The 221,999-nt window shown below is 70.9% G+C and carries 236 protein-coding genes and 3 pseudogenes (1 of these 239 running past the window's edge); 144 read left to right on the forward strand and 95 right to left on the reverse strand.

Going from position 1 to position 221,999, the window contains the following annotated elements; all coding sequences use genetic code 11:
- Window positions 1-713: 713 nt before the first annotated feature.
- Together DEJ25_RS08720 and DEJ25_RS17000 are read left to right on the forward strand one after the other, a co-directional pair.
- A complete protein-coding gene (locus tag DEJ25_RS08720) occupies window positions 714-1,832 on the forward strand; it encodes an alkene reductase (RefSeq protein WP_111044439.1) in 1,119 nt (372 codons plus the stop codon).
- A 32-nt stretch (window positions 1,833-1,864) separates the two neighbouring features.
- A complete protein-coding gene (locus DEJ25_RS17000; RefSeq protein WP_258366341.1) occupies window positions 1,865-1,990 on the forward strand; it encodes a hypothetical protein in 126 nt (41 codons plus the stop codon).
- A gap of 93 nt (window positions 1,991-2,083) precedes the next feature.
- Here the strand turns inward: DEJ25_RS17000 and DEJ25_RS08725 are convergent, their stop codons facing one another.
- Window positions 2,084-2,953 (reverse strand): alpha/beta fold hydrolase, encoded by an 870-nt coding sequence (locus tag DEJ25_RS08725; protein ID WP_181427384.1) that lies wholly within the window; start codon window positions 2,951-2,953, stop codon window positions 2,084-2,086.
- 195 nt (window positions 2,954-3,148) lie between these two features.
- Between DEJ25_RS08725 and DEJ25_RS08730 the strand changes: the two genes are divergently transcribed.
- A complete protein-coding gene (locus tag DEJ25_RS08730; protein ID WP_111044441.1) occupies window positions 3,149-4,090 on the forward strand; it encodes a 1,4-dihydroxy-2-naphthoate polyprenyltransferase in 942 nt (313 codons plus the stop codon).
- A gap of 90 nt (window positions 4,091-4,180) precedes the next feature.
- On the opposite strand, the gene DEJ25_RS16665 is transcribed toward DEJ25_RS08730, so the two are convergent.
- On the reverse strand, window positions 4,181-4,360 hold the full coding sequence (locus tag DEJ25_RS16665; RefSeq protein ID WP_181427385.1) for a hypothetical protein: 180 nt from the start codon (window positions 4,358-4,360) through the stop codon (window positions 4,181-4,183).
- Window positions 4,361-4,528: 168 nt separating this feature from the next.
- Here DEJ25_RS16665 and DEJ25_RS08740 point away from each other — a divergent pair, with 168 nt between their 5' ends.
- Together DEJ25_RS08740 and DEJ25_RS08745 are read left to right on the forward strand one after the other, a co-directional pair.
- A complete protein-coding gene (locus tag DEJ25_RS08740; RefSeq protein ID WP_111044443.1) occupies window positions 4,529-5,479 on the forward strand; it encodes an alpha/beta fold hydrolase in 951 nt (316 codons plus the stop codon).
- Between the two features lie 86 nt (window positions 5,480-5,565).
- The gene (locus DEJ25_RS08745; protein ID WP_110903922.1) at window positions 5,566-6,348 is read left to right on the forward strand and encodes a GNAT family N-acetyltransferase; all 783 of its coding nucleotides are present in this window, start codon (window positions 5,566-5,568) and stop codon (window positions 6,346-6,348) included.
- Between the two features lie 82 nt (window positions 6,349-6,430).
- Here DEJ25_RS08745 and DEJ25_RS08750 read toward each other — a convergent pair whose 3' ends face one another.
- Both DEJ25_RS08750 and DEJ25_RS08755 read right to left on the reverse strand, forming a co-directional pair.
- Window positions 6,431-7,126 carry an alpha/beta hydrolase gene (locus DEJ25_RS08750; RefSeq protein WP_181421583.1) on the reverse strand — a complete coding sequence of 232 codons (696 nt, stop codon included), beginning with the start codon at window positions 7,124-7,126 and terminating at the stop codon, window positions 6,431-6,433.
- Between the two features lie 13 nt (window positions 7,127-7,139).
- Entirely contained in the window at window positions 7,140-7,766 is a 627-nt protein-coding gene (locus tag DEJ25_RS08755) for a TetR/AcrR family transcriptional regulator (RefSeq protein WP_111122325.1), read from the reverse strand.
- Window positions 7,767-7,896: 130 nt separating this feature from the next.
- On the opposite strand from DEJ25_RS08755, the gene DEJ25_RS08760 reads away from it, so the two are divergent.
- The 3 genes from DEJ25_RS08760 to DEJ25_RS08770 all read left to right on the forward strand — a co-directional run bounded on the left by DEJ25_RS08760 (window position 7,897) and on the right by DEJ25_RS08770 (window position 9,989).
- Window positions 7,897-8,856 carry an SDR family NAD(P)-dependent oxidoreductase gene (locus tag DEJ25_RS08760; protein WP_111044445.1) on the forward strand — a complete coding sequence of 320 codons (960 nt, stop codon included), beginning with the start codon at window positions 7,897-7,899 and terminating at the stop codon, window positions 8,854-8,856.
- A 102-nt stretch (window positions 8,857-8,958) separates the two neighbouring features.
- Complete coding sequence (locus DEJ25_RS08765; RefSeq protein WP_111044446.1) at window positions 8,959-9,567, forward strand: hypothetical protein; 609 nt, start codon at window positions 8,959-8,961, stop codon at window positions 9,565-9,567.
- A complete protein-coding gene (locus tag DEJ25_RS08770; protein ID WP_181427386.1) occupies window positions 9,495-9,989 on the forward strand; it encodes a zinc-binding dehydrogenase in 495 nt (164 codons plus the stop codon). Before DEJ25_RS08765 ends, DEJ25_RS08770 begins: the two co-directional genes overlap by 73 nt.
- Before the next feature lie 82 nt (window positions 9,990-10,071).
- Here the strand turns inward: DEJ25_RS08770 and DEJ25_RS08775 are convergent, their stop codons facing one another.
- A complete protein-coding gene (locus DEJ25_RS08775) occupies window positions 10,072-10,461 on the reverse strand; it encodes a VOC family protein (RefSeq protein ID WP_220033194.1) in 390 nt (129 codons plus the stop codon).
- A gap of 231 nt (window positions 10,462-10,692) precedes the next feature.
- Here DEJ25_RS08775 and DEJ25_RS08780 point away from each other — a divergent pair, with 231 nt between their 5' ends.
- The gene (locus tag DEJ25_RS08780; protein ID WP_111044448.1) at window positions 10,693-13,437 is read left to right on the forward strand and encodes a LuxR family transcriptional regulator; all 2,745 of its coding nucleotides are present in this window, start codon (window positions 10,693-10,695) and stop codon (window positions 13,435-13,437) included.
- Window positions 13,438-13,470: 33 nt separating this feature from the next.
- Here the strand turns inward: DEJ25_RS08780 and DEJ25_RS17005 are convergent, their stop codons facing one another.
- Entirely contained in the window at window positions 13,471-13,593 is a 123-nt protein-coding gene (locus tag DEJ25_RS17005) for a hypothetical protein (RefSeq protein WP_258366340.1), read from the reverse strand.
- Window positions 13,594-13,871: 278 nt separating this feature from the next.
- Here DEJ25_RS17005 and DEJ25_RS08785 point away from each other — a divergent pair, with 278 nt between their 5' ends.
- Genes DEJ25_RS08785 through DEJ25_RS08800 form a run of 4 tightly spaced genes read left to right on the forward strand, consistent with a single transcriptional unit; the run spans window position 13,872 to window position 17,212 of the window.
- The gene (locus DEJ25_RS08785) at window positions 13,872-15,218 is read left to right on the forward strand and encodes a nucleotide disphospho-sugar-binding domain-containing protein (RefSeq protein WP_258366457.1); all 1,347 of its coding nucleotides are present in this window, start codon (window positions 13,872-13,874) and stop codon (window positions 15,216-15,218) included.
- 59 nt (window positions 15,219-15,277) lie between these two features.
- The gene (locus DEJ25_RS16860) at window positions 15,278-15,979 is read left to right on the forward strand and encodes a TetR/AcrR family transcriptional regulator (RefSeq protein ID WP_220033195.1); all 702 of its coding nucleotides are present in this window, start codon (window positions 15,278-15,280) and stop codon (window positions 15,977-15,979) included.
- Between the two features lie 10 nt (window positions 15,980-15,989).
- A complete protein-coding gene (locus DEJ25_RS16865) occupies window positions 15,990-16,616 on the forward strand; it encodes a TetR/AcrR family transcriptional regulator (RefSeq protein WP_220033196.1) in 627 nt (208 codons plus the stop codon).
- 2 nt (window positions 16,617-16,618) lie between these two features.
- Entirely contained in the window at window positions 16,619-17,212 is a 594-nt protein-coding gene (locus tag DEJ25_RS08800) for a TetR/AcrR family transcriptional regulator (RefSeq protein ID WP_181421582.1), read from the forward strand.
- A gap of 85 nt (window positions 17,213-17,297) precedes the next feature.
- On the opposite strand, the gene DEJ25_RS08805 is transcribed toward DEJ25_RS08800, so the two are convergent.
- The 5 genes from DEJ25_RS08805 to DEJ25_RS08825 all read right to left on the reverse strand — a co-directional run bounded on the left by DEJ25_RS08805 (window position 17,298) and on the right by DEJ25_RS08825 (window position 21,724).
- A complete protein-coding gene (locus DEJ25_RS08805) occupies window positions 17,298-17,792 on the reverse strand; it encodes a nuclear transport factor 2 family protein (protein ID WP_110903912.1) in 495 nt (164 codons plus the stop codon).
- Between the two features lie 24 nt (window positions 17,793-17,816).
- Window positions 17,817-19,148, reverse strand: a complete 1,332-nt coding sequence (locus DEJ25_RS08810; RefSeq protein ID WP_181427387.1) for an FAD-binding oxidoreductase — start codon at window positions 19,146-19,148, stop codon at window positions 17,817-17,819.
- 22 nt (window positions 19,149-19,170) lie between these two features.
- Window positions 19,171-19,977, reverse strand: a complete 807-nt coding sequence (locus DEJ25_RS08815) for a TetR/AcrR family transcriptional regulator (protein ID WP_110903910.1) — start codon at window positions 19,975-19,977, stop codon at window positions 19,171-19,173.
- A 327-nt stretch (window positions 19,978-20,304) separates the two neighbouring features.
- A complete protein-coding gene (locus tag DEJ25_RS08820) occupies window positions 20,305-21,174 on the reverse strand; it encodes a hypothetical protein (protein WP_146236739.1) in 870 nt (289 codons plus the stop codon).
- Window positions 21,167-21,724: an RNA polymerase sigma factor gene (locus DEJ25_RS08825; RefSeq protein WP_220033197.1), complete on the reverse strand. Its 558-nt coding sequence runs from the start codon at window positions 21,722-21,724 to the stop codon at window positions 21,167-21,169. Before DEJ25_RS08825 ends, DEJ25_RS08820 begins: the two co-directional genes overlap by 8 nt.
- Before the next feature lie 192 nt (window positions 21,725-21,916).
- Between DEJ25_RS08825 and DEJ25_RS08830 the strand changes: the two genes are divergently transcribed.
- Complete coding sequence (locus tag DEJ25_RS08830) at window positions 21,917-23,089, forward strand: nucleotide disphospho-sugar-binding domain-containing protein (RefSeq protein WP_220033198.1); 1,173 nt, start codon at window positions 21,917-21,919, stop codon at window positions 23,087-23,089.
- 75 nt (window positions 23,090-23,164) lie between these two features.
- Here the strand turns inward: DEJ25_RS08830 and DEJ25_RS08835 are convergent, their stop codons facing one another.
- Window positions 23,165-24,409 (reverse strand): MFS transporter, encoded by a 1,245-nt coding sequence (locus DEJ25_RS08835; protein ID WP_111044453.1) that lies wholly within the window; start codon window positions 24,407-24,409, stop codon window positions 23,165-23,167.
- 497 nt (window positions 24,410-24,906) lie between these two features.
- On the opposite strand from DEJ25_RS08835, the gene DEJ25_RS08840 reads away from it, so the two are divergent.
- The 3 genes from DEJ25_RS08840 to DEJ25_RS08850 all read left to right on the forward strand — a co-directional run bounded on the left by DEJ25_RS08840 (window position 24,907) and on the right by DEJ25_RS08850 (window position 26,387).
- A complete protein-coding gene (locus DEJ25_RS08840; protein WP_146240641.1) occupies window positions 24,907-25,500 on the forward strand; it encodes a hypothetical protein in 594 nt (197 codons plus the stop codon).
- Window positions 25,500-25,820 carry a PadR family transcriptional regulator gene (locus DEJ25_RS08845; protein ID WP_110903904.1) on the forward strand — a complete coding sequence of 107 codons (321 nt, stop codon included), beginning with the start codon at window positions 25,500-25,502 and terminating at the stop codon, window positions 25,818-25,820. Before DEJ25_RS08840 ends, DEJ25_RS08845 begins: the two co-directional genes overlap by 1 nt.
- Window positions 25,821-26,048: 228 nt before the next feature.
- The gene (locus DEJ25_RS08850; protein WP_110903903.1) at window positions 26,049-26,387 is read left to right on the forward strand and encodes a DUF6616 family protein; all 339 of its coding nucleotides are present in this window, start codon (window positions 26,049-26,051) and stop codon (window positions 26,385-26,387) included.
- A gap of 266 nt (window positions 26,388-26,653) precedes the next feature.
- On the opposite strand, the gene DEJ25_RS17010 is transcribed toward DEJ25_RS08850, so the two are convergent.
- Window positions 26,654-26,878 (reverse strand): hypothetical protein, encoded by a 225-nt coding sequence (locus DEJ25_RS17010; protein ID WP_110903902.1) that lies wholly within the window; start codon window positions 26,876-26,878, stop codon window positions 26,654-26,656.
- A 290-nt stretch (window positions 26,879-27,168) separates the two neighbouring features.
- Between DEJ25_RS17010 and DEJ25_RS17225 the strand changes: the two are divergent.
- Together DEJ25_RS17225 and DEJ25_RS08865 are read left to right on the forward strand one after the other, a co-directional pair.
- Window positions 27,169-27,390, forward strand: a pseudogene (locus DEJ25_RS17225) (carboxymuconolactone decarboxylase family protein); the annotation flags it as partial.
- A gap of 121 nt (window positions 27,391-27,511) precedes the next feature.
- Window positions 27,512-27,913, forward strand: a complete 402-nt coding sequence (locus tag DEJ25_RS08865) for a cupin domain-containing protein (protein WP_111044455.1) — start codon at window positions 27,512-27,514, stop codon at window positions 27,911-27,913.
- A 110-nt stretch (window positions 27,914-28,023) separates the two neighbouring features.
- On the opposite strand, the gene DEJ25_RS08870 is transcribed toward DEJ25_RS08865, so the two are convergent.
- Both DEJ25_RS08870 and DEJ25_RS08875 read right to left on the reverse strand, forming a co-directional pair.
- The gene (locus DEJ25_RS08870; RefSeq protein ID WP_111044456.1) at window positions 28,024-28,653 is read right to left on the reverse strand and encodes a TetR/AcrR family transcriptional regulator; all 630 of its coding nucleotides are present in this window, start codon (window positions 28,651-28,653) and stop codon (window positions 28,024-28,026) included.
- A 110-nt stretch (window positions 28,654-28,763) separates the two neighbouring features.
- Complete coding sequence (locus tag DEJ25_RS08875) at window positions 28,764-29,510, reverse strand: SDR family NAD(P)-dependent oxidoreductase (protein WP_111044457.1); 747 nt, start codon at window positions 29,508-29,510, stop codon at window positions 28,764-28,766.
- A 270-nt stretch (window positions 29,511-29,780) separates the two neighbouring features.
- Between DEJ25_RS08875 and DEJ25_RS08880 the strand changes: the two genes are divergently transcribed.
- Window positions 29,781-30,101 (forward strand): PadR family transcriptional regulator, encoded by a 321-nt coding sequence (locus DEJ25_RS08880; RefSeq protein WP_111044458.1) that lies wholly within the window; start codon window positions 29,781-29,783, stop codon window positions 30,099-30,101.
- A gap of 169 nt (window positions 30,102-30,270) precedes the next feature.
- Here DEJ25_RS08880 and DEJ25_RS08885 read toward each other — a convergent pair whose 3' ends face one another.
- On the reverse strand, window positions 30,271-30,513 hold the full coding sequence (locus DEJ25_RS08885) for a hypothetical protein (protein ID WP_146240642.1): 243 nt from the start codon (window positions 30,511-30,513) through the stop codon (window positions 30,271-30,273).
- Between the two features lie 183 nt (window positions 30,514-30,696).
- Between DEJ25_RS08885 and DEJ25_RS08890 the strand changes: the two genes are divergently transcribed.
- On the forward strand, window positions 30,697-30,903 hold the full coding sequence (locus DEJ25_RS08890; protein ID WP_111044460.1) for a hypothetical protein: 207 nt from the start codon (window positions 30,697-30,699) through the stop codon (window positions 30,901-30,903).
- A gap of 153 nt (window positions 30,904-31,056) precedes the next feature.
- On the opposite strand, the gene mtnN is transcribed toward DEJ25_RS08890, so the two are convergent.
- Window positions 31,057-31,794, reverse strand: coding sequence for a 5'-methylthioadenosine/S-adenosylhomocysteine nucleosidase (mtnN, locus tag DEJ25_RS08895; RefSeq protein WP_146236737.1), 738 nt, complete (start codon window positions 31,792-31,794; stop codon window positions 31,057-31,059).
- A gap of 122 nt (window positions 31,795-31,916) precedes the next feature.
- On the opposite strand from mtnN, the gene DEJ25_RS08900 reads away from it, so the two are divergent.
- From DEJ25_RS08900 to DEJ25_RS08915, 4 genes are all read left to right on the forward strand, one after another.
- The gene (locus tag DEJ25_RS08900) at window positions 31,917-32,621 is read left to right on the forward strand and encodes an AmiS/UreI family transporter (protein ID WP_110903896.1); all 705 of its coding nucleotides are present in this window, start codon (window positions 31,917-31,919) and stop codon (window positions 32,619-32,621) included.
- Between the two features lie 28 nt (window positions 32,622-32,649).
- Window positions 32,650-33,888, forward strand: a complete 1,239-nt coding sequence (locus DEJ25_RS08905; RefSeq protein WP_111044461.1) for an acyl-CoA dehydrogenase family protein — start codon at window positions 32,650-32,652, stop codon at window positions 33,886-33,888.
- 221 nt (window positions 33,889-34,109) lie between these two features.
- Window positions 34,110-34,949, forward strand: a complete 840-nt coding sequence (locus DEJ25_RS08910) for a hypothetical protein (RefSeq protein WP_111044462.1) — start codon at window positions 34,110-34,112, stop codon at window positions 34,947-34,949.
- A gap of 20 nt (window positions 34,950-34,969) precedes the next feature.
- Window positions 34,970-35,434, forward strand: coding sequence for a hypothetical protein (locus DEJ25_RS08915; RefSeq protein ID WP_220033199.1), 465 nt, complete (start codon window positions 34,970-34,972; stop codon window positions 35,432-35,434).
- 173 nt (window positions 35,435-35,607) lie between these two features.
- Here the strand turns inward: DEJ25_RS08915 and msrA are convergent, their stop codons facing one another.
- On the reverse strand, window positions 35,608-36,129 hold the full coding sequence (gene msrA / locus DEJ25_RS08920; RefSeq protein WP_110903894.1) for a peptide-methionine (S)-S-oxide reductase MsrA: 522 nt from the start codon (window positions 36,127-36,129) through the stop codon (window positions 35,608-35,610).
- Window positions 36,130-36,257: 128 nt separating this feature from the next.
- On the opposite strand from msrA, the gene DEJ25_RS08925 reads away from it, so the two are divergent.
- On the forward strand, window positions 36,258-36,656 hold the full coding sequence (locus DEJ25_RS08925; RefSeq protein ID WP_146236736.1) for a hypothetical protein: 399 nt from the start codon (window positions 36,258-36,260) through the stop codon (window positions 36,654-36,656).
- A 33-nt stretch (window positions 36,657-36,689) separates the two neighbouring features.
- On the opposite strand, the gene DEJ25_RS08930 is transcribed toward DEJ25_RS08925, so the two are convergent.
- A complete protein-coding gene (locus DEJ25_RS08930) occupies window positions 36,690-37,682 on the reverse strand; it encodes a helix-turn-helix transcriptional regulator (protein WP_110903892.1) in 993 nt (330 codons plus the stop codon).
- A gap of 156 nt (window positions 37,683-37,838) precedes the next feature.
- Between DEJ25_RS08930 and DEJ25_RS08935 the strand changes: the two genes are divergently transcribed.
- From DEJ25_RS08935 to DEJ25_RS08940, 3 genes are read left to right on the forward strand one after another with little or no spacing between them, the layout of a single operon-like run.
- Window positions 37,839-39,566 carry an AMP-binding protein gene (locus tag DEJ25_RS08935; protein ID WP_111044464.1) on the forward strand — a complete coding sequence of 576 codons (1,728 nt, stop codon included), beginning with the start codon at window positions 37,839-37,841 and terminating at the stop codon, window positions 39,564-39,566.
- A gap of 59 nt (window positions 39,567-39,625) precedes the next feature.
- Window positions 39,626-39,793 carry a hypothetical protein gene (locus tag DEJ25_RS16670; protein ID WP_181427388.1) on the forward strand — a complete coding sequence of 56 codons (168 nt, stop codon included), beginning with the start codon at window positions 39,626-39,628 and terminating at the stop codon, window positions 39,791-39,793.
- 3 nt (window positions 39,794-39,796) lie between these two features.
- Window positions 39,797-40,528, forward strand: a complete 732-nt coding sequence (locus DEJ25_RS08940; protein WP_111044465.1) for an OBAP family protein — start codon at window positions 39,797-39,799, stop codon at window positions 40,526-40,528.
- A gap of 56 nt (window positions 40,529-40,584) precedes the next feature.
- On the opposite strand, the gene DEJ25_RS08945 is transcribed toward DEJ25_RS08940, so the two are convergent.
- On the reverse strand, window positions 40,585-40,884 hold the full coding sequence (locus DEJ25_RS08945; RefSeq protein ID WP_110903889.1) for a Dabb family protein: 300 nt from the start codon (window positions 40,882-40,884) through the stop codon (window positions 40,585-40,587).
- A gap of 152 nt (window positions 40,885-41,036) precedes the next feature.
- Here DEJ25_RS08945 and DEJ25_RS08950 point away from each other — a divergent pair, with 152 nt between their 5' ends.
- On the forward strand, window positions 41,037-41,393 hold the full coding sequence (locus DEJ25_RS08950) for a VOC family protein (protein WP_110903888.1): 357 nt from the start codon (window positions 41,037-41,039) through the stop codon (window positions 41,391-41,393).
- 114 nt (window positions 41,394-41,507) lie between these two features.
- On the opposite strand, the gene DEJ25_RS08955 is transcribed toward DEJ25_RS08950, so the two are convergent.
- Window positions 41,508-41,972 (reverse strand): DUF4383 domain-containing protein, encoded by a 465-nt coding sequence (locus DEJ25_RS08955; protein ID WP_110903887.1) that lies wholly within the window; start codon window positions 41,970-41,972, stop codon window positions 41,508-41,510.
- A gap of 116 nt (window positions 41,973-42,088) precedes the next feature.
- A complete protein-coding gene (locus DEJ25_RS08960) occupies window positions 42,089-42,400 on the reverse strand; it encodes a metal-sensitive transcriptional regulator (RefSeq protein ID WP_110903947.1) in 312 nt (103 codons plus the stop codon).
- A gap of 95 nt (window positions 42,401-42,495) precedes the next feature.
- On the opposite strand from DEJ25_RS08960, the gene DEJ25_RS08965 reads away from it, so the two are divergent.
- The 3 genes from DEJ25_RS08965 to DEJ25_RS08975 are packed head-to-tail and all read left to right on the forward strand — an operon-like array spanning window position 42,496 to window position 45,412.
- Window positions 42,496-42,723, forward strand: coding sequence for a heavy-metal-associated domain-containing protein (locus DEJ25_RS08965; protein ID WP_110903886.1), 228 nt, complete (start codon window positions 42,496-42,498; stop codon window positions 42,721-42,723).
- 5 nt (window positions 42,724-42,728) lie between these two features.
- On the forward strand, window positions 42,729-44,942 hold the full coding sequence (locus DEJ25_RS08970; protein ID WP_258366459.1) for a cation-translocating P-type ATPase: 2,214 nt from the start codon (window positions 42,729-42,731) through the stop codon (window positions 44,940-44,942).
- Window positions 44,939-45,412 carry a DUF4396 domain-containing protein gene (locus DEJ25_RS08975; RefSeq protein WP_181427389.1) on the forward strand — a complete coding sequence of 158 codons (474 nt, stop codon included), beginning with the start codon at window positions 44,939-44,941 and terminating at the stop codon, window positions 45,410-45,412. Before DEJ25_RS08970 ends, DEJ25_RS08975 begins: the two co-directional genes overlap by 4 nt.
- An 88-nt stretch (window positions 45,413-45,500) precedes the next feature.
- Here DEJ25_RS08975 and DEJ25_RS08980 read toward each other — a convergent pair whose 3' ends face one another.
- The 3 genes from DEJ25_RS08980 to glgX are packed head-to-tail and all read right to left on the reverse strand — an operon-like array spanning window position 45,501 to window position 48,653.
- The gene (locus tag DEJ25_RS08980) at window positions 45,501-45,686 is read right to left on the reverse strand and encodes a hypothetical protein (RefSeq protein WP_110903884.1); all 186 of its coding nucleotides are present in this window, start codon (window positions 45,684-45,686) and stop codon (window positions 45,501-45,503) included.
- A 40-nt stretch (window positions 45,687-45,726) separates the two neighbouring features.
- Complete coding sequence (locus DEJ25_RS08985) at window positions 45,727-46,614, reverse strand: SDR family oxidoreductase (protein ID WP_110903883.1); 888 nt, start codon at window positions 46,612-46,614, stop codon at window positions 45,727-45,729.
- Window positions 46,615-46,634: 20 nt separating this feature from the next.
- Window positions 46,635-48,653, reverse strand: coding sequence for a glycogen debranching protein GlgX (glgX, locus tag DEJ25_RS08990; RefSeq protein ID WP_111044466.1), 2,019 nt, complete (start codon window positions 48,651-48,653; stop codon window positions 46,635-46,637).
- Window positions 48,654-48,767: 114 nt separating this feature from the next.
- Between glgX and DEJ25_RS08995 the strand changes: the two genes are divergently transcribed.
- The gene (locus tag DEJ25_RS08995) at window positions 48,768-49,727 is read left to right on the forward strand and encodes an AraC family transcriptional regulator (RefSeq protein ID WP_146240643.1); all 960 of its coding nucleotides are present in this window, start codon (window positions 48,768-48,770) and stop codon (window positions 49,725-49,727) included.
- Window positions 49,728-49,804: 77 nt separating this feature from the next.
- On the opposite strand, the gene DEJ25_RS09000 is transcribed toward DEJ25_RS08995, so the two are convergent.
- The 3 genes from DEJ25_RS09000 to DEJ25_RS09010 are packed head-to-tail and all read right to left on the reverse strand — an operon-like array spanning window position 49,805 to window position 53,272.
- Window positions 49,805-50,557 carry a copper homeostasis protein CutC gene (locus DEJ25_RS09000; protein ID WP_111044468.1) on the reverse strand — a complete coding sequence of 251 codons (753 nt, stop codon included), beginning with the start codon at window positions 50,555-50,557 and terminating at the stop codon, window positions 49,805-49,807.
- Window positions 50,554-52,095, reverse strand: a complete 1,542-nt coding sequence (locus tag DEJ25_RS09005; RefSeq protein ID WP_111044469.1) for a M81 family metallopeptidase — start codon at window positions 52,093-52,095, stop codon at window positions 50,554-50,556. Before DEJ25_RS09005 ends, DEJ25_RS09000 begins: the two co-directional genes overlap by 4 nt.
- A complete protein-coding gene (locus DEJ25_RS09010) occupies window positions 52,088-53,272 on the reverse strand; it encodes an ROK family protein (protein ID WP_111044470.1) in 1,185 nt (394 codons plus the stop codon). The genes DEJ25_RS09005 and DEJ25_RS09010 overlap by 8 nt, the downstream gene beginning before the upstream one ends.
- Window positions 53,273-53,511: 239 nt before the next feature.
- On the opposite strand from DEJ25_RS09010, the gene DEJ25_RS09015 reads away from it, so the two are divergent.
- The 7 genes from DEJ25_RS09015 to DEJ25_RS09045 all read left to right on the forward strand — a co-directional run bounded on the left by DEJ25_RS09015 (window position 53,512) and on the right by DEJ25_RS09045 (window position 61,379).
- Complete coding sequence (locus DEJ25_RS09015) at window positions 53,512-55,308, forward strand: peptide ABC transporter substrate-binding protein (protein WP_111044471.1); 1,797 nt, start codon at window positions 53,512-53,514, stop codon at window positions 55,306-55,308.
- 157 nt (window positions 55,309-55,465) lie between these two features.
- Entirely contained in the window at window positions 55,466-56,425 is a 960-nt protein-coding gene (locus DEJ25_RS09020; RefSeq protein ID WP_110903876.1) for an ABC transporter permease, read from the forward strand.
- A gap of 120 nt (window positions 56,426-56,545) precedes the next feature.
- Window positions 56,546-57,442: an ABC transporter permease gene (locus DEJ25_RS09025; RefSeq protein ID WP_111044472.1), complete on the forward strand. Its 897-nt coding sequence runs from the start codon at window positions 56,546-56,548 to the stop codon at window positions 57,440-57,442.
- Window positions 57,439-59,154: an ABC transporter ATP-binding protein gene (locus tag DEJ25_RS09030; RefSeq protein WP_111044473.1), complete on the forward strand. Its 1,716-nt coding sequence runs from the start codon at window positions 57,439-57,441 to the stop codon at window positions 59,152-59,154. Before DEJ25_RS09025 ends, DEJ25_RS09030 begins: the two co-directional genes overlap by 4 nt.
- Window positions 59,151-60,095 (forward strand): ROK family protein, encoded by a 945-nt coding sequence (locus tag DEJ25_RS09035; RefSeq protein WP_111044474.1) that lies wholly within the window; start codon window positions 59,151-59,153, stop codon window positions 60,093-60,095. The genes DEJ25_RS09030 and DEJ25_RS09035 overlap by 4 nt, the downstream gene beginning before the upstream one ends.
- Window positions 60,096-60,151: 56 nt before the next feature.
- On the forward strand, window positions 60,152-60,868 hold the full coding sequence (locus DEJ25_RS09040; RefSeq protein WP_111044475.1) for a phosphatase PAP2 family protein: 717 nt from the start codon (window positions 60,152-60,154) through the stop codon (window positions 60,866-60,868).
- 52 nt (window positions 60,869-60,920) lie between these two features.
- Entirely contained in the window at window positions 60,921-61,379 is a 459-nt protein-coding gene (locus DEJ25_RS09045; RefSeq protein ID WP_111044476.1) for a MarR family winged helix-turn-helix transcriptional regulator, read from the forward strand.
- On the opposite strand, the gene DEJ25_RS09050 is transcribed toward DEJ25_RS09045, so the two are convergent.
- Window positions 61,357-61,815, reverse strand: coding sequence for an iron chaperone (locus tag DEJ25_RS09050; RefSeq protein ID WP_110903870.1), 459 nt, complete (start codon window positions 61,813-61,815; stop codon window positions 61,357-61,359). The two genes, DEJ25_RS09045 and DEJ25_RS09050, sit on opposite strands and share 23 nt — an antisense overlap.
- Window positions 61,816-61,868: 53 nt before the next feature.
- On the opposite strand from DEJ25_RS09050, the gene mgrA reads away from it, so the two are divergent.
- The 3 genes from mgrA (at window position 61,869) to DEJ25_RS09065 (ending at window position 65,611) form a co-directional block, all read left to right on the forward strand.
- Window positions 61,869-62,912 carry an L-glyceraldehyde 3-phosphate reductase gene (mgrA, locus tag DEJ25_RS09055; protein ID WP_111044477.1) on the forward strand — a complete coding sequence of 348 codons (1,044 nt, stop codon included), beginning with the start codon at window positions 61,869-61,871 and terminating at the stop codon, window positions 62,910-62,912.
- Window positions 62,913-63,011: 99 nt separating this feature from the next.
- Window positions 63,012-64,190: a Fic family protein gene (locus DEJ25_RS09060; protein WP_220033200.1), complete on the forward strand. Its 1,179-nt coding sequence runs from the start codon at window positions 63,012-63,014 to the stop codon at window positions 64,188-64,190.
- Between the two features lie 197 nt (window positions 64,191-64,387).
- Window positions 64,388-65,611 (forward strand): MFS transporter, encoded by a 1,224-nt coding sequence (locus DEJ25_RS09065; RefSeq protein ID WP_110903868.1) that lies wholly within the window; start codon window positions 64,388-64,390, stop codon window positions 65,609-65,611.
- 92 nt (window positions 65,612-65,703) lie between these two features.
- On the opposite strand, the gene DEJ25_RS09070 is transcribed toward DEJ25_RS09065, so the two are convergent.
- From DEJ25_RS09070 to DEJ25_RS09125, 12 genes are all read right to left on the reverse strand, one after another.
- Window positions 65,704-66,219 carry a GNAT family N-acetyltransferase gene (locus DEJ25_RS09070; protein ID WP_110903867.1) on the reverse strand — a complete coding sequence of 172 codons (516 nt, stop codon included), beginning with the start codon at window positions 66,217-66,219 and terminating at the stop codon, window positions 65,704-65,706.
- Between the two features lie 49 nt (window positions 66,220-66,268).
- Window positions 66,269-66,949: a response regulator transcription factor gene (locus tag DEJ25_RS09075; RefSeq protein WP_258366460.1), complete on the reverse strand. Its 681-nt coding sequence runs from the start codon at window positions 66,947-66,949 to the stop codon at window positions 66,269-66,271.
- Window positions 66,946-68,298, reverse strand: a complete 1,353-nt coding sequence (locus tag DEJ25_RS09080) for a sensor histidine kinase (protein ID WP_111044478.1) — start codon at window positions 68,296-68,298, stop codon at window positions 66,946-66,948. Before DEJ25_RS09080 ends, DEJ25_RS09075 begins: the two co-directional genes overlap by 4 nt.
- 4 nt (window positions 68,299-68,302) lie before the next feature.
- The gene (locus DEJ25_RS09085; RefSeq protein ID WP_111044479.1) at window positions 68,303-70,240 is read right to left on the reverse strand and encodes an FtsX-like permease family protein; all 1,938 of its coding nucleotides are present in this window, start codon (window positions 70,238-70,240) and stop codon (window positions 68,303-68,305) included.
- The gene (locus tag DEJ25_RS09090; RefSeq protein WP_220033201.1) at window positions 70,237-71,004 is read right to left on the reverse strand and encodes an ABC transporter ATP-binding protein; all 768 of its coding nucleotides are present in this window, start codon (window positions 71,002-71,004) and stop codon (window positions 70,237-70,239) included. Before DEJ25_RS09090 ends, DEJ25_RS09085 begins: the two co-directional genes overlap by 4 nt.
- A 126-nt stretch (window positions 71,005-71,130) precedes the next feature.
- Window positions 71,131-71,496: a monovalent cation/H(+) antiporter subunit G gene (gene mnhG / locus DEJ25_RS09095; RefSeq protein ID WP_111044480.1), complete on the reverse strand. Its 366-nt coding sequence runs from the start codon at window positions 71,494-71,496 to the stop codon at window positions 71,131-71,133.
- Window positions 71,493-71,888, reverse strand: a complete 396-nt coding sequence (locus DEJ25_RS09100) for a sodium:proton antiporter (RefSeq protein ID WP_181421579.1) — start codon at window positions 71,886-71,888, stop codon at window positions 71,493-71,495. Before DEJ25_RS09100 ends, mnhG begins: the two co-directional genes overlap by 4 nt.
- Window positions 71,885-72,466: a Na+/H+ antiporter subunit E gene (locus DEJ25_RS09105; RefSeq protein WP_111044481.1), complete on the reverse strand. Its 582-nt coding sequence runs from the start codon at window positions 72,464-72,466 to the stop codon at window positions 71,885-71,887. Before DEJ25_RS09105 ends, DEJ25_RS09100 begins: the two co-directional genes overlap by 4 nt.
- On the reverse strand, window positions 72,463-74,196 hold the full coding sequence (locus tag DEJ25_RS09110) for a Na+/H+ antiporter subunit D (RefSeq protein WP_111044482.1): 1,734 nt from the start codon (window positions 74,194-74,196) through the stop codon (window positions 72,463-72,465). The genes DEJ25_RS09105 and DEJ25_RS09110 overlap by 4 nt, the downstream gene beginning before the upstream one ends.
- Window positions 74,193-74,675, reverse strand: coding sequence for a Na(+)/H(+) antiporter subunit C (locus tag DEJ25_RS09115; protein ID WP_110903859.1), 483 nt, complete (start codon window positions 74,673-74,675; stop codon window positions 74,193-74,195). The genes DEJ25_RS09110 and DEJ25_RS09115 overlap by 4 nt, the downstream gene beginning before the upstream one ends.
- Window positions 74,672-77,542 (reverse strand): Na+/H+ antiporter subunit A, encoded by a 2,871-nt coding sequence (locus DEJ25_RS09120; protein ID WP_111044483.1) that lies wholly within the window; start codon window positions 77,540-77,542, stop codon window positions 74,672-74,674. Before DEJ25_RS09120 ends, DEJ25_RS09115 begins: the two co-directional genes overlap by 4 nt.
- A 162-nt stretch (window positions 77,543-77,704) precedes the next feature.
- On the reverse strand, window positions 77,705-78,508 hold the full coding sequence (locus DEJ25_RS09125) for an SDR family NAD(P)-dependent oxidoreductase (protein WP_111044484.1): 804 nt from the start codon (window positions 78,506-78,508) through the stop codon (window positions 77,705-77,707).
- A gap of 52 nt (window positions 78,509-78,560) precedes the next feature.
- On the opposite strand from DEJ25_RS09125, the gene DEJ25_RS09130 reads away from it, so the two are divergent.
- From DEJ25_RS09130 to DEJ25_RS09150, 5 genes are all read left to right on the forward strand, one after another.
- On the forward strand, window positions 78,561-79,337 hold the full coding sequence (locus tag DEJ25_RS09130) for an SDR family oxidoreductase (RefSeq protein WP_111044596.1): 777 nt from the start codon (window positions 78,561-78,563) through the stop codon (window positions 79,335-79,337).
- A 73-nt stretch (window positions 79,338-79,410) separates the two neighbouring features.
- Window positions 79,411-80,058 (forward strand): DedA family protein, encoded by a 648-nt coding sequence (locus DEJ25_RS09135; protein ID WP_111044485.1) that lies wholly within the window; start codon window positions 79,411-79,413, stop codon window positions 80,056-80,058.
- 69 nt (window positions 80,059-80,127) lie between these two features.
- Window positions 80,128-81,030: an SMP-30/gluconolactonase/LRE family protein gene (locus tag DEJ25_RS09140; protein ID WP_258366461.1), complete on the forward strand. Its 903-nt coding sequence runs from the start codon at window positions 80,128-80,130 to the stop codon at window positions 81,028-81,030.
- A 17-nt stretch (window positions 81,031-81,047) separates the two neighbouring features.
- Entirely contained in the window at window positions 81,048-82,199 is a 1,152-nt protein-coding gene (gene rlmC, locus DEJ25_RS09145) for a 23S rRNA (uracil(747)-C(5))-methyltransferase RlmC (RefSeq protein WP_111044487.1), read from the forward strand.
- Window positions 82,200-82,534: 335 nt separating this feature from the next.
- Window positions 82,535-83,221 carry a transglycosylase family protein gene (locus DEJ25_RS09150; protein ID WP_111044597.1) on the forward strand — a complete coding sequence of 229 codons (687 nt, stop codon included), beginning with the start codon at window positions 82,535-82,537 and terminating at the stop codon, window positions 83,219-83,221.
- Between the two features lie 128 nt (window positions 83,222-83,349).
- Here the strand turns inward: DEJ25_RS09150 and DEJ25_RS09155 are convergent, their stop codons facing one another.
- Window positions 83,350-84,378: an LCP family protein gene (locus tag DEJ25_RS09155; protein ID WP_111044488.1), complete on the reverse strand. Its 1,029-nt coding sequence runs from the start codon at window positions 84,376-84,378 to the stop codon at window positions 83,350-83,352.
- Between the two features lie 76 nt (window positions 84,379-84,454).
- Window positions 84,455-84,874 (reverse strand): MarR family winged helix-turn-helix transcriptional regulator, encoded by a 420-nt coding sequence (locus DEJ25_RS09160; protein ID WP_111044489.1) that lies wholly within the window; start codon window positions 84,872-84,874, stop codon window positions 84,455-84,457.
- Between the two features lie 86 nt (window positions 84,875-84,960).
- Here DEJ25_RS09160 and DEJ25_RS09165 point away from each other — a divergent pair, with 86 nt between their 5' ends.
- Both DEJ25_RS09165 and DEJ25_RS09170 read left to right on the forward strand, forming a co-directional pair.
- Window positions 84,961-87,096 carry an efflux RND transporter permease subunit gene (locus DEJ25_RS09165; protein WP_111044490.1) on the forward strand — a complete coding sequence of 712 codons (2,136 nt, stop codon included), beginning with the start codon at window positions 84,961-84,963 and terminating at the stop codon, window positions 87,094-87,096.
- Between the two features lie 12 nt (window positions 87,097-87,108).
- The gene (locus DEJ25_RS09170; protein WP_111044491.1) at window positions 87,109-87,759 is read left to right on the forward strand and encodes a GntR family transcriptional regulator; all 651 of its coding nucleotides are present in this window, start codon (window positions 87,109-87,111) and stop codon (window positions 87,757-87,759) included.
- A 46-nt stretch (window positions 87,760-87,805) separates the two neighbouring features.
- Here DEJ25_RS09170 and DEJ25_RS09175 read toward each other — a convergent pair whose 3' ends face one another.
- The gene (locus tag DEJ25_RS09175) at window positions 87,806-88,642 is read right to left on the reverse strand and encodes a YdcF family protein (RefSeq protein ID WP_181427390.1); all 837 of its coding nucleotides are present in this window, start codon (window positions 88,640-88,642) and stop codon (window positions 87,806-87,808) included.
- Between the two features lie 136 nt (window positions 88,643-88,778).
- Here DEJ25_RS09175 and DEJ25_RS09180 point away from each other — a divergent pair, with 136 nt between their 5' ends.
- Genes DEJ25_RS09180 through DEJ25_RS09190 form a run of 3 tightly spaced genes read left to right on the forward strand, consistent with a single transcriptional unit; the run spans window position 88,779 to window position 91,738 of the window.
- Window positions 88,779-90,284, forward strand: a complete 1,506-nt coding sequence (locus tag DEJ25_RS09180; protein ID WP_258366326.1) for an LCP family protein — start codon at window positions 88,779-88,781, stop codon at window positions 90,282-90,284.
- 60 nt (window positions 90,285-90,344) lie between these two features.
- Complete coding sequence (locus DEJ25_RS09185) at window positions 90,345-90,959, forward strand: sigma-70 family RNA polymerase sigma factor (RefSeq protein WP_181421576.1); 615 nt, start codon at window positions 90,345-90,347, stop codon at window positions 90,957-90,959.
- Window positions 90,956-91,738 carry an endonuclease/exonuclease/phosphatase family protein gene (locus DEJ25_RS09190; RefSeq protein ID WP_111044492.1) on the forward strand — a complete coding sequence of 261 codons (783 nt, stop codon included), beginning with the start codon at window positions 90,956-90,958 and terminating at the stop codon, window positions 91,736-91,738. The genes DEJ25_RS09185 and DEJ25_RS09190 overlap by 4 nt, the downstream gene beginning before the upstream one ends.
- Before the next feature lie 3 nt (window positions 91,739-91,741).
- Here DEJ25_RS09190 and DEJ25_RS09195 read toward each other — a convergent pair whose 3' ends face one another.
- Window positions 91,742-92,485, reverse strand: coding sequence for a hypothetical protein (locus DEJ25_RS09195; RefSeq protein WP_146240644.1), 744 nt, complete (start codon window positions 92,483-92,485; stop codon window positions 91,742-91,744).
- 136 nt (window positions 92,486-92,621) lie between these two features.
- Between DEJ25_RS09195 and DEJ25_RS09200 the strand changes: the two genes are divergently transcribed.
- Window positions 92,622-92,828: a hypothetical protein gene (locus DEJ25_RS09200; RefSeq protein ID WP_111044494.1), complete on the forward strand. Its 207-nt coding sequence runs from the start codon at window positions 92,622-92,624 to the stop codon at window positions 92,826-92,828.
- 99 nt (window positions 92,829-92,927) lie between these two features.
- Complete coding sequence (locus tag DEJ25_RS09205) at window positions 92,928-93,839, forward strand: glucose 1-dehydrogenase (protein WP_110903843.1); 912 nt, start codon at window positions 92,928-92,930, stop codon at window positions 93,837-93,839.
- 108 nt (window positions 93,840-93,947) lie between these two features.
- On the opposite strand, the gene DEJ25_RS09210 is transcribed toward DEJ25_RS09205, so the two are convergent.
- Complete coding sequence (locus tag DEJ25_RS09210) at window positions 93,948-94,268, reverse strand: hypothetical protein (RefSeq protein ID WP_110903842.1); 321 nt, start codon at window positions 94,266-94,268, stop codon at window positions 93,948-93,950.
- Window positions 94,269-94,471: 203 nt separating this feature from the next.
- Here DEJ25_RS09210 and DEJ25_RS09215 point away from each other — a divergent pair, with 203 nt between their 5' ends.
- Together DEJ25_RS09215 and DEJ25_RS09220 are read left to right on the forward strand one after the other, a co-directional pair.
- A complete protein-coding gene (locus DEJ25_RS09215; protein WP_111044495.1) occupies window positions 94,472-95,164 on the forward strand; it encodes a TetR/AcrR family transcriptional regulator in 693 nt (230 codons plus the stop codon).
- Window positions 95,165-95,274: 110 nt separating this feature from the next.
- Window positions 95,275-95,469, forward strand: a complete 195-nt coding sequence (locus DEJ25_RS09220) for a DUF2795 domain-containing protein (RefSeq protein WP_110903840.1) — start codon at window positions 95,275-95,277, stop codon at window positions 95,467-95,469.
- A 181-nt stretch (window positions 95,470-95,650) separates the two neighbouring features.
- Here the strand turns inward: DEJ25_RS09220 and DEJ25_RS09225 are convergent, their stop codons facing one another.
- Window positions 95,651-96,091, reverse strand: a complete 441-nt coding sequence (locus DEJ25_RS09225; RefSeq protein ID WP_110903839.1) for an OsmC family peroxiredoxin — start codon at window positions 96,089-96,091, stop codon at window positions 95,651-95,653.
- A gap of 296 nt (window positions 96,092-96,387) precedes the next feature.
- Between DEJ25_RS09225 and DEJ25_RS09235 the strand changes: the two genes are divergently transcribed.
- Window positions 96,388-97,347 carry a hypothetical protein gene (locus tag DEJ25_RS09235; protein WP_111044496.1) on the forward strand — a complete coding sequence of 320 codons (960 nt, stop codon included), beginning with the start codon at window positions 96,388-96,390 and terminating at the stop codon, window positions 97,345-97,347.
- A gap of 45 nt (window positions 97,348-97,392) precedes the next feature.
- Complete coding sequence (locus DEJ25_RS09240; RefSeq protein WP_111044497.1) at window positions 97,393-97,689, forward strand: VOC family protein; 297 nt, start codon at window positions 97,393-97,395, stop codon at window positions 97,687-97,689.
- 21 nt (window positions 97,690-97,710) lie between these two features.
- Here DEJ25_RS09240 and DEJ25_RS09245 read toward each other — a convergent pair whose 3' ends face one another.
- Window positions 97,711-99,606 (reverse strand): gamma-glutamyltransferase family protein, encoded by a 1,896-nt coding sequence (locus DEJ25_RS09245; RefSeq protein WP_111044498.1) that lies wholly within the window; start codon window positions 99,604-99,606, stop codon window positions 97,711-97,713.
- A 201-nt stretch (window positions 99,607-99,807) separates the two neighbouring features.
- Here DEJ25_RS09245 and DEJ25_RS09250 point away from each other — a divergent pair, with 201 nt between their 5' ends.
- The 6 genes from DEJ25_RS09250 (at window position 99,808) to DEJ25_RS09275 (ending at window position 105,135) form a co-directional block, all read left to right on the forward strand.
- A complete protein-coding gene (locus DEJ25_RS09250) occupies window positions 99,808-100,968 on the forward strand; it encodes a peptidoglycan DD-metalloendopeptidase family protein (RefSeq protein ID WP_111044499.1) in 1,161 nt (386 codons plus the stop codon).
- A gap of 42 nt (window positions 100,969-101,010) precedes the next feature.
- The gene (locus DEJ25_RS09255) at window positions 101,011-101,652 is read left to right on the forward strand and encodes a DNA alkylation repair protein (protein WP_111044500.1); all 642 of its coding nucleotides are present in this window, start codon (window positions 101,011-101,013) and stop codon (window positions 101,650-101,652) included.
- 79 nt (window positions 101,653-101,731) lie between these two features.
- Complete coding sequence (locus DEJ25_RS09260) at window positions 101,732-102,562, forward strand: cytochrome c oxidase assembly protein (protein ID WP_110903836.1); 831 nt, start codon at window positions 101,732-101,734, stop codon at window positions 102,560-102,562.
- A 101-nt stretch (window positions 102,563-102,663) separates the two neighbouring features.
- On the forward strand, window positions 102,664-103,869 hold the full coding sequence (locus DEJ25_RS09265) for a zinc-dependent alcohol dehydrogenase (protein ID WP_111044599.1): 1,206 nt from the start codon (window positions 102,664-102,666) through the stop codon (window positions 103,867-103,869).
- Window positions 103,866-104,891, forward strand: coding sequence for an NAD-dependent epimerase/dehydratase family protein (locus DEJ25_RS09270; protein ID WP_111044501.1), 1,026 nt, complete (start codon window positions 103,866-103,868; stop codon window positions 104,889-104,891). Before DEJ25_RS09265 ends, DEJ25_RS09270 begins: the two co-directional genes overlap by 4 nt.
- Window positions 104,892-104,898: 7 nt before the next feature.
- Window positions 104,899-105,135 carry a hypothetical protein gene (locus DEJ25_RS09275; RefSeq protein ID WP_181427392.1) on the forward strand — a complete coding sequence of 79 codons (237 nt, stop codon included), beginning with the start codon at window positions 104,899-104,901 and terminating at the stop codon, window positions 105,133-105,135.
- A 50-nt stretch (window positions 105,136-105,185) separates the two neighbouring features.
- Here DEJ25_RS09275 and DEJ25_RS09280 read toward each other — a convergent pair whose 3' ends face one another.
- Window positions 105,186-105,653 (reverse strand): MarR family winged helix-turn-helix transcriptional regulator, encoded by a 468-nt coding sequence (locus DEJ25_RS09280; protein WP_309146919.1) that lies wholly within the window; start codon window positions 105,651-105,653, stop codon window positions 105,186-105,188.
- Between the two features lie 197 nt (window positions 105,654-105,850).
- On the opposite strand from DEJ25_RS09280, the gene DEJ25_RS09285 reads away from it, so the two are divergent.
- From DEJ25_RS09285 to DEJ25_RS09295, 3 genes are all read left to right on the forward strand, one after another.
- Window positions 105,851-106,498, forward strand: coding sequence for a hypothetical protein (locus tag DEJ25_RS09285; protein ID WP_110903833.1), 648 nt, complete (start codon window positions 105,851-105,853; stop codon window positions 106,496-106,498).
- Between the two features lie 95 nt (window positions 106,499-106,593).
- Entirely contained in the window at window positions 106,594-107,478 is an 885-nt protein-coding gene (locus DEJ25_RS09290) for a S26 family signal peptidase (RefSeq protein ID WP_111044503.1), read from the forward strand.
- Window positions 107,475-108,326 (forward strand): LamG domain-containing protein, encoded by an 852-nt coding sequence (locus DEJ25_RS09295; protein WP_110903831.1) that lies wholly within the window; start codon window positions 107,475-107,477, stop codon window positions 108,324-108,326. Before DEJ25_RS09290 ends, DEJ25_RS09295 begins: the two co-directional genes overlap by 4 nt.
- Before the next feature lie 239 nt (window positions 108,327-108,565).
- On the opposite strand, the gene DEJ25_RS17020 is transcribed toward DEJ25_RS09295, so the two are convergent.
- The 3 genes and pseudogenes from DEJ25_RS17020 to DEJ25_RS09305 form a co-directional block, all read right to left on the reverse strand.
- On the reverse strand, window positions 108,566-108,844 hold the full coding sequence (locus DEJ25_RS17020; protein ID WP_258366462.1) for a hypothetical protein: 279 nt from the start codon (window positions 108,842-108,844) through the stop codon (window positions 108,566-108,568).
- A 307-nt stretch (window positions 108,845-109,151) separates the two neighbouring features.
- A pseudogene (locus tag DEJ25_RS17230) lies at window positions 109,152-109,553 on the reverse strand (signal peptidase I); the annotation flags it as partial.
- Between the two features lie 42 nt (window positions 109,554-109,595).
- The gene (locus tag DEJ25_RS09305) at window positions 109,596-110,198 is read right to left on the reverse strand and encodes a hypothetical protein (protein WP_110904799.1); all 603 of its coding nucleotides are present in this window, start codon (window positions 110,196-110,198) and stop codon (window positions 109,596-109,598) included.
- A 115-nt stretch (window positions 110,199-110,313) separates the two neighbouring features.
- On the opposite strand from DEJ25_RS09305, the gene DEJ25_RS09310 reads away from it, so the two are divergent.
- Genes DEJ25_RS09310 through DEJ25_RS09320 form a run of 3 tightly spaced genes read left to right on the forward strand, consistent with a single transcriptional unit; the run spans window position 110,314 to window position 111,934 of the window.
- Complete coding sequence (locus DEJ25_RS09310; RefSeq protein WP_258366325.1) at window positions 110,314-110,796, forward strand: MarR family winged helix-turn-helix transcriptional regulator; 483 nt, start codon at window positions 110,314-110,316, stop codon at window positions 110,794-110,796.
- Between the two features lie 44 nt (window positions 110,797-110,840).
- Window positions 110,841-111,506 (forward strand): pentapeptide repeat-containing protein, encoded by a 666-nt coding sequence (locus DEJ25_RS09315; RefSeq protein ID WP_111044505.1) that lies wholly within the window; start codon window positions 110,841-110,843, stop codon window positions 111,504-111,506.
- A complete protein-coding gene (locus tag DEJ25_RS09320; protein ID WP_111044506.1) occupies window positions 111,503-111,934 on the forward strand; it encodes a DUF6314 family protein in 432 nt (143 codons plus the stop codon). Before DEJ25_RS09315 ends, DEJ25_RS09320 begins: the two co-directional genes overlap by 4 nt.
- Before the next feature lie 3 nt (window positions 111,935-111,937).
- Here DEJ25_RS09320 and DEJ25_RS09325 read toward each other — a convergent pair whose 3' ends face one another.
- A complete protein-coding gene (locus DEJ25_RS09325; protein WP_111044507.1) occupies window positions 111,938-112,921 on the reverse strand; it encodes an NAD(P)/FAD-dependent oxidoreductase in 984 nt (327 codons plus the stop codon).
- A 67-nt stretch (window positions 112,922-112,988) separates the two neighbouring features.
- Here DEJ25_RS09325 and DEJ25_RS09330 point away from each other — a divergent pair, with 67 nt between their 5' ends.
- The gene (locus DEJ25_RS09330; RefSeq protein ID WP_111044508.1) at window positions 112,989-113,606 is read left to right on the forward strand and encodes a helix-turn-helix domain-containing protein; all 618 of its coding nucleotides are present in this window, start codon (window positions 112,989-112,991) and stop codon (window positions 113,604-113,606) included.
- Between the two features lie 99 nt (window positions 113,607-113,705).
- Here the strand turns inward: DEJ25_RS09330 and xylB are convergent, their stop codons facing one another.
- The 3 genes from xylB to DEJ25_RS09345 form a co-directional block, all read right to left on the reverse strand.
- The gene (gene xylB, locus DEJ25_RS09335; protein ID WP_111044509.1) at window positions 113,706-115,214 is read right to left on the reverse strand and encodes a xylulokinase; all 1,509 of its coding nucleotides are present in this window, start codon (window positions 115,212-115,214) and stop codon (window positions 113,706-113,708) included.
- On the reverse strand, window positions 115,207-116,400 hold the full coding sequence (gene xylA / locus DEJ25_RS09340) for a xylose isomerase (protein WP_111044510.1): 1,194 nt from the start codon (window positions 116,398-116,400) through the stop codon (window positions 115,207-115,209). The genes xylB and xylA overlap by 8 nt, the downstream gene beginning before the upstream one ends.
- 128 nt (window positions 116,401-116,528) lie before the next feature.
- Complete coding sequence (locus DEJ25_RS09345; RefSeq protein WP_110904806.1) at window positions 116,529-117,248, reverse strand: TetR/AcrR family transcriptional regulator; 720 nt, start codon at window positions 117,246-117,248, stop codon at window positions 116,529-116,531.
- 290 nt (window positions 117,249-117,538) lie between these two features.
- Between DEJ25_RS09345 and DEJ25_RS17140 the strand changes: the two genes are divergently transcribed.
- The 3 genes from DEJ25_RS17140 (at window position 117,539) to DEJ25_RS09360 (ending at window position 121,740) form a co-directional block, all read left to right on the forward strand.
- Complete coding sequence (locus DEJ25_RS17140; RefSeq protein ID WP_181427394.1) at window positions 117,539-119,245, forward strand: GrpB family protein; 1,707 nt, start codon at window positions 117,539-117,541, stop codon at window positions 119,243-119,245.
- A gap of 124 nt (window positions 119,246-119,369) precedes the next feature.
- Window positions 119,370-120,620, forward strand: a complete 1,251-nt coding sequence (locus DEJ25_RS09355; protein WP_110904807.1) for a Gfo/Idh/MocA family protein — start codon at window positions 119,370-119,372, stop codon at window positions 120,618-120,620.
- Between the two features lie 64 nt (window positions 120,621-120,684).
- Window positions 120,685-121,740 carry a LacI family DNA-binding transcriptional regulator gene (locus DEJ25_RS09360; protein ID WP_111044511.1) on the forward strand — a complete coding sequence of 352 codons (1,056 nt, stop codon included), beginning with the start codon at window positions 120,685-120,687 and terminating at the stop codon, window positions 121,738-121,740.
- 21 nt (window positions 121,741-121,761) lie between these two features.
- On the opposite strand, the gene DEJ25_RS16680 is transcribed toward DEJ25_RS09360, so the two are convergent.
- The gene (locus DEJ25_RS16680) at window positions 121,762-121,935 is read right to left on the reverse strand and encodes a hypothetical protein (protein ID WP_181421681.1); all 174 of its coding nucleotides are present in this window, start codon (window positions 121,933-121,935) and stop codon (window positions 121,762-121,764) included.
- A 189-nt stretch (window positions 121,936-122,124) separates the two neighbouring features.
- On the opposite strand from DEJ25_RS16680, the gene DEJ25_RS09365 reads away from it, so the two are divergent.
- From DEJ25_RS09365 to DEJ25_RS09390, 6 genes and pseudogenes are all read left to right on the forward strand, one after another.
- A complete protein-coding gene (locus DEJ25_RS09365) occupies window positions 122,125-122,682 on the forward strand; it encodes an RNA polymerase sigma factor (RefSeq protein ID WP_110904854.1) in 558 nt (185 codons plus the stop codon).
- Window positions 122,679-123,272 carry a hypothetical protein gene (locus tag DEJ25_RS09370; RefSeq protein ID WP_146240645.1) on the forward strand — a complete coding sequence of 198 codons (594 nt, stop codon included), beginning with the start codon at window positions 122,679-122,681 and terminating at the stop codon, window positions 123,270-123,272. Before DEJ25_RS09365 ends, DEJ25_RS09370 begins: the two co-directional genes overlap by 4 nt.
- An 8-nt stretch (window positions 123,273-123,280) precedes the next feature.
- Window positions 123,281-123,652 (forward strand): hypothetical protein, encoded by a 372-nt coding sequence (locus DEJ25_RS09375; protein ID WP_110904811.1) that lies wholly within the window; start codon window positions 123,281-123,283, stop codon window positions 123,650-123,652.
- A gap of 160 nt (window positions 123,653-123,812) precedes the next feature.
- Complete coding sequence (locus DEJ25_RS09380; RefSeq protein ID WP_111044513.1) at window positions 123,813-125,006, forward strand: Gfo/Idh/MocA family protein; 1,194 nt, start codon at window positions 123,813-123,815, stop codon at window positions 125,004-125,006.
- Between the two features lie 35 nt (window positions 125,007-125,041).
- Window positions 125,042-125,734 carry a ThuA domain-containing protein gene (locus tag DEJ25_RS09385; protein ID WP_110904813.1) on the forward strand — a complete coding sequence of 231 codons (693 nt, stop codon included), beginning with the start codon at window positions 125,042-125,044 and terminating at the stop codon, window positions 125,732-125,734.
- A pseudogene (locus DEJ25_RS09390) lies at window positions 125,731-126,812 on the forward strand (Gfo/Idh/MocA family protein). The gene DEJ25_RS09385 and the pseudogene DEJ25_RS09390 overlap by 4 nt, the downstream one beginning before the upstream one ends.
- A 74-nt stretch (window positions 126,813-126,886) precedes the next feature.
- On the opposite strand, the gene DEJ25_RS09395 reads toward DEJ25_RS09390, so the two are convergent.
- Window positions 126,887-127,372, reverse strand: a complete 486-nt coding sequence (locus DEJ25_RS09395) for a hypothetical protein (protein ID WP_111044514.1) — start codon at window positions 127,370-127,372, stop codon at window positions 126,887-126,889.
- Between the two features lie 276 nt (window positions 127,373-127,648).
- Between DEJ25_RS09395 and DEJ25_RS09400 the strand changes: the two genes are divergently transcribed.
- The 6 genes from DEJ25_RS09400 to DEJ25_RS09425 all read left to right on the forward strand — a co-directional run bounded on the left by DEJ25_RS09400 (window position 127,649) and on the right by DEJ25_RS09425 (window position 135,667).
- Complete coding sequence (locus tag DEJ25_RS09400; RefSeq protein WP_181427395.1) at window positions 127,649-128,656, forward strand: LacI family DNA-binding transcriptional regulator; 1,008 nt, start codon at window positions 127,649-127,651, stop codon at window positions 128,654-128,656.
- Window positions 128,657-128,745: 89 nt separating this feature from the next.
- Entirely contained in the window at window positions 128,746-130,050 is a 1,305-nt protein-coding gene (locus DEJ25_RS09405; protein WP_110904816.1) for an ABC transporter substrate-binding protein, read from the forward strand.
- Between the two features lie 219 nt (window positions 130,051-130,269).
- A complete protein-coding gene (locus DEJ25_RS09410) occupies window positions 130,270-131,172 on the forward strand; it encodes a carbohydrate ABC transporter permease (RefSeq protein ID WP_110891462.1) in 903 nt (300 codons plus the stop codon).
- Window positions 131,169-132,092, forward strand: coding sequence for a carbohydrate ABC transporter permease (locus DEJ25_RS09415; protein ID WP_110904818.1), 924 nt, complete (start codon window positions 131,169-131,171; stop codon window positions 132,090-132,092). The genes DEJ25_RS09410 and DEJ25_RS09415 overlap by 4 nt, the downstream gene beginning before the upstream one ends.
- Window positions 132,092-134,356 carry an alpha-xylosidase gene (gene yicI / locus DEJ25_RS09420; protein ID WP_111044516.1) on the forward strand — a complete coding sequence of 755 codons (2,265 nt, stop codon included), beginning with the start codon at window positions 132,092-132,094 and terminating at the stop codon, window positions 134,354-134,356. The genes DEJ25_RS09415 and yicI overlap by 1 nt, the downstream gene beginning before the upstream one ends.
- Window positions 134,357-134,479: 123 nt before the next feature.
- A complete protein-coding gene (locus tag DEJ25_RS09425; protein WP_111044517.1) occupies window positions 134,480-135,667 on the forward strand; it encodes an ROK family transcriptional regulator in 1,188 nt (395 codons plus the stop codon).
- A gap of 300 nt (window positions 135,668-135,967) precedes the next feature.
- On the opposite strand, the gene DEJ25_RS09430 is transcribed toward DEJ25_RS09425, so the two are convergent.
- On the reverse strand, window positions 135,968-136,468 hold the full coding sequence (locus DEJ25_RS09430; RefSeq protein WP_111044518.1) for a MarR family winged helix-turn-helix transcriptional regulator: 501 nt from the start codon (window positions 136,466-136,468) through the stop codon (window positions 135,968-135,970).
- A gap of 91 nt (window positions 136,469-136,559) precedes the next feature.
- On the opposite strand from DEJ25_RS09430, the gene DEJ25_RS09435 reads away from it, so the two are divergent.
- Window positions 136,560-137,489, forward strand: coding sequence for an NADP-dependent oxidoreductase (locus DEJ25_RS09435; RefSeq protein ID WP_111044519.1), 930 nt, complete (start codon window positions 136,560-136,562; stop codon window positions 137,487-137,489).
- 51 nt (window positions 137,490-137,540) lie between these two features.
- Here DEJ25_RS09435 and DEJ25_RS09440 read toward each other — a convergent pair whose 3' ends face one another.
- The gene (locus DEJ25_RS09440; protein ID WP_111044520.1) at window positions 137,541-138,308 is read right to left on the reverse strand and encodes a glycosyltransferase family 2 protein; all 768 of its coding nucleotides are present in this window, start codon (window positions 138,306-138,308) and stop codon (window positions 137,541-137,543) included.
- 190 nt (window positions 138,309-138,498) lie between these two features.
- Here DEJ25_RS09440 and DEJ25_RS09445 point away from each other — a divergent pair, with 190 nt between their 5' ends.
- From DEJ25_RS09445 to DEJ25_RS17030, 6 genes are all read left to right on the forward strand, one after another.
- Window positions 138,499-139,350 (forward strand): hypothetical protein, encoded by an 852-nt coding sequence (locus DEJ25_RS09445; RefSeq protein WP_111044521.1) that lies wholly within the window; start codon window positions 138,499-138,501, stop codon window positions 139,348-139,350.
- Entirely contained in the window at window positions 139,347-139,796 is a 450-nt protein-coding gene (locus DEJ25_RS09450) for a phage holin family protein (protein ID WP_110904827.1), read from the forward strand. Before DEJ25_RS09445 ends, DEJ25_RS09450 begins: the two co-directional genes overlap by 4 nt.
- A complete protein-coding gene (locus tag DEJ25_RS09455; RefSeq protein ID WP_309146535.1) occupies window positions 139,796-140,401 on the forward strand; it encodes a DUF3618 domain-containing protein in 606 nt (201 codons plus the stop codon). The genes DEJ25_RS09450 and DEJ25_RS09455 overlap by 1 nt, the downstream gene beginning before the upstream one ends.
- A gap of 132 nt (window positions 140,402-140,533) precedes the next feature.
- On the forward strand, window positions 140,534-141,208 hold the full coding sequence (locus tag DEJ25_RS09460; protein ID WP_111044522.1) for an HAD family hydrolase: 675 nt from the start codon (window positions 140,534-140,536) through the stop codon (window positions 141,206-141,208).
- Window positions 141,209-141,257: 49 nt separating this feature from the next.
- Window positions 141,258-141,740 (forward strand): GNAT family N-acetyltransferase, encoded by a 483-nt coding sequence (locus DEJ25_RS09465; protein WP_258366324.1) that lies wholly within the window; start codon window positions 141,258-141,260, stop codon window positions 141,738-141,740.
- A 14-nt stretch (window positions 141,741-141,754) separates the two neighbouring features.
- Window positions 141,755-142,072 (forward strand): hypothetical protein, encoded by a 318-nt coding sequence (locus tag DEJ25_RS17030; protein WP_375334553.1) that lies wholly within the window; start codon window positions 141,755-141,757, stop codon window positions 142,070-142,072.
- A gap of 72 nt (window positions 142,073-142,144) precedes the next feature.
- On the opposite strand, the gene DEJ25_RS09475 is transcribed toward DEJ25_RS17030, so the two are convergent.
- Window positions 142,145-143,155, reverse strand: a complete 1,011-nt coding sequence (locus DEJ25_RS09475; RefSeq protein ID WP_258366464.1) for a LacI family DNA-binding transcriptional regulator — start codon at window positions 143,153-143,155, stop codon at window positions 142,145-142,147.
- 245 nt (window positions 143,156-143,400) lie between these two features.
- On the opposite strand from DEJ25_RS09475, the gene DEJ25_RS09480 reads away from it, so the two are divergent.
- The 4 genes from DEJ25_RS09480 to DEJ25_RS09495 are packed head-to-tail and all read left to right on the forward strand — an operon-like array spanning window position 143,401 to window position 147,651.
- Entirely contained in the window at window positions 143,401-144,372 is a 972-nt protein-coding gene (locus DEJ25_RS09480) for a nucleoside hydrolase (RefSeq protein ID WP_375334554.1), read from the forward strand.
- Window positions 144,373-144,377: 5 nt separating this feature from the next.
- Entirely contained in the window at window positions 144,378-145,823 is a 1,446-nt protein-coding gene (locus tag DEJ25_RS09485; RefSeq protein ID WP_111044524.1) for an MFS transporter, read from the forward strand.
- The gene (locus DEJ25_RS09490; RefSeq protein WP_110904831.1) at window positions 145,820-146,680 is read left to right on the forward strand and encodes a ribokinase; all 861 of its coding nucleotides are present in this window, start codon (window positions 145,820-145,822) and stop codon (window positions 146,678-146,680) included. The genes DEJ25_RS09485 and DEJ25_RS09490 overlap by 4 nt, the downstream gene beginning before the upstream one ends.
- A gap of 35 nt (window positions 146,681-146,715) precedes the next feature.
- Window positions 146,716-147,651, forward strand: a complete 936-nt coding sequence (locus tag DEJ25_RS09495) for a Ppx/GppA family phosphatase (protein ID WP_110904832.1) — start codon at window positions 146,716-146,718, stop codon at window positions 147,649-147,651.
- Window positions 147,652-147,767: 116 nt separating this feature from the next.
- On the opposite strand, the gene DEJ25_RS09500 is transcribed toward DEJ25_RS09495, so the two are convergent.
- Window positions 147,768-147,929 carry an aureocin A53 family class IId bacteriocin gene (locus DEJ25_RS09500; RefSeq protein ID WP_111044525.1) on the reverse strand — a complete coding sequence of 54 codons (162 nt, stop codon included), beginning with the start codon at window positions 147,927-147,929 and terminating at the stop codon, window positions 147,768-147,770.
- Window positions 147,930-148,233: 304 nt separating this feature from the next.
- Between DEJ25_RS09500 and DEJ25_RS16685 the strand changes: the two genes are divergently transcribed.
- Genes DEJ25_RS16685 through DEJ25_RS09520 form a run of 5 tightly spaced genes read left to right on the forward strand, consistent with a single transcriptional unit; the run spans window position 148,234 to window position 152,013 of the window.
- Window positions 148,234-148,914, forward strand: a complete 681-nt coding sequence (locus tag DEJ25_RS16685) for a hypothetical protein (protein WP_181421683.1) — start codon at window positions 148,234-148,236, stop codon at window positions 148,912-148,914.
- 50 nt (window positions 148,915-148,964) lie between these two features.
- Window positions 148,965-149,789, forward strand: coding sequence for an ATP-binding cassette domain-containing protein (locus DEJ25_RS09505; protein WP_220033202.1), 825 nt, complete (start codon window positions 148,965-148,967; stop codon window positions 149,787-149,789).
- A complete protein-coding gene (locus DEJ25_RS16405) occupies window positions 149,761-150,258 on the forward strand; it encodes a hypothetical protein (RefSeq protein ID WP_146240646.1) in 498 nt (165 codons plus the stop codon). The genes DEJ25_RS09505 and DEJ25_RS16405 overlap by 29 nt, the downstream gene beginning before the upstream one ends.
- 58 nt (window positions 150,259-150,316) lie before the next feature.
- Window positions 150,317-151,738: a PH domain-containing protein gene (locus tag DEJ25_RS09515; RefSeq protein ID WP_181427396.1), complete on the forward strand. Its 1,422-nt coding sequence runs from the start codon at window positions 150,317-150,319 to the stop codon at window positions 151,736-151,738.
- On the forward strand, window positions 151,735-152,013 hold the full coding sequence (locus DEJ25_RS09520; protein ID WP_110904837.1) for a hypothetical protein: 279 nt from the start codon (window positions 151,735-151,737) through the stop codon (window positions 152,011-152,013). The genes DEJ25_RS09515 and DEJ25_RS09520 overlap by 4 nt, the downstream gene beginning before the upstream one ends.
- Window positions 152,014-152,547: 534 nt before the next feature.
- On the opposite strand, the gene DEJ25_RS09530 is transcribed toward DEJ25_RS09520, so the two are convergent.
- A complete protein-coding gene (locus DEJ25_RS09530; RefSeq protein WP_111044528.1) occupies window positions 152,548-153,090 on the reverse strand; it encodes an antibiotic biosynthesis monooxygenase in 543 nt (180 codons plus the stop codon).
- Between the two features lie 207 nt (window positions 153,091-153,297).
- Here DEJ25_RS09530 and DEJ25_RS09535 point away from each other — a divergent pair, with 207 nt between their 5' ends.
- Window positions 153,298-153,810 carry a DUF6328 family protein gene (locus DEJ25_RS09535; protein ID WP_111044529.1) on the forward strand — a complete coding sequence of 171 codons (513 nt, stop codon included), beginning with the start codon at window positions 153,298-153,300 and terminating at the stop codon, window positions 153,808-153,810.
- 31 nt (window positions 153,811-153,841) lie between these two features.
- Here DEJ25_RS09535 and DEJ25_RS09540 read toward each other — a convergent pair whose 3' ends face one another.
- Entirely contained in the window at window positions 153,842-154,894 is a 1,053-nt protein-coding gene (locus DEJ25_RS09540) for a Ku protein (protein ID WP_110904840.1), read from the reverse strand.
- A gap of 94 nt (window positions 154,895-154,988) precedes the next feature.
- Between DEJ25_RS09540 and DEJ25_RS09545 the strand changes: the two genes are divergently transcribed.
- The 4 genes from DEJ25_RS09545 to DEJ25_RS09560 all read left to right on the forward strand — a co-directional run bounded on the left by DEJ25_RS09545 (window position 154,989) and on the right by DEJ25_RS09560 (window position 159,450).
- Window positions 154,989-155,516 carry a hypothetical protein gene (locus DEJ25_RS09545; RefSeq protein ID WP_146240647.1) on the forward strand — a complete coding sequence of 176 codons (528 nt, stop codon included), beginning with the start codon at window positions 154,989-154,991 and terminating at the stop codon, window positions 155,514-155,516.
- 113 nt (window positions 155,517-155,629) lie between these two features.
- On the forward strand, window positions 155,630-156,520 hold the full coding sequence (locus tag DEJ25_RS09550) for an SDR family oxidoreductase (protein WP_110904842.1): 891 nt from the start codon (window positions 155,630-155,632) through the stop codon (window positions 156,518-156,520).
- Window positions 156,517-159,081, forward strand: a complete 2,565-nt coding sequence (locus DEJ25_RS09555; RefSeq protein WP_111044531.1) for an ATP-dependent DNA ligase — start codon at window positions 156,517-156,519, stop codon at window positions 159,079-159,081. The genes DEJ25_RS09550 and DEJ25_RS09555 overlap by 4 nt, the downstream gene beginning before the upstream one ends.
- 171 nt (window positions 159,082-159,252) lie before the next feature.
- Window positions 159,253-159,450: a hypothetical protein gene (locus DEJ25_RS09560; protein ID WP_110904844.1), complete on the forward strand. Its 198-nt coding sequence runs from the start codon at window positions 159,253-159,255 to the stop codon at window positions 159,448-159,450.
- 33 nt (window positions 159,451-159,483) lie between these two features.
- Here the strand turns inward: DEJ25_RS09560 and DEJ25_RS09565 are convergent, their stop codons facing one another.
- From DEJ25_RS09565 to DEJ25_RS09605, 9 genes are all read right to left on the reverse strand, one after another.
- Window positions 159,484-159,663, reverse strand: coding sequence for a hypothetical protein (locus DEJ25_RS09565; protein WP_146236822.1), 180 nt, complete (start codon window positions 159,661-159,663; stop codon window positions 159,484-159,486).
- 10 nt (window positions 159,664-159,673) lie between these two features.
- On the reverse strand, window positions 159,674-160,639 hold the full coding sequence (locus DEJ25_RS09570; protein WP_181427397.1) for a sugar phosphate isomerase/epimerase: 966 nt from the start codon (window positions 160,637-160,639) through the stop codon (window positions 159,674-159,676).
- Between the two features lie 171 nt (window positions 160,640-160,810).
- Entirely contained in the window at window positions 160,811-161,572 is a 762-nt protein-coding gene (locus DEJ25_RS09575; RefSeq protein WP_181421687.1) for an ABC transporter permease, read from the reverse strand.
- A 20-nt stretch (window positions 161,573-161,592) separates the two neighbouring features.
- A complete protein-coding gene (locus DEJ25_RS09580) occupies window positions 161,593-162,336 on the reverse strand; it encodes an ABC transporter permease (protein WP_181421688.1) in 744 nt (247 codons plus the stop codon).
- A complete protein-coding gene (locus tag DEJ25_RS09585; protein ID WP_258366465.1) occupies window positions 162,333-163,256 on the reverse strand; it encodes an ABC transporter ATP-binding protein in 924 nt (307 codons plus the stop codon). The genes DEJ25_RS09580 and DEJ25_RS09585 overlap by 4 nt, the downstream gene beginning before the upstream one ends.
- A gap of 25 nt (window positions 163,257-163,281) precedes the next feature.
- Window positions 163,282-164,361, reverse strand: a complete 1,080-nt coding sequence (locus tag DEJ25_RS09590) for a hypothetical protein (RefSeq protein ID WP_111044533.1) — start codon at window positions 164,359-164,361, stop codon at window positions 163,282-163,284.
- Window positions 164,362-164,722: 361 nt separating this feature from the next.
- The gene (locus DEJ25_RS09595) at window positions 164,723-165,406 is read right to left on the reverse strand and encodes a fumarylacetoacetate hydrolase family protein (RefSeq protein WP_111044534.1); all 684 of its coding nucleotides are present in this window, start codon (window positions 165,404-165,406) and stop codon (window positions 164,723-164,725) included.
- Window positions 165,403-165,870 carry a GtrA family protein gene (locus DEJ25_RS09600; protein ID WP_111044535.1) on the reverse strand — a complete coding sequence of 156 codons (468 nt, stop codon included), beginning with the start codon at window positions 165,868-165,870 and terminating at the stop codon, window positions 165,403-165,405. Before DEJ25_RS09600 ends, DEJ25_RS09595 begins: the two co-directional genes overlap by 4 nt.
- 79 nt (window positions 165,871-165,949) lie before the next feature.
- Complete coding sequence (locus DEJ25_RS09605) at window positions 165,950-168,424, reverse strand: phosphoketolase (protein WP_111044536.1); 2,475 nt, start codon at window positions 168,422-168,424, stop codon at window positions 165,950-165,952.
- 205 nt (window positions 168,425-168,629) lie between these two features.
- Here DEJ25_RS09605 and DEJ25_RS09610 point away from each other — a divergent pair, with 205 nt between their 5' ends.
- Entirely contained in the window at window positions 168,630-169,313 is a 684-nt protein-coding gene (locus tag DEJ25_RS09610) for a hypothetical protein (RefSeq protein WP_111044537.1), read from the forward strand.
- A 99-nt stretch (window positions 169,314-169,412) separates the two neighbouring features.
- On the opposite strand, the gene DEJ25_RS09615 is transcribed toward DEJ25_RS09610, so the two are convergent.
- Window positions 169,413-170,018, reverse strand: coding sequence for a DUF1992 domain-containing protein (locus tag DEJ25_RS09615; protein ID WP_111044538.1), 606 nt, complete (start codon window positions 170,016-170,018; stop codon window positions 169,413-169,415).
- Between the two features lie 92 nt (window positions 170,019-170,110).
- Here DEJ25_RS09615 and DEJ25_RS09620 point away from each other — a divergent pair, with 92 nt between their 5' ends.
- Window positions 170,111-171,175 carry a sodium:calcium antiporter gene (locus DEJ25_RS09620; protein ID WP_110905023.1) on the forward strand — a complete coding sequence of 355 codons (1,065 nt, stop codon included), beginning with the start codon at window positions 170,111-170,113 and terminating at the stop codon, window positions 171,173-171,175.
- Here DEJ25_RS09620 and DEJ25_RS09625 read toward each other — a convergent pair.
- Window positions 171,162-172,976, reverse strand: coding sequence for a glycoside hydrolase family 15 protein (locus tag DEJ25_RS09625; RefSeq protein WP_111044539.1), 1,815 nt, complete (start codon window positions 172,974-172,976; stop codon window positions 171,162-171,164). The two genes, DEJ25_RS09620 and DEJ25_RS09625, sit on opposite strands and share 14 nt — an antisense overlap.
- 151 nt (window positions 172,977-173,127) lie before the next feature.
- Between DEJ25_RS09625 and DEJ25_RS09630 the strand changes: the two genes are divergently transcribed.
- The 6 genes from DEJ25_RS09630 to DEJ25_RS09660 all read left to right on the forward strand — a co-directional run bounded on the left by DEJ25_RS09630 (window position 173,128) and on the right by DEJ25_RS09660 (window position 181,507).
- Window positions 173,128-174,294, forward strand: a complete 1,167-nt coding sequence (locus tag DEJ25_RS09630; protein WP_111044540.1) for an RtcB family protein — start codon at window positions 173,128-173,130, stop codon at window positions 174,292-174,294.
- A 122-nt stretch (window positions 174,295-174,416) separates the two neighbouring features.
- A complete protein-coding gene (locus tag DEJ25_RS09635) occupies window positions 174,417-175,274 on the forward strand; it encodes a DUF1206 domain-containing protein (RefSeq protein WP_146240648.1) in 858 nt (285 codons plus the stop codon).
- 116 nt (window positions 175,275-175,390) lie between these two features.
- Window positions 175,391-176,935, forward strand: coding sequence for a GAF domain-containing serine/threonine-protein kinase (locus tag DEJ25_RS09640; RefSeq protein WP_111044542.1), 1,545 nt, complete (start codon window positions 175,391-175,393; stop codon window positions 176,933-176,935).
- Window positions 176,936-176,993: 58 nt separating this feature from the next.
- Window positions 176,994-179,333, forward strand: coding sequence for a maltose alpha-D-glucosyltransferase (gene treS, locus DEJ25_RS09645; RefSeq protein ID WP_258366279.1), 2,340 nt, complete (start codon window positions 176,994-176,996; stop codon window positions 179,331-179,333).
- 94 nt (window positions 179,334-179,427) lie between these two features.
- A complete protein-coding gene (locus tag DEJ25_RS09650) occupies window positions 179,428-180,303 on the forward strand; it encodes an SMP-30/gluconolactonase/LRE family protein (RefSeq protein ID WP_110905018.1) in 876 nt (291 codons plus the stop codon).
- A gap of 97 nt (window positions 180,304-180,400) precedes the next feature.
- Window positions 180,401-181,507, forward strand: a complete 1,107-nt coding sequence (locus tag DEJ25_RS09660; protein WP_146240649.1) for an alpha/beta fold hydrolase — start codon at window positions 180,401-180,403, stop codon at window positions 181,505-181,507.
- A 121-nt stretch (window positions 181,508-181,628) separates the two neighbouring features.
- On the opposite strand, the gene DEJ25_RS09665 is transcribed toward DEJ25_RS09660, so the two are convergent.
- The 4 genes from DEJ25_RS09665 to DEJ25_RS09680 form a co-directional block, all read right to left on the reverse strand.
- A complete protein-coding gene (locus DEJ25_RS09665) occupies window positions 181,629-182,429 on the reverse strand; it encodes an SDR family NAD(P)-dependent oxidoreductase (RefSeq protein ID WP_110905016.1) in 801 nt (266 codons plus the stop codon).
- 13 nt (window positions 182,430-182,442) lie between these two features.
- Window positions 182,443-182,949: a Dps family protein gene (locus DEJ25_RS09670; RefSeq protein WP_110905015.1), complete on the reverse strand. Its 507-nt coding sequence runs from the start codon at window positions 182,947-182,949 to the stop codon at window positions 182,443-182,445.
- Between the two features lie 108 nt (window positions 182,950-183,057).
- On the reverse strand, window positions 183,058-183,573 hold the full coding sequence (locus DEJ25_RS09675) for a MarR family winged helix-turn-helix transcriptional regulator (RefSeq protein WP_110905014.1): 516 nt from the start codon (window positions 183,571-183,573) through the stop codon (window positions 183,058-183,060).
- A 172-nt stretch (window positions 183,574-183,745) separates the two neighbouring features.
- A complete protein-coding gene (locus DEJ25_RS09680) occupies window positions 183,746-184,303 on the reverse strand; it encodes an NADPH-dependent FMN reductase (RefSeq protein ID WP_111044544.1) in 558 nt (185 codons plus the stop codon).
- A gap of 126 nt (window positions 184,304-184,429) precedes the next feature.
- Between DEJ25_RS09680 and DEJ25_RS09685 the strand changes: the two genes are divergently transcribed.
- On the forward strand, window positions 184,430-186,070 hold the full coding sequence (locus tag DEJ25_RS09685) for a glycoside hydrolase family 13 protein (protein ID WP_111044545.1): 1,641 nt from the start codon (window positions 184,430-184,432) through the stop codon (window positions 186,068-186,070).
- A gap of 122 nt (window positions 186,071-186,192) precedes the next feature.
- Complete coding sequence (locus DEJ25_RS09690; protein WP_111044546.1) at window positions 186,193-186,588, forward strand: hypothetical protein; 396 nt, start codon at window positions 186,193-186,195, stop codon at window positions 186,586-186,588.
- A 10-nt stretch (window positions 186,589-186,598) separates the two neighbouring features.
- On the opposite strand, the gene DEJ25_RS09695 is transcribed toward DEJ25_RS09690, so the two are convergent.
- Together DEJ25_RS09695 and DEJ25_RS09700 are read right to left on the reverse strand one after the other, a co-directional pair.
- Window positions 186,599-187,687, reverse strand: coding sequence for a site-specific integrase (locus DEJ25_RS09695; RefSeq protein WP_111044547.1), 1,089 nt, complete (start codon window positions 187,685-187,687; stop codon window positions 186,599-186,601).
- Window positions 187,684-188,196, reverse strand: a complete 513-nt coding sequence (locus DEJ25_RS09700; protein ID WP_146240650.1) for a helix-turn-helix transcriptional regulator — start codon at window positions 188,194-188,196, stop codon at window positions 187,684-187,686. Before DEJ25_RS09700 ends, DEJ25_RS09695 begins: the two co-directional genes overlap by 4 nt.
- Window positions 188,197-188,291: 95 nt before the next feature.
- Between DEJ25_RS09700 and DEJ25_RS09705 the strand changes: the two genes are divergently transcribed.
- The 10 genes from DEJ25_RS09705 (at window position 188,292) to DEJ25_RS09740 (ending at window position 195,747) form a co-directional block, all read left to right on the forward strand.
- Complete coding sequence (locus DEJ25_RS09705) at window positions 188,292-188,477, forward strand: helix-turn-helix domain-containing protein (protein WP_111044549.1); 186 nt, start codon at window positions 188,292-188,294, stop codon at window positions 188,475-188,477.
- Window positions 188,478-188,575: 98 nt separating this feature from the next.
- The gene (locus tag DEJ25_RS09710) at window positions 188,576-188,947 is read left to right on the forward strand and encodes a hypothetical protein (RefSeq protein ID WP_146240651.1); all 372 of its coding nucleotides are present in this window, start codon (window positions 188,576-188,578) and stop codon (window positions 188,945-188,947) included.
- Window positions 188,947-189,129, forward strand: coding sequence for a hypothetical protein (locus DEJ25_RS09715; protein WP_111044551.1), 183 nt, complete (start codon window positions 188,947-188,949; stop codon window positions 189,127-189,129). Before DEJ25_RS09710 ends, DEJ25_RS09715 begins: the two co-directional genes overlap by 1 nt.
- Before the next feature lie 64 nt (window positions 189,130-189,193).
- Window positions 189,194-189,883, forward strand: a complete 690-nt coding sequence (locus DEJ25_RS09720) for a hypothetical protein (protein WP_146240652.1) — start codon at window positions 189,194-189,196, stop codon at window positions 189,881-189,883.
- Window positions 189,884-189,937: 54 nt separating this feature from the next.
- Entirely contained in the window at window positions 189,938-190,519 is a 582-nt protein-coding gene (locus DEJ25_RS09725; protein WP_111044553.1) for a hypothetical protein, read from the forward strand.
- 502 nt (window positions 190,520-191,021) lie between these two features.
- Entirely contained in the window at window positions 191,022-192,296 is a 1,275-nt protein-coding gene (locus tag DEJ25_RS09730) for a hypothetical protein (protein WP_111044554.1), read from the forward strand.
- Window positions 192,297-192,809: 513 nt separating this feature from the next.
- On the forward strand, window positions 192,810-193,907 hold the full coding sequence (locus DEJ25_RS09735) for an acyltransferase (RefSeq protein ID WP_181427398.1): 1,098 nt from the start codon (window positions 192,810-192,812) through the stop codon (window positions 193,905-193,907).
- Window positions 193,908-194,242: 335 nt separating this feature from the next.
- Window positions 194,243-194,764 (forward strand): hypothetical protein, encoded by a 522-nt coding sequence (locus DEJ25_RS16410; RefSeq protein WP_146240653.1) that lies wholly within the window; start codon window positions 194,243-194,245, stop codon window positions 194,762-194,764.
- The gene (locus DEJ25_RS16415; protein ID WP_146240654.1) at window positions 194,748-195,308 is read left to right on the forward strand and encodes a hypothetical protein; all 561 of its coding nucleotides are present in this window, start codon (window positions 194,748-194,750) and stop codon (window positions 195,306-195,308) included. Before DEJ25_RS16410 ends, DEJ25_RS16415 begins: the two co-directional genes overlap by 17 nt.
- On the forward strand, window positions 195,298-195,747 hold the full coding sequence (locus DEJ25_RS09740; RefSeq protein ID WP_146240655.1) for a hypothetical protein: 450 nt from the start codon (window positions 195,298-195,300) through the stop codon (window positions 195,745-195,747). Before DEJ25_RS16415 ends, DEJ25_RS09740 begins: the two co-directional genes overlap by 11 nt.
- A gap of 192 nt (window positions 195,748-195,939) precedes the next feature.
- Here DEJ25_RS09740 and DEJ25_RS16420 read toward each other — a convergent pair whose 3' ends face one another.
- The gene (locus tag DEJ25_RS16420; protein WP_146240656.1) at window positions 195,940-196,515 is read right to left on the reverse strand and encodes a hypothetical protein; all 576 of its coding nucleotides are present in this window, start codon (window positions 196,513-196,515) and stop codon (window positions 195,940-195,942) included.
- Between the two features lie 31 nt (window positions 196,516-196,546).
- A complete protein-coding gene (locus DEJ25_RS09750; protein WP_111044558.1) occupies window positions 196,547-197,164 on the reverse strand; it encodes a hypothetical protein in 618 nt (205 codons plus the stop codon).
- A 535-nt stretch (window positions 197,165-197,699) separates the two neighbouring features.
- On the opposite strand from DEJ25_RS09750, the gene DEJ25_RS09755 reads away from it, so the two are divergent.
- Window positions 197,700-197,966 carry a TM2 domain-containing protein gene (locus DEJ25_RS09755; protein ID WP_111044559.1) on the forward strand — a complete coding sequence of 89 codons (267 nt, stop codon included), beginning with the start codon at window positions 197,700-197,702 and terminating at the stop codon, window positions 197,964-197,966.
- A gap of 4 nt (window positions 197,967-197,970) precedes the next feature.
- On the opposite strand, the gene DEJ25_RS09760 is transcribed toward DEJ25_RS09755, so the two are convergent.
- Complete coding sequence (locus DEJ25_RS09760; protein WP_111044560.1) at window positions 197,971-198,261, reverse strand: hypothetical protein; 291 nt, start codon at window positions 198,259-198,261, stop codon at window positions 197,971-197,973.
- Window positions 198,262-198,340: 79 nt separating this feature from the next.
- Entirely contained in the window at window positions 198,341-199,057 is a 717-nt protein-coding gene (locus tag DEJ25_RS09765) for an Ltp family lipoprotein (RefSeq protein ID WP_258366466.1), read from the reverse strand.
- A gap of 82 nt (window positions 199,058-199,139) precedes the next feature.
- Here DEJ25_RS09765 and DEJ25_RS09770 point away from each other — a divergent pair, with 82 nt between their 5' ends.
- Window positions 199,140-200,009, forward strand: a complete 870-nt coding sequence (locus DEJ25_RS09770; protein ID WP_111044561.1) for a hypothetical protein — start codon at window positions 199,140-199,142, stop codon at window positions 200,007-200,009.
- A 13-nt stretch (window positions 200,010-200,022) separates the two neighbouring features.
- On the opposite strand, the gene DEJ25_RS09775 is transcribed toward DEJ25_RS09770, so the two are convergent.
- On the reverse strand, window positions 200,023-200,289 hold the full coding sequence (locus DEJ25_RS09775) for an excisionase family DNA-binding protein (protein ID WP_146240657.1): 267 nt from the start codon (window positions 200,287-200,289) through the stop codon (window positions 200,023-200,025).
- Window positions 200,290-200,834: 545 nt separating this feature from the next.
- Here DEJ25_RS09775 and DEJ25_RS09780 point away from each other — a divergent pair.
- From DEJ25_RS09780 to DEJ25_RS09795, 4 genes are all read left to right on the forward strand, one after another.
- Window positions 200,835-202,727: a DUF11 domain-containing protein gene (locus tag DEJ25_RS09780; protein ID WP_111044563.1), complete on the forward strand. Its 1,893-nt coding sequence runs from the start codon at window positions 200,835-200,837 to the stop codon at window positions 202,725-202,727.
- Between the two features lie 111 nt (window positions 202,728-202,838).
- Window positions 202,839-203,480, forward strand: coding sequence for a DUF308 domain-containing protein (locus DEJ25_RS09785; protein ID WP_258366276.1), 642 nt, complete (start codon window positions 202,839-202,841; stop codon window positions 203,478-203,480).
- The gene (locus DEJ25_RS09790; protein ID WP_110905010.1) at window positions 203,477-203,740 is read left to right on the forward strand and encodes a hypothetical protein; all 264 of its coding nucleotides are present in this window, start codon (window positions 203,477-203,479) and stop codon (window positions 203,738-203,740) included. The genes DEJ25_RS09785 and DEJ25_RS09790 overlap by 4 nt, the downstream gene beginning before the upstream one ends.
- An 88-nt stretch (window positions 203,741-203,828) precedes the next feature.
- A complete protein-coding gene (locus tag DEJ25_RS09795) occupies window positions 203,829-205,211 on the forward strand; it encodes a DHA2 family efflux MFS transporter permease subunit (protein WP_258366278.1) in 1,383 nt (460 codons plus the stop codon).
- A gap of 92 nt (window positions 205,212-205,303) precedes the next feature.
- On the opposite strand, the gene DEJ25_RS09800 is transcribed toward DEJ25_RS09795, so the two are convergent.
- The gene (locus DEJ25_RS09800) at window positions 205,304-206,212 is read right to left on the reverse strand and encodes a LysR family transcriptional regulator (RefSeq protein WP_181427399.1); all 909 of its coding nucleotides are present in this window, start codon (window positions 206,210-206,212) and stop codon (window positions 205,304-205,306) included.
- Between the two features lie 48 nt (window positions 206,213-206,260).
- On the opposite strand from DEJ25_RS09800, the gene DEJ25_RS09805 reads away from it, so the two are divergent.
- Together DEJ25_RS09805 and DEJ25_RS09810 are read left to right on the forward strand one after the other, a co-directional pair.
- Window positions 206,261-207,520: an MFS transporter gene (locus DEJ25_RS09805; protein ID WP_110905007.1), complete on the forward strand. Its 1,260-nt coding sequence runs from the start codon at window positions 206,261-206,263 to the stop codon at window positions 207,518-207,520.
- A 139-nt stretch (window positions 207,521-207,659) separates the two neighbouring features.
- Window positions 207,660-208,310: a hypothetical protein gene (locus DEJ25_RS09810; protein ID WP_146240658.1), complete on the forward strand. Its 651-nt coding sequence runs from the start codon at window positions 207,660-207,662 to the stop codon at window positions 208,308-208,310.
- A gap of 90 nt (window positions 208,311-208,400) precedes the next feature.
- Here DEJ25_RS09810 and DEJ25_RS09815 read toward each other — a convergent pair whose 3' ends face one another.
- Complete coding sequence (locus DEJ25_RS09815; RefSeq protein ID WP_111044566.1) at window positions 208,401-209,315, reverse strand: cation diffusion facilitator family transporter; 915 nt, start codon at window positions 209,313-209,315, stop codon at window positions 208,401-208,403.
- Window positions 209,316-209,362: 47 nt separating this feature from the next.
- Between DEJ25_RS09815 and DEJ25_RS09820 the strand changes: the two genes are divergently transcribed.
- Window positions 209,363-210,034: a DUF4166 domain-containing protein gene (locus DEJ25_RS09820; RefSeq protein ID WP_111044567.1), complete on the forward strand. Its 672-nt coding sequence runs from the start codon at window positions 209,363-209,365 to the stop codon at window positions 210,032-210,034.
- A 19-nt stretch (window positions 210,035-210,053) separates the two neighbouring features.
- Window positions 210,054-211,037, forward strand: coding sequence for an epimerase (locus DEJ25_RS09825; protein ID WP_111044568.1), 984 nt, complete (start codon window positions 210,054-210,056; stop codon window positions 211,035-211,037).
- Here the strand turns inward: DEJ25_RS09825 and DEJ25_RS09830 are convergent.
- Window positions 211,009-212,070: an EamA family transporter gene (locus DEJ25_RS09830; protein ID WP_258366275.1), complete on the reverse strand. Its 1,062-nt coding sequence runs from the start codon at window positions 212,068-212,070 to the stop codon at window positions 211,009-211,011. The two genes, DEJ25_RS09825 and DEJ25_RS09830, sit on opposite strands and share 29 nt — an antisense overlap.
- A 71-nt stretch (window positions 212,071-212,141) precedes the next feature.
- On the opposite strand from DEJ25_RS09830, the gene DEJ25_RS09835 reads away from it, so the two are divergent.
- Entirely contained in the window at window positions 212,142-213,056 is a 915-nt protein-coding gene (locus tag DEJ25_RS09835) for a LysR family transcriptional regulator (RefSeq protein ID WP_111044569.1), read from the forward strand.
- A gap of 266 nt (window positions 213,057-213,322) precedes the next feature.
- Here DEJ25_RS09835 and DEJ25_RS09840 read toward each other — a convergent pair whose 3' ends face one another.
- The 3 genes from DEJ25_RS09840 to DEJ25_RS09850 are packed head-to-tail and all read right to left on the reverse strand — an operon-like array spanning window position 213,323 to window position 215,438.
- On the reverse strand, window positions 213,323-213,769 hold the full coding sequence (locus tag DEJ25_RS09840; RefSeq protein ID WP_111044570.1) for a hypothetical protein: 447 nt from the start codon (window positions 213,767-213,769) through the stop codon (window positions 213,323-213,325).
- On the reverse strand, window positions 213,766-214,899 hold the full coding sequence (locus DEJ25_RS09845; protein WP_111044571.1) for a hypothetical protein: 1,134 nt from the start codon (window positions 214,897-214,899) through the stop codon (window positions 213,766-213,768). Before DEJ25_RS09845 ends, DEJ25_RS09840 begins: the two co-directional genes overlap by 4 nt.
- Window positions 214,896-215,438, reverse strand: a complete 543-nt coding sequence (locus DEJ25_RS09850; RefSeq protein ID WP_111044572.1) for a hypothetical protein — start codon at window positions 215,436-215,438, stop codon at window positions 214,896-214,898. Before DEJ25_RS09850 ends, DEJ25_RS09845 begins: the two co-directional genes overlap by 4 nt.
- A gap of 133 nt (window positions 215,439-215,571) precedes the next feature.
- On the opposite strand from DEJ25_RS09850, the gene DEJ25_RS09855 reads away from it, so the two are divergent.
- Window positions 215,572-216,714 carry a geranylgeranyl reductase family protein gene (locus tag DEJ25_RS09855; RefSeq protein WP_111044573.1) on the forward strand — a complete coding sequence of 381 codons (1,143 nt, stop codon included), beginning with the start codon at window positions 215,572-215,574 and terminating at the stop codon, window positions 216,712-216,714.
- A 48-nt stretch (window positions 216,715-216,762) separates the two neighbouring features.
- On the opposite strand, the gene purB is transcribed toward DEJ25_RS09855, so the two are convergent.
- From purB to DEJ25_RS09870, 3 genes are all read right to left on the reverse strand, one after another.
- Window positions 216,763-218,148, reverse strand: coding sequence for an adenylosuccinate lyase (purB, locus tag DEJ25_RS09860; protein WP_111044574.1), 1,386 nt, complete (start codon window positions 218,146-218,148; stop codon window positions 216,763-216,765).
- Complete coding sequence (locus DEJ25_RS09865; protein WP_110905026.1) at window positions 218,145-218,657, reverse strand: low molecular weight protein-tyrosine-phosphatase; 513 nt, start codon at window positions 218,655-218,657, stop codon at window positions 218,145-218,147. Before DEJ25_RS09865 ends, purB begins: the two co-directional genes overlap by 4 nt.
- A gap of 74 nt (window positions 218,658-218,731) precedes the next feature.
- A complete protein-coding gene (locus tag DEJ25_RS09870; protein ID WP_110904996.1) occupies window positions 218,732-219,133 on the reverse strand; it encodes a phage holin family protein in 402 nt (133 codons plus the stop codon).
- Window positions 219,134-219,185: 52 nt separating this feature from the next.
- Between DEJ25_RS09870 and DEJ25_RS09875 the strand changes: the two genes are divergently transcribed.
- From DEJ25_RS09875 to DEJ25_RS09885, 3 genes are all read left to right on the forward strand, one after another.
- Entirely contained in the window at window positions 219,186-220,292 is a 1,107-nt protein-coding gene (locus tag DEJ25_RS09875; protein ID WP_111044575.1) for a histidinol-phosphate transaminase, read from the forward strand.
- A gap of 5 nt (window positions 220,293-220,297) precedes the next feature.
- A complete protein-coding gene (locus DEJ25_RS09880) occupies window positions 220,298-221,434 on the forward strand; it encodes a thiamine pyrophosphate-dependent dehydrogenase E1 component subunit alpha (RefSeq protein WP_111044576.1) in 1,137 nt (378 codons plus the stop codon).
- Window positions 221,435-221,520: 86 nt separating this feature from the next.
- Window positions 221,521-221,999 carry the start of an alpha-ketoacid dehydrogenase subunit beta gene (locus tag DEJ25_RS09885; RefSeq protein WP_111044604.1) on the forward strand. The gene runs 481 nt beyond the window's last position, so the window shows 479 of its 960 coding nt (coding positions 1-479); the start codon lies at window positions 221,521-221,523; its stop codon lies off the right edge, out of view.

The raw sequence follows: 221,999 nt of genomic DNA on the forward strand, positions 1-221,999 counted from the left end.
CAGCGCGGTCTCGGGAAGTTGACCCCGATCGAGTACGAGACGATCATCAACCCACAGGTCGCACTCGCGGCCTAAACGAACGAGTCAACCAAACCTGCAGCAGTCCCAACCCCCGTTCGCACGGGGGTTTTCTTCTTGGGTGGCGCTGGTGCATAGGTGGTGTGTTCCTCCGAGAGGACCGCTTCACCTCGCCGCATCGCCGAGCGCGATGGCGCGGCCGAGGTCAAGGCTCGTCGCGTCGATCGGGTGTCCGTGCTGCCGCGGGTGCCGCGCAGACCGAGGGCGAGTCCGCGCGCCGACTGCACTGGATGAGCATCAACGCGGGGCCCTCAGTTCGAGGCCGTCGGCCTGCCGTCCCCCTCCGGCGGACCCACCTCCGCCCGCCGTTGTCACCGGTTCCGACCCTCGTCCTCCACTCCGCTGCAGACCGGGACGCACCATACGGAGCATCTGCCAGCGCGCCGCAGCGCATCCCGTGGACGTCACCATGGCGTCGATCCCGCCGGTCCCGCACGGGCTGGAACGCAGCGCCGACCCGGCAGCGTTCGACGCGCACGTCGCCCACTTCCTCGGCAGGGTGACGGCGCATCGTCAGATGACGTCGCCCTCGGTGGTTCCGCTGATGCCAAGGCGAACGGCGGCAGCAAGCATCGCGACACGGCAGGAAGCCATCAGGCACGAGCCCAGACACCAGCAACGAGATCGGACCAGCCATGACCCTGAATCAGGACACGCCTGATCGCCCAGCGGACGCCCTCACCGGCGCCATCGACCCCTTCACTCCCTACCCGTTCGCCGGGCGGACACTGCGCAACCGCATCGTGATGTCGCCGATGACGCGCAGCCGTTCGCCCGAACCGGCACGGACCGCGACACCGTCGATGGCGCTCTACTACGCTCAGCGTGCCTCTGCTGGCCTCATCGTCACCGAGGGCACGTCGCCCTCCGAGGAGGGTCACGGCTACACGAACACCCCTGGAATCCACTCCGGCGAGCAGGTCGAATCGTGGAAGCAGGTGACCGCTGCAGTCCACGACGAGGGCGGGGTCGTCTTCGCGCAGCTCATGCACGCCGGCCGGATCGGGCATCCGGACATCCGCCCGGACGGCTTACCCCCGATCGGGCCCTCCGCGGTGACGCCGGTGGGCCAGACCTTCACGCATGACGGCATGCAGGACTACGTCGAGCCCCGCGCGTACTCCGAAGCAGGGATCGAGCGGACGATCGCGGATTTCGCCAGCGCAGCGCGGAACGCCGTGGAGGCGGGATTCGACGGAGTCGAGCTGCACGGCGCCAGCGGGTACCTCATCCACCAGTTCCTGTCGCCGCACACCAACCGGCGCTCCGACCGGTGGGGAGGTTCCGTCGAGAACCGCATCCGCTTCGCCGTGGAGGTGGCCACAGCGGTCAGCGCCGAGATCGGCGCCGAACGGGTCGGTTTCCGGATATCGCCGGGGATCGCACTGAACGACATCAACGAGGGAACTGACCTGGCGGCCACGTACCTCCCACTCGTGTCCCGGCTCGCAGAGCTCGACCTGGCTCACCTGCACGAGATGGAGTCGGCTGGCCGCATGCTCACCAACGAGATCCGAGCCGCCTGGCCCAACACCTTCATCCTCAACCCGGACACACACCCCCGACCCACCGGTCCGGACGAACTGATCCTGATCGAGGACGGCACCACGGACCTGATGTCGTTCGGGGTGAACTTCATCGCGAATCCGGACCTCCCGGAGCGGCTGCAGAACGGAACGCCGCTCGCCGATCCCGATGGTGCGACGATGTACGGCGGTGGCGACGTGGGTTACATCGACTACCCGCGAGCGTGATCCAGGGCGACGGTGGTGGGCACACGGACAGCATGAGGATCACGCGCCGGTCGCTCTTCCTCTCCCTGGCCGTCGCGGGTCTGGCCTGGATCGTCGGCGTGGTCGTCTTCGGCGCTGCCGACCTGGCCAGCCAGGTGATCGCGGGCGACGACGGGTAGGCCGTGGCCGAACGCTCCGGCGGGATCGCTTGACACGGCCGGGCGACGGCCCTCCTGATTGGGTGACGGCTCAGGAGGGCCTCTCCGCGTCCGTCAGAGGTACTGCGAGATTGCGTCAGCCACCGCCTGCGGGTTCTCCCGCTGGAGGAAGTGGCCAGTCTCGTCGACCTCGATCAGACGCCGTCCGCCGGCGAAGTACGGCGCGTTCGCGCGCGCGAGTGTCGGCGTCTCGCAGCCGTCGTCCATGCCGTGCAGGAAGGTCGTCGGCGTGGGGATCCGCGGCCAGCCGTCCAGGAACTCCTGGGTCTCGGCGTACACCGCCGCCCCCGGTGCCTCGCCCGTGCCGTGGCGGTAGTAGTGGATGACGTGGTCGGCGAAGTCGTCGGTGCCGACCGCGCGCAGGACCTGGGCGAGCTCTTCGTCGGACAGGGTGATCGCCGGCGACCAGTGCTCCCAGGCCCACCGGACCAGGGCCTCCGGGTCGTGTCGGAACGCGTCGGCACCCGCCTGCGTGCAGAGCCAGTAGCGGTACCACGCGACGGACACCTCGTCGAGCGACTCCTGGCCGTGGAGCAGGGACGACGGACCGTAGGCGGTGGCGACGGTCACCAGGCCACTGACCGCCTCCGGCGCGAGTGCGGCGACGGCGTGGGCGGCTCGTGCGCTCCAGTCGTGGCCCACCAGGACGACAGGTCCGAGCGCGAGTTCGCGCAGGAGGTCGAGGACGTCAGTCGCCAGCGCGGCGACCTGTGCCGACCGGGCCTCGGGCGCGACGACCCGGCTGCGGCCGACCCCGCGGAGGAACGGGCGGATGATCCGGAGTCCGTTCGGCAGCAGGGAGACGACGCCGTCCCAGGTCCCCGGGTGGTCCGGGAACCCGTGGACCATCACCACGGGTGTGCCGGTCCGAGGGCCCTCGTCGAGGTACTCGACGTCGGTGAAGCGGGTGTGGGCGATCGGCAAGGTCGGTCCTCCGGTTCTTCGGTGCTTCGGTCTGCGGGTGGTGCCGTCCATGGTTCCGAGGGGCCAGGCGACCCGTCGGTCCGACACCCGTTCCCCGTCCAGGACCGGTGGTCCCACCGACGCGGGCGCACGCCGGAGCGGACAGCCTCTGACGATGAACGTCATCGTGCTCCTCTCCGTCTCCGGTCGCCCGCTGTGCTGACGGACCCCGCGAAGGCCGGCGTCCCCCGCCCCGGCGTCCGCGACTGGATCGCCGGCGCCCGTCCGCGCACATTGCCCCTCAGCATCGTCGCGGTGGTCCTCGGCACCGGCGTCGCCGCAGCCGGGGACGTCACCGGGAGCGGGTACTTCGGCCGTGACCACCACCTGCTCATCGCGGTCCTCTGCCTCGTCGTCGCCCTCGGCCTGCAGATCGGCGTGAACTTCACGAACGACTACTCGGACGGCGTGCGCGGGACCGACACGTTCCGTGTCGGCCCGCCACGACTCACCGGGGCCGGGCGTGCGACGCCGGACGCGGTGCTCGACGTCGGGCTGGCCTTCTTCGCGATCGCGGCCGTCGCGGGCCTGGTCATCGTCCTCATCACCCAGCTGTCGTGGATGCTCCTCGTCGGTGCGGTGACGATCGCGGCCGCCTGGTACTACACGGGCGGTCGGCGCCCCTACGGGTACCGAGCACTCGGTGAGGTGTCCGTCTTCGTGTTCTTCGGTCTCGTCGCCGTGCTCGGCACGCAGTTCGTCCAGACCCGGCACGCCACGCTCGAGGGCTTGGTGGGCGCCGTGTCCCTCGGATTGTTCGCGTCCGGTGTGCTCATGGTGAACAACATCCGGGACATCGGGCCCGACCAGCAGGCCGGCAAACGGACGCTCGCCGTCGTCATCGGCGGCCGTGCCGCGAGGACCGCCTACGCGGTGTTCATGCTGCTGCCGTACCTCCTGTTGCTCGTCATCGTCCCGGAGCACCCGCTCGTGCTCATCGCGGCCGTGTCCCTCGTGCTGGCCGTGCCGGCGGTGCTCGCCGGGACCCGCGCGCGGAACGCCCCCGGGCTGATCACGTCGCTCCAGCTGTCCTCGTTCACGTCGCTGGTCCACGGGATCGTCCTCGCCATGGTGCTCGTCGTCAGCACCGCCCGTTGACCCCGTCGCCCCAGAACGGGGCGACGGAGCTGCAACCCGCGTTTCCATTGAGGTGTACCCAGTCCTGCGACGGTTGGGGTCCGATCGTGCTCACCAGACACCGTCGTCGTGCTCGGTCGCACTCGCGCGCACGACGGACCCGTCGGCGGTGACGGCCTCGAGTGCGAGCACCAGACCGTGCACGGCGGTGCGCGGGACCACGTCCCGCCACCGCGCGCCGGCTCCGACGAGGGCCCGCCGTCCTGCCGGGTCGACGATGACGTCGTCCATCCGGCGGTGAGCACGACGGCGTCGCGGTGACGCCGGCTCGCCACGGCTCCCGCGCTCGGATCGACAGCGTGCAACGACCGGTGATCCGTGACGACGTCGGGCATCGCTTCGTCCGCTTCGGTGATTCCACGGGCGCTCGCGCGTCGTCTTCCGTCCTACCGTCACCGCATGACCACTCCTGCAGAATCGCTCACGTTCCCGACGGCCGTGCCGTCGCAGCCTGATGCCCTGGGAGCACGGCTCACGCCGGGCAGCCACACGGCCGACGTCAACGGCAACCGTCTCCACTACGTGGTCCGCGGGTCCGGACCCGTCATGCTCTTCCCGTCGCCCGGCTGGGGCCCCTCGATCAGTTACCTGCTCCCGCAGCCGGCCCTGGAGCAGCACTGCACGGTGGTGTACTTCGACACCCGGCACAGCGGTGACTCGACGGGGCCGGAGCAGCCCGACCAGTACACCCTGTCCCACTTCGTCGCCGACATCGACGGTCTCCGCCAGCACCTCGGCGCCCCTCGTGTATTCCTGGCCGGTCACTCCGCCGGCGGCCAGCAGGTGCTCGCGTACGGCATCGAGCACAGTGAGCACCTGCTCGGGATCATCGCCATCGACGCGATCGCGGCGCCGGACGAGCTGCGCACCCGTGAGCTCCTGGCAGCCATGGAACGACGCCGGACCCACCCCTTCTACGAGACCCGCCCTGGCTTCGTCGATGCCGCGATCGCGATGATGACCGGTGCCGACACGACGCCGCGCAGCATCACCGAGACCCTGGACGCCATCGGTCCCTTCTACTTCCACGACCCGGAACTCGCCGCGACCGTGATGCCCACGCTCCAGATCGACGAGACCGCGAACGGGTACGCCAACGCGTCCGGGTTCCAGGGTGACGACGTGCTCGCCGACCTCCACCGGATCGACGTGCCGACGCTGGTGGTCGTCGGTGACGACGACTTCATCTGCGATCCCGTCTCGCAGGCTGCCCGCATCGTCGAGCGCATCGCGGGGTCGACCCTCGCCGTCATCGAGGACAGCGGCCATGTGCCGTGGGCAGAGCAGCCGGAACGCTTCGCCGCGGCCTGCGACGAGTGGCTCGCCACGGTGACGGCCGAGCACGCCTGACCGAGACACGTCCGGGATGCCCTCCCGATCCACTCATCCGCGCGGTACCGGTCTGGTCCGGACTGCGCCCCAGGAAAGGAACCCAGATGACCACCCACCCCACCTCCCGCATCCCGAGCCGTGCCGACTCCTTCGACGTGGAACGCATCAGGACCATCCGTCTCATCGCCGAGCACGCAGAGAACGGCTGGTTCGTCGGTGACGATGAACTCGCCGTCGCCTGGACCGGCGCCGGGACGATCACCGCGAACGGACTCGTCACCGCGCGACCGGACGAGCCCGCCGCCGAGTTCGACCGGCTCCTCAGCCGACTCGGCGACGACCAGCGGGTCCGCGTCGCACAGGTCGGCGCCACCCCCACGGCCGAGCAGGCCCGGTGGGCCGCCGACCGCGGGTACGAGGGGTCCGCGGTGCTGCCGACCATGTCGACGGGACTGCTGGACGAGATCGCGGCGCCTCCGGTCACGCGGGCTGTGCGCCCTGCCGAGCGGTCGCACATCGCGGGCATCCAGCAGTGCATGGCGACCGCCTTCGGGCTGACCGACGTCGCCGGCACAGCACCGTTCGCGAACGACGCCGTGCTCGCCCGTCCGGAGGTGTCGGCGTTCGTGGTCACCGACGACGACGGCCAGGTGGTGTCGACGGGGATGTCCGTCCAGACGTCCCCGACGATCGTCGGCCTGTACGCGATCGGCACGCTGCCGGACCACCAGCGCAACGGCCATGGTGCGGCGATCACCTGGGCCCTGATGCACGCGGCTCGCGAGCAGGGTGCCGAGGTGGCGTACCTCCAGGCGAGCGACGAGGGTGCGCGCGTGTACGAGCGTCTCGGGTTCGAGACCGTCGCCACGCGGACCTACTGCTTCTGAGGCACGACGGGAACGGGGAGTCGGCCCGGCGGGAGAGCCGGACCGGCCCCCGACGAGACCGGGGAGCCGGGCCGGCCGTCGCTCAGACCGCGGCAGCCGAGACGGTCGAGAGGACCAGGTCGGCGAGTGCACCCGGCTCGGACAGGAACGGCGAGTGGCTGCTGGCGAGGTGCCGCACCGTGGCACCGGCGTGCGCTGCCATCGCGGCCTGCATCGAGGGCGGGATCGCCTGGTCCTGATCGCAGACGACGTACGTCGTCGGCACGGACCTCCAGCCGGCCCCGCGGACCCGCTCGACGAAGGCGCGTTGCGTCTGCTCGACCATCCGGGCGACGGCGACGGCAGCGCGTTCGTCGGTCAGGTCACCGTAGAACGTGGTCCGCGGATCCGGGACGGTCGGGACGAGGCCGCTGACGTCCTCGGGGTCCGGGACGCCGTGGAGGGTGTACATCGACCCGTCGACGTCCGGTACGTACGCCGCGACGTAGATCAACTGTGTGACACCGGTCGCAGTCGCGGTCGCCTCAGTGGCAGGGATCCCGCCGTAGGAGTGCGCCACGACGACGACGGGACCGGCGATGGCGGCGATGGCGGCCGTGACGGCGTCCGCGTCGTCGTGCATCGACCCGGTCGGTGCCGTTCCGGCGCTGGGGAGGTCGGTGACGACGGTGCGCACTCCGCGGAGGAAGAGCTCACCGCGCAGCGGCAGCCAGGCGTCCGGGTGGTGCCAGGCGCCCTGCACCAGGAGCACCGTGGGGTGGTCGGTTCGTGTGGTCATGCGATTTCCTTCGTCATGTGGCAGACGGCCGGCGGAACGAGCCGAACCACTGCTGTGCGGACAGTTCCTCAGCGACGGCCGAGTCGTGTGCGGGTGCGCCGGAGAGCACCTGCTGGGTGATGGCCTGCATGCCGCCGTGGACGAACATCCTGCTGGCGACCTCGACGTCCACGCTCCGGGGTGTGCGGCCGGCATGCTGCTCTCGGTGCAGCAGCAGCTCTGCATGCCGGACGAAGACCTCGAGTTGGTCGTCCCAGAACCGTCGGGTGTCCGCGTCGTAGGCCGCGACCTCCACCACGGCCCGGAGGAGCGGGGCTCTGTCCCGGTAGTGGGCCAGGATCTGGCGCATGATCGCGCTCAGGTCCTGCAGCGCGGACACGGCGGAAGGGTCCCAGTCTGCGAGGAGTCCGAAGGACGAGTCGCCGAGGTCCGCCGCGCAGCGGCGCAGGAGCTGCGTCTTGTCGGGGAAGTGGGCGTAGAAGCTCGACCTGGCGACGCCAGCAGCCTCGACGATCGCACCGACGCTCAGCTCGGTGAACAGCGCCCCGCCCGCCAGGAGGTCCTGCGTGGCGGAGAGAAGGCGCGACTCGACCGAGGAGGGCGAGGGGGCCTTGGAAGCGGAACGCGTCACGGAGGGCATGGCAGCAGCGTAGCGCACATCGGACAGCTTGTCCGGACAGGCTGTCCGATGCTCGTGCTACGGTTCACTCGATCGGACAATCTGTCCGGACACACTGTCCGAACAATGCCGAAGACCCGAGGAGCTCCCGATGGACACAGATCACCACGACAACACCGGCGACCACCACGACACGTCACCGGAGCGCCGGACGACCGCCGCGGACGTCCTGGCCGGCGTCGACCTGACCGGGCGGAGGTACCTGGTCACCGGGGGTGGGTCCGGTCTCGGCCTCGCCTCCGTGGAGGCACTCGTCGGCGCCGGAGCTGCCGTCACCATCGCGACGCGGGACCCGTCGAACGTCGACGCCCTCGCCCGGTCGGGAGACGTCGACGTCCGGCAACTGGACCTGGCCGACCTCGATTCCGTCCGGTCGTTCGTCCGTGCGTGGGACCGCCCGCTCGACGGCCTGATCGCGAACGCGGGGGTGATGGCACTCCCAGACCGCCGGTTGTCGGCGAGCGGCTGGGAGATGCAGCTCGCCACGAACCACCTCGGGCACTTCGCGCTCGCACTCGGACTGCACGAGCACCTCGTCGCCGCGGGGGACGCGCGCATCGTCGTGGTGAGCTCCGGGGCGCAGCTCCTCGCGCCGCTCGACCTCGACGACCCGCACTTCGCCCGTCGCCCGTACGACCCCTGGGTCGCGTACGCCCAGTCGAAGACCGCCGACGTGCTCATGGCGGTCGGGATGGCCAGGCGGTGGGCCGGCGACGGCATCACCGCCAACGCGGTCGCGCCGGGATGGATCCGGACCCGTCTGCAGCGGCACGTGGACCCGGTCAGCCTGCGGTCGATGGGTGTCTACGAGGAGGACGGGAAGGTGCACACGCCGGCGTTCTTCAAGACGACGGCACAGGGCGCAGCGGACCAGGTGTCGCTCGTGGCCGCGCCGGCCACGGCGCACGTGACCGGTCGGTACTTCGAGGACGGACGACCCGCCGCGGTCGTCGAGGGCGGCACGGGCCTGCAGAGCGGCGTCGCGTCCTGGTCCATCGACCCGGACACCGCAGACGGCCTCTGGGAACTCGGGCTCGCAGCGATCGAGTGAGCGAGGACCCGATCCCGCGCGACGGACGAACCGGCACGACGACACCGGCACGACGACACCGTCACGACGACACCGTCGGCCGACACCAGGAGGACCCACACCATGCTCGACCCCTCGACGGAGCGCCAGCCCGTCACCAACTCCCGCATCGCCATGCGCGCCCGCCCGACGGGGCCCCTGCAGCTGCAGCACTTCGAGCGGCACGACGAGCCGCTCCGGGACGTGCTGCCGGACGAGGTCCTCGTCGAGAACGAGATGCTGTCCGTCGCTGCAGCGGCACGCGCGTCGATGGAGATGGACACCTACCGACCGCAGCTCGTCGTCGGCGAGACCATCCCGAGCACGGTGATCGGCCGGGTCCTCCGGGGACCGGAGGACGGGCCGGCCGTGGGGTCGCTCGTCGCCGGGTTCGCGGGGTGGGAGCGGTACTCGATCATGCGAGCGGACCAGCTCCGGGTGCTGGAGACGCCGGCTCCGATCGAGCAGTACCTCAGCGTCCTCGGGCAGAACGGCCTGACCGCCTACTTCGGGCTCACCACGGTCGGGAGGGTCGCCGCCGGCGAGACGGTCGTGGTGTCCGGCGCTGCCGGGGGTGTCGGGCACTGGCGGGACAGATCGCTCGCGCGCTGGGTGCGCGTGTGGTCGGGATCACCAGTTCCGACGACAAGAACACCGCCCTCATCGGACGCCTGGGGTTCGACGCGGCGGTGAACCGTCGGTCGAGCACGTTCCTCGACGACCTGACCCGAGCCGTGCCGTCGGGCATCGACGTCTACTTCGACAACGTGGCGGGCCCGGTGACCGCAGGGGTCCTGCCCCGGATGAACCGGCACGGGCGCATCGTCTGCTCCGGAGCGACGTCCGCGTACCAGGGCGGTGCTCGCGGTGTCACCGGGTTCGAGGACCTGGCGCTCACGGCGATCACGAGGAGCCTCCGCCTCGAGGGGTTCCTCGTCGGCGACTTCCGCGCGGAGTGGCCCGAGGCGACCTCTGTCCTCAGCGCGTGGCGGCGTAGCGGCAGGATCACGTCGATCGAGACGATCACGACCGGCCTCGACAGTGCTCCAGCAGCGCTCCTGGAACTGCTCGACGGGCAGAACCTGGGGCAGTTCGGCGTCGCGCTCCGGGCATGACGAGCGCCCGACCGTCCCCGGGTGTTCCGTGCTCCCACGATGACCGGGGCAGTGGTGCTGGGCCTCTGTCGACAGCCGTCGATCAGGGGAGCGTGGACCGCTCGCTGAGCGTGAACTCGTTGCCCTCCGGGTCGAGGAACTCCCACGTGGTGGTCCCGCTCGGCCCGCCTGCGGTGCGGATGAACGGCACATGCATCTCGAACAACCGACCGAGGTGCGCGTCGGTGTCGTCCGAGACGAACCGGAACGAGATGCGGTTGCGCCAGATCTTCGGCTCCTCGGTCCGCGTGAACACGAGCGACGGGATCCGGTTGCTCGTCACGAGCGAAGCGCTGTCCGTCGTCGAGCCCGGGTTGACCGGGACGCCGAGGACCGCGGACCAGAACCACGCGAGCGCGAGCGGGTCGGCGGCGTCGATCTGGATGGTGTTCAACGACAGCGGGGCGGTCGAGATCGATCCGGCGACGTCCATGAGTGCTTCCTCCCGGTGGCCAGGACGTCCCTCGCGACGGTCGAGGGCTGCGGGCCACCGGCTGATCCTCACCGGTCCGCCGGTCGTTCCGCATCAGTGGGACCACGGTGGGGGGCGCACGGTTGTTCACCGGACCGTCATCTCCCCGATCTTTGACACAAATTCGAGTGCCACTCGGTTGATGTAACGTCATCCATCGAATTGCATGGTCTACAACAAAGGAACAACGTGATGCAGCAGCACGGACAGGACGACCCGATGGGCCTTGCCCCGGAACGCCGAGGGCTGCTGGCGCGGGCGGTCACCGCAGCGACCACTTCCGGGGGACGGCTCATGCTGGTCGGCGAGCCCGGGATCGGGAAGTCCCACTTGATCGACACCGTGGTCCGACGGATCAACACCCGCCGGACGGTGCTCTTCGTGCGCCCGACCGAGGGCGACCGGCAACCGTTCGCCGGCCTCCGAGACCTCCTCGCACCGGTTCCGGACGCGGTCTTCCGGCAGCTGCCGACGGGACAGCGGGAGTCCCTCCTCGCGGTGCTCGGCCGCGGAACGGGCTCGGGGATCAACTCGGTCATGGTCCAGGCCGGGGTCACGCAGGTATTCACGACCCTCGCCAGGGACGGCGCGACGCTCGTCATCGACGAGTGGCAGTGGCTCGACCCGGAGACCCGCCGGACGGTGGAGCGGGCGTTCCTGCGGCAGGCCGTGGGGTCCACGCTCGCCGTGGTCGCCGCACGGCGTGCCGACGGAGGGCCGGAGGACCTCGCCGTCCGCCCGCTCTTCGCGCCGACCGACGTCGCGGCGGTCGTCCCCCTCGGGGCGACGTCCGTCCGCCGGGTCGTCGCTGATGCCGGACTCGGAGGACTCACGCCGTCCACGCTCGCGGAGGTCGCCGAGGCGAGCGGCGGCAACCCGCTCTGGGCCATCGAGCTCGCCGCCGCCCGGGCGGAGGGAGACCTCCGTCGGTGGGCGACCGGGTCCGTCGTCGAGGCGGTCGCGCACCGCGTCGCCGCACTCCCCGAGTCGGTCCGCGCGGTGCTCCAGCTCGTCGCGGTGCTCGGATCGGCGGAGGTCGACGACCTCGCCCTCATCTGCCCGAGCGCAGCTACCGCCCTGGCGGACGGCGCCGGTCGGCGGGTGTTCCGGTACGAGGCCGGTCGGGCCGCCGCCGCGCACCCGTTGCTCGCGGCCGCCGCGCTCCAGGCGCTCTCCGCCGAGGAGGAACGGGCCCTCCACGCGACCGTCGCGGAGCTCCCGCTGCCCGCGACACGACGCCTCGAGCACCGGGACGCCGGGACACCGCCCGGCGCCGATGAGCAGCTCGCAGCGGAACTCGCGGACGCGGCCGGTCGTGCGCGCCGAGCGGGTGCGACCGAGACCGCGCTCCGGCTCGCCTGGCGGGCACTCGCACGGACCGAGCACGCGTCGGCCGGTCGTGCGCTCCGCGTCGCGGACTCGGCGGAGCTGGCGTTCGCGGTGGGTGACCCCGCACTCGCACTCGAGGTCATGGCGGAGCTCGACGTCGAGACGCTCGACGTGCCCACCTACGACCGCGTGATCGCGGTCCTCGTCCAAGCAGTCGAGCGGACCGGTGGGCATGGTGCCGTGGACCGTCGCCTGAACGCTCTGCAACGGGTCGCACACGTCGGCAGCGTCCGGTGGAACATCCTCGAGACCTGGCGCTTGGCGTCGATGCCGGGCCACGACGACGCCTCTGGTGCGCGGCTCATCGGCATGAAGGACCTCCTCTCGCGCGACGACGCTCCGCGTGCGCGCCGCGCCGCGCTGTCCTGGGCGGCCTACTTCCGCCTCGACCGAGGTGACGGCGTCGACGACGCGTTCCTCGCGGAGCTCCGCGCCAGCGAGCGTTCTTCCGGCATCCCCGCGCTCGAGGACACCGCGGACGCGCTGGAAGCGCTGTGGCCGTACCAGGCTGACGACCTCGTCCGGTCGCGCGCGAACCTGGGCTCATTCGTCCGGGCCGCGAAGACCGCCGGCGAGGTGTACGCGATCGTCCAGGGCCTGTCACACTCGTCGATCGTCGAGACGCTCGCCGGGCAGCTGTCGGTGGCCGACGACCTGCTGGAGCAGGGCGAGCACGAAGCCCGATCACTGACGCTGCTCCCGCCCAGCCTGTACCGAGCCAGAGGGCTCATGGCGCTCGCACAGAACGACCGTGAGGCGCTCGACGAGCTCCTCCTCACCCCTCTCAGCCCGGCGGCAGAGGGCCGCGGGGCGCTGCTCCGGATCGGCATCTCGGGGCTCGACAACGCCTGGTCGGAGCGCTGGGGCGAAGCACTCGAGGACCTCGAGGCGGCGTACTCGGCCGCTCGGCGACACGGCATCGACGAACCGGGCAAGCGGCTCTGGATCGACGTCGAACTCGTCCGCGCCCTCGTGCACGCCGGTGACGTCCACCGCGCCACCGCGGTCATCACCGACCTGGCCGAACTGGGCCGTCGGCCCGGTCGGACACACGCCCGCGGGCAGGCGCTCCGCTTGCAGGCTCTCGTCGCGGCGCACCTCGGCGACGAGGAGCGCGCCCTCCGGCTCTCGAGCCAAGGGCTCGCCGATCTCCGCCGCGGTGGGTTCCGCCCGGAGGTCCTCCGCGCCGAGCTCGAACAGATCGCGATCCTGTTGCGCGCCGACCAGGCCGCGCGCGGCCTGCACGTCCTGGAGACCGCCACGGAACTGGCAGGCCGGATCGGTGACCCGCGCTTGCTCGCGCGGACGGAGGCGGCACAGGCCCGCCTGGAGGAGGCTGACGGCAGGGCCCGCCTGACCCCCGCGGAACAGCGCGTGGCGTGGGCGGCGGCTGCCGGGCAGTCGAACCGGGAGGTCGCCGCGTCGTTGTTCCTCAGCGTGCGGACGGTCGAGACCCATCTCGCCGCGGTCTACCGGAAGCTCGGGGTGCGGTCGCGCACGCAGCTGGCGCTGAACCTCCACGAGGTCGCGTCGGTACAGTCGGCGTGAGCCACCGCGTGCACCGACTCCTGCCTGCCGCTGTCAGTGGCAGGAGGAACCGGTGTCAGCGATGTCGTTGACGGCGTGCAGCATCCCGCACAGGAGGTGCTCGTACACGGCGACGACCGGCGTGGAGGCCTCGTTCGCGATCTGCAGCGGCTGCACGCCGAACGCGATCGACGAGCCGATCAGGACGACGAGCGCAGGCGCAACGATCCAGGCGCCGCACGCAGGCCTTCTCGGAGCCGGAGCGGCTCCACCTGCCGTTGGTTCGATGTCTGGTTCCACGGTGTCAACAGGACCATCCGCGCGTGTGTCACCGCATCAGTACTCGTACGCATGGTGATTGCGAGGATCTACTGAGGCGGTGGCGCCGGATACCCGCGAACATCGCGACCATGCCTTCGTTCCTCTTGTGCGCACCGCCCATGCACGGTCACGTCATGCCCGTGATCGAACTCGGACGGGGGCTCCTGAGCCGAGGAGCCGACGTCACCGTGCTGACCGGGCGCCGGTACGAGGACGCCGTGCTCCGCTCTGGCCTCACCTTCGCGCCCCTCCCTGCCGAGGTCGACTACGACGACAGCGACCTGGAGGCGTGGCTCCCGGGTCGCGGGGCGATCAAGGGCCTCGCCGCGATGCGCCGCGAGATGATCGGCATGTTCGCTCGCGTGCTCCCCGGCCAGTGGCGTGCTGTCCAGGCGCTGCTCGCTGCGCACCGGTTCGACGGGATCATCGGCGATGCCACCTTCACGGGGCTCGCTCCGTACTCGTCGCGTCCGGCTGCCGAGCGGTTGCCGGTCATCGGGGTGTCCCCCATCCCGGTCGTGATGACCAGTGTCGACACCGGACCGTTCGGTCTGGTGCTCGCGCCCGCGAAGACCGCCGTCGGCCGTCTCCGGAACCGAGCACTGACCAGCTTCCTGCTCCGCGGCCCGCTGAGACCGATCGGGATCGCTGTGGACGAGGCGTTGGCCGAGGTCGGCGAGCCGCCCACCACGGTCTCGTTCTACGACCACCCCTACGTCTCCTACGACCGGCTGTTCCAGCTCAGCATCGCGGAGCTCGAGTACCCGCGCCGGGACCTGCCGGACACGGTCCGCTTCGTCGGTCCGATGCGCCATCGGCACCGCGTGAGCACCGGGGTGCCGGGCTGGTGGGCGGACCTCGACTCCGGCCGCCCGGTCGTGCACGTGTCGCAGGGCACCATGGACAACCGTGACCTCGGGCGGGTCATCGTCCCGACGCTCCGTGCTCTCGCAGACGAGGACGTCCTCGTCGTCGCCGCGACCGGTGGCCGCCCGGTCGACGACGTCGTCCGTGCCATGGGGGGCCGTCTCCCAGCCAACGCCCGGGTCGAGGAGTACGTACCGTACGACGAACTCCTGCCGAGGTGCGCCGTGTTCGTGACGAACGGGGGATTCGGCGGCGTCCAACGGGCCATCGCGGCCGGTCTCCCGCTGGTGGTGGCTGGTGCCACCGAGGACAAGCCGGAGATCGCGGCACGCGTCCAATGGGCCGGGTGCGGGATCGACCTCCGCACCGGGACACCCACACCGGAACAGGTCCGCGGAGCTGTTCGACGGGTGCTGGCCGACGACCGCACACGTCGTGGCAGCGAGTTCCTGCGCGACCGGATGAACGCCCTCCCGGACCCGGTCGACGTCATCTGGGACACCCTGGCAGAACTCACCACCGCCGGGTCCTCCCGCGGGACCGGTCAGCAGGAACCGACAGCCATGCGCCGCCCGATCGGGCCGGGTGAGGGCTGGGACTCGGGCCTTGCCTGACCCACCATCGCCTCGACGTCGACCCCGGGCCCCGGAGCCGGTGCAGTAAACTCCGACCGGTGGAGACACGTCCGTACCGCTCCCGCCGTCGCGCGTCATCGGCTGCCGAGACGCGTCGCATCATCCTCGACGCAGCGCTCGCCGCGTACCGCGAACACGGCTACGCCCGCGCCACGATCGCGGGCATCGCGGCCCGCGCCGACGTGGCGGTGAACACCGTCTACACGAGCGTCGGTGGCAAGCCGCAACTGCTCGTCGCGCTCGTCCGGTCAGCCGCTGCCGAGGCGTTCGCGCGCGTCGACGAGGACGTGCCGACCGCCGTCGGATCAACGGCGGAGGAGGTGCTCGGCCGGATCAGCCGGGTGGTCGGTTCGCTGTACAGCGAGCACACCTGGCTCCTCGACCAGCTCTGGGGACATGCGCCGGCGGATCCCGCGATCGCCGGTGCCCTCCAGGAGGTCGAGGCCATCCACTCCGGCCACATGGCGGAGGTCGCGCGGCAGCTCGACGTGCTCGGTCGGTTGCGTCCCGGGCTGGGGGTCGACGAGGCCACCGACGTCCTCTGGTTCTCCTTCGGCTTCCGCCAGTGGAAGACCCTCTGCGAGCGAGGGTGGGACGCCGACCGTGCCCGCTCGTGGCTCGACGAGCAGATCGCCGCGACTGTCCTCGCGCCCGTTCCCGCGTCAGAGGGCTCGCCGGCGAGCGACTCCTCAGCACACCGCCGCTCCCACCGAACCTCCTCTGCCGGACCGGTGCAGTAAGGTTCGGCGGGTGGAGACACGTCCGTACCGGTCCCAGCGTCGGGCATCGTCCGCAGCCGAGACGCGTCGCATCGTCCTCGACGCGGCGCTCGCCGCCTACCAGGAACACGGCTACGTCCGCGCGACGATCGCAGGCATCGCTGCGCGTGCCGACGTCGCGGTCAACACGGTCTACACGAGCGTCGGCGGCAAGCCGCAACTGCTCATCGCCCTCGTCGAGTCGGCCGCCGCCGATGCCTTCCGCAGTGCGGCCGAGGGGGACGGCACCGAGGCGGCGACGGCGGAGGAGGTCGTCGCGGGGCTCGAGCGTCTGGTCGAGTCGCTCTTCATCGAGCACGCCTGGCTGCTGGGCGAGGTGTACAGCAACGTCGCGGCCGATCCGGTGATCCTGGAGTCGATCCGTCGGCTCGAGCAGCTGTACGAGGCGCGCGTGCGCGAGGCGGGCCGACGACTCGAAGCCCTGGGGTGCCTGCGTGCCGACGTCAGCGCCGAGGACGCCGCCGACGTCCTCTGGTTCTACCTCGGGTTCGGCCGCTGGAAGGTCCTGCGCGACCGCGGCTGGTCGGCGGACCGCGTGCGGTCCTGGCTCGGAGCGCAGCTGACCACCGCCCTCATCGCACCGAAGGCGACCTTGTAACTGTGGGGGTCCGTGAGCGCAACGCGGAGCACACGCGGTCGTGGATCGCGGACGCCGCGCTCGAGCTGTTCGAGGCGCATGGGTACGAGGCGACGACGCTCGACGAGTTGGCTCGGCGGGCGGGCGTGAGCGTATCGACACTGCACCGGTACTTCCCGACCAAGGACAGCCTCCTGGTCGACCATCCGATGATGGAGATCGGGACGCTCGCTCGGACGTTCCGGTCGAGGCCAACATCCGAATCCGTGGCAGAGTCGCTCGGCGCATCCGTTCGGGCGTTGCTGATCGGCGCTGACGAATCGCGCGACGTCGTGAGCCGGATCCGCGCGATCATCGATCAGGTCCCGGTCGCACGTGCCAGGATGTGGGACTCGGCCCACCGGGAGTCCGCGCTCCTCGCGGAGGCGGTACGTGAGCGACTCGCACCCGATCATCCCGACGAGGAGAGCCACCTCGCCGCGGAGTTCGCGTTCACCATCGTCGTCGCGGCATTGCAGCCCAGTGGTGGAGGCGAGGGCGGCGCAGTCGCCGCGGGCGATCGCATCCTGGCGTTGCTCGCCGACCCGGTCGTGCTCGGTCGGGTCATCCCGCGGTGAGGACGCGGCCCCCCACCCGATCGAGGTGAGGGGCCGGCGTTCGACGGACTCCCAGCGGACGTCTCAGTGCTCGGCGGCAGCAGCCTCAGCTCACCGCGGCGAGCAGGACCATGGGATCGCCCTCCATCCAGAGGCAGTCCATGACGAAGCGCGCGACGCGGGGGCCGTCCGGAGTGTTGCGGACGGTGAACGTCCACGTGTTGCCCATGAGCGCGCGCCGGGTCGCGGAAGCTTCCGGTCCGGCGCCCGGGAGGAAGTGCTGCGCGAGTGCGTAGGCCTCGATGCGGTAGCCGTCGCCCTGGGCACGGTAGGTGACGTTCGAGACCATGTGCATGGTGTCGAGCGGGCCGACGGCGCCGATCATGTTCGCGATGACGGTGTCCCGACCGGTGAGGACGGGGAACTCGAGGCCGATCTTCGTGGTCGCGGGGGTGAGGTCGACGACGACGTCCTCGGTCAGCAGACCCTGGAGCACCTCGGCAGCGGCCGTGTCGAGTGCGCGGGCCCAGGCGAGCGGGATCGGAGCGAGGGTGCGTTCGGTCTCGGCAGAGACCGCGGTCGTGATCGATTCGATGGTCATGGTGGTGTTCCTTGCTGTCAGGGGTCAGGACCGCGGACGCGGTCGTTCAGTGCGGAAGACGTCGCGCGGGTCGACGGCCGTCTTGACGCGTCGGAGACGCGCCCAGTCGTCCGTCGAGAACGCGGCTTCGGGTCGGCCGTCCTCCGGAGCGAAGTTGAGGTAGCGCGTGCCGGTGCTCCACCCGGCCATCGCTTCGACGACGTGGTGGGTTTCGGCGATCCCCGTCGCGTCGTCGTGGGGCATGCCGATCGACACCGCCCAGAGCACGTACGCAGCATCAGCGGTGGAGATCGTGCGCCCCGTCTGCGGTGTTCGGGCGAGGGCGCCACCGATGTGGCGGAGCTCGACGATGTGCAGGCCGGTACCCGATTCCGGTCCGACCTGCTCGAGGAGCGCCTGTTGCACGTCCGAGGTCAATCCGGTGAGCATCGACGTGTCCTCCGAGAACGGAGCGGGGTCGACCGGATCGTTGTGGACGCGCTCGAACCCCTCGGACGGCGTCTCCTGCACGGTGTCCAGCAGGAGCGGTGCCGCGTTGCGGAGCGGCGCCAGCAGCAGGTCGATGTCCTCCGCCGACTTGATGAGTGCGACACGCACGTGCAGGACGAAACGTCCGGCGAGCATCTCCGGGATGCCAGGAACGGGCGGGAGACGCAGGAACGCGACGGACAGCGTCAACTCGTCGGGCGCGTCAGCGGTCACCCGCGCGAACGCGGCGAGCACCGCTTCAGCATGGGCGCCGTCGAAGAAGAGGCCGCCACCGACGAACCGACTGACGGGGAACAGTTCGATCTCCATCCCCGTGACGATCCCGATCGAGCTCCGGCCGCCGCGGATGGCCCAGAACAGCTCGCTGTTCTCGGAGGCGTCCGCGTGGAGGAGCGTGCCGTCGGCCGTGACCACGTCGAGCGCGATGACGTGATGTGCACCCCACCCGTACTTCCGGCCGAGGATCGGGCTGAGGCCGCCACCGAGCGTGAAGCCGACGACGCCGACGTGACCGGAGGACCCGTGGATCGGCGTCAGATGGTGCTGCGCAGTCTTCGGGACGACGTCGTTCCACCGGGCGCCGGCGCCGACGATCGCCCGTCGACCGGGTCCGTCGACCTCGACGTCGTTCATCCGACTCGTGTTGACGAGCAGGCCGTGCTCGAGCGGTGCTACTCCGTGGTGGCCGGTCGCGACGACGGCGATCGGGAGACCGTGGTCGTTCGCGAACGTGACAGCGAGCACGACGTCAGCCGCGCTCTCGGTGAGGACGACGAGATCGGGTCGTCGGTGGCTCGCCAGGTTGTACCCGGTGCACGCGGCGAGGTACTCCTCGTCGTCCGGGGTGAGGGCCGTTCCGTCGAGCATCGCGGTGAGCCGCAGGATGTCTTCAGATGAGAAGGGCGTCTCCGGGAGAACCGGGGGTGGTGATGTCGGGGTCATTGCGTGCCTCCTGGAAAGCGGGTCCCGCCGCGGTGACGACGGACGCCGACGGGCGGACTGGCCCGCGGTGTCGGCAGTCTCTGCCGTGCGGCGCAGGCCGCGCGTCGGTGGTTCCGCTGAGGACGGCGTGGTGTTCCCCGAGCGGAGCAGCGTGGAACGTGTCGATGAGTTCGAGCCCGATGTCCCTGGCCGCCCGGTGCGGCTGCGTCCTCGCGACATCCAGAGCGGTGGTCACGATCATCATCGCGCTGCCGGCTGCGATCGCCGCCGAGTACGGGAGCGGCGCGTTCCCGGTTTCCCGGCTGATCGCGCGGTCGCGGACGGCACGTGCGAGCATCTCGTTCTCACGCGAGAAGAAGTCGTGCACGCGTGCCTGCGCGGACGGCACCTGATCGATGAGGGTACGGATCCGCCGGAGGAACAGCCGGTCGGAATCGGCCCGCCTGAGGAAGGCGAGCACGGCGTCCTCGAGAGCGGTGTCGAGGGAAGTGCCTGGCGCACTCGCACCGAACAGTGCTGACAGGCCACCGATGTAGAGCCGCGGGTGTCCGACGAGGATCCTGTCCTTCGCGGAGTAGTACCGGTGGAGTGTCGACACGCTGACCCCGGAGTGGCGTGCGATGTCCTCGAGCGTGGTCCTGTCGTAGCCGTGTCGCTCGAACAGCTCCAGGCCGGACTCCGCGATGTCCATGCGGAGTCGGAGCGCGTTCCGGGCGCGGATTCCACGGACGGAGACGACCGGATCGTGCAACATGCTCGTGCTCCTCGTTCAGTCTGCTCGTGTCCTCATCCGTGAGGTGCATCGCTCAACGGTCACCGAGCGGCGGTCTCCGTGCCTCCGTGGGAACACCGGTCATCAGCAGATCGACCGTGTCCGACCCGCGGATTCCGGTGATCGTGCGGATGTTCGTGGTCGGGTTGCCTCCTCCCGTCGAAGTCGTGCTGGTGGACGTCGTCGGGATCGTCCCCGCCCCGGGTCGTGCGCTGTGAGAGCCGCGCGGCCCGGGTCGGGATCGCCGGCCGCGTAGCCGGCCGGCGGTCCCTCTTCCGTCGTCGAGACCCTTGCGGGCGGAGTGGCGCGTCAGCGGACCCGGTCCCAGGTGAGGTCCTGGGCGGTCCCGGTGTGTTGCGTCCCGTCCTTCGTCGTCCAGGTCAACGTGATCGCGCCGAGGTCCGGCAGGGTCCGGAGGCCAGGCGAAGGCCACCACATGGACCACAGGCCGTCGTCCACGGACGTGGTCACCGCCGGGTGGCCCGGCATCTCGATGGTGAGCGAGGTGACGTCGGATCCTGCCTGTCCGTACCCGCTCATCGTCGCGTTGTCATCGTCCCCCTGACCACCGAACGTCTGCAGGTTCAGCGATTGCGGACGGAGCGTCTTGAGGGGCGAGGCAGCGTCGTCGATGCGTTCCGACGTCGCGATGCCGTTCGGGCCAGCAAGGCACCACACGCGCGGTGCACCGGCACCGCCAGAGGAGATCAGACTCGTCACTTCGCCCCGCTGTTCGACGTTCGTCACGGTGACGACGGCAGCTTCACGGGGTGTCAACTCATGCTCGGCGTACCCGCGCAAGCACTGGACGGCGAGGTCATGGACATCCGTGGTCGCCGGGGGTGTCGACGCGATCGGGGTCCATGAACTGACCTGTGCAGTGGTCAACGTCGCCGAGTTCGCAGAACCGCCGATGACGTGCACCAGGTGCGCGAGCGGCCCGGTCCCGATGAGACTCACACCGCCGACTGCGGCAGCCACGGTCAGCGCCCCGGCGAGCATCCACGGACGGGCACGATGCGTCCGACGCTTCGAGGGCGCCGGACGAGTGGTGGCCCAGTCCGGCGGTGTGGCACTGATCGCGCGAAGCAACGCATCGGCGCGGTCGGCCTCCTGAGGAGTCAGCGGGCGGGCGGGTTCTGCGTCGTGGCGCTGGAGGAGTTCGTGGACGTCAAACATGGGAGCTTCCGTTCGTCGTGCTGGGGATGCCGGGAGGAGCCACCGGGCTGTGGTCATCCGATGCGTCCGCATCGAAGGCGGAGAGGAACGTGCCAAGCCGCCGTCGGGCCCGTGAGGAGCGCATGGAGCAAGCGGCACGGGAGATGCCGAGGACCGCCGCCGATTCGGCGGCAGTCATCCCCTCCCACGCTTGGAGCGCGAGCACCTCACGGTCGAGGGCGTCGAGCTGGTGCCACGCATCGGCCAGGCGCCGACGTTCGCCGACGAGGGCTGCAGGGTCGCGGGAGGCGTCGGAGGCGGAGTCGCCGGCGATGCGGACGTGCAGCGCGCTTCGCCGCCCCTGGGCCCGGACGGCGTTGAGCATGGTGTTCCTGGCAGTCCGGTACAACCACGGCAGGGGAGCGACCGCCATCTCCTCCTGCTTGTGCCAGGCGGTGGTGAAGGTCTCGGCGACGATGTCGTCGACATCAGCCGTCGGCGCCCTGCGCGCGACGAAGCGGAGGACGGACGGGTAGTGCTCTCGGTAGATCGAGGTGAAGTCGTGGGCCACTGGTGGTCCTTTCGGTCGTTCACCTGTTTGTGTCCGGCGGACACCCGGATGCAACACCCGGAGCTGATCGGATTCCGGTTCCGCAGCAGAGATCAGCACTCCGTGGTCGCACTGATGCGTGCACCTCTCAGGACCGTCAGCCTCTGACGGTCCGTCCAAGTCCCTGCACCTCGACTCCCATCGGAGCTCACCATGCGCATCGCCTTCGCCGCGAACCCGCTTCCCGGTCACATCATCCCGATGATCCCGCTCATGCGCGCTGCCCTCGCCGCGGGTCATCACGTCGCCGTCATCACGGCCGCCGCAGCCAGCTCGTTCATCGCCGCGGAAGCGAGCCCGGACATCGATGTGCTCTCTGCGGGACTCCCGACGCTCGAGGCGATGCAGGTCATGCGTCGACAGACCGGGGTGAGCCCTGCGACCGAACCACGGCCGGACGTGATCGCGGAGTACTTCGCAGTCCGCCGGGTGGGCAACGACGCGGACGATGCGGTCCGCGTTGCGCGTGCGTGGCAGCCGGACGTGGTGGTCAGTGAGAGCTCCGACCACGTCGGCCCGTACGTCGCGGAGGCGTTGAGTGTGCCGTTCTTCCGGCACACGTACGGACCTGAACGGTCGGAGGCGGTGCGCATCGCGATGGCTGCGGCAGTGGATCGGGCATCACGTGACCGTGGTGTGGTGCTCCCTGCGGTGACCGCCTGGATCGACGCCTACCCGTCTTTCCTGGAGGACGCGGCGACGCAACGGCCTGGGCAGCGGATCTCGATGCGTCCGGAACCCCACCGTCGTCACCCGTCAGCCGCTGACGAGGTCGTCGACCTGCCGGAGGCCGCCGACGGGCGGCGGCGGGTCCTGGTGACCATGGGCACCGTGTTCACCGACCAGCACCTCCTCGACCGGGTGATCGCTTCCATCCGGGCGACCGACCTCGCCGCCGACCTGGTCGTCACTGCGGTGAACGGCGTCGGTGCGGTGATCGAACCGGGGTCGGCGGTGACCGTCCTCAACGTCCCGTTCCGAGCACTCACAGAGCTGCTCGACGCTGTCGACGTTGTCGTCACCGTCGGCGGTGCCGGGACGGTACTGGGGGCCTTGACGCTCGGTGTCCCGATGGTCGTGATGCCGCAGGGCGCGGACCACGAGGTGAACGCCGCGCGCGCAGTCGCGGCCGGATCGGCGCTCGTCGAGCGCGACCCTGTGGCCATCGGCCCGGTGCTGCGCCGACTTCTCCAGGACGACCGGATGGCGCTGTCGGCCCGGTGGACCGCCGCACGCATCGGGGACCTGCCCCCCGTGACCGATGCGCTTGCACGCCTCGAGGCACTGTCGACGGACCTCGCTGGGGGAGCGGTACGAGCCGGCTGATGGATGGGTGGCTCCAGCAGCGAGAGGGGGAACGACCAGCAGGCCGCGCCCCCTCTCGCTGTTGCCCGCAGTCCGTCAGGCAGCGCGGCGCCCCGTCGCCACGACGAGCGGCACGGCGGTCAAGAGTGCGGCAGCGATGACCACCACCGCGAAGCCCGTGAGCGCGGTGGTGAGGCTGACCATCAGGGTCGCGACGCCGATGCCGACCACTGGAACGGTGAGGCCGATGTACCCGACGAGGAAGATCCCGGCGAGGACCTCGCCGCGGTGCTCGGGCGCGGCGAGTCCGCCGGCGGTAGCGAGTGCGGCCGTGAACAGCAGGCCGGCGCCAGCGCCGCTGACGATCCCGCCGACGAAGAACGACGCGAGGCCGCCGGACGTGACGACGACCACCGTGACCAGGGCGATCCCTACGGCCAGCAGTCCTGCACCGATGCCGATCTTCCGGCGGGGCGGGATCGCGCGCAACAGGATCTGCGCGACCGCTCCCGCTGTGAACGTGACGAACACGACCGATCCCGAAGCCGCGGGGGAGGTGATGTGCAGCTGTCCGGCGACGACGACCGGGACGAGGGAAGTGAAGAGTCCGAGGACCGCGAACGCGGCGAACGTGATCCCGCCCGCGAGGAGGAAGACTCCGCGCGCATCCGCCGGGACCCGGATCCGCTGCGGCCGGTACGGAGCGCGCACCTCCTGCGACGACGCAGTCTCGGGCACCAGAGTGATCCCCACGAGTGCGAGCACCATCAACACCAGGAACACCGCGAACGGAGTGACCGTCGGAGCCGGCGCCCACTGCGCCAGCACACCGGAGACCAAGGCACCGGCACCGAACCCGCCCAGATTCGCGGCACCCGAGACGATCTGTCCCCTGGCCGGGGTGGAGCCCGGACGGTGTCGTCGGTGGAGCTCCATGATGTGTGCGGTGATCGTCGCGGTGAGCATGCCGACCCCGAGGCCGGAGAGGACCCGCGCCACGATCAGCCCGGAGAGTGCTGGCCACACCAGGAACACCACTGCTGACACCAGCTCGACCACGACTCCAGCCACCACCAGCGGACGCCGACCGACGGTGTCGCCGAGGTGCCCGACGAGGAAGAGACTGATGACGACACCGACGGCGTACGCGGCGAACGCGATCGTGATCGCGAAGGTCGAGAAGCCGTCACGCTGCTGGAGCAGCCCCCAGAGCGGTGTCGGGGCGGTGCTGTAGGCCATCACGACGAAGAACGTCGCCGCCGCGATCCAGAAGCCGGCGCCGTGACCGAACCCGCGTCCTCGGGGTGCGGCGGGCTGGGGAGCCCCATTCCTGATGTCCATCGTGTTCCTTCTCCACTGGTGGGCTGCTCTGAGCAGACGCGTTCAAGTGGACCGCGTCCGATCGATCGGGTGCAGCCGATCCCGGTCGCCCGCATCCTCCATCTGCGGACCAGGGGGCGCGCCCGTGAAGCCACTGAGATCAACGCCCTCGGTCCTCGGGCTCACCGTGCCGGTCGAGGACACGATCCGGTCACGACGCAGCGTCATGACCGGCTTACGCGATATAGATAGAGACAACGTCGGGCGCGAGCACCGCGCCCCGTGAGAGAGGACCGCCCTTGCACCACGAACCACGACGAACCGCCCGGACAGCCCACTGGTGGGTGGACCGTGCGGCCGACTTGTCGCCCGCCGAGGTCCGCGAGGACCGCCGCGAGCAGTGGCACGCCGATGTCTTCGGTGCGACCGAGGTCGGCGTCCCGCCTCGTGGCCTCGTGCTGGGGATGGTCCTGACCGCTGCCTTCCACCGCTCCGCACGCCCCCATCCAGGAGGATCCATGACCGCGCTCCACACGCCGCACGGCCGCGCTGCGCGACTGCTCATCACCGCTGCGGTGTTGTCCGTCGTCACCTCGTCCGTGCTGCAGCGGACCGTGTTCTTCGTCTGGACCAGCACGCAGCAGCAGCGGGTCGGCGGGGTCCTGCAGCTCGCACTCGGGGTCATCGTCCCGGTCACCCTGGTGCTCGTCGCCCTGTCGCGGGTGGCGGGGGGGCGTCGTCGCTGGGCCGCCGCCGTGCTCGCCGTCGCCGGTTCCGGCTCGCTGCTGGTCGGCGCGGCATTGGGCGGCAGCGTGTGGGTCGTCTGCGCGGGTGTCGGGTTCGCCGGGCTGCTCGCGGCATGGTTCGTGGCGAACCAGGCCAGAACGCGCATCTGGTGGCTCGTTGCGGCCCCCGCCGTGGTGCTGATCGCGCTCGACGTGGCAGTGCGCGGAGCGCAAGCCGCGCTCGATGTGCCGACGCTGGCCCGGTCGGCCGTCTGGGAGACGGAGCGGATGCTCGCCTTCACCGTCCCGTTGGTGGTGACCGTCGTCGTCGCCCTGGCGCTGCCGTTCCTCGAGGGTCGCTCCGACGCACGGCGGGTGACCGCGTGATGGAGCCACTCACCCGCGTCACCGCGTCGACGATCGACGTGCTCTCCGCACTCCTCGACCACGACGGTCCGGTCTGGGGGCTGCTCGTGATCAAGTCGACCGAGCGGCCGGCCGGTACCGTCTACCCGATCCTGGAACGCCTGGAGAGTCGTGGATGGATCACGTCCACCTGGGAGGACGACACCGAACGGTCCGGACCTCGCCGGCGGCTCTACGAATTCACGCCTGATGGGCGCGCTGCCGCAAGCGAGGCTCGGGCCGTGTTCCGTCGACGGCAGGTGCCTGAGCGCCGCCCGAGCGGGCAGCCCGTGATCTCGTGACCATGGCGGAGGTCATCGTCGAGGTCGCCGCGGACCTCTCGCCCGCCTCCACCGCGCGCTCCCGCTCGCCGAGCACGTGCCGGTCGCGGCCCTGCCCGCCCATCGGGGAAGGAGCTCGTCGTGGGGCAGGTACGTGGGACCACCGATGACGGTTTCATGATCCGTCGTCAAGATCACAACCGTTCAGTCCGTACCGTCGCGGCTCGAACTCAATGATCGGAGAACGGCATGTACACAGTCATCGAGCAGTGGACGCCGAAGCAGGCGTTCCTTGATGCATCGATCGAGGAGCGCGGGGCGCTCTTCACGACCGTCGGCGCGACGTTGACGGAACTCGAAGAGATCGGAGTGCGCTGTCTTGGCGCGAGTGCCACACGGGCAGCGCCGTCAGCGACAGCGCACAACTGGTTCGCCGTCTGGGAGATGTCGGATGAGGCCTCGGTCAGCGCGTTCTTCGACGTCGTGAACGCCTCGGGCTGGTACGACTACTTCGACCAGGTGAACACCGTCGGCGAGTGCGTCCCCATCGCCGACGTTCTCGCGCAGCACATGGTCTTGCGCCCGTAGTCCGGCCGCGGTCGCAACGCTGCTGCACGACGCTCACCCAGTCGTCCCGCGCACCTGCAGCATCGTCGAAGGCCCTCAGGTCCAGCCTGAGGGCCTTCGTTCTCTCCCGATCCGAGCGTCGAACGTTCGGGTGAACGCGACGACCAGCTCGATGTCGTGCTCTCCCGCAGGGGTCGGTCATGCTGCGTGGACGTGCTCGATGGGCTCCGCCTCGAGCCAGATCCTGTTGAACCCGACGGGCGGTGGAACCACGCCCAGAGTCGTCATCACCGGCGCCCTGCTGGACCGCCACCCGCGGAGTTGTCGGTGGCCTCGGCCGTTGCCGAACGGCTGCCGGTCGAGGTGTCCCCGGGGGCGGAGCCGGACCTGCCCGCTTGGGAGGCTGAGGTGCATCCAGCGAGCAGTACCGCGACGGCGAGCACGACCGGGATGCCCGCGACGCGTCGCAGGGAGCGCGGACGGAGCAGGGTCTGGTTGCGGTTGCTGGTCATGGTGGACGACCGTACGAGCTTCGTGGTCGCGGAGGGGTGCTCTGGTGGAGCATCTCTCCGCGCAGCGCCTCGGCCTACCGTGGGACACGGTCGCGCAGGTGGCGGCCGGCGAGGAAGGGAACAGCACCATGCCCATCCGTGACGCGGCACGGCAGGAGGTGGTGACGGTCCTTTCCGGCAGCCCGTCCGACCTCGCCACGACGGGCCCCGAGTTCATCGAGCTCTCCCAGGACTTCGCCTTCGACGAGGTACTCCGCCACACCTCGCTGTCCCGCGCGGACCGGTTGACGATGCAGCTCGCCGTCGGACGGGCGACGCAGAGCGAGATCGCTCCCGCCGATGCCGTCCACGTCCAGGAGTTCCTGTCCGGCAACTGCTTCGGTGACTACTACACCCGCACCGGACTGGACGTGCAGCGCCGCGAGCTCCTGACGTTCGCGGTCCTCGTCGGCCTCGGCGGTGCCGATGCCCAGGTCGCCGGACACGTCGCGATGAACCGCAACGTCGGCAACACCCGGCAGGACCTGCTCGACGTGCTCACCGTCCTCGTGCCGTACGTCGGCTACCCCGCACCCGCAACGGCCTCGCCGCCGTCAACGACGGCGCTCCCGCCGACAACGGAAAGGAACAGGCATGAACATCGAACCCCACACCCCGACCCAGAAGAACCCGCCGGAGCAGTTCGCGGGCGACGTCTGGGTGGACATGATCGTCGCCCCGCACGAGGCGGGCCAGCACGCCACCGCGGCGCTCGTCCGGTTCGCGCCCGGCGCCCGCACCGCGTGGCACTCCCACGAGAAGGGTCAGTACCTGCACGTCACCGCCGGCATCGCTCGGTTCGGGACGCGCGACGGCGAGATCATCGAGGTCCACGCCGGGCAGACCCTGTACACGGCCCCGGGCGAGGAGCACTTCCACTCGGCCCCCGAGGACGGCTTCATGGAGCACATCGCGTTCCTCGAACTCGGTGAGGACCCGAGCGTCGCGACGACGTGGAAGGAACACGTCACCGACGACGAGCTCGCCGGTCGCTGATCGCGACGCGGGAAGGTCGTCTGACAGACGGGAGGCGCGGTGCCAGGTGGCACCGCGCCTCCCGTCTGCTCACGGGGAACGCGTTGTCGTCGCCGTGACGCCTTCGTCCGTCAGGACCAGTCGCCGTCCGACGTGCCGAGGTGCTCGCGTCCCAGGTCGGTGATCGGGACCGCGGCGAGGCTGGTCAGCCCGATGTCGAGCAGCGTCGCGCGGGAGACGCCGGATCCGCCGAGGGTGGAGATCCCCTCGATGACCGCGCAGAAGTACGCTCCCAACGAGCCGGAGTCGGCTGTGCCCTCGATCTCCCCGGCGTCCTGCGCCTCGGCGATGCAGGCGCCGTAGTGGTCCCGCATGGCGTCGAACGAGGCAGCGACGGTGGCGGCGACCTCGGCGTCCTGCGTCGCCAGCTCGACGGCGGCCTTCGTGAAGAGGGACGGCGGAGCCTGCGATTCCCCGTGTTCGACGGCGACCTTCACGAGTTGCGCCCGGATCCGCCCGATCGGGCTGTCCGAGCCGTGGCGGATCGACTCGACGGCATCGACCGCCTCGGCGGCGTCGCTGAGGAACGCCCGCATGAACAGTTCCTTCTTGCCGCCGAAGGCGTTGTAGAGGCTCTGTCGCGCGAGACCGGTGGCCTCGAGGAGGGTGTCGAGGGACGTCCCGGCGTAGCCCGTCTCGGCGAACGCCTTCCGGGCGCGTGCGACGACGTCGGCTTCGTCGAACGTCCGAGGTCTCGGCACGGTCGTCCTCCTGGTCTGCTGCGGGGCTGTCATGACCATCATGACGCAGCGGGCATGGCCCCAGCTCGGGTGGTGCACCACCCGAGCCCGGTCCGGCGCCGGCCTCGCCGTCAGACGATCGAGGCGCCGCCGTCGACCAGGACCTCGCTGCCGGTCATGCCCGAGCTCTGGTCCGAGACCAGGAACAGGACGGTGGCGGCGATCTCCTCGGGCCGGAGCAGTCGACCGAGCGCGACCGAGGAGGCGATCTGCGCCAGGAGGGCGTCCGGGTCGCTCGGCGCGAGGCCCTTGAGGCCGGGCGTCTCGGTGGGGCCGGGGACGATGGTGTTGATGCGGATCCCTCGAGGAGCCAGGTCGGCCGCCCACGTGCGCGTCATCGCCGCGACTGCCGCCTTGGAACCGCCGTAGAGCCCGAAGTCACGCTCCGTGCCGGACGCCGCGGTCGAGCCGGTCACGACGATCGCGGCACCCTCGTTCAGCAGGGGCAGGGCGCCTTGGATCGTCAGCGTGGTGCCGCGCACGTTCGTCGCGAAGGCGATGTCGATGTCCTCGGCCGTCACCTCGGCGAGTGGCTTGAACTCGCCCAGTCCGGCATTGGCGTGCACCGCGTCGAGTCCGGTGCCGCGCGCTGCGATCACCTCGAAGAGCGTGAGCACGTCGGCCGGGTCGGAGGCGTCCGCCCGGACCGCGGTGACGGCGTCGCCGAACTCGGCCTCGACGGCGTCGAGTTGCGCCTGCCGACGGCCGGTGACGAAGACGTGGGCGCCCTCGTCGACGAAGCGACGGACGACCGCCTCGCCGATCCCCGAGGTGCCGCCGGTCACCAGTGCGGTCTTGCCGGTGAGCGCTGCGTTCATGATGGAGCTCCGTTCGCGTAGTGGACTGATCGGTCCCGAACGTACGCCTGCTGGACCGATCAGTCAAGAACTGCGCCAGCGACTTCCCTGAGCGTCTTCGACTGTTCCCGCTGCGTCCGGATCGTTAATCTACCTAGCTAGAAGAGGGGTTGCTTGCCCCTCGATCCGAGAGGAGACGACCATGCGGCACACACGACGCCGGATCACCCACGCGGCCGACGGGGGCGTCGAGCACGGCCCCGACCGCGCTGCGCACCATGAGGTGTCCTAGTGGAACCGCTCACCCGCGTGACCGCCTCGACGATCGACGTGCTCGCGGCGCTCCTGGACCACGACGGCTCCGTGTGGGGGCTGCTCGTCATCAAGGCGACCGAACGCCCGGCAGGCACCGTCTACCCGATCCTCGAACGGCTCGAGGACCGCGGCTGGATCACCTCCACCTGGGAGGCCGACTCCGAGCGGTCCGGGCCGCGACGACGGCTCTACGAGTTCACGACGGACGGCCGTGCCGCCGCCGTCGACGCCTGTGCCGCCTTCCGCCGCAGGCAGACACCGGAGCGACGCCCGAGCGGTCGGACCGTGACCTCATGACGTTCGCCGAGATCCTCGTCGAGGTCGCCGTCGACCTCTCGCCCGCCGGTCACCGGTCGGTCCGCCGAGAACAGTGGCTCGCCGACGTCCGGGACGCCACAGAACTCGACCTCTCGCCGCTCCGGCTCGCGCTCGGGGCACTCACCACCGCGGTCTTCCACCGCGCCCGTCACCACCGCTCCACCTGGGGGAACACCATGACCACCACCGCGACCTCCCGCCCGATGATCGGCGCGGTCCCCGTCCTGACCATCGCCGTCGTCCTGTCGATCCTGCTCAGCGCTGCGTTCACCCTCGCCTTCGGCGGGGACCACGGGGGCGGGTCCTGGCAGTGGTACCGCTTCATCACGATCCAGGCGCTCTTCGGGACCGTCCTGCCGGCGGTCGGCGTCGTCACGATGCTCCGGGTCACCCGTGTCCCACGGACGCGCCTCGTGGTGTCCGCCGTGCTGCTGCTCCTCGGCGCGGTGGCGTTCGGCGGGTGGGAGATCTGGGCGCTGCTCGGCATCATCCCGGTGGACTACACCTACTCGATGGCGCCCACGTTCTGGGGACTGCCGTCCTCGGTCTGGCGCTCTGGTCGTGGTCGGCCGACGTGCGGGGCTGGCGTTGGCTCCTCGTCGCCGCACCCGTCGTCCTGTGGGCACTGCTGCTGCCGCTCGCACCGTCTCTGCCGGTGGCGTCCCGGCCCGGCCTCGAACGGCTGCCGCTCCTGCTCGCCGTCCTCGTGGCGGCCCTCGTCGCACCGCGTGCGGAACGGGCCGGCGCGCGCCAGTCCGTGGCGGTTCCGCCGGGCTCCTGAGGCCGGAAGCAGGGACGGGGGCGGCCTGACGGGCGCCCCCGTCCCTCCCGGTCGTCGCGGTGTCGGACGAGTCGCGTCCCCACCACTCAGCACCGGTGCACGGAGTCGGGCCGCCGGCACTGCCGAGGCAGTCGTCCTGCCGACCCGTGCCGCTCACGCAGCAGGCAGCGGACCCGTCCCCGACGCCAACCCGACGACGAGCCGGTGCACGATCCGGGCGGCCCGGGCGGCCGCGTCGTCGAGGTGCTGCCGGAACTCGTCGCCGTCCGGAGCGCACAGGTCGCTGATGCCGCGGACCGACACGAACGGCATCGCGTGCACGTGGGCGAACTGGGCGATCGCCGCCGACTCCATGTCGACCGCGGCGACCGTCGGGAAGGCCTGACGGAGGTCGCGGGCACGACCCTCGGTGACGAAGACCTCGCTCGACCCGATCGATGCCAGACGGACCACGTCGGAGGTCTGGACCTCCTGCGCACGGCGGACGAGGTCCGGGTCCCCGGTGAACCCGGTCGGCATGCCCGGCACCTGGCCGAGCGCGTACCCGAAGGCCGTGGCGTCGGCGTTGAGGTTCACGTACCAGTCGCCGATGACGACGTCGCCGAGCTGGACGTCCCGCGCGAGACCGCCCGCGGTCCCGACGCTGATGACCGGGACGCCCGAGCCGAAGTCGTGGAAGGCGTGGGCGACTGCCGCGGTGGCGTTCGTGAAACCGATCCCACTCCGGCGCACGGCGACCGTGGAACCGTCGACGTCGAGCAGGTGGTGCTCGTCGTGGCCGCCGGTCGGCCCGTGCAGGACCGGCTCGCCGCCGATCAGGTCCGTGAAGGCCGAGACCTCTTCGCTCATGGCGGCGATCACCACGGCCACGGGTCGTCGAGGGGCATCCACCGGACGATCCTCCCACAGGGGCGTGCACGATCCGGCGCTGCGGGCGGCGTCACGAACCGCAGCATTCCGTAAGCGATGGTCATCTTCCCCCGCTCGTCCGCACCGCGTGGCACCTTCTCGGCATGGCCTCCATCTGCTTGATCCTGTCCGCGGCCGCGCTGCTCCTCAACGGCCTCACCCTGCTCGGACGTGTCCCCGGACGCGACAGCGGGGTCTCCAACGTCCTCATCGGCGGGCTGCAGCTGCTGCTCTGCACCGCCGTCGCAGTCACGGCCGACGGGTCGCTCCCGGCCCTGCTCGCGATCACCGGGACGTTCCTGTTCGGCCTGACGTACCTGTACGTCGGGGTGGACGCGCTCGCGGGCCTCGGATCGGCGGGGCTCGGCTGGTTCTGCGGGCTCGTCGCCGTGGCCGCGGTGGTGTTCGCCGCGATCCACGTCGTCGACGACCCGGTGCTCGCCGTGCTGTGGGCCGGATGGGCGGTGCTGTGGGCGCTGTTCTTCGTGCTCCTGGCGCTCGGCCGGGCGTCCATCACGGCGTACACCGGGTGGGCGCTGGTGCTGGCGAGCCCGCTGACCGCACTCGTGCCGGCGCTGCTCGCACTCACCGACCACTGGCCGACGGGACCGGCCGCCGCCGGCGTCGCGGTGCTCGGCGAGATGGTCGTGTTCGGCGGCGCAGCCGCCCTGGCCCGCCGCAGCGCACGGAGCACGACCGACCCGACCACCCGGACCGCCGCGACCGACCCGGCCACCCGGGCCGTCGCGACCGACCCGGCCACCACACCAGCCGGTGCGTCCCTGCCCAGCGCGACCGCAGCCTCCTGACCGCCCGCCACACGAGATCGGACGAACCATGACCACGACGACCACCACCCCGCACGCCGTGCCCGACACCGTGCCCGACTACGAGACCCTCGCCGCGCGCTTCCGCCCGCTCTTCGACCGGATCGCCGCCGGCGCCTCCGAACGCGAGCGCACCCACACCCTCCCGACCGCCGAGATCCGCGAACTCGCCGCCGCCGGCTTCGGCGCCCTGCGGGTCCCCGTCGAGCACGGCGGCGCCGGTGCCACGCTGCCGCAGCTGTTCCGGCTGCTGACGGAGCTCGCCGCCGCCGACAGCAACATCCCGCAGGCCCTCCGCGGCCACTTCGCCCTGGTCGAGGACCGTCTGGTCGGCCGCTCGGGGGAGCGGGCGCGCTGGCTCGACCGCTTCGGCCGCGGCGAGATCGCCGGCAACTCGTGGACCGAGGTCGGCGCCGTGCAGATCGGCGACGTCATCACGAAGGTCACCCCGCAGCCCGACGGCACGTTCCGGATCAGCGGGCAGAAGTACTACTCCACGGGGAGCGTCTTCGCGGACTGGATCGACACCTACGCCGAGCGCACCGACACCGGCGAGCGGGTGATCGCGATCGTCGACGCCCACCAGGACGGTGTCACCCACGGCGACGACTGGGACGGCTTCGGTCAGCAGACCACCGGCTCCGGCACGAGCACCTTCGTCGACGCGCGCGTGGAGCCGGACGCGGTCACCCTGTTCGATGACCGGTTCAAGTACCAGACCGCCTTCTACCAGGGGGTGCTGCTGGCGGTCCTGGCCGGGTCGGTCCTGGCCGCCGAACGGGAGGTCGCCCTCGCCGTCCGCACCCGCAACCGCGTCTTCTCACACGGCAACGCCGACACCTTCGCCGCCGACCCGCAGATCCTGCAGGTCGTCGGCGAGGTCTCGTCCGCCGGCTTCGCCGCCGCCGCGATCGTCGACCGGGCAGCGGAGGCGCTGCAGGCCGCGTACGAGGGAGCAGCCCTGGACGAGGCCGAGGACGAGCGCCGGAACGACCGTGCCGAACTCGCGACCGCGCAGGCGCAGGTCGCACTCACGTCGCTCGCGACCCAGGCGACCTCGCACCTGTTCGACGCGCTCGCCGCGTCCGGCGTCAGCACGACGAAGAACCTGGACCGGCACTGGCGGAACGCCCGGACCGCGGGCAGCCACAACCCGTGGGTCTTCAAGGCGCGGATCGTCGGCGACCACGCCGTGAACGGCGCGGAGCCGCCGCGGGTGTGGGCGATCGGCGCGACGCGCGCGCGGTAGACGCGACCGACGACGGAACGGGAGGCCCGGTACCAGCTGGTACCGGGCCTCCCGTCCGTCGAATACGCGAGCTCTTTGTCCGGAGAACGGGTGTGCAGCGTTGCGGGAGCACGCAATGTTCCCCCAGAACAGGTGCCCGCCCCGTTGAGAGGGACCGAGCAGGAGCTACCGTGAGCGAGCCCGAAGCATTGACACAGTCTCAATAAAGGATCGTCATCGTCATGTTCAGCAAGAAGGTGCTCGTCTCGATCTCGTTGGGGTGGGCCGTGGTCCTGGTCGTGAGCGGCTGCAGTACCGCTGCATCCAACGTCCCGGCGGGCTCCGTCGCCGACCAGTCGGCGTCGTCGGGCTCATCCAGCGACCAGTCGTCGAGTGCGCCAGTGCCGACGAAGTCGGCTGCGAGCACGGTCGCTGCGCTCCCCTTCAACGCCAGCGGGTACCTCGCGGGGAACGTCACGCCGACGTTGGACGCTGGTGAGGCTGGTGCCGTCTCGGTCGTGTCCACTGCGGCACTGAAGCGCGACAACGCGGTGCTCGGCGGAGGCACGTTGCCCTTCGCGTTCCGCAACAACACTGCTGCGACGATCTCGCACATCGACTTCACCGGGACCGCCACCGTGGACGGCAAGGTGGTCGCGACCGGAGCCAGCCAAGGCACGGTGCCCGCGCACGTCAAGCCCGGGGAAATGGGGTTCAGCTACCTCTACTTGGAGGACGTCAAGTCGCTCCCGGAGTCCGGTGCGCAGTACGACTTCCGGGCCTCCACGATGCCTGCCGACAACTCGTCGTTCAACACTGCGCCCCTCAAGGTCACCCAGGCTGACAACAACGGCTCCGCCATAATCGGTTCAGCGGTGAATTCCACAGGCAAGCCGCTGTCCGGGCCGTACGCGGTGGACGTCTACTGCTTCACCGACGGCGCACTCTCGTCCGCTGGCACGATGGACTTCGCAACAGAAACCGGCGATGTTGCACCCGACGGGACGGTCTCGTTCAGCCACGATCTCTACGACTCGCCCTGCGACAGCTTCGTCGTGGGCGTCTCCGGGTACTTCGCATGAAGCGCATGTTCGGACCGGTCATGATCGCTGCAGTTCTCGTCCTGAGCGGGTGCAGCGCCGCTGGTTCAACGAATTCCGGTGCCGACTCGAAGCAGTCCTCGACCGCGGCGGCGGACACTTCGACGTCGACTCCCACTCCCACTCCCACTCCCACCGCGCCTGATCTCGTCGGTACCTGGAAGCAGAACAACTCAGCGAGTGCGGACGGGTACACCAGCGCAACCATCACGGCAGACACCATCACGGTGGAGTTCGTGACGGACAACGGTGACACCAGGTCCCTCTTCTGGGTCGGGACGTATACGCCGCCGACCGACGGATCCGAAAAGTACACGTGGACGTCGAAGCGCGATGAGGCGGCGACGGCTTCGGCCCTCCTGGCCTCCACTGATCCCACGAAGGACTTCGTCTACGACGACCAGGAGATCAGCTTCCCCGTGACGATCGCGGGTACCACAGCCACCGTGCGGATGTCGAAGGACTGAATCGCTTCAGGTCCTCGGCTGCGGGGAGGCGCGATGTCAGACCGGACGACGTGAGCGGCACCGCGGCGGTGACCGAAGGCTCTTCTTGTAGGCGGATCTCGCCGTGCGACGGACGGGAGGCCCGGTACCAGCTGGTACCGGGCCTCCCGTTCCGTTTCTACTCGCGCTTGGCGTCAGGCCGTGGCGGCCGTCTCGCTGCGCTTCGGGAGCACCCAGTTCGGGCGCACGAAGTGGCACGTGTACCCGTAGGGGTCCTTCTCGAGGTAGTCCTGGTGCTCCTCCTCGGCCTCCCAGAACGGGCCGGCCGGCGCGACCTCGGTGACGACCTTGCCCGGCCAGATGCCCGAGGCGTCGACGTCCGCGATGGTGTCGAGCGCGACGTCACGCTGCTCGTCCGAGGCGAAGAAGATCGCCGAACGGTAGCTGACACCCACGTCGTTGCCCTGCCGGTCCTTGGTGGACGGGTCGTGGATCTGGAAGAAGAACTCGAGGAGTTCCCGGTACGAGATCACCGAGGGGTCGAAGACGATCTCGACGGCCTCGGCGTGCGTGCCGTGGTTGCGGTAGGTGGCGTTGGGGACGTCGCCGCCGGAGTAGCCGACGCGTGTGCTGATGACGCCCGGGCGTCGGCGGAGCAGCTGCTGTGCTCCCCAGAAACATCCGCCGGCGAGGATCGCGGTCTCGGTGGTGGTCATCGGTACCTCCGTGGTTCGTGACGCTGGCTGCGACAGTACCGGTTGCAACACCGGGGAGCCCCTGCGTGTTCCACGACCGGTCGTCGGAGCCTGGGACCGGATCCATCGTCGGTGCGTTCACTGGGGCGGTGAAGGACATCCATTACGCCGGCCGGGCGATCCGGACCACGGACGGTGCCGCCGACGCCGTCATCAGGTACGCCGCCGTCCTCGGGGCGAACCGGAAGACCGACACGGTCGACGTGCCGACGGTCGACGAGCGCGGACGACCGAGCATCGAGACGCTGCTGCTCGGTCCGGCCAGCCAGATCACCCTCGGGCCCGGAGCGGACGACGTACGTGACGCGGACAGCGACGACGCGGGCAGCGACGACGCGGGCAGCGACGACGCAGGCGTCGACGACGCAGGCGTCGACGACGCGGAGTTCATCGAGCACGTACGGCGGTTGGCGGTGCTGGCCGGGCCGGTCCGGCCGGTGCACGAGGACCCTGACCACCGTGCCGAGGAGTTCGACGACTTCGACTGAGACGGGACGAAGCGGGCGCTGCCGCCCCCGCCGTCAGCGCCGCAGGGTGTTCCGCGGGTACTCGCCGTAGGCGTTCCGGTACGCGGCGGAGAACCGGCCGAGGTGCGCGAACCCCCACGCTCGGGCGATCGCCTGCACCGATCCCGTCGTCGCGTCCGTCTCCAGCAACTCCCGTCGCACCCGTTCGAGTCGCACGTGCTGCAGGTAGCGGAGCGGGGTCATCCCGATGTGCCGCTGGAAGGCCTCCTGGGTGGCGCGGACGCTGAGCCCCGCGGCCCGGGCGACGTCCGAGACGTTGAGGGGCTCGGCGACGTGCTCGTGCACGAACTCGACCGCGGCGCGCAGGCGTGCGCGGCGGGGCAGGAGCACGGCGGGCGGCAGCGCGGTGACGGTCGGCGGGTACATCCCGAGGAACGCGGCGGCCGTCCCGCGGGTCAACGTGTGCCACAGGAGGCTGTCCACACCGCCGACGCGGAGCTCGCGGGACAGCAGGGCCAGGCTGTTCCGCCACCGCGTCACGGCGGCGGGGTCGAGGGTGCGCAGGTGGTCGATGCCGAGGTCGGGGACCTGTCCGGTGTGGAACAGCTCGTCCGCGACCTCGTGCACCAGTCGGCGGGACATGTGGACCACGCGCTGGTCGTAGTCCTCGTACTCGAACACGAACTCGCGGGCGGTCGGGAACAGCATCGGGACGTCGCCGGCCATCGGGACGCGGTCGTGCACGACGTCGGGGATCCCGTTGCCGGCGGTGAGCCACTGCACGATGTAGTCGTCGGACGCGCCGATCAGGCCGCGGATCGATCCGGAGATCTGTGAGCGACGGAGCGTGACGTCGGCATCGCCCACCGCCGTGTAGCGGTACGAGAAGGGTCGGTCCGTGGTCCGCGCGGACCAGTGCCGTCCCGCGTAGAACCCACTGAGGTCCACCACAGCGGTGTCGGGAGAACCGCCGATCGCCTCGATGCGGACGGTGCTGCGGTCGTCGGCTGCCGCCCGGTCGGGCACGGTGTCGTCGATCGTGGTCATCCGCGTCCTTCCCGTCCGGGCGCGCAGACAGAGCACACCATCCGAAACGGTACGGACGCCGGCGTCCTGTCCGCGAGGGGTTGACTCGCCATGTTCGGATGCGCTATCGACTGTGTCCTGCTGGGCATCCCGAGCGGGATGGGGCAAGGTCAGAGGATGCGCACCGAACCTGCCTCCGCCTTCCGCGCCGCCCGAGACGTCCTGCTGCACGCCCGGTCCGACAGTGCCGCGGCACGCCGGGACTTCCGCTGGCCCGACGTCGGCGAGACGTTCAACTGGGCGATCGACTGGTTCGACGTCATCGCGCAGGGCAACGACCGCGAAGCGCTCGTGATCGTCGAGGAGGACGGCCGCGAGTCGCACACCACCTACGCCGAGATGTCCGCGCGCTCGGACCGACTGGCGGCACGGTTGCACGACCTCGGCGTCGGCAAGGGCGACCACGTCCTGCTCATGCTCGACAACCAGCTCGAGCTCTGGGAGTCGATGCTCGCGGTGATGAAGGTCGGCGCCGTGATCCTGCCGACCTCGACCATGCTCGGGGCCGCGGACCTGCAGGACCGGATCGACCGCGGACGGGTCGCCCACGTGGTCACGACCTTCCGCGAGACCCCGAAGTACGCCGACGTCACGGGTGACTTCACGCGCATCGTCGTCGGCGGCAGTGCGGAGGGCTGGACGACCTACCCGGCCGACCTCGGCGAGCCCGCGCCCGCCGACGAGTGGCGCCCGGAGGTCGTGACCGCGGCCTCCGACCCGTGCCTGGTGTACTTCACCTCGGGCACGACCGACAAGCCGAAGATGGTCGTGCACACGCAGACCTCGTACCCGGTCGGGCACCTCACGACCATGTACTGGATCGGGCTGCAGCCGGGCGACGTGCACCTGGCGATCAGCTCCCCCGGCTGGGGCAAGCACGCATGGAGCTGCTTCTTCGCGCCCTGGATCGCCGAGGCCACCGTCTTCGTCCACAACCAGCAGCGCTTCGACCCGGCCGCCCTGCTGCACCAGCTCGAGCGGGCCGAGGTCACCTCGTTCTGCGCTCCGCCGACCGTGTGGCGCCTGCTCATCCAGGCCGACCTCGGCGCCCGCCCACGTGCACTGCGCGAGGTCGTCTCCGCCGGTGAGCCCCTCAACCCCGAGGTGATCCGGATGGTCGAGGAGGCCTGGGGTCGGACGATCCGTGACGGCTACGGCCAGACCGAGACCACCGCGATCGTCGGCAACGCCCCCGGTGACACCGTCCACCCCGGGGCGATGGGCCACGGCCTGCCCGGCGTCGCGATCGAGCTCCTGGACCCGGTGACCGGAGCGCCGGGTGTCACCGAGGGCGAGGTCTGCCTGGACCTGACCACCCGGCCGGTCAACCTGATGGCCGGGTACCTCGATGCCCCCGAGCGGACCGACGACGCCCTGCGCGGTGGGTTCTTCCACACCGGTGACGTCGCCACCCGACACGAGGACGGTTCGCTGACGTTCGTCGGGCGCACCGACGACGTCTTCAAGTCCTCGGACTACAAGGTGTCGCCGTTCGAGGTCGAGAGCGCCCTGCTCCAGCACCCCGCGGTCGCCGAGTCCGCCGTCGTCCCGGCCCCGCACGAATCACGGCTCAACGTCGTGAAGGCGTACGTCACGCTCGCCGCCGGGTGGGAGCCGACCGCAGAGACCGCGCGGAGCATCCTGGCGCACGCCCGGACCGCGATGCCCGCCTGGCAGCGGGTGCGCCGGGTCGAGTTCGGTGCGCTGCCGAAGACCGTGTCCGGCAAGATCCGCCGTGTCGAACTCCGCGCCCGGGAGCAGGCGGCGGTGGGTGGCGCGCCCGTCGAGGGCGAGTGGCGCGACGACCAGTTCGAGGGCCTGCGCACCGGCCGTCGGGACGACTGACCCGGTGCGGGCAGGACGACTGACCTCCCGCGCACCACGACGCGCGTAGCGTCCGCCGCATGAGCGATGCAACGAACGGAACCGGCCCGGACGGCGTGACCGACCAGGAGGCCCAGCGCACCGAGGACCTGCCCGACGGCTCCGCCTCGGGGAACGCCACCGAGGACCCCCAGCAGGACAGCGACGTGGACTCCGGCGGCGAGCCGGCGGAGCCCGAGGAGGGCTGACCGGTGCCCCGGAACCCCGCCGTCCACGACCGTTCGACGGGGGTCCGGCCGCCCGGCGAGGACGGGGGCTTCCGTCTCGCCCTCCTCGACCGTGGTGCCGACCTGCTGCAACCGACGGACCCCCTGAAGGGGTTCGACGTCTACGTCGTCGGGTTCCACTGCGTGAAGGGCGAGCCCGACGTGCAGATGGAGGCGCACCACTACTGCAAGGTGGTGAACGCCGAGATGCTGCAGTGCGTGCTGTTCGACGGCAACACCGCGGACGCCAACCTCATCGGCATCGAGTACATCGTGTCCGAGCGGCTGTTCGACTCGCTGCCCGAGGACGAGAAGCCGTGCTGGCACCCCCACAACCACGAGGTGTTCTCGGGCGAGCTCGTCGCCCCCGGCCTGCCGATCCCGGTCGAGACCGAGCTGATGGGCCACCTGGTCAACTCCTACGGCAAGACCTGGCACACCTGGCACAGCGCACCGATGGGCGGGCACGAGGCCGATCCGCTGCCGGTCGGCGACCCGATGCTGATGTGGTCGTTCAACCGTGAGGGCGAGGTGCAGACCGCCCTGCAGGAGGACCGGAACACCGCCATGCACACCGACCCTGAGCCGCGGAAGGCGTCGCGGGCGAAGCACCTCGACCGCGCACACCCGCAGCGCGGCGTCGGCACGATGCGCGACGACTTCAGCGGCACGACCCCGACGCCCGGTGTCGTGGACGCGGAGGACGGCCGCCCCTGACGACGGACGGGAGGCCCGTGACGACACCGCCACGGGCCTCCCCTCCGTCTGTCCAGTCAGGCCGCGACGTCGAAGACGACCACCCGCGCGCTCCGCGCCCCGATGTGGTCCGCCACCGGCTGGTGCGCCGGGTGCGGCAGGTACGCGTCCCGCGCAGCGGCGTCGCGGAAGCGGACGACGAGCGCCCAGTCGAAGCCGCCCTCGAGTCCCTCGGGGCTGACGCTCGGCCCGGACGTCACGGACACGACCCCGTCGATGGTCGGCAGGTGTTCCGCGACCAGGGCGCTCGCGCGTTCCGGTGCGGTCCCGTCCTCGCCGTCCCAGTCCACGAGCACCACGTGCACGATCTCGGTCATGGTCGTCCTCCCGTCGGGTCCGCGCACCGACGGTGGCGATCACCCGAGCCTCCGCCGTCGTGCTGGGCGTACCCCGAACCCGCTCGCGGCTGGGTCGTCGCGGACACCACGCGGCCTAGCGTCCAGGGCACACCACGACGAGAGGAAACACCATGGCAAGTGGAGTCGCAGCAGTCTGGGTCCCGGTCAGCGACATGGAGCGCGCCGTCGCGTTCTACCGCGACACGCTCGGTCTCACGGTCAAGGACCAGTCCGACGACTGGAGCGAGATCGACGCCGGCGGTCTGATGATCGGGCTCAACGGACGCGAGTCCGCCAGCCAGTCGAGCGACGGCGGCGCGGTCGTCTCGTTCCAGCCGGACGGCAGCATCGAGGACGAGGTCGCCTCGCTCAAGGAGCGCGGTGCCGACATCCAGGGCGAGATCAGCGAGCACCCGTGGGGCAAGATCATCCCCTTCAAGGACAGCGAGGGCAACGACCTGCAGCTGTACTCGCCGCCGCAGGGCTGACGACGGAGCGGCCGTGCGACGTCGCACGGCCGGACCGCATGACGGGAGGCCCGTGACCAGATGGTCACGGGCCTCCCGTCATGCGCCAGCGCGGTGCGCGGACCGTCAGCGTGTTCAGCGGGCGGTACGGGCTCCGGCGCGCGGCAGGACGATGCCGAGGATGATCATCGCGACGGCGAGGATCAGGTGCAGCACGTTGTCGGCGCTGTTCAGCGGCACGAAGTTCGCGGCGCTTTCCATGCCGGCGGTGAACAGGCCGTAGATGAAGAGCACGGCGTAGATGATGCCGCCGACGAGCAGGTACTGGCGGGAGAAGCCGTGCGAGCGGGCGGCGATGAGGCCGACGATGCCGAACAGCAGGTGCACGATGTTGTGCAGGACGGAGACCTGGAACAGGCCCAGGAGCTGCGCGTTCGAGTCGTTGCCGGCGGCCATCATGCTGCCCATGTCCATGGTCAGGCCGGGGATGAAGCCGGCGATGCCGACGATGAGGAAGACGACGCCGAAGACCAGCGCGCCCTTCTGCGTGAGCGTGCGGCCGTAGCCGTGGTCGGTGCGGGTCGATGCGTTGGTGGTCATGAAGGAACCTTTCGTCAGGAGTCGACGCGGTCGGTTGCCATGCGCCTCGCAGGACATTCGGAGTGGACCAGCAGTCGGTTTGGTGGGAGAACCCAGCAGTACACGAAGCGGAGCCGTCAGGACCGGACGAGGCGTTTGATGGCCAGTGTCGCTTCCTGGATCTTCTGTTCGGCCTGATCGCCGCCCTGGGCCACCGCGTCGGTGACACAGTGGCGCAGGTGGTCCTCGAGCAGGCCCATCGACACCGCCTGCAACGCCTTCGTCATCGCGGACACCTGGGTGAGGATGTCGATGCAGTACTCCTCGTCCTCCACCATGCGCTGCAGCCCACGCGCCTGGCCCTCGATCCGGCGCAGCCGCTTGCGGTAGTCGTCCTTCGCGGAGATGTAGCCGTGGTGGTGCGCATGCTGTGCTGTCTCGTCACTCATCGGGAACACATCCTCGTCGTCGGCGTTACGGTAAAGGTACCCCCCATGGGTATGCGCACATCGTACCCGCCCGACGGGCGACACGAGGAGGACCGATGACCGAGCAGCAGACCGTGACCTACGCCATCGACGGCATGACGTGTGAGCACTGCGTCATGAGCATCGACGAGGCGTTCCGTGAGTTGCCGGGCGTGACCGACGTGCAGGTCGACCTGGTCGCCGGCGGCCGCTCCACCGCGACCGTGACGAGCACCGCACCCCTGGACGGCACGGCCGTCGACGCTGCGGTCGAGGACGCCGGCTACACCCTGGCGGAGCGCTGACCCCGGTGGCGGCACCTGCTCCCGCGGTCGAGCTCGCGATCGAGGGCATGACGTGTGCCTCGTGCGCGAACCGCATCGAGCGCAAGCTCAACAGGATGCCCGGGGTGTCGGCGACCGTGAACTACGCCACCGAGACCGCGACGGTCTCGCTGCCCGACGGCACCGCGGTCGACGACGCCATCGCGACCGTCGAGCAGGCCGGCTACGGAGCACACCGCCCCGAGCCCGAGCAGCGCGACGTGGACGCCCTCGCCCCGCTCCGACGACGCTTGGTCGTCTCCACCGTCCTGGCGGTCCCGGTCGTCGCGCTGTCGATGGTCCCCGCGTTCCAGTTCCCCTGGTGGCAGTGGGTCGCGCTCGTGCTCGCCGCCCCGGTGGCGACCTGGGGTGCCTGGCCCTTCCACCGGGCCGCAGCACTGAACGCCCGGCACGGCACCGCGACGATGGACACCCTCGTCAGCCTGGGCATCGTCGCCGCCGGACTCTGGTCGGTGTGGGCGCTCGTGTTCGGCGGCGCCGGTGGGACCGACATGCACATGACCTTCGCGTTCACCGCGCCCCGTGGTGCCGCGCCCGAGCCGTACCTCGAGGTCGCCGCCGCCGTGACCGTGTTCCTGCTCGCCGGCCGGTACGCCGAGGGCCGCGCGAAGACCCGGTCCAGCGCCGCCCTGCGTGCGCTGCTCGCCCTCGGCGCCAGCACCGCCCGGGTGCTCCGCGACGGTCGGGAGGTCGAGGTCCCGGCCGCGTCCCTCCGTGTCGGCGACCGGTTCGTCGTCCGACCCGGTGAGCGGATCGCCACCGACGGCACCGTCGTCGACGGGACCAGCGTCGTCGACACGAGCGTCATGACGGGGGAGAGCGTCCCCGTCGAGGTCGGCCCCGGCGCCGCGGTGACCGGCGCGACCGTCAACGTCGGCGGGCTGCTCACCATCGAGGCCGTCCGGGTCGGTGCGGACACCGAGCTCGCCCGGATCGGCAAGCTCGTGACCGAGGCGCAGACCGGCAAGGCCGACGTCCAGCGCCTGGCCGACCGGGTCTCCGGGGTGTTCGTCCCCGTCGTGCTCGGGCTCGCCGCACTGACCCTGGTCGGGTGGCTCGTGCTCACCGGGGACGTCGAGGCCGCCCTGACCGCCGCCGTCGCGACGCTCGTCATCGCCTGCCCCTGCGCGCTCGGCCTCGCGACACCGACGGCGCTCCTGGTCGGCACCGGCCGCGGGTCCCAGCTCGGGATCCTCATCCGCGGCCCACAGGTCCTCGAGGCCACCCGCCGGATCGACACCGTCCTGCTGGACAAGACCGGCACGGTCACCACCGGCACGATGCGGGTCACCGACGTCCTGCCCGCCGAGGGCGAGGACGCCGACGCCGTCCTCCGCGCCGCGGCCGCCGCCGAGTCCGGTTCCGAGCACCCGATCGCCCGGGCACTCGTCGCTGCCGTCCCGGACGTGCCACGACCGGAGTCGTTCGCGTCGAGCGCCGGCCTCGGCGTGCAGGCCGGCGTGGACGGTGTCCTCGTGCTCGTCGGTCGACCGTCCTGGCTCGCCGACCAGTGGGCCGTCCCGATGCCCGGGTCGCTGGCCGTCGCCGTCACCGATGCCGAGCAGGCCGGGCGCACCACGGTCGCGGTGGCGTGGGACGGCCGGGTCCGCGGGCTCGTCGTCGTCGCCGACACCGTCGCGCCCGGCGCGGCCGAGGCCGTCCGCCGGCTGCAGGAGCTCGGCCTCGACACCATGCTCCTGACCGGGGACGCGGCCGGGGTCGCGCACCGTGTCGCGGCCGAGGTCGGCATCGGCCGGGTGACTGCCGGCGTCCGACCCGAGGACAAGTACCGCGTCGTCACGGAACTGCAGGCCGCCGGTCGCACCGTCGCCATGGTGGGCGACGGCGTGAACGACGCCGCCGCGCTCGCCGCCGCGAACCTGGGCATCGCGATGGGCACCGGGACGGACGCCGCCGTCGAGGCCGCGGACATCACCCTGGTCCGTGCCGACCTCCGGGCCGCCGTCGACGCCGTCCGGCTGTCGCGCCGCACGCTCCACACCATCCGGACGAACCTGTTCTGGGCCTTCGCCTACAACGTCGCGGCGATCCCGCTCGCGATGGCCGGGCTGATGAACCCCGTCATCGCGGGTGCCGCCATGGCGCTGTCGTCGGTGTTCGTGCTGACGAACAGCCTGCGCCTCCGCCGCTTCCGGTCGGTCGACGGGAGCGCACGATGAGCGGACACACCGGCGACATGGGCGGACACAGCGGCACCACCACGTGGTCGACGGCGGCCCAGGCGACGCTGCACTGCCTGACCGGCTGCGCGATCGGCGAGGTCCTCGGCATGGTCATCGGCACGGCCACGGGGCTGCACGACGCCGGCACCGTGGCGCTGTCGATCGTGCTGGCCTTCGTGTTCGGCTACGCCCTGACGATGCGCGGAGTGCTCCGCTCCGGGCTGTCGCTCCGGGCGGCGGTCCGGGTGGCGCTCGCCGCCGACACGGTGTCCATCGCGGTGATGGAGGTCATCGACAACACGGTCGTCGTCGCGATCCCGGGCGCCCTGGACGCGCAGCTCGACCAGTGGCTGTTCTGGGCGTCGCTGGCGCTCTCCCTCACGCTGGCCTTCGTCGTCACGGTCCCGGTCAACCGGGCGCTGATGCGCCGCGGGCTCGGCCACGCGAAGGTGCACGGGCACCACTGAGCGCACCACGGCGCACACATGACGGGAGGCCCGGTACCAGCTGGTACCGGGCCTCCCGTCATGTGGTCAGCGCGTGTGCACCGTCCGGTCAGGCGTCTGCGTCGCCCGCAGCGGCGTCACCGTCGGTGGCGTCCTCTTCCGGGTTGAAGTGCGAGTCGTCACCGACGAACCCGGCGGCCACGCCCTCGGGCTCGTTGGGGACGGTCCCGTCGTCGCCGAGGCCGTCCGGCTTCGGCGTGCCCTCGGGGTCGTGCGCCGTGGTGTCGTTGCTCATCGTGTGCTCCTTCGCAGTGCTGGCCGGACTCGGACGTCGGTCAGAAGGCGGGCGTGCCGCCCGCGACGGTGATCGTCGAACCGGACTGGTAGCTCGATTCTGGACTGACCAGGTGGACGTACGCCGCGGCCAGCTCGGCGGGCTGACCCGGACGCCCGAAGGGCGCCTGCTGCCCGAACGTCGACACTGTCTCGGCGTCGTCCGAACCCGGCTGCAGCGGTGTCCACACCGGACCCGGGGCGACCGAGTTGACGCGGATGCCCTTCGGCGCGAGCTGCTGGGCGACCGCCTCGGTGAAGAGCTTGATCGCACCCTTCGAGACGGCGTAGTCGATCTTGTCCGGCGACGGGGTGGACGCCTGGATCGAGCCCGTCGTGACGATCGTCGAGCCGGGCTCCAGGTGCGGGACCGCGGCCTTCGTCAGCCAGAACAGCGAGTAGATGTTCGTCTTGAAGGTCGAGTCGAACATCGACGTGTCGAGGGTCAGGATGTCGTCGTTGCTGTCCATCCGACCGGCGACCATGACGAGCGTGTCGAGGCCGCCGAGTTCGTCGACGCCCTTCTGCACCAGATCGGTGCAGTACTGCTCGTCGGAGATGTCGCCGGGGAACAGCACGATCGTCCGGCCCTCGGCCTGGAGCAGGTCGCGGACCTCTTCCGCGTCCTGCTGCTCGTCGGGCAGGTAGGAGAGCACCAGGTCGGCGCCCTCCCGAGCGAGGCCGATCGCGGCGGCGCGGCCGATGCCGGAGTCGGCACCCGTCACGATGCCGCGGAAGCCCTCCAGCCGGCCCTTGCCGACGTAGCTCTCCTCGCCGTGGTCCGGCTTCGGGTCCATCTTCCACGCGGCCCCGGGCAGCGACTGCTCCTGCTTCGGGAACGGCGGGACCGGGTACAGGGTGATCGGATCGTGCTTCTCGTACTGGCTCATCGCTCCACTGTCCTCCGGTGTCACTGCAGGGCGGTGAAGGAGGCGTCGCGGACGAGCAGCGTGGTCGCCTCGCCGTCCACGGCCTGGTCGGGGTCGCTCGACAGGCCGAGCGACCACGGACGGCCGTCCGCACGCTCCGGCAGCGTGAACTCGACGGTCGTCTCGGAGGCGTTCATCAGCACCGCGACGCTGTCGTCGCCCTGTTCGAGCACCAGGATCACGGCGCGGTTGCCGCCGTCGGTCCAGTCGCCGTCCTCGAAGTCGTTCGCGTCGGCGCGGAGCACGGACACCGTCGACGGCGACAGACCGGGCGCGGTGCGGTACCACTCCGGGCGCAGGGCGACGTGCTGCTTGCGGAAGGCGATCGCCGCGGTGGTGAAGGCCAGCAGGTCCTCGTCGGCGGCGGCCCAGTCGAACCACGAGATCTCGTCGTCCTGGCAGTAGGCGTTGTTGTTGCCGCCCTGCGAGCGGGCGATCTCGTCCCCACCCAGGATCATCGGCACGCCGGCCGAGAGCAGGAGCGTGCCGAGGAAGTTCCGGCGCTGGCGGTTGCGGTAGTCGTTGACGCTCTCGTCGTCGGTCGGCCCCTCGATGCCACCGTTGAACGAGGTGTTGTTGCTCTCGCCGTCGTTGTTGTCCTCACCGTTCGCCTCGTTGTGCTTCTCGGCGTACATGGTGAGGTCGGCCAGCGTGAAGCCGTCGTGCGCGGTGACGAAGTCGACCGAGCAGAGCGGCGACCGGCGCGAGCCCTCGTAGACGTCGGGGGAGCCGAGGACGCGCTGCACGGCATCGCCGAGCGTGCCCTCGTCGCCGCGCCAGAACGAGCGGAGGTCGTCGCGGTACTTGCCGTTCCACTCCGACCAGTCCGCCGGGAAGCCGCCGACCTGGTAGCCCGCGGTGTCCCACGGCTCGGCGATCATCTTGACGTCGCGGAGCACCGGGTCCTGGTGGATGATGTCGAGGAACGCGGAGTGCTTCTCGGCCTCGCCGTCCTGCCGGGTGAGCGTGGTGGCGAGGTCGAAGCGGAAGCCGTCGACGTGCATCTCCTCGACCCAGTAGCGGAGCGAGTCGGTGATGAGCCCGAGCGCGGTCGGGTGCGACACGTTCAGGCTGTTGCCCGTGCCGGTGGTGTCGAAGTAGTTGGCCTCGTCGCCCTCGACCAGCCGGTAGTACGACTGGTTGTCGAGGCCCTTGAAGGAGAGCGTCGGGCCCATGTGGTTGCCCTCGGCGGTGTGGTTGTAGACGACGTCCAGGATGACCTCGAGGCCTGCGGCGTGCAGGGCCTTGACCATCTCCTTGAACTCCGCGACCTGCTGCCCGGCGGTGCCCGAGGCGGAGTACTCGTTGTGGGGGGCGAAGAAGCCGATGCTGTTGTAGCCCCAGTAGTTGCGGAGGCCCTTGTCCACCAGGGTGGAGTCCTGCACGAACTGGTGGATCGGCAGCAGCTCGACGGCGGTGATGCCGAGGTCGGTGAGGTGCTTGATCGCGGCCGGGTGTGCCAGGCCCGCGTAGGTGCCGCGGATCTCCTCGGGCACGTCGGGGTGCTGCTTGGTGAAGCCCTTCACGTGGACCTCGTACACGACGGTGTCGGCGAGCGGGGTCTCGAGTCGGGTGTCGCCCTGCCAGTCGAACGAGCGGTCGGCGACGACTGAGCGCGGCATGGCGTCGGCCGAGTCGGACTCGTCCATCTGCTCCGGCTCGTTCATGTCGTGGCCGAACAGCTCCTGGCCCCACCGGTAGTCACCGTCGATCGCGGTGGCGTACGGGTCGAGCAGCAGCTTCGCGGCGTTGTGGCGCAGGCCGTTCGCCGGGTCCCAGGCGCCGTGGACGCGGAAGCCGTAGCGGGTGCCGACGGTGACGTCCGGCACGACGTCGTGGAAGGTGTAGCCGGTGCGCTTCGTCAGCTCGGTCCGGTGCTCGGTGCCGTCGTCGTCGAACCGGCAGAACTCGATGCGCTCGGCAGTGCTGGAGAAGACGGCGACGTTGGCGCCGCCGTCGACGAGGGTGACGCCGAGCGGGTTCCGCGTGGAGGAGGTCATGACTCCTTCTACCGGTCGGTGACTGTGCTCGGCATCGATCGGCGTACCCCGGGGCGGCATCCGCCGGGCGGCGCGGTGCTCGCGCGCGGCGGACGAGCATGGGAACATCAGGTCGTGACCCATGTGCGCCCGAGCTCGGGGACCCCTGACGGCTTCCGCGCCGTCCGGTTGGCGGGGACGAGTGCGACCCGCCCTGCCGTCCTCGACGACAAGTACGGTACCGGCGGTGGCATCGGCGACGAGCGCTCCGCGTTCCGTTACACGGGCGCGGGCGACGCCGACCTGTCCCTGAGCGGTTCCGCCGTGGAGGGCCCCCGCACCGGGACGATGGAACCCCGACCGGCGCACATCGTCTTCTGGATCGGTGACGGCAGCGTCGTCATCACCGGGGAGGACGGTGTCCGCTCCGCGGTACGTCCGGGCCAGCCGTTCCTGCTCGCCGCCTCGCTCCGGTACGAGTTCGAGGCCGCGACCAGCCGCGTGTCGATGCTGCACCTGTCCGATCGGCTGCTCCGGTCGGCGCTCGCCGCCGACGGCGTGCAGGTGGCCGGCCCGCTGCGGTTCCGCCGGGTCGAGTCGGACACCGACCTGGCGGCGCTCCGGTCGGCGCTGCAGACCCTCGGCACGGCGATCACCGCGCCGGAGGTCGAGGGTCGAGCGCGTGCCGAGCTGAACCTCCGGGTCGCCCGCGTCGTCATCGCCACCTTCCCGGTGGACGTCCCCGCGACCACGAGCAGTGAACGGCTCCGCGATGCCCTGACGTACATCCAGGAGCACGCGCACGGAGTCGTCACCCTCGCGGACATCGCCGCTGCCGCCGGCATGAGCCCTCGCGGCCTCCAGCAGTCCTTCAACCGGTCGGTCGGGGTCTCCCCGCTCGCGCACCTGCGGAACGTCCGGCTGGACGCCGTGCACGAGGCGCTCCGGTCAGCGGACCCGTCGACCGCCGCGGTCGCCGAGGTCGCCCGGGACTGGGGCTTCGCCCACCTCGGCCGGTTCTCCGGCGCGTACCGGGAACGGTTCGGGGAGTTGCCGAGCGTGACGCTCCGCAGCGGCGTGCACGCGGAGGACTGACCGGCCCACCGCTCGGCAGGCCGCGGCACGCACGGCACGGCCGGGAGGCCCTGGGCGCGCCCGACCCATCGCCCGCGTCAGCCGCGGTGTCGGTCCACTGCAGCCCGTGCTGCCCGTACCACCTCGGCATCGGTCTCGAAGTGACCGGACCCCGCGTCCCCTGCGCCCATCGGGACGCCCCTGTGCGCAGTGTCCGCCAGACGTTTGGCCGAGAGGTGCACGGCGGCGGCGCCGGTCGCGAGGAGCACGGGTACGTCCGCCGGGGTGACCCCGGCGCCGGCCATCACCTGGACGGGACCTGCGGCCGTGACCATCCGGGCGATGGTGTCGGCACCGGCGAGGGCGGTCGGGGCACCACCGGAGGTGAGGACCCGCGTGAACCCGAGGTCGGCGAGTCCGGCCGCGGCGGCGACCGGGTCGGCGGCGTGGTCGATCGCCCGGTGCAGCGTGACCTCGGCGTCGGGGCGTTCGGTGCGCGCGGCGGCCACGAAGCGCGTCAGGGTGTCGGCGTCGAGCGTGCGGTCCGGGCGGAGCGCGCCGACCACGACGCCGGTCGCCCCGGAACGCAGGACGGCGACGAGCTCGCGCTCCATCAGGTCGATCTCGTCCGGGGCGTGCACGAAGCCGCCCGGACGGCAGCGGACCAGGACGTGTACGGGGATCCCGGTGGCGACGGCGGCCTCGACGAGCCCCTGCGAGGGGGTGAGCCCGCCGAGTTCCAGGGCGCTGCAGAGCTCCACCCGGTCGGCACCCCCGGCCCGTGCGGTCGCGGCGCCGGTCGCCGAGGTGACGGCGATCTCGAGGGAGCGGGTGGCGGTGCGTCCGGTCATGCGTGGGCTCGGAGCGGTCGGTCGGACGCGGGGATGATCCGGGCGGTCAGGTCGGGCGGCTCCGGGAAGGTCCGATCGAAGGGGAACACGGGCCGTTCGATCCGGTGGTGGCCGAGGCGTTCGAGGTCCTGGTCGACACCGCCCGGGGTGAGCGCGAGCATCCAGTCGGCGGCCATGTCGTACAGCTCCGGTTCGAGGTAACCGATCTTGACGACGACCAGGTCGGCACTCCGCGGGTCGAGGTCCAGGTCGGTGAAGTCGTGCTCGTGGTGGTACGGCTTCCGCAGCTCGGTGAGGATCGCGAACACGCTGCCGACCTGCAGCACGACCTCGGTCCGGGCGTCCCGGTCGCCGTGCTTGACCGCGTGCACGCGTCCGGTCATGGTGATCGGTCCGGCGTGCAGGTCGTCGACCTCGGCGCCGGCGGTGACGGTGACGGTGGCCCCGACGCCGGCTTCGACACAGGCGGCGACCGCGGTGGGGCCGGGGACGCTGGCGTAGAGGACGACCGGGCCGTCGGCGCTCCAGAACTCGTCGCGGGCGAGCAGCTGCGTCAGACCCCAGGTCATGTCGCCCGAGCCGCCGGCGGTCGGGTTGTCGCCGGAGTCGGAGACGAAGTACGGGCGTGCGGCCCCGGGGGCGAGAGCGGCGGCCAGGCACTCGTCGAACGACCCGGTCGGTGCGACGAAGGCGAAGTCCTCGCGGGCGTCCCAGAACGCCCGGGCGAGCCGCTCGGCACCGGCGGCGACGGCGTCGGTGTCCCACCCGGTGACGACGGTGACGGCACGGTTCCGCGGCTGGTCGGCCCAGGCGTACCCGACCCAGATCGCGGCGTCGAGGACGCCCTCGTCTCGCTCGACGTCGGCCACCTGCGCGTAGACGGAGGCCGCGGGCTCGATCCGGGTGGAGGTCTTCTCGCCCGGCAGCAGGACCGGGATCGGGATCCACGCCTTCACCGGGCGCTGTGCCCCGACCGGGCGGGTGGTGAGCACGTCGACGAGGTTGCGGACCGCGCGCTCCTTCGTCTCGAGGGCGTCCTCGTGCGGGGCCATCCGGTAGCAGGTGATGAGGTCGCACTGGTGGGCGAGCTCCCGCGACACGTTGCCGTGCAGGTCCATCGACGCCGAGACGACCACGTCCGGCCCGACGACCGCGCGGATCCGCTCGAGCAGCGTCGCCTCGGCGTCGTCGAGCCCCTCGACCACCATCGCGCCGTGGATGTCATACCACAGGCCGTCGATCGTGGTCTCGGCGGCGATCGCGGACAGCCGGTCGGTGATCTCGGTGCTGAGCTCCTCGAAGGACTCGCGGAGGACCACGCCACCCGGCAGCGCGTGCCCGATCAGCGCACCGCGGAAGTCGGCCCGCTCGGCCATCGGTGCGAGGAAGTCGTAGCGCGCGACCACGTCGTCGCCGCGGTCCGGGTGGAAGGCGGTGGCCGGGGTGCGGGTCGGCGTGAACGTCGACGTCTCGATGGCCAGGCCGGCGACGGCGATGACCGGACGACGGGTGCCGGCGGTGGTTCCGGTGTCAGACACGGGTGCTCCTGTTCCTGGTGGTGCGCAACGGGACGGGGGTGGACAGTTCCTCGAGCGACGCCGCCAGGCCGCGCTGCAGGGCGAACTGGCCGGCCCCGACGAGACCGGCGTCGGCCCCGAGCGAGGCGCGCTCGATGACGAGGTGCTGCGTCACGAGCGGGTGGCAGCTCTCGTAGAGCTGGCTCCGCACGGCGGCGACGAACGGGTCGAGGGTGGAGAGGATGCCGCCGAGGGAGACGGCGTCCGGGTTGAAGAAGTTGACGTTGGCGGCGAGCACCTCGCCGAGGTACCGCCCGGCCAGGCGGACCGCGCGGGTCGTCTCCGGGTGCGCCTCCGACGCCAGCCGGACCACGTCCTGCGTCGAGCTGACGTCCACACCGGCTTCGCGGAGGATCCGGACGAGTGCGGCGCCGGACGCCACCGTCTCGAGGCAACCGGTGTTGCCGCACGAGCACGGTGTGTCGCCGGCGGCGTCGATGCGCACGTGCGTGATGTCGCCCGCGGCACCGGTGGAGCCGCGGTAGAGGTGGCCGTCGATGATGATCCCGGCGCCGATCGCCGACCCGGCCTTCACCGTGATCGCCTGGCGTCGGGTGGACGGCTGCACGGTCTGCTCGCCCGCGGCCATGCAGTTCGCGTCGTTGTCGATCGCGGCCGGTACCCCGAAGTGCTCGGTGAGCCACGCGGCGACCGGGAAGCCGTTCCATCCGGGCATCCGGCTCGGCAGGTCGACGACGCCCGCCTCGACGTCGACCGGGCCCGGGAGGCTCAGCCCGACCCCACGCAGTCCGTCCCGTCCGCGTTCGGTCACCAGGGCGTCGAGGAGCTCCGCGAGAGCCGCCAGGCCGGCGGTCGGACCGTCGGCGAGCGCGAACGGGACGGTCGATACGGACTCGAGCGCCCCTCCCGGCAGGACGATGCCGATCCGGACGTGACCGCCACCGAGGTCAGCGGCGACCGCGTACTCGTCGGTGCCGCCGATCCGGAGGACCTTGCGAGGCCGGCCGCCGGTGGAGACGTCGGTGCCCTCCTCGGCGAGGATGCCGTGCGTGAGGAGCTGACCGACCACGTGGGACACGGTCGAGGGGGCGGCGCCGAGCACCTGGGCGATCTCGGTGCGGCTCGACGCCTGTCCGCTGGCGATGAGTTCGAGCACGCGCGAGCTGAGGTCCGGCACGACTTTCTCCAATCGGCGTCAACCGGGCGCGGTGACCGCCCGACGTCACCGAGCCTACGGGGCAGAAGTGTCGGTCCGCGCTTTCCGCCGTTCCGCAGAAACAGACTATTTACACGAGAACGTTTGTTTTTCCAACGACTTCGGCCATTGACTGTGCACGTGCCACCGGGGCCTGGTCCTGGTCGCACTCCCGTCCCTCCACCACGCCGACGATGGCGTCCTCGCGCAAGGAGACACGCATGACCAAGCCCCGTCGCTGGGCCCTCCTCACCGGAGCCGCGCTCGCGGTGAGCGCACTGCTCGCCGGGTGCTCCGGGGGCGGTTCCGCCACCACGAACGCGAAGTCCGACGAGATCGACTACGCGCTGCCGGCCAACTTCACGCCGAACTGGATCCTGCCGATCGGCACCGCCGCGCACCTCAACACGAACAACGGCTCCATCGCGCAGTCGCTGTACGAGCGCCTCATCGCCTACGACGGGTCCACCGGCAAGATCGGCTGGGACAAGCCCGGGTCCGTCGCCACCGCCGCCGACTTCGCCTCGGACAGCAAGAGCGTCACGATCACGCTCGGCGACCGGCACTGGTCCGACGGTGAGCCGATCACGAGCCGCGACGTGGAGTTCTGGTTCAACCTGATCAAGGCGAACGCGAAGGACTGGGGCTCGTACTCCGAGGGCAAGGCGCCGGACAACTGGACGTCCTTCACGACCGTCGACGACACGCACTTCACGATCGCGTTCGACAAGGCGTACAACAAGGACTGGATGCTCGCCAACCAGCTGAGCTACATCATCCCGCTGCCCCAGCACGCCTGGGACAAGACCAGCGCCTCCGGCAAGGTGACCGACGCCGACCGCACCGCGACCGGAGCGAAGCAGGTCTGGAAGTTCCTCAACACCGCCGCGGGCAAGATCGCCGACTACGACTCCGACGACCTGTGGAAGACGATCTCCGGCCCCTACGGCCTGTCGTCGTTCACCACCGCCGGCAAGGTCCAGCTCACCGCGAACCCGAAGTACGACGGGGGCGAGAAGGCATCGATCAAGACGGTCAACCTGCTGCCCTTCACCACCGCGGACGCCGAGACGAACGCGCTGCGCTCCGGTGCGGTCGACTACGGCTACATCAACGCCACCGACCTCGACCAGAAGGACTCCTTCACGTCGAAGGGCTACGAGGTCGACCCGTGGACCGGCTGGGCGATCACGTACATGCCGTACAACTTCAACAACCCGGACATGGGCGCCGTCTTCAAGCAGCTGTACGCCCGCCAGGCCGTGCAGATGTCGATCGACCAGGAGTCGCTGTCGAAGGTCGTCTTCAACGGCACCGCCACCTCGACCTACGGGCCGATCCCGCAGGCGCAGGAGTCCGACTACGTCTCCGACGTGCAGAAGGACAACCCGTACCCGTTCAGCACGAAGCAGGCCGCGGCGCTGCTGACGAGTCACGGCTGGACGAAGCAGGGCGGCACCATGGTCTGCACCGACCCGGGCACCTCGTCCAGCCAGTGCGGCGAGGGTGTCGCCGAGGGCACGAAGTTCGCCATGAAGGTGCTCTCGCAGTCCGGCTCGACCGTCACCGACAACATGATGAGCGCCATCCAGTCGTCCCTGGAGAAGACCGGCATCGGCTTCTCGATCAAGACGGCCCCGGTGTCGAGCGTCCTGTCGCAGACCCCGACCTGCACCGCCGACGAGTCCAGCTGTGACTGGGACCTGTCGTTCTTCGGCACCGCCGGCAGCTGGTACTTCCCGGCCTACCCGACCGGTGAGTCCCTGTTCTCCACCGGCGGTTCGGCGAACTTCGGCAGCTACTCGAACAAGCAGGTCGACTCCCTCATCGACGCGACGACGACCTCCACCGACGCGAGCGCCGTGCAGGACTACAGCGCCGCGGTCGCGAAGGACCTGCCCGTGATCTGGCTGCCGAGCCCGGACTACCAGATCTCCGTCAAGAAGAGCGGCCTGACCGGGTTCGACCAGGACTCGCTGGCCAACTTCCACCCCGCCCAGTGGAAGTGGACCGAGTAGGTCACTGACGCGACCACGGCCTGGCGCGTCCCGCTCAACGGCAACGCGAAGCGTTGCGCGGGACGCGCCGTCCGAGCCCGCGAGGGCGGACGGTGCGGGCCCGACCCGCACCGCGCCTCCGTCCCGCTCACCCATCCACCCCGACGACGGAAGCAGCATGACCACTGCCCTCTACCTCACCCGCCGCGTCCTGCAGGCGCTCGCGGTGATCCTCATCGTCACCGTCGTGGTGTTCTGCCTGCTGCACGCGCTGCCCGGCGGACCCGCCCGCGGCGTGCTCGGCGTCTCCGCGACGCCCGCCCAGATCGCCGCGTTCAACCAGGCGCAGGGCCTCGACCAGTCACTGCCGGTGCAGTACCTCCGGTTCCTCGGACGGTTGCTCACCGGTGACCTCGGCACCTCGTACACGCTCAATGAACCGGTCTCGCAGCTGATCCAGGAGCGCATCCCGAAGACCCTCGTCCTCACCGGACTCTCCGCCGTGCTCGGGATCGTCATCGCGATCCCGGTCGGCATGTGGCAGGCAGCCCGACGCAACGGAGCGATCGACTACGCCGCCACCGCACTGGCGTTCGTCTTCTACGCGACCCCCGCGTTCTTCCTCGGCCTCGTGCTCATCATCGTGTTCAGCCAGCAGCTGCCGTGGCTACCGTCGCAGGCCCCGAGCGGCACCACCCTCGCCGAGGTGTTCCAACAGCCGGCCGGACTCGTCCTGCCGGTGCTCACCGGCGCCCTCGCGATGATCGCCGTCTTCAGTCGCTACATGCGGGCGGCGACGCTGGAGAACCTGCAGGAGGACTACGTCCGCACCGCCCGGGCCGGCGGTTCGTCGACGGCGACGATCCTGCGCCGGCACGTCTTCCGGAACTCGCTGACGCCGGTCGTGGCGATGCTCGGCTACTACCTGCCGGTGCTCTTCGGCGGGGCGCTCGTCACGGAGCAGCTGTTCAATTACCCCGGCATGGGGCTGCTGTTCTGGAACGCGGCGCAGACGTCGGACTACCCGACGCTGCTCGGCTGCGTGCTCGTGATCTCCATCGCGACGGTGATCGGCACACTCCTCGCCGACGTCGCACAGTCCCTGATCGACCCGCGAGTGAAGGCAGGCCGCGCATGACCACCGTCCAGTCCCTGATCGACACGTACCGGACGAGCGCCGTGAAGGCAGGCCGCGCATGACCACCGTCCAGTCCCTGATCGACACGTACCGGACGAGCGCCGTGAAGGCAGGCCGCGCATGACCACCGTCCAACTCGCCCCCGAGACCCCCGGTGCACCGATCACGGTCGCCGCGACCGGCTTCCGGCTCGCCGCCCGCCGGTTCCGGCACAACACCCTCGCCGTGATCGGCCTGGCCGTGCTCGTCCTCATCGTGCTGTTCTGCTTCGTCGGACCGTTCCTGTACCCGACCGACCAGACCCACACCCTGCTCGAGCAGGCGAACCAGCGCCCGAGCGGTCCCCACCTGCTCGGCACCGACGCCGTCGGCCACGACGTCCTCGGCCGCCTGATGTACGGCGGCAAGGTGTCGCTGATGGTCGGCATCGCCGCCGGGATCCTGGCCACCGTCGTCGGCACACTGTGGGGCTCCGTCGCCGGGTACGTCGGCGGTTGGGTCGACGCCGTGATGATGCGCGTCGTCGACGCCGGCATCGCGATCCCGGCGCTGTTCATCCTGCTCGTCATCTCGGCGATCACCACCCCGGGCGTCTGGGGCCTCATCGTGATCCTCGGGTTCGTGTCCTGGCTCGTGCCCTCCCGGCTCATCCGCGCCGAGACCCTGACGCTGAAGAACCGCGACTTCGTGCTCACCCTCCGCGCCATCGGCGGCTCGCACGCCCGTGCCGTCGGCCGGCACCTGCTGCCGAACTCGGTGTCGACCATCGTCGTGGCCGCGACGTTCCAGGTCGCCGACGCGATCCTCCTCGTCGCCTACGTCTCGTACCTGGGCCTCGGCGTGCAGCCGCCGGCCACGGACTGGGGCGGCATGCTCTCGGCGGGACTCACCGCCGCCTACTCCGGTCGCTGGTGGCTGATCGTGCCGCCGGGACTCGCCGTGATCCTCGTCGTCTGTGCGCTCAACGCGGTCGGCGACGGACTCCGGGACGCATTCGACGTGAAGGGCCGCGGATGACCGCCACCGAACCGATCCTCGCCGTCGACGACCTGGGGGTGCACTTCAGCACCGAGTCCGGCGACGTGCACGCCGTCCAGGGCGTCTCCCTGGCCGTGGCCCCCGGCGAGACCCTCGCCCTCGTCGGCGAGTCCGGCTCAGGAAAGTCCACTGTCGCGCTGGCCGCGATGGGGCTGCTCTCCGGCAACGCGACCGTCACCGGCAGCGCGGTCGTCGACGGCCACCAGGTCGTCGGTGCGCCGGAACCCGAGCTCCGACGGCTCCGTGGACGAACGGTCTCGATGGTGTTCCAGGAGCCCGCCACCGCCCTCGACCCACTCACCCGCGTCGGGGCGCAGATCGCCGAGGTCATCCGCAACCACCGGCAGGTGTCCGCCGCAGCCGCCGCGACCGAGGCCGTCGACCTGCTCCGCCGCGTCGGCATCCCCGCTCCGGAGGAGCGTGCCAAGGCGTTCCCGTTCCAGCTCTCCGGCGGGCAGCGACAGCGCGTCGTCATCGCGATGGCGATCGCCAACGAGCCGGCGCTCCTCATCGCCGACGAACCGACCACCGCGCTCGACGTCACCGTGCAGGCCGAGATCCTCGAGCTGCTCCGGGCGCTCGCCGTCGACACCGGTACCGGGGTACTGCTCGTCACCCACAACATGGGCGTCGTCGCGGACTTCGCCGACCGGGTCGCCGTGATGCTGCAGGGTTCCATCGTGGAGACCGGCGGCGTCGAGGACGTCCTGCTCCGGCCGCAGCACGAGTACACCGAGCGGCTGCTGGCCGCGGTGCCGCGCCTCCAGACCGCCGCGTCGGTCGCCGACGGCTCGGCCGACGCACGCCCGGCCATCCTGGACCGGCCAACGTCCGCCGACGATGCGGACGGGAGGCCCGGCACGCCCCCGGTGGTCGACCTGCGCGACGTCTCGGTCACCTTCGGTCGCGGCGCCCGCGCGGTGCACGCCCTGCGCGGCATCGACGTCACCGTGCACGCGGGGGAGACCGTCGGCCTGGTCGGCGAGTCCGGCTCGGGGAAGTCCACCGCCGCCCGCGTCGCCCTCGGACTCGTCCGCCCCACCGCCGGCAGCGTCCGGCTCTTCGGCTCGGACCTCCGCCGTACCCGTGGACGGGACCGCCTGGCGCTCCGTTCCGGCATCGGCGTGGTGCTGCAGGACCCGGTGGCGTCCCTCGACCCGCGGATGTCCGTCGGCGAGTGCATCGCCGAACCGCTCGCCATCCACCGGCGGCGGACCTCGGCCGCCGACCGTCGTCGCCGCGTGGACGAGGTCCTGGACGCCGTCCGCCTGCCCCGCACCCTGGCCACCCGGGCTCCCCGGGAACTCTCCGGCGGGCAACGCCAGCGGGTCAGCCTGGCCCGGGCGCTCGTGCTCGACCCGCGGCTGCTCGTCGCCGACGAACCGACCAGCGCGCTCGACGTCAGCGTGCAGGAGGCCGTGCTCGAGGTCCTCACCGACCTGCAGGCCGACCTGGGCTTCGCGTGCCTGTTCGTCTCGCACGACCTCGCCGTCGTGCAGCAGTTCGCCGAACGGGTCGTCGTGATGCGTGCCGGCGCGGTCGAGGAGCAGGGCCCGACCGGCTCGACGCTCCTGCACCCCACCACGGACTACACCCGACGGCTGCTCGCCGCCGTGCCGGTCCCGGACCCGGTGGTGCAACGACAGCGTCGGACCGAGCGCCTGGCCTCCCTCGCCGCGGTGACCCCGTGACCGCGGAGGTCGTCGCCGGCATCGACGTCGGCGGGACGAACACGAAGGTCCTCCTCGCCACCACCGACCTCGAGGTCCTCGACCGCATCGACCTGCCGACGCCTGCGCACGACGGCGGCGACGCGATCCTCGACGCGGCCGAGGCGGCGGTGCGGTCCCTGCTCGACCGGCACCGGGCCTCCCTGGCGGGTGTCGGGGTCGGGGCTGCCGGTGTCGTCGACGCGACCACGGGCACGGTGCTCGTCACCGCGAACTCGTTCACCGGCTGGGCCGGGTACGGCGTCACCGACGCCGTCACCGCACGGCTCGGGGTGCCGGCGACGCTCGACAACGACGTCAACGCGTTCCTGCTCGGCGAGGTCGCCACCGGCGCCGTCGCGGGCGAGTCGGACGTGCTCGGCATGACGCTCGGGACCGGCGTGGGCGGTGCGCTCGTCCTGGGTGGCTCGCTGTTCGGCGGACCGCACGGTGCCGCGGGGGAGATCGGCCACGTGCCCGGCTTCGGCGACACCCCCTGCACCTGCGGGCAGCGCGGACACCTCGAGACCGTCGCGGGCGCCCGCGGGATGGCGGACCGCTACGCCGCCAGCACCGGCCGACGACTGGGCACACACCAGGTCGCCGAGGCCGCACGAGCCGGGGACCCGGACGCGCAGGCCGTCTTCGCGACCGCGGGGTGGGGCGTCGCCCGTGCCGTCCTGCTCACGGCGGGGATCCTCGACGTGACGACGGTCGTCATCGGCGGTGGTGTCGCACGGTCGTGGGACCTGCTCGCGCCGGCCGTCGCCGTGGCACTGGCGGACGAGCCGCCGGTCAGCGGGGCGGCTATCCGGGTCGAGCAGTCGGCGCTCGGGTCGGACGCTGTGGCGCTGGGGGCGGCGGCGCAGGTGCGGCGGCTCGTCGTCAGAGGGGCGGTCGAGGCGGGGCTGAGCGCTCTCTGATCTGCCGGGGCCGGACTCTCGGCACGGCAGCAGTGCGCCGGCTGGAGGATGAGCGGATGACCGACGCGCCCGCCCTGACGCCTGCCCGCCGGGAGCGCACGTCGACCGGCATCCTCGTGCGCACGCCGTACCCGCTCGCGACGCTCGCGATCGCCCTCGGCACCGTGATCGTCATCACGATCGTCGGGTTCGTCCTCGGCGACGTCGACTTCGGTCTCGCGCACGCGCTGAACACCCTGCACACCGGGGGGTTCGGGGCGTTCACGTCTGCGGTCTACCACGTGATCAGCCCCGCCCCGGCGATCGGCGTCACGATCATCGTCACCGGGGTGGTCTGGGCCGTGCAGCGCGACGTCCGCCCGGCGGCCGCGTTCGCCGGGACGGTCGCGATCACCTGGGTGCCATCGGACCTCGTCAAGGAACTCGTCCAGCGCCCCCGCCCGGACACGTCGCTGCTGCCGCACCCGTTCGCCACGCAGCCCGACCCCTCGTACCCGAGCGGGCACACCGTCTTCATCGTCGCCATCGTCATCGCCCTGACGTGGGTGCTCCGCGACACCCGATGGCACACCCTCGCGGTGACGCTCGGCACCGTGGTCGTCGTGGTGGTCGTGCTGTCGCTCACCATCGACGCCGTGCACTACCCGACCGACACCGTCGCGTCGGTGGTGTGGGCGCTCGCCGTCGCGCCGGCCGCCCGGCTCGTCTGGGTGGACTGGGCGATGCCGCGCATCCCCGTGCTGCGGCGCCCGGCGCTCACCGCACGGCACTGAGCGCCGTCCGTCGCCCAGCAGGCTGTCCGTCGGCGCGGGTTACGGTGCGGGGATGACCTCCCCGACCTCCGACGACGCGTTGGCCCGGCTTGCGGACGTCGTCCTCAGCGTCGCGCGGGAGCTCGACCCGACCGGGCCGCGCGCGGTCGACGTCGTGCCACTGACCGGTACCGAGGTCCTGGTGATGCGCTGGGTCGACACGAACCCCGGGACGACGCCGAGTGCCACGGCGGACGCGACCGCGCTCCGGCGGAGCAACCTCAGCGTCGCGCTCGGGTCGCTCGTCGCGAAGGGCATGGTCGAACGCCGTAGGCACCCGGACGACGCCCGGACCGCACAGCTGTTCCCGACGGCGCTCGCGGCCGAGAACATCGGTGTGCTGCGGGCCCGGTGGGCGGACGCGCTCCGGACAGCGCTCGGGGCGCAGGGCATCGACGCTGCCGCCGTGGTGTCCGCCGTCGGCCTGCTCGAGCGGATCGAGGCGGGGCTCAGGCCGTCGCGCGACGGATGAGCTCGGCGACGGCCTGCTCGTCGGCGCCGGAGAACTCCGGCGTCACCGCGAACGAGGTCGGCCAGAACGACCCGTCGTCCAGCGTCGCCGGGTCCTGGAACCCGAGCGTCGAGTAGCGCGCCTTGAACTTCCCTGCGTCCTGGAAGAAGAACACGACGGCGCCGTCCTTCGCGTACGCGGGCATGCCGTACCAGAGCTTCGGTGCCAGGTCGGGAGCAGCCTCGAGCGCGATCCGGTGGATCCGTTCGGCCAGACCCCGGTCGGGCTCGGGCATCGCGGCGATCTTGTCGACCACGGCCTGGGCGTCCAGCGCCGCCTTCTCGGCCTTCGTCGTCCCGCGTTTCCGGCTGGCCTTCACCTCGGCCGCGTGCTCGCGCATCGCAGCACGCTCCTCGGCGGTGAAGGTGGTCTCGGGCGCGTCGTCGCGTGCTGCCATGGGTGCTCCCTCGTCGGTGCAGCCCACGGTAGCGCCGTGGCAGGCTCGGGTCCATGACCTACATCGCTGCCGACGACCGCTACGACTCGATGACCTACCGGCGGACCGGGCACTCGGGCCTCGACCTGCCGCTGCTCTCGCTGGGCTACTGGCACAACTTCGGCGACGACGTCCCGTTCGAGACCCAGCGAGCGGTCAGTCGCCGGGCGTTCGACCTCGGCATCACCCACCACGACCTGGCGAACAACTACGGCCCGCCCTACGGTGCCGCGGAGCTGAACTTCGGCAAGCTCATGCGCGAGGACTTCGCGCCGTACCGTGACGAGATGGTGGTCTCGACGAAGGCCGGCTGGGACATGTGGCCCGGCCCCTACGGCCAGGGCGGCGGCTCCCGCAAGTACGTCCTCGCCTCGCTCGACCAGTCCCTCCGCCGTACCGGGCTGGACTACGTCGACGTCTTCTACTCGCACCGCCTCGACGCCTCCACCCCGCTCGAGGAGACCATGGGCGCCCTGCACACGGCCGTCCAGCAGGGCAAGGCGCTCTACGTCGGCATCTCGTCCTACGACGCGGACCGCACCCGTCAGGCCGCCGCGATCCTCCGCGACCTCGGTACGCCGCTCCTCATCCACCAGCCGTCATACTCGATGCTGAACCGCTGGATCGAGACCGAGGGGCTGCTCGACGCGGCCGGCGAGCTCGGGTTCGGTGTGATCGGGTTCACCGCCCTGGCGCAGGGGCTGCTCACCCGCAAGTACCTCGACGGCGTGCCCGAGGGCTCGCGTGCCGCGGCCGGGAAGTCGCTCGACCCCTCGTCGATCACGCCCGAGGTCGTCGAACACCTCCGTGCGCTCAACGCCGTCGCCGAGTCGCGCGGCCAGACGATGGCGCAGCTCGCCCTGGCCTGGGCCCTGCGGGACGAGCGGGTCACCTCGCTCGTGATGGGTGCCTCCCGCGTGGAGCAGCTCGAGGACAACGTCGCCGCGCTCGCGAACACGACGTTCTCGGACGACGAGCTCCGCACCATCGACGAGCACACGGTCGGCATCACCGACGTCGACCTCTGGGCGGGGGCCCGCTCCGGCGAGGTCTCCTGACCCGAGCCGGCCCGACGGAAGTGTCACCAGCGGGGCACGAGTTCGACACTTGGTAGGCTAAGTGTCGAACTCAAGCCCACGCAGTGACAGGAGGACGACATGGGATGGCCCGCCGTCGACTCCGAAGAGCTGTGGTTCGAGTCCCGGTACGCCGGATTCGGCGTCGCCGCGAGCCGACGATCCAGCGTCGGGCATGCGTACAGCGCTGCCGTCCCGCCGCTCATCGTCGACCTCGACCCGGTGATGTCGTCCGCGACGGCCGCCGTGGTCGACGATGCGACGGAGGCCCTGGTCCGCTTCGATGCGGGCCTCGGTGGCGAGATCGCTGCGTTCGCGCCGCTCCTGATGCGCTCCGAAGCCGCGGCTTCGTCGCAGATCGAACACCTGACCGCGAGTGCGCGAGCCGTCTTCACCGCTGAGCTCGGCGACACGTCGCGGCAGAACGCTGCACAGATCGTCGCCAACACGCGTGCGATGCAGGCGGCGCTCGACCTGGCGGACGAACTCACGCCGGAGACGGTCCTCGCGATGCACGCCGCGCTCCTCCATGGCGACCCGCACCACGATGCCGGAGCGTGGCGGGACGAACCGGTCTGGATCGGACGGGCCGCGGACAGTCCTCGGGGTGCGGAGTTCGTCGCGCCCCGAGCCGACCGCATCCCGGCGCTGATCGACGACGTCATGCGGTTCGCGCGGCGGTCCGACCTACCACGGCTCGTCCAGATCGCCGTCGCGCACGCGCAGTTCGAAACGATCCACCCGTTCACCGACGGCAACGGCCGGACCGGGCGGGCGCTGATGCAGGCGATGTTCCGCGGAACCGGACTGACGAGGAACGTGACCATCCCCGTCTCCGCCGGCCTGTTGACCAACACCGCTGGGTACCACGCAGCCCTCGACTCGTACCGCGCGGGTGACGTCGAGGCGATCGTCCTCGCCACCGCCGAAGCGTGCTTCCGAGCGGTGCACAACGCCACGGTCCTGGTGGACGAGGTGCACGCGGTGCGTGAGCGCTGGCGGGAGACGGTCCGGTCCCGGAGCGATTCCGCAGTGTGGCGCGTCCTCGAGGTGATCGCCCGTCAGCCGGTCGTCACCGCGGCGACACTGGGAGTCGAGCTCGGGCCGTCCGTGAACGTCTACCGGGCCCTCGACACCCTCATCGTGGCCGGCGTGCTGCAGGCGAAGTCCGAGTACTCGCTGCGTTCGCGGGTCTACCGCAGTGACGATGTCCTCCGCGCCCTCGACGCCTTCGCGGCTCGCGCCGGCCGCCGCGGCTGACGGCTGCGCTCGCTCTGACGGAGGAGCGCCGGACGGGAGGCTCGGTGCCGACCCTGGGTGAGCCTCCCGTCCGGCAGGTACAGTGGACGGGCAAACCAGTAACAACCGTGTATCTACCGGACGCCGGCACCCCGGCGGACAGCGGCGGCACCCGATGGGTCCGCTCCACACGTGGGCCGAGAAGGCACACCCCCACCATGCTCCAGGCGCGTTCCTCCGGCGCTTCCCTGATCGCCCTCGCCGGGCGGTCCTACTTCCCCATCGCCTTCGTGGCGCGACTGCCGTTCGCGATGATGGTCGTCGGCGTGCTGACGCTCGTCGTCGCCGCGCGCGACTCGGTCGCCCTCGGTGGCATCAACTCGGCCTCGGTCGGCATCGGCTCGGCGTTGTTCGGGCCGCTCGTCGGCGCCGCCGCGGACAAGTACGGGCAGCGCGCCGTGCTCGTGCCCGTCGGCCTGGCCAACGCGGTCCTGCTCGGCGCGCTGCCGTTCGTCGTCCAGAGCAGCGCCCCGGACCTGGCCGTCCTGGCGATGTCGTTCCTCATCGGCGCGAGCGCCCCGCAGGTCGCGCCGATGTCCCGCACCCGGCTCGTCGCCATCATCCGGAACCGGATGGAACCGAAGCGGCACGAGCGGGTCCTCAGCGGCACCATGGCGTACGAGTCCGCCGCGGACGAGACCGTCTTCATCGTCGGACCGTTCCTGGTCGGCGTCCTCGCGAGCGCCATCGCGCCGTGGGTCGCCGTCGCCGGTGCCTCGGTCCTGACGTTCGTGTTCGTCACCGCGTTCGCCCTGCACCCGACCGGTCGCCTGACCCTCGGGCATGCGTCCGACCCGCGTCCGGCGCCGGCCCGGCAGCTCCTGCGGCCCCGACTGGTGGTGGTCGTCGTCGGCATCCTCGGCATCGGGTTCTTCTTCGGGTCGACGCTGACCGCGCTGACCGCGTTCATGGCCGACCACGGCGGGTCGTCGCGAGCCGGGTTGCTCTACGGCCTGATGGGCATCGGCTCGGCCGGGCTCGCGCTCGGCTCGGCGGCGTTCCCGCGGGCCTTCCGGCTCGGTTGGCGGTGGCTGCTCTTCGGCGTCCTGCTGCTCGGGTCGGCGATCGTCTTCGCCACCGCGGACTCCGTGCTGGCGGTCGGGATCGTCCTCGCCGTGATGGGGATCGGCATCGGCCCCACCCTCGTCACCCAGTACAGCCTGGGCTCGGATCGGTCGCCGGTGGGCCGTTCGGCGACGACCATGACGATCCTCGGCTCGGCGGTCATCGTCGGGCAGTCGATCGCGAGTGCGGTCGTCGGTGAGGTCGCCGAGCGTGCCGGCACCCCGGCCGCGATGGCGTTCCCGGCGATCTCGGCCGCGATCGTCGTGCTGGCGGGCTTCGCCAACCTGGTGCTGTCCCGCCGGGAAGCGGTGCGCTGACGACCGCGGCGCCATCGTCGGACGTGCGGCTCAGGGTCGACGCCTCCGGTGGCCGTCCGATGTGCATCGGCGCGGAGACCGTCCATCACGGTTCACTGCAGACTCTTCACGAGCTCCAGTTCCTCGCCGGCGGGCGGCAACGGGTAGGGCAATCGCCGACCGGTCGGCGTGAATCCCCGACGGCGGTAGAAGCCGATGGCTCGCGGGTTGTCCTCGTGCACGTGCAGGAAGAGCTGCTGGCCCCGCTCACGTGCCCAGTCCTCCACCGCGTCGAGGAGCGCGTCCGTGACGCCGACGTCCCGGCCTCGTGAGTCGGGATCCACGAAGACGCCGATCAGGAGGGGCGCTTCGTTCTCGATGCGACCGCCCATGATCCCGGCCCACGTGCCGGTCGACGTGTCGACGGCGACGAACCACGCCGTTCCGTTGTCGGCTCCACCGCCGGCACGTCGACGCCACTCGTCGTCACCGACCTGCTGAGCTCCCTCGAGGGTCTCGAGGAAGGCGAGCGGCGTGTCCGCGAGCATCCGGAGGCGTAGGTCACGGAACTGCTGCCAGTCGCTGCGGCTGCTGCGGACGATCGTGAAGCGTTCGGTCGGTGGAGTCATCCGGGATTCCCTTCGGGCAGCGCTGTGACCTCGTTCGAGGCGTCCTCGTTCACACTCCTCCTGCTCGGAGCCACGCGAGGACGGCGAGCACCCGACGATGCCCGTCGGGGGTCGGCTCGAGATCCAGCTTGGCGAAGATGGAGCCGATGTGCTTCTCGACGGAGGCGATCGCGAGCCCGAGCCGATGCGCGATCGCCTGGTTGGTGTGCCCCTCCGCGATGAGGCGGAGGACGTCCCGTTCGCGCGGAGTCAGGCGTTCGATCGGATCGGTGCGTCGGGTGAAGAGGCGCTGGACGATCTGTGGGTCGAGGACCAGACCGCCACGGGCGACCCGGACGACGTCCGCCTTGAGTTCGTCGATCGAGGAGATGCGGTCCTTCAGGAGGTACCCGATGTGGTGTTCTCCGGTGGCGAGGAGTTCCCGGGCGTAATCCAGTTCTGCGTACTGGCTGAGCAGCAACACGGCCACCTCGGGGTGCTCGGTCCGGATCCGTACCGCAGCCCGGAGACCTTCATCGCGGAACGTGGGTGGCATCCGGACGTCGAGGACGGCAACGTCGGGCCGGACCGTCCCGAGATCGGCGAGGAGGCTGTCCGCGTCCCCGTACGAGCCGGCAACGGCGAACCCGGCCTCTTCGAACAGACGGACGGTGCCTTCCCGGAGCAGGAGCGAGTCTTCCGCGAGGACGAGGCGCAACTGGTGGGGAGGTGGTTCTTGTCCGAGGGTCACGACGCCAGGGTAGGGGTCTCGTCCGGGTCGGCATCCTGCGGGATCGGGATCGTGACGAGGACCTTGGTCGGGCCTCCCGGAGGGCTGCTGATGGAGAGGGCTCCCTGCAGGCCTTCGACGCGAGCACGCAGGCCGCTGAGCCCGTGCCCCTCGTCCATCAGCGCGCCGCCGTGGCCGTCGTCACGGACCTCGAGCTCGAGGTTCCCGTCCGACCCTGCAACTGCTCGGAGCTCCACGGCCCTGGCATCGGCGTGCTTGGCGACGTTGGTGACGAGTTCGGAGAGGATCGCGTACGCGCTCCTCTCGATTGCCCCGAGACCGGGGCCCGCGTCGTCGAGGCGGACCTCGGCTGTCGTCGGTACCACGCTGTCGTCCGCGAGGGACCGGATCGCGGCTGCGAGACCACGGTCTTGGAGGATCGGTGGGGCGAGTCCGCGCGAGAGGTTCCGGATCGTCTCGAGCACCGCTTTCGCGCGTTCGAGCGACTCGGCGACCAGTCGTTGCGCTGCAGGGGTGTCGTCCGGGAGGCGGCGGAGGGCGATGGCGAGGTCGTACTGCAGTCGGAGGAGTTGCTGCTGCGGGCCGTCGTGGATGTCCCGTTCCAGTCGACGGAGTGAGGCGTCCTCGGCCAGGAGGGCAGCACGACGACCGGATTCGGCGCGTTGGGCGCCGCGCAGGAGCCGGGCGTTCTCCCGTTCGCCGAGCAGGAGCGCGGCGAGGCGTAGGTGCGCCGCCGTCAGGACGTGCAGGACGAGGGGGAACGTCACGACGAGGGCGAGCCCCCAGAGGACCATGACGACCGGGCGCACGACGAGCCCCGTCCACTGACCGCTGTCGCCGATGCCGGCAGCCACCCGTGCGAGCCAGACGTCGTCCTGCTGGGTGACCAGCCCGCCCCACGCGGGGAACGTGACAGCACCGATGGCGGTGGCGCCCCACGCGACCGTCGCCACCCATGTGGCGACGGCCAGCGGGAAGGTCGCCAGCGTGTGAGCCGTGTACGCCCAGTTCCGGGTGTCGCCGAGCGGTGCGGTGATGCGCAGCCACGGCCCCGTCGCGGTTCCTCCCCGCGGGGAAGCGGTGCCGATCGTCCAGTCCGGGGGACTCGGAACGGAGCCGACCTGTGCGGCGCGGCGGCGCGCGACGGTCCCCAGGAGCCCGCCGAGCCGGACCGTCTGCGCGAGCAGCGGCAGCCCGACCCACACGATGCTCAGTCCGAGTCCCAGGCACAGCAGCGGTACCACGACAACGAAGCCGACGAGGTCGACCGGGAGCGCCGTGATGAGGTACCAGGCGCGTCGGGGTGCACTCTGCCATTCGCTGACGTACGGCTGTGGTCGGTTCGTCATGCACTCATCCTCGCGCCGACAGGAGTGCGGCGGGCTGCTGCCGGGTTGCGACGGCCGCGGCGACCAGCCCAGCGACTCCGGTCAGGACGAGACCTCCCGCACCCGCCGCGATCACGAGTGGCCACGGGATGTCCAGCGTCGCTGCTCCGGTGGCCTGCGCTGTTCCCATGAGCACGGCGAACACCGTCATCACGCTCGCAGTGAGGGCCAAGCCCACGGCCGATCCGGCGACCAGGAGCGTCTCGAGAGCTGCCGCTGTCAGGACCTGGGCTCGGGTCATGCCGCTCGCTCGCGCAACCGCGAACTCCTGGCGTCGGCCTGACGCGGCGATGGCGACTGCGTTGAGGATGCCGATGACCGCGTACAGGGCACCGACGGCCATGACGACGACCAGGACCTGCGCGTTCTGGTCCTGACCAGCGGAGCCGGTTTCCGTGACCCACGTGCGCATGTCGGTCACCGAGCCGAGGTCAGCGAGCGCAGCACTGACTGCACGACGATCCGCTCCGGACCGGATCTCCACGAAGGTGGTGGCCGGGCTGGCCTCGAGGATGTCCGCCGGCACGAAGTCCCGTCGTACGACGATCCCGACCTGCCCAGCGCTGCCTGCTGGAACCGGAGTGCCGAACCGGACCGACCCGAGGTGACGGTCGCCGATGCTGACCGTTCCTGCATCTCCCAGTCCCAGCCCCGCGGCACCAGGTCCGGGTGCAGCAGCGGTACGGCCGAGGTCCTGGAGTGCCTCCCGAGCTCCGGGATGTGCGGTGGCGAACGTCCCGGGGTCCATCACGAGGGCTTCGGTCGTGATCGGCAGGGCGGTGCCCGCCAGGTCTTCCGGCATGCCCGAGATCGATGACCCGGACGGCTGGATCCGCACCGGCACCGTCCACTCGGTGGACGCGCTCACCACCCCCGGGATCGTCCCCGGGTCTGTCGCGAGCGAGCCGCTGCTCTCCAGCACCAGGTCGGCGTGCGTGCCGCGCGCGATCTGCGCGGTCGCCGCGTCGGTGAAGGACGACATCGCGATCGGCTGGCTCAGGACCAGCGCCAGCAGGACGATGAGAGGTGTGGCCGTGGACGCTGACCTGCTCCGGGCGTCCCGGAGGTTCGCGAAGGCGAGGACACCGACGGCCGAGCGAGGGCGGGGGAGGATCGTGGCCACGACCGGCACGAGCGCGGGAGCCGTCATCGTGATCGCGAGGGCGGCGGTGATGCCGGCGGACATGGCCATCGCCTGCCCTCCTGCGAGGCCGCCGGCGGGTGCCAGCACCACCAGGGCGACGGTCGCCGCGGAGAACCCGAGTCCTGCGGTCCATCGTGCTCTCGTCATCGGTCGTGCTGCTGCACCCACCGCCCGGACGGCGTCCAAGGGTTCGATACGGGCGGCGCGGCGTGCAGCGACGGTGACTCCTGCGAACGCGAGACCGACACCGAACGCCAAGGACGCGGGGACGATCCACACCTGCCAGACCGGGGCGAACCCCTGCGGCACGAACCCGGCATCGACGAGCATGCGCGTCTCGATCTGCATCAGCCCGACGCCGGCCGGGACACCGATGGCGGCTCCCAGGAGACCGAGGATGAGTGCCTCGCCCCGGAGCATCCGTCGCACTTGCCCGACCTCGGCACCGACGATCCGCAGGAGAGCGAGATCTCGTCGTCGCTCGTCCACCGAGAAGGCGAACGTGGAGGCGATGATGAAGACAGCCAGGAATGCGGCGAAGCCCAGGGTGACCGAGACCACGGTCACCGCGACGATGGTGCTGCCGTCGAACCGTGCCTGGGTCAGCGCGTCAGCGCCAGCAGGAGGCTGCATGCCGAGGACGGACAGCAGGAGCAGCAAGGACGCCTGGACGAGTCCGACACCGAGCGCAACGGTCACGACCGCGCCGACGTAGGTCTGCCAGCGCTCGCGGAAGCCTCGCAACGCGATCCCGTTCATCGTCCCGTCTCCAGGGACACGAGGCGGCTCGCGATCGCCGATGCGTCGGCGCCCACGAGGGAGTCGACCAAGCGCCCGTCACGGAGGAACACCGTCGAGTCAGCGGCAGCGGCAGCGGCAGGATCGTGGGTGACCATCAGGATGGTCTGTCCCGCGTCGGTCATCTCACGCATCATGGCGAGGACCACCCGCGCGGCACCGGAGTCGAGAGCACCGGTCGGCTCATCCGCGAACAGGACCTCGGGTGCGGTGATCATCGCACGGGCGATCGCGACACGCTGCTGCTGACCTCCGGACAACTCCCGTGGCCGGTGACCCGCTCGCTCGCCGAGGCCGACCCGTGTGAGAGCGTCGCGGATCATCTGCCGCGACGGGCGTCGTCCCGCCAACTCCAGAGGCAGGGCGACGTTCTGTTCGGCTGTGAGTGATGCGATGAGGTTGAACGTCTGGAACACGAAGCCGATGCGGTTCCGGCGCAACAGCGTGCGCTCGTGGTCGTCTGCCTCGGTGATGTCCGTCCCGCCGAGGACCACCCGACCGGAATCGGCCCGGTCGAGGCCGGCGGCGATCTGCAGGAGCGTGGACTTCCCCGAGCCGGAAGGGCCCATGATCGCGGTCCACGTGCCCTTCGGCAGTTCGAGGGTGACGTTCCGCAGTGCGGTGACACTGGCTTCACCGGTGCCGTGTGTGCGTGTGACGTCGAGCAGCGCGAGGGCGGTGTCGCTGTCGACCTGGGGAGGGGCGGTTGCCGTGGTGGTTGTCATGCCCCTCATCACACTCATCGCGAGGGTCCTGGAACAGCGTGCGGGCTGGGCATCGACCCCCTGGCCATCCGGGGGGGTGGGACGGACCGCGTCGAGTGGGAGCCGGGAGGCCTTCGACGTGATCTGTCACGTCTCGGTGTCGTCGACCAGCAGGTCCTCGTGCCGGTAGTCGCCCGAGCGCAGTCCAGCGCGGGCGATCATGTGCGTCGACACCGGCACGAGTGCGAGCTGGAACACCATCGCCGGGATCACCATCCACAGCACGGACCAGATCCACACCGCGACGACGACAGCCGCCAGGCAGCAGGCGAGACCGAGGACCTGCGGCTTCGACATCGCGTGCAGTCGGACCAGCGGGTCGGGGAACCGGACGATGCCGATCGCCGCGCCGAGCGACAGCGCAGCCCCGACGAGCAGCAGCGCGAGGGCGATCCACGCCCGGATGCCGGCGTCGTCGAGGAATGCCTGGAGCATGTCCGTCATCTCGGTCATCGCTGCCCTCCCGCGCTGTGATCGGGCTCGTCCTGACCGCCGACCGCGGCCTCTCCGTCTGCTGCCTGCACGGCGTGCTCCGGGGTGGTCGCGTCCATGCCCTCGTCGTCCGGGTCGGTCGACGGGGTGACCGCGCGCGCGACGGCGACGGTCGCGAAGACGCTCGTCGCGGCGATCACGACGAGCACCGGCACGGCACTCGCGTCCTGGCGGACGACGATCGACGCGGCGATCACGAGCAGGACGGTGGTGAGCACCATGTCGGACCCGATCATCCGGTCGAGGATGGTGGGGCCGCGGACGATCCGGCCGACCGCGAGGACCAGGGTCGCGCCGAGCAACGCCAGGACCAGGGCGATCCCGACCGCCATGACGACGACGGCGGCGCTCACCGGACCACCTCGGGCAGCGGTTCGGACAGCTCGGAGACGTCCTGCGCTGAGCCGATCGCACGGATCACGAGCGCCTCGATCCGGTGCGCTTCGCGTCGGGCGGCGTCCACCTGCTCGATGCGCTCGGTGTCGAGCACGTGGAGGAGCAGGCGTCGGCGGCGCAGGTCCTCGTCGATGACGTAGGAGCCGGGGACGAGTGAGATCGCGATGGTGGACAGCGTGAAGGTCATCTCCGACGTGGTGTGCAGTTGGACGAGGACGATCGAGCTCGTCCGGACCCCTCGTGGCCGGACCGCGACCCAGGCGACCCGGAACGACGCGAGCACGACGTACCCCGCCCAGACGAGCAGGAACCAGACGACGTGCACGATCGAGAACCGTGCCGACAGCGGGACCGGCGGCAGCGGCAGCGACTGGGTGACGAGCAGCGCGACGACGACGCCGCAGAGCAACGTGAGCGGTGTCCAGTTCCCCCAGAGCAGCGCCCACAGCACCGTGAGCCCGGTGACGAGTGGCACGTCGTAGCGCCACGCCAGCGCCATCCGGCGGGCGTTCGTGAAGCGTCGGACGTCGGTCATCGCGCCTCACCCCCGAGCACGGCCTGCACGTAGCGGTCGGGCGACTCGAGGGACTCGGCGGCGCGGGTCGCGTACCCGTAGAGCGGCCCGGCGAGGACGGTGAGGGCGACCGACCCGAGGACGGCGATGGTGGTCACGACGACGAGCATCGGTGGCAGCTTCGCCCGGGCGTGCTCGGTCGACGGTGCGTCGCCGTGGTCGTGGGCGTCCGACCGCGTCGGGTCGTCGAGCGTCGCGACCGAGCCGTCGCCGGCCGGGGCGCGGACGACCGCAGCCGACGCACCGGTGTCGGACGGGCCTCCTGTCCGGCCCTCGGTCTCCGTCTCGGGGACCGTGACCGGCGCGGGTTCCGGCGCACGCAGGTGCTCGTGCGGCTCGGCGACACTGGCGTGCGGGGCGGCGGCCTCGGCGGCGGGCTCGGGGCGCCAGAAGGCCGCATCCCAGACGCGCATCAGCGCGTACAGGGTCAGGAGGCTCGTCACGACCCCGGCGCCGATCGTCACGTACGCGAGTGGCGAGCCGTCCTCGGCCGCGGCCCGGAACAGGCCGAGCTTGCCGATGAAGCCGGAGAACGGCGGGATGCCGCCGAGGTTGAACGCCGGGATCAGGTACAGCGCGGCGAGCAGGGGCGCCGCCTTGAGGAGGCCGCCGAGGGAGCGCGTCGAGGTCGTGCCGCCGACCCGCTCCATGAGGCCGGAGACGAGGAACAGGGTGGTCTGCACGACGATGTGGTGCACCGTGTAGAAGACCGCCGCGGCGGTGCCGGCCACCGACCCGAGGCCGATGCCCATCACCATGAAGCCGATGTGGCTGATGAGCGTGAAGGACAGCAGTCGTTTCACGTCGGTCTGCGACACCGCGCCGAGCACCCCGACCACCATCGTCAGCACCGCCACCACGAGCAGGACCGAGTTCAGTTGGGGTCTCGGGAAGATGATCGTCTCGAGTCGGATGATCGCGTAGATGCCGACCTTCGTGAGCAGACCCGCGAACACCGCGGTGACCGGTGCGGGGGCGGTCGGGTACGAATCCGGCAGCCAGAACGCCAGTGGGAACACGGCCGCCTTGATGCCGAATCCGATGAGCAGCATCGTGTGCAGCAGCAGTTGCACGTGCTCCGGCAGGTCGGCCATCCGCTCGCTGATCTGAGCGATGTTCACGGTGCCGGTCGCGCCGTAGACCAGGCCGATGGCGGCGAGGAAGATCGACGACGCGATCAGGCTCGTCACGATGTAGGTGGTTCCGGCGCGGACCCGCTGCACACTGCCGCCGACGGTGATGAGCACGTAGCTCGCCACCAGGAGCATCTCGAACGCCACGTACAGGTTGAACAGGTCGCCGGCGATGAACGAGTCGAGCACGCCCGCCGCCAGCACCAGGTAGGTCGGGTAGAAGATCGTGACCGGGGCGTCCTCGTCGTCGTCGGCCAGGCCCTGCCCGATGGAGAACAGCAGGACGACGAGCAGCACCGAACTCGACACCGTCAGGAGCAGGGCGCTCAGCCGGTCGACGACCAGTGAGATGCCGTACGGGGCCTGCCAGCCGCCGACCTGCACGACGATGGTGCCGTGCCGGTCGACCAGGACCATGAGCGTGACGGCGACCGCGACCGCGATGACGAGCACCGCGACCGTGATGGCGCGCTGCAGCTGCTGGTGGCGGAGGAGTCCGAGGGCGACGGCGGCGCCGAGGAGCGGGACGAGGACCAGGAGCGGGACGAGGGAGGTCACGGTGCGGGCCTGCTCTCGGTCGCGTGTGGGGCCGTTTCGTGCGGGTCGTCCGCGTCCTCGGGGGACTTCGGGTCGTACCGTCGGGGGCTGTCGTCCTCGGCGAGCTCGGGGTCGTCGTCGGCGGGGTCGGCGCGGTCGGTGCGGATCGCGACGTCGGCCTCGTCCACCTCGACCTCGTCCGCACGCGACAGCCGCCAGGAGCGGTGGATGAGGGCCAGCAGGAACGCGCTGACCGCGAAGGTGATGACGATCGCGGTGAGGGCGAACGCCTGGGGCAGCGGGTCCGTGATCCCCTCGGCGGACTTGCCGATCGGCGGGTCACCGGCCGCGCCGGACATCGTCAGCAGCAGCAGGTTCAGGGAGTTGCCGAGGAGCAGGAACCCGAGCAGCATCCGGGTCAGGGAGCGTTCGAGGAGCAGGTAGACGCCGCACGAGAACAGCACGGCCATCGCGATGACGAGGACGAGGGTGACGGTCATGCGGGTCCCTCCTGGGTGTCGGCGGTGGGGACGCGTCGGTCCTCGAGGCGCTGTCGGTCGACCTCGGCCCCGAGCGAGCGGAGCACGTCGAGCACGAGTCCGACGACGACCAGGTACACGCCGATGTCGAAGAACGTGGCGGTGACGAACTCGACGTGGCCGAGGACCGGGACGGTGGCCTCGAAGAACTCGGAGTACAGGGCGTCCTTGCCGAAGAACATCGGCGTGATCGCGGTGATGCCGGCCGTGGCGACCCCGAGGCCGAGCAGTCGCCCGGCGCGGATCGGTGCCGCGGCCCCGAGTTCCGCCGGGCCCCCGGCCAGGTACCGGGCGGCGAGGGCGACACCGGCGACGAGACCGCCCGCGAAGCCACCACCGGCCGAGTTGTGTCCGGCGAAGAGCAGGTAGACCGACAGCACGACGAGCCCGTGGAACAGCAGGCGGACGACGATGTCGAGCAGTGCCGAGCGTCCGGTCGGGATCGCGGCGCTCGTCGGCAGCCAGGCCCGCGGCTCGCCGTCGGCCCGGTCGTCACCGCTCGCGACCGAGGCCGGCATGTCCCGGAGTCGCGGCAGGGTGTCTTCCCGCGACCGCACGAAGATCAGGCTCGCGACACCGGTCGCCGCGGCCACGACGACGGTCAGCTCGCCCAGGGTGTCCCAGCCGCGCAGGTCGACGAGGGCGACGTTGACGACGTTGAGGCCGTGCCCGAAGGAGCTGGTCAGCGCCGGCAGGTCGGGCCAGAGCGGCTCGGCGGTGCGGGCTGACGCGGCGACGACGACCACGATCGCCAGGGTCAGGCCGGCGAGGGCGGCGAACAGTGCCCGGAGCGCCCGGAAGCGCGACGGGTTGGCGGTGCCGATGCGCGGGGGCAGGCGACGCAGCACGAGGACGAACGCGATCAGGGTCACGGTCTCGACGACGAGCTGGGTGAGCGCGAGGTCGACGGCGCCGTGCAGCAGGAACAGGATCGCGGTGCCGTACCCGGTCACGCCGACCAGGACGGCTGCGGCGAACCGGGTCTTCGCGGCCAGGACGGCGATCGCGGCCATCGCCATCACGACGACGACGGGCAGCTGGCCCCAGGTGTCGGCGAACCGGATGTGGAAGGCCCAGGGGCCTCCGACGACCAGGTTGGCGAGGGCGCCGGCGACGAACACCGACAGGATCACGGTCAGGTAGTAGGGCAGCGAACCGCGCTGCAGGCTGGCGGTCAGCCAGGTCGCGAACCGGTCGAGCCCGCGCATCATCCGTCGGTAGTTCGCGGACGCCGAGGGTGAGCCGGCCAGGCGGTGTTGCACGGCCTCGACCCGGGCGCGGAGCAGGAACAGGAGGCCACCGCCGACCAGGGTCAGGGCGGAGATGCCGAGCACCGGCTCGAACCCGTGCCAGAGCGCCAGGTGCGGGACCTCGCCGGTACCGTGCCGCGCGGCCGTGGCGGCGGACTCGAAGCCGTGCGCGACGAACGGGGTCGCGAGCCCGAGGACGAGCCCCGCGACGCCGAGCACCGTGGGAACGACCCAGAGCCCGTGCAGCGCGTGCGGGTCGGTCTGGGCGACCCCGGACTTGCGGGCGAAGGTCCCCCAGAAGAAGCGGCACGAGTAGGCGACGGTCAGGACCGAACCGATCGTGACACCGACGAGTGCGACCCAGCCCCACCCGGCGTCGGTTCCGCGCAGTTCCTCGAGGAAGCCGCCGAGCACGACCTCCTTCGCGACGAAGCCGATGAACGGCGGGATGCCGGCCATCGACGCCAGCGCGAGCACCGCGACGGCGGCGAGCCCGGGCAGACGGCGTCCGACACCGCTGAGCTTCCAGAGGTCCCGGGTCCCGGCGACGTGGTCGACCGTGCCGACGACCAGGAACAGCGTCGACTTGAACGTGGCGTGGGCGACGAGCAGCACCACCCCACCGAGGGCGATCTCCGGTACGCCCCATCCGGCGGCGAGCACCAGGAACCCGAGCTGGGCGACCGTGCCGTACGCGAGCAGCAGCTTGAGGTCGGTCTGCCGGAGCGCCCGGTACCCGCCGACGAGCATGCCGAGCACCCCGAGCACCGTGATCGTCTCGCGCCAGCCGTCGAGCAGCGCGAAGGCCGGGGCCAGCCGGGCGACCAGGTAGATGCCGGCCTTCACCATCGCGGCGGCATGCAGGTAGGCGCTGACCGGGGTCGGCGCGGCCATCGCGGCGGGCAGCCAGAAGTGGAACGGCACGATCGCCGACTTCGTCAGCGCACCGACCAGGACGAGCATGACGGACACCGAGACGGCGGTGCCGGTCGGGGGAGTGGTGATGATCCCGGACAGTGACGTGGTGCCGGCGGCGACCGAGATCACGACGAGGCCGGCGAGCATCGCGAGCCCACCGGCCGTGGTGACGACGAGGGCCTGCATGGCCGCGGCCCGGCTGGCCCGCTTCACGGAATCGTGCCCGATGAGCAGGTAGGAGAAGACCGTCGTGGCCTCCCACAGGACGAAGAGCACGATGACGTCGTCCGCGATCACCAGGCCGTACATCGACCCGGCGAAGGCGGTGAGGACGCCGGCGAACCGGCCGAGCCCGGGCTCGTCGTCGGAGAAGTACGAGGCGCAGTAGACGAGCACGAGCGCGCCGACCACGCTGACCACGAGGGCGAGCACCCACGACAGGGCGTCCACCCGGAACGCCAGGTCGAGCGCGAGCTGTGGGATCCAGCGCACGCGTTCCATGACGCCGTCGCCGAGTGCCGGAGCGGTCTGGGTCAGCGTGAGGACCGCGGCCGCGGTGGGGGCGAGGGCGGCGACGAAGAAGACGCGACGCCCCAGCAGGGGAGTGAGTGCGGGGACGACGAGTGCGATGACGCCGAACGCGACGAGGACGGTGAACACAGGGGCACCTCCTCGGGGGTCGGGCTGCAGTCCGGCTCTCTTGGCACCTCACAGCCTACGGAGAGCCGCATGCACAGATCCTGTGCGAGCTGACAGGGTCCGTCGCGATGGTCCAGACTGCCCCCGACTCCGCCCGCTCGCGGACGCGGCCGCCCGGTCGGCTCAGCCCTCGTACGCCCGCGACGGGATCTGGGTCGCGAGCTTGCCGCCCGACACGTCGAGCAGCGTCCCCGTGACGTACCCCGCCAGGTCGCTCGCCAGGAAGAGCAGCACGTCCGCCACGTCGTCCGGCGTCTCCCACCGCCGGATCGAGAGCGTGTCGAGCAGCCGGTCCTGTACGGCGGCCGGCATGGTCGCGAAGCCGTTCATCGCGGTCGGCACCATGCCCGGCGCGTACGCGTTGACGGTGATGCCCCACGGCCCCAGCTCGGACGCGAGGACCCGGGTGAACTGCACGACGGCCGCCTTCGACGCCGCGTAGGCCGCGCTCCCCACGCTCGGCACGATCGCCGCGAACGACGCCGCGTTGACGATCCGGCCGCGCCCCGCCCGCTGCATGACGGGCGCCACCGCCTGGCTCATGAGGAAGGTGCCGCCGAGGTTCACGTCCATGCACCGTCGCCAGGCGTCCCACTCCAGGTCCACCACCCGCCCCTCGACGTTGATCCCTGCGTTGTTGACGAGGACGTCGACGGTGCCGTGCCGGGCCACCACCTCGTCCACGGCGTCGCGCACCGACTCCGGGTCGGTGACGTCGCAGGCGAGCACCTCGAGCGGGTGGGCGCCGTCCGGGACGCTGGGCGGGCCTCCCGCCTGGTCGTCCGCCGCGCGGTCCGCGAGCGCCACCGCCAGGTCGAGCGCGACCACGTGCGCGCCCTCGAGGCGGAACCGCTCCGCGATGGTCCTGCCGATCCCGCGGGCGGCGCCGGTGACGACCACCACCCGGTCGCTGAGGTCGAGGTGCATCGGTCGCTCCTTCGGGGCGTCCGTCGACGCCGACGCGTCTCCTGTCCCACCCATGACGGACGACGGCACGGCAGACCAGCGCGCGACGGACCAGCCGGCGACGGACGACCGCGTCCTGTGGGTCACGGGCGGCGGCAGCGGCATGGGTGCCGCGGCCGCGCAGGTGGCGGCACGGTCGGGCTGGAGGCTCGTCCTCAGCGGGCGTCGCACCGACCGTCTCGACACGGTCGCCGCCGGCATCCGCGCCGCGGGCGGCACCGCGGACGTCCTGCCCCTCGACGCCACCGACCCGGAGGCCGTCACCGCGGCCCGCGACACCGTCCTCGGACGGCACGGACGGCACGGTCGGATCGACGGGCTCGTCCTGTCGGCCGGGCTGAACTCCCCACGGCGGCGGTCGGACGACCAGTCGATGACCGACCTCCGGGCCGTGATCGACACGAACCTGACCGCGGTGGTGCAGGTCGTCGACGCGGCGCTCCCCGCCCTCCGGCGCTCCGGCGGGGTCGTGGTCGTCGTCTCCTCGTACGCGGGGTGGTCGTCGCAGCCGGGCGCGGGCGTGGCGTACTCGGCGAGCAAGACGGCCCTCGGCCCCGTCGTCCGCACGCTCAACCAGCAGGAGGCGCACCACGGCGTCCGGGCCACGCACCTCTGCCCGGGGGACGTCGCGACGGACTTCCTCGACCAGCGCCCGAGCGTGCCGGACGCCGCGGCACGCGCCGTGATGCTCATGCCCGAGGACGTCGGCCGGGCCGTCGGGTTCGTGCTGTCCGCCCCGGCACACGTGCGGATCGACGAGCTCGTGCTCTCCCCGGTGTCACAGCGCTGAGCGCGCGCGGTCCGGCGCAGGACCTGGGATGATCGACAGCGGTGCGTCCGACTCGTGCCGTGGAGGGTGACCGGTGGACGCAGCAGAACAGGTGGTGCTGCAGCTCGTCGGCACCCCGTGGGCGTTCCTGGTCGTCGGCCTGGTGCTCGCCGTCGGCAGCATCGCGGTCTTCCTGCCGAGCCAGGCGATGGTCGTCGCGATCGGCACGCTCCTGGTCGGCGGTGACGGCGGACTCCTGCCCGTGCTGCTGCTGATCGTCGCGGCCACGATCGGCATGGTGCTCGGCGACCTCGCGCTCTACCAGCTGGCCCGATCGGTCGACCTCGGCTCGAAGTCCTGGTTCGCGCGGCCGAAGGTCAGGAAGGCGCGGGAGGCCATCGACGAGCGCTACCGTGCCGCCCCCGGTCGCATCGCCGTCCTCGGGAGGTTCATCCCGATGGGCCGCCTCACCACGAACCTCGTCGGCGCCGACAGCGGTCTGGACGTCCGGCGCTTCCTGCTCAGCTGCGCGCTCGCCGACGTCGTCTGGGCCGCCTACTGCGTCGGGATCGCTGCGGCGACCGGGCACTGGAGTCGGGACCAGCCGTTCCTCGTGACCGTGCTGGCGGTCGTGGCGTCGATCCTGCTCGGGTTCGGCATCTCCGCGGTCGAGAAGGCCCTGCGGCGACGGAGCGCGGCGGCCGCGGCGGCCGCGGCAGCCGCGGCAGCCGCGGCGGTCTGATCCGTCGGGGTCGCCGGCGCCCCGGGGTGCGCGCGCACTAGCGTGGTCGCACCGTTCGAAGGAGAACCCGTGCCGAGCCTCACCGACCTCGTCCCCGACCCCACCGCGCTCGAGACCCTGCACACCGGCAGCACGTGGGCCGAGGGGCCGTGCTGGATCCCGGCCACCCGCACGCTCCGGTGGTCGGACATCCCCGGAGACCGCATCCTGCAGTGGTCCGCCACGGACGGCACGGTGTCGGTGTACGCCGACGGGGTCGAGTTCACCAACGGCCGGACCCTCGACCCCGACGGTTCGGTGGTGCAGTGCTCGCACGGACGCCGGCGCGTCGAGCGTGACCGGGACGGCGTCGTCACAGCGATCACGGCGCGATGGGGTGCGGTCGCGTACAACTCCCCGAACGACGTCGTCGTCGCCCGCGACGGCAGCGTCTGGTTCACCGACCCGGCCTACGGCATCACGCAGCCGCGCGAAGGCCACCCCGGGGAGCGGGAGTACGGCGACCACTGGGTGTTCCGCTGCGGCCCGGCCGGCGAGGACCTGCGCCCGGTCGTCCTCGACGTCGACGAGCCGAACGGGCTCGCGTTCTCGCCCGACGAGCGCGTCCTGTACGTGGCGAGCTCGGACGGCGACCGCCCGGTGATCCGCGCCTACGACGTCGTCACCGACGCTCCGGCGGCGTCCGGGGTGCCCGGGGTGCGGGTGAAGAACGGCCGCGACCTGGTGCGCTTCGCACCGGGTGAGGGTGTGCCGGACGGTCTCCGCGTCGACGAGGACGGCCGGATCTGGACCTCCGCCGCGGTCGGGGTGTTCGTGTACACGCCGGACGGCACCCGGATCGGCACCGTCCCGGTGCCCGAGGTCGTCGCGAACCTGTGCTTCGGCGGCGACGACGGCCGCGACCTCTTCGTCACCGCGACGACCTCGGTGCACCGCATCCGGACGACCACCCGGGACGCTGCCCGCCGCTGACGTATCCTGACTCGGCCATGCAGTGCGACTACTTCGACCGCGGGGTCTGCCGGTCGTGCACCCTGATGGGTCAGCCATACGGAGACCAGGTCCTCGACAAGGAGCTCCGCACCCGTGAACTCCTGCACGACGCCGTCGACGCCGCGGGTGGCCCGGGGACGGTCGAGTGGCTCCCGGCGATCACCAGCCCCGAGTCCGGCTACCGCAACAAGGCGAAGATGGTCGTCGGCGGCACCGCGCAGCAACCCACCGTCGGGATCCTCGACGAGCGGCAGCGCGGGGTCGACCTGCGGCACTGCGGCATCTGCACGCCGGGCATCCAGCGGGCGCTCCCGGTCCTGGCCGACTTCATCTCCTCCGCCGGACTGATGCCGTACGACGTCCGACAGCGCCGCGGCGAGTTGAAGTACGTGCTCGTCACCGAGTCGCCGGACGGCGAGCTGATGGTCCGGTTCGTCCTCCGGAGCGAGGGGCAGCTGCCACGCCTGCGGGACCGGCTCGGCGACCTCCACCGGGTCCTGCCGCAGGCCGTCGTCGTCACCGCGAACCTGCTGCCCGAGCACAAGGCCGTGACCGAGGGGGACCGGGAGGTCGTCCTCACCGAGCAGCAGACCCTGCCGATGCGCCTGGGGCCGGTGACGATGCACCTGCGCCCGCAGAGCTTCTTCCAGACGAACACCACCGTCGCGACCCAGCTGTACGCGCAGGCGTCGGAGTGGATCGACGAGGTCGGTCCGGCCTCGATGTGGGACCTGTACTGCGGTGTCGGCGGGTTCGCCCTGCACGCAGCACGCCCGGGTCGCGCGGTCACCGGCATCGAGACCAGTCGTGAGGCGATCGTGTCCGCCAAGCAGTCCGCCCGCGAGGCCGGCCTGACCGACGTCCGCTTCGCCGCCGACGACGCGACCGCCCACGCCCTGCGCGCCCGGCCCGGCACCACCCCCGAACTCGTCGTCGTCAACCCGCCCCGACGCGGCATCGGCGCCGAGCTCGCCGGGTGGTTGGAGACGTCCGAGGTCCAGCACGTCGTCTACTCCAGTTGCAACCCCGTGACGCTCGCACGCGACCTCGCGGTGATGCCGTCGTTCCGCCTGCGACGGGTGCGCGTGCTCGACATGTTCCCGCAGACGGGGCACCTCGAGGCCGTCACGCTGCTCTCGCGGGGCTGACGGACGGGAGGCGGCTCGCGGTGCCGCCACGGGCCTCCCGTCCGTCCCCGGTCGCCCGGATCCGCGATTGCCAGGGAACTCGGAAGGTCGTGTACCCGGGTACGTCCGATCGCCGCGCCCATGGGCATCGAGACGTTCAGGTTCGCCGCGGGGTACATAGCACTACTGGGTAGAACCGTTGGTCTCAGTTTGATAACGAGCATGGATTTCCTATGGTGGCCCACCGTGACGCCGGCGCGGAGGCTGCCCCCGGTGACACCATCAGACTGACCGCGATCGGTCGGGGTGGGCAGCCGGCGTCGGGAACGACGATGCGACCCCGGTGGAGCAACGACATGAAGAACCACACCCGAACCCGCGCCCTCGTCGGCGGACTCGCCTTCGCCGGCATCGCCGCCACGGGCGTCGGTCTCGCAGCTGCACCGGCCAGTGCGGCCGACGGCTCGACCTGGGACGCCCTGGCAGCCTGCGAGTCCAGTGGCAACTGGGCCACCAACACCGGCAACGGCTACTACGGCGGACTGCAGTTCTCGCAGAGCACCTGGGCCGCCAACGGTGGCACCGGCAGCCCGGCCGGTGCGAGCCGTGCGACGCAGATCGCCGTGGCCGAGAACGTCCTCGCCTCGCAGGGCTGGGGCGCCTGGCCCGCGTGCTCCGCGAAGCTCGGCCTGAGCGGCACGAGCGGCGCGGCCCCCGCCCCGGTCGCCCAGCAGGCGGCTCCGGCACCGGCTCCGCAGGCTGCTGCCCCGGCGGCACCGGCCCGTCAGGCTGCGCCGGCACCGCAGGCGGCGGCCCCGAAGGCCGTCGCGAGCACGCCGGCACCGTCGGCGACCGCGACCAAGCCCGCCGCCGTGCCGACCAGCGGCAAGACGTACAAGGTGGTCTCGGGCGACACGCTCGACACCATCGCGACGAAGCTCGGCGTCGAAGGTGGCTGGAAGCAGCTCTGGGCGGCGAACACGTCGACCGTGGACGACGCGAACCTCATCTACGCGGGACAGACCCTGCAGCTCCCGGCCTGACGCTCAGCGTCTCGCGCCGATCGGAAGCGCCCCACGACCTCGGTCGTGGGGCGCTCCGTCGTCCGGGCGGAGGGGGGCACCCGGAGTCAAGGGCCCTCCGTGGGTCCTGGGACCCCCGGAGGCGCAGGTCATCCGGACGGGTGCGTCGCGAGCCAGTCCGAGAGGTCGTCGGAGCGCAGCGCGATCGACAGGCTGGAGACGGCGGAACGGTCGACCCGCACGTACGACTGACCGTCGTCACTCGTGCCGCCGCCGGCCGACGGCAGTGTCGTGGTGGCCAGGTCCCCCGCGCGGAAGTCCCGGAGCGACCACCCGAGTCGGACGAGTGTCGAGAAGTCCAGGCCGGGGTCCACGGAGAGGTACTCGCTGGTCGAGGACACGAACTGCCGGATCCTGCCCGGGCTCGTCAGGGTGTCCTCGGACAGGACCCGCTGGACGAGGGCCCGCATGAACGCCTGCTGGTTCCGCACCCTGGTGTGGTCGGCGTCGGCGAAGGCGGAGCGCTCCCGGACGAAGGCGAGGGCCGCGGCGCCGTCCAGGTGGTTCGGGCCGACCGTGAAGTGGTGCCCCCGGGCGTCGAACGCGGTCGACGAGTCGACGGTGACGCCACCCAGTGCGTCGGTCATGCCGGCGAACCCGGCGAAGTCGATCTCGGCGACGTGGTCGATCCGGACATCGAGGAGATGCTCGACGGTCTGCACGGTGAGTGGGGCGCCTCCCCAGGCGTAGGCGGCGTTGATCTTCGCCTCGCCGTGGCCCGGGACGTCGACCCAGGTGTCGCGGAGGATGGACAGGAGGGTGATGTCCTGCCGATCGGCCGGGATGTGCGCGAGCATCAGTGTGTCGGATCGTCTGCCGGAGACGCGGTCACCGTCAGGGTCCTCGTGTGCACGCGAGTCCGAACCGATGAGCAGGACGTCGACCGCGTCGCCGTGCTCGGACGGGCGTGTGCCACCGGGGAAGGGGTCCTCGAGCACGGTCCGGCCGGCGTCGTACCGCTGCGCGAGGCCGCCGATGAACGTGGCGGCGACGACGGCGAGCACCGCGGCGACTGCGGTGAGCGAGCCGACCGTCACGACGAGGGCGACGAGGAACGGCCGTCGGCGTCGTGCGGAACGTGCGGACCGGGCGGATCGGGCGGCGCGGCGGCCGGACATGCGGGCTCCCTGGCATCAGGTCGGCCCTGATGCCGACCCTTCCAGCGTGTCACATCCTGCATATCAGACGCAAGTGTCACCGTGCGGGAGGCGCACTCCTCGAGTTGGCGAGGATGGCCTCGAGGCGGGCCCGGAGCTCCGGGTCGTCCGGCAGGACCTCGCGCTCGATGTGCCGCGCGGTGTCCCACATCTCCCGCCCGTGATCGGTGACGGTCACGAGTCGCCGGCGGCCGTCCTCCGGGTGCGGGCTGCGCTCGATCATCCCGTCGCGTTCGAGTCGCTCGAGGGTGCGGGACATCGTCTGCGGCTGTACCCGGGCGGTTCGGGCGATGACGTCGGCGCCGGTCGGGCCGTTCCGCAGGGCGATGTCGAGTGCGATGAGGGCGGCGTGCTGCAGTCCGATGGCCCGGAGGCGCTCGTCCCACTCCCGTTCCACCGCGCGGGAAGCGGCGGCGAGCAGGCGTCCGATCGGCCACTGCGCGGACTGGTCCTCCATGGTCCGAGTCTACGGTGGGGCTGACGACGTGCCTGGTGCAGCGCGAAAGTGATCAGCATGCTGACGATCGGTGTACGCTCGCCGACGTGTCCCGCTCCCTCCGCATCGTGGTCCCCGCGCTCGTCGTCCTCGTCTGGCTCGTCGTCGCCTCGGTCGGCGGCCCCTTCTTCGGTCGCATCTCCGAGGTCTCCACGAACGACCAGACCTCGTTCCTGCCGGCCTCGGCCGACGCCACCGCGGTGCAGGACCGCAGCAGCGACTTCCGGGACGCCGGCGGGGCGCCGGCCGTCATCGTGCTCGAGCGGGACGGCGGCCTGACGGCGGCCGACACCGCCGCTGCCGGCCGCATCGCGGACGCCCTCGGTGACCGGGACGACGTCGACCAGGTCAGCCCGGTCATCCCGAGCGAGGACGGCGGCGCCGTCGAGATCGTCGCCACGCTGACCGCCTCCGCCGAGACCGGGGACGCGGTCGCCGCCATCCGTGCGGACGTGGACGACGCACTGCCGGACGGGCTGCGCGGGTACGTCACCGGCCCGGCGGGCTTCACCGCCGACCTGACCGAGGCGTTCGCCGGCATCGACGGCCTGCTGCTCGGGGTCGCGCTGATCGCGGTGCTCGTCATCCTGATCGTCGTCTACCGCTCGCCGCTGCTGCCGTTCCTGGTGCTCGCCACCGCCGTGTTCGCCCTGACCGCGTCGATCCTCGTCGTCTGGGCACTCGCGAAGGCCGGCGTCGTCACCGTGAACGGGCAGGTGCAGGGCATCCTCTCGATCCTGGTGATCGGCGCCGCGACCGACTACGCGCTCCTCTACACGTCCCGGTACCGCGAGGCCCTCCGCGACCACCGGGCCGGATGGGACGCCACCAGGGCCGCACTCCGCGGCAGCCTCGAGCCGGTCATCGCCTCGGGCGGCACGGTCATCGTCGGCGTGCTGTGCCTGCTGCTCTCGGACCTCAACTCGAACAAGGCGCTCGGCCCGGTGGCCGCGATCGGCATCGCGTTCAGCGTGCTCGCCGCCCTCACCCTGCTGCCCGCGCTGCTCCTCTGCTTCCGCCGGGCCGCGTTCTGGCCGCTCAGGCCGACGTTCGGCAGCGCCCACCCGGTCCTCACCGGCCCGGATGCCCGGGGGCTCTGGGCCCGCGTCGGCCGGCTCGTCGGCCGGCGCTCCCGGACGGTCTGGATCGTGTGCACCGTGGGCCTCCTGGCGATGGGCACGGGCCTGCTCGGCCTCCGGGCGGACGGGGTGCCGCAGAGCGAGCTGGTGATCGGGCAGTCGCAGGCGCGCGATGGTCAGACCGTGCTGGCCGACCACTTCCCCGGCGGTTCCGGCAGCCCCGCCCTCGTGCTCGGCGACGCCGACCGGATCGACGAGCTCGCCGACGCGGTCACGGGTGTGGACGGGGTCGACGGCGTCACCGCGGCGGCCCAGGACTCGCCCTCCGGCACCACGACGGTCGGCGCGGGCGCCACCACGAGCACGACGCCCGGAGCCCCGGCCGCCGACCCCACCGTGTCGCGGGGTCAGGTGCTCCTCGAGGCGACCCTCGCCGACCCGGCGGACTCCGGCGCGGCCGAGCGGACCGTCCGCGAACTCCGCACCGCGGTCGAGCGCGTCGACCCGGGCGCCCGTGTCGGCGGGGTGACCGCGACGGCGATCGACACCGACGACACCGGCATCCGCGACCGGACGCTCATCATCCCCGTCGTGCTCGCGGTGATCCTGCTCATCCTCATGCTGCTGCTCCGGAGCATCGTCACGCCGCTCGTCCTCATCGGCAGCGTCATCGTGTCCTTCGCGGCCGCGCTCGGCGTCGGCGCGCTCGTCTTCGACCACCTGTTCCACTTCCCCGGCGCGGACCCGTCGGTACCGCTGTTCTCGTTCGTGTTCCTGGTGGCGCTCGGAGTGGACTACAACATCTTCCTCATGACCCGGGTGCGCGAGGAGACCCTCCGGCGCGGTCCCCGCGAGGGCGTGCTGCGCGGGCTCGGGGCCACCGGTGGGGTGATCACGTCCGCCGGCGTGGTGCTCGCGGCCACCTTCGCGGCCCTCGGCGTGATCCCGATCCTCTTCCTCGTGCAGATCGCCTTCGTCGTCGCGTTCGGCGTGCTGCTCGACACCGTGGTGGTCCGCTCGCTGCTCGTCCCGGCGCTCGTCCTCGACCTCGGCCGCCGGGCCTGGTGGCCGTCGCGCCTCTCGCGCCGACCGCGTGACATGTGACACGCTGACCGCATGCCCGTTCCCGCCACGCAGCCCGCCGCCGAGCGCAAGCTCCTCCGCGACACCGTCCAGGACAAGATCCGCGACGCGATCATGGACGGCACGCTGGAGCCCGGTGAGCGCCTGAACGACGACGACCTGATCGCCTGGCTCGGTGTCTCCCGCACCCCGATCCGTGAAGCGCTCGCCGAACTCGCCCGCGCCGGGCTCATCGAGATGGCGCCGAACCGGTACACCCGGGTCGCGGCACCGACGGCGGCCGAGGTGCTCGACGCGTACCGGACGCTCGGCGTGATCTACGGCGGCGTGGTGCGGCTGGCGGTCCCGCGCTTCACCGACGCCGAGCGCCGCGAGGTCGTGGCGACGCTCGACCAGGTGCTCACCCGTCTGGGCGAGGGCGAGCAGGCCGCACTGGCGCACGACGGCGCCGACGTCTACGCGATGTGGGCCGACGCATGCGGCAACGCCTCGCTCGCGCAGCTGTGCCGGTCGACGACCGACGGCCTGTCCTACAAGCTCCGCGTGCCCGAGATCGCCGAGGTCGTCCCCGTCGAGGCCGTCGCGCCCCACATCGTGGACCTCCGCGACGCCGTGGGCGCTGGTGACCCGATCGCCGCCGAGCTCGCCATGGAGGCCGTGCACCTGCTGCCCGGACGCGACTGAGTCCCTGGCGCGACTGAGCCCCTGGCGCGACTGAGCCCCTGGCGCGTCAGGCCGGCAGCATCCCCGTCGCCAGCCCCGCGCCCCACAGCACCACGATCGCGGCCAGCGCTCCGAGGTGCCACCAGCCGTGCATCACGAGCACGGCCGCGAACTCGCGGAGGAACGCGCTCGGCACCGACTGCCGCGCGGTCGGCGCCCCGAGCACCCGGGCGTCCAAGCCCGTACGACGCGCCGTCATCGCCGTGCGCATCACGTGGTAGTCGTTCGTGACGACGAGCGTCCGGCCGTCGACCCCGGCGTCGCGCAGGACCTCGTGCGAGAAGCGGAGGTTCTCGCGGGTGTTCGTCGACCGGGTCTCGCGGTGCACGAGCTCCGCCGGCACACCGTGGGCGACGAGGTACTCCGCCATCGCGTCGGCTTCGGTGCGGTCCTCGTCGTCGCCCTGTCCGCCGGAGGGCACCACGACCGGGGTGCGGCCAGCGGCGACGGACCGGTGGAACACCTCGAGCGTCCGGTCCAACCGCGAACGCAGCATCGGCGAGACCGCGCCGTGCACGAGCCCGCAGCCGAGGACGACGAGCGATTCGGCCTCCTCCGTGACCCGGACGTGGCCGTAGGTCAGGGCGGCGCCGAGGAAGACGAGGAACACCAGTGCCAGGTAGCCCGCCAGCGCCAGCACCAGGACGAGCAGGGCGGTGCTCACCGTCGTGCCGACCGCCGCGAGCACCGCGACGAGGACCCCGAGCGCCAGGACGGCGAGGCCGGCGACCAGCGCGAGGAGGCGGGTCAGGCTCCGCGCACCCCGTCGGAAGGCCCGGACGCCGTTCACCAGCAGAGGCACCGCCACGGCGGCGCAGCAGACGGCGGCGACGGTCAGGAACACCCGACCGACAGTACGGGGCGTCCATGGGTGGACGGAGGCGGTGCGCCGGCCCGCCTCCGGGCCTCCCGGCCGGTGCGTACAGGTCGTCCAGGCGGAATCCATGTCATCCGTGCGCTCCACGGTTATGGTTCTCCCCGTGACGAACGCACCCGAGGAGACCAGGCCGCGCCGGGCCGATCGCGCCGTGCCGCCCCGCCACGGACGCCGCAAGCGCCACTGGGGAGTCGTCTTCCCCGCGCTCGCCGGGGTCCTCACCATGGCCGTGCTGCTGAGCGGCGGGTACGCCGCGTACGCGTACAACCGCCTGGCCAGCAGCGTCACGAAGGTCGACGCCATCGGCAGTGCACCGCCCGCGAAGGACGACGTCGACGGCCGAGCGATGAACATCCTGCTGGTCGGCGACGACCACCGGCCGGACAACGCGACGCCGGAGGAGATGGCGGAGCTCAACACTCAGTCCGACGGTGGGGCGACGAACACCGACACGATGATCGTGCTGCACATCGCCGCGGACGGTCGGAGCGCGACGATGATCTCGTTCCCACGTGACTCGTACGTCGACATCCCGGGCGTCGGCAAGGGCAAGCTCAACAGCGCGTTCTCGTACGGCACCATGAACGGCGGCGGCGACACCGGCGGTGCGAAGAAGCTCATCGCGACCATCCAGGGCCTCAGCGGGCTGACGATCGACCACTACGTCCGTGTCTCGCTGCTCGGGTTCTACGAGATCGTCAAGCAACTCGGGCCGGTGAACGTCTGCCTGAACCAGGCCGTCCAGGACGACTACTCGGGCGTGGACCTGCCGGCCGGTGTCTCGGAGCTCGACGCCTCGCAGGCCCTGTCGTTCGTCCGGCAGCGCCACGGTCTGCCGAACGGCGACCTGGACCGTCAGGTCCGGCAGCAGTACTTCCTGTCGCAGGAGGCGCGGAAGATCCTGTCCGCCGGCACACTGCTGAACCCGGTGAAGACCACGAACATCATCGACGCGATCGGCAGCTCGGTGGAGACCGACCAGGGGCTCGACATGCTGACCCTGGCGCGGCAGATGAGCAACCTGCGCCCGTCGAACATCAAGTCGGCGACCATCCCGATCCTCGGCACCCCGACCATCTACCCGAACGGTTCGGCGCTGTCGATCGTCGAGGTCGACACCGCCGGCATGCCCGCGTTCGTCCAGGGGCTCGTCGGGGAACCGCCGGCGTACACGACGGCGACGGCGGCTGCCGCCGGCTCCGTCACGGTGACGGTCTCGAACGGCAGCGGTGTCACCGGTGCCGCGGCGGCCGCCTCGACGGTCCTCGCCGGCCGGGGCTTCCAGGTCGGTGCCCCCGGTTCCTCGGCCACGACGGCGGCGACGATGGTGCAGTACCCGGCCGGCATGGAGGCGCAGGCCAAGGCACTGGTCGCCGTCGTGCCCGGCGCGGTGCCGGTCCAGAGCACCGCCGTGCAGGGGGTCACCCTGGTGCTCGGCACGGACGGCAAGACCCCGCAGGCGGCCGCGCAGCCGGGTACCGAGACACCTGCCCCCGCCGAGCCGTCGAAGGAGGCCACGGCCCCGAAGCCGACGAAGGAGGCCACGGAGCCGAGCCCGTCGTCGACCGCCGTGCACGAGTACGGCCAAGAGGGCGTCTGCATCAACTGAGCGGCGTGACGTGCCGGGTCGTCCCGCTGCTGTCCAGACTGGCATGTCACATTGCACGGTGTGGACGAGGAGTTGCGCCGACGACGGGACGAGGAACGCGCGCTGCTGCTGCGGGTCGCCGCGGGGGACCGGGAGGCCTTCCGCCGGATCGACGAACGGTTCCGACCGCTCGTGCTGCAGGTCGTCCGTCGGCAGCTGCGCGACGACTGGCTGGCCGAGGACGTCACGCAGGACGTGATGCTCGAGGTCTGGCGACTCGCACCGCGGTACGACCCGGCACACCCGGCGATCGCCTGGATCCGGACCATCGCGACCCGGCGGGCGGTCGACCGGGTCCGGAAGGCCCAGGCGGACCGCGACCGGGACCGGCGCGTGGGGATCCGCGACCACGAGGACGTCGACCACGGTGCTCTCGACCGCGCCGAGTCGGTGCTCGACCGGATGGCCCTGCGTCGGGCGCTCGAGGCGCTGCCGGAGCGACAGCGCCACGCGGTGGCCCTCCGCTACCTGGCCGACCTGACCGGGCCCGAGCTCGGTCGGGTGCTCGGCGTCCCCACCGGCACGGCGAAGTCCCGGGCCCGCGACGGCGTGCTGACGCTCCGGCGGACGCTGGTCGGTCCGGCAGGCGAAGGCAGCGGAGGCTCCGGGGGCCGCGCGGGTAGGTTCGACGGGTGACCAGCACCGCACGCCCGATCACCCTCATGACCTACAACATCAAGAACCCGGACCCGGTGCACGACTGGCCTGCCCGACTGCCGGTGGTCCTCGACGTCATCCGCCGTCACGATCCTGACCTGCTCTGCGTGCAGGAGGCCTTCGACCACCAGATGGACGCCCTCCGCGCGGGCCTGCCGGACCACGACGCCGTCGGCCAGGGGCGCGAGGGCGGCACCGCGGGCGAGCACGCCGCGGTGTTCTACCGACGCGACCGGTTCCGGCCCGTCGAGTCCGGCTCGTTCTGGCTGTCGGACACCCCCGACGAGCCCGTCTCGAACACCTGGGACAGCCTGTACCCGCGGATCGCGAACCACGCGCGGTTCCTCGATGCCGAGGGCCCTGCCTTCACCCTGCTGACGACCCACATGGACCACGAGCAGGGCCCGCACGGCGACGAGGTCCGCCGACTCAGCGCATCGCTCATCGTGCAGCGACTGTCCGTGGTCGACGGTCCGGTGCTCTTCGCGGGGGACTGCAACGAGCCGGCGGGGTCCGGTGCGGCCTCGCAGGTGTTCGCGGACGCCGGGTACACCGACGCATGGACGGTGGCGGGGGACCCGGACGACCACACGGCGTCCTACAACGACTGGCAGCCTCCGGTGGCGACCGGGGAGCGCATCGACTGGGTGTTCACGCGTGACGTCGCCGGAGTCGATCGGGTGCAGATCGACCACGACGGGCCGGAGACCTGGTTCGCGAGCGACCACTTCCCGGTGATCGCGACGATCCGGGTCTGAGACTCAGCAGCCGCGGGCGGGGCGGATCGGCATCGGCGAGCCGATCACGGTGACGGTGGATTCGTCGGTCAGGACCGAGACCCCGTTGGCGCCGTGGCCCGAGCGTTCGTCGTCGTCGGACCAGCCGCGCTCGAGCAGCAGCTGCCACGCCTGGGCGTCGTCCGACCCGAGCGACTCACGCTCGCTCTTCGACGCGTCGTCGATCTGCTGGGAGACGTCGTCGCCGACCCGGACCCCGTGCGGGCCGGAGAGCTCGATGACGGCGCCGAGACGGGACCGGACGTGGTCGCGGAGCACCCGGACCTCGACCCGGTTGCCGGCCCTGCCGGGCTGGGACAGGGCGGCGACGCGGATCGCACCGCCCCACGTCGAGGTCGTGCTGGCCGGGACGCACCGGCCGGCGTCGCCGACGGCGGTCTGCGTCCGGGCGGGGGTGCCGAGGATGCGGTTGAGCACCCCGACGGTGTGCTTGGCGTCCCGCATGGAGACGGTGGTGACGGTGCGGTCGTCGGCACGGAGGACGATCGACTCGGCGCGGAGCTCGACCGCGTCGACGGACTTCAGGGCAGCGGCGGACACCGGGCGCCACGTGGGCACTGGATCGGCCGTGCGGGTCGCCGACGCACTGGGCTCAGCGGCCGCGGCACGGTCGGCGTCCTGGCCGGACCAGTGGTCGACCGCAGCGCCGTTGCCCACCACGAGGGCGAGCGCCACGGCGCTGATCGTCAACACGGTCCTGGGAGTCACTCGCTCGACCGTAGCCGCACCTCCTGCAGCGGGCGACAGGTGTTACCGAAACGGTTCCGCACCGTCACCGGACCGTGACATTCCCGGAACGCGGGTCCGGGGCCGGTACGGGGTCGCCCCGGGTAGCGTCGGCCCCATGGCGGAGTACGTGGTGGACAGTAGCGGAGACAGCGTGGCGCACGGCGTCGACCTGATCGACGGCGACGAACCGGCTGTGCGGATGATCGTCCACGGCGACCTGCCGTCGACGATCGACCACGACGGCCGGACCTGGGCCCGCACCGGCGATGCCGAGGACCAGGGCGAGGACGCCCCGCCGATCGCGGTCTACCGACTGGTCTGAGCGGTCGTCCGGACCGGTCCACCCAGCATCAGCCGGACTGCGCGGCGGGGGACGGCCCCCTGAACGGCAGCGGGTGACCCGGTGCGTAGCGTCGCACGCATGACGGACCAGCGGATCGACCAGTACACCATGCAGGACCCGACGAAGCTCTACGCCGACAAGAAGCCGGACGAGCAGTACCTCAAGGGTGCCGGCACCGACGCCGAGATGGCGGAGAACGTCCCCGCCGACCACGGCGAGGACACCTACCGGGGCTCCGGCCGCCTCGAGGGCCGTAAGGCGCTCATCACCGGCGGCGACTCGGGCATCGGCGCGGCCGTCGCCATCGCCTACGCCCGTGAGGGTGCCGACGTCGCCATCGGCTACCTCCCCGAGGAGCAGGAGGACGCCGACCGCATCATCGCCCTCATCGAGGCCGCGGGTCGCAAGGCCGTCGCGCTCCCGGGTGACATCACCTCGCTCGCGTTCTGCGAGGAGCTCGTCGCCTCCGCGGTGGAGCAGCTCGGCGGGCTCGACATCCTGGTGAACAACGCCGGCAAGCAGCAGAACGTCGACGCGATCACGGACATCTCCGACGAGGAGTTCGACGAGACCTTCAAGACCAACGTGTACGCGACGTTCCGCATCACGAAGGCCGCCGTACCGCACCTCGCGCCGGGCTCGACGATCATCAACACGACGTCGATCCAGGCCTACGCGCCGTCGCCGAACCTCGTGCACTACGCCGCGACGAAGGCGACCGTGAACAACCTCGCGAAGGGCCTCGCCGCACAGCTCGCGCCCAAGGGCATCCGCGTCAACGCCGTCGCACCGGGTCCGATCTGGACGCCGCTGCAGCCGGCAGGCGGACAGCCCGCCGAGGACCTGCCGTCGGTGGGCGAGGAGACCTACCTCGGCCGCTGGGGCCAGCCCGCCGAGCTCGCGCCGGCCTACGTGTTCCTCGCCAGCGGCGAGTCGTCCTTCGTCGTGGGCGAGACGCTGCACGTCGACGGTGGCATGCCGACGCCGTAGTCGTCACACCGGCGGTGACGCCGGATGCGCACCCACGCGGTGACGCCGGACCGGACGGGAGGCCCGTGGCTGCGTAGCCACGGGCCTCCCGTCCGTCGTACGGTCCGGTCAGCGCGTCCCGCAGGTGCGCGCCATCGACTCGAGCAGTTCGCGCGCCGCGAGGGCGGCGGCCAACTCGACCTCGACGGGGTTGATGCCGACGGCCTGCTCGAACTCCCGGCGTCGGGCCTGCAGGGCAACCGGGACCTCGGGCCGTTGCGGCAGGACGGCGATCGCCTGGGCGGCGGCCTCGAACGCACCCTCGGGGCGACCGAGGTGCTCCCACATGGTGCGGACGTCGTGCGCCACCTGCTCCGGGGTGCTCGCGAACTCGAACCCGGCGGACGCCATGGTGGCCAGGCCCTGTGCGGTGGAGTCGTTCGGAGACATCCCGGCATCGTCACACACCCGGCATCGGACACACCCAGGCAGTGGCCGCTGAGCGCCGTCGCTTGTCCCCCATGTTGCCGACCCCCGTACCGGGGATGCGCGTCATCCGTGATCTACGCCAGGATCGTCATGCGGACAGGACGTCCGCACCCCCGGACGCGACGGCCACGACCTGACCGCGAGTCCCGGACACGGAGGGCACGATGCTCGAGGACACCAGCGCCGACACGGTGGCTGCCGCTGCGGCTGCGGCCACCCTGCACCTGCGGATCAGGATCGTGGGTGCCACGGTCGACCTGCTCCGTGACGTGCCCTTCCACGAGGCACGCGTCGAGCACGTCGCCGAGCGGCTGGACATCTCGACGTACGAGCTCCAGCAGCACTTCCCGTCGTGGGACGGCCTCGTCCTGGCCGCGGTCGACCGGTGGAACGGCGCCCGGATGGACGAGGTCACGCGCGAGGTCGGCAACGGCAGCACTGTCGAGCTGCTCCGTGCGATCGTCGCCTCGAACGCGGACGACCCGGCCCTGATGCGCCTGCTCGTCGCCCTGCTCAGCGTCGCCGGCAACCCCGAGCACGCCATGTCGACGTACCTGCGCTCGCGGTACCAGCTGTTCTTCTCGCAGGTGAAGCGCGGGTTGGAGCACGACATCGCGGTCGGCCGCGCCCCGCACACCATGGACCCCCGCCGCGGGGCCGAGCAGCTCATCGCACTGTACGAGGGGCTGCAGCTGCAGGCCCTCCTGCGCAGTGACCTGGACCTGGTCGCGGCGTTCGACCGTGCCGTCGCCCGTCTCGAGCGCGGCTGGATGGAACGGTACGAGGCGACCGCGCAGCGACGTCTGTCGACCTGGGGCGACGTGTCCTGGTCCGACGACGAGACCTGGTCGGTCTGACGGGAGGCGCGGGCCGGCTCGTGCCGTCCGTGCTGGCCGCCGACCGCATCCGCTGGGTCGTCGCCGAGGGGACCCCGGGTAGGCCGGGAAGCCCAACGGAAGGAACGATCGTGGCAGCACCGAACCCCATCCAGATCCAGAAGTACCTGAGCGGCATCGACTACCCCGCCTCGAAGGACGACGTCGTGTCGACCGCCGAGAAGGAGAACGCCCCCGACGACGTGCTCGAGGCGCTCCGTGCGATCCCGGACGGCGAGTACGACGCCCCGACCGCCGTCTCCAGCGCGGTTTCGGACGCGAGCTAGGAACCGCCTCCTGCGGGGGGCGGCTGCGGCCGCGCGGGTCGCCGCCGGAGTCGGGTGACGATCTGGTTCGCCCAGGCCGGTCGCCCGCCGTCCTCATGCGCAGCCCTGGTGCCCGTGCGCGACTGACGGGAGGCCGCCCACCGGTCGGGTGGGCAGCCTCCCGTCAGCGCGTGGCTCGGTGTTACTGCTCGAACGTGGCGTGCAGTTCGATGTCGACACCGGTGAGGGCCTTGCTGACCGGGCAGGTCGCCTTGGCCTCGTCGGCGGCCTTGAGGAAGGTCGCCTCGTCGATGCCGGTGACCTCACCGTGCACGGTGAGGACGATGCCGGTGAGCTTGAAGCCGCCGGCCGAGTCCGGACCGAGCGAGACGTCGGCCTTGACGTCGAGGGACTCGACGGTGCCGCCGGCCTCGCCGAGGATCGCCGAGAACTGCATGGCGTAGCAGGACGAGTGCGCTGCGGCGATGAGCTCTTCGGGGCTGGTCGTGCCGCCGGCGTCGTCAGCGGCGCGCTTCGGGAAGGACACGTCGTAGGTGCCGACCTTCGAGCTGGAGAGTTCGACCTGGCCGGAACCGTCGTTGAGGCCGCCGTTCCAGGCGGTGCGTGCGGTGCGTGTGGGCATGGCCGCTCCTTTCGTTCGGGTGTGTGGGCCGGGTGCGACCCTCGGTGCCGAGTCAATCGGAGAACGATCGTTCTCGCAACCGGTTCCCGGGGAAGACGCAGGCTCGCGGTCCCGGCCGCTCCGGTACCGCGGCCCCAGGAGTCACCCTTTCGCATCGAGCCGAACATCGAGCGGTTCGCCCTCGCCGACGCGCTGGAGGCCTACCGGAAGCTCGAGGCCGGTGAGCTGACCGGCCGCGCGGTGGTCGTCCCGACGCTCTAGCGGCCGCCGATCGTCGAGCCCTATCGTCGGGTCCGATGACCGACGCAGCAGTCCGCACCGCACTCGAGACCTGGTCCCCGGCGCAGCTGCCGGACTGGAACCCGTCCTGGCGTCAGGACCTGGCGGTGTCGGCCGAGCCGGCGCTCGCCCTGGTCGCTGACGCGTCCTGGGGCGCGGCTGTCCGCGACGCCGTGCAGCTCCCCGTCGCCGATCCACTGCTGTGGGCGAACCGCCGCCTCGAGCTGTCGTCCGGGCACTGGGCGATCACGGGCATCCGGTTCCGCGGGCGGGACGTCGCGAAGCCGTTCGTCGACGTGATCGCCACCGACGTGGCACCGGACGTCGCCGGGATCGCCGAACTCGCCGAGGTGCTCCCGGCCTACCGGGACTTCGCCCCGCTGTGCCTCCGTGTGCACCTGCCGGGCGACCAGCGTTCGGCACCGACGTCGGACGCGTTCACCGCCGCGACTGACCTGCTCGTGGTGTCAGCCCCGGTGGCACGGGTGGCCGATGGCGCAGCGAGCACCGGTCTGGACGTCGAACTGGCCCGGGCCGAGCCAGCGGGGGCCGCGGTCCGGGTCGCCGACGCCTACGACCAACTGCGGCGGTCGGAGCCGGACCTGGATCAGTGGGCGACCGCCGCCGACGAGGACTCGCTGGCCGACGCGGACGAGGAAGGGCTGCTGTTCGACGTGGTCGTCGCCAGCCGCGTCGGCGGGGTCGTCGCAGCCACGCGGGACGACGCGGACGGCTTCACCGGCTTCACGGTCGAGGAGATCGTCCTGGACGCCGAGCACCGCGGACACGGGTACGGGCCGCTCGTGCTCCGGCAACTCGCTCGTGCGCTGCCGGCCGGCCCCTCGGACGTGCTCCGCGGGCACATCCACCCCGACAACACCCGATCGCTCCGGAACGCCCTGGCGAGCGGTCGTGAAGTGGTGTCGTCGTTGGTGTGGATCACCCCGAGCGGCTCTCCGGGCATGACGACGGCGTAGCCCACGCCCTTGACGGGGGACAGGGGCAGCAGGAGCCTTGCGCGCATGACCCTCTTCATCAGCTGTCCGGACGCGAGCGTCCAGCGCGCGACCGCGTTCTCCACGGCACTCGGCTGGACGCAGGACGCCGAGATGTCCGGCGCGGACGCGTCGTGCTTCGCGATCGCGCCCGAGCAGTACGTCATGCTCGCCAGTCGGGAGACGTACGCCGGCGTCGGCGGCACCGACGACCCCCCGTTCATGTACCAGCGTCAGTTCGACGACCCGGACGGGTACCACTGGTCGCCGTTCTGGATGAAGACGGACACGGACACGGACACGGAAGCCGTCGCGGCCGCCTGACCGGCGGCACCGCGAGCGCGCTCAGCGCCCCGCCGCGTACCCCTGCGCGCCTCGCGGGTTCGCGGCCGCACCGACCACCCCGGTCTCCGGATCCCGGGTGACGCACGTGAGCCGGCCCAGGCTCCAGTCGCCCGCGCGCGTGACGACGTGACCACGGGCCTCCAGTCCGGCGATCACCGCGTCGCCGAGCCGGTCCTCGACGACCAGGCCCGCCGGCTCCCACGTCCGCGGCCAGAACGACCCCGGGAACGACGTCGTGTGCAGGGCCGGGGCGTCGATGGCCTGCTGCGGCGTGTACCCGCCGACGATCCAGCGGAGCAGGAACAGCAGCTGCCACTGGTCCTGCTGGTCGCCGCCGGGGGAGCCGAGCGCCATGACCGGCACGCCGTCGCGCAGGACGAGCGTCGGGGTGAGTGTGGTGCGCGGGCGCTCGCCGGGGCGCAGGGTCGACGCGGTGCCCTCCTCGAGCCAGGTCATCTGCAGCCGCGTGCCCAGGCAGAAGCCGAGCTCGGGGATCGTCGGCGACGACTGCAGCCAGCCGCCGGAGGGCGTGGCGCTGACGATGTTGCCCCAGCGGTCCACGACGTCGATGTGGCAGGTGTCACCGCGGGTGTCGCCGTCGGGCGCGACGAACGGTTCGCCGCGGTCCTCGACCGGGACCTCCGCGCGCGCGTCGACCGGTCCACGCCGGGCACCGGGCACGGTGGGCTCCCCGACCCCGGCCGCGCCGGTCACGTCGTACGAGGTGCGGAGCGGCGGCAGGACCGGGTCGACGCCCGGCACGTCGCCCGGGCGGAACTCGGCGGAGGCGGTGTCCGCGATGAGCGCCCGACGTGCAGCGACGGTGGCGTCGGCGAGCAGGACGTCGAGCGGGACCGTGCCGTCGCCGTAGAACGCCTCGCGGTCGGCGAGGGCGAGCTTCAACGCCTCGACCACCGTGTGGGCGCCGAGCTCGGTCGACGGGTCCAGGCGCTCGTCGTCCAGCGGCTCGAGCATCCGCAGGGTCTGCAGGAGCGCCGGCCCCTGCCCCCACGGCCCGGTCTTCGCGATGGTGTGGCCGCGGAACTCCGCGGTCGTCGCCGGTTCGGTGGTCGCCCGGAACGCGGCCAGGTCCCCGGCCCGGAGGACGCCGGCGTGGTCGGTGCCGGACGAGTGCCGGTGCGGCTGCCGGACGAAGGCGTCGATCGTCGTCGCGACGAACCCCTCGGCCCACTCCCGGCGGGCGGCGTCGATCCGGGAGGCCCGTCCACCGTCCGCCCCGCTGCCGTCCGTGTCCGCGCCGGCCGCGACCAGCCGGTCGAACACCGAGGCGAGCGCCTCGTTCCGCACCAGGTCCCCGGTGACGGGAGGCGCGCCTCCCGTCAGCCACCGCTCGGCGGAGGTGGGCCAGTGGTCGCGGAACAGGTCCGCGACCGCCGTGATCGTGCGGACCACGCCGGCGCTCACCGGGTGGCCGTCGCGGGCGTAGCCGGTGGCGGGGGCGAGCACGTCCGCGAGCTCCCAGGTGCCGTGGTCGCGGAGCAGCAGGAGCCAGGCGTCGACCGCTCCCGGCACGGCCGCGGCGAGGGCGCCGGCGCCGGGGACCAGGTCGAGCCCCTCGGCGCGGAAGTGCTCCGGGGTCGCCCCGGCCGGAGCCGGACCCTGGCCGACGAGGACCACGGGGGTCGGGTCCTCCGCGGTCGCGTACACCGCGGTCAGGTCCCCGCCCGGGCCGTTGAGGTGTGGCTCAACCACGTGCAGGACGAACGCGCCCGCGACCACCGCGTCGAAGGCGTTGCCGCCGCGCTCCAGGACCGACTGGGCGGACGCCGTGGCGAGCCAGTGCGTCGAGGCCGTCATCCCGAACGTGCCCTGCAGGTCGGGACGGGTGCGTTCCGCGGCCGGACGGACGAAGGCGGGGTTCGGCTGAGCGGGCATGGGTCCCATCCTGTCCCCGGAACGCCGCGAGCACACGGACACGCGTCGCGCAACGCCCCCGGACCGGGGGATGGCCCTGATCGGTTCCGCCTGCGAACCTTGACCGTCGAGTCGTACAGGGACGCCTCGACACCGGACACGCACCGCGCTGGCGCTCGGCCGCCCGCGGTGGGCCTCACCACGAGCAGGGACGACCACCACATGATCAGGGCACGAGCACGCTTCGCCGCGGCCGTCACCGCTGTCGCGATCGCGGCCGCGGGACTCGTCGCGGTCGCCACACCGGCGCACGCAGCGACCACCTACACCGGCACCGCCCCGGCGGGCACCTGGCTCCGGGCCGGCGACCAGGTGACCTCGCCGAACGGGCAGTTCCGCCTGGTCATGCAGGGTGACGGCAACCTCGTCGAGTACGGCATCGGGAACGTGGTGCTCTGGGCGTCGAACACCTCGAACCAGTCCGGCGCCGCCGCGGTCGTCCAGAAGGAGGGACCGCTGTCGATCATCAAGAACGGCAAGCTGCTGGCGCAGTGGGGCCCGAAGAGCTCCCCGACGAAGAGCCTGGGCGTGAACGGCGACGGCACCCTCCTCCTGCTGAACACGGCGAACGCGACCACCTGGAAGCTGCAGACGTTCCAGAACCGGGTGCCGGCCGGGACGACGATCCTGCCCGGCACGGTGCTGCGCTCCGGTGCCGGTCGTGACCAGACCTTCACGATGCAGACCGACGGCAACCTCGTCCAGTACGTGAACGGCGCCGCGGCCTGGTCGTCGAAGACCTTCCGGCACCCCGGCGCGACCGCCGCGGTGCAGACCGACGGCAACCTCGTCGTCTACCCGAAGGGCGGCGGGACGGCGCTCTGGGCCTCGAACACCTCGCGCAAGGGCGGCGGAGCGCTGCTGGTGCAGCTCGACGGCAACGTCGTCCTCTACGGGAAGGCGGACACCCGTTCCTGGTCGACGAAGAAGGTCACCGGACTGCAGTGGCCGGTCGCCGGCACGACGATCACCGGTCGCTACGGCGACGACCGCGGCGCAGGCCACGTGCCGCGCTACCACCAGGGCACCGACTCGCCGGTGAAGATCGGTACCCCGGTGTACGCCTCGGGGACCGGGCGGGTGACGACGGTGGTCCGCAACAACGCCAGCTACGGCAACTACGTCGTCGTGACCTACGGCCTGACCACGGTGCTGACGGCGCACATGAGCTCGATCGCGGTCAGCAAGGACCAGGTCGTCTCGCTGAGCACACAGCTCGGCAAGTCCGGCAACACCGGGCAGTCCACCGGCCCACACGTGCACGTCGAGACCCGGGTCAACGGGACGCTCAAGGACCCGCTGACGATCCTCGCGTTCCGCTGACGACCGGCCGACGTTCCGCACCCCGGCCGTAGGGTGGAGGGGATGTCACGTCCCACCGCCGAGGACGTCCTCGTCGCGTTCGCCCGGACGCCGGGGGACGTCGGCGCCGCACGCCGGGTCGCCCGACGCTTCGCGGACCTGGACCCGGGGGAGCGGTCGGCGCTGCTCTGGAGCGAGGACCCGGGCGGCCGCCTCGTCGCCGTGGTGCTGCTCCTGCAGGCCGCCCGCGAGCGGCAGGCCGAGCACCGCGGCCCGGATCCGGACCTGACCGACGAGTACCTGTCCGCGCTGCGGGCCGAGCGGCTCGACGACCCGGTACTGGTCGACCTGGCCGCCGAGGACCTGGTCGGCACCCTGCTGCTCGGCGGCTCGACCGGGCCGCTGTTCGCCCTCGCGAAGTCCGACGTGGCGCTCGTCCGTCGGGCCGCGGTCGTGGCGACCCTGGCGTTCGCGAAGCAGGGCGACGCCGAGGTCCCGCTCGCCGTGGTCGGTCGCCTCGTCCGGGAGCGCGGCGACGTCGTGCAGTCGGCCCTCGGCCGGGTGCTGCGCGAGGTCGGCAAGCGGGCGTCCGAGGTCGAGCTCGTCGCGTTCCTCGAGCGGCAGGGCCGGTTCCTCAGCCGCGCGGCCCTCGAGACCGCGACCGAACACCTGCCGCCGGGAGAACGGGACCGATTGCGCGGCTGACCAGTCGCGGGACCCCGTCGCGCCGAACACCGCGTACCGGTCTCCGACAGGATGGTCGGACGACGACAGGAGCTCATCAGTGCACTCTCACGGCGGCACGCTCGGGACCTTCACCCTCATCGCCCTCACCGTGGCGGGTGCGGTGTACATCGTCGGGTCGTCCGGACAGCGGCGCCGCGGGCACGCGGCCTGGCCCCCGGCACGGACGGTCTCCTGGATCGCCGGACTGCTGGCCGTCGCCGCGGTGCTCGTCGGGCCGCTCGGCCACGCCGGTGGGCACGACCTCACCACACACGTCCTCGGCCACGTCGTCATCGGCATGGTCGCCCCGGTGCTGCTGGTCCTCGGCTCGCCGGTGACACTCGCCCGCCGCACGCTCGAACCCGTCCCGCTGCAGCGCCTCGGTCGCCTGGCCGGCAACCCGCTGACGCGGGCACTCGCGTTCCCGGTGGTCGCCGCGGTCCTGGCCGTCGGCGGGTCCTGGCTGCTCTACACCGGCACCACTGCGGCCGACTCGACCCGCGACCCGGCCCTGCACTCGGTCGTGATGATCGGGTTCCTGCTCGCCGGACTGCTCCTGACCGCGAGCGTGGTCGGAGTCTCGGCCGGCATCCGTCGCAGCCCGCGCTGGCTGCGGGTGACCGTCCTGGTGCTCTCGACCGCCGTGCTCTGCGCCGAGTCCGCGCTGATGGCCGCGGCCGGGGTGCCGGACATCCCCGCCGACCAGGTGCCGTCCGCCTCGGCAGCACTCTGGATCGGTGCGGTGCTGTACGCCGTCGCGCTCGGTGTCGTGGTCGCCGGGGAGCGTGCCCGCGACGAGCGCACCGCACGCGACGACCAGGTGGCCGCAGACGTCCGGGAGGCGCGCCCCGCGCCCGCCGCACCCGTCGCCTCCGACCCGGTGCGCTGACCGGCCCACGCTGGGAGGCTCCGCGAGGCGGAGGCGTACCGATGGGACGACGCGTGCCGGGCCTCCCGTCCGGCCGCGACCGCGACGAGAGGAGCGCACGCATGCGCGCACTGACCTGGCAGGGCACCGAGAAGGTGTCCGTCGAGACCGTTCCCGACCCGACCATCCAGGAGCCGACGGACGCGATCGTCCGGATCACCTCCACGGCGATCTGCGGCTCCGACCTGCACCTGTACCGCGTCCTCGGCCCGTACATCGACAAGGGTGACGTCCTCGGCCACGAGCCGATGGGAATCGTGGAGGAGGTCGGCTCGGCCGTCACGAACCTCAAGGTCGGCGACCGTGTCGTCGTCCCCTTCAACATCTCCTGCGGGCACTGCTACATGTGCCAGCGTGGGCTGCAGTCCCAGTGCGAGACCACCCAGGTGACCGCGTACGGCAGCGGGGCCGCCCTCTTCGGCTACACCAAGATGTACGGCCAGGTCCCCGGTGGTCAGGCCGAGTACCTGCGTGTGCCGCACGCCGACTACGGTCCCATCAAGGTGCCCGACACCGGTGCCGACGACCAGTGGCTGTTCCTGAGCGACATCCTGCCGACCGCGTGGCAGGCCGTGCAGTACGCCGACGTCCCCGAGGGCGGCACGCTCGCGGTCCTCGGACTCGGCCCGGTGGGGCAGTTCGCCGCCCGCATCGGCAAGCACCTGGGCTACCGCGTGCTCGCCGTCGAGCCGGAGCAGGTCCGTCGTGACCTCGCGGCGAAGTACGACATCGAGACGTTCGACCTGTCGAAGGACCTCGTCGCCGAGCTCGTCGACCTGACCGACGGCCGTGGCCCGGACGCCGTCGTCGACGGAGTCGGCATGGAGGCGCACGGCAACCCCGTCGCCGGGTTCGCCCAGCGCGCCGCCGGCCTGCTGCCCGACAAGCTCGCGCAGAAGGCCATCGAGACCGCCGGTGTCGACCGCCTGGACGCCGTGCACACCGCGATCGACCTGGTCCGTCGCGGCGGCACCGTCTCGCTGAGCGGTGTCTACGGCGGCATGGCCGATCCGATGCCGATGATGACGCTGTTCGACAAGCAGATCACCATCCGCGAAGGCCAGTGCAACGTGAAGCGTTGGATCGACGACATCATGCCGCTCGTCGAGGACCCGTCCGACCCGCTCGGCACCCTCGACCTGACGACCCACCGGGTCTCGCTCGAGGACGCCCCGCACATGTACGAGGTCTTCCAGAAGAAGGAGGACGACTGCATCAAGGTCGTCCTCGACCCCGCACTGCCCGCAGGTACCCCGGCCGCGGCATGACCAGGATCGTCGTCGTCGGCGCCACCGGGAACGTCGGGACCGCGCTGCTCCGCCGCTTCCGGGACGCCGGCGCCGACGTCGTCGGGGTCGCGCGCCGACGGCCGGACCTGCGCGCCCAGCCGTACGACAGCGCGCTCTGGCACACCGTCGACGTCGGCGCCCCGGACGCGATCGACCGGCTGACGGCGGTCTTCCGCGGCGCCGAGGCCGTCGTCCACCTGGCGTGGGCGCTGCAGCCGACGCACGACATCCCGGCCCAGCACCGCACCGACGTGACCGGCACCGCGAACGTCCTGGCCGCCGTCGCGGCCGCGGGCGTGCCGCAGGTCGTCGTCGCGTCCTCGGTCGGCGCCTACCGCGGGGTCGACGCCGACGGCAAGCGCACCCCGGTGGACGAGACCTGGCCCGCCGACGGCATCCCGACCGCCACCTACTCGATCCACAAGGCCGAGAACGAGCGCGCGATGGACGTCTTCGAGCGCGAGCACCCGGACGTCGTCGTGACCCGACTGCGTCCCGGCCTGGTGTTCCAGCGCGACGCCGCAGCCGAGATCCGTGGCCTCTTCCTCGGGCACCTCGTGCCGATGCGGATCGTCCGCTGGATCCGCTGGGCCGTGCTGCCGCTGCCGTACCCGTTCGTGTTCCAGGCCGTCCATGCCGACGACCTCGCCGACGCGTACTGGCGGGCGATCGACCGGAAGGCCCGGGGAGCGTTCAACATCGCCGCCACACCCGTGCTCACTCCGCCGCGGATGGCGCGGGTGTTCGGGATGCTCGGAGCGGTCCGCGTGCCACTCGGCCTGGTCCGCGGGCTCGTCACGCTGACCTGGCGGCTGCGCCTGCAGCCCACCGATGCCGGCTGGGTGGACATCGCGGCCGGCGTGCCGATCATGCGCACCGACCGGGCGCGCGAGGTGCTCGGTTGGGAGGCACGGCACAGTGCCGAGGACGCGATGCGTGACCTGGTGGCCGGGTTCGCGGACGAGCACGGTGTGGCGGCGTCGCCGCCGTTGCGGGGCTGAGGCGTCCGTGTCCCTGACCGAGGCGAGCACCGACGCGTTCGGAGGCCGGGCCCAGCACGTGACGGGCGTCTCGGGGGCCTCGAACCACGGCGACTCGGGCGGGCCGCTCATCGTCAACGGCAAGGTCGTCGCCACGTGCTCCACCGGCGACAGCGCCGACCCGGGCGCGAACACCCGCGCGGGGTCGAACCAGGCCCTGCTGGCGCAGGCGTCGTCGTGGATCCGGAGCACGACGGGCATCTGACCGTTCCGGACGGAGAACGGGCGCCGCGGTCGACAGCGGCGCCCGTTCGTTCAGCTCGCGGAGGCCGGTGTCGCCGGGTCGGCGGTCGCGGCCTGCTGGAACAGGCCGGTCGCCAGGTCGTTGAGGACCGCGTGCAGGTCCCCGCGGTGGCCGGAGTCGACCGCGCGCAGCATGGCGGCGTAGCGCTCCCGGTAGTCCGCGACGACGTCCTCGCCGGCGGGCCGCAGACGCAGCAGCGACCCGCGCCGGTCGGACGGGTTCGGTGTGCGCTCGAGCAGCCCTGCGGCGGACAGCCGGTCGACCATGTTCGTCACCGCGCCGGAGGTCAACGCGAGGAACCCGGCGACCTCGGTGGGGGTGGAGTAGCCGGTGTCACTGATGAGCACGAGGGCGCGGAGGCCACTCTCGTGCACGCCGGCGCGGGCGCTGAGCTGCGCGACCAGGCTCGCGTTGGCGCGGACGACGGCGTCGAACGCGGCCGTCAGGTCCGTCGCGTCGTGCTCGTCCTGCTCACTCACGGGCTGGTCTCCAGATCTCTCTCGTTGCGGGAGATTACCGGTGCGCCGGGCGTCGATGCGCCTCCCGTCCGCGGTGTCCCCCGCTCTGGGGGCCTTGCGGCGGTTCCATGTTGTTGAACCTATGACTATCTTAATCATTGAGCAATCGGCCGAACGGAGATTGCGAAAGAGACCATCCACGAACATCGAGGTACCCCGTGTCCAACCAGCTCCGCACCTCCCCGCTGAAGCGCATCCGTTTCGCACCCGTGGCGCTCCTCGCGGGCATCTTCGCCGCCGTGCTCCTCTCCCTCTCGCTCACCGGCACCCTCTCCGGGTTCGCCGCGAGCATCACCAACAGCAGCAACACCGCCGCCAGCGGCACGTTGATCATGCAGGAGCAGAACGCCAACGCGTCCGTCACCTGCCTCAGCACCGACGGCGGCTCGGTCTCGACCAACGCCGCGACCTGCTCGACCATCAACAAGTTCGGTGGCAGCACGACGATGACCCCGGGCAACACGGTCAACACCCCGATCACCATCAAGAACACCGGTACCGCCGCCGCCAGCACCTTCACGCTGACCCCGGGCGCCACCTGCACGCAGAGCGCCAACGGCACGTCGAACGGCACCGCGACCGACCTCTGCGCGAAGATGAACCTCGTGGTCACCTCCGGCTCCACCACCGTCTTCTCCGGCACCCTCGCCAGCTTCAAGGGCGGCGCCGCGATCACGCTGCCCACCGCTCCCGCCGCCGGTGCGAGCGTCCCCTTCAACTTCGCGGTCACCCTCGACTCCTCGGCCGGCAACACCTACCAGGGCCTCGCCGCCTCGGTGCCGATGACCTGGACCTTCACCGCCTGATCCGACCAACCTCAGACCGGCGACGCTCGACCGACCCCCCTACGGTCGAGCGTCGCCATTCCCCTTGACCACCACCGACCAGGACGGAGCAGCACATGAGCCTCACCTCGGCCATCCCGCTCAGCGGGACCCTCCCGCGGCCGCTCCTCGGCGGACGTGCGGTCAGCCGCTCCGAGACCGTCCTCGCCTGGTCGGTCGCCGCGATTGCGGCGCTCCTCCTCATCGCCGCGGTCCTGTTCCTCACCAACGGCGGCCGCTGGTTCGTCGTCGAGACCCCGTCGATGGGTGAAGCCGCCCCGGTCGGCACGCTCGTCCTCGACATGCCGGTGCAGGCGTCGTCCCTCCGGGTCGGCGACATCGTGTCCTACCGGACTGCCGCGAACCCCGACGTCACCTACACGCACCGCATCGTCGCGATCGACCCCGACGGCGGCATCCACGCCCGCGGCGACGTCAACGGCGCTCAGGACCCGTGGACGCTCACGCAGGAGAACCTGGTCGGCGCCCCGGTCCTGCTCGTCCCGCACCTGGGCTGGCTCTTCCGGGCCGCCCCGATCCTCCTGGTCGGCACGCTCCTCATCTGGGCCCTGACCAGCGTCTTCACCGACCGGGTCACCCGCGGCAGCCTGCGCATCGCCGGCAGCTCCCTCACCGTCTCGTACGCGGCGTTCGTGCTCAAGCCGTTCGTCAACGTCACGACGATCTCGAACACGTCGGCGAAGGGCAGCGTCGAGGCGACCGTGGTGTCCTCGGGCATGTTCCCCGTCCGCATCGACGCGGTCGGCGGCAACACCGTGCACCTGGTCGACGGCGAAGTGGGCCGCGTCACCATCCACGAGCTCACCCACAACGGGCAGTACCAGCTCATGTCGAACATCGACCTCGACCCGATCGGCTGGGCCGCGCTCATCGCCGCCTGCCTGCTGCCGCTGCTGTTCTGCCTGGCGATCGGCCGCGTCGAGACGGTGCGTGCCGCGTGAACCTGCACCGACTCCGTGACGGCAAGGTCGTCGCCGTCCTGCTGGTCGTCGCCCTGGCCGTCGTCATCGTGCTCAACCAGTTCGCGCCGACCCGGTCCGCGTTCACCGCGAAGGTGACCAACGGATCCAACAGTGCCGGCACCGCCAGCTACTTCACCTGCGCGAGTGCCGTCGACGCGGAGAACGCCAACGCCCTGTTCACCTACCAGCTCGCCGAGGCCGCCGGCGCGAAGACCGCCGTCGACGACTCCGGCAAGGGCGCGAACGGCACCTACCAGGGATCGATGGCCTCGACGACGGCGACCCCGAAGGCCTGCCCTCGCGACGCCGGCGGCGCGTACGTCCTGGACGGGTCGACCAGCTTCGTCTCCACTCCGACGATGTACCGCAACCCGACCACCTTCAGCGAAGAGGTGTGGTTCCGCACCACCGTCGCCGGCGGACTGCTCATCGGCTTCGGCAGCAACCAGGTCGCCGCCTCCGGGCAGCACGACCGCCAGGTGTACCTCAACACCAGCGGGCAGCTCGTCTTCGGCTCGTACAACAACACCACGCAGGTCGTCACGTCGCCCAAGGCCTACAGCGACGGCGCATGGCACCACGTCGTCGCCACGATGTCGGCCACGACCGGGATGCGGCTGTACGCCGACGGGGCCCTGGTGGCCTCGAACGCTGCCTTCACCGCCCCGGAGAACGCGAGCGGGTACTTCCGCGTCGGCTACGACACGATCACCGGGTGGCCGGGTGCCGGCAACTACTACTTCGCCGGCTCGATGCGGTTCGCTGCCGTGTACAGCTCGGTGCTCTCCGCCACGCAGGTCACGGGCCACTACAACGCCGGGCGCTGAGTCGACTCACTGACGGATCTGCCGGTGTTCGGGACCCCTGGGAACCCGCGCTCCCGGCTGCCACGACGACGACCGGCACCGCGTCGTTCCCATGACCTCCGCCACGACCGGCATCCCCGGGACGGCGGCGGCGCACTCGTGGCGTCGAACGCGGATCCCGGCCGCCGCAGGACCGCACCGGTACCTGAGGTGGGCCGGACACGGCGGATGCCGTCGCCGACCGCCGATGGTCCGTGCGGTCAGCGGGCGCAGGAGGTGCGGCCGAGTCCGAACAGGCGGATCGTGGTGATCCGCACGGTGGACGACGACGTGGCCGTCCACGTGTCGGTGAGGTCGGTGCGCACGCTGATGGTCGAAGTCTTCCAGACGAAGAAGTCCGATGCGCCGAGCGTGACGTCCCGCGCGCGGGCCGCGGTGCTGATCCCGCTCGCGGCCCCGTCGACCAGGACCGTGAAGCGTTCGGGTGCGACCCCGGAGTAGGCCCACCCCACGTCGACCGCGGCGTTGCCGACGTTCACGCAGGTGAGCCCGGTCACCGGGGTGGCGACCGCGGTGGTGATCGAGCTGGTCCCGGTGGTCGTGGCCGCTGCGAAGGCCACTGCCGCTGCGGGTGCGGGCAGCGCGACCCCGACGACGGCGCACACCGTCGCCGCGACCACGACGGTCCGGGCGCGGACGTGCGGCGCGGTGACGGCCGTGGCGCGGGAGCCGGTCGGTCGGGGAGTCGGTACGGGTGCGCACGGCGGGCACCACGGCGAACCCGGCGAGCACGACGATGCCGGCGGCCAGTGCGACGAGGGGCACGGTCCGGTGCTCCGCGGCCCAGACGACCGGGAGCCCGACGAGCGGGACACGCAGGTACCCGACCCCGACGACCGAGGACCGCGCGACGGCGGTCGAGTCCGGCTCCGGGTTGGCGTCGCCCTTGGTGACGAGGTCGCCGTGGGCGTCCACGTCCTGGAGCCGGTGCAGGCGCAGCACCCCGGCGTGGTCTGGGTCCGGGAAGAGCAGCACCTGACCCGCTCGGACGTCGTGGGCCGGGACCGGCTTGCTCACGACGACGTCACCGGGCAGGAGGGTGGGTTGCATGGAGCCCGTCATCACGGTGGTGGTGTGCCATCCGAGTGCGAGCGGAGCGATGCCCCAGAACACGACGCCGACGAGCGCGGCGATGACGCCACGAGCGGCGAGCACGACCGTGAACCGGAGCCATGACGACGAGCGCATCCCGATCCTCCTGTCCGGTGGGCGTGCGGTGGTGGGCGGGGACTAGAGGTTCTGGGCTTCCCAGGTGAAGCCGAGGCTGGCGGTGGCGCCCATCAGCGTCGCCGGCGCGTCGGGGGAGACGGTGTAGGTGATCTGGAAGGTCCGCGTCTCGGGCTTGGTGCCCGCGGTCTTCCAGGTGCCGAGACCGGACGCGTAGTCCTTCCGGGTCGACGCGAAGGTCGCGAGCGACCCGTCGTAGAGGGTGCCGTCGGTGCCCGTCGCCGCGGTGAACCCGTCGCAGGTGCCGTAGCCGCCGCCGGTGCCCTGCTTGACCTGCAGGGTCACGGACGAGGCCAGGGCCTTGGTCTGGGTGACGTCCTTCGCGTACATGCGGACGGCGCTCGGCAGGCTGCCGCTCGAGGTCACCGCGATGCAGTTCGTGCCGGTGGACCCGGGCTTGAGGTTCGACGCGGAGAACAACGCGCCGTTCGAGGCGTCGTTCGTCAGCGCGACCGTGCCCATCGACCAGTTGTCGGCACCGTCGGACGAGGTCGCCGAGAAGGCCGAGTAGCTCGCCGTGGAGACGGCCACACCGGCGGCGAGCAGCGCGGCGGGGATCACGGCGAGGGTGCCGAGGCGAGCGAGGGTGCGGGTAGGGCGACGCATTTCCGGGTTCCATCCTGATCATGTCACCTCGATTTTCGAGGCATCTGCGACTGTACGCCTCGATTTTCGAGTTTGTCAATCTCCGTGATGAACGGATGTCGACTAGGGTCGCCTTGTGACCGCACCTCCTCGGCGCCCCTCGACCGCCGACTTCGACCGTCTCCTCGACGAGGCCGTGGCGACCCTCTACGGCGCACAGGTCGAGCACGCGCACCTCATGCAGCACCTCGCCGTCCGGCACGGCCTGAACCCGGTCGACCTCCGCGCGCTGCAGTTCCTCGGAGCGGTCGACGACGACCGCACGCCGAAGGAGCTCGGCGGGTACCTCGAGATGGGGACCGGGGCTGTGACCGCGCTCCTCGACCGGCTCACCCGGCAGGGACTTCTCGACCGCGTCCGGAACCCCGATGACCGACGCAGCGTCCGCATCGAGCTCACGCTCGACGCGGTCGCGGTCCTCGGTTCCGTGCGGGCCGCCTACCGCGGGGTGCTCGAGAGCGCGGTGGCACCCGAGTCCTTCGAACTGTTCATCGACTTCACCGGTCGGATGGCCGACGCCCTGCGTGCAGCCGCACGCTCGGACGAGCCCGAAGACTGACGGGCCCGTCGGCGGTGGCCTGCCGTCCGCGGCAGACTGGGCGCATGGCACGGAAGACCGGCGTCACGGCGCCCCGCATCACCCTCACTGGACCGACGGACCTCGAGGACTGGACGCCCGGGCCCAGCGACGTCCTGACCGGCGACCGCATCGAGGGCAAGCGCATCGGCGTCCTCGACCTGTCCGGTGAACGGCTGTCCGACCTGGAGGTCGAGGAGTGCGTCATCGAGACCCTCCGTGCCGGTGACGCGGAGCTGCGCGGCTTCCGGATCCGGGACAGCGTCGTCGAGGTCCTCGACGCCCCCGCGCTCCGTGCCGTCAGCAGCTCCTGGCGGGAGGTCCGGATCGCGGGCGGCCGTGTCGGCTCGGCTGAACTGCACGACAGCTCGTTGGCCAGCGTCGAGTTCGTCGGCATGAAGCTCGGATTCGTCAACCTCCGCGCCTCGACGCTGACCGACGTGGTCTTCCGCGACTGCGTCGTCGACGAGATCGACATCGCCGACGCCCGACTGCTGCGGGTCTCGTTCCCGGGCAGCACCGTCCGCGAGTTCGCGGGCACGAACACCCGCATCGAGGACGTCGACCTGCGCGGCGCCGACCTCGACCGACTCGAGCGACTGGACGGCATGCGCGGCGCGACGATCGGCGGCGAGCAGTTGTTCACGCTCGCTCCGCTGCTGGCCGCCCAGGCCGGCTACCGGGTCGAGTGACGGACGCACTCACGCCCACCGACCTGCTCGGCCGGTGGGCGCTCGGGCGGAGGGTGCACGAGCGGCTCGCCGACCTGCGCGGCACCGTCACCGGCACGACCGAGCTCACCGCGGTCGACGACGACACGGTGCGCTGGCACGAGACCGGCACGATGGTCCTCGGTGACCGCACGACCCCGGTGTGGCGGACGCTGACGGTCCGCCGCGGCCCGGACGGCTGCGGTCCGGACGGCCCGTGGCGGGTGTTCTTCGCCGACGGCCGTCCGTTCCACGACTGGGTGTGGGGCTCGCAGGTCGAGCACGCCTGCGCCCCCGACGACTACACGGGCCTGCTCGCCGGGACGACCGACCGGTGGAGCGTCCGCTGGCACGCGCGCGGGCCGGCGAAGGACCTGCTCCTCGAGAGCACGCTCACCCCGCTGCGCTGAGCATCAGCGTGCCGTGCCGGTACCGGTACCGGCACTGATTGCTGCCGCGACGTCCGCCCGCAGCAGGTCGCCGTGCACCATGGCCCCGGTCTGTGACCCCGCCGCGGCCGAGGCGACCACCGTGAGCATCGCGTTCGCCGCGTTGCCGGCGGCGAAGACGCCGGGGACCTCGGTCTGCCCGGCCCCGTCGACCGCGAGCACCCGGCCGAACAGCACGCCGTTGGCCTCCTGGTCGACCGGCGTCAGCCCGAGTCCCGCGGCCCACTCGACCCGGGCCTCGACCCGGCTCGCTGCGGCCAGGGCATCGAGTTCGACGACGGTCCCGTCCGCCAGCTCGACCCCGGACAGTGCGTCCCCCTCGGAGAGCACGCGGACGACCGGGGTCCGCACCACCCGGATGCCACGAGCGGCGAAGCCGGCCAGGACGGTGTCGTCGAGCAGGTCGGGATCCGTCACGAAGGCCGTGACGTCGTCGCTCAGCGCCCGGAACATCTGCACCTGATGTGCACCGGCGGCGGTCGTGACGAGGACCCCGATCCGTCGGTCGCGGACCTCCCACCCGTGGCAGAACGGGCAGTGCACGACTCCGCGGCCCCACTGCTCCGCGAGGCCGGGGACGTCGGGCAGCACGTCGACCGCACCGCCGGCCACGACCACGCGGCGGGCAGTGACGACCTCGCCGGAGTCCAGGGTGAGCCGGAACCCCAGCGGGTCGTCGTCGGTGACGGGCGTGGCGGACGCGGCCACGACCCTCCCGTCCGTGACGGTGACTCCGTAGCGGGCAACTTCCTGTCGGCCGATGCGGACGAGGTCGCGGGGTGCGGTGCCCTCCTGCCCCAGCAGGTTGTGGACGCCTTCGGCAGGGGCGTTGCGGGGTTCACCCGCATCGACGACCAGGACGGAGCGGCGCGAGCGCCCCAGGATGAGTGCAGCAGACAGGCCGGCGGGGCCGCCGCCGACCACGATGACGTCGAAGTGTTCAGACATGCGGCGATCTTCGGTCGCCCGGGATCGAAGCGGCAAGTGCTGTTGCCGTTGTGGCAAGATCGGCGGCATGACATCCGATCGGGAGGCGCGCCCCACCGAACCGACGACGGCTGACGTCGTCGATGCGGTCGGCCCGCGACTCCGGGCGCTCCGCACCCGGCAGGACGTCACGCTCGCAGCACTCGCGGAGCGGACCGGCATCTCGGTGAGCACCCTGTCGCGGCTGGAGTCCGGACAGCGGAAGCCCACCCTGGAACTGCTGCTGCCGTTGGCGCGGGCGTACCAGGTGCCGCTCGACGACCTGGTCGGGGCGCCGCCGACCGGGGACCCGCGGGTGCACCTCAAGCCCGAGCGACACGGTCGCCGTGTCGTGATCCCGCTGACGAAGCGGTCCGGGGGAGTGCGGTCGTTCAAGCAGCTCATCGAGCCGAACGACCACGGCTCGGACACGACATTGAAGACCCACGAGGGCTACGAGTGGCTCTACGTGCTGTCCGGCCGACTCCGGCTGGTGCTCGGCGACGAGGTGTTCGACCTCGGCCCGGGCGAGGTCGCGGAGTTCGACACCCACACCCCCCACTGGGTCGGCAACGTCTCGACGCAGGTGACCGAGGTGCTCTGCCTGTACGGGCCGCAGGGGGAGCGGGCCCACGTGCGGTCGAAGCCCGCGCCGCGGCCGGACTGAGCGGCGGTCGCAAAACGCAACGTCGGCGGCGTCCCGCAACGCGATCGCGTTGCGTCTCGACGCCGACGTTGCGTTTTGCGGTCAGTCGACGCGGTGCGGTCAGCCGACGGCGGCGCGGTACCGCTCGAGCACCTCGGGGTGCGGGTCCGCCGGGATCGACGTCGTCGGGATCGACCAGCCGGGGAGCTCCCCGGTGACGACCCACGCCGCCTGTCGCGCAGCGCCCGCGGCGACGTACTCCCCCGGCTCGGGCACCAGGACCTCGCGGCCGAAGACCTGCGCCGCGACGACGCGGACGGCCTCGTTCTGCGCGGCCCCGCCGATGAGCAGCAGCCGTTCCACGGTGACGCCGGTCCGCTCGACCGCGGCCAGGCCGTCGGCGAGGGCGCAGAGCATGCCCTCCACCGCGGCGCGGGCCAGGTGCGCCCGGTCCGTCGTGCCGGGCGTCATGCCGAGCAGCGAGGCGGTGGCGTCCGGCCGGTTCGGGGTGCGCTCGCCGACGAAGTACGGCACCAGGACGAGCCCGTCGGCACCGGCTGGCGCCTGCAGCGCCAGGCGACCGAGTTCGGCGTGGTCGACGCCCAGCAGGCCGCCGATCACCTCGAGTACCCGTGCCGCGTTGAGCGTCGTGACGATCGGCAGCCGGGAGCCCGTGGCGTCCGCGAAGCCCGCGACCGTGCCCGTCGGGTCCTCGATCGCGGTGTCGGTCACGCCGAACACCGTGCCGCTCGTCCCGAGGGACACCGCGACGTCGCCCGCCGCCAGGCCGAGGCCGAGTGCGGCGCCCGCGTTGTCGCCCGCGCCCGCCGTGACGACGAGCCCGCGGGAGGCACGCGCACCGCCCGGCAGGTCGACGTCCTGCTCGAGCGTGCCCATCGCCTCGGACGGCGCGACCACGCGCGGCACGATCACCGCGTCGCCGTCGTCACCGGTCTCGGCTCCGCGCAGCGGACGGCCCAGGGCGAGTTCGAACAGCTCCGGGTCGTACTCACGGCGTGCCGGGTCCCAGTAGGCGGTGCCGCTGGCGTCCGAACCGTCGGTCGCCAGGGCGTCCAGCTCCGGGCCGAGCGGGCTCTCGTCCGCCGGGCCGTAGCCGCGGAGGCGCCAGGACAGCCAGTCGTGCGGCAGCGCGACGGCGGCCACGCGGGCCGCGTGCTCCGGCTCGGCGTCGCGGAGCCAGCGGAGCTTCGTGGCCGTGAACGATGCCACCGGGACGAGACCCGTGCGGGCGACCCATGCCTCCCGTCCGAGGTCCTCGACCATCTCGGCGGCGGCGGCCGCGCTGCGGACGTCGTTCCACAGCAGCGCCGGGCGGATCACGCGACCGGCGGAGTCGAGCACGACCATGCCGTGCTGCTGGCCGCCGATGCCGATCGCGGCGACGTCGTCGAGCCCGCCGGCGTCGGCGACGGCGACGCCGAGGGCGTCCCACCAGGCGGCCGGGTCGACCTCGGTGCCGTCGGGGTGGGCGGCGCGTCCGGTCCGGACGACCTCGCCGGTGGCGGCCCGGCGGACGACGACCTTGCAGGACTGCGTGGACGAGTCGACCCCGGCGACGAGGAGGTCCTCATCGCCGGGGTCGGTCGCGCTGGAGGCGAGATCAGCCACGAGCGCCCATGAGGTGCTCGATCGCGAGCTGCTGCAGCTTGACGAAGCCGAAGCCCTTGCCGCCGAAGTACGCGTCGGCGTCGAAGTCCTCGTACGCCGAGGTGTCGGCGAGGAACGCGTCGTAGCTCTCGCCCTCGTTCAGCGTCGGCTTGGCGAGCTCGGTGACCTTGGCGCCCTCGAGCGCTGCCTGGACCTCGGGGTCGGCGCGGAAGGCCTGCGCGCGCTCCTTGAGGAGCAGGTACATGCGCATGTTCGCGGCGGCCGAGTCCCAGACGCCCGTGATGTCCTCGGTGCGGGACGGCTTGTAGTCGAAGTGACGGGGGCCGTCGTAGGCGCGGCCACCCTGCGGTGCGCCGTGCTCGAGCAGGTCGACGAGCGAGAACGCGTTCTGCAGGTCGCCGTGACCGAAGACGAGGTCCTGGTCGTACTTGATGCCGCGCTGACCGTTGAGGTCGATGTGGAAGAGCTTGCCCGAGTACAGCGCCTGCGCGATGCCGGCGGTGAAGTTCAGGCCGGCCATCTGCTCGTGGCCGACCTCGGGGTTCACGCCGAAGAGCTCCGGGCGCTCCAGGGTGTCGATGAACGCGATCGCGTGGCCGAGCGTCGGCAGCAGGATGTCGCCGCGGGGCTCGTTCGGCTTCGGCTCGATGGCGAACCTGATGCCGTAGCCCTTGTCGGTGACGTACTGGGCGAGGAGGTTGACGGCCTCGCGGTAGCGCTCGAGCGCGGCCTGGACGTCCTTGGCGGCGTCGTACTCGGCGCCTTCGCGGCCACCCCACATGACGAAGGTCTCGGCACCGAGCTCGGCGGCGAGGTCGACGTTGCGCAGCACCTTGCGGAGGGCGAAACGGCGGACCTCGCGGTCGTTCGAGGTGAAGCCGCCGTCCTTGAAGACCGGGGCGGAGAAGAGGTTCGTGGTCACCATCGGGACGACGAGGCCGGTCGACTCCAGCGCGCCCTTGAGGCGGTCGATCTGGGTCTGCCGCTCGGCGTCGGTCGAGCCGAACGCGAAGAGGTCGTCGTCGTGGAAGGTGAGGCCGTAGGCGCCGAGCTCGTCGAGCTTCTCGACCGCTTCGACCACGTCGAGCTGGGGGCGCGTCGGGCCGCCGAAGGGGTCCGAGCCGTTGTAACCGACGGTCCAGAGACCGAAGGAGAACTTGTCGTCGCGGGTGGGCTGCACTGCCATGGGGGTCTGCCGATCGTCGTCGAGCGGATTTGTTGTCAGCGAGAACATATGCGACGAGGGGGCCGAGCGCAACCCCCGGTCGGGCTGGAGGCCGGGGCCGGGCCCGAGCCGCACCTCCCGTCCGGCGGTCAGATGTCGTAGACCCCGTCGGCGGCCTCCCCGCCGACACCGGCCGCCCAGCCGCGACGGAGCCGTCCGGTCACGTCGCGGAACGCGGCCAGGACGTCGAGACCATCCCGCAGCATGCCCTGGAGCTGCAGTCCCTCGTAGAGCGCGAGCAGCTGGTCGGCCGCGCGCCTCGGATCGATGGTCGCGGGTTCGCGGCCGGCGAGGACGTCCTGTTCGAACAGTCCGCGCACGGTCCGGTGGAACCCGGCGTACTGGTTGCGGTAGAACGGCGCCGCCGGGTTCGCCGCGTCGGCACCGGCCGTCAGCGTGCTCACGAGCAGTCGCATCATCCGCGGGTCCGCCAGGTTCGCCGCGATCAGGCGCTCCAGGAACACGACGGCGCCACCACCACCGGCCGTCGCGAGCAGCGGTGCGATCCGGCCCTCGTGCCACCGCATCACCGCGACCGCGACCAGGCTCTCCCAGGTCGGGAACTGTCGTTGCACCACCTCCTGATCGACGCCGGCGGCTTCGGACACCGCAGCGCTGTCCGGCCGCAGCGTCTCACCGGTCCGGATCAGCTCGATCGTGACCGCGGCGATGTGCGCACGGAGCCGGGCCTGCTCCAGGTGGTCGTCGACAGCGGGGTCGTTGTCGGCTCTGGACTCGGTGTCGGGCGCGATCGCGGTGTCGGCGTCGATCTCGTCGGCGCTTCCGGCGGAGCGGGCATCGGTGGTCATCGCAGCCTCGGTTCGTCGTGAGCCCCCCGGATGGACGGGGCTGTGCACCGGCAGTATCCCGGCGGTGAGGGTCGGTCCGCGCGCCCCAGTCCTCGGGCCACGGGTCCCGGCACCTGCCCCGCACGCGCTCCGGCTGCGCTGCCCGGCGGATGCGGGGCACACCGTCGAGCTGCTCGGCGAGACCGACGTGGTCGCGCAGCCAGCCCGCGCCGGCCTGTCGGTACCGGCACTCCTCCACAGATCCGCCGCGCGGCCTCCAGCGCTCCGATCGGCCCTGGGATACTCGGCACATGTCCATCGACCCCGCGGAACGGTCCGGCTCCCGCCCCACGCTCGAGGCCATCGCGCGCCAGGCGTCGGTGTCCCTGGCCACCGTGTCGAAGGTCCTCAACGGCCGCCCCGGCGTCTCCGAACCCACCCGGGAGCGCGTCGAACGCCTGCTCGCCGGCTCCGGCTACGCCCAGCGCGACACCCCGCCCGGTCCCGGGTCGCTCGTCGAGCTCGTCGTCGAGGACCTGGCCAGCGAGTGGTCGATCGAGATCGTCCGTGGGGTCGAGTCCGTCGCGCGGGAGCACGGGTACGCGCTGTCCCTCTCCGCGCTCGGCCCGGACCACGCCGTCGGCCAGGACTGGATCACCGGCGTCCTGCACCGACGACCCGCGGCGATCGTGCTGCAGTTCTCGGCACTCACCGCTGGCCGTCGGGACCAGCTCCGCGCTCGCGGCATCCCGTTCACGGTCGTCGACCCGGTCGGCGACCCGCCCGCCGACGTCCCCGTCGTCGGTGCGACCAACACCGCCGGGGGAGCGGCTGCGACGCAGCACCTGCTGGACCTCGGGCACGCCCACATCGCGGCGATCGCCGGGCCGATCGACATGGCCTGCGCGGTCGACCGGCTGGCAGGACACCGTGCGGCGCTCGCCGCAGCCGGACTGGAGGCGCGCCGCACCTCCGTCACGCCCGACCCGTCCGGCACACACGGTCCGTCCGTCGTCGTCGCCCGGTTCAGCCGCGAGGACGGCGAACGTGCCGCCCGTGAACTGCTGGCCGCCGTTCCCCGGCCGACGGCGATCGTCACCGGCAACGACCTGCAGGCCCTCGGCGTGCTCGACGCCGCCCGGTCGCTCGGGCTCCGGGTGCCGGGGGACCTGTCCGTCGTCGGGTTCGACGACGTCGCTCCCGCACGATGGGCACGACCCGCGCTGACGACGATCCGGCAGCCCCTGCGGGAGATGGCGGAGCGGGCCACGCGGATGGCGCTGCGGGCCACGCGGATGGCGCTGCGCCAGCACGCCGACGTGGGCACGGACGGGCACGCCAGTGGTGCGCCGGACGAGCCGGTCCGGGTCGAGCTCGCCACGACGCTCGTGGTCCGCGACTCGACGGCCGCACCCGGGGTCGGGGCGGGGGACGAGCCTCCCGTCCGTCGCGACGCGACCGCCGTCGAGCGCCGTGACGTGACCACCGTCGAGATCGTGGGCGGACCCGAGGCGCTGCGTGTCGGACTGCACGAACACGACCCGGCCTGGGGAGTGACGTTCGCGGAGCACCGGGAGCGGATCCTCCGCGCGGTCGCACCGCTCGACGTGCAGGTCGAGCACATCGGGTCGACCTCGGTGCCGGGCCTCGCCGCCAAACCGATCGTCGACCTCGTCGTCGTCGTGCCGGACGTCACCGACGAGTCCGCGTACCTCGGGCCGCTCCTGAGGGCCGGGTACGAGCTGCGGGTGCGTGAGCCCGGCCACCGTCTGGTGCGGACGCCGACGCGAGACGTGCACGTGCACGTCTACGGACGTGGTGCGACGGCGGTCGACGACTACCTGCTGCTCCGCGACCGGCTGCGGACGGACCCGGACGACCGAGCGCTGTACGAGGCGACGAAGCGGGCGCTGCTCAGCGGGACGTGGGACGACATGAACGACTACGCGGACGCGAAGACGCACGTGATCCGTGCGGTGGTGGAACGGGCGCGAGCCGCGGCGGTGTTACCCCAGTGATGCTCGTCGCCGCTCGGCTGGTCAGGGGATCCCATTGACAGTTGACACGAGTAAACCCTCGCCGCACACTTGCTGGACGCTCCGTCGACCCGGCGGCGTGCAACGACGCACAGGAGGACAGCACATGACGTTCACCCTCGGCATGGTCGGTGCCGGCCAGTTCTCGTCCCACTTCGCCGCCCTGTTCCAGCTGCACCCCGGCATCTCGGCCGTGTACGCCACCGACGTCATCGAGGGCCGCGCGCAGCGGCTGGTCGAGGACCTCGGTCTCGCCGGCACGTACGCCGACCTGGACTCGATGCTCGCCGACCCCGCGATCGACGCGGTCGCCGTGTTCACACAGCGCTGGACGCACGGGCCGATCGTCGCCCGCGCGCTGCAGGCCGGCAAGCACGTGTACTCGGCGGTGCCGATGGCCGTGACGCGGGAGGAGATCGCCGAGGTCATCGACCTGGTCAGCGCGACCGGGCTGACCTACATGATGGGCGAGACGAGCCAGTACAACCCGGCGACGGTCTTCGCGCGGCAGAAGGCCGAACAGGGAGCCTTCGGCCGGGTGTTCTACGCCGAGGGCGACTACCTGCACGACATGGACCTCGGGTTCTACGACGCCTACAAGTTCAGTGGTGGTGACGACTGGAAGGCCACCGCCAGCTACCCGCCCATGTGGTACCCGACCCACGCGATCGGTGGCGTCCTCGGTGCTATGCCGCGGCACGCGACGAGCGTCAGCTGCATCGGCGTGCGTGACGACCGGGACGACGGGGTGTTCGACAAGCAGGTCAGCATGTTCGACAACGACTTCTCGAACATGACCGCACTGTTCGAGCTGGACGGCGGGGGCTCGATGCGCATCAACGAGTTCCGTCGTGTCGGCTACCCGTCGCCGATCCGCGAGAGCCGGTTCCGCTGGTTCGGCACCGAGGGCAGCTTCGAGCAGCTCGCCGCGACCTCGGTCTGGCAGGACAAGGACGGCGTGCAGGACGTCTCCGACCTGCTCGCCTCGGAGCCCGCGATCGGCCCCGACGACCCGCTGCTGGCCGACATCGCGCCGTCCCTCCGCGAGGCGTTCAGCTCCGGGCACGCGAAGGTCCACGCGACGGAGGCCGAGCGCCTCCCGGCCGAGTTCGACGTCGCCCCGGACGGACACGAGGGCAGCCACCGCTTCCTGGTCGACGACTTCGTCCGCGCCGTCGACGGCGGCACGTTGCCCACCGTCAACGCCTGGGTCGCGGCCCGGTACACGCTCCCCGGCCTCATCGCGTTCCAGTCCGCGCTGCGGGACGGCGAGCGGCTGCCGATCCCGGATTTCGGGGACGCCCCGGTGCCCGTCGGGTCACCGCTGCCGGTCCGGAGCGAGCTGTCCGGAGCATGACCGGTCGGGCGGTGTGGCCGCGTGTGCGCCGCCCTGGGCCGGCCTCTGTGCGGAGCAGCAGGGCATGACGAACGGCACGTCGGCCCCGCGGAAGGCGACACGACGTGACGTCGCCCGGCTCGCCGGGGTGAGCGACGCCGTCGTCAGCTACACGTTGAACGGCACGGCACCGGTGGCCGCCGCCACGGCGGAGCGGGTGCTGGCCGCCGTCGAACACCTCGGGTACCGACCGAACCAGGCCGCACGCGCCCTCCGCTCCGGCTCCGCGGACACCCTCGCCTTCCTCGTGCCCAGCAGCAGCGACCCCGTCTTCACGAACCCGTTCTTCGGCGAGTACGCGAGCACCCTGGAGGCTGCGGCCCGCGACCGCGGGTACGCCCTGTACACGACGGCCACGTCGTTCCGACCGGACGAGGTGCTCGCCCGGTTCCGCGAGTTCGCCGCGCGCCAGATCGACGGGGTGCTGGTGCTCGCGGGGGACACCGCGCTCGACAGCGTGGCGCTCGACGGCGTGGGGCTGCCGTGGATCTCCCTCAACGTCGCCAGCCGCGAGCGCGGGGTCGCGAGTCTCGGCACCGACCTCCGCGCGGGAGCGGTCGCGGCGACGACGCACCTGCTCGAGCACGGCTACGGATCGGTCGGCTTCGTGGGACAGGACGACCCGACCGAGCCCCGGTACATCGGGTGGCTGCAGGCCTGTGCGGCGGCCGGAGTGCCGGCCGGGCCGTTCGTGGCGGCCGAGGTCACCCGTCCGGGCGGTCGGGCCGCCGGACACCGCATCGCCGACGACCGGGCCCGCGTCGGCACCGGTGCGCACGACGGGGGCCACCGACCACGTGCCCTCTTCGTCGCGTCCGACCGGACCGCGGTCGGGGTGCTGCGGGCCTTCCACGAGCGCGGCATCCGGGTGCCGCAGGACGTCGCGATCGCGTCCTTCGACGGCTCGTCGGAAGCCGAGTACGCCTGGCCGGGCCTGACGACCTTCCGGCAGCCGGTCGACGAGATGGCGCGGAGCGCGGTCACGCGTCTGCTGGCGACCGACCGCGACCACGCGCACGAACTGTTCCCCGGCGAACTCGTCCTCCGACGCTCGTGCGGATGTCCGGACGACACGGTCTGAGGCCGCGCCGAGAAGCGGGCGTCAGAGGAAGCCGAGGTCGCGGCCGTCCAGGGCGTCGTTCCAGGTGGTCCGACCCTGGGGCTCCTCGGCGACGTGCAGTCCGCCGTGCCCCTGCGGGAGCCCGCAGTGCCAGCTGTCGAAACGGCTCGGGCAGCGCTCGTCACGGTCCGGTCCCGCGCGTCCGACAGGTTTCACGGAGCGGGGATCGGTAGTCGGTCGGTCGTGCATCGTCTGCTTCCTGTCGCGAGGTCCCCCTTCTTGGACGGACCGACCGGGCATTCCGTCACGAATCCGATCCGTGCGGGCGAGTCCGGGGACGACGGAGCATGCTCGGATGCGGCCGTCGACCGGACGGACGAACCCCTGGACCGGCGGAAGGTGAGGATGCGCGACGACGACCCGCTCGGCCGCGCCGAGGACTCGACGCTCGTCGTCCGCGCCGTGGACGGCGACGTACCGGCCTTCGCCGTCCTCGCCCGTCGTCACGGTCCGCTGATGCGCGTCTACGCCGAACAGATGCTCGGATCGAACGTCGAGTCCGACGACGTCGTGCAGGAGTCGTTCCTCACTGGATGGCGTCGGTTGTCGGACCTCGACACCCCCGCCCGCTTCCGGCCGTGGATGATGCAGATCGTCACCCGGAAGGCGATCGACCGCCTCCGCCGACGCCGGCACCACGACGACGTCGACGAGATCGAACCTCCCGCAGACCCGGCTCAGAGCCCGGAGCGTATCGTCGAGGCGCGGCTGCAGCTCGACGCGATGTGGGCTGCGTTGGACCGGCTCCCTGCCGACCAGCGACGCTGCTGGCTGTTGCGGGAGACGGCCGGGTACAGCTACCAGGAGATCAGCGAGGCGCTCGAGCTGCCCGTCTCGACGGTCCGAGGGCTCCTCGCTCGGGCACGGCAGTTCCTGCTCCGGGAGATGGAGGCGTGGCGATGAGCGACGACGACCAGACCCTGCCTGCCGACGTCCTGCCCGACGCCGACCTCGACGGCCACACCTTCGACGAGCTCGCGGAGTACCTGGACCGCGGGCGGACCCCCCAGGACCCGGACATCGAGTCGTCCGCCGCCTGCCGTCTCGCCCTGTCGAACATGCAGCGCCTCCGCGAGCTCTCGGTCGACGCCATGCAGCGTCGTGCCGACGCCGACCCCGACCGCGAGAACGCCTGGATCGACGGCCTGCTCACCACGATCCGGGCGGAGATCACGTCCGGACGGGACGTCCCCGTCAGCCACCCGGACCCGCGGCTGCGGCTCGTGCTGACCGAGGCCGCGGTCCGCAACCTCATCCGCCGCGCCGGTGACACCACCGGCGGGATCGTGATGGGACGGTGCACCTTGACCGGTGACGTCTCGACCCCGGGCACGCCGATCACCGTCGACCTGACCGCGGCCATCGCCTACGGCCAGGTCGCCGAGCAGACCGCCGACCGCCTCCGACGTCGTTTGGCCGACGTGCTCACCCGTCACACCGAACTCGTCATCGAGCAGATCGACGTCCGTTTCGACGACGTCTACGTCCCCTAGGAGCACCCGTGGCAGACGACCAGGAGCTGTCCCGCCGCTTGACCGACGTCGCGCGTGCGACCGACGGCGTGAGCCACGTGTTCCCGGCGAAGTCGATCGTGCGGGTCGCGGCGGACGCGGTCGCGGCGCAGCTCGAACTCCGTCAGCCGGGGACCATGGTGGACGTCCACCGCGGCGGTGGGGCCGTCCGGATCGCCGCGGAGGTCGCGGTCGACGGTGCTCGACCCGCGACGGAGACCGTGCGCGAGGTCGGTGAACGCATCCGCTCCGTCGTGGACGCCGAGCCCGGCCCCCGCCCCGACACCATCACGGTGGTGGTCCGGCTGGTCGACGACACCGTCGGGCTCACCGCGGACGACGTCGCGGCCGGTACGGTCTGACCCGACGCCCCAGGTCGGCGACCGACCCGACGGCAGCTGACCCGGCCACGCGCAGGCGCGAGACGGCCACGAAAGTTTTCCGGTCCTCCCGTCCGGCTTGTCCCGGCCACCCGCCCGTCCGTAGCGTCGACCGCAGACGCACGATGCGAGGGAGCATGCGATGACGGAGGACCGGTTGCGGGTCGCGATGATCGGCCACGGCTTCATGGGAGCCGCCCACTCGCAGGCCTGGCGGGTGGCACCGCGCTTCTTCCCGCTCGACCGGGAGCCCGAGATGACCGTCGTCGTCGGCCGCGACCTCGAGCGCACCGAGGCGGCCCGCGACCGCTTCGGCTGGCAACGCGCCGAGACCGACTGGCGTCGAGTCGTCGACGACCCCGACATCGACGTCGTCGACGTCTGCTCGCCGGGGTCCTCCCACGTCGAGGTCGCGATCGCCGCCCTGGAGGCCGGCAAGCACGTCCTCTGCGAGAAGCCGCTCGCCAACACCGTCGCCGAGGCGGAGGCCATGGTCGCCGCCGCTTCGTCGGCCGCGACGCGCGGGGTGCGCTCGATGGTGGGCTTCAGCTACCGGCGCGTCCCCGCCCTCGCGTTCGCCCGGCAGCTCGTGCAGGCCGGCCGGATCGGCGAGGTCCGCCACGCTCGTGCGCTGTACCTGCAGGACTGGCTCACCGACGCTACCGGTCCGATGACGTGGCGGCTGGACGCGTCCCTCGCCGGGTCCGGCTCGCTCGGCGACATCGGCGCGCACGCCGTGGACCTCGTCGAGCACATCACGGGCGCGACGCTCGGCTCCGTGAGTGGCACGCTCGAGACGTTCGTGCACGAGCGCCCGTTGTTGGCCGACGGCGTCGGCCTGTCCGGCACGGCCTCGGAGGAGCGCGGCCGGGTCACCGTCGACGACGCGGCGTGGTTCCTGGGGCGACTGACGGGAGGCGCGGCCCGGCCGGGCGGGACCGTCGCCTCGTTCGAGGCCACCCGGTACGCGACCGGGCGGAAGAACGGTCTGACCATCGAGATCAGCGGGTCCACCGGAGCGATCGCCTTCGACCTGGAGGCCATGAACGAACTGCGCGTGTACGACCAGGCCGCTCCGGCGGGGGAGCAGGGGTTCCGCCGGGTGCTCGTCACCGAACCGGAGCACCCGTACATGGCGCACTGGTGGCCGACCGGGCACACGATCGGCTACGAGCACACGTTCGTCCACGAGGTCGTCGACTTCGTCACCGCGATCACCTCCGGACAGCAGCCCGAGCCGTCCTTCGCCGTGGGGTTGCACGTGCAGGACGTCCTGGACGCCGTGCAGCGGAGCGCCGCCGACGGCAGTGCCTGGACGACCATCCCCGCGCGATGACCACTCCCTCCCCCGATCTCTCAGGAGCAGCACCCATGCAACGCCAGGCACTCGTCGTCCGCGGCGGTTGGGACGGGCACATGCCCGTCGAGACCACCGAGCTGTTCATCCCGTTCCTCCGCGACAACGGCTTCGACGTCCGTGTCGAGGAGAGCACCGCCGTCTACGCCGACCAGGCCGTGATGGACACGGTCGACCTCGTGGTGCAGGTCAACACGATGTCGACCATCGCGAAGGAGGAGTTCGACGGCCTGCAGCGCGCCGTCCTCGCCGGCACCGGCATGGCCGGGTGGCACGGCGGCATCGCGGACTCGTACCGGGACAACGCCGACTACCTGCACATGATCGGTGGCCAGTTCGCCCACCACGCGGGCAAGCACCCGTCCGAGCGCGTCGGCGAGCAGTCCGACAACTACATCCCCTACACGGTGCACGTCACGGACCTCGGCCGCGAGCACCCGATCACGCAGGGAATCGACGACTTCGACCTGGTCAGCGAGCAGTACTGGGTGCTCAGCGACGAGTACGACGACGTGCTCGCCACCACCACCCAGGAGGCCCGGAGCTGGGACGCCTGGAACCGCCCGGTGACCTCGCCGGCGATCTGGACCCGGCAGTGGGGCAAGGGGCGGATCTTCGTCTCGGCGCCCGGGCACCGCATCGAGATCGTCGAGTCGCAACCCGTCCGCACGATCATCGAGCGCGGTCTGCTGTGGGCCGCCCGATGAACGCCGCACCCCTCCGCGTCGGCATGGTCGGCGTCGGCAACATCAGCCGGCAGTACCTCGAGCAGTTCCCGTCGCTGCCCGACCTCCGGCTCACCGCGGTCGCCGACCTCGACACCGCCCGGGCTGCGACGGTCGCCGACGAGCAGGGCGTGCACGCCCTCGGGGTCGACGAGCTCCTGCAGTCGGACGAGGTCGACGTCGTGTTGAACCTGACGGTCCCGGCGGCGCACGCCGAGGTGGCACTCCGGGCACTCGCTGCGGGCAAGCACGTCTACGGCGAGAAGCCGCTCGCGCTGAGCACCGCCGAGGCATCTCCGGTGCTCGCCGCCGCCCGGACCGGAGGCCTGCGGGTCGGCAGCGCGCCGGACACCGTGCTCGGCACCGGTGTGCAGACCGCCCGCGCCGCACTCGACGAGGGTCGGATCGGCACGCCCGTCGCGGCCGCGGTGTCGTGGAGCGCGCCCGGCCACGAGCTCTGGCACCCGGCGCCCGGCTTCTACTACCAGCCCGGCGGCGGTCCGCTGCTGGACATGGGCCCGTACTACCTGACCAGCCTCGTCACGTTCTTCGGGTCCGTCGTGCGCGTCAGCGGGAGCACCACCCGGTCGACCCGGGAGCGCACGGTCGCGACCGGGCCGAACGCCGGGCAGGTCCTGCCCGTCGACGTCGACACCCACGTCGTCGCGATCCTGGAGCACGAGGGCGGGGTCGTCTCCACGCTCACGGTGTCGTTCGAGGTGTGGGCGACCGAGGCACCGCTGTTCGAGGTGCACGGCACCGCCGGGTCGCTGTCGGTCGCCGATCCGAACCGGTTCTCCGACCCGACCCGGATCGCGACGCCTGCGGACCGGACGTTCCGGGAACTGCCCGTCCTCGCCGGGTTCCCGACGCTGGACGGGGCGTCGGTCTCGCCGACATGGCGCGGGCGATCGCGTCGGGGGAGTCGCACCGGGCCTCCGGTGACCTGGCGTTCCACGTGCTCGACGTCATGGAGTCCATCGTGACCGCGGGGCGGACGCACGGCGTCGTCGAGGTGGTGAGCCGGGCCTCCCGGCCGGCGGCGGTCCCGCTCGCGTAGCCCGGCGGACGGGCATCGCAGCGGCAGGTCCGGCGCGGTGATCGGTCGGTCGGCGCGAGGGGACCGCGTTCCCGTCAGCCGCCGGACGCCGCCGAGATGGCGACCGGCGACCCGGCCGCGCCGCAGGCCGCCCCGACCGACGCGACGGCGTCCTGCAGCCCGACGTCGTCCGGGTCGAGCGCGAGCGCTGAATCGGTGGCCGGGTGGGCCGTCAGCCACGTCTGCAGTGCGGCGACCGACGTACCGACGTCACCGACGGACGGGAGTCGTTCGTAGACGAAGCGCGCGGCGTCGAGTCGGGACCGGTACGCCTCGTCCCCGAGCTCACCGCGCTGGTGTGCGTCGGCGGCGTTGAACGTGATGGTCTCGACGGCGCTCACCTGCCCGCACACCGCTGCGGCGCTGACGTCGGTGTCGCCCGGCGGCAGCGCCCGGGGCGTCGCGGTGACGGTCACGGTCCTCGTCGGTGCTGGTTCGTCGGCCGTGCACCCGCTGAGCGTCACCACCCCGACGGTGCCGATGACGAGTGCGGTGATGACGTGCGCGCTGCGTGCCCCCATGCGGTCGATCCTGGCAGGGGAACCCGCGTCCGCACCCTCGTCGTCGTCCGGATGATGCCGATCCGTGATGTCCGTCCCGCTTCCCAGCGTGGGCGCGTCGGGTGCCGACGGGAGGTGGGCACATGGCGCGCTCCATTTGTTGGCATCGCCGACAAATGGGTTGCGCGAAGCGCTTCGACGCTGTTAGCGTCGCCGTCGCGAGCTCGTCGAAGCGCTTCACAAGCCCTTCACGAGCCGCCCGACGACAGCGACGAACGAGCACGAGGAGGTGCGCGCATGGTGACGATCCACGAGGTGGCGAAGGCCGCCGGCGTCTCGATCTCGACCGTCTCGTACGCCCTCTCCGGCAAACGCAGCATCTCCGCCACCACCCGGGCGCGCATCGACCGGGCGGTCGCGGACCTGGACTACCGCCCGAACGCCGGTGCCCGGATGCTCGCCGGGGCCCGGACGAACATCCTCGCCCTGTCCGCCCCGATCCGGGAGGACGCGCACCTGCCGACGCACATGCGCTTCGTCACGGCGGTCGTCGAGGCTGCTCGGGCGCACGACGACGACGTCCTCCTGCTCGCCCGCGACGACGAGGTCACCGGCATCCGTCGCGTGGTGGACAGCTCGCTGGTCGACGGGGTGGTCGTGCTCGGCGTCTCCACGGACGACGAGCGGGCCGAGGTCGTGCGCCGTTCCGGTGCCGCGGCCGCGTTCGTCGGCGTCCCGGGTGACACCACGGGCCTGACCTGCATCGACCTGGACTTCGCCGAGGCCGGACGCGAATCCGTCCGGGCGCTCGCCGCCGCCGGGCACCGCAGCATCGGGGTCATCGGGCACCCCGCCACCTACGTCGAGCGGCACACCGGCTTCATCCGCCGGTTCGCCGACGCGTTCGAGGACGAGTGCCGGTCCGCCGGCATCGCGACCCTCGCCCTGTACCCGTCCCTCGACCGCGTCGACCAGCGTGCGGCCGCCGACGAGCTGCTCGCCGGCCTGCCCGACATGACGGCGCTCGTGTTCCACTGCAACGAGCCCGTCGTCGAGGCCGTCCTGGCCCACCTCGTGTCCCGGGGCATCCGTGTCCCCGAGGACGTCTCGGTCGTCGCCGCCTGCGCGAGCTACGACACCGACGCGCTCGAGGTCCCCCTGTCCACCATCCCCCTCCCGCTCGAGGAGATGTGTCGCGGCGCCGTGGAGGGCGCCGTCCGTCAGGTCGACGGTGTCCGTGAACCGGGCGTCACACTCCTCCGACCGCGGTTCATCGACCGCGGGTCCATCCGACCGGTGCACTGACCGGACACGGCTCCACCGGCGTCTTCGGCCGTGCACTGTCGAAGCGCTTCGATACTGCGACACCCCAACAACTACGAGGAAGTAGCGACATGAAGAAGTCACGCCTGCTCGGCGCACTCGCCGGGCTCGCCGCGACCGCCGTCGTCCTGACCGGCTGTTCCGCCGGTGGGAGCGCCGACGACCGCAGCAACGAGGACGGCAAGACGCTGAAGCTCTGGCACTTCGAGTCCGAGGACTCCGCCATGGGCAAGGCCTGGAAGGAGTCCATCAAGGTCTTCGAGAAGGAGACCGGCGCGAAGGTCGAGTTCCAGGAGAAGAGCTTCGAGCAGATCCGGAAGACGGCCAGCCAGTCGCTGAACTCCGACCAGGCGCCGGACCTCATCGAGTACAACAAGGGCAACGCCACCGCCGGCCTGCTCGCCAGCCAGGGCCTGCTCAGCCCGCTCGACGACGCGGTGGAGAAGTACGGCTGGGACGACAAGCTGGCGAAGTCCCTGCAGACCACCGCGCGCTACGACGACAAGGGCGTGATGGGCTCCGGCTCCTGGTACGGCGTGCCGGACTACGGCGAGTACGTGGAGTTCTACTACAACAAGGAGCTCTTCGAGAAGTACGGCGTCGAGGTCCCGAAGACCCAAACCGACCTCGAGAAGGCGATGGCCACGTTCGAGTCGAAGGGCGTCACACCCCTCGCCGAGTCCGCCGCGGAGTACCCGCTCGGCCAGCTCTGGTACCAGCTCGCACTGTCCAAGGCGGACCGCAGCTGGGTCGACGACTACCAGCTGTACAAGAACCCGGTGGACTTCTCCGACGAGCAGATCTCGTACGCCACGAAGACGATCAAGGACTGGACCGACAAGGGCTACATCTCCGGTGACGCCACCGGCATGAAGGCCGAGGACGCGGGCACCGCCTTCATCAGCGGCAAGTACCCGATGTTCTTCTCCGGCTCGTGGTGGTACGGCCGCTTCGGCACCGAGATGCAGCAGGACTGGGGCACCTTCCTGTACCCGGGCGCCGAGATGTCGCCCGGTTCGTCCGGCAACCTCTGGGTCGTCCCGACCAAGGCGAAGAACAAGACGCTCGCCGAGAAGTTCATCGACATCACGCTCCGTCCCGAGATGCAGGCGATCATCGGCAACAACGGTGGTGTCCCGGTCGCGGCGACCGAGTCCGACATCACCGACGAGAAGAGCAAGGAACTCATCGCCAACTTCAACACGCTCACCGAGCGTGACGGTCTGGCGTACTACCCCGACTGGCCCACGTCGACGTTCTACGACCAGCTGAACGCCGGTCTGCAGAGCGTCCTCAACGGCAGCAGCTCGCCGAAGCAGGTCAACGAGGAGCTCGGCCAGCAGTACGCCGACGGCGTGAAGGCCGTCACGGGTTGACCTGACGGTCTCGACCCTCCGGTCACCTGCACCACCCCGGTCGCTGACGCGGCCACCCGGGAGGCGCGTGACGAGTCCGACTCGTCACGCGCCTCCCGGGCCCCTCACCCGCACCACCCCACTCCCCGGAAGGGAAGCCCGACGATGGCGTCCAGTCCTCCTCTCGCGCCGCTCCGCGGCCGCGTGCCCCGCCCCCGCCGCCGCGACGACGGCGTGATCATGCCCGCCTCCGGCCGCGGCAGCTACTGGTTCTACCTGCTCCCCGGCTTCGTGCTGCTGGCGGCGATCATCCTCGTGCCGCTCGGGTGGAACGTGTACCTGTCGTTCACGAACTACCGCGGGATCCTGCCGCCGCAGTTCACCGGGCTCGACAACTGGCGCCGGCTGATGGCCGACGGGCAGTTCTGGATCTCGTTCCGGAACAGCATCGTGATGATCCTGGCGATGGTGATCGTCCCCACCAGCCTGGGGCTCGTCCTCGCCGCCGCGCTGTTCGACGTGATCGGCAAGAAGTTCGGCGGCAAGCTCGCCAGCTTCCTCCGCGCCACCTACTACCTGCCGCAGATCCTGCCGGCCGTCATCGCGGCGATCGTCATCGGGTGGATCCTGCGCCCGGAGAACGGTGCGCTCAACGCGGTGCTCGGCGCGGTCGGACTCGACGGTCTGCAGCACAACTGGCTCGGCAGCCCGGACACCGCGCTGCTCTCGGTCGCGGTCGTGCTCGTGTGGGTGCAGATCGGCTACCCGGTCGTCGTCTTCATGGCGGCCCTGCAGCGCGTCGACCCGGAGCTCTACGAAGCCGCCGAACTCGACGGTGCGAACTGGTTCCAGCGGTTCCGCTCGATCACCGTGCACATCATCCGGCCCGAGATCTTCGTCGTCGTGCTCACCTGCACGATCGCGGCGCTCAAGGTGTTCGGGCCCGTCTACGCCCTGACGGGCGGCGGCCCCGGCAACGCCACGATCGTGCCGAGCTACTACTCGTACAGCCAGTTCTTCCAGGCGCAGCAGGTCGGGTACGGCGCCACCATCGCCACCGCCCTGACGGTCGTCATCGTGATCGTGGCCATCGGGTTCATCGCCGCCCAGAACCGGGCCGAACGCAAGGAGGAGGCACGATGACCGTGTCCGCACCCAGCACCAGGGCGACCGTCACGGCGGACGCGGGCCGGGCCTCCCGCCCGACGGCGAAGCCGCGCAAGCGACCGGGCGAAGGCGGGGTCAAGCGGCCCTCCGACTGGGTCGTCCTCGCCGGCGGGATCGTCATCGCGGTGCTCATCGCCGCGCCGTTCCTGCTCATCCTGCTCAACTCGTTCAAGACGCCGGCGGACTACGCGGCCGGCGGTCCGCTCGCCTGGCCGACGCAGTTGTCCTTCGACGGCATCACGACGTTCTGGAACCGGGTCGACTTCCCGCTGAAACTCTGGAACAGCGTCTTCATCAGCGGCATGGTGGCGCTGCTCGCGGTGCTCATCTCGATCCTCAACGCGTTCGCGATCGGCATCGGCCGGGTCCGCTACCGCACCTGGATCGTGGTGCTGTTCATGCTCGCGAACATGCTGCCGCAGGAGGTGCTGCTCTACCCGCTCTACATGATGTTCAAGGGCATCGGACTGTACGACAACGTGTGGAGCGTGATCATCGTCTTCACGGTGATCCAGTCCGCGTTCGGCACGTACCTGCTCTCGAGCGTCTACGGGACCTTCCCGAAGGAGATCCTCGAGGCCGCCGCGCTCGACGGCGCCGGTCGTTGGCGTGTGCTCTGGCGGGTCATCGTCCCGATCAGCCGCCCGACCCTGTCCGTCCTGCTCATCTTCTTCTTCATCTGGACGTGGAACGAGTTCCTCATCCCCCTGACCTTCCTGGTCAGCAACGACAACCAGACGGTTCCGGTCGCGATCTCCCTGCTGCAGGGCGACCGGCTGATGGACGTCACCACCACGAGCGCGTCGGCCCTGCTCGGCCTCATCCCGACGCTCGTGTTCTTCCTCATCTTCCAGCGCACCCTCGCGCGCGGCATCACGGCAGGAGCGGTCAAGTAATGAAGTTCACCGACGGGTTCTGGCAGCTCAGGCCCGGAGTCCACCCCGTGTACGCCGCCGAGGCGTACGACATCGACGCACGGCAGTCGCCCGAGGGTGACCGCCTGGTCGTCACGGCGCCGACCAAGGTCATCGCGTCGCGGGGCGACACCCTCAACCGTCCGACCCTCACCGTCTCACTGTCCAGCCCCATGGAGGGCGTGGTCACCGTCCGCGTCGAGCACTTCCGGGCACCGCGTCCGGAGCTCTCCTTCGACCTGGTCGGCCAGGAGGCGGGGCACGGCTCCGCCACGGTCGAGGACGGTGTCGGGACCCTCACCTCCGGAGACCTGTCGGCCGTCGTCACCCGCGGAGCGCCCTGGGACCTGCGGTTCGTGGCGACCGACGCGGACGGCACCGAGCGGGTGCTCACCAACTCCGGGCACAAGTCGCTCGGGTACGTCACCCTCGACCCCGGCGCCGAAGTCTCCCGTGGGGTGGTCGGCAACGCCCGGGTCCAAGGCGCGGACGCACCGGCGTCTGACCGGTTCGTGCACGCGCAGCTCGACCTGGGCGTGGGGGAGCTCGTCTACGGGCTCGGCGAACGCTTCGGGCCGCTCGTCAAGAACGGGCAGACCGTCGACATCTGGAACGCCGACGGTGGCACCTCGAGCGAGCAGTCGTACAAGAACGTGCCGTTCTACCTGACCAACCGCGGGTACGGCGTCCTCGTCGACCACCCCGGGCACGTCTCCTTCGAGGTCGGTTCCGAGACCGTCGAGCGCGTGCAGTTCTCGGTGCCGGGGGAGTCCCTGGTGTTCCACGTCATCGGCGGCGGCAGCCCGTCAGCCGTCCTGGAGCGGTACACCCAGCTCACCGGTCGTCCGGCGCACGTGCCGGCGTGGTCCTACGGCCTGTGGTTGTCGACCTCGTTCACGACCGACTACGACGAAGCGACCGTGACCTCGTTCGTCGACGAGATGACCGCCCGCCAGCTGCCGGTCTCGGTGTTCCACTTCGACTGCTTCTGGATGCGCGAGTTCACCTGGTGTGACTTCGAGTGGGACCCCCGGGTGTTCCCGGACCCCACCGGCATGCTCGGACGACTGCACGACAAGGACCTGCGGGTCTGCGTGTGGATCAACCCGTACATCGGGCAGGCGTCGGCGCTGTTCGACGAGGCGGTCGAAGGCGGCTACCTCGTCATGAACCCCGACGGCACCGTCTGGCAGTGGGACCTCTGGCAGGCCGGCATGGGGCTCGTCGACTTCACGAACCCGGACGCCACCGCCTGGTACCAGTCGAAACTCCGGGCACTCGTCGAGCAGGGCGTCGACTGCTTCAAGACCGACTTCGGCGAGCGCATCCCCCTCGACGTGGTCTACGCCGACGGCAGCGACCCCGAGCGGATGCACAACTGGTACACCCAGCTGTACAACCAGGCCGTGTTCGAGGTGCTGCAGGAGACCAAGGGCCAGGGCGACGCGGTCGTGTTCGCCCGCTCCGCCACCGCCGGCGGCCAGCAGATGCCGGTGCACTGGGGCGGGGACAACACCTCGTCGTTCCCGTCGATGGCGGAGACCCTGCGCGGCGGCCTGTCCCTGGCGCTGTCCGGCTTCGGCTTCTGGTCGCACGACATCGGCGGTTTCGAAGGCACCCCCGACCCGGCCGTGTTCAAGCGCTGGGTGCAGTTCGGGCTGCTCTCGTCGCACAGCCGGTTCCACGGCAGCAGCTCCTACCGGGTGCCATGGGCGTTCGACGAGGAAGCGGTCGACGTCACGCGGGCCTTCACCGAGTTGAAGCTCCGGCTGATGCCGTACCTGTACGCGGCCGGGCTCGAGGCGTCCGCACGGGGCATCCCGGTGATGCGTCCGATGCCGCTGGCGTTCCCGGACGACCCGACCGCCGCGTACTGCGACCGGCAGTACCTGCTCGGACCGGACCTGCTCGTCGCGCCGGTGTTCAGCGCGTCCGGCGACGTCGAGTACTGGCTGCCGGCGGGCTCGTGGACGAACTGGTTCACGGGCGAGGTCGTCACCGGCGGGGTCTGGCGGCGCGAGCGGCACGGCTTCGACACCCTGCCGCTCTGGGTCCGCGAGGGCGCGGTCCTGCCGCTGTCCACCCGCACCGACCGGCCGGACCACGACTACCACGAGGCCCTCGAGCTCCGGGCGTTCCCGGGCGCCGGTGGTGCCAGCAACCGTGACGTGGTGGTGACGTCCCCCGAGGGCCGGGCCGTGACGTACGCGGTCGCGTTCGCCGACGACGGCACGGTCACCGTCTGAGGGGCCGCCACCGATCGCGCTGCGCGACGGTCCTCGTGGCCGCCACCACGAGGACCGTCGCCCAGCACGAGTGCAGCATCGCGCTGCCGCACTACGCTGGCGGGACGGACGATCGGAGCGGACATGTCGGAGGCGAGCACAGCCTCCCGTCCCGCGCGCACCACGGACGTCGTCCGGCGCCGCAACCTCGCCCGGGTCCTGCGACTCGTGCACGAGCGCGGACCGATGCCCCGCTCCGCACTCACCCGGGAGACCGGGCTGAACCGCTCCACGGTCGCCGCCCTCGTCGGCGAACTCGTCGACCTCGGCCTGGTCGTCGAGGGGGACGCGCCGCCCGCCACCGGCGTCGGACGTCCGAGTGCGACCGTCTCCGCGTCGGCCGAGGTCGTCGCCCTCGGGATCGTCCCCGAGATCGACGCCGTGACCCTGGCCGTCATCGGCCTCGACGGCACCGAACACGAGCGGCGGACGGTCCGGACCTCCTCGGTCTCGACACCGGACGAAGCGCTCGCCATCGCCACCGACCTGGTCGCGGCTGCGGCCGAGCGGCAATGGACCGCGGGTCGACGGGTCGTCGGCGTCGCGGTGTCGGTCCCCGGGATCGTCCGCGTCGGTGACGGTGTCGTCCGGTACGCCCCGCACCTCGCCTGGCGTGACGAGGCGTTCGCCGCACCGCTCGCCGAGCGCACCGGGCTGCCGGTCCGGGCCGCGAACGACGCGAACCTCGGTGTCACCGCGGAGTTCCTCTACGGTGCCGGGCGTGGGGCCACCGACGTCGTGTACGTCAACGGCGGTGCGAGTGGCATCGGTGGCGGGATCATCACCGGCGGCCGCCCTCTCGCCGGCGCTGCCGGGTACGCGGGGGAGCTCGGCCACACCTTCGTCGCGGCGAACGGGATCCGCTGCCACTGCGGCGCCGCCGGGTGCCTGGAGACCGAGGCCTCGCAGGCAGCGCTGCTCGACGCCGCCGGACTCGGGATCGACCAGGCCGACCGGCTCGGCGACGTCCTCGCCGACGGTCACCGGCCGGAGCTGGCGGCCGTCGTCGACCGGCAGGTCACCGCGCTCGCCGTCGCCATCCGCAACGTCGTGCACACCGTGAACCCGGACGTCGTCGTACTCGGCGGGTTCCTCGGCACGCTGTTGCGGCACGTCGGGTCCCGGCTCGAGGACGCCGTGCGGGCACAGACGATGACCGCGATGGGCGAGGACCTGCGGATCGTCCCGGCGGAGCTCGTCGGCAGTGTGCTCTTCCGCGGTGCGGCCGAGCTCGCGTTCGCGTCACTGCTGGCCGACCCGGCGGCGGGCTGAGCGCTCGGGCTGCGGTCCGTCGACGAGGCGGACGGGAGGCACGGTGGCGGCCGCTGACGCGGCCTCCCGTCCGGCACCTGGCCGAGTGGACTCGCGGACGCCCGCCGCAGTTCGGGTCAGGGGCGGGCGTCCACGGCCTGCGCGTGCCTCCGGGAGTGGCAGGCGCGAGTCGTCGCTCCACGAGGTCAGGGTCCCTCGCGTGCCTTCCGGCTGGGCGACTCGAGTGACGCTACGCCGTCCGGCTGGACGGTGTTCGATGTGGGCCGCGAGGCTCCTCGCGCCACGTTGCTGACCGTCGCGTCAGTCGGCCCGTCGACGGCGCGGAGCGGCGGAGCGGGGCGGCGCCTCGCGGAGACGCGTCCCGACCTGGTTCAGGATCCGTGCGAGCGACTCGACGTCCGCTTCGGACAGTGAGGCGAAGAGGAGTTCGCGCACGAGCGCGATGTGTCCCGGGAACACGGCGGACAGGACCTCGCGGCCCGCGTCGGTGATCGTGACGACGACGCGGCGCTCGTCTTCGGGCGACGGTGCCCTGGAGACGAGCCCGCGCTGGTCGAGCAGCTGCGCCTGGTAGGTCAGTCCACTCCGGCTGTAGACGACGCCGTCCGCCAGGTCGGTCATGCTCCGGCTGCCGCTCGGGTCGTCGCCGAGTCGGGCGAGCAACTGGAACTGCACGTAGCTGAGCGCTCCGACGTCCTTGAGTTGCTTCTCGACCGCGGGGCGGAGCAGTGCGCTGACCTCGGTGAACGAGAGGTAGGCGGTCAGTTGCGCGTCGGTGAGCGGGAGCGGTGTCTCGGTCATGGATCGATCCTACCCGTTGCTTCGAGTTCGAAGCAGTGGTACGTTCCTGGTAAGTGCTTCGAACTCGAAGCAACAACGAGAGGAAACGACCATGAAGGCAGTCCAGTTCCAGGAGATCGGCGGCCCCGAGGTGCTCCGGTACTTCGACGTCGCACAGCCCGTCCCGGCCGAGGGCGAGGTCCGGGTCCGGGTCGCCGCCTCGGCGTTCAGTGCCGCCGACGCCGGGATGCGCGCCGGGGCCCTCCCCATCCCGATCGTGCTGCCGCACGTCCCCGGCTACGACGTCTCCGGCACGGTGGACGCCGTGGGGGCTGGAGTCGAGGGGCTCACCGTCGGTGACACGGTCATCGGGTTCCTGCCCATGGAGCGGGACGGCGGCGCGGCCGAGTACGTCGTCGCTCCTGCCGACGTCCTCGTCCCCGCCCCGACGAGCATCCCGCTCGCCGACGCCGCCGCACTGCCCTCCGTCGCCCTGACGGCCTGGCAGGCGCTCGTCGACGACGGACGGCTGCAGGCCGGGCAGCGCCTGCTGGTCGTCGGCGCGGGCGGTGTGGTCGGCAAGTACGCGGTCCAGCTGGCGAAGCAGCTCGGCGCACACGTCGTCGCGACCGCCAGCCCCCGCAGTGCCGACGCCGTCTGGGCTGCGGGAGCGGACGAGGTCGTCGACCACACCACGACGGACCTGCTGGACGCCGTCACCGAACCGGTCGACGTGCTCCTCAACCTGGCCCCGCTCGACCCCGCGGAGTTCACCCGACTGGTCGCCCTGGTCGGTGACGGCGGCGCGGTCGTCAGCACCACCGCCTGGATGCCCGCCCCGGACGACGCATCACGTCGCGTGCGCTCCGCGGTCGTCTTCGTGCTGCCGAACCGCGACCGTCTGACACGCCTGGTGTCCCTGGTCGACGAGGGCTCGCTGCACGTGGAGGTCACGCGGCGCATCCCGCTCACCGCGCTGCCGGCCCTGCACGCCGAGGCCGCCGACGGGGCCATCGCCGGCAAGGTGGTCGTCCTGCCCTGAGGTGGGACGGACACGACGAGCCGCGTCAGCCGTCGGGTGTGGCGTCGACGGTCAGCGCGCCCGCCACCACGCCCGTACGTGGTCACGAGCCCGCCAGGCCACCCGGAGCCGTCGCGCCCACCGGCGTGAGGGTGAGGCGCGCCGACCGGTCACCCGGAAGGTGTGGAACGCGCGTCGTGCACGCAACAGTGCGGACGGGAGGCTCGAGAACGGTCGCGCGGACACCCCCACCGCGAGCACGGGATCGGCCAGCACCCGCCACGACGGGTCCAGCTGCATGCTGAGGTCGACGTCGTCGTGGACCTCCGGGTCGTCCCGGTGCACCCGGTCGCGGACGGCGAGCCATGCGGACCTGCGGATCGCTGTCGCGGACCCGAACAACGGTGGTCGAGCGAGTGCGCCGTGCATGAGGACGAAGTACGGCTGCATGTAGAGGACCGGCCAGGCGAGCCGGACGAGGGGCCCGGCGTCCACGGGCCGGCCCGGACCGGTGACCGCGACCACGGCGGGGTCCTCGAGCAGGTCGAGCGCGCTCGCGATCCAGTGCGGCGGCGGCACGGAGTCCGCATCGAGCCGGACGATCACGTCCCCTCGGGCCGTGTCGTAGCCGAGCGACGACGCACGGGCGATGCCGCGGACCGGTTCGACGCAGAGGACGGCGCCGGCGGCACGGGCCACGGCCGCGCTGTCGTCGGAGCTGCCGTTGTCGACGACGACGACCTCGTCCGGGAGCCGGGTCTGCACCGCCAGAGCCGTCAGGCACCGTCGAAGGTGCTCGGCGTCGTCGCGCACGGGGACCACGACCGAGACGGATGGCATGGCTCGAGCCAACCGGACGGTCGCTGTGAAGGAGGGGCATGTCGCTCCTCGACTGGCGTTCTGGGGAGGGTCGAGCGGGAATCCGCGCAGATCGGCGTTCCTGGAACCCGTCTCAGACTCTTCCGCGCAGGTTCGTGTCCAACGCAGCGGGTGCACCGCCCGCCGCGACGAGAAGACCGGAAGGCCGACCATGACCACGAACCCACCCGGGAACGACTCCGGGACGCCCATCCACGACGCCACGGCTGCCGCCGAGGGTCACGAGATCCACCCCGGCGTCACGGTCCCGTCCTACGCGAGCGGTACCCCCGTCGCGCGCCCCACCGGATTCGACGACCTCGAACCGCTGGACGCCATCCCCGCCGACGAGCAGCTGCCCGCGGGCACCGTCCCCGCCGGCAGCCTGACCGCGACCGGTACCGGCAGCGGCGTCAGCAGCACCGGCTCCGACGACAGCTCGAGCGGTGGCAAGGCCGACGCCGCGAAGGGTGCCGCCTCCGACGTCGCCGGCGACGCCAAGGAGAAGGCCGCGAACGTCGCGGGCACCGCCAAGGAGCAGGCCGCGAACGTCGCCTCCGAGGTGTCGGACCACGCACGCCAGCTCTACGGGCAGGCGTCCAGCACCCTCAAGGACCAGGCTGCCGACCAGCAGCAGCGCGCCGCCGGCGGACTCCGCACGATCGGTGAGCAGCTCGGCAAGATGGCCGAGAACGACGACGAGCAGGGCCTGGCCTCGAAGGTCGTCCGCGACCTGTCGAACCGTGCCGGTTCCTTCGCCGGGTACCTCGAAGGCCGTGACCCGGGTTCGCTCGTCGACGACGTGAAGTCGTTCGCAGCGCGCCGTCCGGGCACCTTCATCGCGATCGCCGCCGGTGCGGGCATCCTCGCCGGCCGTCTCGCCAAGGCGCTGACGACCGAGATCAAGCACGAGAAGGAAGCCGAGGCGACCGGGACGACCGGGACCTCCGACCTCGGCTCGACGGGCGTCACCGGCACGAGCACCACGGGTACCGGCACCGCCGGGACGGGGCCGCTCGTATGACCGATCCGTTCCCCGGCGCGACCGGTCGGACGGTGCCCGGGCAGCCGAGCGCGGAGGAGCGTGCTGCATCGACGCCCCTCGGCGAACTCCTCTCCGAGGTGTCCCGTGACCTCTCGACCCTCTTCCGGCAGGAGGTCGCGCTCGCCAAGGCAGAGCTGACCGACTCCGCGAAGAAGGCGGGCAAGGGCGCCGGCATGTTCGGCGGCGCCGGGGTCACCGGGCTGTTCGCTCTGCTGTTCCTGTCGATCGCCGCATGGTGGGGCCTCGGCTACCTCATCGGCAACGCCTGGTCCGCCGTGGTCATCGCCGTCATCTACGCCATCGCCGCAGCGATCCTCGCCTCCCGCGGGCGCAAGGAGATCAAGCAGATCAACGGTGCGCCGCAGACGGTCGCGACCGTCAAGGAAGTCCCCGAGACACTCAAGCCCAACAACGGGAGGAACTGATGAGTACCCCAGACGAGATCCGCGCCGACATCGAGCGCACCCGCGGCGAACTCGGTTCGGACGTCGACGCCCTGGCCGACAAGGTCAACCCGTCGTCGATCGCCCACCGCCAGACCGAGAAGGTCAAGGGCCGGTTCCAGGACGCCCGCGACTCCGTGATGGGCGCGGCGGGCAGCGCACGCGACTCCGTCATGGGCGCGGCCGGCTCGGCTCGCTCCAGCGTCTCCGGCTCCACGTCGAACGCGACCGGTTCCGCCAAGGACGCCGCCTCGCGCGGTGTCGAGAAGGCGAAGGGCAACCCGCTCGCCGTGGGCCTCATCGCCTTCGGTGTCGGCTGGCTCGCGTCGTCGCTCCTGCCCTCCTCCACCAAGGAAGAGGAACTCGCGGGCGACCTCAAGGACAAGGCCGCACCGCTCCTGGACAAGGCGAAGGAGCAGGCCAAGGACGCCAGCGGCCCGCTCGTCGACGCCGCCAAGGAGCACGCGCAGGACCTCAAGGGCACCGCGCAGGACGCCGCCCAGACGGTCAAGGACGAGGCGCAGGGCGCCGCGTCCGACGTGAAGGACAACGCGCAGTCGTCGGCGGACGACGTCCGCAGCGCCTGACACGTCACCACCTGACGGACGGGAGGCCCGGGACCAGACGGTCCCGGGCCTCCCGTCCGTCGTCCGGCGCGTCCACCGCGCCCGGGGGCCCACCTGAGGCGACGGTCGCCGCCGACGGAGCAGGGTGGAGGCATGTCCGACACCTCCACCACCGCCGTCCTCTTCGACATCGACGGCACCCTGGCCGACTCCAACTACGCCCACATCGACGCTTGGTGGCGGGCCTTCCGCGCGGCGGGCGAGTCCGTGGACGCCTGGCGGATCCACCGGGCGATCGGGATGGACTCGTCGAAGCTCCTGGAGTCGCTGCTGCCGGACGCCTCGGACGAGGTCCGTGACACCGCGAAGCAGTTCCACACCGCCTACTACTCCGAGCACATGCCGCAGCTGCGGCTGCTGCCCGGTGCGCGTGACCTGCTCGAGGCGGTCGCCGGCCGCGGGCACGCCGTGGTGCTCGCGACGAGCGCCCCGCAGAACGAACTCGACCGGCTGCTGGAACTCCTGGACGCCGACCGCTGGATCACCGCGGTGACGAGCGGCGAGGACGTCGAGCAGGCGAAGCCAGACCCCGGGATCATCGAGGTCGCCCTGCAGAAGGTGGGCGTGGACCCCGAGCGTGCCGTCATGATCGGCGACGCGATGTGGGACGTCGAGGCGTCTGGTCGCGTCGGGGTGACCTGCATCGGCGTGATGACCGGCGGCATCGGCGGGGACGAGCTGCGCGGTGCCGGCGCCGCGGCCGTGTACGACGACGCTGCGGCCCTGCTCGAGGACCTCGACGGCAGCCCGATCGGCTCGCTCTCCTGACGCGACCCGTGCACACGCGTCCGCCCGTCGCGTGTCAGGATGGACGATCGTGATCACCATCGAACGCGTGCCCTGGGAAGACCCGCGCGGAGTCGCACTCCGCGCGACCATGGACGAGGAGATGCACGAGCGGTACGGCGACTCCAACCCCGGTGAGGCTCCCGAGGTCACCGCGGAGCGCAACCGCGTGCTGTCGGTCGACCCGTCCACCGTCGTGACGTCCCTGCTCGCCGTCGACGACGACGGGACCGTCCTCGGGCACATCGCCGTCCGCCGACTCGGAGACGAGATCGAGTTGAAGCGCCTCATCGTCCTGGCGGCCGCCCGGGGCAAGGGTGCCGCTACCGCGCTCCTCGACGAGTGCGCCCGCGTGGGCCGCGAGCAGGGGGCCACGCGTCTGGTCCTGCAGACCGGCGACAAGCAGCCCGAGGCCGTGGCGCTGTACGAGAAGACCGGGTGGGACCGCATCGACGTGTACGAGCCGTACGCCGAGACGATGCCCTGGTCGTACTGCTTCGCGAAGGCGATCTGAAGCTGCCGCAGGCCGTGCAGGCCGTGCAGGCCGTGCAGGACGGCATCGTCAACGCGTACGCCGACTCGCTGTCGCCGGTGTTCTGGTACCTGCTGCCGTTCATCGCCGCCGCGCTCGTGCTCGCGCTCTTCATCCCGCAGCTACGGCTGGCGGACGTGGCCGGGATGGTCGCCCGCGGCGAGGCGGTCGGCGGCGACGAGGCGGACGCGCTCGAGCGAGCGCGTCGCGACGGTGCGGTGCGGGGTGACGTGCCGGCCGGGTCCGAGCCCGAGTCGCCCGAGCGGGTCGGCTCGCAGACCGGATCGGTCTCGACGACCCGGCACGACGAGTAGACGCGACCGACGGTCGGACGGGAGGCTCCCCACCAGCTGGTGGGGAGCCTCCCGTCCGACGTCTGCTCGGTCTCAGGCCCCGGTGCTCGCGCGGGGGACCAGGCGGGTGGGCAGCGCCGGGTCCGGGGCGCCGACGCCGTCGAGTGCAGCGAGGAGCCGGAGCGCCGCCGCTCGCCCGAGTTCCGCACCGGGGAGGGCGACGCTCGTCAGGCTGGGCGCGGTGACCGAGGACGAGGGCAGGTCGTCGAACCCGGCGACCGCCAGGGTCGCCGGGACGGCGATGCCGCGCTCGGCGGCGACCCGGAGGACCCCGTACGCCAGTGTGTCGGCGGCTGCGACGACGGCCGTGACCCCGTCAGCGAGCCACGCGTCGACGACCTGCCCGACGACGGTCGCGGCGGCGTCGATCGTCAGGTCCGCCTGTGCTGTCACGGGCGACGTCGTGATGCCGGCGGTGGCGGTCGCCTGCTCGAACAGCGTGCGGCGGACCGCGAACGTCGTCGCGCGTGAGGTCCCGTCGAGGTAGGCGACCCGGCGGTGTCCGGCCGCGGCGAGGTGGGCGACCAGCGCCTCCACCCCGGCGGTGAGGTCGTAGTTGACCGCACCGGGGCCGCCCGGTGCGTCGAGCAGGACGACGGGGACGCTCGCGGACATCGATGCGCTCTCGGCCGGTGCGTCGACCAGGATCCCGGCGGGGCGGAGCCGCTCGAAGCGGCGGACGTCGGCGTCCACCGGCTGCGCGCCGCGCTCGGTGACGGACAGCACGAGCTGGAAGCGGTCACCGACGGTGTCCCGGACGCCGCGGATGACCTCGGCGAAGAACGGGTTCGACAGGTCGGGTGCGATGAGCACCACGAGGTCGCCGCTGCCGCGCGCCAGGGAGCTCGCCGCGTGGTCCACGACGTAGCCGAGCTGCTCGACGGCGTCCCGGACCCGGTCGGCGATCGGTGTCGAGACCCGCCCGCGGTCCTTGCCGTTGACGACGAGGGACACCGTGGCGATGCTCGTGCCGGCACGTTCGGCCACCATCGCGGCGGTCACCCGGCCGGACGGAGCGGGGCGTCTGCGCGGGGACGAGGGCACGCGTCGATGCTAGCGACGGTGGGAACGCGAGATCCGCACGACTTGACGTCAAGCGCTTGATGCGCTGAGATGTCAAACGCTTGACGCGGCGTGCATGGCGCGTCAGGCCCCGACCTCCTGCCGGCCGGCCCGACCCCTGGGCCGACGGCTCCCCGACGAAGTGGAGCAGCCTCGTGACCGACGCCCCCCGCACCCCCGCGAAGATCATCCTCGACTGCGACCCCGGCCACGACGACGCCGTCGCGATGCTGCTCGCCCATGGCAACCCGGACGTCGAACTGCTCGCCGTGACCACCGTCGTCGGGAACCAGACCCTGCCGAAGGTCACCCGGAACGCGCTCGCCGTGGCCCGGATCGCGGGGATCACCGGCGTGCCCTTCGCCGCCGGCGCCGCTCGACCGCTGCTCCGCCAGGTCGAGGTCGCCCCCGAGATCCACGGCGAGAGCGGCCTCGACGGACCCGTCCTGCCAGAGCCGTCCTTCGAGCTCGACGAGCGGCACGCGGTCGACCTGATCATCGACACCGTGATGGCGCACGAGCCGGGGACCGTCACGATCGTGCCGACCGCCGGCCTGACGAACATCGCGCTCGCCGTCCGCAAGGAGCCCCGCATCGTCGAGCGCGTCAAGCAGGTCGTGCTGATGGGCGGCGGTGTCCACGTCGGCAACTGGAGCCCGGTCGCCGAGTTCAACATCGTCATCGACCCCGAGGCCGCGTCGATCGTCTTCGACGCCGGGTGGGAGGTCGTCATGGTCGGACTCGACCTCACCCACCAGGCGCTCGCCACCCCCGAGGTCGCCGCCCGCATCGCCGCCGTCGGCACCGGACCCGCCGCGTTCGTGGGGGAGCTCCTCGACTTCTTCGGCAAGGCGTACCAGGACGTCCAGGGCTTCGACGCCCCGCCGGTGCACGACCCGTGCGCCGTCGCGTACGTCATCGACCCGACGATCGTGCGCGCCGTGAAGGTCCCGATCCGCGTCGAGACCCAGGGCACGCTGACCCTCGGCATGACCGTCGCCGACTTCCGTTCCCCGGCGCCGGAGGACTGCCGCACCAGCGCCGCGATGGAGCTCGACCACGGCCGGTTCTGGGACCTGGTGATCGACGCCCTCGAGCGCATCGGCGAGACGCCCGACACCGGTTGGACGCCCCGTGCGGCGGCGGACGGGCTCGACGCGGGCCTGACCACGCAGCCGAGCGCCACGTCGGAGGTCTGAGCGCGATGAGCACCCCCTCGACGACGAAGTCGATGCCGGCGAAGTCGATCGGCGCGCTCACCGCAGCGCTCCTCGCCGCGTGCATCGCGTTCCAGCTCAACGCCAGCATGCTCAGCCCCGCGCTGGTCACGATGGCACGCGAGCTCCGGACCGACGACGCGACGATCGGTCTCTCGCAGACGCTGTACTTCACGCTCGCCGCGCTGTTCTCCCTGTTCCTGCCCCGGCTGTCGGACATCGTCGGGCGCAAGCGCGTGCTGGTCGGGATGCTCGCGGTGATGGTCGTCGGCAGTGTCGTCGCCGCCCTCGCGCTGAACGTGCCGATGCTCTTCACCGGCCGGATCATCCAGGGCGTGACGGGCCCGGTCGTCCCGATCAGCCTGCTCGTGCTGCGCAACGAGATCCGGGACCCGAAGCGTTACGGCGCCGCCCTCGGGCTGCTCACCGCGGTGAACGGCGGCATCGCCGGCATCGACGCCCTCGCCGGCGGCTGGATCGCGACCCACTTCGGCTTCCGCGGCATCTTCTGGGTCATCGCCGTCGTCACCGTGATCGCCCTGGCACTCGTCACCATCTGGGGCGTGGAGTCGAAGCCGTCCGAGGGCACCCGGATGGACTGGGTCGGCGTCGTCCCGCTCGTGGTCTCGGTCGGCGCGCTGCTGACCGCGTTCAACGAGGCGGGCAAGCTCGGCGACGCGGACCCGGCGGTCGTCATCGGCGGCATCGTCCTGGCCCTCGTCGCCTTCGCCGTGTTCTGGACGGTCGAGTCGCGGGTGCGGGAACCGCTCGTGGAGACCCGGTTCCTCCGACGTCGGGCCACGTGGGCGCTCCTCGCCACCACGTTCCTCACCATGACCGGCGTGTTCGCCGTGGTGAACGGGCTCGTCACCTCGCTCGCCCAGAACGGGGACGCGGGCTTCGGGATGGAGGCCGACCTCGCCTCCCTCGTGTTCCTCACGCCGTACGCGCTGGTCGGCTGGATCGTCGGGCCGTTCGCCGGTCGGCTCGCCCCGACGCTGGGCTACCGGGCCGTCCTGCGCGTCGGGCTGGTCGGCAGCATCGTCGCGACCATCCTGATGGCGATCGTCGGCGTGCACTCGTTGCCCGTACTCGTCGTCGCGACCGTGCTCATCGGCATCACGTACGCCGGCATCGCGAACATCATCCTCAACGGCCTGGGCATCGTGCTGTCGCCGGACTCGAACCCCGGGTTCCTGCCCGGACTCAACGCCGGCGCGTTCAACCTCGGCGCCGGCGTCAGCTTCGCCGTGCTGCCCGCGCTGCAGATCGCGCTCGGGGTCGGCGGTTCCTCGGGCACCGCCGGGTACTCCGGTGGGATGCTGCTCGGAGCCGTGATCACGACCGCTGCCCTGGCGACCTCGTTCCTCATCCCCCGTCCCGAGGGTGCCGAGACCACGGCCGCCACCCCGCAGAAGGAGACCGTCCGATGACCGACACCATCGTGATCGTCGGGTCGCTGAACGCGGACCTCGTCGTCCGCACCGAGCGCTTCCCGCAGCCGGGGGAGACCCTGCACGGGTCCGACCTGGCGATCCTGCCCGGGGGCAAGTCCGCCAACCAGGCCGTCGCGGCCGGGAGGCTCGGGGGAACCGTCCGCATGGTCGGCGCGGTCGGCGACGACGGCAACGGCACACTGCTCCGCGACTCCGTCGCGGCCTCGGGTGCGGACACCAGGGACGTCGTCGTCCGGCCGGGGACGGCCACCGGCACCGCCGTCATCACGGTCGACGGCCGCGGCGAGAACACCATCGTCATCTCCGGCGGCGCCAACGCCACGTTCTCGGCCGAGGACCTGCCCGCCGACCTCTTCCGGGACGCCGCCGTCCTCGGGCTGTGCCTCGAGGTCCCGATGGAGGCTGTGCTCGCCGCCGCCCGTGCCGCACACGCTGCCGGGGTGGCCGTGCTGACGAACCTGTCCCCGTTCGGCGACGTCCCACCGGAGCTCCTCGACCTGACCGACGTCCTGCTCGTCAACGAGCACGAAGCCGCCGCCCTCGGGGACCACGGCGTCGCCCGGTCGATCGTCACCCGTGGCGGCGACGGCTCGGTCGTGCACGACGGGGACGCCGCGCCGGTCGAGGTCCCCGCTGTCCCCGTCGACGCGGTCGACACCACGGGGTGTGGGGACGCCTTCATGGGGGCGGTCGCACTCCGGCTCGCCGCGGGGGACGCGCTCGTCGAGGCCGCGCGCTTCGCAGCCGGTGTCGGTGCGTACGCGGCGACCGGTGTCGGCGCACAGGCGTCCTACCCGACCACCGCGCAGCTGGAGGCGTTCCTCGGGACGTGATCCGGGGCCTCCCGCCCGACCACTAGCGTGGGCGCATGCGCGTCGGAGTCCTCGACATCGGTTCCAACACCGGTCACCTGCTCGTCGTCGACGCCCACGGCGGCGCAGCCCCGCTGCCCGCGTCGTCGTTCAAGCGACCACTGCGACTCGCGGAGCACCTGGACGACCGGGGTGCGGTGACGCCGGTGGGCATCGACGCGTTGACGGACTTCGTGGCCGAGTCCGTCCGTGTCGCCGAGGACCGCGGCTGTGAGGACATGCTCGGGTTCGCGACCTCCGCGGTACGTGACGCCGTGAACTCCGAAGCGGTCCTGGCACACGTGCAGGAGCAGACCGGTGTCGAACTCGCCGTGCTCTCCGGGTCGGACGAGGCCCGCCTGACGTTCCTGGCCGTGCGCCGCTGGTTCGGCTGGTCCGCCGGCCGTCTCGCGGTCTTCGACATCGGCGGCGGGTCACTCGAGATCGCCGGCGGCGCGGACGAGGCGCCCGACGTCGCCTGGTCGATGCCGATCGGTGCCGCGCGGCTGGCCCGCACGTACTTCGCGGCCGGCACCCCCAGCCAGGACGAGCTGCGTCGGGTCCGGCACGAGGTCCGCATCGAGATCGCCCGCGAAGCGGGGCGGCTCCTGCGGTCCGGAGCTCCGGACCGTGCGGTCGCGACCTCGAAGACGTTCCGCTCCATCGCCCGGATCTGCGGCGCAGCGCCGTCTGCCGCAGGGCCGCTCGTGCCCCGGCTGCTCGACGGTGCGGTGCTCCGCGACCGGCTGCCGTCGCTCCTGACCATGTCGGTCGACGAGCTCGGGACGCTGCCCGGGGTCTCGCCGAGCCGGGCGCACCAGGTCGTGCCGGGGGCGCTCGTCGCCGAGGCCTGCCTGGACATCTTCGACCTGCCCGCGCTGGAGATCTGCCCGTGGGCGTTGCGCGAGGGCGTGATCCTCGAGCGGCTGGACCAGCTGTCGGTCCTCGGCTGACCGCTCCGGGTGGCAGCTGACGTCTGTCTCCCCTCACGAACGAGGCCAGCGCCTGCGCTCGGTTCCCCGAACGCAGGCGCTGGCCGGCTCCGCAACAGGCGGGCCTCGCCGTCCTGCTAGCGGATGCCGAGGATCTGCTTGATCTTCGACACGATCCAGTCGATCGCCTGTCTGATGTTGATCCAGTTCAGGACCTGCTGGACGTGGGCCTTCGCCCATGCGACGGCCCGCGCTCCGTACCTCGCCAGCAGCTGGAGGATCCGTGCGAACACAGCCATGGCTGTGCCCCCCTTCGATTCGTTTTTCGCTTCATCCGGGTCCCCGCGTGCACGCGTCTCCCCGACCGCAGTCGGTGCGGTGAGCACGACCGTGGCAGGTTGGCGCGCTCGAAGTCAAATACAGGATTCTGATAGGTGGCGTGAGCAATACACGTCGCGCGAAATCGGCTACGTTGTGTCCATCCCGGATCTCCCGGGCGGCGGAGACCGGAATTCGAGGGTGGGAACGATGACACGGCGGGCGACCTACGCGGCGACCAGATCCAAATGGTCGCGATCGTGGCGAGGCGAGGGGTACCGGCTCGTGAGCCTGCGTTCCCAGATGGCTCTGCTGGCGATCGCCGTCCTGGGAGCGCTCGCACTCGGCGCGGGGCAGGTCCTCGTCCTCGCACCGGCCGCGGCATCGGCGACGGTCGTGCGAGCAGCTGTGTCGGGCGCAGAGGTCAGCCCGTTCTTCCTGGGACTCGCGGCAGCGCTCTTCACCGCGGCTGATCTGTCATCCCGTCAGTTCGCACTGACACTCCTGCAGATGAACGATCGCACGCTCGTCTTCGTCGCGAAGACTGCGGTGCTGGCCACCGCAGGAGTGCTCACAGGGCTCGCCGTGGTGATGTTGCTCGTGCCGCTCGCGGCCTCTCGCACAGACGACGTCCTGCGTGCATCGCCGCTTGCGTGGCTGGCGCTCCCGGCCCTGCATCTCCTGTTCGTCTTGCTCGGCGCCGGGATCGGCATGCTCATGCGATCGCCCGTCCCCGCAGTGTTCGTCTACTTGGCCGTCGTCTGGGCGCTGCCGCTCCTCGTGGCGATCGCTGGGATATGGGCACCGAGTATCAGCGTCTCGGTCCTGCAGTTCGCGCCGGTGACGCTCACTGCTGCGCTGTTGGAGCCCTCGACGCAAGGGACCGCCGTCCTCCGATTCGTGGGACTGGACACCGCTCTCCTCATCGCCGGTCTGGTCAGTATCCGACGGTGGGGCATCCGATGAACCCCATCGTCCGACTCATCGGCGTCCGTCAAGGGTTCGGGGGGCACCAGGTGCTCACGGACCTCGACCTCGAAGTCCGCCCTGGCGAGGTACTTGGACTGCTCGGCGCGAATGGCTCCGGGAAGAGCACCCTCCTCCGGATCGTCGCTGGTATCGACACGGCGCAAGCTGGCGTCGTCGAATTCGGAGATGCCACGGACGGTCCTCTGCGGATCGGCGCGCTCCTCGACCCGGCGTGGCTTGACGACAGGCTCACGTGTCGTCAACACCTGGTGATCGCACACCTGTACTCCCGCGGTCGAGTACGCCGCGGTTCTGTGCAGGCGGCGCTGGCAACCGTCGGGCTCAGCGATGCGGAGCGCCGATGCGTGAAGCACCTCTCGCTCGGGATGCGTCAGCGGCTCGCGCTCGCCCTGGCGCTGGTCGATGAGCCGGACGTCCTGGTGCTGGACGAGCCGCTCAACGGTCTCGATCCCGACGGGGTGCTCTGGATGCGCGAACTCCTCCGGGGCTTCGCCAGTTCCGGACGAGCCGTGCTGCTCTCCTCGCATCTCATGGCTGAGATGGAGCGGATCGCCACCCGCGTGGTGCTCCTGACGAACGGTTCTCTGTCCCCACTCGACGGCCGGAGTCCGGCGCGGAACTCGGTCCGGCTCCGCGCGGAGTCGCGGGCTGGGGAACTCGTCCGCGCCTTGACGGCAGCCGGAGCCGACGTGGTCGTCACCGCCGACAGTTCGATCCTGGTGCGAGGGATGGAGCCAGCGCGGGTGTTCCGGACGGCGTTGTCCTCCGGGGCGGTGCTGTCGCACCTCGTCTCCGAAGCCCAGACCCTCGAAGAGCAGTACCGTGACGCGACATCGAACCGCCGGCGGTGAACGGCGCGGAGGTTTCGAGGCCCGTGAGTCGCTGCGAGCGGCGGAGGTCGCAGCCAGGATGGTCGGTCGGATCGAAGCCTGGGCGGGAGGCATCATCGTCGCCGGAGGAGCGATCCTCTGCACGGTCTGGGCATCCGGGGCGTGGCGAACGTGTTGCTGGGTGGTGGCTGCACTTGCTCTGCTCAGTGCGGTCATCGAGTCTGTGCTCGTCATCCCGGTCGCAGTCCGTAACTTCCGTGTCGAGATCGTTCCGGGGGGCGTGCTCGTGTACCGGGGAGCAGTGTTCCGCTCAGTGGATCACATCCCCGGATCGAAGATCACGCTGGTCCGCCGTCAAGCGGGTCCGCTCCTGCAGCACCTCTGCGTCGCCAAGTGCGTGCTGTTCACCCCAGCGCGGGAAGTCTCGCTCCTGCCCATGTCGGACATGGACGTCGAGCGCCTGATGCAACTCGGGGCTGACGATGTCTGATCGTGTTCCACTTCGTCGTCTCCACCCGCGTTCCCTGCTCGTCCGGGCCGCGGTCGTGATGCGATCCGCTTGGCTGGTGGTCGGGTTCGGCGTGACGCTGACGGCGGCGCTCCCATCTGCCTGGGACACGGTGCTCTTGGTCGTCTTGGTCTACTACGGCTACACGCGGCTGGTGCAGGTCTTCTCCGGCTGGTGCACCGTGCGGTACGCGGCGAACAGGCGCGGCATCACGGTCCTCCGAGGACTCGTCGGCCGCGAGGAGAAGCGCCTCCCGTGGCGGTCCGTCGTCAGCGTGACCGTCGGTCAGACACTGGTGCAGCGCACCTTCGGTGTCGCGGATCTCCGGATCACACTGCGGGCATCGGAGATGGCGTCCGTCACGATCCAGGACCTCCTGACCGGCGAGGCTGCGCGCCTCGTGCGGCTCCACGGTCAGAGCCGGGCGGAGCGGGCCACCCCAGGTCTGCTCGACCCCGGACAGGTACTCGACGTCGCGCCGATCTTGGAGTCCGAGCCAGGACGGGTCGTGACTCCACCTCTCCGACCGTCCGATTTCGTGCTCATCGGGGTCTGCACCGGCGCATTCGTCTTCTTCCTGCCGAGCGTCTACTCCGCCGCATCCGAGATCCTGCCCTGGTTCGGTCTCTCCAGAACGGTGTTGCCATCCGTGCGTGAGATCGCTCGGCTCGATCCTGAGGTGTCCGGCCTTGCCGTCGGGATCGTTGCCGTCGGGAGCCTGGTCTACGGGTCCACCGTCGCGTGGGTCCGGTACCGAGGCTTCTCAGTGACGTGCAGTCCGAGCGGTGAGTTGGTCTTCGCCGCGGGGCTGGCGCAGAGGGAGCAGCGTGTCGTCGTGTCGGAGGACGTTGCAGCGTACGAGTTCCGAAGACCCGTGTTGATGCTTCTCGGGAACCGCGTCGTCCTCCGTGCCGTCGTTCGAGGAGGCAGCGGGCTCGTGACCCGGAACCTCTTGCTGCCATTGACCCGCATGCCGCAAGCCGTCGAGATGCTCCGCTTCCTCACCGGTCTGCCGTCCGCTGATCTGGTCGACGGGTCTCGTCGAACTCGAGCCCTGCCCGTCGTGCTGGTCGCCGTCGCGGGGAGTTTGCTCCTCGCCACCGTCGTGTCTGTGACCCTGGCTCCGCTCGCGCTGGTTGCTGTGGCCGCGGCGTTCCTCCTGCTCCGAGCGGCAGACAGCCACATCGGTCACATCCGGGTCGCAACCAGTGCGTCCGGCGGCCGGTGGGTCATCGCACAGCGGGGGACGCTGTTCCGATCCGTGTGGGTGGTCAGGGCGGACTCGGTCGACGTGTCCCGGTGGGTCGGGTTCTCCAGGCAGCGCGGCACGCAGACCGTGACACTCCGCGGGCGGCACACCGTTCGACTCACCGTGTGGCCCGCATCCGCTCGTCTCGCAGCTCTGCTGCGTCGGGAGTTGGACTCGTCGACGCCGCTCACTCTGGAAAGGAATCCTCGATGACCGACCTCCTCATCGCACTGTGTGTCGCCGCGTTCTTCGGAGCAGCCTGGTCCGCCGGCCGGTTCCTGCCGAATGTCGTTGCCGCCTGCTTCCCGGTTGCGGTCCTGACGGCCGTGATCATCGTCGCGGCCACCGGTGGTCTGGGCACAGTCCGCGACTGGTTGATGGCAGGGGTGGTGATCTGCATCACCGCGATCATCACCTCGGCTGGCCGTGGCCGTGGCCGTGGCCGTGGCTCGCGGCGGCGACGGAACCGCCCGACGGCAGGATCCTGAGGAAGTGGTCGTTGCGCGAGCCGCGTGCCGCTGCTGTCCGACAAGAGCAGACAGTACCTGTGCGCCTGAGCAAGTCCTCGTGCCACATCGACCACCGTCCCAGAACGGTGCACCACGGTTGCTGGGCGGCGGCGACCACGATCAGCGCGGGCACCCCGCCGCGCCACGTCGCCTTCATGTCGCTGCGGTCCTCGGACCGGGCGAGCAATGCCGCCGCGCCCACCCGGACCTCCACCGCGGACACCGGCGCGTTCCCGCCGGAGCTGCGGCTGCCCGGAGACGCCGTGCCCTGGGCGCAGCACGTGCTCGCCGCACCGATCGAAGACCCGGAGTCGATCGACGTGACCGCGGGCTGGGCCGCACTCCGGCAGACCCACGACGCCACCTCCGCCCCGCTCGCCACCCGCGCTGCCGCTTCCGGCGCGGCCCGCTGGCCCTGTGCCCCCGCAAGACGCCACCCCCGCGAAACGCAACGTCGGCGAGGGCGCGCGAGGGTACTGCGTTGCGGGCAGCCGTCGACGTTGCGTTTCGCGATCAGGGACGGCGGGGTGGGGCCAGCAGCCAGGGGCGGATGAGCTTCGTCACGAAGGGCAGCACCCAGAACGTCATGACCGGTGTGAGCACCAGCGTCGTGACGAGCACCCTGGGCAGCGCCGCCAGGCCCGCGAACGACGGCAGCAGCCACCCGACCAGGACCGTGAACACCAGGTTGACCGGGAAGAACCCGAGCCAGATGCTGACGGCCTGCTTCCACCGCGGCGGCGCGCTCGACGCCGGGGCGTCCTGCGGCACGTCGAACCACCCCTCGATGCCGGTGCGCTTCTCGACACGGGACTCCACGACCAGGTCCCGACCGAGGTCCAGCCAGCGCAGGCGGTCGTCCGAGACCTCCCACGTGGACAGGGAGTCGTGGTCCGCGAACCGGTAGAGCATGTGCCACTCGCGGGACCGCGCCGTGGACCGGACCCAGCCGGAGCCGAGGAAGCCCGGGTACCGGTTGGCCAGGTTCACGCCCGACTGCACCCACAGCGTGACCTCGGGGATGCGCTCCGGTTCGACGAGGCGGGTGATGGACACGGTGACGGGTGGGCCGGTGACCCCGGGTGGAGACTGGGCCCCCGTCGCCGGTTCCTGACCGACGCGCCAGCGGCGGGCAGGCCGTGCCGATGGGGACCGGCTGCCAGGCTCTTGTGGAGTCATCCGTCCAGTGTCCCGCTGCTCGTGTTACACGCGCATGACGGCCCGGCTGCGGGCGGCGACGACGGCACTGCGTACATTCGGCGCATGAGCACGACCGACAGCGAGCCCCGCGGCACGGAGCGCGGGCGCAACGAGACCTCGGCGGAGCGCTGGGACCGCAACTGGGCCGACATCCAGCAGGAGCTCCGCATCGTCCAGACCGGCACGCAGATCCTCGGTGGGTTCCTCCTGACCCTGCCGTTCCAGCAGCGCTTCCGTTCCCTGACCGAGTTGCAGGAGACGACCTACCTCGTGCTGGTGGTCCTGGCCGTCGTCGTCACCGTGGTCGCGCTGTCCGCGGTCGCGACCCACCGCCTGGTGTTCCGGCAGCGTCAGAAGCACGAGCTGGTCCGGGCCGGCAACGTGATCCTGCTCGTCGCCCTGTTCGCCAGTGCGCTGCTGTTCGCCGGGACGGTGCTGTTCGTCTTCGACGTGGTGCTCGGCGACCGCGGCGGACTGGTCGGCGGTGCCGCGGTCTTCATCGGGACGGCTGCACTGTGGACGACGCTGCCGTTCGTCCTGCGACGGCGGACGGGTGGGTCGGGTCAGGGCAGCTGAGCAGCCGTCAGCGTCTCCGGCCGGGAGGCCCTCAACTCGCCTTCTTCTTCGCCGGCGCCCGCTTCGCGGCCGACTTCTCTGCAGCCGGCTCGTCCTCCGCGGGGGCCTTCTTCGCGGTCGACCGCTTCGCCGGAGCCTTCGCCGGGGCCGCCTTCGCCGGGGCCTTCGCGGCCGAGGCCCGCTTCGCCGCCGGCTTCCGGTCGGACGAGTCGTCCGCGTCGTCGTCGGAACCGGCCGTGCGCGATCGCGAGCCGGAGGTGGAACGCGACCCCGAGCCTCCCGACCGGGCTCCGCCCCCGCGGTTCTTGTCGACGGACGCGCGCAGTGCGGCCATCAGGTCGATGACGTCCCCACCGGTGTCGTCGTCGTCCGACTCGTCCTTGCCGAACGTCTCCGCGGTGTCGACATCGTCGCCCGCCTCGAGCTTCGCGTCGATGAGCTGCTGCAGCTCCTCCTGGTACTCGTCCGTGTAGCGGTCCGGGTCGAAGTCGGTCGACATGCTCTCGACGAGCGACGACGACATCTTCAGCTCGTTCGCGCTGACCTTGACCGACGTGTCGAGGGCCTTGAAGTCGGCAGCACGGACCTCGTCGCCCCACAGGAGCCCCTGCAGCAGCAGGACGTCGTCGTGCACGCGGAGCACCCCGAGCCGCGTCTTCTGCCGGAGCGTGAACTGCACGATCGCCAGGCGGTCGGTCTGCTCGAGCGTCTTCCGGAGCAGGACGTACGCCTTCGGGGAGCGGGAGTCCGGCTCCAGGTAGTACGTCTTCTCGAACATCATCGGGTCGACCTGGTCGACGGGCACGAACTCCAGGACCTCGACCTCGTGCGACTGCTCCTGCGGCAGCTGCTTGAAGTCGTCGGGGGTGAGGACCACCGTCTTCTCACCGTCGTCGTAGGCACGTTGGATGTCGCCGTACTCGACCTCGTGCCCGAGCTCGCACACCCGCTTGTACCGGATGCGTGCCTTGTCCTCGTCGTGGATCTGGTGCAGGGAGACGTCGTGCGTCTCGGTCGCCGCGTAGACCTTGATGGGCACGTTGACGAGCCCGAACGCGATGGAGCCCTTCCAGATCGACCTCATGCGCTCATGATGCTCGTGCGGACGGGTCACCGCTCCCGGTTCCGAGCGGATCGCCAGGTGCGGTGGGGTCGGGACCGGCGTATCGTCGCCGCCCATGACGGGGGAAGCGGCAGCGGGAGTGGACGATCGGCTGGACCTCGGCGGGTGGGTGCAGCTCGGACTGATGGTGCTCCTCGGAGCGGGGATCGCGGTCGTGGTCGGGGTGCTCATCGACGGTCCCTTCCCCTGGGTCACCGTCGTGGTCATCGGAGTGGCACTCGCCGTGGTGTTGCCGGTGGCGCAGCTGCGCCGGTGGTGGTCCCGTGGCGGGCGCTCCGCCGTCGTCGAGACCGGCTCCTGGTTGCGGTCCGGCCGGGTGCCGGAGGAGGTCCCGGACGCGGTGTGGCGACCGCGGGTCCGTCAGCTCGAGGACGAGACCACGGGGCGCCTGGTCAGCGCGTGGGGTGCCGCGGTGGTCACCCTCCTCTGGGCCGGCTCCGCGCTGGACGGCGACGGCGCGGACTGGGCGTTGGTCCTCGTGTGGGCGGTCGTCGCGACGGTCGGCCTGGTGGGGTCCTACCGCCGGCGTGGCGCGGCACGGCGGCTCCTCAGCACTCGGCACCCGGTCGTCTCGACCGACTGACGCTCGGCCCCGGCGCACGTCTCCCCCTCCACGGCCGGGAGGCACGTCCCGCGTTCTCCACGGACGTCGCCACTCCTGTGTCGCCGGTCCGGTTCCGCGAGCACGATGGGCCCATGAGCCAGCTCGACAAGCAGGACCCACGAGACCAGTACGCACGGCCGCCGTTCCCCGCGCAGACGCAGCAGGGGTCCGGGCGAGCGGCGGAGCTCGACCCGCCCGCCGACCACGGTGAGACGAGCTACCAGGGCACCGGACGCATGCGTGGGTACCGCGTCCTCGTCACCGGCGCCGACTCGGGCATCGGCCGAGCCGCCGCGATCGCGATGGCGAAGGAAGGGGCCGACGTCGCCCTGAACGCCCTGCCGGAGGAGATCGACGACCTCACCGAGGTCCGCGACCTCGTCGCCGACCTCGGGCGTTCGGCGGTGATGCTGCCCGGCGACCTGACGGACGAGGCGTTCTGCACCGAACTCGTCCGTACCGCCGTCGACCTGCTCGGGGGACTCGACGCGCTGGTCCTGGTCGCCGGACACCAGAAGGTGCACGCGGACATCACCGAACAGAGCACCGAGGACTTCGACCGCACCATGAAGGTCAACCTCTACTCGTTGTTCTGGCTGACCCGCGCCGTGGTGCCGCACCTGGCCCCGGGCAGCGCGATCGTCACGACGAGTTCGGTGTCGGCGTACGAGCCGCAGGACCGGATGATCGACTACGCCGCCACGAAGGCCGCCATCATCACGTACACGAACGGGCTCGCGCGGCAGCTCGCGGCGAAGGGCATCCGGGCCAACACCGTGGTCCCCGGCCCGGTGTGGACCCCGCTGCAGCCGATCAGCTACCCCGGTGACGAGATCGCGGCCTACGGGCAGGACACCCCGTTCGGCCGTCCGGCGCAGCCCGTCGAGCTCGGCAGCGCCTACGTCTACCTGGCCGGTCCCGAGTCGTCCTACACGTCGGGCACCACGCTGACGGTCGGCGGTGCCACGGGGGTCGCGCTGTGAGTCCGGTCGCCAAGAAGACGACGGTGCAGGTGGGGGACCGGCGGCTCGCGCTGACGAACCTCGACAAGGTGCTGTACCCGGAGACCGGCACGACGAAGGGGCAGGTGGTCGCCTACTACGAGCGGATCGCCCCGTGGATGATCCCGCATGTCACCGGCCGCCCGATGACCCGGAAGCGCTGGGCGAACGGCGTCGACGGCAAGGTGTTCTTCGAGAAGAACCTGCCCGACTCGGCACCCGACTGGATCCGGCACCACACCATCCACCACGAGCACCACGACGTCGAGTACCCCGTCGTCGACGACCTGCCGACGCTGGTGTGGATGGCGCAGCAGGCCTCGCTGGAGCTGCACGTGCCGCAGTGGCGGTTCGGCCCGCGCGGAGGGCACCAGAACCCCGACCGGCTCGTGCTCGACCTGGACCCGGGGGACGGCGTCGGCCTGGCCGAGTGCGTCGAGGTGGCGGTCGCGGCCCGGGCCGTGCTGCAGGGCATGGGTCTCGAGCCGTACCCGGTGACCTCCGGGTCGAAGGGCATCCACCTGTACGCGGCCCTCGACGGCACGGCGAGCGCCCAGCAGGTGTCCGACGTCGCCCACGAGCTGGCGAAGGCGCTGGAGCAGGACATGCCCGACCTGGTGCTGTCGTCCATGAGCCGGGCTGAGCGTGCCGGCAAGGTGTTCGTCGACTGGTCGCAGAACAACGGCAACAAGACCACGATCGCGCCGTACTCGCTGCGCGGCCGCTCGCACCCGACGGTCGCGGCACCCCGGACGTGGAAGGAGCTGACCGAACCCGGGCTGGCGCACCTGACCCTCGACCAGGTCCTCGAGCGGATGCCGGACCTCGGCGACCTGCTGCACCCGGTCGCCGCCGCTGCGCTCGGGGTCGGGCGTGCGGACTCCGGGCACTGGGACGGCGCCCGGACCGAGGAGGTGAACGAGCGCGAGCGCCGAGAACGCCAGGCGATGCAGGAACGTCAGGATCCCCAGGATCCCCAGGACCGCGTGGAACCGCAGGACCGCCTGACGACCTACCGCGCCAAGCGCGACGCGGCGAAGACCCCGGAGCCCGTTCCGCAAGCGTCCCCGACCGTCCGGACCGACGGCACTCCCACCTTCGTCATCCAGGAGCACCACGCCACCCGCAACCACTACGACTTCCGCCTAGAGCACGACGGCGTCCTGGTGAGCTGGGCGCTGCCGAAAGGCGAACCGACCGACCCCGGTGCCAACCACCTCGCCGTCCACACCGAGGACCACCCGCTGGAGTACGGCGGCTTCGAGGGGATCATCCCGGCGGGTGAGTACGGCGGTGGCACGGTGACGATCTGGGACGACGGCACCTACGAGCTCGAGAAGTGGCGCGAAGACGAAGAGGTGATCGTCACCCTGCACGGCCGGACCAACGGCGTCCGCCGACTCGCGCTCCTGCACACCCGCGGTCGTGGGCGCGGCCGGTCCGGGGACGAGAAGAGCTGGCTCATCCACCGGACGAAGGACCAGCCGACCGCCGACGGCGACCAGCCCGCCAGTACCGGTGCCAGCTCCGACTCCGGACGACCGGCTGCCGGATCGCGGATCGAACGGGCTGCCGAGTCGGACACGGTGCCGGATCAACGCCGTACCATGCAGGCGTCGTTGCAGAAGGGCGAGCCCGCTCTGGACCCCGAGCAGTGGGCGTTCGAGATGAAGTGGGACGGCGTCCGCGCCCTGGCCACGGTGCGCGACGGCACGGTGCGGCTCCGCAGCCGGAACGGGAACGACCTGACCGACCAGTACCCGGAGCTGCAGGAACTCGCCCAGCACGCCGGCGTGGACGGGGTCTTCGACGGGGAGATCGTGGCGCTCGACGAGCACGGGCGCCCGTCGTTCCAGCTGTTGCAGAACCGGATGGGACTGACGAGACCGCGAGAGGTCAGCGCTGCCCGGGCGGCGACCCCGGTGCACCTGCTGCTGTTCGACGTGCTCGAAGCCGACGGGCACGAACTCACCCGGCTCGGGTACACAGCGCGGCGTGAAGCCCTGCGTACGGTCGTCGAACCCGGTGGCGCGATCGGCGTCCCGTCCGAGTTCGACGGCGACCTCGCCGCGGCGATGAACGAGTCCCGGAAGCGAGGGCTCGAGGGTGTCGTGGCGAAGAAACGGTCATCGCGGTACGTCGAGGGTCGCCGCTCCGAGTCCTGGGTGAAGCTGAAGCACCACGCCACGCAAGAGGTCGTCGTCGGTGGGTGGAAGCCCGGGGCCGGCCGGCGCGAAGGGGGCATCGGGTCCCTGCTGCTCGGGATCCCGGGCGACGACGGTCTGGTCTACGTGGGCAAGGTCGGGACCGGGTTCCGCGACCGTGACCTCGACGAGATCGGGGCGGTGCTCGCCGACCTCGAGCAGGACGCTCCACCGTTCGTCGACGTCCCGCGACCGGACGCCAGGGACGCGCACTGGGTCCGGCCGGAGCGGGTGGGAGAAGTCGAGTTCGCGGAGTGGACGGGCGACGGACGACTCCGGCAGCCGTCGTGGCGTGGCTGGCGGAGCGACAAGGAGCCGGGCGACGTCGTGCGGGAGTGACGGGACTGCATCACGCGCCATGCGGACTCCGGAATCCGCATGCACAGGCATGAGGTCCGCCGCAGGCGAACTTCCGTCCCCCGTTGTCGTCGCACGCGGGGGACGATCACGCCGAGGACCGACGCCAGGCCGAGGGTGGCTGTTACGGTCCTCGGGACGGAAGGACGCGACATGGACGCGAGCAAGTACCTCCCGCCGTTCACCCAGGGGCAGCGCGGAGACACGGACGCAGACCAGCGGGACGACCAGGACGGCACGTCGGCATCAGGGCCCGCCGGCTGGACGGGCGAACGCCAGATGGTGGACGCGGGCGGCACCGAACACGAAGCCACCTACGCCGACTTCCTCGGCGACCAGGTCGACGACTGACGCTCCGGCCGAGCCTGACCGGTTGACCAGAGGTCAGGCTGCGGGGGCGGGGCCGTCCGCGGGTGCCCCGCCGGACTCCAGCGGCAGGTCCTCCTCGGCTGCAGCCCGCTCATCCGCATGGCCGGCGTCGACCGCAGCCGCCTTCGCCTCGTCGATGGCCTCCTGCGAAGCCTGCAGCGCGTCGTCGTTGCCGGGGTGTCCCTGATCAGTCATGGCCGCCACGCTACGCGGAGGTCGCTGGATCGGCTCGACGGGGCAACTCGACGCCGGGGAAACCCGGGACACCACGACTCCCCGGTGCGTCGTAGTCCACCGCCGAGGTCGGCGCGAGCGAGGTCGGCATCGCCGGTGCGGGTGTGCCACCGTGCGCATCGGCAGCGTCGAGCACGGCGCGGGTCGCGGCAGCAGCCACCCGGAGCGCCTCCGCGAGCGGCATCGCCCGGAGCGCGGGCGTGCGGACCTCCACACCCCACGGCTCGTCGAAGCCCAGGCCGCGGGCGGTGCGGACGAACCCGGGCAGGTCCCATGCCCCGGTGCCGGGCAGGTAGCGACCGTTCCGGGACTCGTCGGCCAGCGTCATGCCGTTCGGGATGTGCAGGAGTCCGTCGCTGAGTTCGACGGCGGCGAGCGTGGACGGGACGACCCCCTGACCGATCGACGCCAGGGTCGAGCCGCCGCGGAGCGCGTGCATCGCGTCGAGGAGCAGTCCGCCGTTCGGATGCCCGGCGGCGACGAAGCGGGAGGCCCGCTCCGCAGTGGCCAGGTTCGACCACGGCTCCGGTTCCAGGACCAGTCGTGCCCCGACGCCCTCACTCTGGACGGCGAGCCGGTCCCATGCCTCGGCCATGCGGGGGAGCGGCACGGCCGGCACGGCGTGGTCGGCGCGGACCACGACCTGCCAGGCGCGGAGGGTCGCAGCAGCCTCGAGGAGCACCCCGCGGTCGGCGTCGTGCTCGGAACCGCGGCGCCACCAGTCCCCGAGCGTGCCGACCTGGACCCAGACCACGCCGGCGTCGTCGAGCATCCGCCGGAGTGCGGCGAACCCGGTGGTGGCACGGACCTCGTGCAGGTCGTCGAGTGCGAGTGCGAGCCCGGAGAACCCGGCTCGGCCGACGGCGCTGACACGCTCGTCGACGGATTCGCGGCCAGCCCACGTCCAGGACGTGGCGAGCAGGTCGTGTTCCTCCACCGGATCACCTCCATGATCCGGACGTGCTCCACTGCGTCGTTGCAGCTGCTGCACACCCTGTCTGCGGATCGCTGCCTCGACCCGTCCCCCGGGCTCCGACGCAGCGTCAGGCACGGTTCTACGCCCGGTGTCTCCGAACGCTCCCAGCCCGCCGGGTCGACGAGCCACCCGTCATCCGATGGACATGGACTCGATCGCACCCGTTCGGCGTGCATGACGTTCGAGGACCAGCCAGATCGCGACCCCGACCACGCCCCACGCGATCCCGGCGATGACCGAGAGGGAGGACTCCATCAGGAGCGGTGGACCGCCCGTCGCCGTTGCCCTCCCTGCTGCCACCACGTGTGCGACGGGCAGGACCTGGGCGATCGACTGCAGGGGCGACCAGAGCGTCGCCACCGGCGCGACCGCGCCGCACAGCACGGTCAGCCCCTGCTCAGCGATGTTCGGGACCAGCATGCTGTCGCGGAGCACGAGCCCCAGCGCGGCGATCGACAGGCCGAGGCCGACCGAGACGACGGCGGCGAGGACGATGAGCCCGAAGACCGGGAGGGCCTGGGCGATCGAGGGGGCGTTCCTCGTGACGGCGAAGCTCGCGACCACGCTCACGATTCCCTGGACCACCCCGATGCTGGTCACGACGAACACGCGGGCAGTCCACACCAGCGCGCGGTTCGCTGGCGCGATCACGATGAAGGGGAGGGTCGCGTGCACTTGATCCGCGCTCAGCAGCGAGGACGACGACATCGTCGACATGACGCCAGCCACCGCCAGGCCCGCAGCGACCGCGTCCGGCGGCTCGATGCTCGATGTGCCGCTCGCGGACGCGACCGCGAGGTAGAGCGCAGCGAGCAGCGTCGGGGACCCGATGAGGACAACGAAGACCGTCGGACCGTTCAGGAACTCCGGCCGGGCCCGCACTGCGATCACCATGGCGTTCACGAACCCTCGCATCAGCTCAGACCCAGGGTCCCGGAGATGGTCGCCCTCCGGACGGCCGCGCGCATGGCGATCCCGGCCGCGACGAACCACACGGCAGAAGTCGCGGCCGTGAGGAAGGAGAACGCGACGGTGGTCATCAGGTCGGGCTGATCGGCGGCGGACACGGCGGAGGTGATCGGGAAGAGGTAGGCGACCGGAACGATCCAGTCCGGGAGAGCACCGAGCGGGATCACCACACCGGAGGCCAACCAGACGGGTGTCACGATCAACGACTCGTAGACCGTTGCCCCGCGGAGGACCACGAACACCGCTGCGAGGACGGACGCCGACGCGCTGCACGCGATGACGCAGGCGGCGATCACGACGACGCTTCCGCCCGTCACGGTCGGATGACCGCCGGTGACGAACTGCGCTGCGAGGGTCAACGGGAATCCCACCAGACCGATGAGCGCCGCTGCGGAAGCGAGGCTCCCGAACACGATCCCGGGCGGGAGCGTGCTGATCGCCATGTGCTCGAGCGTGCCCTGGAACCGTTGGAAGCCGATGATCCCGACGGCCAGGGTCGTCGTCGACCACACGCCAGCGATGCCAGCGACCAACCACAGGTCGTGGGGGACTGCGCGGCCGGACCCGGACAGCCCCAGTGTCCGCAGCACTTCGAACACGAGGGCGGACGAGACGCACTGGTGTGCGAAGAACGGGATGCGGAGCAGCTGCCGCCCGTGGAACCACGTGAGCAGGGCCAGCGTCCTCACGCCGCTCCGACCTTCGTGATGAACGCCAGGTAGGCCTCTTCGAGCGTGACGTCCCGTTGGACGGACCAGTCAGGTGTGATCTCCAGCGACCGGAAGAAGTCGGCAGTCGGTGCGAGGCCGTTTCCGATGAGATCGACGCGGTAGCCACGCCCGTCTTCCCGAGGGACGACCGCGGCGATCTGCGGATGCGCGAGCATGCGTTCCTCGCCGATCCCGAGATCGGCGGTCCACAGGGTGATGGCGCTGTCGACACCGCCGAGGGAGGCGATGTCCCGCGCCGACCCTCGCGCGACCGTCTTCCCGCCCGTGATCACCACGAGCTCGTCGGCCAGCTCATCGGCCTCCTGAAGGTGGTGGGTCGTCAGGAGGATCCCGCACCCCTTCGAGCGAAGGCGTCGGACGAGGTCACGGAGGTCTCTCGCGCCTTCCGGGTCGAGACCGATGGAGGGCTCGTCGAGGAGCAGGGCGACCGGGTCGTTCAGAACGGCGCGTGCGATGTGGAGCCGCTGCTTCATCCCGCGCGAGTACGTCTCCACCCGATCACGTTCGCGTCCGACGAGGCCGACGAGGCCGAGCGCATCCCGGACCTTCGCTTCGACACTCCGCCGGGGGAGCCCGGCGAGGGTTGCGAAGAAGCGGAGGTTCTCCAGAGCGCTTGCTCGCATGTAGAAACCGCGGTCGCCGCCCAGGACGAGCCCGAGGTGCTTCCGCGCCTGTTTCGGCGTCCGGACGGCATCGACACCGTTGACGGAGACCGAGCCGGAAGACGGCTGCAGCAGGGTGGAGGCCATCTTGATGGTGGTCGTCTTCCCAGCACCGTTCGGGCCGAGTACCGCCACGACCGCACCTCGCGCGATCGGGAGGTCCACTTCGTGGACGGCGACGAGCGCGCCGGCGCCGTGCCCGAACCTCCGGGTCACGGAGTCCAGTTGGAGTGCGAGAGCTTCAGTCAAGTTCAGCGCCCGATCTGTGTGCAGATGCACCGAGCGGGTCCTCGCCGTGCCGTTCGATCACCCGCTGCGCCGCGGCCGTTCGACCAGCAGCGTCGAGAGCCGCGGCGAGGATCTTCCTCGCACTCGACAGGCGCAGCGGAGCCCCTTCGCCCCCGAGCATGACGACGGCCCGTTCGGCGCAGGACGCAGCCCGCGGGAAGTCGGACGCTCGGTAGGCCACGTAGGCGGCGTACGACAATGCCTCCGGCAGTGATCCTCGATGCGCTTGCGACACGTTCTGGACGTGGGTCAGTGCGCCCTCCAGAGCGGCCGACCATCCGTCCGACATCGCGGCGACCTGCACTGCGTTGAGGTCGATCTGAGCAGCGTAGCGGGCACGCTGGTCCGGCTCGACCGAGACCAGATCCCCGGTGCGGGCTTCCCTGGCGGCGACCCCCAGGAGTCCTCTGGCCCGCTCGAGTTCACCGTTCATGGAACAGGCGAGCGCGTGGAGGTTGCGTGCTGTCGCTCGCATCGCGTTCCCGTCACCGTCGGACATGAGGTTCTCTCCAACCCATCGCTCGAGCAAGACGTCGAGTTCTGCGAGTGCCGCCACCCCACCTCCGGTGTCCCGGTCGCGTTTGATGCGCATCGCAGCGATCCGGATGTGCGCTGCTGCGATCACGTCTGGTGTGGTGTCGAACGCTGACCCGACGGACCGGAACGACACTTCAGCGAGGGCGGTTCGTCGGCTCGCCAGTGCCGACCCCAGCCAGCCGCGCAGCCGGGCCATGGCCGGACGACGTCGACTGCTGAGCAGTTCCTCGGCCATCTCTGCCGCCGTCGACCAGAAGCCTGCGATCGAGACGACTGCGTCGAGTTCTGCGATGGCACCTTGCTCGCTGACTTCGCCGGAGTCCCACCGGGCTGCGAACGGAGCAGCGTCTCCGAGCGGGTCTTCGACGATGGGATCTGCGCCGAGTTGGACCTGCGCGAGGGAGAAGAACTGTGCGGGTTCAGGGCTCGTTCTGACACCGAGGTCCGTCAGGTAGTTCGGGACCTGTTCCGGTCGGTGCTTCATCGGGGTGGTCACGGAAGCCAACGCGAGCCGTCGAGGAAGGGCGGGACTCACGGCTTCCAACGCCCCACGGCTGTTGGCCGCGGTCAGTTCCCTTGCGCGCTCGAGGACGCGCCGTTGTCTCGCTTGTTGCACGGTGTTCCCTCATCCGGGGCTGGTCCCCGACACCGGGGCTGCTCTCGCTCGCCCCGATGCCGGACGTCGATCAGGCGTGTGCCCAGGGCTGGAGGACCGTGGAGACGAAGCGGTCGTCCGCGAGTTCTGCCGTGATGGTGTCGATGCTCAATGTGCTCACCTCCTCAGTGCGGTGCACCGACCGTACCACTGATGTTCTGGATTGCAGTTCCGGGTACCGGAACGGCATCGCGTCTCCCGCTCAGACGATCCGCGTCTCGACCGTGCCCACGCCGGCGACCGCCCCGCGCAGCACCGATCCGCGGGACACCGGGCCGACGCCGTCCGGGGTCCCGGTGAAGAGCAGGTCGCCCGGTTCGAGGCGGACCGCCCGCGACAGCACGGCGATGGTCTCGGCAACGGACCAGATCTGGTCGGCCAGGTCGCCGGACTGCCGCAGCTCCCCGTCGACGTGCAGGGTGATGCTGCCCGAGCTCGGGTCGACGCCGGCGGCGGGGACGATCGTGCCGATCGGTGCGGAGGCGTCGAACCCCTTCGCCAGGTCCCACGGCCGCCCGAGCCGCTTCGCCTCGGCCTGCAGGTCACGCCGCGTCAGGTCGATGCCCACCGCGTAGCCCCAGACCAGGTCCCGGGCAGCGGAGACCGCGACGTCCCGGCCACCGGCTCCGAGTGCGACGACGAGCTCGACCTCGTACTCCAGCTGTGCGGTGAGGGTCGGGTACGGGGTGTCAGCGCCGTCGGTGGTCACGGCGTCCGCGGGCTTGCCGAAGAAGAAGGGCGGCTCGCGGTCCGGGTCGTGTCCCATCTCGCGCGCGTGGGCCGCGTAGTTGCGCCCGACGCAGTGGATGCGCCGCACCGGGAACCGGCCGCCGGTCGCGGTGGGGACGGACGGGAGCCCCGGGGCCGGGACGACGAGGTCGGTCACGCGTCCAGCGGGGCCGGCCGGGCGGGGAAGACGAAGCGGTTCATCGCCCAGTACCGGAAGCCCATGGCGATGAGCGTGCCGATGACGGGCCCGCTGATGAAGTCGGCCAGCTCCTGCCCGGCGAGGGACACGTTCGGCACCTCGAGTCCGAAGACGTACCGGGAGATCCAGAGCGGCGCCGAGTTCAGCGCGATGCCGATCAGGCTGACGACGAGGAACAGCAGCAGCTCGTGTCCGGTGCGCAGTTCACCGCGGTCGCCGAAGGACCACTTCTTGTTGAGGAAGTAGGAGACGACGGTCGCGACGGTGATGCCGATCGCCAGGGCGGTCACCGGGTGCTGCGGCATGACGAAGAACTTCAACCCGTAGTTGATGCCCATCGTGATGACGAAACCGAGACCGCCGACGACCAGGAACCGGAGCGCCGGGTGTTCGACGAGCGACCGGACGGAGAACGACTGCACCGGCCAACCCTAGACCGGCGTCGCCGGGCGCCCGCTGACCGGCTCGCCTTCCGGACCGACAGTCCGTTCAGCTGCCCGTTCAGTTGCCGGGTGCCGCACCTTCAGTCTCACCACGTCCCGGATCGCCGCCGGTGCCGCCGTCGGACGGCTCGTCCTGCGGCCAGCCGGTGAACTCCCATCCGGAGACCGCCTCGTGGTCCTCGCCCTTCGTGTAGGCGAACTCACGGGCGGCGGCCCGCGCATCGGTGAGTGCGGTGAGCAGGTCGGCGAACCGGCCGCTGCCGTCTGCGACGCGGGTGAGGGCGTCGTGCGCCAGGGCGTAGCGGTCCATCTCGTTGCGGATGAGCATGTCGAACGGGGACGTGGTGGTGCCCTGCTCGAGGAAGCCGTGGACGTGCAGGTCGTCGTGCCCGTGCCGCCGGTACGTCAGGTTGTGGACCAGCGAGGGGTAGCCGTGGAAGGCGAAGACCGCCGGCGTACCCGGCAGGAAGACCTCGTCGTACCGCTCGTCCGATGCCGGGTGCTCGTGCTTCCGTGGGTCGCCGATCGAGAGCAGGTCCACGACGTTGACCACACGGACACCGACGTCCGGGGCGTGCTTCCGGATGATGTCCGCGGCGGCGAGGGTCTCGACGGTGGGGACGTCCCCGGCGCTGGCGAGCACGACGTCGGTGCGGCCCACGGTCTGCTCCGTCCCGGCCCAGTCCCAGACGCCGAAGCCGGCGTCGGCGTGCGCGATGGCGTCCTCGAGCGACAGGAACACCGGTTCGGGGTGCTTGCCGGCGACGATCACCTCGATGCGGTCCGTGGTCTCCATCGCGTGCGCGGCGACGGCGAGCAGCGTGTTGGCGTCGGCGGGCAGCTTGATCCGGATGAGGTCCTGCTGCTTGGAAGCGACGACGTCGAGGAACCCGGGGTCCTGGTGCGAGAAGCCGTTGTGGTCCTGGCGCCAGACGTGGGAGGACAACAGGATCGTCAGGTTCGAGACGGGTGCGCGCCAGTCGATGTCGGTCGCGGCCTCGAGCCACTTCGCGTACTGGCCGACCATCGAGTCGATGATGTGGGCGAACGCCTCGTAGGTGTTGAAGACGCCGTGGCGTCCGCTGAGCACGTATCCCTCGAGCATGCCCTCGAGCAGGTGTTCCGAGAGCACCTCGATGACCCGACCGCGCGCGGCCATGTGTTCGTCGCCCTCGGCCCGGCGAGCGCGCCAGACCCGGGTGGTGACGTCGAACACGGCATCGAGTTTGTTCGAGATCGTCTCGTCGGGGCCGAACAGCCGGAAGTCCGACGGGTTGCGCTGGATGAGTTCGGCGACCCACGGCCCGAGCGTCCCGGTGGCGGAAGCGGTCTCTCCGACGGGAACGGCGAAGCGCTCGAGCCCCGGCCGGTCGAGCGCAGTGCGGATCCGGCCACCGTTGGCGTGCGGGGTCGCGCTCATCCGGGTGTCACCGGCCGGCCGGATCGTCCCGAGCAGACCGATCGGCCGGGCGTCCGCGTCGAAGAGCTCCTCGGGCCGGTAAGAGCGCATCCACTCCTCGAGCTGCTCGCGGTGCTCGTCGTTCTCGCGGACGTTCGGCAGCGGCACCTGGTGGGCGCGGAAGGTGCCCTCGACCTGCTGCCCGTCGACCACCTTCGGGCCGGTCCAGCCCTTCGGTGTGCGCAGGACGATCATCGGCCAGCGCGGGCGGAGGTCCGCGGCGCCGGCCATCTCGCCGGCGGCGGCACGGGCGGCCTGTGCGCGGGCGGCGGCCTGGATGTCGTCGATGGTGGCGAAGGCCCGGCGGAGGGCGCCGTCGAACAGGGCGTGCACCGCGAACGGGTCGTGATCGACGCGGCCGGAGTCGACGACGATCGGCTCGTAGCCGAGCCCGCGGAAGTAGGCCTGGAGGTCCTCGTCCGGGATGCGCGCGAGGACCGTCGGGTTCGCGATCTTGTAGCCGTTGAGGTTGAGGATCGGCAGGACCGCCCCGTCCGACACGGGGTCGAGGAACGTGTGTGCCTGCCACGACGCCGACAGCGGACCGGTCTCGGCCTCCCCGTCACCGACGACGCACGCGACGACGAGGTCCGGGTTGTCGAGGGCCGCTCCGTACGCGTGCGCGAGGGAGTAGCCGAGCTCACCGCCCTCGTTGATCGAACCGGGGGTGTTCGGTGCCGCGTGCGACGGGATGCCACCCGGGAACGAGAACTGCTTGAAGAACTTCCGCAGACCCTCGGGGTCGGAGGTGATCTCCGGGTAGAGCTCGTTCCAGGTGCCCTCGAGCCAGGCGTTCGCGTTCATCGCGGGACCACCGTGCCCGGGGCCGCAGATGTACAGGACGTCGCGGCCGGTCTCGCTGATCACGGCGTTGAGGTGTGCGTACACGAGATTGAGCGCGGGCGAGGTGCCCCAGTGACCGAGCAACCTCGGTTTGATGTCGGACGGCTCGAGCGGCCGTTCCAGCAGCGGGTCGTCGAGCAGGTAGATCTGCCCGACGGTGAGGTAGTTCGCGGCGCGCCACCAGGCGTCGATCGCGCGGATGCGGTCGGTGGACGAGTGCGGCGTCGACATGCTGCCCAGGCTACGAGGACGCCGATCCGGGGAATCCAGAAATCTCTCCAATCCGATCCGTGGACGGCCCCGAACCACTGTCACAAGCCGGGAAACACCCGCAGCGCTCACCAGCAGCTCACCGCTGGTTCTCCACCCCTTCGCGGGGTGTGTTCGGCGCGCTGTCACCCACCGCGCCGAGCGCGACAAGCAAAGGAATGAAGACATGCGCAAGTCCCTGAAGACCTCGATCACCCTCGCCACGACCGGAGCCCTCGTCCTCGGCGGCGCCGCGTTCGGTGTGTCCGCCGCGAACGCGTCGACCCCGACCGTGCACACCGTCTCCTCCAGCTCCGCCGCGAAGATCCCCGCACCGGTCGCCTCGGTCCCCGAGGTCCTCGGCGGCGACACCTCCGTCGCCCTCGACAAGGGCTTCACCGACGCCCTCACCTCCCTGAAGCTGACCCCGGGCGTCTCCGGCAACGCCAAGCTCGCCGACGGCGCCGTGTCCTTCCCGATCACCTCCGGCTCGGTCACCTACTGGAGCCCGGACGGCAAGTACCGCCCCTACGTGCAGGGCCTGCTGAACCACGACGACTCCGGCCTGACCCTCACGGCCGGCGACACCACCGTCACGCTCGAGAACTTCGTCGTGAACCCCGGCTCCTCGAAGCTCTACGGTGACGTCCTCGTCAACGGCAAGGTCGCCGCCCCGAACGCGTACCTGTTCTCCCTCCACGGCGGCTCGCTCAAGCCGCTGCAGCTCGAGGGCGACAACGCGATCCTGACCGGCACCACCGTCCACGTCTCCGACGACGCCGCGAAGCTGCTCAACGACACCTTCAAGACCGACGCCGTCACGGGCGGCCTGCTCGTCGGCACCGCCACCATCACCGCCCAGATCAAGTAACACCCCGATCTGACACACCACGACAACGCCGCCCCGCACCCGCGAGGCGGCGTTCTCGCGCGTCCGGTCCCAGCGCGACGGCGGGAGGCCCGGATCACCTCACCCGCGTCGGCGCCACCACCGGGACGGTCGGGTCTCGGCCGCATGCGCGGCCGCAGCCGACGCGGCGGCCGCGGCACGGGCCTCCCGTCGGTCCCGCCACCGCGCGACCTCGGCGTCGACGTCGCGCATCGGCGTGACCACCGGCGGCCCGCCGAGGAGCTGCCGACGCGCCTCCTTCACACGCGCGTTGAAGTCCACCAGGACGTCCCGGACGTCCGACTCCACTGAGAGTGCGTCCAGGTGGTCGTCGAGCTCGGCGTCCTCGGTCCGCAGGGCGAGGGCCGGCGGCGCGATCCCGCGGATGTCCTCACGCTCGATCTTCGACTTGATCCACCAGTCCGGGTCGTGCTGGCCGTCGAGGCCCGGCAGCGGCTTGCCGTGGTACGGATTGCCCTCGAACACCCCGCGGCGCTCGGCCTCCGCGATCCGGGCACGGGCGTGGGCGGCGACGTCGGCGGCCTTGAGCAGCTGTCGTTCCTCGCGCTCGGCACGGACCTCGTCCGGGTCGAGGGAACCCCGTTCGACCTCGCTGTCCACGAGCTGCTGGTAGCGGTACCGCGCGGCCTTCCGCAGGCGGTCCATCCGGGCGTCGACGTCGTTCATCGTCGGGCCATGATGCCCTGGACCCCCGACGAAGCCGTCCAGCCGGCGCGTACCGGAGGACGACCCAGCCGTCGGGGTGCATCGTCACCCTCGTGGATACCCTGCCCCTCTGGTTGCTCGTCGTCGTCTTCGTCGCCGGTGCGGCCGTGATCTGGATCGCCGGCATCCAGCTGTCCAAGACGACCGACGTGCTCGACGCCCGCCTGCACCTCGGCAGTGCGCTCGGCGGGCTCATCGTCCTCGCCGTGGCGACGAACCTCCCCGAGATCGCGATCACCGTCAGCGCCGGCCTCTCCGGCTCGATCGAGGTCGCCGCGGGCAACATCCTCGGCGGCATCGCGATCCAGACCGTCGTCATCGCCGTGCTCGACGCGTTCGGCAGGCGCGGGAAGGGCGTCAAGCCGATCACCTACCGCGCCGCCTCGTTGACGCTGGTGCTCGAGGCGCTCGTCGTCGTCGCCGTCCTGGCCGTCGTCATCGCGGGCAGCCAGCTCCCGCCGGACCTCGTCGTCGCGCGGCTCACCCCCGACGTCGTGCTCATCGCCGTCATCTGGGCCGTCGGGCTCCTCCTCGTGCAGCGAGCCGGCACGGGACTGCCGTGGCACGAGAGCGGGCACGCGCCGGACGCCAGCCCGCACGCATCCGGCCACCGCACTCGCAAGCAGGACACGACACCGGCGATGAGCACCCGGAAGGCGGTGGTCGTCTTCACGGTGTCCGCCCTCGCGACCCTCGTCGCCGGTGTCGTGCTCGAACGGGCCGGCGACGCGGCTTCGGGTCAGATCGGACTGTCCGGCGTGCTGTTCGGGGCGACCGTCCTGGCCCTCGCGACGAGCCTGCCGGAGATCTCCACGGGCCTCCAGGCCGTCAAGCAGGGCGACGACAACCTGGCAGTGTCCGACATCTTCGGCGGCAACGCCTTCCTGCCGGTGCTGTTCCTCGTCGCCACCGTGCTCTCGGGCAAGGCGGTGCTGCCCCAGGCGAACGCGAGCGACGTGTACCTGACGGCGCTCGCGGCGCTGCTGACCCTGGTCTACGCTGTGGGGCTCGTGTTCCGGCCGCAGCGGCGGATCGTCGGGATGGGCATCGACTCGTTCGTCGTCGTCGTGCTCTACCTGGTGGGGGTCGCCGGCCTGGTGGCGATCACGGTCGGCTGACCTCCTCGATGGTCAGCGCGGCCTGGATGAGCGCCAGGTGCGACAGCCCCTGCGGGAGGTTGCCCATGAACTCGCCGTCCTCGCTGATCATCTCGCTGAACAGACCCACCTCGTTCGCCTGGTCGACCATCTCGTCCATCAGGTGTTCCGCGTCGTCGTGCCGGCCCACGCACGCCATCGCGGCGGCCAACCAGAACGAGCACGCGACGAACGGCGACTCCTCGTCCTCGATGCCGGAGTACCGGTAGACGAGTGGGCCGCGCTGCAGCTGCTCCTCGATCGCCCGGATCGTCGACTCCATCCGGGGCCCACGGTCGAACGTCGACATCGCGTGCAGCAGGATCGAGGTGTCCAGGGCGTCCGAGCCCGGGTACATCACGTAGTGGCCGAGCTCCTCGTCCCATCCGTGCTCGCCGACCCACTGCTCGATGAGCTCGCGGTTCTCGACCCACTTGTCCCGCGGGCCGTCGATCATGCCGGCGTCGTGCAGCTCGACCGCGGCGTCGAGCGCCTGCCAGCAGCCGATCTTGCTCGTGACGTAGTGCTGTGCGTCCTCGAGTTCCCACATGCCCGAGTCCCGTTCCACCCAGCGGTGGCAGGCGTCGTCGGCCAGGTCCTGCAGCACCGACGCGGTCTTCCGGTCGAGCACGTTGCCGGCGTTGACGTACTGGCGCATGATCGCGAAGACGTCGCCCCAGACGCCGAGCTGCAGCTGGTCACCGGCGCGGTTGCCGATGGTCACGGGTCCGATGCCGGTCCACCCCGGGACGTCACGCTCCTCGACCGTGTCGCTCTTCGAACCGTCCAGGCCGTAGAAGATCGGCATCGTCTCGTCGTGTTCGGCGATGGTCCGCATCACCCACGAGACGGCCGCGTGCGTCTCCTCGCGCAGGCCGAAGCGCGTGAGCGCGTTGACCGTGTACGCGAGGTCCCGGACCCAGGCGAACCGGTAGTCCCAGTTCTTCCCGCCGTCGCGGTTCTCCGGGAGGCTCGTGGTCGGCGCCGCCGCGATCGCTCCGGTCGGCGAGGAGATCAGCAGCTTCAAGGCGAGGGCGCTCCGCTGCACGGCCTCGGACCATGGTCCGTCGTAGGAGAACTCCGTCGACCACGTCGACCAGTTCTCGATCGTGCGGTCGATGCCCTCCATCGAGCGCTGCGGGTCGGGCATGAAGATCGGTTCGTCGTGCGTGCCCACGATCGTCAGGATGTGCTTCGACCCCTCGGCCGTGTGGAAGCGTCCCGAGAACCGCGGCCCGTCGTCGTGCACCGGTTCGAAGCCCTGCTCGACGACCGCGATGGTGATGCCGTCGATCCCGATGACGGTGCCGTTCACGGTGTCGAGACGTTCCGGCTCGGCGGTGTTCAGCAGCGTGCCCGGGACGACGGCCCACTCCATCTCGACGGACCCCTCGACGCCCTGCACGCAGCGGCCGATCTCGGCCCACGGCAGGCGACCGGCGACCCCCGTCACCATCGCGTCCGTCACGGTGGCCTGTCCTGAGGACGTCGTCCAGGTGGAGAGCAGGACGTTCGTCCCCGGTATGTACTTCCGGGAGACCGAGGCGTCGTCGTCGACCGGTCGGAGGGCGACGTGCCCACCGTGCTCGCCGTCGAGGATGCTCGCGAACACCGGTGGCGAGTCCATCGCGGGGATCGGCAGCCAGTCGATCCGGCCGTCCCGGGCGATGAGTGCCACGGTCCGGCCGTCACCGATCGCGCCGTAGGAGCGGAGCGGGACGTACCCGTCGGTGCGCTCCTCGTTGTCGGTGGCGTCGGGGGTGTCCCGTGTCCGTTCGGTCATGGCTCCATCGTGCCCGGAACGGCTCGACGTGCCGCGGACGCCACGTACCCCGGATGTGCCCTCGTGCAGGTGTTCGTGGGCACGCTACGCTTCTCGGTTCTGCCCGGACGGGCGGACCGTCACCCCGACGTCGTCCGACAGGGACACCACCATGCAGAAGATCACGAACCGCTTGCTCTCCTGGGCCTCGATGCTCGAGGAGAGCACCGAGCAGCAGGCCCGCACGACCGCGGACATGCCCTTCGTCTACCCGCACCTCGCGCTGATGCCGGACGCGCACCTCGGGCTCGGCGCCACCGTCGGGTCGGTCATCCCGACCCTCGGCGCGGTGATGCCCGCCGCGGTGGGCGTCGACATCGGCTGCGGCATGATCGCGGTGCGCACCGGGTTCCATCGCTCCGACCTACCGACGGACCTCCGGCCGCTCCGGGAGTCGATCGAACGGGCGATCCCGGTGTCCGCCGGGGCGTCGAACCGGACGATCGTCGAGACCGCCGCCCCGCGCATCGCCGACCTCGAAGCCCGGGCCGAGCGGGCCGGCTTCGACCCGGCCGGGGCGCTCGCCAAGTGGCGGAACCAGCTCGGCACGCTCGGCTCGGGCAACCACTTCATCGAGGTCTCGCTCGACGAGGACGACCGGGTCTGGCTGTTCCTGCACTCCGGCTCCCGTGGTGTCGGCAACAAGATCGCCCAGCGTCACATCGCGGTCGCCAAACACGCCATGGAACGCTGGTGGATCGAGTTGCCGGACCCCGACCTCGCCTACCTGGTGGAGGGCACCGCGGAGTTCGACCGGTACATCGCCGAACTGCGGTGGGCGCAGCACTTCGCCCTGCTCAACCGCGAGGAGATGATGGACCGCGTCGTCCGGCAGCTCGCGGGCGTGGTCGACAGCGAGGTGCAGGAGCTCGAGCGGATCAACTGCCACCACAACTTCACCCAGCGTGAGGAGCACTGGGGCAAGTCGGTCTGGGTGTCCCGCAAGGGTGCGATCCAGGCGAGGTCCGGGCAGCCCGGGCTCATCCCGGGGTCGATGGGCACGGCGTCGTACGTGGTCGAGGGGCGGGGCAACAAGCCGTCGCTCGAGTCTTCGCCGCACGGCGCGGGCCGGTCGTACTCGCGGTCTGCGGCCCGGCGCACGTTCACACACGAGCAACTCCGGCAGGCGATGGTCGGCATCGAGTACCGCGACACCGACGCGTTCCTCGACGAGATCCCGGCCGCGTACAAGCCCATCGACCAGGTGATGGCGGACGCCGCCGACCTGGTCACGGTGCGGCACACGCTGCGGCAGATCGTGAACGTCAAGGGGGACTGACCCCGCGACACGACGACGGACGGGAGGCCCGTGACGGCCTGGCCACGGGCCTCCCGTCCGCCGCGGCGTCACCGGACCGGGACCGGCCGGACAGGGACCGCGTGGTCGGGCAAGCTCATGGGGTGACCGACGCAGCACAGGACGCAGCCCGCGAGACCGGACGACAGGCGCGCCGGGCCGCCGACAGTCGGTGGTTCGAGACCACGGCCAGGGCCGGGTTCGTCGGCACCGGCGTCGTGCACCTGCTCATCGGGTACCTCGCGGTGCTGCTCGGCATCGGCACCGCCGCGGCCGGCAGTGGCGCGCAGGGCTCGCAGTCGGGGGACACCGACCAGTCCGGCGCCCTCGCGCAGCTCGCCTCGGTGCCCGGCGGGGTCGTGCTCCTCTGGATCGTCGCCGTCGGGACCGCCGCACTGACCGTCCGACTCGTCGTCGAGGCCGTCGTCGGCGGGCGCACCGACGACGCGCGCGCCTGGCTGGCCCGGGCGTCGAACGTCGGCAGGGCCGTGGTCTCCGGAGTGATCGCGTACTCCTCGGCCAGTCACGCGCTCGGTGCGGGGAAGAGCTCGAGCGGGTCGACGCGGAGCGCGGCGGCCACGGCCCTCGCGACACCGGGCGGGGTCGTGCTCCTGTTCCTCGTCGCGGCCGTCGCGATCGCCATCGGCGTCGGCCTCGTCGTGATCGGCCTCCGCGGGTCGTGGGAGAAGAAGCTCCGTCCGCAGCCGCGGTCCCTGCGTCGGCCCGTGGCGGTGCTCGCGACGCTCGGCTACATCGCGAAGGGGGTCGCCGTGGTCATCGTCGGGGTGCTCGTGGCCGTGGCGGCCGTCCGGAGCGACCCGGACCAGGCGAGCGGGCTGGACGGGGCGTTCGATGCCCTCCGGTCGATGCCGGGAGGCTCCGTCGTGCTCGTCGTGGTGGGGCTCGGGTTCGCGGCGTTCGGCGTCTACAGCTTCTTCCGGGCACGGTACGCGCGGATCTGACCGCGCCCACGGGATCGTGGCGGACGGTGCGGCCCCCGTGATGGGATGATGCATCGTCGAGTTCTCGACACCAGCGTCGGCGCATCGCGAGTCGCCCACACCGAAGACGAGGAAGCATGGTTCCGACGGAGGGACAGCAGGAGAGCGCTGCGCTCCTGGCAGGCCGGTACCGCTTGGAGCAGGTGATCGGTCGCGGCGGCATGTCCGTCGTCCACCGGGCGTGGGACGAGAGCCTGGACCGGCCCGTCGCCGTGAAGCTCTTCCACCCCGGCATCGTCGACATCGCGCGCCAGGAAGCCGAGCAGGGCGTCCTGGCCTCGCTCGACCACCACAACCTGGTCAGCCTGCTCGACGCCGGCGTCGTCGAGGACGAGCGCGGGTCCGTGCAGCGGTTCATCGTGATGGCGCTCGTGCACGGCCAGGACCTCGAGGAGCGGTTGTCGCTCGGGCCGCTCGCCTCCCGGCACATCGCCGAGATCGGCTTCGACATGGCCGAGGCGCTCGACTACATCCACGCGCAGGGCGTCGTCCACCGCGACATCAAGCCGTCGAACATCCTGCTCGTCGACTACGGCAACGGGTCCGACCGAGCGCGGGCGCGACTCACCGACTTCGGGATCGCCCTGGCCGCCGGGGTCGAGCGACTCACCGCGGACGGCGTGACGACCGGGACTGCCGCGTACCTCAGCCCGGAGCAGGCGCGCGGCACCGAGGTCGGCCCGGCCAGCGACGTGTACTCGCTCGGCCTGGTGCTGCTGCAGTGCTTCACCCGGCGGCGCGAGTTCCCGGGATCGCTCGTCGAGTCGGCGCTGGCGCGGCTGTCGCGGGACCCGGTGGTCCCGGAGCCGTTGCCCGAGCACTGGCGGCAGGCGCTCGCGGCCATGACCGCGCAGGACCCGGCGGCTCGGCCGGTCGGCGGCGAGCTGGTCGCGTTGCTCCGACACGTGGTGATCGCGGACACGGCAGCGGACGAGCCGCAGGCTGACGCCCCGCCGACGACGGGGCCCACCACCGGGGCGCCCGGCGGCACCGCTGCCGCCGCGGCAGGCACGGCCGACAGCGTCCCGGCGCGCCCGACGACGCTCGATGTCCTGCCGGAGGAAGCGCTGCAGCGGACCACCGCGATGGCGGCCCGGCTGTTCGACGCGCCGATCGCCCTCATCGAGGTGCTCGACGAGGACCGGGAGTGGTCGCAGTCCTACGTCGCGGACGGCATCGACAAGTCCGCACGGAGCATCACCTTCCGCAACGGCTTCGCACCGGTGCCGGTCCCGGTCGTGATCCCGGACGGGTCGACCCACCCTGAGATGCGGAACAGCCCGCTCGTCACCGGTCCGCTCGGCATCCGGTTCTACGTCAGCGTGCCCCTGGTCCGCCACGACGGCGTGACGATCGGCACCCTCGCGGTGCTCGACTCGCGTCCCCGCACGGCCGACGACGCCGACATGGCGAACCTGCGGGACCTCGCCGCACTGGCGGTCACCCAGCTGGAGCTCCGGCAGGAGTCCCTGCGCACCAGCGACGCGTTCCCGCTGCCGCACACCGGGGGAGCGCACACCGTCGGTCCCCGCACCGGAGGCTCCCACGCGGGGGCCCTGCACACCGGTGGCAGGCACACCGGGGATGTCCGCGCCACGCCGGAGCCGGACCGCGCTGGCTGACCACCGGTGAACCGGCGGTCGTCCGCGGCATCGCGTGACTAGCGTGGGGTCCGTGGACATGGACGACGAGGCATCCCGGATGGACGAGCGGGTCGCGGACGAGCAGATCACCGGCGACCGGCTCCCGGTGGGTGGTGTCCCGGAGCGGGGCGCCGACCAGGGCGACGACGAACCGGGCACCGAGGACACGACGTCGTCGGTTCCCGAGATCACCTACGACGAGCAGCTGTACCCGGCGCGACCCCGTCGCCTGCGGCCCCGGGTGAACCTGCGCGGCGGCAGTCTGCAGCGCCGGTTCTCCGACCCGCGCGCGGCGAACGGTGAGAACCCCGCCTACATCGAGTGGCTCGTCCGACAGTCGATGCTCAAGGACGCGGACGTCCTGAGTCGCCAGCTGTCGGGGACGCCCGCCATGTGGCGGAACCCCTACGCCCGACCGGACGCCCGGCGTGCCGTGGCGACCTCGGACGTCTGGTTCACGGCCTACCCGATCTCGCTCATCACCCGCCAAGGGGAGTCCTTCCTGACGGCGCTCGCCGACCCCGAGCTGTGGTCGGCGTTCGAGCAGATCGGCATCAACGGCGTGCACACCGGCCCGGTGAAGCGCGCCGGCGGCATCCGCGGCTGGCAGGAGACCCCCAGCGTCGACGGCCACTTCGACCGGATCGGGACGCAGATCGACCCGACCTTCGGCGACGAGGAGACGTTCCAGCGGATGACCGACGTCGCCGAGGAGCACGGCGGCAGCATCATCGACGACATCGTCCCGGGGCACACCGGCAAGGGTGCCGACTTCCGCCTGGCCGAGATGGCGTTCAAGGACTACCCCGGGATCTACCACATGGTGGAGATCCCGCCGGAGGAGTGGCACCTGCTCCCGACCGTGCCGGAGCACCGCGACTCGCTCAACCTGGACGCCGCGACCGAGTCGGCCCTCGCCGAGCGCGGCTACATCATCGGTGAGCTGCAGCGGGTGATCTTCCACCAGCCCGGGGTCAAGGAGACGAACTGGAGCGTCACGGCCCCGGTCGTCGGCGTCGACGGCACCACCCGGCGCTGGGTCTACCTGCACTACTTCAAGGAGGGGCAGCCGTCCGTCAACTGGCTCGACCCGACCTTCGCCGGCATGCGTCTGGTGATCGGTGACGCCCTGCACTCGCTCGGCGACCTGGGCACCAGCGCGCTCCGGTTGGACGCCAACGGGTTCCTGGGCGTGGAGAAGAGCGCCGAAGGTGCACCGGGCTGGTCCGAGGGACACCCGCTCTCGCACGCGGCGAACCACGTCATCGCGGGCATGGTGCGCAAGGTCGGTGGCTTCACCTTCCAGGAACTCAACCTGACGATCGAGGACATCCGTGACACCGGAGCCGTCGGCGCCGATCTGTCGTACGACTTCATCAACCGGCCGGCGTACCACCACGCCCTCGCCACGGGTGACACCGAGTTCCTCCGTCTGACCCTCCGCACCTCGCTGGAGCTCGGCGTCGAACCGGTGAGCCTCGTGCACGGTATGCAGAACCACGACGAGCTCACCTACGAGCTCGTGCACTGGGCGACCCTGCACCAGGACGACGTCTACACGTTCCACGGCGAGGAGACCACGGGTGGAGCGCTCGCCGAGCGGATCCGCGCGGACCTCACCGAGGCGCTGACCGGCGAGGCCGCGGACTACAACCTGGTGTTCACGACGAACGGCATCGCCTGCACGACGGCGTCGCTCATCGCCGCGACCCAGGGGCACACGACCCTCGACGACATCGAGGACGAGGACGTCCCGCAGATCCGCGACGCGCACCTGCTGCTCGCCGCCTTCAACGCCTGGCAGCCCGGGGTCTTCGCGATGTCCGGGTGGGACCTGCTCGGGTCGCTGACGCTCCCGCGGGAACTCGTCACCGACCTCATCGCCGAGGGCGACACCCGGTGGATCGAGCGCGGCGCACACGACCTGCTCGGCGTGGCACCGGACACCGAGCGCTCTGCGTCCGGCATGCCGCGGGCCCGCTCCCTCTACGGTCCGCTGCCGGAACAGCTCGAGCGGCGGGACTCGTTCGCGTCCCGGCTCAGCGAGCTCCTGCGGGTCCGCACCGAGTACGGCATCGCGTCGGCACGCCAGGTGGACGTCCCCGAGGTCGCGCACCGCGGGATGCTCGTGATGGTGCACGAACTCGAGTCGACGGACGAGACGGGTGAGCCGGTCGTGCAGATCACCGTGCTCAACATGACGGACACCGCGCTCGACGGGACCATCCGGTCGGAGTCGCTCCCGCACGGTGCGACGGTCCTCGACGCCACGGACCACAGCGAGCTCGGCACCGTCGACGACCTGTGCAGCTTCCCGCTGAGCATCGGCGCGTACGGCTCCCGCTTCCTGGTGCTCCGCCGCACGACCGAGCAGTGACGACGGCGCCGGCCGCCGTCCCGGTCCCGCGTGATCGGGACGGCGGCCGGTCGGCTGAACCCCGGCGGACCACGGCACCGGTAGACCGGAGGACATGACGACGAGCGCCACTGCCGGTCCTGCCACCGTGTTCTCCGACGTGCAGGTCACCCTCGCCGAGAGCATCGTGTGGGACCCCGACCAGGGGGTCGCCCGCTGGGCGGACATCCCGAACGGCACCCTCATGACCGCGGACGCGGACGGCCGGGTGCTGCGCACCGCCGAGCTCGGCCCGCCGCTGGCCTCCTTCCAGCCCAGGGCGGGCGGCGGCTTCGTCGCAGCACAGGACGACACCGTGGTGCTGACCGACGACGAGGGTCACGTCGAACGACAGCTGGCGAGCGTCGAGCACGCGAACCAGGAGATGCGCTTCAACGAGGGCAAGTGCGACCCGTTCGGACGGTTCCTGGTCGGCAGCATGGACCCGACGGACGGACCGCCCGCCGGGGTGCTGTACGCGTTCTCGCCGGACGGGTCGGTGCGGGTCCTGCGGACCGGGTTCGGCACGACCAACGGCATGGAGTGGAACGACGACGGCTCCGAGATGTACGTCACCGACACCGACACGGAGACGATCTACCGTGGCTCCTACGGCCCGGACGGTGTCCTCGGCGACCTCGTGCCGTTCATCCAGGGGTCAGCACACGACGGGCTCGTGCGCGACGACGCGGGCTGCTTCTGGGGCGCGATCTACGGCGAGTCCCGGGTCGAGCGCTACGGCCCGGACGGCACGCACCTCGAGACCGTCGAGATCCCGGCGCCGAACGTGACCTCGGTGGCGTTCGGCGGCACGGACATGTCCCTGCTGCTCGTCGGGACCGCGCGGGAGAACATGACCGAGGAGCAGCTCGCCCGGGCGCCGCACTCCGGTTCCGTCTTCGCGGTGCCGACGAGCGTGCACGGCCGTCCGGCCTTCCCGTTCGGCGGCTGAGTCCTGCCGTAGTCGACCCGGGTGCGGACCGGCATCGCGGGGACGGTCGCACGGCCGCGGTAGCCTGGGCGACCGCCAGTGACCGCGAGGAGCGCCAGTGAACGACGTGCACCACCCGGGGGGCCCCTTCCCACCCGGCGCACCCGACCCCGGCGGTGCTCCCGCCCGCACCACCGACCCGGCCCTCGAGGTCCGCGTCCACCGCGTCGCCGTCGACGGCACGCACGTTCGCGTCGGTTCCTCCGGGCAGCCCGGTGACCGTGCGTTCGTGCTCGTCGCGGGACCCGGCATCGCGGAGACCTCCCCCGAGCGGCTCGTGTCGCACCTCGACGGGAACGGCCCGGTGCACGCGCTGGACCTGCCGGGCTCCCCGGGAGTGCCGTGGTTCCGGGGAGCCGTCTCGATCGAGCGCTACGCCGATGCGGTCGAGCAGGTCATCGACCACCTCGGGTTGCACGACCCGGTGCTCATCGGTCACTCGATGGGAGCGCAGGTCGTCGTCGAGGTCGCGGCCCGTCGACCGGACGTCTCCGACGTCGTGCTCTTCAGTCCGGTCCTCGAGCCGGGTTCGCGGTCGGTGTGGAAGGCCACGATCCGGTTCCTGCGGTCGGCGGTGCACGAACCATCCGCGGTCCGCTGGCACGGGGTCACCACGTCCGCGCTCGGTGGGTGGCACTGGTTCCGCACGCTGTTGCCGGCGATGATCGCCTACCCCATCGAGGAACGCGCCGCCGACGTGCAGGCACACACCCTGGTCGTCCGCGGCGAGCACGACGCGCTGGTGCCACGCTCCTGGATCCGACGCCTGGCCCGGGTGCTCCCGTACGCGGTCCTCCGAGAGGTCGTCGATGGTGGGCACTCGGTGATGCAGGCCCGGGCCGACGCGGTCGCACGGATCGTGGTCGCGCACGTCGACGGTCGTCTGCGGGACCGTGGCGTCTCGTCCCTGCAGCGTGTCCGTGACGACTCGATCGCGTCCGACCTCGACCGCCTCAGCGCGACGGACCGCTGGCTCGTGGTGCGGTCCCGCTTCCTGCAGCTCATCGGCAGGGCGGAGCGCGACGACGAGCAGCTCGGAGCGGCGGAGCAGTCGCACGTCGGCGCGACGACGGACGGAGACGGGGCGCCGGTCGTCCCCGGGGTCCGCCGGACAGTGGCCGACACGGCCCATCCCCGGCCCCGCGGCGACCGCCGCCCGTTCTGACCCGCGGGCGCACGGCAGGCCCGTCACCGGTTCCGCAGAGCCGGTCACGGGCCTCTCGTGTGAGCGTCCCGACCGACCGTCGGCGGCATGCCGACCGTCTGTCCAGGGCGCACGCGTGCGCTCAGATGGTGGCGACGGAGCCGGAGTCGACGCGGTAGTTCGAGCCGTTCACGAAGCTGGCGAGTTCGGAGCAGAGGAACGCCACCACGTTCGCGACCTCTTCCGGCTCACCACGACGCTTGAGCTCCAGGTACGGGCGCTCCTCGTCGAGGAAGCTCGAGATCGCCTCGTCGAACGACGTGCCGAGCTGCTTCGCCCGCTTGTCCATCATGGCGTCAGTCATCGGGGTGTGGATGAATGCCGGGGAGACGGTGTTCACGAGCAGCCCCTCCTTCGCGTAGGACCGCGACAGGCCCTTGGCGAACGACAGCACCCCGGCCTTCGCTGCGCAGTACGGCAACTCGTCGTCGTACGGTTGCGTGGCGTCTTCGGACACCAGGTAGACGATCCGCCCCCAACCGCCGTTCCGCAGGTCCCCGATGAACTCGCGGGTGATCCGGACCGGCCCCATCAGGTCGACGTCGAGCGTCTCCTGCCAGCCGGCCTCGTCGATCTCATGGAACATCCCCTGGGCGCCGGTGACGCCTGAGGACTGCACCAGGATGTCGATCTCGCCGACCGCGTCCCGCACCTGCTCGTGCAACGCGGCGAGGCTCTCGGCGCTGCGGACGTCCGCAGCGAACGCGTGGAGTCTGCCGGGCGGCGCCTCGAGCTGGTCGGCGCTGGTGTCGAGTCGGCTCTGCTCGATGTCGGTGACGACCACGGTGGCACCCTCCGCCAGGAGGATGCGCGCGGTGTTCCAGCCGATGCCGGAGTCACCGCCGAAGACGAGCGCGGTCTTGCCCTGGATCCCGAGGTCCACGTGTGGCCCGGACTTACTCGTGCTCAGATGCTTCGGCCACCGCGGCGGTCGTCGCGCTCGCCAGCGGCGTCCGGGGGGCACGGTTCTCTGCACTGACCATCCAGGCGAGCTGCTCGAGGCGCTCGATGAAGCCGTGCAGCAGGTCGGCGGTCGTCGGGTCCTCGTCGTCGACCTCGTCGTGCACGTCGCGCATGGTCGCGGTGGCCTGGTAGAGGCGCAGCGTGACCAGGTCGATGGCATCGTGCGTGAGCACCTCGCCGTCGGGGAACGCGTCGAGGTGGGTGCCGGCAGCGACGGTCGCGGCACGGCCGTCCGGGACGGCGTAGAGCGCGCGCATGCGCTCCGCCATGTCGTCGGCGAACTCACGAGCCGCGTCGACGATCTCGTCGAGCTGCAGGTGGAGGTCACGGAAGTTGGTGCCGAGGATGTTCCAGTGGGCCTGCTTGCCCTGCAGGTGCAGGTCGATCAGGTCGACGAGGACCTTCTGCATGTTGGCGGCGAGCTTGTCCGATGCGTGCATGTGACGACTCCTTCTTCGCGGGACTGACCCTTCTGGTCTACGCGCTCCGCGACGACGAGTTCCCAGTGGGTGTCGAGGAACCGTGGCCCGGGCATCCCGACCGGGACGTCAGTGCGCGACGACGGGCGGGTCGACCTGGTCGACGGCGATGCGCATCTCCTCGAGGAACATCGCGACGACGCGGGCGTCGGTCGAGGACAGGTCCTCGGCGATCTGCATCATGCGGCGGTGCATGATGCCGAGCGTGGCCCGGACCTCGGCGTCGGTCTCGGTGGTCGGCACGATGATGAGCCCGCGGCGGTCGGTGGGGTGCGGCTCACGACGCACGTGCCCGCTCTTGACCAGACGGTCGACCAGGATCGTCGTCGAGGCGGACGAGATCTTGAGGTAGGCGGACAGGTCCTTCGGGCTGACCGAGCGGCCGGCGCGCTGGGCCTGCAGCAGGTGGCGGACCGCCAGCAGGTCCGTCTCGCCCATGCCCATCGAGTCACGGGTACGGCGGCGCATCGCCGTCTCGGAGGCCCGGTAGCGACGCAGTGCGTTCAACACGGCGACACCGCGCTGGGTGGCGTCGTCGTCCGGGAACCAGTAGCCGGACGGCTCCTCGATCTCCTGCGTCGTCATCCGATGATGGTAATCCGTCTGGTGACGAGGCTGCCGAACGATCTCCTGGACATGACGGACGGGAGGCTGCCCACCCGCTGGTGGGGAGCCTCCCGTCCGTCGTCGGTCGTGCTGGTCCGTGTCCTGTCCTGTCCCGTCGTGTCGGTTCGGGTCCGTCGCGACGTCGGGTGGGCTACGCGGCGACGGACTCGTCGGCGGCGTCGGCGAGCGCGGTCAGGGCGCCACGGACGAGGCCGACGACCTCTTCGTCCTCACGCGGGTGCGTCTCGGCGAAGCGGACGACGGACTGCGGGATCGCGACCTTGACGTCCTCCAGGACCTTCGCGCCCGCGATGCCGGCGGCCTTGCGGGCGTCGTCGTGGGCCCAGACGCCGCCGTACTGGCCGAACGCCGACCCGATGACCGCGAGCGGCTTGCCGGAGATCGGCGACGAGCCGAACGGACGCGAGGCCCAGTCGAGTGCGTTCTTCAGCACGGCCGGCATCGTGCCGTTGTACTCGGGGGTGACGAGCAGGAGGCCGTCGGCGGCGGCGACGGCCTGACGGAACGCGACCGCAGCGGCCGGCGGGGTGTCGCCATCGATGTCCTCGTTGTAGAACGGCAGGTCCACGATGCCGTCGAAGACCGAGAGCTCGATGCCCTCTGGAGCGTGCTGGACGGCTGCCTCGGTGAGTTTGCGGTTGATGGATCCGGCGCGGAGGCTGCCCACAAGGGCGACGATCTGGGTCATGACGTTCCTTCTGGTCGTGATGGTTCGACCGACAACCAATCCATCCCGCGCGGGATTCCCGCGCTGACCAGGCGGGCGTGTCCGGGCCTCCCGACACGCGGAGCAGCCGTCGGTAGTGTCGGCCAGGTGACCCCGAGACGCACGCCGAGCGACACGCCCCGCACCACCGACCCGAACTGGTGGCGGCAGGCCGTCGTCTACCAGGTGTACCCGCGCAGCTTCGCCGACTCGGACGCGGACGGCATCGGGGACATCGCCGGCGTCACCAGCCGGGTGCCCTACCTGGCGGAACTCGGTGTGGACGCGCTCTGGCTCTCGCCGTTCTACCCGTCGCCCCTCGCCGACGGCGGGTACGACGTCGCCGACTACCGCGACGTCGACCCGAAGCTCGGTTCCCTCGATCAGATCGACGAGCTCATCCACGCCGCCCACGAGCACGACCTGCGCGTGATCGTCGACCTCGTGCCGAACCACACCTCGGACCAGCACGAGTGGTTCCGTGCCGCGCTCGCCGCGGCGCCCGGTTCCCCGGAACGGGCGCGCTACGTCTTCCGCGAGGGTGCCGGGACGGACGGCGAGCAGCCGCCGAGCGACTGGGTGTCCAACTTCGGCGGCAGCGCCTGGACCCGGGTCCCTGACGGACAGTGGTACCTGCACCTGTTCGCGCCGGAACAGCCCGACCTGGACTGGTCCAACCCCGAGGTCCACCAGGACTTCGAGCACACCCTGCGCTTCTGGTCCGACCGCGGGGTCGACGGATTCCGCGTGGACGTCGCGCACGGGCTCGCGAAGGACCTGTCGGAGCCGTACCGCCCGTCGAACGAACAGCAGCTGCCGCTCGACGGCTCAGACCCGCTGTACGACCGCGACGAGGTGCACGAGATCTTCGCCGCCTGGCGGAAGGTGCTCAACAGCTACTCGCCGCCCCGTGCCGCGATCGCCGAGGCCTGGGCGCCGGCGCCCCGCCGCGTCCTGTACGCCCGGCCGACCGAGCTCGGGCAGGCGTTCAACTTCGACCTCCTCGAGGCGCCGTTCGACGCGACCGAGTTCCGCACGCTCATCGCGCAGAACCTGGACGGAGCGCAGACCTCCGGGGGCTCGAGCACGTGGGTGCTCTCGAACCACGACGTCGTGCGGCACGCCACCCGGTACGGGCTGCCCGACGGTACGGACACCGACGAGTGGCTGATGACGGACGGGCAGACGCCGCCACTCGACCGTGACGGGGGACTCCGACGCGCGCGGGCTGCGACCCTCCTCGTCCTCGCGCTGCCCGGGTCGTCCTACGTGTACCAGGGCGAGGAACTCGGCCTGCACGAGGCGCCCGCGATCCCGCACGACCAGCTGCAGGACCCGAAGTGGCCCCGGACCGGGCACACCGTCAAGGGCCGGGACGGCTGCCGGGTGCCGATCCCCTGGACCGAGACCGGGCCCTCGTTCGGCTTCGGTGACGCCGCACCGCACCTGCCGCAGCCGTCGGACTTCGGCGCCTCGAGCGTCGAGGCCGAGGACCGGGTGCCCGGTTCGACGCTGTCCTTCTACCGGGAGGCGCTGTCTGCCCGTCGGCGCCTGCAGCAGGGCGAGGAGCTCGAGTGGATCGAGACGTCGTCGCCCGAGGTGGTCGCGTTCGCACGGCACGACGGGTGGCGGTCGTACACGAACTTCGGCGCCGAGCCGGTGCCGATGCCCGAGGGGGCGGTCGTGGTGACGTCCGCGCCGCTCACCGACGGCGAGCTCCCCGGGCACACCACCGTCTGGGTGGCGTAGTCCCGGGAGGGCCGCCCACCCCCTGACCGGCTCCTCCTGCACAGCAGCCAGGCTCACGGCATCGCTCCACAGGCCGTCGACCAGGCCGCGGGGGGTGAACCCGGCGACGCCACGATCGTGGCATGACACATGACACGAAGCGCACCGGTCCACCTCCCGTCCCCGCACCTCCGGACGTCCGGCCAGGGCTCCGTCGCCGGGCTGCTCGACGGGGGCTGCGGCGTTGGGCAGCCGGGGCGGCGGTCGCCGTCGCTCTGGGCGCGGCGACCCCGCTCGGCGTCAACGGGACCGCCGCGGCGGACGATCTCACCTTCCCGTTCTCGACCGGGTTCGCCACCGCGGACGGCGGCACGCTGAGCGGTGACGCCCACATCGTCGACGGTCGACTCCGCCTGACGGACGCCGTCTTCAACGCTGCGGGTGCCTGGGCGATGGACGACTCGTTCCCGTCCGACCGTGGACTCGACATCGAGTTCGACTACGCGATGCAGTCTGCAGACGCCCGTACTCCCGAGTGAGGAGGGGTGCTCACGCCCCGCAAGTCCGCACCTGGTCCGCAAAAGCCGTCGTCGATGCCAGCAGGTCGGCCGCGGCTGCTCGCGTCCGGTCCGCAGCATCCGGGAACAGGTGGGCGTAGATGTTCAATGTGATGGACGGCGACGCGTGCCCCATTGCTCGAGAGACAGACACAGCGTCGAGGCCTGCCCGAATCAACCCGGAGGCGTAGAAATGCCGGTAGTCGTGCGGCGTGATGCCCTCGACGCCAGCGGCCCGACACGCCTTCTCAAACCAGCGGCGCAAAGCGTCCGGTGACGGCGGGCTACCAGGCAAGAACCATCCGCCGACATGCTCGCCGACCTCAGTAAGGTGCGCAGACAGCCGCAGGGCCAACTCAGACGGCACTGGCACGACGCGCTCGCTGCCGTGCTTGGGCGGGCACACCTCACGGACACCGCCCGGTCGGTTTTGGATCTGGCGCGCGACGTGGAGCTCCTGCTGCAACCAGCGCACGTCGGCGGTCTGCACCGCTGCGCCCTCACCGATGCGCAGCCCAGCGAACGCCATGACGTCGAGCAGCGGACGCAGGAACGGCTCGGCAGCCTCCCGTACGGCCTGAACCTCGGCCGGGGTTGGGATGCGCATCGTGTGCTCGATGCGACGGACGGCGGGTAGGCGCAGGCCCTTCGTCGGATCCGTGGCGAGCGCGCGGTCGAGCACGGCCGCCTTCAGCACACCGCCTACGTAGCGCACCCTCGTCTGGATCGTCGAGGCAGCGAGGTTCGACTGCATGGCCTTGACCCACGCTTCCGCGTGCGACCGTCGAAGCTTCCCGAAAGGCACGTCTCGGAAGGTGCAGGAGTCGACCGCGTAGTCCGCATTCCTGCGCGTCCCAGCCGCCCACACCTGCATCGGTGCCCACTGCGCGTAGAACGTGGCCAGCGTCACCTTCGACGCGGCCGGCGCAACGTACGTGCCCGTCAGTCGGGAGGATGCGACCTCGTCCAACCAAGCCTGCCCGTCACGCTTGCGCTCGAAGTGGCGGGAATGTTCCTTGCCTTCATCGTCTCGGTAGCGTGCCCGCCACTTACCGTCCGGCCGCTGGCGGATGCTGCTCATAGTCCCGGTGCCTCGTTCCAAGCTCTCTCGAGCTCGGCAGGGACGTTCGTAGCAATCAAGGCATCGAGCCGTCGGACGACCTCCGCATGGCGCTCCTGCTGGCTTGGAGTCATCTCTGACGCTTCCCGGTTCATCAGCTCGTCCCGCACCTTGCGGGCCTCCAACCAGTTCCAGCGGACGTGTCCAACCTGCGCAAGCACTGTTTCCATGAAGTTGTGCACCATCTCGGCGAGCTCATTCGCCGTCAAGATCTCGCGATCAATCTTGCCTGTACTGGTCATCTGGTCGACCGACGTCTGGAAGATGCGGGCGTACGCGAGAGCCTCGTTCATACGGATCGGCCGCTGCAACTTCTCAGTGCGTGACACGGTCATCGAGTTGGCGTAGTCAATGCCCTCGCTACGCAGAGCGTCTGCCATCTCTCCGAGAGTCCACCCACGTTGCTCCCGCCTGCGCGCGGCCTCGTGAGCGAACGCGATCTCGTGCGGGGAGTACTTGTCTTCAGCCACGTCCCACACTCTTTCACACTTGTGTGCTTGACAGCCAACGTTTCTGAGGTCACACTGGCGTTAGTTGGTCGCAACGAATTTGTGAAGGAGTCGAGATGACGACGAAGTTGCTCACCATCGAGGAAGCCGCGCCCCTCGTACGGAAGACCGAAACCGCCATGCGCTGGTGGATCCGACAGAAGACCTGCCCCATCAAGGTCGCCAAGATCGGCGGTCGCCTGTTCATACGCGAGTCCGACATCGCGAGCTACATCGAGGCGCAGTTCGCGGAGGCATCGTGACGAGAGCGCGGTCCAACCAACGCGAAACCAAAAAGGCCCCCGACCAGAGCGGCAACTCGGTCGAGGGCACCATCCACAACATCCCCGCAGGAGACACCATGAACAAGACGATCGTCACGGTAGCAGACGCCCGAGACATCCACTGGCACGACATCGACAGCTCAGCCGTTGTCCTCGTGCCATGCACCGAGGCCGGTTGCTACAGCTACGGAACGCCGCACCTCCTTACCTGGGGGGACCTGCTGCAGCACAAGGCGTCCGTCGTCACTGCTCAAGACACCCGCATAGAGGTCATCAAGTACGCCGCCTCCGAGGAGATCCCTGAGGCCGAGTCCAACTGGTACGTCGCTGGCTTTCTCGTCGACGACGACGTCCCGCTCACTCCCGAACGCCTGGCCTTCTTCATCGCGCACTACAACAGCGCAGTGGCGCTCGCTGCTGAGCTCAACGCCGCTGAGGTGCCCTGCTAGTGGGTGCCGTAGCGGTGAAGGGCGGCAACCCGATCGAAGTGTCCGCCGCCGTCGGGTCCGTCGAGCTCATGGTGTCCGCCCTCGTGACACGCCTCGACAGCAACCAAGCCCGTCGGCTCGCCGTCTGCCTGATCGAGGCCGCATCCGACGCCGACAACCCCACCACCGCCGATTGGCCGTGACCCAGACCGGGGTGCTGCCGGTTCCCCCTGCCGGCAGCACCCTCACCCACCGAAGGGAGGGGAGATGACCGATTCGCGACTCCGAGGCGAATGGCTGAACAACATGCGGTTCGACGAGCTCACGGACACAAGCTGGCGGATCTTCACAGCTGCTCTCATGTGGTCCAACGAGAACGGCACGGACGGCTTCATCCCCACCCGCTACCTCAAGATGCTCCACCCAGACGGCGAGAAGCAAGAAGCCATCGACGATCTCGAGGCGCTCAAGTTCTGGGAACGCCAGGAGGACGGATACCTCCTGCGCGACTGGGCCGGCGCTCTTGGCCAGTCGACCTCGACCGAGGTTGACACGTACAAGGCCAACGCTCGTGAACGTCAACGTCGTTGGCGCGAACGAGAACGGCAGAAGACGGCCAAGCGTGTCGGCTTCAACAACTCAGAGAGTGACGTAACGCGTTACGAGACGAGTGACGTGACGCAGAACGTAGGCACAGGCACAGGCACAGGCACAGGCACAGGCGAAGGACAGGCCCAGGACAACGAAGGTGACTGGTTCGTTGACAACGAGACAGGCGAGATCACTGACCCTGCTCCTTCCGTCCCTGCCCCCTCGGTGACCACCTGGGATGTGACACCGATCGGACAGTCCCTGTGCAGGGTCCCTGGCTGCTTCGTCGATGTCGAGGGGATCAGGACGGGTGTCTGCCCATCTCAGGACGACGCGCACAACAACTACAGAGCCCAGCCCGACTGAGCCGCCGCATGACCCGTGACTGCGGCCACAACTCAACTCATTAGGAGAACCAGCATGTCCAGCAACATCTCGCAGAAGTACACAGAAGAAGCCCTCAAGCTGCAGACGCGGTACTCCCGTGAAACGGAGCAGGTCCGGGGGGACTCCCGTCTCAGTGCCGCCGGGAAGCAGGAAGCCCTCTCCATCCTCTGGTCCGACACCCGGAAGCAGATGGACGCCATCACAACCGGCCGGCGAACCGAGCTCGAGCAGCGGCAGAACCGCCTCAAGCAGCAACTGTTCGGACTCAACAGCATCGACCAGCACGACCCCGCGAAGGTCGCACTCATGCGTGACTCGATCGACAGGGCCATCCGATACGAAGACGCCAGCATCGCGACCGCAGCACTCAAGGCCGCACGTCAGGCCGGCGACACGCTGCTTGTCAAGGCGATCGTGTCAACCGCGTTCGACCAGTCCTGGTACGGCCTCATCGAGGAGTACACGGACCTCGAGCCCGATCGATACAGCGAACTCAAGGAACTGCACTCCATCACGAGAGACATCGACGGGACCGATCAGGGACAGGCGCTCTACGTCGCCATGTCGACAAGCCTGCCGAAGCCCGACGAGCTCTCCGGCTTCAGCGAGCTGTAGGACTTCAGCGGCGCGGAGCAGCGACCGCGCAAGACAACCGTGACGGCCGGGAGGAGATGGGGGAGACCCCCTCCCCTCCCGGCCACGGCCCCCCCAGAGGTATAAAGCCGATATCTCCCTGGCATTTTTCCCAAAGGGCCCAGAACGCCGCGACAGGGCGGCTGCGACCGGCTTTCGTCCCCTCTCCGGACCCTCATCTCACTAACCGGTGCCTAACACCGCACGCGGCTACCAGCCACGAGAACCGTTTCATTCTAACCAGGAGGTCATCATGGGCAAGCCCCTTCTTCCATCCGTCGATTCGGACACAAAGCAGTTCCCAGACGCCGTACGGGCGCGACTCGCGCAGAACCTGACCGACCCAGATACCCCCGAAGGTGCTGCGGTAGTCCTCAACTCTCGGAAGCAGCGGCCGACCGGGGACGCCTTCCTTGGCGCAGCCGTCGCGCTCGCGGAAGGCAACCAATCGTTCGCGATCCAGGCAACCGGTGACAGCACTACCGTGCCCGATACCGCCTGGTTCCGGCTGCTCGCCAACTCCGTCGCCGCGCGCTTCCCGGCACTCGTTCACCACTACCGGAAGTGGAACGAGACGACGTCGGACTTCGACCAGCCGGTTGTCCTCAGCAGCCCGGCTGACGCTATGCGGCGCGCGCTCGTGATGGCACCGGGCACGTCGTCGCAGCGGTCCGGCCCGCAGTCGGTCGGCCCGAACGTGACCGGTGACCTCGACGCGCGCGTGAACCTGCGCATGCCCAGCTACGTGCCCGGTGAGACGCAGGCCATCATCGGGAAGTCGACCAACGACGCGTCGCGGTCGTGGCTGCTCCTGATCAATCCCACCGGCACGCTGCGCTACAGCGCCTACAACGCGGACGGCAGCACACTGGTGGACAAGAGTTCCAGCGCTCCCGTGGCCCTGGCGGACAACACAGACGCGTGGGTGCGCGTCGTGCACGACGTCGACAACGGCGCGAGCGGCAACGACGTGAAGTTCTACACGTCCACCGAGGGCGTGACCTGGACTCAGGTCGGGACGACGCAGACCACGACGGGCGTGGTCGCCCTGAACCCGTCGAGCTCGCGCTACATCGTCGGACACCGCGGCAGCAACTCACTGACGGCCGGCACGAGGATCTACGCCATCCAGGTACGCGACGGCATCAACGGCCCGAACATCGTGCCGATCATGCCCGAGCACTGGGCGCGTTCGATCGGTCAGTACGAACCGACCCTCGAGGGCACTCCGGTCGTGACCTGGCTCATGTCCGGCCGCTCCGGCGGAGGCCTCGGCTACGACTACCAGACCCCGTTCGACACCCCTGCGGGCACCACGGCGAGCTACCTCACCCAGTACATGCGGCACATGTCGCCGAACTACGGGCAGCTCGCTACGTTCTTCAGCAGCAGTCACAACGACTACCAGGTGCGGAACGCGCTCTGGGCGTCGCGACTGTCCGCGTGGGTGACGGGTGTGACCGCAGACAAGCCGACGAGTTCCCGCATCGTGCTCACGCAGAACCCCCGCACGGTGGCGGACCCCGGCACTGATGGGCATCGGGCACGCCGTGCTCTGACACTCGCCTGGGCTCGTCAGTCCGCCGGCATCGACGCCATCGACACGTACCAAGCGTTCCTCAACGACGGACGTGCGCTCAGCACGCTCGTTAACCCCGCTGACGGCGTGCACCCGACTGGCCCGGGCTACCAGGTGTGGGCCACCGCGATTCAGTACGAACTGGACGCAGCCCTCTCGCGAGTCACCCCGACGCCATAGCGAGAACGGCAGGGGCCCCTTGACCTCCTTCGGGAGGTCAAGGGGGCGTTCGTCATTTCGCCGCCCCTGTGATCCCATCTTGAAGCCTCACCATCGTGGGGTTGACTTCGATGATGTCGAGTACCGGCGTGTTCCGGTGCTCGGCGCACTTCTCCGCCGGGTGGGCTACGCGATGGGCTTCGACTGAAGATCGGGGACGACGTCCGCATCTGCCACCACGTCACCATCGGTCGGAAGCGTCTCGATGGGACGTACCCCGGCCACACGTACGTCGGAGACGGGGCGATCCTCTGCACCAGTGCCGTGATCCTCACGGGAACCGCAGATCGCCACATCGGTGCCCGCACCTGGGGCTGACCAAAGCGCAAACCGACAGACCCCCTTGGGTTCCTCCGGGAACTCAGGGGGTCTTCTCGTCATCCATCGATGCTGCGAGTCCTGCTAGATTCAGCGCGATTCGATCAGTGGGGGCAATGAATGACGTCCGTCGACACCGAGCCGCACCGTGCTCGCTTGGACAGCCTGACCGGACTTCGGTTCTACGCGGCATTCGCCGTGCTGCTTTGCCATGCAGTGCCACGGCTGGCTCCCGTGCCAGTTCTCTCGGAGCTGTCGGAGATCGGGGCAATCGGCGTCGGCTTCTTCTTCGTCCTGTCGGGCTTCATCCTCGCGTGGACATGGCGGCCCACCGACCGGACTTCGCACTTCTGGGTGAAGCGGTTCGCCCGCATCTACCCACTGCACCTCGCGACGCTCGTCGCCGCCGTGGTGCTCGCGTCATTGACTGGCGCGAACAACTGGATGAGTGTCGCTGCGTCGGTGCCGCTCCTGCAAGCGTGGGGTCCGGAGTCGTGGCGCGCCGGCGGGAACGGCCCGAGCTGGTCGCTCTCGGTGGAGATGTTCTTCTACCTGGTGTTTCCGTTCGTCATCCGCCCCCTGATGCGGACCAGCGGTCGGCATCGGCTCGTGATCGCTGCTGCCGTGGTGATCGCGATGGCCGTGTGGAACGCTGGCTACTTCGGCCTGACTCGGCTCGACGTGCCGAACGCTGCGATCGTCAGCTCATACACGAATCCGTTGTACCGCTTGGGAGAGTTCGTGCTCGGCATCATCGTCGCGGGTGAGTTCCGTGCTGGCTGGCGTCCGAGGGTTCGCCTGGGGTACGTGGTCGCCCTCGGAGCGGCCTGGTACGCGCTCCTGGCTCTGGCGAACTCGGTGCTTGCTGGGCGGGTCGGGCTGAGCACCCTCCCGTATGGGCTGCTCGATCTGGCGTTCTTGCCGGTCTCGGTTGCGCTCATCGTGGCGGCAGCGGCCTCGGACTTGTTCGGGTTGGGAACAGGCCTCCGCGGTCGTGTGCACGTAGCGCTCGGGCAGTGGTCCTTCGCGCTCTACCTCATCCAGATGCTCGTCATCACCGCCGTAGTGCACGTTTTCGGTGAAAAGAGTTCAACCGGGACGGGCCTGCCGCTTCTGGGGTGGGTCATCGTGACCTGCGTCGCCCTGTCCGGTGCCGTCTTCCGGTTCGTCGAACGCCCTGCCGAACGCATGCTGCGGCAGGCGCTGCTGCCCCAGCGGGGGCCAGGTTTGACTACGGCTCCACCCCGCGTGTGAGTACATCTAGGGACGGCTCACCGGGTCCTTTCGCCATGCATAGAACGCCTGCTTCGTGAAGCCCAACACCCGGCAGGCCATGATCGACATCCTTCCAGCGAGGACCAGATCCTCACAGGTCAGGAGTCAACCGAAGCTGCAGCAGTCCCAGGCCAGCGGCGAGTGGCGCTACAGCACCGACGGCAAGTCCAAGCCGCTCGACCTGCTTGGTGCGGCTTCGTCGGAGTGGCAGGGCATGTGGCGGTATGGCTCCCCACCGCGGATGCCCGCATTGCTCCTCTCAGCCTGCTGCGTCATACTGAATCGATGTGCTCAGCTGGAGGCCGGGAGTGGTGATGCGGAGCTTGTTCATCCACGGGGCTGTCCACAAGGTCTGGTTCAGCGTTCGCGAAGACGGCTCGCAGCCCGCCCAAGAGTTCCTTGCCACTCTAAGTAGGGGCACCTGGGAAGCCGATCCGGACCGTCAGGACGGCGATCCGTGGCCGGACGAAGCGCAACCTAATGACCGCGCCGTTCTCGTTCGAATCATCACCGCCTTCGCAAATAAGGGTGTGCCGGACAGTACGCGGCAGGTGAACGACCTAGAAGACGGCCTGTGGGAGTTCAAGCGTGCGGCTAAGCGAGTGACTTTCTACGACACCGACGGCAAGGGTGCTTGCGTGACGCATGAGCGGGTTGGGAGTCGTGCTGAAGGGCACCGCGGGGAATCCGATGAGATGTGGCAGTATCCGATTTTCGCGGAGCAGATTCGACTCGGATTCTGCTTTGGAAAAACGGGCCGTTATTCAGGCGATGATAACATCGACGAAGCAATCGAAGTCAAAGAGGAGGATCTGGCTTATGACCGAGCAGCATGAAGGTGCAAGCTTCGTCGAGCAGATTGAGTCTGATCCTAGAGGCCGAGCGGAGCTAGCGCTGGCAGAAGCGCAGTTGAAGCTTGAAGAACTGTTTGAACGCGTGATAAATGATTCGGGTGCTCTGGATTACGCGGGTATCGCTAAAACCCTCGGTGTTCCTGTAGATCGTGTGCAGCGCGTTTTTTCTGGCGAAGATACCTTGCGCTTCGAGGCTTTCGTTCGATACCTAAGTTTGCTTGGTCGGTCCGTCAAAATCGAACTCGTAGCCAAACGGGACCCCTATTGCTCTGTTGTCGATCATTTTGAGCAGGTGGGCGCTTCTCCCGCCGGCGTTACCTCAGTGCATTGGCACCGTGAAGCTGCTGACCCCGCGCTCGAGGCCATCGGCCCCCTTCGGTACACCGGTACGCACGAGCCATCGACGGGGATTAGCTACTACGACGTCGCTCGGATAAGGTTCTCCGCCGACGCCTACCAGTTGGGGACCGATGCGGTCGGCCGCCATAGCGATCGAAAGGCTCGTAGGGTGCGCAGTGGAATCTGACCTCAAGCTTCTTGACGTATTCCTCACGGATATGAAAGCCAGCCGTGGAGTTGCGATACCGGTGGGGCGTTCGACGGCGCAGATTTCGGTAGCGGTTTCGGATCTCAACTTTGAGACTGAAACGGTTGTGCAGGTTGGTTCCCGCTTCGAAATAGTCATACAGGGCGAAGATGAGGAAGAGCCTCACTGTGAGGTCTTGACCGAGTACGTAATACGCGTGAATGTTGCTAACCATCCCGGGGTGGCTGAGTCGAGAGACAAATTCACTGAACTGGTGCACGAGTTCGCGCTCGAGAGCACTTTCTCGATGCACCGTGACAGGATTATGGAGGCGACCATGCGTATGGAAGTGCCCATTTTCAGGCTTCCTGTAACGCTAGAAGAAGTTGAGAACCGGGCAGGTGAAAGCTACGAGTCCGACTCGTCGCCGACGTCTTGACCACTGGCTAGTTCAGATCTCGCCCCGAGAGGGCGTCGCGCCACGGCCACGCGCGCGGCGGCCCCCGCGACGCCGCATTCGACGAGGACGGCCGGTTGAGCCCGACGCGATGACGCAGGGTCGGCGGCTTCAGTGCGACGACATGCCCCTCGGGTTTTTTTGGGAGCTCGAGGGTAACTCTCGTCGATGCTGCTACGAACGTCGGACCGTCGCGGCGGCGAGCAACGTCAGCGTGTGATCGGGGTCCAGCTGCCACTTATCGCCGTACGCGTCGACGAAGGTGAGGCGGAGCGGTAGATCGGCCTCGTCATCGGCAGCAGAGTCATTCTCCCAGATAAGCCCGCCGTCCTGAGCGGAACTCCCCGCAACCCGGCCGATGTACTGCCTCGTCATGAGGCCAGTCACGTCGCGGCGGCGTTGCCATTGACCGTCGCTGTCTACCTGCACCCACTCTACGGTCACCGAGAAGACTGTGTTGGCGGATTCGTTCACGATCGACGGGGTGTACGTTGCGCGGCCCGTTCCTGCCTGAATACGCTCCCGCTTTACTGCTAGTCGGACGGACGCGGCCTGCCGTGCCGCGCGATGCTCGAGTGCATCTTGGCGCTCCCGCTGATCGCGTTCGTGATCACGATTAATAGATCGGCGATTCGTCTTCATGGTCAGGATGAGAGCCCAAACTGTTGCGCTGCTGATCACCAAGTTGATTGCGACCGTTGTCCAGCCCGATGCAGTGTCGGGCGCGAAGGGGGAGTCAGCAATGAGCATGCTTGGAGCCTAGTGCGGCACTGGAAGCTGGCTACTCGCGAAAAGGGGCGGCGACGATGTCGTCGCGCAGCTCGCGGAGACCTTCGGCTGCCACCTGGGCCAGCGGAATGAGGATGCGGACGGGGTCGGGAACTTGGTCGTACAACGGCGGGAAGATGGCGAGCAGTACGTCACTGAAGTCGCGCTCTGGCAGTCCGAGATGCACTCCACCTTCGATGTTCGAGTAGTGTTTGACGATCTCGCGCACAGTCAACGCCACACCCCGCCAGGACGCCACTGGGGCAGACATGAACTGCTTGGGAGACCGACGCGGGGAGTTCGCGCCGCCGACGAGTTCGTCACGCCCGAACTGCAGAGCGATACGCCATCCAGGCTGGCCCTCCACCTGGGTTGCGGGAACGAACGGGTTTAGATGAAAACCGACGGCGGGCTGCTGACGGTTCCTCCGAACTGCTTGAAGCAGAGGCTCCGCGTCAACGAAGAGCTTGCGCAGAAGGGGAGCCAGACCGAGGACGGTGTAGCGATCCTCAGACAGGAGGCGTTGCTCGACGTCCGCGACGGTCTTGAGAAAGAGCCATTCGGTCAGGATCCGTCGAGATGCCTCGGGGGAGACCGTAACGAATCGTCCGCCTGTGAAATCTTCGCCCATGCCTTGGGAACATAGAGGCAGGAGTACGGCGTCGGCAAGACGTCGAGAGGTCCGGGATCGAGCCCCGGGAGTCTGGTTGATTCGGGTGAGAGAGCGAGTGGCAGTTCAGCAGTTAACCCCCCGCCTAGTGCGGGGGGCTGTCGTCTACAGAGGCCGTATTGCCTCCCGCCACACCCAGGCGGTCTCGGCAGCTTGCCCGAAGCCCCACTCGACGAGAACCGCCCGATCAGTCCACGCGATCACGTGCGCGTCGACCTCGAGGACGCGATCCGGGAACTGCAGCCATGCCAGCACAGGGTCGGGTTCTGTCAGGTCGTAGACGGGGCCTCCGTACGCCGTTTCGGGCAGGGACAGCGCCGGACCCAACGACCACCTGTCACGCCGTCTACGAGCCACAGCGAGACGGTAGCGGGGACCCTCCGACACTGATGGCGGCTGAACCACCCCACCTTGGGGGCGTCGCTTCGACGACGCTGCGCCGATACCTTCCCGGAGGTGGGGATCGCTCACCAGTGACCCAAGCAGGAGACCCCACATGACCAGCACCGCCCCCGCCACCACCCCCGAGCAGGCCTACACGAACGCCCGCCCGCAGAAGCACATCGGCACCGCCTACAAGTGGATCTACTTCTTCGGCGTCGTCGGCGCACACCGCTACTACATGGGGAAGATCGGCACCGGCATCCTCTACACGTTCACCCTCGGGCTCTTCGGGATCGGCGTCCTCGTTGACGTCTTCACCCTCGACGGGCAGGTCATCGACGTTAACGAGAAGAACTCCGTCGCGCCGTCCCTGCGATAGCTAGTCAGCGGACGTCCCGGTCGAGCTGACGACGGAACACGTAGTCACGGTCGACCAGGACTTCCTGCAGCCGTCCCTGCCATGAGGTGTGCACCAGGACCGCCACCTCAGATGACGCCACAGCAAAGCACTTCAGGTGCAGCTTCTCGGGGATCTGCTCGAACTTGATGTCAGCCCACACCGGCTGCGGAGGGTCGATCGGAGTCAAAGGGCCCGCCAGCTCGGGGTCGAAGCCGACCGGCTGGTGCAGGGTGACGTCCTGATGCTCCGGGGGAGACCATTGATGCTCAGCCATGCGGTGATGATGCCGGGTGCCGGTGACAGAGCCCCGCCAGCGAAACGTCGCTGGCGGGGCTCTGTGGTGCGGTGCGAGCTCAGTCGTTGAGGTGCTGCACCGCGAAGTCCGCCTGCTCCGGCGTGAACTTGTCGGCCATGTCTGACGTGAGCTGGTCACGGATCGCCTCAGGCGACATGCTCATCGTCTCCTGGTAGCTCTTCGCGCTAGCGAGAGCGTTCGCGTTCCAGTCAGCCTTCACGTGCTTGACGGCGTAAGCCGCAGCCTCAGGAGAGAACTTGTCGGCAACGTCAGAGGTCAACTGAGCGCGGATGCCCTCCTTCGACATGTGCATCGTGTCGGAGTAGCTCTGGGCAGACCGCAGTGCAGAAGTGTATTCGGCCGGTACGTCTGACGCCGAAGTGTCTTCAGAGGGTTCTTCGGACGGGGCAGCAGCATCGTCAGTCGCAGCCGGCGCGTACTTCTTCTTCAGCTTCACCGTCAGCGTGATCTTGTCGCCAGCCTCTATCGGCTCGCCGGCCTTCACGCTCTGCTTCGTGACCTTCCAGTGCGAAGCCATGATCACCGGCCCGTGCGCCTTCGGCTTAAGCTTCACGTCGAAGCCCTCCTCGCTCAGAAAAGCGCGAACCGTCTTCGCCGATACCCCGACCACGTTCGGCATCTTCACACCGTCATCGGCCGCTTGAGCTGTCGTCGCGGTACCGAACACGAGCCCGCACCCGACGAGGAGCGCCATGAGCACCCGAATCAGGTCGCGGGTGCGAGTTTGGCGCTGTGAGTAAGTGGAGGTCCCCATGTCGCCATCCTCCCGGACAAGCGACGCTTGCGCTTGCCCCTGTTCGGGCTGAGGAACGAGAGACACCTGAGACTATGACGGCATGGCATCGCTGTCAGACGTCAAGCTCGGGCAGACCTGGGCGTACCGCACTGCCCTCGACTCTGCGCAGTTCCACGAAGCTGTCGTCCTCACCGTCGGCGACAAGCGACCGCCGCGCGTGCGCATCGAGCTCGTCGACGACCAATGGCAGGGCGAACGCCGCTGGGTGTCGCCCGCACGACTAGAAGCATTGTGGGACGACCGGCACGAGTACATCGAGCTCGACCGGAAGTTCCAAGCCATCCGCAAAGAGTGGGTGTCGTCCGGGGACCTCCACGTCGTAGAGCACATCTTCCTGCGGCTCGTGCCCATGCAACTCGCGGAGTTCAACTGCGACCGTGCCGGCACCACTGTGGTCCTCGACGTTCCCGGCCTAGCAGCGCACCTGGGAGTCACGCAGGAGGAACTGCGAGCTTCCCCCGGCTTCGTCCACGATCAGGTGCTGCACGTTCCCTGGACCACAACCACATTCATCGCGCGAACAGCCGCGCAACGCTGGCCGCATCGCCTGCTCGGTGAGATAGAAACCGAGGAACGCCAGCTCGCCGAAGACTCGATCAACGGCACAACGGTCACCGACTGGGACGGCAACGACCACAACCTCAGCCCGGACGAAGCACGCGCCCAATTCGAGAAGCATCGCCGCCCCTACCTCGACAAGCTCCGCGAGTACATCGGCGTAGAGCGGGCCGACACCCTGCTGGAGCGACGCGACCTGCTCCGCCGGCTCGGGCAAGCTGCCAGCGTCGCCGGGCGAGCACTCGACGTGCTCGAACCGACGCAGAAACGCATCGTCGCGAAGCTACGGGAAGAGCTCGAGGGTGCACTCGATGGCGTGGACTTCCTTCCACCGAGCGGACCGACGCCGTAGGCGTTCGCCAGTGCTACCAGCGCTGTTGACCACGTCGGTCCTCTTCGCGCAGGCGTCGTAGCGAACGGTCCGAGATGCCCCACGGGTTCACGCTCGGTGGCAGACGCTCGACAATGTTCTCCTTCACATACGTCTCGAGTGCCTCCCGGGGGAACAAGTACTGCCGACCCGCCCGGATGTGACCCACCTTCTTTTGATGCGCCATCCGCCGCAGCTTCTCCGGCGTCATCTTCAAGTACTCGGCAGCCGTCTCAAGCGAACTCACGTCGTCCAAATCCATGCTCACAACGCTTCCTGACGTCCCGGACCGCGTCTAGTGGCGACTCGCCGCGCCTGGCTGACCAGACGGGGGACTTAGCGCCCGAACGGTCTGATGCCCAACACACGCCCACACTCCTGGACGTTCAATCAGTCGCGACGCTGGTGTCCTACGGTCCGATCATGGACGAGAACGCAGTCGATGTAAGTGGCCTCGCCGTGCTGCTGAGCATCTCTGAGTGGAAGGCGCGAGAGTTGGGCAAAGACCCCCTCTTCCCCTCATTTCGCGTCGGCCGTCAACACCGTTTCTGGCCGAGCGAGGTGCGCGAGCACTTAGCGCGACCTCGCGACCCCTGGAAGCAATCAGCCCGATCACTCGGCCGAAAACGGAAGCGTGATGGCCACGCCCCTTCGCAGCTGCGCGGTAGGCGCTCCTAGTCCGCAGGCAGTCCGCAAAAGCCCCACCACGGGGCTACTTCCGGCGCATCTCACCGACGGTCAAACCCGTGTGGTTCCGCCACCCACACGCATCTGCACCACCCAGCAACACCCAAGCACGACTACGCGATGTACACCGAGGACGCGCAAGGGGCGGACGGCCTGCTCCTGTCCCTGGCCGACGGCTCCGTGCCACCGGGTGTCGGCGCCTACGGTGCCGCCCTCGGGTACTCCTGCCGGGCCGCGGACACCCAGGGACAGTCGACCTGCACGCTGCCCGGTCTGCCGGGCGCGTTCGCTGCCGTGGCCCTCGACCAGTACGGCAACTTCTCGCTGCCGTTCAACGACAGCGGCCCTGGTCGCACCCCCGACACCGTGACGATCCGGGGTTCCGGTGACGGCACGACCGGGTACCGCTTCGTCCAGCACGCCGTGATCGACGGCGGGGTGGCGACCGGTTCCCGGGTCCCGCGGAAGGTGCGTGTCGTCCTGCAGCCCGAGGACGACGGCCTGACCCTCACCGTCCGGCTGTCCTTCCCGGGCGGTGCCGACCGCACCGTACTCGACCACGTGCAGTTGCAGGGCCCGGGCCAGGCGCCGCTCCCGGAGACCCTCCGGCTGGGTTTCACCGCGGCCACCGGGTCGTTCCGGAGCGTGCACGAGATCGACGCGCTCCGTGTGGCCCAGCCCGCCGACCTCCGTGTCGAGCACGACATGCCGCCGGTCGTCGCCGGGGACCGTGTCCGGTACACCGTCACGGCGTCGAACGTCGGGGTGAACGCATCCGACCCGAGCCCGGTGACGGTGGACGTCCCCGACCAGCTCCGTGACGTCACGTGGACCTGCAGCGTGCCCGGCCCCTCGGCCTGCCGCGACGCGTCGGGGAGCGGGGACGTCTCGACCGCGGTCGGACTCACCCGCGGTGCCGCGGCGACGATCATGATCGAGGGGCGACTCGACCCCGGGGCCTCCGGTCAGGTCACGAGCACGGCGACGATCGACACCGCCCCCGGGTTGTCCGACACGAACCCGTCGGACAACACCTCGCGGGCTGCGGCACCCGTTGCCATGATCGCCCAGGTGTCGACCGACAAGAGCGTGACCCCGGGACAGGTCGAGCCGGGGGACGAGCTCGAGTACACCGTGACCGCACGCAACGACGGTCCGTCGACGGCGCGGGACGTGGGGGCCGTCGACGACCTGCCGGCGCAGCTGACGTTCGTCGGTCCGGGTGGTCCAGGTGGCTCGGGTGGCTCGGGTGATGCGTGCACGGCTGCGGGGCAGCGGGTGACGTGCACCGGCGGCGGGGACCTGGGGCCGGGACAGGAGCACGCCTTCCAGTTCCGCGCGCGACTCGACCCGGGGTACTCCGGAGACGGTTCCGACGTGGTGAACGTGGCCACCGGGACTTCTCCGACCGACCCGGACGGTGGCGAGGAGTCGCCGGAGGTGCCGATCCAGGTCGTCGACCCGGACGAGCCGGGTGAGCCGGACGGGCCAGGTGAGCCCGATGGGCCAGGTGAGCCTGATGGGCCGGGCGAGCCGGACGGGCCCGGTGACCCTGACCGCCCGGGCGGGACCGGAGGGCCGGACGCGACAGCGACGCCGGGCACTGGCGGGCTGCCGGGCGCGGTCTCCGGACCGGGCGGACCGAGTGCCTCGACCCCGGCGGGCACCGAGCCGGGGCAGCCGGCACCGCCACGGGCGGGCGCGCTGGCCTACACGGGAGTGCAGGGACTCGCGCTCGTGGGGCTGGCCGGGCTCCTGCTGACGAGCACCGGGGTCGTCGTGTGGATGCTCCGCCACCGCCGGACCCAGGACGGAGCGGAGTCCACCGAGTCGTGGCAGGTCACCGAGCAGAGCGCCGAGTCCGGTCATCTCGCCGAGACGGGCCAGTGCACGCAGGCGGGCCAGTGCGCGGGATCGGGTCAGTGCTCCGAGACGGCCCTGTGCTCTGAGACGACCCTGTCCTCCGGATCGGACCTGTTCTCGGAGTTGGCCCAGCAGGCCGGACGGGGGTAGGGCGCCGGCGGGGTGGGTGCACCGCCCACCCCGCCGCGGTCCCGCCGGACAGGTGCCCACATCGACGGCGGTAGGATCGACCGTACGAACCGACAGCCCGAGAGAGGTCCCGTGTCCCACTCCGTGGACGACGCCGCGCAGCGAGCACGGTACTGGCCGGTCCCGGTCCTCCGGGCCGTTCCGGCAGCCGTGATCGCGATGGTGATCACGTTCTCCCCGAACCACTCGGCCGGCTTCGGCCTGGTGCTGTTCGGTGTCTTCGCCCTCGTGGACGGCGCGGTGCTCGCCTGGGGCAGCGCGTCCCGACTCCCCGGGGACGACCGCTCACGACGCTCGGGTCTCGCGCAGGCTGCGCTCTCGGTCGTGGCCGGTGTCGCGGCGCTCGCGTGCAACGGCCTCGGACTGCCGGCGTTCATCACCCTGGTCGTGGCGTTCGCCGTCCTGACCGGCGCACTCGAACTGTCACAGGGTCTGCGGGCCCGTCGGCGCTCGCCGTTCGCCCGCGACTGGACGACGGTCGGCGGCCTCACGCTGTTGCTCGCGATCGCGTTCCTGCTGACGCCGCCGGACTACTCGCAGCAGCTCGGCGGGGTGGAGCGGGTGACCGGCACCCTCGACGCGTCGATCGTCCTGGTCGGTCTCCTCGGCGCCTACCTCGCCATCGCGGCGGTCTTCCACCTGATCGCCGGCCTCTCGCACAAGTGGGGAACGGCTGCCCCGGCGGTCGCCCCGGACGGAGCACCACACGCATGAGCACCCCCACCCGCCGCGACCGTCTGCGTCCCGCCGAGCTCCTCGGGATGTCCGCCGTGATCGCGGTCGTCGTCGGGCTCGTCGTGCTGATGTCGACGCGTGAACCCACGCTGTCCTTGATCTTCTTCGGCGTGAGCTTCGTCGTCGTGGTCGTCGTCATGGCCATGCTCCAGCTGACCTCGACCACCGACCAGGACGACAACGACATGCTCGGCGGCCACAACACCCCCGGACGAGGAGACGACGACGGCTTCCACTGAGTCCACGACCCGACGAACCACGTCGGGATCGCACCGGCCCGAGCAGGGTGATCCGCGCCTCCCGGCTCGCTACCGGCACCGGTACCTGATCCTCGCGGTCTGCTGCATGAGCCTGTTCATCGTGTCGATGGACGCCACCGTGGTGAACGTCGCACTGCCGTCCATCGGCCGCGAACTCCACAGCACGATCTCCGGCCTGCAGTGGACCATCGACGCCTACACGCTCGTCCTCGCCAGCCTGCTGCTGCTCTCCGGTTCGACGGCGGACCGCATCGGCCGGCGCACGACGTTCCAGGTCGGGCTCGCGCTCTTCACGGCCGGGTCGCTGCTGTGCTCGCTCGCCCCGAGTGTCGGCTGGCTCGTCGTCTTCCGCATGGTCCAGGCGGTCGGCGGGTCCATGATGAACCCGGTCGCGATGAGCATCATCACGGCGACCTTCGACGACGCGAAGGAGCGAGCCCGCGCCGTCGGCGTCTGGGGTGCGGTCGTCGGTGTCTCGATGGGCGTCGGACCGCTGGTCGGCGGCGCGCTGACGGACACCGTGGGGTGGCGGGCGATCTTCCTCATCAACGTCCCGATCGGGATCGCCGCGGTCGTGCTGACGTTCCTCTTCGTCCCGGAGTCGCGTTCGCCGAAGCCGCGGAAGCTCGACCCGCTCGGGCAGGGCATCGTCATCGTGCTGCTCGCGAGCCTGGTCGGCGGTCTCATCGAGGGTCCGCGCCTGGGCTGGGCATCGCCTGGCGCGCTCGGACTCTTCGTCCTCGCGGCCGCGGCGCTGGTCGCCCTCGTGGTCGTCGAGGGGCGCACCGCCGAGCCGCTGATCGACCTCCGGTTCTTCCGGAGCATCCCGTTCTCCTCCGCCGTCGGCACCGCACTCGTGGCGTTCGGTGCGAACGGGGCGTTCCTGTTCCTCAGCGCGCTCTACCTCCAGGAGGTCCGGGGGATGACCCCGTTCGAGGCGGGCCTCTGGACGCTTCCCTCCGCCCTGATGACGATGCTCGTGTCGCCGATCTCCGGCCGGCTCATCGGCACCGTCGGTACGAGGGTGCCGCTCGTCCTCGCCGGCATCGGGATCGCCGGTGCCGGTGCGGTCCTGACGACCGTGCAGGCGTCGACGCCGATGTGGGTCCTCGTGGCGGCGTTCGTGCTGTTCGGCTTCGGGTTCGGCATGGTGAACGCACCCATCACGAACACCGCGGTGTCGGGGATGCCCCGCGCCCAGTCCGGCTCCGCTGCCGCCGTCGCCTCGACCAGCCGGCAGACCGGGGTGTCGCTCGGAGTCGCCCTCGCCGGGACGGTCACGGGAGCGAGCGCGGTCGCGACGGTCGGGTCCGGGTTCGCGGTGGCCACGCACCCGATGTGGTGGATCGTCGTCGGGATCGGCGCGGCGATCGTCCTCGTGGGCTTCCTGTCGACCACGGCGGCCGCACGACGGTCCGTCGAGAGCATCGCGCCGCTGCTCCGCGGCTGACGCACGGGCGGTGGTCCCGCTCGGTGCGGCCACCCGGCGCTGGGACGCCACCGCCCGGGACGTCCGTGCCCGGGGCTTCCGTGCCCGCGACGTCAGCGCCGCGCTGCGACGATCGCCCGGGCCAGCGCCTGCGTCGCCCGGTTGGGCTCCGGGACGCTGCGCATCGCGAGTCCGATCCGGAGCGACTCGACCTCGTCCTCGAGCTCCAGCACGGCACCGTCGTGGCGGACGCCCGAGTCCGGGACGACGCCCACGCCGATGCCCGCCGACGCGAAGCGCACCACCGCGGGCATGTCGTTCATCTCGGCGACCACCCGGCGCCGGATGCCGAGCCGGTCGAGTACACCGTCCAGGATCATCCGGTTGGCGAACCCGTGCGCGGTGTCCACGAAGGACTCGTCAGCCAGTTCCGCCAGCGACACCGAGGAGCGACCGGCGAGCGGGTGGTCGGCGGCGACGAACACCCGGAACGGCATCTCGCGCAGGGGTTCGACGACGACACCGGACGGGGTCGTCGGCAGGCCGGTGTACGCGAGGTCCAGCCGTCCCGCGACCAGGTCCTGCACGAGCCCCGTGGTCCCGCTCGGTGAGGTCATGAGCTCGACGGCGACCAGCGGATGGCGCTGCCGGAAGCCGCGCAGGACGCCGGTCAGGTCGACGACGTCCATGCTCGTGAAGATCCCCAACCGGACCCGGCCGCGGAGTTCGGCGTCGGACACCGCGGCGACGTCGCGCATCCGGTCGAGCGACTCGAGGACGGCGCGGGCATGGGGCAGCAGGTCCTCGCCGGTGGCGGTCAGGACGAGGCGTCGGCCGCCGCGTTCGAAGAGCCGCACTCCGAGCGTCCGTTCCAGGCTCGCGATGCCGGCCGACACGGTCGACTGTGCAGCCCAGAGCCGTTCGGCCGCACGGGTGACGCTGCCCTCGGCCGCGACGTTGAGGAACTGTTCGAGCAGGCGGGTCTCCATGCCACCATCATCGATGATCTCGATGGCGCACATCAAGATGATCCGTTTGACCCGATGAACGGGCCGCGCGAGCATCGGAGCATGTCAACCGTCATCGAACCTCCGGCGACCGGCTCACCGGCCACCGCTCCGGCCCCTCGCGGCCGTCTTGCGCACACCCGCCGGCGCCACGGCTACGGCTTCTGGGCCGTCGCCTTCGCGTTCACATCGGTGATGGCCTTCGCGACCGTCCCCGCGCCGCTCTACGTCATCTACCAGGCACGAGACGGCTTCCCGACCTTCACCACGACCGTCGTCTTCGCCGCCTACGGGCTCGGTGTGGTCGGGTCCCTGTGGCTCGCCGGGCACCTCAGCGACGTGCACGGTCGTCGCCCGCTCATCCTCGTCTCGATCGCGCTGGAACTCGTCGCCGCGGTCCTGTTCCTGGTCTGGAACGACGTGACGGGTCTGATCGTCGCGCGACTCGTCACCGGTCTCGGCGTCGGGACACTCACCGCCACGGCGACCGCGCACCTCGGGGAACTCAAGGTCCGGGCGACCGGTGACGAGTCCTCCGCGAAGGGCGCGAGCGTCGCAGCTGGCGTGGTGAACCTCGGCGGACTCTCCCTCGGCGCACTCATCGGCGGCGCGCTGGCCGAGTTCGTCGGACGGCCGCTGATGGTCCCGTACGTGGTGTTCGTCGTGGCACTCGTGATCGCGTTCGTGGTCGTCCTCGCCGTCCCGGAGACCGTCGACCGTCCGACCGAGCCCGTGCCGTACCACCCGCAGCCGCTGCGGGCACCCGAGGGCCAGGGCGCCGCGTTCTGGGCCGCCGGCACCGGTGCCTTCGCCGCGCTCGCCGTGCAGGGGCTCTTCACGTCGGTCGCGCCGACGTTCCTCGGCACCACCTTCCACGTGACCGACCGGCTGGCCGCCGGCGCGACGACCTTCGGCGTCTTCGCCGCGAGTGCCCTGTCCCAGGTGGTGTTCGCGAAGCTCCCGCAGCGCACCCAGATCCGTCTCGGCGTCGTCCTGCTGGTCGGCGGGCTCGCCGTCCTCGCGGTGTCCGCGGTGGTCCTCCAGGTCGCCGGCTTCATCGGTGGTGGCGTCGTCGCGGGTGCCGGCGTCGGCCTCCTCTTCCGCGCCTCCATCGGCAGCGCCGGTGCCCTCGTCGGCCCGGAGGAGCGCGGCGGGGTCCTCGCGGCCACCTTCCTCATCGCCTACGCCGGGCTCACCGTGCCGGTCGTCGCGGTCGGCGCCGCGCTGCTCGTACTGCCCACCCTGCCGGTGCTCATCGGGTACGTGGTGCTCGTCGCGGCGCTCGCGGTCTTCGCCGGAGCCCGACTGGCCGCACGCGCCTGACCGGCACGCGCCTCCCGGCCGAGACGGGCCTGTCTGCGAGAGACGCCGCGGACTCGGCGAGACGCCGCCGGATCCAGCGGCGTCTCGGGCATGCGGCCCTCCGGCCGGGAGGCCCGCACCCCTCCGGCATACTGGCCGCATGCCCGCCCAGCGCTCTCGTTCCGCCCTGACCGGCATCGCCGCTGTGGTCGCCGCCGTCGTCGTGATCGGCGGCTTCGCGCTGACGAACGCCCGTGAGGGTGACGACGCCGTCCTCTCCGCGGCTCCCTCGGCAACGGCGACCGCTCCGGCCGGCCAGGGCGCCGACACCGGCAGCACCGACACCGGCAGCACCGACACCGGCAGCGACAGCAGCGTCGCGGTCATCACCCGCAGCGGCCCGGACCTGCCCGGCACCGCGGTCCTCGACCGGTGCGCGTCGGACGGCCGCGCCTCGGTCGCGCGGTACGACACGGCCGCACTCGGCGAGGTCGTGCTGCAGTGCGGCACCTCGGCGCAGGGCTACGAGCACATCCGCGTCCGGCACACCCGCGACTGGCAGGACGTCCTGGCGGGGCACACCACGCAGCGGGACTGGGACGACGCCATGCTCACGGCGGTGCGGGCGGCGCTGACGAATCCGCAGAAGGGGCTTCCCGTCGACGCCGGGGACGGCAAGGTCTGTTACGCCGCACCCGTCCGCTTCGACGACGGCAGCACGCCCAGCCCGGACGGGTTCGTCAAGGTGATCGTCTCGGCGACCACCGAGCGGGTGATCACCGCGTACCCGACGCGCGACTCCGACTGCTGACCGGCTGGCGCCGGCCGGCCACCACGCCGAGACGATCGTCGGCATCGGCATCGGCACCGGTACCGGTACCGGCATCGGCACCGGCACCGGTCAGGCGTGCACCTCGTGTTCGTGCCGCTGGTGCGAAGCGGGCTCGAGCTGGAACGTGGAGTGCTCGACCGGCACGTCGAAGTGCTCGGCGACGCACTGCTGCAGCTCGTCGAGGATCGCCGGCGCGTGCGCGGTCGTGAAGCAGTGGTCGTCCACCACGACGTGCGCGGTGAGGTTCGGGACGCCCGTCGACACCAGCGTGGCGTGCAGGTCGTGCACCGCGATGACGTGGTCGAGCTCCAGGATGTGTCCGCGGACGGCGTCCAGGTCCAGGCCACGCGGGGTCGCCTCGAGCAGCACGTCGGCGGTCTCGCGCAGGAGCTTCACGGCCCGGGGCAGGATGAGCACGCCGATGAGCAGTGCGGCGACGGAATCGGCTCGCTGCCACCCGGTCAGGAACAGCACGACGGCCGCGACGATGACGGCGACGGACCCGAGGGTGTCGTTGAGGACCTCGAGCCGAGCGGCCCGCGAGGTGAAGCCCTCACCGGATGCCCGGACCAGCACCGCGAACGCGACGAGGTTGCCGATGAGCCCCACGAAGCCGAAGACCAGCAGCGGTCCGGCGTCGATCTCCTCCGGGACGAACAACCGTCGCACCGCCGAGATCACGACGTAGACGCCGACGGCGAGCAGGATCGCCGCCTGGGCCGTCGCGCCGAGGACCTCGGCGCGCTGGTACCCCCAGGTGCGCCGTGCGGTCGGGATGCGCCGGGCGAGCCGGGTGGCGACGAGGCCGATCCCGAGCCCACCGGTGTCGACGACCATGTGCCCGGCGTCGACGAGCAGTGCGAGCGACCCGGTGACGACCGCGCCGACGACCTCGGCCAGCAGGATGCTCGCCGAGATGCAGAACGCGATCAGCAGCGCACGCTCGGACGCGTGTCCGTGCGTGTGGCCGTGCTCGTGTCCCATGTCGCCCATCGTAGGAGCCGCCTCCGACGGCGTGCCAGGATCGGAGCGTGACCGGGTCGCCGTACCGACTGAGCGCGCCCGACGACGGCCTCGCGGCGCTCCACCCGCGGCTCCGCACCTACTTCGGGGCGGTTCCGCCCGGACACGTCGGCCGCGGCACCGGCGTCTTCTCCGTCGTCGGCACCCCGAGGCGCTGGCTCTGGCCGCTCCTGGCCGTCTTCGCGCGGGACGGGGTGATGTTCCCGGTGTGGGAGCACGACGTCCCGTTCACGGTCGAGAACCGCCCGGTCCAGGTGCGTCGCGGACGGCCGGGAACGGACCCCGGCCGGCAGGCGCGCCCAGCGGTCCGCGCGCACCGCACCTTCCACTTCGCGAACGGTGACCGCACCATGGTCGACGCGATCACGGCGGAGCCGGAGGGCCTCGTCGACCACCTCGGCCACCGCGGCCGGGTGAGCGCGCTCCTGGCGGTCGAGGTCCCCGTGACCGGACCCGACGCGGGGGCGCTCCGCCTGGTCTCCACCCGCGTGACCGTGCATGCGCTGGGTCGGGAGTGGAGCCTCCCGGTCGTCATCGCGCCGCGGGTGGAGCTGACGGAACGATTCGATGACGATGCGGACGAGCAGCGCGTGTCCCTGACGCTCTCCGCGCCGGTGATCGGCACGCTGTACCGGTACGAGGGGGCGTTCCGGTACGCCGTCGTGCCCGACGACGTGTGACCGGAGCCGGGAGGACAGCATGGACGAGCAGCAGCAACAGCGGCGTGTGGTGGTGGCGGGGGCGAGTGGTTTCGTCGGCCGGCACCTGCAGGACGCGTTCCGCGCCGAGGGGTACCAGGTCGTCACCGTCGGCAGGACCGGTGACGCGGTGTGGGGCAACACCCTGCGGATCCGCGAACTCGTGGACGGTGCCGACCTCGTCGTGAACATGGCGGGCAAGAGCGTCAACTGCCGGTACGGGCGCCGGAACCGAGCGGAGATCATGCGCTCCCGCGTCGACACCACGCTCGAACTCGCCGAGGCGATCCGGTCGGCCGAGCACCCGCCGCCGCTGTGGCTGAACGCCTCGACTGCGACGATCTACCGACACGCCGACGACCGGCCGCAGGACGAGGCGACCGGTGAACTCGGCGAGGGGTTCTCGGTCTCCGTCGCCCGCGCGTGGGAGGACGCACTCTTCGCGACGGACCTGCCCGGGACACGGCGTGTGGCGCTCCGGATGGCGATCGTGTTCGGCGACGGCAGTGCGTTGCTGCCGCTCCTGCGGTTGGCGCAGGTCGGACTCGGCGGTCCCCAGTACGACGGGCCGTGGTTCCCGACCCGAGCACGCCTGGCCGCGGGGACCTACCACCACGACCGGCACACCCACGGGCGGCAGCGCTTCAGCTGGGTGCACATCGACGACGTCCTCGGTGCGATCCGGTTCATCCGCGACCACGAGGACGTCGACGGACCGGTGAACGTCACCAGCCCGGAGCCGTCCGACAACCGCACCGTGATGGCGACCCTGCGCGACGCCGTCGGGCGCCGCTTCGGCCTGCCGACCTGGCGGTGGATGCTCGAGCTCGGGTCGTTCGCCATCCGCACCGAGACCGAGCTCGTGCTGAAGAGCCGGTGGGTGGTACCGACGCGGCTGACCGAGGCCGGCTACGTGTTCCGCTACCCGCACCTGCACGGCGCGCTCGCCGGGATCATCACGGAACGGCGTCAGCACCGGGGCTGAGCTCGGCGGCCGGGGGCTGCTGCCCGCGGGACGCCGGTGTCGGCGCCGACGCCGACGTCCACGGTCGAGACGCCGGCGTCTGTGCAGGACGCCCCGGTGTGCTCGAGACGCCGCCGGATCCCGCGGCGTCTCGGACGCCCGGCGGCGTCTCGCGACCGGCAGCGCCGGCCCGCGGCGGCCGCGACGACCACAGCACCGCGCCCACGACCACCGCGCCCGCGAGCACCTCGACCAGGTCCGGGACCTCGCCGAACGCCGCCCACGATGCCAGCACCCCGACGACCGGCACCAGCATCGAGAACGGCGCGACCGTGCTCGACGGGTACCTGCCCATCAGCCGCGACCAGATGCCGTAGCCGACGACGCTCGCCGCCAGCACGATGTAGAGGACCGCGAGGTCCGCGGGTACGGCGGCGGCGGTGAACGCGGTGCCGAGCGCCTGCCCGATCCGGTCCGGCCCCTCGACCAGGAACGACAGGACGGCCATCGGGATCGGCGGCACCACGGCCCACCAGAGGGTGAGGTGCAGCGGGTTCACCGGGCCGGCCTTCCGGGTCGCGACGTTGCCGATCGCCCAGCCGAGGGCGCCGCAGAGCACGAGCACGACGGGCAGCAGTGCCGCGGTCTGGGCACGGTGCAGGGCGATCACGGCGAGGGCGGCCACGGCGATGCTGACCCCGACCACCTGCCGGGCGCTCAACCGTTCGCGGAGCAGCACCCCGGCGAGCAGCACGGTGAACGGCGCCGAGGCCTGCACCACGAGCGACGCCAACCCCGAGGGCATGCCGGCCGCCATGCCGAGGTAGAGGAACGCGAACTGCAGCACGCCGAGCGTCGCGCCGACCAGGACGATCCACCGGAACGGGATCGGCGGCCGCGGCACGAACAGCAGCGTCGGGACGGCGAGCAGCGTGAACCGGAGTGCGGCGAGCAGGAACGGCGGGTAGTGCTCGAGGGCGATCGCCGTGGCGGGGAAGTTCAGCCCCCACGCGACGGCGACGACGAGGGCCAGGATGCGGTCGCGGAGCAGCACCGGACGATCGTCCCGCACCGGACGCGGTAGCACCAGCGAACGTTCCGACACTGTCGTTGTAGGGTCCCTGCATGGTCGGCTTCGACATCGCCCTGCTTCCCGTCCTCCGCGAACTCGCCGAGCGGGGCAGCGTCACCGCGGTCGCGACGGCGACCCACCGGACGCCCAGCGCGGTGTCCCAGCAGCTCCGGACCCTCCAGCGGCAGGCCGGTGTCCCGCTCGTCGAGCGCATCGGCCGCGGTGTCCGGCTCACCGAGCACGGGCGGGTCCTGGCGGGCCTCGCCACCGGCGTCGCCACGGCACTGGCGACCGTCGAGTCAGCGTGGGCCGAGCACCTGGCGGGGGCCACCGGCACGGTCGACCTGGCGGTGTTCCCCTCGGCCGCCGAGCTGCTGCTGCCCGGCCTGCTCACCCGGATGCGTGCGCACCACGGGATCGCGCTGCAGCTCTCGGACGTCGACGTCAGCGAGGGGGAGTTCGCGCCGCTCACCGCCGACCACGACATCGTCATCGGCCACCGCCCGGACGGTGCCCGGGGCGCGGACCGCCGGAGCGTCGAGACCGTCCCGCTGCTCCGGGAACCGCTCGACGTCGCCCTGCCGCTCGACCACCCGCTGGCGGACCGGCACCGCGTCGGCATCGAGGACGTCGTCGGCGCGACCTGGATCGGTGTCCCGGAGGACTACCCCATCGACCGGGTGCTCACCGCGATGGCCGCCGCGACCGACGCACCGCCCGAGGTCGCATTCCGCACGATCCACCTGCCCGTCATCGAGAACCTGGTGGCGGCCGGACACGGCATCGCGCTCGTCCCGCGGTACACCTCGCGGACTCGGGCACCGGGCCGGTTCCGGCTGGCGACCCTGGCGGACGTCCGCGCCGGACGACGGATCGAAGCCCTCGTCCGTCCCGACCATGCGGTCCGACCCGCGGTCCGGATCGTCCTGGAGGCCCTGGTCGCCGAGGCCACGGCCGTCACCGCCTGAGACGGCCCGGACGGGCCGCATCGCTCCGCTACGCACCATGCGTATTGCCCGGTGTACCGGGAGCCGCTACGCTGCAGGCGTAGCGCGGGGGTGGTACGGGGCGACCGGTCGTCCGGGGTGCGTGGTTGAGGGGGTCGGGTGGTCGGGCTGCATCGCCAGCCCGAGCGCGCGAACCACGCGACGACCGGCCGGCCCCGGCCAGCCCGCGTCTCGGCAGGTCCCGTCTGGGCAGGTCCGTCCGGGCAGGCCCGGTCCCGAGCCCCGTCTCACGACCGGCCGCGTGCCTCCTCGATCTCCTGCAGGAGCGCCGTCAGGCGGTCCAGGTGCTCGGCGGTCACGTCCTGGTTCAGCGTCCGGGCGGCGTAGAGGCTGACCGGGCTGGTTCGCTCCGCCAGGGTGAACCGGAGTGCGGCGTCGATCGTCTCGGTGAGCTGGCTCGCCGGACCGGTCAGGTACGACGGGTCGATCTCGAAGTACTCCGCGATCGCATGCAGCAGCCGCTCGTCATCGACCACGTAGCGGTTGCCCAGGCGCATGTACTCCCAGCGGGACCGGCTGAGCTTGACGTCCCGGTCGGCCAGCCAGTCGCGGATCTTCGGGTACGTCACCGGGCCACCGTCAGGGGCGGTGATGGTGCTGCAGAGCAGGTGCAGCTTGCGGGCGAGCTCGGCGCGCTGGGCCTGCTGTGCCTCGGTGAGCTTGTCGTGGTTCATGGCGTCGACTCGATCCGTTCCGGGTCTCGTTCGGTGTGCTCGTCGCCGGCCGGGACGTCGTCGTCGGGCAGGCTGAGTTCGTCGATCAGGGAGTCCGTCACGCCGGTCGTGGCAGCGACGCCCATCAGGTGGATGACCCCGCGTTCGTACCAGCGGGGCCGGAACTGGCGGAGGCGGATGTTGTCCTCGAGTTCCGCCCACCGCTGGTAGAGCGCCACCTCGGCCTCTTCTCCGCGGCTCCGGAACGCGTGGGCCCGACGGACGCTCCGCGGGTAGACGCTGAACTCCGGGTGCGCCTCCATCGCGCGATCGGTGATCGGCAGGCTGACCAGGAGCAGCAGGCGGCGCCACACCGGCACCACGACCGGGCGGGCGGCCGCGAACACGACCCCGACCGCGGTCAGGCTCGCCATCGACACCACGGCCAGTTCCCAGAGCGGGTCGACGGTGCCGACCATGGCGAAGTGCCGGTCGACGAACAGCCGCACCGCGCCCGCGGCCAGGCTCTCGGTGATCCAGGCGAGGTCGACGAGCGCGGCGATGCCGATCAGCCAGACGCCCCACCGCGTCGTCCACTCGCCGTAGAGGGGCAGCCCCCGGAACGCCACCGCGGCGACCTGCACGCCGTACAGTCCGACGCAGATCGGCAGCACCGCGGCGAACAACTCGCGGGTCGGTTCGCCCGTGTACCGGCCGAGGAACGGGTCCGAGACGGCCCAGTCGCTCATCGCGAAGAGGGCGACCTGCACGGCGACGGCCACCAGGACCAGTCCCCACGTCAGGCGTTCACCGAGGGGTCGGCGCTCACCGTGCTCGGCGCGGATGACCATGACCTCGAGGCAGCCGAGCGCGACGACCACCGCGGACCGGTACACCAGGTTCGTGACGTTGTGCCCGCCGAGCAGACCGTCGACCAAGAGGTAGACGAACGGGGCCTGCAGCGTGCACCCCAGCGCCCAGACGAGCACCCCGGGTACGAGCATCGAGCGGGGGCCGGTCTGGTCGTCGGCGTCCGGATGCGCCGGCAGCGGCTGGCGCACGTTCGGGGACAGCATCGACAGCGCTGCGAGGCCGACGGACGCCACCGTCACCACGCTCGCCACGAAGACCCAGCCGTCCAGGAGGTTCATCCGCCGAACACCCGCCCGAACCGCACGTCCCGGCCCCGTGCGCGGGCGTGCCGCATCACGCGCACACTGAGCTCCACGCCGACCAGCTCCGCCAGGCGTTCCTCGTCCTCCGAGAAGTCCGTGTGCCCGTAGAGGAACTCGAGGTCCGGCGTGTACTCCTGCTCGAGGGTCTCCCCGGACCGGACCACCCGGCGGCCGGGCATGATGCCGTCGACCTTCTCCTGGACGAACCGCGCGAACCGAGGGTCGATGCCGTGCGACTCCCCCGGTCCGTCCGGGCTGATGAGCATGTGGCCGTGCTCGTGGTTGATGACGACGAGCTGCGTGCCGGAGGGCGCCGGCGGGTAGGACACGACCGCGGTCCCGTCGTCGTACCCGGCCCAGAGCCCGTGCACGTCCTGGTGTGCGAGCCCGCGGACCAACCGGTAGGTGACCTCACGGCCGGTGACCTCCTGCACGAGGCGGCGGATCGTGGACATCGGGACCGCGCCCGGCAGCCCGTGGTCGTCGACGATCTGCACGGCGGTGTTGCGGCTCACGTCCCTCGACACGGATCCCGCTCCCCACTCCTGGCCCCCCGCGGGGCAGCCTGCACGCCCGACGCAGTCAGCGTAGCCGCTCCCATCGCCGCGAGGGCGGTCGTGAGGGCGGTCGCCGGTAGGCTCTGGCCCCATGCAGGACACGGAATCCGATCAGCCCTGGGACGTCGTGGTCGTCGGAGCCGGCCCTGCCGGTGCCACCGCAGCCCGGCACGCAGCGCTCGGCGGCGCCCGCGTCCTGCTCCTCGACAAGGCGGTCTTCCCCCGGTACAAGACCTGCGGTGGCGGCATCATCGGGCAGTCCCGACGGCGGCTCAACGACCGCGCCCTCGCGACCATCGAAGCGGACCTACCCGAAGTCGGTTTCTCGCACCGCATGGGCCGCGTGACCCGGGTCCGCACCGAGGTGCCGTTCGTCGCGATGGTCGACCGGGAGCGGTTCGACCAGGCGAACGTCGACGCTGCGCAGGAGGCCGGGGTCGTCTTCCGCGACGGCGCCAACGTCCGCGCGCTCGCCGACGAGGACGGCCGCACCCGACTGACGCTCTCGGACGGCGACGAACTGGTCGCGCGCATCGTGATCGGCGCCGACGGCTCCGGCGGTCGGGTCGGACGGTACGTCGGCGCCGTGATGGCCGTCACGGACCTCGGACTCGAGGTCGAGGTCCCGCGTCGCCCCGAGGACGCCGCCACCGGTGTGCTCCTGGACTGGGGCCCGCACCCCGGCACGTACGCCTGGGTCTTCCCGAAAGCCGACACCCTGACCGTCGGGGTCATCGAGCAGAAGGGCCACGCCGACCAGACCCGTCGCTACCTGGACGACTGGATCAAGCGCCTCGGCCTGCACCCGACCGACCAGGACCGCAGCAGCGGCCACCTCACCCAGTGGCGCACGGGGGACTCACCGCTCCGCCGCGGCACAGTCCTGCTCGCGGGCGAGACCGCGGGCCTCCTGGAGCCGTGGACGCGCGAGGGGATCTCGTTCGCCCTGCGATCGGGGGAGTGGGCCGGAACCGCCGCTGCCGCGCACGTCGCCGGTGACCGCGCGGCGCTCGACCGCTACGAGTCGCAGGTGCGCTCGGAACTGGTCCCCGAGATCGACGCCGGGGCACAGCTGCTCCGTGTCTTCACGCGGTTCCCGGCCGGCTTCCACTTCCTCATCTCGAAGACGCCGTTCGGCCGCGGCTACTTCGTCCGGTACTGCCGCGGCGAGACGACCCTCGCCCGGGCCTTCCGGCACCGCTGGGTGCGGAAGGTCACCGGCTGGCTCGGCTGACCACCGGCCGGCCAGGCCGACGAGCCGGCCGGACCGGTCGGGTCCGGCTCAGACCTCGAGGCGGTCGACGAGTTCGTCCGCCAGGCCCGTGTAGGTCGCCGGGGTGAGGTTCGTCAGTCGGGCCTTCGCAGCATCGGAGACGTCGAGTCCGTTCACGAACGCCACGAGCTCCTGCCGCCCGATGCGCTTGCCCCGGGTGAGCTCCTTGAGCATCGCGTAGGGGTCTTCGATGTCCGACTGCCCGGCCGTGACCTCGGCGCGGATCACGGTCTGGATGGCCTCGGCCAGGACCTCCCAGTTGTGGTCGAGGTCCTCGGCGAGGCGGATCTCGTTCACCGCGATCTCGCCCAGACCACGGCGCAGGTTGTCGAGCGCGAGCAGCGAGTGCCCGAACGCGACGCCGATGTTGCGCTGGGTGGTCGAGTCGGTCAGGTCGCGCTGCAGACGGCTCGTGACCAGGGTCTCGGACAGCGTGGAGAACAGCGCCGAGGAGATCTCGAGGTTGGCCTCGGCGTTCTCGAACCGGATCGGGTTGATCTTGTGTGGCATCGTCGACGACCCGGTCGCGCCGGCGACCGGGATCTGCGTGAAGTACCCCATCGAGATGTAGGTCCACACGTCGGTCGCCAGGTTGTGCAGGACGCGGTTGGCGTGCCGCACTCGGTCGTACAGCTCGGCCTGCCAGTCGTGCGACTCGATCTGCGTCGTCAGCGGGTTCCACGTCAGACCGAGGCCCTCGACGAACTCGCGGGACAGCGCGGGCCAGTCGGCCTCCGGGTCCGCGGCGAGGTGCGCCGAGAACGTGCCGGTCGCACCGGAGAACTTGCCGAGGTACTCGCCCCGCTCGACCTGGGACAGGATCCGCTCGAGTCGGTAGACGACGACCGCGATCTCCTTGCCGAGCGTGGTCGGCGTCGCGGGCTGGCCGTGGGTGTGCGAGAGCATCGGCACGGCCCGGAGGCTCGTGGCCATCTCGCGCAGGCGCTCCACGACCGCGCGTGCGGACGGCAGCCAGACGTGTTCGACGGCGTCACGGACGGTCAGCGCGTAGGAGAGGTTGTTGACGTCCTCGCTGGTCGCGGCGAAGTGCGTCAGCTCGGCGACGGCGTCGAGGCCCAGGTCGCTGAGACGGCGGCGGACGAAGTACTCGACTGCCTTGACGTCGTGGCGGGTGGTCGCCTCGATCTCGGCGAGCTCCGCGATCTGCTCCTGGCCGAAGTCGTCGACCAGGGCACGGAGCGCGGCCTTGTCGTCGACCGACAGCGGGGAGGTGGTGAACATCGCGTGGTCGGTGAGGAACACGAGCCATTCGACCTCGACCCGGATCCGGGCACGGTTGAGGCCGGCTTCGGACAGGTGCTCGCCCACCGTGTGCACGATCGGGTAGTAGCGCCCGTCGAGCGGGCTGATCGGCTGCGGGGGAAGGGGGGTCATGGGGCTCCCTGGCGGACTGCCGGCTCGAGCTGGTGGAAGAGCGCCCGGCAGGCCCGTTCGACCGTGCTGAGCACCCGGTCGAACTCGTGTCGGTCCGCGTAGTACGGGTCCGGCACGTCGGCCTGCTGAGGCCAGGCGTCGTCGTACCGCAACAGGAGCGTCACCTTCGCGGCGTCGTCCATGGTGGGGGCCCACGAGCGCAGGATGCGTTCGTGGGATCGGTCGAGTGCGACCACCAGGTCGAGGTCCGGGAACCGGTCCGGGTCGAACTGACGGGCGCGATGCCTGCTGCCATCGTATCCACGTGCCGCGAGGGCTGCGATCGTGCGCTCGTCGGCGGGTTCGCCGACGTGCCAGTCCCCGGTGCCTGCGGACTCGACCACGAACCGGTCCGCCAAGCCGGCGTCGGCGGCCACCTGCGCGAAGACGATCTCGGCCATCGGGGACCGGCAGATGTTGCCGCTGCAGACGAAGGAGACACGGAAGGGCGACGGGGCGCCGGCGTCCATGGTCATGTGCACATCATGGCCCAGCCGGACGCCGGACGCGATGCCCGGCCACCAGGCGCGATGGTCGCCCGGCCTCAGGCGCGACCGCGGCCGCCCAGGACCGGACGGGCGACCAGGCCGACGAGCCAGGCGAAGACCGCCAACACGAAGGCCCCGACGATGCCCCAGCCGAACGACTCCACCGACAGGCCGAAGCCCAGCCCGGTCGAGATCCCGGCGACGATGAGCAGCAGGACCGCGTTGACGACGAACGAGATCAGCCCGAGCGTCAGGACGTAGAGGGGGAACGCCACGATCCGGATCAGCGTGCCGATCACCGCGTTGACGATGCCGAACACCAGCGCGACGAGCAGGTACGTCAGGACGGTCTCGACGGGACCACCGTCCCCGAAGGAGTCGACGGCGACTCCGCTCACGAGGAGCGTGGTGAGCCAGAGGGCGACGGCGTTGACGATGAGCCGGACGAGGAACCGCATGGCCCCATGATGCCCGCCCTCCCCGCGAACAGCCCGCCGGTACGCTGGGACGGTGACCGACCAGTCCGTGCCGACCGTGCACATCCGCCCCGAGATCGCCGTGCTGCCGCCCTACAAGCAGGGACGTCAGGCCGCTCCGGACGCTCTGAAGCTCTCGAGCAACGAGAACCCCTTCCCGCCGCTGGCCGGGGTGGTCGAGGCGGTGCAGGCGCAGACGGCCTTCAACCGCTACCCCGACGCCACGGCGCTCGCGGTCCGTGCGGTGCTCGCGAACCGGTTCGGCACCACCGTGGACGAGGTGCACGTCGCCCCGGGCAGCGTCGCGATCCTGCACGAGCTGGCGAAGGCGACCTCCGGCCCGGGTGACGAGGTCGTCTACGCCTGGCGGTCCTTCGAGGCGTACCCGGGTGTCGTCACGGTCGCCGGTGCCACGAGCGTGCAGGTCCCGAACCGGGCCGACGGTGGCCACGACCTCGACGCGATGGCGGCGGCGGTGACCGAGCGCACCCGCATGGTCATCGTGTGCACGCCGAACAACCCCACCGGCCCGATCGTCACCGGCGCGGAGTTCGGCGCGTTCATGGAGCGGGTGCCGACCTCGGTGCTCGTGGTCCTCGACGAGGCCTACGCCGAGTTCGTCACCGACGTCGATGCGGTCCGCGGGCCGGCGCTGCTCGAGCGGTACCCGAACCTCGTGGTGCTCCGGACCTTCTCGAAGGCGTACGGACTCGCGGGCCTCCGGGTCGGGTACGCGCTCGGACCGGCATACGTCCTCGACGCCGTCCGTGCCTGCGCCATCCCGCTGTCCGTCACGGCGCAGGGCCAGGCGGCCGCGCTGGCCAGTCTCGAGCGCGAGGGTGAGCTGCTGGACCGCGTCGCCGAACTGGCCGAGCGCCGGGACCGGATCCGCGCGGGGCTGCTCGAACAGGGGTGGGACGTCCCGGCGGCGCAGGGCAACTTCGTGTGGCTGCCGACTGGCGAGCACACCGCCTTCGCCGCCGAGGCCTTCGAGCACGCCGGGCTGATCGTCCGGGCCTTCGCGCCCGAGGGCATCCGCATCTCGATCGGGGAGCACGAGGCTGTCGCAAAGCTCCTCGAAACCGCGAGTGCCGTTGTGGAACGTCTCACAACGACGGCTCCTGAGCGGCCGGTACGCTGACGGACATGTTGTTCCGCGCCGCGGCTCCTGCGACGACCCCCGTCCAGCTCCTCGATCCCGAGGGCCGGTTCGTGGAGACCGACGAGAACGCCGAACTCGCCGCCGTCGCCCGGGCCCTCCCCGATGAGACCCTGCTCGCCATGCACCGCCAGATGGTGCTCACCCGACGCTTCGACCACGCCGCCGGCAACCTGCAGCGCACCGGTCAGCTCGGACTCTGGGCGCCGAGTCACGGGCAAGAGGCCGCGCAGGTCGGCTCCGCGTTCGCGCTCCGCCCCCAGGACCACCTCTTCCCCTCGTACCGCGAGCACGCCGTCGTGATGCAGCGCGGGGTCGAGCCGATGGAGATCATCTCGCTCTTCCGTGGCCAGGCCCACGGCAACTGGGACCCGGACGCCCGCGGCAACACGCACATCTACACGCTCGTCATCGGCGCGCAGACCCTGCACGCCACCGGCTACGCCATGGGTCAGGCGCTCGACGGCGTCGTCGGCACCGGCGACCCGGACGTCGACGAGTGCTCGATCGTCTACTTCGGTGACGGCGCGACCAGCCAGGGCGACGTGAACGAGGCGTACGTGTTCGCCGCCTCGCACACCGCGCCGGTCGTCTTCTTCCTGCAGAACAACCACTGGGCGATCTCGGTGCCGGTCTCGGTGCAGTCCCCGACCCCGCTCGTCGACCGTCCGCGAGGCTTCGGCATCCCGAGCATCAAGGTCGACGGCAACGACGTGTTGGCCTCGTACGCGGCGAGTCTCGTCGCGACCGACCACGCCCGCAGCGGTCAGGGCCCGGCGTTCGTCGAGGCCGAGACCTACCGCATCGGTGCGCACACCAGCTCGGACGACCCGACGCGGTACCGCGGCGACGACGAGCTCGCCGGTTGGGTCGCCCGCGACCCGATCACCCGGTCCGAGGCGTACCTGCGCAGCAAGGGCGCCACCGACGCCCAGTTCGCCGAGTTCGACGCCGAGGGCGAGCAGATCGCCGCCGACATCCGGACCCGCACGAGTGCCCTCCAGGACCCGCCGATGGAGGCGATGTTCGACAACGTCTACCGTGAGCCGCACCCGCGCATCGACGAGCAGCGCGCATGGCTCCGGGACTACGAGGCCGGCCAGGACGCAGGAGCCCACGCATGAGCACCACCGAGCAGCTCTTCGACTACACGTTGCGCACGCACCCCGGCGCGGGCGAGGTCCCCGAGGACCCGACCCCGACCCTCCCGATGGCCAAGGCGCTCAACGCCGGCCTGGCGAAGGCGATGGAGGCGGACGACAAGGTCCTGCTGATGGGCGAGGACATCGGCCGTCTGGGCGGCGTCTTCCGCATCACCGAGGGCCTGCAGGACCGCTTCGGTGCCGACCGCGTCCGGGACACCCCGCTCGCCGAGTCCGGCATCGTCGGCACCGCGATCGGCCTGGCGCTGCGCGGCTACCGTCCCGTCATCGAGATCCAGTTCGACGGCTTCGTCTGGCCCGCCTTCAACCAGATCACCTCGCAGCTGGCGAAGATGGCGAACCGACTGCCGGCCCACATGTCGCTGCCGATCGTCATCCGGATCCCCTACGGCGGGCACATCGGCGCGATCGAGCACCACCAGGAGAGCCCGGAGACGTACTTCGCGCACACCCCGGGGCTGCGCGTGGTCAGCCCGAGCACCCCGAACGACGCCTACTGGATGATCCAGGAGGCCATCGCGTCGAA

Source organism: Curtobacterium sp. MCPF17_011, assembly GCF_003234145.1.
Taxonomy (GTDB): domain Bacteria; phylum Actinomycetota; class Actinomycetes; order Actinomycetales; family Microbacteriaceae; genus Curtobacterium.

Coding starts and splice junctions, on each gene's coding strand:
- DEJ25_RS08850 (WP_110903903.1), top strand. CDS start 26,049: ATGTACACAGTCATCGAGCAGTGGACGCCGAAGCAGGCGTTCCTTGAT.
- DEJ25_RS09640 (WP_111044542.1), top strand. CDS start 175,391: ATGGTTCCGACGGAGGGACAGCAGGAGAGCGCTGCGCTCCTGGCAGGC.
- DEJ25_RS09395 (WP_111044514.1), bottom strand. CDS start 127,372: ATGGGGGCACGCAGCGCGCACGTCATCACCGCACTCGTCATCGGCACC.
- DEJ25_RS09460 (WP_111044522.1), top strand. CDS start 140,534: ATGTCCGACACCTCCACCACCGCCGTCCTCTTCGACATCGACGGCACC.
- DEJ25_RS09250 (WP_111044499.1), top strand. CDS start 99,808: ATGATCAGGGCACGAGCACGCTTCGCCGCGGCCGTCACCGCTGTCGCG.
- DEJ25_RS09225 (WP_110903839.1), bottom strand. CDS start 96,091: ATGCCCACACGCACCGCACGCACCGCCTGGAACGGCGGCCTCAACGAC.
- DEJ25_RS09380 (WP_111044513.1), top strand. CDS start 123,813: ATGACGGAGGACCGGTTGCGGGTCGCGATGATCGGCCACGGCTTCATG.
- DEJ25_RS08935 (WP_111044464.1), top strand. CDS start 37,839: ATGCGCACCGAACCTGCCTCCGCCTTCCGCGCCGCCCGAGACGTCCTG.
- DEJ25_RS09500 (WP_111044525.1), bottom strand. CDS start 147,929: ATGGCTGTGTTCGCACGGATCCTCCAGCTGCTGGCGAGGTACGGAGCG.
- DEJ25_RS17010 (WP_110903902.1), bottom strand. CDS start 26,878: ATGACCAGCAACCGCAACCAGACCCTGCTCCGTCCGCGCTCCCTGCGA.
- DEJ25_RS09805 (WP_110905007.1), top strand. CDS start 206,261: ATGTCAACCGTCATCGAACCTCCGGCGACCGGCTCACCGGCCACCGCT.
- DEJ25_RS09355 (WP_110904807.1), top strand. CDS start 119,370: ATGACGTTCACCCTCGGCATGGTCGGTGCCGGCCAGTTCTCGTCCCAC.
- DEJ25_RS09435 (WP_111044519.1), top strand. CDS start 136,560: ATGAAGGCAGTCCAGTTCCAGGAGATCGGCGGCCCCGAGGTGCTCCGG.
- DEJ25_RS08810 (WP_181427387.1), bottom strand. CDS start 19,148: ATGCTCGACGGAACGGCCCTCACCCCGGACGACGAGGAGTACCTCGCC.
- DEJ25_RS09000 (WP_111044468.1), bottom strand. CDS start 50,557: ATGACCGGACGCACCGCCACCCGCTCCCTCGAGATCGCCGTCACCTCG.
- DEJ25_RS17140 (WP_181427394.1), top strand. CDS start 117,539: ATGTCCATCGACCCCGCGGAACGGTCCGGCTCCCGCCCCACGCTCGAG.
- DEJ25_RS09160 (WP_111044489.1), bottom strand. CDS start 84,874: ATGGAGGACCAGTCCGCGCAGTGGCCGATCGGACGCCTGCTCGCCGCC.
- DEJ25_RS09245 (WP_111044498.1), bottom strand. CDS start 99,606: ATGCCCGCTCAGCCGAACCCCGCCTTCGTCCGTCCGGCCGCGGAACGC.
- DEJ25_RS09105 (WP_111044481.1), bottom strand. CDS start 72,466: ATGACCGACGTCCGACGCTTCACGAACGCCCGCCGGATGGCGCTGGCG.
- DEJ25_RS08875 (WP_111044457.1), bottom strand. CDS start 29,510: ATGAACGCAGCGCTCACCGGCAAGACCGCACTGGTGACCGGCGGCACC.
- msrA (WP_110903894.1), bottom strand. CDS start 36,129: ATGACCACCACCGAGACCGCGATCCTCGCCGGCGGATGTTTCTGGGGA.
- DEJ25_RS09560 (WP_110904844.1), top strand. CDS start 159,253: ATGGACGCGAGCAAGTACCTCCCGCCGTTCACCCAGGGGCAGCGCGGA.
- DEJ25_RS09760 (WP_111044560.1), bottom strand. CDS start 198,261: ATGGCTGAGCATCAATGGTCTCCCCCGGAGCATCAGGACGTCACCCTG.
- DEJ25_RS08755 (WP_111122325.1), bottom strand. CDS start 7,766: ATGCCCTCCGTGACGCGTTCCGCTTCCAAGGCCCCCTCGCCCTCCTCG.
- DEJ25_RS09815 (WP_111044566.1), bottom strand. CDS start 209,315: ATGGGACACGAGCACGGCCACACGCACGGACACGCGTCCGAGCGTGCG.
- DEJ25_RS17000 (WP_258366341.1), top strand. CDS start 1,865: ATGAGGATCACGCGCCGGTCGCTCTTCCTCTCCCTGGCCGTCGCGGGT.
- DEJ25_RS16410 (WP_146240653.1), top strand. CDS start 194,243: ATGCGGAGCTTGTTCATCCACGGGGCTGTCCACAAGGTCTGGTTCAGC.
- DEJ25_RS09535 (WP_111044529.1), top strand. CDS start 153,298: ATGAGCACGACCGACAGCGAGCCCCGCGGCACGGAGCGCGGGCGCAAC.
- DEJ25_RS09725 (WP_111044553.1), top strand. CDS start 189,938: ATGTCCAGCAACATCTCGCAGAAGTACACAGAAGAAGCCCTCAAGCTG.
- DEJ25_RS09780 (WP_111044563.1), top strand. CDS start 200,835: ATGTACACCGAGGACGCGCAAGGGGCGGACGGCCTGCTCCTGTCCCTG.
- DEJ25_RS08785 (WP_258366457.1), top strand. CDS start 13,872: ATGCCCGTGATCGAACTCGGACGGGGGCTCCTGAGCCGAGGAGCCGAC.
- DEJ25_RS09755 (WP_111044559.1), top strand. CDS start 197,700: ATGACCAGCACCGCCCCCGCCACCACCCCCGAGCAGGCCTACACGAAC.
- DEJ25_RS09080 (WP_111044478.1), bottom strand. CDS start 68,298: ATGACGAACCGACCACAGCCGTACGTCAGCGAATGGCAGAGTGCACCC.
- rlmC (WP_111044487.1), top strand. CDS start 81,048: ATGCAGTGCGACTACTTCGACCGCGGGGTCTGCCGGTCGTGCACCCTG.
- DEJ25_RS09690 (WP_111044546.1), top strand. CDS start 186,193: ATGACACATGACACGAAGCGCACCGGTCCACCTCCCGTCCCCGCACCT.
- DEJ25_RS09770 (WP_111044561.1), top strand. CDS start 199,140: ATGGCATCGCTGTCAGACGTCAAGCTCGGGCAGACCTGGGCGTACCGC.
- DEJ25_RS08720 (WP_111044439.1), top strand. CDS start 714: ATGACCCTGAATCAGGACACGCCTGATCGCCCAGCGGACGCCCTCACC.
- DEJ25_RS09060 (WP_220033200.1), top strand. CDS start 63,012: ATGGGATGGCCCGCCGTCGACTCCGAAGAGCTGTGGTTCGAGTCCCGG.
- DEJ25_RS09800 (WP_181427399.1), bottom strand. CDS start 206,212: ATGTGCGCCATCGAGATCATCGATGATGGTGGCATGGAGACCCGCCTG.
- DEJ25_RS08760 (WP_111044445.1), top strand. CDS start 7,897: ATGGACACAGATCACCACGACAACACCGGCGACCACCACGACACGTCA.
- DEJ25_RS09630 (WP_111044540.1), top strand. CDS start 173,128: ATGCAGAAGATCACGAACCGCTTGCTCTCCTGGGCCTCGATGCTCGAG.
- DEJ25_RS09520 (WP_110904837.1), top strand. CDS start 151,735: ATGACCGACCTCCTCATCGCACTGTGTGTCGCCGCGTTCTTCGGAGCA.
- DEJ25_RS09430 (WP_111044518.1), bottom strand. CDS start 136,468: ATGACCGAGACACCGCTCCCGCTCACCGACGCGCAACTGACCGCCTAC.
- DEJ25_RS09270 (WP_111044501.1), top strand. CDS start 103,866: ATGACCAGGATCGTCGTCGTCGGCGCCACCGGGAACGTCGGGACCGCG.
- DEJ25_RS09255 (WP_111044500.1), top strand. CDS start 101,011: ATGTCACGTCCCACCGCCGAGGACGTCCTCGTCGCGTTCGCCCGGACG.
- DEJ25_RS09650 (WP_110905018.1), top strand. CDS start 179,428: ATGACGACGAGCGCCACTGCCGGTCCTGCCACCGTGTTCTCCGACGTG.
- DEJ25_RS09450 (WP_110904827.1), top strand. CDS start 139,347: ATGACCGATCCGTTCCCCGGCGCGACCGGTCGGACGGTGCCCGGGCAG.
- DEJ25_RS16665 (WP_181427385.1), bottom strand. CDS start 4,360: ATGGACGACGTCATCGTCGACCCGGCAGGACGGCGGGCCCTCGTCGGA.
- DEJ25_RS09845 (WP_111044571.1), bottom strand. CDS start 214,899: ATGAACCTCCTGGACGGCTGGGTCTTCGTGGCGAGCGTGGTGACGGTG.
- DEJ25_RS09720 (WP_146240652.1), top strand. CDS start 189,194: ATGACCGATTCGCGACTCCGAGGCGAATGGCTGAACAACATGCGGTTC.
- DEJ25_RS09675 (WP_110905014.1), bottom strand. CDS start 183,573: ATGACGACGCAGGAGATCGAGGAGCCGTCCGGCTACTGGTTCCCGGAC.
- DEJ25_RS09385 (WP_110904813.1), top strand. CDS start 125,042: ATGCAACGCCAGGCACTCGTCGTCCGCGGCGGTTGGGACGGGCACATG.
- DEJ25_RS09565 (WP_146236822.1), bottom strand. CDS start 159,663: ATGACTGATCAGGGACACCCCGGCAACGACGACGCGCTGCAGGCTTCG.
- DEJ25_RS09545 (WP_146240647.1), top strand. CDS start 154,989: ATGACGGGGGAAGCGGCAGCGGGAGTGGACGATCGGCTGGACCTCGGC.
- DEJ25_RS09240 (WP_111044497.1), top strand. CDS start 97,393: ATGACCCTCTTCATCAGCTGTCCGGACGCGAGCGTCCAGCGCGCGACC.
- DEJ25_RS08845 (WP_110903904.1), top strand. CDS start 25,500: ATGGAGCCACTCACCCGCGTCACCGCGTCGACGATCGACGTGCTCTCC.
- DEJ25_RS08980 (WP_110903884.1), bottom strand. CDS start 45,686: ATGAGCAACGACACCACGGCGCACGACCCCGAGGGCACGCCGAAGCCG.
- DEJ25_RS09170 (WP_111044491.1), top strand. CDS start 87,109: ATGCCCGTTCCCGCCACGCAGCCCGCCGCCGAGCGCAAGCTCCTCCGC.
- DEJ25_RS09825 (WP_111044568.1), top strand. CDS start 210,054: ATGGACGAGCAGCAGCAACAGCGGCGTGTGGTGGTGGCGGGGGCGAGT.
- DEJ25_RS09880 (WP_111044576.1), top strand. CDS start 220,298: ATGTTGTTCCGCGCCGCGGCTCCTGCGACGACCCCCGTCCAGCTCCTC.
- DEJ25_RS09790 (WP_110905010.1), top strand. CDS start 203,477: ATGAGCACCCCCACCCGCCGCGACCGTCTGCGTCCCGCCGAGCTCCTC.
- DEJ25_RS16420 (WP_146240656.1), bottom strand. CDS start 196,515: ATGCTCATTGCTGACTCCCCCTTCGCGCCCGACACTGCATCGGGCTGG.
- DEJ25_RS08965 (WP_110903886.1), top strand. CDS start 42,496: ATGACCGAGCAGCAGACCGTGACCTACGCCATCGACGGCATGACGTGT.
- treS (WP_258366279.1), top strand. CDS start 176,994: ATGGACGACGAGGCATCCCGGATGGACGAGCGGGTCGCGGACGAGCAG.
- purB (WP_111044574.1), bottom strand. CDS start 218,148: ATGACCCCCCTTCCCCCGCAGCCGATCAGCCCGCTCGACGGGCGCTAC.
- DEJ25_RS09400 (WP_181427395.1), top strand. CDS start 127,649: ATGGTGACGATCCACGAGGTGGCGAAGGCCGCCGGCGTCTCGATCTCG.
- DEJ25_RS08865 (WP_111044455.1), top strand. CDS start 27,512: ATGAACATCGAACCCCACACCCCGACCCAGAAGAACCCGCCGGAGCAG.
- DEJ25_RS08840 (WP_146240641.1), top strand. CDS start 24,907: ATGACCGCGCTCCACACGCCGCACGGCCGCGCTGCGCGACTGCTCATC.
- DEJ25_RS09855 (WP_111044573.1), top strand. CDS start 215,572: ATGCAGGACACGGAATCCGATCAGCCCTGGGACGTCGTGGTCGTCGGA.
- DEJ25_RS09130 (WP_111044596.1), top strand. CDS start 78,561: ATGACGGACGACGGCACGGCAGACCAGCGCGCGACGGACCAGCCGGCG.
- DEJ25_RS08740 (WP_111044443.1), top strand. CDS start 4,529: ATGACCACTCCTGCAGAATCGCTCACGTTCCCGACGGCCGTGCCGTCG.
- DEJ25_RS09030 (WP_111044473.1), top strand. CDS start 57,439: ATGACCGCCACCGAACCGATCCTCGCCGTCGACGACCTGGGGGTGCAC.
- DEJ25_RS08745 (WP_110903922.1), top strand. CDS start 5,566: ATGACCACCCACCCCACCTCCCGCATCCCGAGCCGTGCCGACTCCTTC.
- DEJ25_RS09345 (WP_110904806.1), bottom strand. CDS start 117,248: ATGACCACCGATGCCCGCTCCGCCGGAAGCGCCGACGAGATCGACGCC.
- DEJ25_RS09045 (WP_111044476.1), top strand. CDS start 60,921: ATGACCTCCCCGACCTCCGACGACGCGTTGGCCCGGCTTGCGGACGTC.
- DEJ25_RS09490 (WP_110904831.1), top strand. CDS start 145,820: ATGACCGACACCATCGTGATCGTCGGGTCGCTGAACGCGGACCTCGTC.
- DEJ25_RS09410 (WP_110891462.1), top strand. CDS start 130,270: ATGCCCGCCTCCGGCCGCGGCAGCTACTGGTTCTACCTGCTCCCCGGC.
- DEJ25_RS09425 (WP_111044517.1), top strand. CDS start 134,480: ATGTCGGAGGCGAGCACAGCCTCCCGTCCCGCGCGCACCACGGACGTC.
- DEJ25_RS09205 (WP_110903843.1), top strand. CDS start 92,928: ATGACGGACCAGCGGATCGACCAGTACACCATGCAGGACCCGACGAAG.
- DEJ25_RS09870 (WP_110904996.1), bottom strand. CDS start 219,133: ATGCGGTTCCTCGTCCGGCTCATCGTCAACGCCGTCGCCCTCTGGCTC.
- DEJ25_RS09330 (WP_111044508.1), top strand. CDS start 112,989: ATGACATCCGATCGGGAGGCGCGCCCCACCGAACCGACGACGGCTGAC.
- yicI (WP_111044516.1), top strand. CDS start 132,092: ATGAAGTTCACCGACGGGTTCTGGCAGCTCAGGCCCGGAGTCCACCCC.
- DEJ25_RS09070 (WP_110903867.1), bottom strand. CDS start 66,219: ATGACTCCACCGACCGAACGCTTCACGATCGTCCGCAGCAGCCGCAGC.
- DEJ25_RS09315 (WP_111044505.1), top strand. CDS start 110,841: ATGGCACGGAAGACCGGCGTCACGGCGCCCCGCATCACCCTCACTGGA.
- DEJ25_RS08975 (WP_181427389.1), top strand. CDS start 44,939: ATGAGCGGACACACCGGCGACATGGGCGGACACAGCGGCACCACCACG.
- DEJ25_RS08835 (WP_111044453.1), bottom strand. CDS start 24,409: ATGGACATCAGGAATGGGGCTCCCCAGCCCGCCGCACCCCGAGGACGC.
- DEJ25_RS09440 (WP_111044520.1), bottom strand. CDS start 138,308: ATGCCATCCGTCTCGGTCGTGGTCCCCGTGCGCGACGACGCCGAGCAC.
- DEJ25_RS09065 (WP_110903868.1), top strand. CDS start 64,388: ATGCTCCAGGCGCGTTCCTCCGGCGCTTCCCTGATCGCCCTCGCCGGG.
- DEJ25_RS09750 (WP_111044558.1), bottom strand. CDS start 197,164: ATGGGCGAAGATTTCACAGGCGGACGATTCGTTACGGTCTCCCCCGAG.
- DEJ25_RS09360 (WP_111044511.1), top strand. CDS start 120,685: ATGACGAACGGCACGTCGGCCCCGCGGAAGGCGACACGACGTGACGTC.
- DEJ25_RS09455 (WP_309146535.1), top strand. CDS start 139,796: ATGAGTACCCCAGACGAGATCCGCGCCGACATCGAGCGCACCCGCGGC.
- DEJ25_RS09625 (WP_111044539.1), bottom strand. CDS start 172,976: ATGACCGAACGGACACGGGACACCCCCGACGCCACCGACAACGAGGAG.
- DEJ25_RS08950 (WP_110903888.1), top strand. CDS start 41,037: ATGGCAAGTGGAGTCGCAGCAGTCTGGGTCCCGGTCAGCGACATGGAG.
- DEJ25_RS09445 (WP_111044521.1), top strand. CDS start 138,499: ATGACCACGAACCCACCCGGGAACGACTCCGGGACGCCCATCCACGAC.
- DEJ25_RS09370 (WP_146240645.1), top strand. CDS start 122,679: ATGAGCGACGACGACCAGACCCTGCCTGCCGACGTCCTGCCCGACGCC.
- DEJ25_RS09485 (WP_111044524.1), top strand. CDS start 144,378: ATGAGCACCCCCTCGACGACGAAGTCGATGCCGGCGAAGTCGATCGGC.
- DEJ25_RS09020 (WP_110903876.1), top strand. CDS start 55,466: ATGACCACTGCCCTCTACCTCACCCGCCGCGTCCTGCAGGCGCTCGCG.
- DEJ25_RS09265 (WP_111044599.1), top strand. CDS start 102,664: ATGCGCGCACTGACCTGGCAGGGCACCGAGAAGGTGTCCGTCGAGACC.
- DEJ25_RS09210 (WP_110903842.1), bottom strand. CDS start 94,268: ATGTCTCCGAACGACTCCACCGCACAGGGCCTGGCCACCATGGCGTCC.
- DEJ25_RS09710 (WP_146240651.1), top strand. CDS start 188,576: ATGAACAAGACGATCGTCACGGTAGCAGACGCCCGAGACATCCACTGG.
- DEJ25_RS09605 (WP_111044536.1), bottom strand. CDS start 168,424: ATGTCGACGCCGCACTCGTCCACCGACCGCATCCGCGCGATCGACGCC.
- DEJ25_RS09615 (WP_111044538.1), bottom strand. CDS start 170,018: ATGAACGACGTCGACGCCCGGATGGACCGCCTGCGGAAGGCCGCGCGG.
- mnhG (WP_111044480.1), bottom strand. CDS start 71,496: ATGACCGAGATGACGGACATGCTCCAGGCATTCCTCGACGACGCCGGC.
- mgrA (WP_111044477.1), top strand. CDS start 61,869: ATGACCTACATCGCTGCCGACGACCGCTACGACTCGATGACCTACCGG.
- DEJ25_RS09325 (WP_111044507.1), bottom strand. CDS start 112,921: ATGTCTGAACACTTCGACGTCATCGTGGTCGGCGGCGGCCCCGCCGGC.
- DEJ25_RS08765 (WP_111044446.1), top strand. CDS start 8,959: ATGCTCGACCCCTCGACGGAGCGCCAGCCCGTCACCAACTCCCGCATC.
- DEJ25_RS09200 (WP_111044494.1), top strand. CDS start 92,622: ATGGCGGAGTACGTGGTGGACAGTAGCGGAGACAGCGTGGCGCACGGC.
- DEJ25_RS09840 (WP_111044570.1), bottom strand. CDS start 213,769: ATGAACCACGACAAGCTCACCGAGGCACAGCAGGCCCAGCGCGCCGAG.
- DEJ25_RS08915 (WP_220033199.1), top strand. CDS start 34,970: ATGATCGCTGCAGTTCTCGTCCTGAGCGGGTGCAGCGCCGCTGGTTCA.
- DEJ25_RS09550 (WP_110904842.1), top strand. CDS start 155,630: ATGAGCCAGCTCGACAAGCAGGACCCACGAGACCAGTACGCACGGCCG.
- DEJ25_RS08930 (WP_110903892.1), bottom strand. CDS start 37,682: ATGACCACGATCGACGACACCGTGCCCGACCGGGCGGCAGCCGACGAC.
- DEJ25_RS08820 (WP_146236739.1), bottom strand. CDS start 21,174: ATGTTTGACGTCCACGAACTCCTCCAGCGCCACGACGCAGAACCCGCC.
- DEJ25_RS09115 (WP_110903859.1), bottom strand. CDS start 74,675: ATGACCGTCACCCTCGTCCTCGTCATCGCGATGGCCGTGCTGTTCTCG.
- DEJ25_RS09090 (WP_220033201.1), bottom strand. CDS start 71,004: ATGACAACCACCACGGCAACCGCCCCTCCCCAGGTCGACAGCGACACC.
- DEJ25_RS09775 (WP_146240657.1), bottom strand. CDS start 200,289: ATGGATTTGGACGACGTGAGTTCGCTTGAGACGGCTGCCGAGTACTTG.
- DEJ25_RS09680 (WP_111044544.1), bottom strand. CDS start 184,303: ATGACCCAGATCGTCGCCCTTGTGGGCAGCCTCCGCGCCGGATCCATC.
- glgX (WP_111044466.1), bottom strand. CDS start 48,653: ATGACCTCCTCCACGCGGAACCCGCTCGGCGTCACCCTCGTCGACGGC.
- DEJ25_RS09835 (WP_111044569.1), top strand. CDS start 212,142: ATGGTCGGCTTCGACATCGCCCTGCTTCCCGTCCTCCGCGAACTCGCC.
- DEJ25_RS08830 (WP_220033198.1), top strand. CDS start 21,917: ATGCGCATCGCCTTCGCCGCGAACCCGCTTCCCGGTCACATCATCCCG.
- DEJ25_RS08780 (WP_111044448.1), top strand. CDS start 10,693: ATGCAGCAGCACGGACAGGACGACCCGATGGGCCTTGCCCCGGAACGC.
- xylA (WP_111044510.1), bottom strand. CDS start 116,400: ATGGCAGTGCAGCCCACCCGCGACGACAAGTTCTCCTTCGGTCTCTGG.
- DEJ25_RS16415 (WP_146240654.1), top strand. CDS start 194,748: ATGACCGAGCAGCATGAAGGTGCAAGCTTCGTCGAGCAGATTGAGTCT.
- DEJ25_RS09150 (WP_111044597.1), top strand. CDS start 82,535: ATGAAGAACCACACCCGAACCCGCGCCCTCGTCGGCGGACTCGCCTTC.
- DEJ25_RS08815 (WP_110903910.1), bottom strand. CDS start 19,977: ATGTTGCACGATCCGGTCGTCTCCGTCCGTGGAATCCGCGCCCGGAAC.
- DEJ25_RS09405 (WP_110904816.1), top strand. CDS start 128,746: ATGAAGAAGTCACGCCTGCTCGGCGCACTCGCCGGGCTCGCCGCGACC.
- DEJ25_RS08945 (WP_110903889.1), bottom strand. CDS start 40,884: ATGACCGAGATCGTGCACGTGGTGCTCGTGGACTGGGACGGCGAGGAC.
- DEJ25_RS09765 (WP_258366466.1), bottom strand. CDS start 199,057: ATGGGGACCTCCACTTACTCACAGCGCCAAACTCGCACCCGCGACCTG.
- DEJ25_RS09515 (WP_181427396.1), top strand. CDS start 150,317: ATGCGATCCGCTTGGCTGGTGGTCGGGTTCGGCGTGACGCTGACGGCG.
- DEJ25_RS09705 (WP_111044549.1), top strand. CDS start 188,292: ATGACGACGAAGTTGCTCACCATCGAGGAAGCCGCGCCCCTCGTACGG.
- DEJ25_RS08985 (WP_110903883.1), bottom strand. CDS start 46,614: ATGAGCCAGTACGAGAAGCACGATCCGATCACCCTGTACCCGGTCCCG.
- DEJ25_RS08900 (WP_110903896.1), top strand. CDS start 31,917: ATGGCCTCCATCTGCTTGATCCTGTCCGCGGCCGCGCTGCTCCTCAAC.
- DEJ25_RS08910 (WP_111044462.1), top strand. CDS start 34,110: ATGTTCAGCAAGAAGGTGCTCGTCTCGATCTCGTTGGGGTGGGCCGTG.
- DEJ25_RS09695 (WP_111044547.1), bottom strand. CDS start 187,687: ATGAGCAGCATCCGCCAGCGGCCGGACGGTAAGTGGCGGGCACGCTAC.
- DEJ25_RS09865 (WP_110905026.1), bottom strand. CDS start 218,657: ATGGACGCCGGCGCCCCGTCGCCCTTCCGTGTCTCCTTCGTCTGCAGC.
- DEJ25_RS09305 (WP_110904799.1), bottom strand. CDS start 110,198: ATGCGTCGCCCTACCCGCACCCTCGCTCGCCTCGGCACCCTCGCCGTG.
- DEJ25_RS09810 (WP_146240658.1), top strand. CDS start 207,660: ATGCCCGCCCAGCGCTCTCGTTCCGCCCTGACCGGCATCGCCGCTGTG.
- DEJ25_RS08775 (WP_220033194.1), bottom strand. CDS start 10,461: ATGGACGTCGCCGGATCGATCTCGACCGCCCCGCTGTCGTTGAACACC.
- DEJ25_RS09415 (WP_110904818.1), top strand. CDS start 131,169: ATGACCGTGTCCGCACCCAGCACCAGGGCGACCGTCACGGCGGACGCG.
- DEJ25_RS08750 (WP_181421583.1), bottom strand. CDS start 7,126: ATGACCACACGAACCGACCACCCCACGGTGCTCCTGGTGCAGGGCGCC.
- DEJ25_RS08955 (WP_110903887.1), bottom strand. CDS start 41,972: ATGACCACCAACGCATCGACCCGCACCGACCACGGCTACGGCCGCACG.
- DEJ25_RS09155 (WP_111044488.1), bottom strand. CDS start 84,378: ATGTCCGGCCGCCGCGCCGCCCGATCCGCCCGGTCCGCACGTTCCGCA.
- DEJ25_RS09575 (WP_181421687.1), bottom strand. CDS start 161,572: ATGGTGATCGCAGTGCGGGCCCGGCCGGAGTTCCTGAACGGTCCGACG.
- DEJ25_RS09050 (WP_110903870.1), bottom strand. CDS start 61,815: ATGGCAGCACGCGACGACGCGCCCGAGACCACCTTCACCGCCGAGGAG.
- DEJ25_RS09025 (WP_111044472.1), top strand. CDS start 56,546: ATGACCACCGTCCAACTCGCCCCCGAGACCCCCGGTGCACCGATCACG.
- DEJ25_RS09040 (WP_111044475.1), top strand. CDS start 60,152: ATGACCGACGCGCCCGCCCTGACGCCTGCCCGCCGGGAGCGCACGTCG.
- DEJ25_RS09480 (WP_375334554.1), top strand. CDS start 143,401: ATGCTGCTCGCCCATGGCAACCCGGACGTCGAACTGCTCGCCGTGACC.
- DEJ25_RS09540 (WP_110904840.1), bottom strand. CDS start 154,894: ATGAGGTCGATCTGGAAGGGCTCCATCGCGTTCGGGCTCGTCAACGTG.
- DEJ25_RS09610 (WP_111044537.1), top strand. CDS start 168,630: ATGCGCAAGTCCCTGAAGACCTCGATCACCCTCGCCACGACCGGAGCC.
- DEJ25_RS16670 (WP_181427388.1), top strand. CDS start 39,626: ATGAGCGATGCAACGAACGGAACCGGCCCGGACGGCGTGACCGACCAG.
- DEJ25_RS09365 (WP_110904854.1), top strand. CDS start 122,125: ATGCGCGACGACGACCCGCTCGGCCGCGCCGAGGACTCGACGCTCGTC.
- DEJ25_RS09290 (WP_111044503.1), top strand. CDS start 106,594: ATGAGCCTCACCTCGGCCATCCCGCTCAGCGGGACCCTCCCGCGGCCG.
- DEJ25_RS09015 (WP_111044471.1), top strand. CDS start 53,512: ATGACCAAGCCCCGTCGCTGGGCCCTCCTCACCGGAGCCGCGCTCGCG.
- DEJ25_RS09495 (WP_110904832.1), top strand. CDS start 146,716: ATGCGCGTCGGAGTCCTCGACATCGGTTCCAACACCGGTCACCTGCTC.
- DEJ25_RS08905 (WP_111044461.1), top strand. CDS start 32,650: ATGACCACGACGACCACCACCCCGCACGCCGTGCCCGACACCGTGCCC.
- DEJ25_RS09670 (WP_110905015.1), bottom strand. CDS start 182,949: ATGCACGCATCGGACAAGCTCGCCGCCAACATGCAGAAGGTCCTCGTC.
- DEJ25_RS08960 (WP_110903947.1), bottom strand. CDS start 42,400: ATGAGTGACGAGACAGCACAGCATGCGCACCACCACGGCTACATCTCC.
- DEJ25_RS09235 (WP_111044496.1), top strand. CDS start 96,388: ATGACCGACGCAGCAGTCCGCACCGCACTCGAGACCTGGTCCCCGGCG.
- DEJ25_RS08805 (WP_110903912.1), bottom strand. CDS start 17,792: ATGACCATCGAATCGATCACGACCGCGGTCTCTGCCGAGACCGAACGC.
- DEJ25_RS09125 (WP_111044484.1), bottom strand. CDS start 78,508: ATGCACCTCGACCTCAGCGACCGGGTGGTGGTCGTCACCGGCGCCGCC.
- DEJ25_RS09085 (WP_111044479.1), bottom strand. CDS start 70,240: ATGAACGGGATCGCGTTGCGAGGCTTCCGCGAGCGCTGGCAGACCTAC.
- DEJ25_RS09215 (WP_111044495.1), top strand. CDS start 94,472: ATGCTCGAGGACACCAGCGCCGACACGGTGGCTGCCGCTGCGGCTGCG.